The sequence below is a fragment of the Hymenobacter cellulosivorans genome, from assembly GCF_022919135.1.
Lineage (GTDB): Bacteria > Bacteroidota > Bacteroidia > Cytophagales > Hymenobacteraceae > Hymenobacter > Hymenobacter cellulosivorans.
Genome location: NZ_CP095049.1, coordinates 2,893,326 through 3,124,011, shown reverse-complemented (window position 1 = coordinate 3,124,011; position 230,686 = coordinate 2,893,326). Strand labels below are relative to the sequence as shown.

At 57.7% G+C, this 230,686-nt stretch carries 199 protein-coding genes, 2 tRNA genes and 3 pseudogenes (2 of these 204 only partly in view); 134 read left to right on the top strand and 70 right to left on the bottom strand.

Translation table 11 applies throughout. From position 1 onward, the window contains the following. Window positions 1–99: the start of a hypothetical protein gene (locus MUN80_RS13285; protein ID WP_244713535.1), read on the bottom strand. Its footprint begins 375 nt before the window's first position; only the first 99 of its 474 coding nucleotides appear in the window; it begins with the start codon at window positions 97–99; its stop codon lies off the left edge, out of view. Window positions 100–482: 383 nt separating this feature from the next. Between MUN80_RS13285 and MUN80_RS13280 the strand changes: the two genes are divergently transcribed. The 4 genes from MUN80_RS13280 (at window position 483) to MUN80_RS13265 (ending at window position 5,865) form a co-directional block, all read left to right on the top strand. Next, a complete protein-coding gene (locus MUN80_RS13280; protein WP_244713533.1) occupies window positions 483–2,753 on the top strand; it encodes a heavy metal translocating P-type ATPase in 2,271 nt (756 codons plus the stop codon). A 202-nt stretch (window positions 2,754–2,955) separates the two neighbouring features. Further along, window positions 2,956–3,333, top strand: a complete 378-nt coding sequence (locus tag MUN80_RS13275) for a cupredoxin domain-containing protein (protein WP_244713530.1) — start codon at window positions 2,956–2,958, stop codon at window positions 3,331–3,333. 82 nt (window positions 3,334–3,415) lie between these two features. Beyond that, a complete protein-coding gene (locus MUN80_RS13270) occupies window positions 3,416–4,288 on the top strand; it encodes an EamA family transporter (RefSeq protein ID WP_244713527.1) in 873 nt (290 codons plus the stop codon). Window positions 4,289–4,410: 122 nt separating this feature from the next. Then, entirely contained in the window at window positions 4,411–5,865 is a 1,455-nt protein-coding gene (locus tag MUN80_RS13265) for a 3' terminal RNA ribose 2'-O-methyltransferase Hen1 (protein ID WP_244713523.1), read from the top strand. Window positions 5,866–5,891: 26 nt separating this feature from the next. Here the strand turns inward: MUN80_RS13265 and MUN80_RS13260 are convergent, their stop codons facing one another. Further along, a complete protein-coding gene (locus MUN80_RS13260; protein ID WP_244713519.1) occupies window positions 5,892–6,389 on the bottom strand; it encodes a hypothetical protein in 498 nt (165 codons plus the stop codon). A gap of 92 nt (window positions 6,390–6,481) precedes the next feature. On the opposite strand from MUN80_RS13260, the gene MUN80_RS13255 reads away from it, so the two are divergent. The 3 genes from MUN80_RS13255 (at window position 6,482) to MUN80_RS13245 (ending at window position 11,057) form a co-directional block, all read left to right on the top strand. Then, entirely contained in the window at window positions 6,482–9,100 is a 2,619-nt protein-coding gene (locus MUN80_RS13255) for a polynucleotide kinase-phosphatase (RefSeq protein ID WP_244713516.1), read from the top strand. 92 nt (window positions 9,101–9,192) lie between these two features. Further along, complete coding sequence (locus tag MUN80_RS13250; RefSeq protein WP_244713513.1) at window positions 9,193–9,969, top strand: nucleotidyltransferase domain-containing protein; 777 nt, start codon at window positions 9,193–9,195, stop codon at window positions 9,967–9,969. Continuing rightward, entirely contained in the window at window positions 9,966–11,057 is a 1,092-nt protein-coding gene (locus MUN80_RS13245; RefSeq protein ID WP_244713510.1) for a DNA polymerase beta superfamily protein, read from the top strand. Before MUN80_RS13250 ends, MUN80_RS13245 begins: the two co-directional genes overlap by 4 nt. Before the next feature lie 94 nt (window positions 11,058–11,151). On the opposite strand, the gene MUN80_RS13240 is transcribed toward MUN80_RS13245, so the two are convergent. From MUN80_RS13240 to MUN80_RS13230, 3 genes are all read right to left on the bottom strand, one after another. After that, window positions 11,152–12,588 carry a TolC family protein gene (locus MUN80_RS13240; protein ID WP_244713507.1) on the bottom strand — a complete coding sequence of 479 codons (1,437 nt, stop codon included), beginning with the start codon at window positions 12,586–12,588 and terminating at the stop codon, window positions 11,152–11,154. Beyond that, window positions 12,581–15,769 carry an efflux RND transporter permease subunit gene (locus MUN80_RS13235; RefSeq protein ID WP_244713505.1) on the bottom strand — a complete coding sequence of 1,063 codons (3,189 nt, stop codon included), beginning with the start codon at window positions 15,767–15,769 and terminating at the stop codon, window positions 12,581–12,583. The genes MUN80_RS13240 and MUN80_RS13235 overlap by 8 nt, the downstream gene beginning before the upstream one ends. Before the next feature lie 107 nt (window positions 15,770–15,876). After that, window positions 15,877–16,965, bottom strand: a complete 1,089-nt coding sequence (locus tag MUN80_RS13230) for an efflux RND transporter periplasmic adaptor subunit (RefSeq protein ID WP_244713503.1) — start codon at window positions 16,963–16,965, stop codon at window positions 15,877–15,879. 477 nt (window positions 16,966–17,442) lie between these two features. Here MUN80_RS13230 and MUN80_RS13225 point away from each other — a divergent pair, with 477 nt between their 5' ends. From MUN80_RS13225 to MUN80_RS13200, 6 genes are all read left to right on the top strand, one after another. Then, window positions 17,443–17,766, top strand: coding sequence for a hypothetical protein (locus MUN80_RS13225; protein ID WP_244713501.1), 324 nt, complete (start codon window positions 17,443–17,445; stop codon window positions 17,764–17,766). 141 nt (window positions 17,767–17,907) lie between these two features. Beyond that, window positions 17,908–18,516 (top strand): RNA polymerase sigma factor, encoded by a 609-nt coding sequence (locus tag MUN80_RS13220; protein WP_244713499.1) that lies wholly within the window; start codon window positions 17,908–17,910, stop codon window positions 18,514–18,516. Next, the gene (locus tag MUN80_RS13215; RefSeq protein ID WP_244713497.1) at window positions 18,513–18,953 is read left to right on the top strand and encodes an anti-sigma factor; all 441 of its coding nucleotides are present in this window, start codon (window positions 18,513–18,515) and stop codon (window positions 18,951–18,953) included. Before MUN80_RS13220 ends, MUN80_RS13215 begins: the two co-directional genes overlap by 4 nt. A 60-nt stretch (window positions 18,954–19,013) precedes the next feature. Further along, window positions 19,014–19,445 carry a hypothetical protein gene (locus tag MUN80_RS13210; RefSeq protein ID WP_244713496.1) on the top strand — a complete coding sequence of 144 codons (432 nt, stop codon included), beginning with the start codon at window positions 19,014–19,016 and terminating at the stop codon, window positions 19,443–19,445. An 80-nt stretch (window positions 19,446–19,525) separates the two neighbouring features. Then, window positions 19,526–19,960, top strand: coding sequence for a hypothetical protein (locus MUN80_RS13205; RefSeq protein ID WP_244713494.1), 435 nt, complete (start codon window positions 19,526–19,528; stop codon window positions 19,958–19,960). 269 nt (window positions 19,961–20,229) lie between these two features. Continuing rightward, window positions 20,230–22,623: an outer membrane beta-barrel protein gene (locus MUN80_RS13200; RefSeq protein ID WP_244713492.1), complete on the top strand. Its 2,394-nt coding sequence runs from the start codon at window positions 20,230–20,232 to the stop codon at window positions 22,621–22,623. A gap of 514 nt (window positions 22,624–23,137) precedes the next feature. On the opposite strand, the gene MUN80_RS13195 is transcribed toward MUN80_RS13200, so the two are convergent. Together MUN80_RS13195 and MUN80_RS26285 are read right to left on the bottom strand one after the other, a co-directional pair. Further along, window positions 23,138–23,596 carry a hypothetical protein gene (locus MUN80_RS13195; protein WP_244713490.1) on the bottom strand — a complete coding sequence of 153 codons (459 nt, stop codon included), beginning with the start codon at window positions 23,594–23,596 and terminating at the stop codon, window positions 23,138–23,140. A gap of 49 nt (window positions 23,597–23,645) precedes the next feature. Further along, window positions 23,646–23,795, bottom strand: coding sequence for a T9SS type A sorting domain-containing protein (locus MUN80_RS26285; protein ID WP_511181384.1), 150 nt, complete (start codon window positions 23,793–23,795; stop codon window positions 23,646–23,648). A 219-nt stretch (window positions 23,796–24,014) separates the two neighbouring features. Here MUN80_RS26285 and MUN80_RS13190 point away from each other — a divergent pair, with 219 nt between their 5' ends. Continuing rightward, the gene (locus tag MUN80_RS13190) at window positions 24,015–24,353 is read left to right on the top strand and encodes a DUF1294 domain-containing protein (RefSeq protein WP_244713487.1); all 339 of its coding nucleotides are present in this window, start codon (window positions 24,015–24,017) and stop codon (window positions 24,351–24,353) included. Window positions 24,354–24,614: 261 nt separating this feature from the next. On the opposite strand, the gene MUN80_RS13185 is transcribed toward MUN80_RS13190, so the two are convergent. Next, the gene (locus MUN80_RS13185; RefSeq protein ID WP_244713484.1) at window positions 24,615–26,117 is read right to left on the bottom strand and encodes an aminotransferase-like domain-containing protein; all 1,503 of its coding nucleotides are present in this window, start codon (window positions 26,115–26,117) and stop codon (window positions 24,615–24,617) included. 132 nt (window positions 26,118–26,249) lie between these two features. Between MUN80_RS13185 and MUN80_RS26205 the strand changes: the two genes are divergently transcribed. Both MUN80_RS26205 and MUN80_RS13175 read left to right on the top strand, forming a co-directional pair. Then, a complete protein-coding gene (locus MUN80_RS26205) occupies window positions 26,250–27,329 on the top strand; it encodes a GNAT family N-acetyltransferase (protein WP_375373960.1) in 1,080 nt (359 codons plus the stop codon). Continuing rightward, complete coding sequence (locus MUN80_RS13175; RefSeq protein ID WP_244713479.1) at window positions 27,247–28,005, top strand: SDR family oxidoreductase; 759 nt, start codon at window positions 27,247–27,249, stop codon at window positions 28,003–28,005. The genes MUN80_RS26205 and MUN80_RS13175 overlap by 83 nt, the downstream gene beginning before the upstream one ends. A gap of 17 nt (window positions 28,006–28,022) precedes the next feature. Here MUN80_RS13175 and MUN80_RS13170 read toward each other — a convergent pair. From MUN80_RS13170 to MUN80_RS13135, 7 genes and pseudogenes are all read right to left on the bottom strand, one after another. Then, window positions 28,023–29,180: pseudogene (locus tag MUN80_RS13170) on the bottom strand (5-(carboxyamino)imidazole ribonucleotide synthase); the annotation flags it as partial. Window positions 29,181–29,268: 88 nt separating this feature from the next. Then, window positions 29,269–29,802, bottom strand: coding sequence for a 5-(carboxyamino)imidazole ribonucleotide mutase (purE, locus tag MUN80_RS13165; protein ID WP_244713474.1), 534 nt, complete (start codon window positions 29,800–29,802; stop codon window positions 29,269–29,271). A 248-nt stretch (window positions 29,803–30,050) separates the two neighbouring features. Continuing rightward, entirely contained in the window at window positions 30,051–31,085 is a 1,035-nt protein-coding gene (locus MUN80_RS13160; protein WP_244724889.1) for a dihydroorotase, read from the bottom strand. Next, on the bottom strand, window positions 31,058–31,327 hold the full coding sequence (locus tag MUN80_RS13155; RefSeq protein ID WP_244713472.1) for a hypothetical protein: 270 nt from the start codon (window positions 31,325–31,327) through the stop codon (window positions 31,058–31,060). The genes MUN80_RS13160 and MUN80_RS13155 overlap by 28 nt, the downstream gene beginning before the upstream one ends. A 77-nt stretch (window positions 31,328–31,404) precedes the next feature. After that, window positions 31,405–32,381, bottom strand: a pseudogene (locus MUN80_RS13145) (aspartate carbamoyltransferase catalytic subunit). A 1,120-nt stretch (window positions 32,382–33,501) separates the two neighbouring features. After that, complete coding sequence (locus MUN80_RS13140) at window positions 33,502–34,014, bottom strand: hypothetical protein (RefSeq protein WP_244713465.1); 513 nt, start codon at window positions 34,012–34,014, stop codon at window positions 33,502–33,504. 150 nt (window positions 34,015–34,164) lie between these two features. After that, on the bottom strand, window positions 34,165–34,533 hold the full coding sequence (locus tag MUN80_RS13135; RefSeq protein WP_244713462.1) for a hypothetical protein: 369 nt from the start codon (window positions 34,531–34,533) through the stop codon (window positions 34,165–34,167). A gap of 913 nt (window positions 34,534–35,446) precedes the next feature. On the opposite strand from MUN80_RS13135, the gene MUN80_RS13130 reads away from it, so the two are divergent. Together MUN80_RS13130 and MUN80_RS13125 are read left to right on the top strand one after the other, a co-directional pair. Next, window positions 35,447–36,463, top strand: a complete 1,017-nt coding sequence (locus MUN80_RS13130; protein WP_244713460.1) for a helix-turn-helix domain-containing protein — start codon at window positions 35,447–35,449, stop codon at window positions 36,461–36,463. Beyond that, a complete protein-coding gene (locus MUN80_RS13125) occupies window positions 36,375–37,283 on the top strand; it encodes a hypothetical protein (RefSeq protein WP_244713458.1) in 909 nt (302 codons plus the stop codon). The genes MUN80_RS13130 and MUN80_RS13125 overlap by 89 nt, the downstream gene beginning before the upstream one ends. A gap of 511 nt (window positions 37,284–37,794) precedes the next feature. Here MUN80_RS13125 and MUN80_RS13120 read toward each other — a convergent pair. Genes MUN80_RS13120 through MUN80_RS13105 form a run of 4 tightly spaced genes read right to left on the bottom strand, consistent with a single transcriptional unit; the run spans window position 37,795 to window position 39,794 of the window. Beyond that, a complete protein-coding gene (locus MUN80_RS13120; protein ID WP_244713456.1) occupies window positions 37,795–38,433 on the bottom strand; it encodes a hypothetical protein in 639 nt (212 codons plus the stop codon). A 21-nt stretch (window positions 38,434–38,454) separates the two neighbouring features. Then, window positions 38,455–39,294 carry a hypothetical protein gene (locus MUN80_RS13115; protein ID WP_244713454.1) on the bottom strand — a complete coding sequence of 280 codons (840 nt, stop codon included), beginning with the start codon at window positions 39,292–39,294 and terminating at the stop codon, window positions 38,455–38,457. A 29-nt stretch (window positions 39,295–39,323) separates the two neighbouring features. Next, window positions 39,324–39,584: a hypothetical protein gene (locus MUN80_RS13110; RefSeq protein ID WP_244713452.1), complete on the bottom strand. Its 261-nt coding sequence runs from the start codon at window positions 39,582–39,584 to the stop codon at window positions 39,324–39,326. A gap of 54 nt (window positions 39,585–39,638) precedes the next feature. Beyond that, window positions 39,639–39,794, bottom strand: a complete 156-nt coding sequence (locus tag MUN80_RS13105; protein WP_244713450.1) for a hypothetical protein — start codon at window positions 39,792–39,794, stop codon at window positions 39,639–39,641. Window positions 39,795–40,382: 588 nt separating this feature from the next. Between MUN80_RS13105 and MUN80_RS13100 the strand changes: the two genes are divergently transcribed. Both MUN80_RS13100 and MUN80_RS13095 read left to right on the top strand, forming a co-directional pair. Continuing rightward, a complete protein-coding gene (locus tag MUN80_RS13100; RefSeq protein ID WP_244713448.1) occupies window positions 40,383–40,664 on the top strand; it encodes a hypothetical protein in 282 nt (93 codons plus the stop codon). 267 nt (window positions 40,665–40,931) lie between these two features. Next, complete coding sequence (locus tag MUN80_RS13095; protein WP_244713446.1) at window positions 40,932–41,123, top strand: hypothetical protein; 192 nt, start codon at window positions 40,932–40,934, stop codon at window positions 41,121–41,123. Between the two features lie 76 nt (window positions 41,124–41,199). Here MUN80_RS13095 and MUN80_RS13090 read toward each other — a convergent pair whose 3' ends face one another. From MUN80_RS13090 to MUN80_RS13065, 6 genes are all read right to left on the bottom strand, one after another. After that, window positions 41,200–42,459 (bottom strand): AlbA family DNA-binding domain-containing protein, encoded by a 1,260-nt coding sequence (locus MUN80_RS13090; RefSeq protein WP_244713444.1) that lies wholly within the window; start codon window positions 42,457–42,459, stop codon window positions 41,200–41,202. A 127-nt stretch (window positions 42,460–42,586) separates the two neighbouring features. Beyond that, on the bottom strand, window positions 42,587–43,360 hold the full coding sequence (locus MUN80_RS13085) for a hypothetical protein (RefSeq protein WP_244713442.1): 774 nt from the start codon (window positions 43,358–43,360) through the stop codon (window positions 42,587–42,589). Between the two features lie 32 nt (window positions 43,361–43,392). Then, window positions 43,393–43,767: a tyrosine-type recombinase/integrase gene (locus tag MUN80_RS25995; RefSeq protein WP_262922077.1), complete on the bottom strand. Its 375-nt coding sequence runs from the start codon at window positions 43,765–43,767 to the stop codon at window positions 43,393–43,395. A gap of 90 nt (window positions 43,768–43,857) precedes the next feature. Next, the gene (locus MUN80_RS13075; protein ID WP_244713440.1) at window positions 43,858–44,292 is read right to left on the bottom strand and encodes a site-specific integrase; all 435 of its coding nucleotides are present in this window, start codon (window positions 44,290–44,292) and stop codon (window positions 43,858–43,860) included. A gap of 289 nt (window positions 44,293–44,581) precedes the next feature. Beyond that, window positions 44,582–45,583: an HNH endonuclease gene (locus MUN80_RS13070; RefSeq protein WP_244713438.1), complete on the bottom strand. Its 1,002-nt coding sequence runs from the start codon at window positions 45,581–45,583 to the stop codon at window positions 44,582–44,584. Window positions 45,584–46,039: 456 nt separating this feature from the next. Further along, complete coding sequence (locus tag MUN80_RS13065; protein ID WP_244713436.1) at window positions 46,040–46,828, bottom strand: phospholipase D-like domain-containing protein; 789 nt, start codon at window positions 46,826–46,828, stop codon at window positions 46,040–46,042. 676 nt (window positions 46,829–47,504) lie between these two features. On the opposite strand from MUN80_RS13065, the gene MUN80_RS13060 reads away from it, so the two are divergent. Together MUN80_RS13060 and MUN80_RS13055 are read left to right on the top strand one after the other, a co-directional pair. Then, entirely contained in the window at window positions 47,505–49,907 is a 2,403-nt protein-coding gene (locus MUN80_RS13060) for an McrB family protein (protein WP_244713434.1), read from the top strand. Then, on the top strand, window positions 49,904–51,130 hold the full coding sequence (locus MUN80_RS13055) for an McrC family protein (protein WP_244713432.1): 1,227 nt from the start codon (window positions 49,904–49,906) through the stop codon (window positions 51,128–51,130). The genes MUN80_RS13060 and MUN80_RS13055 overlap by 4 nt, the downstream gene beginning before the upstream one ends. A gap of 5 nt (window positions 51,131–51,135) precedes the next feature. Here MUN80_RS13055 and MUN80_RS13050 read toward each other — a convergent pair whose 3' ends face one another. The 3 genes from MUN80_RS13050 to MUN80_RS13045 all read right to left on the bottom strand — a co-directional run bounded on the left by MUN80_RS13050 (window position 51,136) and on the right by MUN80_RS13045 (window position 53,110). After that, on the bottom strand, window positions 51,136–51,993 hold the full coding sequence (locus MUN80_RS13050) for a hypothetical protein (RefSeq protein ID WP_244713430.1): 858 nt from the start codon (window positions 51,991–51,993) through the stop codon (window positions 51,136–51,138). Window positions 51,994–52,092: 99 nt separating this feature from the next. Continuing rightward, on the bottom strand, window positions 52,093–52,197 hold the full coding sequence (locus MUN80_RS26200) for a hypothetical protein (RefSeq protein ID WP_375373986.1): 105 nt from the start codon (window positions 52,195–52,197) through the stop codon (window positions 52,093–52,095). 139 nt (window positions 52,198–52,336) lie between these two features. Then, window positions 52,337–53,110 carry a hypothetical protein gene (locus MUN80_RS13045; protein ID WP_244713428.1) on the bottom strand — a complete coding sequence of 258 codons (774 nt, stop codon included), beginning with the start codon at window positions 53,108–53,110 and terminating at the stop codon, window positions 52,337–52,339. 488 nt (window positions 53,111–53,598) lie between these two features. Here MUN80_RS13045 and MUN80_RS13040 point away from each other — a divergent pair, with 488 nt between their 5' ends. The 8 genes from MUN80_RS13040 to MUN80_RS13005 all read left to right on the top strand — a co-directional run bounded on the left by MUN80_RS13040 (window position 53,599) and on the right by MUN80_RS13005 (window position 68,058). Next, the gene (locus MUN80_RS13040) at window positions 53,599–54,330 is read left to right on the top strand and encodes a hypothetical protein (RefSeq protein ID WP_244713426.1); all 732 of its coding nucleotides are present in this window, start codon (window positions 53,599–53,601) and stop codon (window positions 54,328–54,330) included. Further along, on the top strand, window positions 54,314–54,859 hold the full coding sequence (locus tag MUN80_RS13035) for a BREX protein BrxB domain-containing protein (RefSeq protein WP_244713424.1): 546 nt from the start codon (window positions 54,314–54,316) through the stop codon (window positions 54,857–54,859). The genes MUN80_RS13040 and MUN80_RS13035 overlap by 17 nt, the downstream gene beginning before the upstream one ends. Window positions 54,860–54,879: 20 nt before the next feature. After that, window positions 54,880–58,317 (top strand): BREX system P-loop protein BrxC, encoded by a 3,438-nt coding sequence (gene brxC / locus MUN80_RS13030; protein WP_244713422.1) that lies wholly within the window; start codon window positions 54,880–54,882, stop codon window positions 58,315–58,317. 149 nt (window positions 58,318–58,466) lie between these two features. After that, complete coding sequence (locus MUN80_RS13025) at window positions 58,467–61,733, top strand: Eco57I restriction-modification methylase domain-containing protein (protein ID WP_244713419.1); 3,267 nt, start codon at window positions 58,467–58,469, stop codon at window positions 61,731–61,733. 59 nt (window positions 61,734–61,792) lie between these two features. Continuing rightward, complete coding sequence (pglZ, locus tag MUN80_RS13020; RefSeq protein ID WP_244713417.1) at window positions 61,793–64,126, top strand: BREX-1 system phosphatase PglZ type B; 2,334 nt, start codon at window positions 61,793–61,795, stop codon at window positions 64,124–64,126. An 18-nt stretch (window positions 64,127–64,144) separates the two neighbouring features. Continuing rightward, the gene (locus tag MUN80_RS13015; RefSeq protein WP_244713415.1) at window positions 64,145–65,347 is read left to right on the top strand and encodes a hypothetical protein; all 1,203 of its coding nucleotides are present in this window, start codon (window positions 64,145–64,147) and stop codon (window positions 65,345–65,347) included. After that, window positions 65,347–67,392, top strand: coding sequence for a protease Lon-related BREX system protein BrxL (gene brxL, locus MUN80_RS13010; RefSeq protein WP_244713413.1), 2,046 nt, complete (start codon window positions 65,347–65,349; stop codon window positions 67,390–67,392). The genes MUN80_RS13015 and brxL overlap by 1 nt, the downstream gene beginning before the upstream one ends. A gap of 84 nt (window positions 67,393–67,476) precedes the next feature. Then, window positions 67,477–68,058 carry a hypothetical protein gene (locus MUN80_RS13005; RefSeq protein WP_244713411.1) on the top strand — a complete coding sequence of 194 codons (582 nt, stop codon included), beginning with the start codon at window positions 67,477–67,479 and terminating at the stop codon, window positions 68,056–68,058. A gap of 211 nt (window positions 68,059–68,269) precedes the next feature. Here the strand turns inward: MUN80_RS13005 and MUN80_RS13000 are convergent, their stop codons facing one another. Both MUN80_RS13000 and MUN80_RS12995 read right to left on the bottom strand, forming a co-directional pair. Further along, window positions 68,270–69,262, bottom strand: a complete 993-nt coding sequence (locus MUN80_RS13000) for a coiled-coil domain-containing protein (protein ID WP_244713409.1) — start codon at window positions 69,260–69,262, stop codon at window positions 68,270–68,272. A 10-nt stretch (window positions 69,263–69,272) separates the two neighbouring features. Continuing rightward, window positions 69,273–73,826, bottom strand: coding sequence for a DEAD/DEAH box helicase (locus MUN80_RS12995; RefSeq protein ID WP_244724815.1), 4,554 nt, complete (start codon window positions 73,824–73,826; stop codon window positions 69,273–69,275). A 435-nt stretch (window positions 73,827–74,261) separates the two neighbouring features. On the opposite strand from MUN80_RS12995, the gene MUN80_RS12990 reads away from it, so the two are divergent. Both MUN80_RS12990 and MUN80_RS12985 read left to right on the top strand, forming a co-directional pair. Then, window positions 74,262–74,561 carry a helix-turn-helix domain-containing protein gene (locus tag MUN80_RS12990; protein ID WP_244724814.1) on the top strand — a complete coding sequence of 100 codons (300 nt, stop codon included), beginning with the start codon at window positions 74,262–74,264 and terminating at the stop codon, window positions 74,559–74,561. Between the two features lie 472 nt (window positions 74,562–75,033). Next, window positions 75,034–75,525 (top strand): DUF4113 domain-containing protein, encoded by a 492-nt coding sequence (locus MUN80_RS12985; protein WP_262922076.1) that lies wholly within the window; start codon window positions 75,034–75,036, stop codon window positions 75,523–75,525. Window positions 75,526–75,896: 371 nt separating this feature from the next. On the opposite strand, the gene MUN80_RS12980 is transcribed toward MUN80_RS12985, so the two are convergent. Then, window positions 75,897–76,460 (bottom strand): helix-turn-helix domain-containing protein, encoded by a 564-nt coding sequence (locus MUN80_RS12980; RefSeq protein WP_244724810.1) that lies wholly within the window; start codon window positions 76,458–76,460, stop codon window positions 75,897–75,899. A gap of 541 nt (window positions 76,461–77,001) precedes the next feature. Between MUN80_RS12980 and MUN80_RS12975 the strand changes: the two genes are divergently transcribed. After that, on the top strand, window positions 77,002–78,603 hold the full coding sequence (locus MUN80_RS12975; protein ID WP_244724808.1) for a recombinase family protein: 1,602 nt from the start codon (window positions 77,002–77,004) through the stop codon (window positions 78,601–78,603). Here MUN80_RS12975 and MUN80_RS12970 read toward each other — a convergent pair. After that, window positions 78,566–78,642, bottom strand: a tRNA-Ile gene (locus tag MUN80_RS12970). The genes MUN80_RS12975 and MUN80_RS12970 overlap by 38 nt on opposite strands. 131 nt (window positions 78,643–78,773) lie before the next feature. Between MUN80_RS12970 and MUN80_RS12965 the strand changes: the two genes are divergently transcribed. From MUN80_RS12965 to MUN80_RS12940, 6 genes are all read left to right on the top strand, one after another. Further along, window positions 78,774–79,427, top strand: a complete 654-nt coding sequence (locus tag MUN80_RS12965) for an HAD family hydrolase (protein WP_244724807.1) — start codon at window positions 78,774–78,776, stop codon at window positions 79,425–79,427. Then, the gene (locus MUN80_RS12960) at window positions 79,405–80,610 is read left to right on the top strand and encodes a site-2 protease family protein (RefSeq protein ID WP_244724805.1); all 1,206 of its coding nucleotides are present in this window, start codon (window positions 79,405–79,407) and stop codon (window positions 80,608–80,610) included. The genes MUN80_RS12965 and MUN80_RS12960 overlap by 23 nt, the downstream gene beginning before the upstream one ends. 29 nt (window positions 80,611–80,639) lie before the next feature. After that, a complete protein-coding gene (locus tag MUN80_RS12955) occupies window positions 80,640–81,275 on the top strand; it encodes a hypothetical protein (protein WP_244724801.1) in 636 nt (211 codons plus the stop codon). A 261-nt stretch (window positions 81,276–81,536) separates the two neighbouring features. After that, entirely contained in the window at window positions 81,537–82,343 is an 807-nt protein-coding gene (locus MUN80_RS12950; protein ID WP_244724799.1) for an AraC family transcriptional regulator, read from the top strand. Between the two features lie 79 nt (window positions 82,344–82,422). Continuing rightward, window positions 82,423–83,052: an NAD(P)-dependent oxidoreductase gene (locus tag MUN80_RS12945; RefSeq protein WP_244724798.1), complete on the top strand. Its 630-nt coding sequence runs from the start codon at window positions 82,423–82,425 to the stop codon at window positions 83,050–83,052. A 20-nt stretch (window positions 83,053–83,072) separates the two neighbouring features. After that, window positions 83,073–83,588 (top strand): anthrone oxygenase family protein, encoded by a 516-nt coding sequence (locus tag MUN80_RS12940; protein ID WP_244724797.1) that lies wholly within the window; start codon window positions 83,073–83,075, stop codon window positions 83,586–83,588. Window positions 83,589–83,668: 80 nt separating this feature from the next. On the opposite strand, the gene MUN80_RS12935 is transcribed toward MUN80_RS12940, so the two are convergent. Further along, window positions 83,669–84,865, bottom strand: a complete 1,197-nt coding sequence (locus tag MUN80_RS12935; RefSeq protein ID WP_244724796.1) for a phosphoglycerate kinase — start codon at window positions 84,863–84,865, stop codon at window positions 83,669–83,671. Between the two features lie 334 nt (window positions 84,866–85,199). Here MUN80_RS12935 and MUN80_RS12930 point away from each other — a divergent pair, with 334 nt between their 5' ends. From MUN80_RS12930 to MUN80_RS12890, 9 genes are all read left to right on the top strand, one after another. Continuing rightward, window positions 85,200–87,959 (top strand): D-alanine--D-alanine ligase family protein, encoded by a 2,760-nt coding sequence (locus MUN80_RS12930; RefSeq protein ID WP_244724795.1) that lies wholly within the window; start codon window positions 85,200–85,202, stop codon window positions 87,957–87,959. An 86-nt stretch (window positions 87,960–88,045) separates the two neighbouring features. Next, window positions 88,046–88,831 (top strand): PASTA domain-containing protein, encoded by a 786-nt coding sequence (locus MUN80_RS12925; RefSeq protein ID WP_244724794.1) that lies wholly within the window; start codon window positions 88,046–88,048, stop codon window positions 88,829–88,831. Window positions 88,832–88,995: 164 nt separating this feature from the next. Then, on the top strand, window positions 88,996–90,894 hold the full coding sequence (locus MUN80_RS12920) for a T9SS type A sorting domain-containing protein (protein WP_244724793.1): 1,899 nt from the start codon (window positions 88,996–88,998) through the stop codon (window positions 90,892–90,894). A gap of 81 nt (window positions 90,895–90,975) precedes the next feature. Next, on the top strand, window positions 90,976–91,275 hold the full coding sequence (locus tag MUN80_RS12915) for a rhodanese-like domain-containing protein (RefSeq protein WP_244724791.1): 300 nt from the start codon (window positions 90,976–90,978) through the stop codon (window positions 91,273–91,275). Between the two features lie 153 nt (window positions 91,276–91,428). Beyond that, complete coding sequence (locus MUN80_RS12910; protein WP_244724790.1) at window positions 91,429–91,881, top strand: MarR family winged helix-turn-helix transcriptional regulator; 453 nt, start codon at window positions 91,429–91,431, stop codon at window positions 91,879–91,881. Between the two features lie 44 nt (window positions 91,882–91,925). After that, window positions 91,926–92,360, top strand: coding sequence for an organic hydroperoxide resistance protein (locus MUN80_RS12905; protein ID WP_244724789.1), 435 nt, complete (start codon window positions 91,926–91,928; stop codon window positions 92,358–92,360). Between the two features lie 91 nt (window positions 92,361–92,451). Further along, entirely contained in the window at window positions 92,452–93,450 is a 999-nt protein-coding gene (locus MUN80_RS12900) for an NADP-dependent oxidoreductase (RefSeq protein ID WP_244724788.1), read from the top strand. A 47-nt stretch (window positions 93,451–93,497) separates the two neighbouring features. After that, complete coding sequence (locus MUN80_RS12895; protein WP_244724786.1) at window positions 93,498–93,806, top strand: putative quinol monooxygenase; 309 nt, start codon at window positions 93,498–93,500, stop codon at window positions 93,804–93,806. A 56-nt stretch (window positions 93,807–93,862) separates the two neighbouring features. Then, window positions 93,863–94,543 carry a type 1 glutamine amidotransferase domain-containing protein gene (locus MUN80_RS12890; RefSeq protein WP_244724785.1) on the top strand — a complete coding sequence of 227 codons (681 nt, stop codon included), beginning with the start codon at window positions 93,863–93,865 and terminating at the stop codon, window positions 94,541–94,543. A gap of 93 nt (window positions 94,544–94,636) precedes the next feature. Here the strand turns inward: MUN80_RS12890 and MUN80_RS12885 are convergent, their stop codons facing one another. The 3 genes from MUN80_RS12885 to MUN80_RS12875 all read right to left on the bottom strand — a co-directional run bounded on the left by MUN80_RS12885 (window position 94,637) and on the right by MUN80_RS12875 (window position 98,683). Then, window positions 94,637–96,559 carry a RecQ family ATP-dependent DNA helicase gene (locus tag MUN80_RS12885; RefSeq protein WP_244724783.1) on the bottom strand — a complete coding sequence of 641 codons (1,923 nt, stop codon included), beginning with the start codon at window positions 96,557–96,559 and terminating at the stop codon, window positions 94,637–94,639. A 321-nt stretch (window positions 96,560–96,880) separates the two neighbouring features. Further along, window positions 96,881–97,681: a hypothetical protein gene (locus MUN80_RS12880; RefSeq protein WP_244724782.1), complete on the bottom strand. Its 801-nt coding sequence runs from the start codon at window positions 97,679–97,681 to the stop codon at window positions 96,881–96,883. A gap of 345 nt (window positions 97,682–98,026) precedes the next feature. Further along, complete coding sequence (locus MUN80_RS12875) at window positions 98,027–98,683, bottom strand: ABC transporter ATP-binding protein (RefSeq protein WP_226185110.1); 657 nt, start codon at window positions 98,681–98,683, stop codon at window positions 98,027–98,029. A 124-nt stretch (window positions 98,684–98,807) separates the two neighbouring features. Here MUN80_RS12875 and MUN80_RS12870 point away from each other — a divergent pair, with 124 nt between their 5' ends. From MUN80_RS12870 to MUN80_RS12860, 3 genes are all read left to right on the top strand, one after another. Next, a complete protein-coding gene (locus MUN80_RS12870) occupies window positions 98,808–100,004 on the top strand; it encodes a glycoside hydrolase family 113 (RefSeq protein ID WP_244724781.1) in 1,197 nt (398 codons plus the stop codon). Between the two features lie 209 nt (window positions 100,005–100,213). After that, the gene (gene sucC, locus MUN80_RS12865) at window positions 100,214–101,416 is read left to right on the top strand and encodes an ADP-forming succinate--CoA ligase subunit beta (protein WP_244724780.1); all 1,203 of its coding nucleotides are present in this window, start codon (window positions 100,214–100,216) and stop codon (window positions 101,414–101,416) included. A gap of 231 nt (window positions 101,417–101,647) precedes the next feature. Further along, entirely contained in the window at window positions 101,648–102,544 is an 897-nt protein-coding gene (locus MUN80_RS12860; protein ID WP_244724779.1) for a transglutaminase-like domain-containing protein, read from the top strand. An 86-nt stretch (window positions 102,545–102,630) separates the two neighbouring features. On the opposite strand, the gene MUN80_RS12855 is transcribed toward MUN80_RS12860, so the two are convergent. Beyond that, window positions 102,631–103,080: an organic hydroperoxide resistance protein gene (locus MUN80_RS12855; RefSeq protein ID WP_244724778.1), complete on the bottom strand. Its 450-nt coding sequence runs from the start codon at window positions 103,078–103,080 to the stop codon at window positions 102,631–102,633. 174 nt (window positions 103,081–103,254) lie between these two features. Here MUN80_RS12855 and MUN80_RS12850 point away from each other — a divergent pair. Next, window positions 103,255–103,326 (top strand) — tRNA-Arg (locus MUN80_RS12850). A 95-nt stretch (window positions 103,327–103,421) separates the two neighbouring features. Here the strand turns inward: MUN80_RS12850 and MUN80_RS12845 are convergent. Further along, the gene (locus MUN80_RS12845) at window positions 103,422–106,001 is read right to left on the bottom strand and encodes a pectinesterase family protein (RefSeq protein WP_244724777.1); all 2,580 of its coding nucleotides are present in this window, start codon (window positions 105,999–106,001) and stop codon (window positions 103,422–103,424) included. Window positions 106,002–106,407: 406 nt separating this feature from the next. On the opposite strand from MUN80_RS12845, the gene MUN80_RS12840 reads away from it, so the two are divergent. The 11 genes from MUN80_RS12840 to MUN80_RS12790 all read left to right on the top strand — a co-directional run bounded on the left by MUN80_RS12840 (window position 106,408) and on the right by MUN80_RS12790 (window position 118,791). Beyond that, window positions 106,408–106,695 carry an ArsR/SmtB family transcription factor gene (locus MUN80_RS12840; RefSeq protein ID WP_244724776.1) on the top strand — a complete coding sequence of 96 codons (288 nt, stop codon included), beginning with the start codon at window positions 106,408–106,410 and terminating at the stop codon, window positions 106,693–106,695. A gap of 232 nt (window positions 106,696–106,927) precedes the next feature. After that, entirely contained in the window at window positions 106,928–108,082 is a 1,155-nt protein-coding gene (locus tag MUN80_RS12835; protein WP_244724774.1) for an efflux RND transporter periplasmic adaptor subunit, read from the top strand. An 11-nt stretch (window positions 108,083–108,093) separates the two neighbouring features. Continuing rightward, window positions 108,094–111,282: an efflux RND transporter permease subunit gene (locus tag MUN80_RS12830; protein WP_244724773.1), complete on the top strand. Its 3,189-nt coding sequence runs from the start codon at window positions 108,094–108,096 to the stop codon at window positions 111,280–111,282. Between the two features lie 5 nt (window positions 111,283–111,287). Beyond that, window positions 111,288–112,715: a TolC family protein gene (locus MUN80_RS12825; protein ID WP_244724771.1), complete on the top strand. Its 1,428-nt coding sequence runs from the start codon at window positions 111,288–111,290 to the stop codon at window positions 112,713–112,715. Between the two features lie 92 nt (window positions 112,716–112,807). Further along, window positions 112,808–113,083, top strand: a complete 276-nt coding sequence (locus MUN80_RS12820) for an ArsR/SmtB family transcription factor (RefSeq protein ID WP_244724769.1) — start codon at window positions 112,808–112,810, stop codon at window positions 113,081–113,083. Window positions 113,084–113,180: 97 nt separating this feature from the next. Next, the gene (locus MUN80_RS12815; protein ID WP_244724767.1) at window positions 113,181–113,435 is read left to right on the top strand and encodes an NAD(P)-binding domain-containing protein; all 255 of its coding nucleotides are present in this window, start codon (window positions 113,181–113,183) and stop codon (window positions 113,433–113,435) included. A gap of 2 nt (window positions 113,436–113,437) precedes the next feature. After that, window positions 113,438–113,926 (top strand): NADPH-dependent F420 reductase, encoded by a 489-nt coding sequence (locus MUN80_RS12810; protein ID WP_244724765.1) that lies wholly within the window; start codon window positions 113,438–113,440, stop codon window positions 113,924–113,926. 51 nt (window positions 113,927–113,977) lie between these two features. Further along, window positions 113,978–114,883 (top strand): NmrA family NAD(P)-binding protein, encoded by a 906-nt coding sequence (locus MUN80_RS12805; RefSeq protein ID WP_244724764.1) that lies wholly within the window; start codon window positions 113,978–113,980, stop codon window positions 114,881–114,883. A gap of 90 nt (window positions 114,884–114,973) precedes the next feature. Beyond that, window positions 114,974–116,098, top strand: coding sequence for an LLM class flavin-dependent oxidoreductase (locus tag MUN80_RS12800; RefSeq protein WP_244724758.1), 1,125 nt, complete (start codon window positions 114,974–114,976; stop codon window positions 116,096–116,098). A gap of 76 nt (window positions 116,099–116,174) precedes the next feature. After that, complete coding sequence (locus MUN80_RS12795; protein WP_262922068.1) at window positions 116,175–117,221, top strand: LLM class flavin-dependent oxidoreductase; 1,047 nt, start codon at window positions 116,175–116,177, stop codon at window positions 117,219–117,221. A gap of 859 nt (window positions 117,222–118,080) precedes the next feature. Further along, the gene (locus MUN80_RS12790) at window positions 118,081–118,791 is read left to right on the top strand and encodes a GAF domain-containing protein (protein WP_244724754.1); all 711 of its coding nucleotides are present in this window, start codon (window positions 118,081–118,083) and stop codon (window positions 118,789–118,791) included. A 166-nt stretch (window positions 118,792–118,957) separates the two neighbouring features. Here the strand turns inward: MUN80_RS12790 and MUN80_RS12785 are convergent, their stop codons facing one another. Then, on the bottom strand, window positions 118,958–119,980 hold the full coding sequence (locus tag MUN80_RS12785) for an LLM class flavin-dependent oxidoreductase (RefSeq protein WP_244724752.1): 1,023 nt from the start codon (window positions 119,978–119,980) through the stop codon (window positions 118,958–118,960). Window positions 119,981–120,183: 203 nt separating this feature from the next. Here MUN80_RS12785 and MUN80_RS12780 point away from each other — a divergent pair, with 203 nt between their 5' ends. The 7 genes from MUN80_RS12780 to MUN80_RS12750 all read left to right on the top strand — a co-directional run bounded on the left by MUN80_RS12780 (window position 120,184) and on the right by MUN80_RS12750 (window position 125,999). Continuing rightward, the gene (locus tag MUN80_RS12780) at window positions 120,184–120,585 is read left to right on the top strand and encodes a hypothetical protein (protein WP_244724751.1); all 402 of its coding nucleotides are present in this window, start codon (window positions 120,184–120,186) and stop codon (window positions 120,583–120,585) included. 137 nt (window positions 120,586–120,722) lie between these two features. Continuing rightward, window positions 120,723–121,088, top strand: coding sequence for a hypothetical protein (locus tag MUN80_RS12775; protein ID WP_244724749.1), 366 nt, complete (start codon window positions 120,723–120,725; stop codon window positions 121,086–121,088). Window positions 121,089–121,108: 20 nt separating this feature from the next. After that, on the top strand, window positions 121,109–122,161 hold the full coding sequence (locus MUN80_RS12770; RefSeq protein WP_244724747.1) for a hypothetical protein: 1,053 nt from the start codon (window positions 121,109–121,111) through the stop codon (window positions 122,159–122,161). Between the two features lie 22 nt (window positions 122,162–122,183). Further along, window positions 122,184–122,858 (top strand): response regulator transcription factor, encoded by a 675-nt coding sequence (locus MUN80_RS12765; protein WP_244724745.1) that lies wholly within the window; start codon window positions 122,184–122,186, stop codon window positions 122,856–122,858. A gap of 167 nt (window positions 122,859–123,025) precedes the next feature. Then, complete coding sequence (locus MUN80_RS12760) at window positions 123,026–124,342, top strand: sensor histidine kinase (protein WP_244724744.1); 1,317 nt, start codon at window positions 123,026–123,028, stop codon at window positions 124,340–124,342. Between the two features lie 162 nt (window positions 124,343–124,504). Continuing rightward, window positions 124,505–125,440, top strand: coding sequence for a T9SS type A sorting domain-containing protein (locus tag MUN80_RS12755; protein ID WP_244724742.1), 936 nt, complete (start codon window positions 124,505–124,507; stop codon window positions 125,438–125,440). A gap of 166 nt (window positions 125,441–125,606) precedes the next feature. Then, window positions 125,607–125,999: an STAS/SEC14 domain-containing protein gene (locus MUN80_RS12750; protein WP_244724740.1), complete on the top strand. Its 393-nt coding sequence runs from the start codon at window positions 125,607–125,609 to the stop codon at window positions 125,997–125,999. 141 nt (window positions 126,000–126,140) lie between these two features. Here the strand turns inward: MUN80_RS12750 and MUN80_RS12745 are convergent, their stop codons facing one another. Continuing rightward, window positions 126,141–126,533: a hypothetical protein gene (locus MUN80_RS12745; protein WP_244724738.1), complete on the bottom strand. Its 393-nt coding sequence runs from the start codon at window positions 126,531–126,533 to the stop codon at window positions 126,141–126,143. A gap of 331 nt (window positions 126,534–126,864) precedes the next feature. Here MUN80_RS12745 and MUN80_RS12740 point away from each other — a divergent pair, with 331 nt between their 5' ends. From MUN80_RS12740 to MUN80_RS12725, 4 genes are all read left to right on the top strand, one after another. Then, on the top strand, window positions 126,865–127,281 hold the full coding sequence (locus MUN80_RS12740) for an EamA family transporter (RefSeq protein ID WP_244724736.1): 417 nt from the start codon (window positions 126,865–126,867) through the stop codon (window positions 127,279–127,281). A 114-nt stretch (window positions 127,282–127,395) separates the two neighbouring features. Next, window positions 127,396–128,103: a fasciclin domain-containing protein gene (locus MUN80_RS12735; RefSeq protein WP_311136292.1), complete on the top strand. Its 708-nt coding sequence runs from the start codon at window positions 127,396–127,398 to the stop codon at window positions 128,101–128,103. A 234-nt stretch (window positions 128,104–128,337) separates the two neighbouring features. Next, the gene (locus MUN80_RS12730; RefSeq protein WP_244724734.1) at window positions 128,338–130,647 is read left to right on the top strand and encodes an endonuclease; all 2,310 of its coding nucleotides are present in this window, start codon (window positions 128,338–128,340) and stop codon (window positions 130,645–130,647) included. Between the two features lie 255 nt (window positions 130,648–130,902). After that, entirely contained in the window at window positions 130,903–131,322 is a 420-nt protein-coding gene (locus tag MUN80_RS12725; RefSeq protein WP_244724732.1) for a hypothetical protein, read from the top strand. A gap of 53 nt (window positions 131,323–131,375) precedes the next feature. Here the strand turns inward: MUN80_RS12725 and MUN80_RS12720 are convergent, their stop codons facing one another. Next, the gene (locus MUN80_RS12720; protein ID WP_244724731.1) at window positions 131,376–131,654 is read right to left on the bottom strand and encodes a GNAT family N-acetyltransferase; all 279 of its coding nucleotides are present in this window, start codon (window positions 131,652–131,654) and stop codon (window positions 131,376–131,378) included. A 244-nt stretch (window positions 131,655–131,898) separates the two neighbouring features. On the opposite strand from MUN80_RS12720, the gene MUN80_RS12715 reads away from it, so the two are divergent. The 4 genes from MUN80_RS12715 (at window position 131,899) to MUN80_RS12700 (ending at window position 134,896) form a co-directional block, all read left to right on the top strand. Then, window positions 131,899–132,408 (top strand): hypothetical protein, encoded by a 510-nt coding sequence (locus MUN80_RS12715; RefSeq protein WP_244724729.1) that lies wholly within the window; start codon window positions 131,899–131,901, stop codon window positions 132,406–132,408. A 14-nt stretch (window positions 132,409–132,422) separates the two neighbouring features. Beyond that, window positions 132,423–132,701: a hypothetical protein gene (locus MUN80_RS12710; RefSeq protein ID WP_244724728.1), complete on the top strand. Its 279-nt coding sequence runs from the start codon at window positions 132,423–132,425 to the stop codon at window positions 132,699–132,701. Between the two features lie 275 nt (window positions 132,702–132,976). Further along, window positions 132,977–133,792 (top strand): universal stress protein, encoded by an 816-nt coding sequence (locus MUN80_RS12705; RefSeq protein ID WP_244724727.1) that lies wholly within the window; start codon window positions 132,977–132,979, stop codon window positions 133,790–133,792. A 69-nt stretch (window positions 133,793–133,861) separates the two neighbouring features. Next, window positions 133,862–134,896, top strand: coding sequence for a Gfo/Idh/MocA family protein (locus tag MUN80_RS12700; RefSeq protein ID WP_244724726.1), 1,035 nt, complete (start codon window positions 133,862–133,864; stop codon window positions 134,894–134,896). A 219-nt stretch (window positions 134,897–135,115) separates the two neighbouring features. On the opposite strand, the gene MUN80_RS12695 is transcribed toward MUN80_RS12700, so the two are convergent. From MUN80_RS12695 to MUN80_RS12680, 4 genes are all read right to left on the bottom strand, one after another. Beyond that, window positions 135,116–135,886, bottom strand: coding sequence for a LytR/AlgR family response regulator transcription factor (locus tag MUN80_RS12695; protein WP_244724724.1), 771 nt, complete (start codon window positions 135,884–135,886; stop codon window positions 135,116–135,118). After that, the gene (locus tag MUN80_RS12690) at window positions 135,883–136,938 is read right to left on the bottom strand and encodes a sensor histidine kinase (RefSeq protein WP_244724722.1); all 1,056 of its coding nucleotides are present in this window, start codon (window positions 136,936–136,938) and stop codon (window positions 135,883–135,885) included. Before MUN80_RS12690 ends, MUN80_RS12695 begins: the two co-directional genes overlap by 4 nt. A 19-nt stretch (window positions 136,939–136,957) precedes the next feature. After that, window positions 136,958–137,785, bottom strand: a complete 828-nt coding sequence (locus tag MUN80_RS12685; RefSeq protein WP_244724720.1) for a DUF5694 domain-containing protein — start codon at window positions 137,783–137,785, stop codon at window positions 136,958–136,960. Window positions 137,786–137,908: 123 nt separating this feature from the next. Beyond that, window positions 137,909–140,044 carry a TonB-dependent receptor family protein gene (locus MUN80_RS12680; RefSeq protein ID WP_244724718.1) on the bottom strand — a complete coding sequence of 712 codons (2,136 nt, stop codon included), beginning with the start codon at window positions 140,042–140,044 and terminating at the stop codon, window positions 137,909–137,911. A 21-nt stretch (window positions 140,045–140,065) separates the two neighbouring features. Between MUN80_RS12680 and MUN80_RS12675 the strand changes: the two genes are divergently transcribed. From MUN80_RS12675 to MUN80_RS12660, 5 genes are all read left to right on the top strand, one after another. Next, a complete protein-coding gene (locus MUN80_RS12675; protein WP_244724716.1) occupies window positions 140,066–140,896 on the top strand; it encodes a hypothetical protein in 831 nt (276 codons plus the stop codon). Window positions 140,897–140,947: 51 nt separating this feature from the next. Further along, window positions 140,948–141,328, top strand: a complete 381-nt coding sequence (locus MUN80_RS25990; protein ID WP_262922067.1) for a DUF2490 domain-containing protein — start codon at window positions 140,948–140,950, stop codon at window positions 141,326–141,328. Beyond that, on the top strand, window positions 141,310–141,723 hold the full coding sequence (locus MUN80_RS25985; RefSeq protein WP_262922075.1) for a DUF2490 domain-containing protein: 414 nt from the start codon (window positions 141,310–141,312) through the stop codon (window positions 141,721–141,723). Before MUN80_RS25990 ends, MUN80_RS25985 begins: the two co-directional genes overlap by 19 nt. Window positions 141,724–141,837: 114 nt before the next feature. Beyond that, window positions 141,838–142,587, top strand: a complete 750-nt coding sequence (locus tag MUN80_RS12665) for a hypothetical protein (RefSeq protein WP_244724715.1) — start codon at window positions 141,838–141,840, stop codon at window positions 142,585–142,587. A 37-nt stretch (window positions 142,588–142,624) separates the two neighbouring features. Continuing rightward, window positions 142,625–143,179, top strand: coding sequence for a hypothetical protein (locus tag MUN80_RS12660; protein WP_244724713.1), 555 nt, complete (start codon window positions 142,625–142,627; stop codon window positions 143,177–143,179). A 239-nt stretch (window positions 143,180–143,418) separates the two neighbouring features. Here MUN80_RS12660 and MUN80_RS12655 read toward each other — a convergent pair whose 3' ends face one another. Then, window positions 143,419–143,874, bottom strand: a complete 456-nt coding sequence (locus tag MUN80_RS12655) for an energy transducer TonB (protein ID WP_244724711.1) — start codon at window positions 143,872–143,874, stop codon at window positions 143,419–143,421. A gap of 187 nt (window positions 143,875–144,061) precedes the next feature. Between MUN80_RS12655 and MUN80_RS12650 the strand changes: the two genes are divergently transcribed. The 7 genes from MUN80_RS12650 (at window position 144,062) to MUN80_RS12620 (ending at window position 148,882) form a co-directional block, all read left to right on the top strand. Continuing rightward, window positions 144,062–144,364, top strand: coding sequence for a sll1863 family stress response protein (locus MUN80_RS12650; RefSeq protein ID WP_244724708.1), 303 nt, complete (start codon window positions 144,062–144,064; stop codon window positions 144,362–144,364). A 10-nt stretch (window positions 144,365–144,374) separates the two neighbouring features. Then, on the top strand, window positions 144,375–144,686 hold the full coding sequence (locus tag MUN80_RS12645) for an outer membrane protein assembly factor BamE (RefSeq protein WP_244724705.1): 312 nt from the start codon (window positions 144,375–144,377) through the stop codon (window positions 144,684–144,686). Between the two features lie 271 nt (window positions 144,687–144,957). Further along, complete coding sequence (locus tag MUN80_RS12640; RefSeq protein ID WP_244724702.1) at window positions 144,958–145,893, top strand: alpha/beta fold hydrolase; 936 nt, start codon at window positions 144,958–144,960, stop codon at window positions 145,891–145,893. Window positions 145,894–145,991: 98 nt separating this feature from the next. After that, window positions 145,992–146,579, top strand: a complete 588-nt coding sequence (locus MUN80_RS12635; RefSeq protein ID WP_244724698.1) for a DUF7010 family protein — start codon at window positions 145,992–145,994, stop codon at window positions 146,577–146,579. A 36-nt stretch (window positions 146,580–146,615) separates the two neighbouring features. After that, complete coding sequence (locus tag MUN80_RS12630) at window positions 146,616–147,707, top strand: sensor histidine kinase (RefSeq protein ID WP_244724695.1); 1,092 nt, start codon at window positions 146,616–146,618, stop codon at window positions 147,705–147,707. Window positions 147,708–147,759: 52 nt separating this feature from the next. Then, window positions 147,760–148,500 (top strand): LytR/AlgR family response regulator transcription factor, encoded by a 741-nt coding sequence (locus MUN80_RS12625; protein ID WP_244724883.1) that lies wholly within the window; start codon window positions 147,760–147,762, stop codon window positions 148,498–148,500. Between the two features lie 121 nt (window positions 148,501–148,621). After that, the gene (locus MUN80_RS12620; protein ID WP_244724692.1) at window positions 148,622–148,882 is read left to right on the top strand and encodes a hypothetical protein; all 261 of its coding nucleotides are present in this window, start codon (window positions 148,622–148,624) and stop codon (window positions 148,880–148,882) included. Window positions 148,883–148,960: 78 nt separating this feature from the next. On the opposite strand, the gene paaN is transcribed toward MUN80_RS12620, so the two are convergent. After that, a complete protein-coding gene (gene paaN, locus MUN80_RS12615; RefSeq protein WP_244724690.1) occupies window positions 148,961–150,640 on the bottom strand; it encodes a phenylacetic acid degradation protein PaaN in 1,680 nt (559 codons plus the stop codon). 140 nt (window positions 150,641–150,780) lie between these two features. Here paaN and MUN80_RS12610 point away from each other — a divergent pair, with 140 nt between their 5' ends. The 5 genes from MUN80_RS12610 to tssD (MUN80_RS12590) all read left to right on the top strand — a co-directional run bounded on the left by MUN80_RS12610 (window position 150,781) and on the right by tssD (MUN80_RS12590) (window position 157,325). Beyond that, window positions 150,781–153,588 carry a S8 family peptidase gene (locus tag MUN80_RS12610; protein WP_244724688.1) on the top strand — a complete coding sequence of 936 codons (2,808 nt, stop codon included), beginning with the start codon at window positions 150,781–150,783 and terminating at the stop codon, window positions 153,586–153,588. Window positions 153,589–153,926: 338 nt separating this feature from the next. After that, window positions 153,927–155,372, top strand: coding sequence for a type VI secretion system tube protein TssD (gene tssD, locus MUN80_RS12605; RefSeq protein WP_244724685.1), 1,446 nt, complete (start codon window positions 153,927–153,929; stop codon window positions 155,370–155,372). A 5-nt stretch (window positions 155,373–155,377) separates the two neighbouring features. Further along, on the top strand, window positions 155,378–156,406 hold the full coding sequence (locus MUN80_RS12600) for an ankyrin repeat domain-containing protein (RefSeq protein WP_244724682.1): 1,029 nt from the start codon (window positions 155,378–155,380) through the stop codon (window positions 156,404–156,406). 88 nt (window positions 156,407–156,494) lie between these two features. Further along, window positions 156,495–156,887 carry a type VI secretion system tube protein TssD gene (tssD, locus tag MUN80_RS12595; RefSeq protein WP_244724680.1) on the top strand — a complete coding sequence of 131 codons (393 nt, stop codon included), beginning with the start codon at window positions 156,495–156,497 and terminating at the stop codon, window positions 156,885–156,887. A gap of 33 nt (window positions 156,888–156,920) precedes the next feature. After that, the gene (gene tssD / locus MUN80_RS12590) at window positions 156,921–157,325 is read left to right on the top strand and encodes a type VI secretion system tube protein TssD (protein WP_244724677.1); all 405 of its coding nucleotides are present in this window, start codon (window positions 156,921–156,923) and stop codon (window positions 157,323–157,325) included. 97 nt (window positions 157,326–157,422) lie between these two features. Here the strand turns inward: tssD (MUN80_RS12590) and MUN80_RS12585 are convergent, their stop codons facing one another. Then, window positions 157,423–157,800, bottom strand: coding sequence for a hypothetical protein (locus MUN80_RS12585; protein WP_244724674.1), 378 nt, complete (start codon window positions 157,798–157,800; stop codon window positions 157,423–157,425). A 5-nt stretch (window positions 157,801–157,805) separates the two neighbouring features. Beyond that, a complete protein-coding gene (locus MUN80_RS12580) occupies window positions 157,806–158,939 on the bottom strand; it encodes a hypothetical protein (RefSeq protein WP_244724671.1) in 1,134 nt (377 codons plus the stop codon). 186 nt (window positions 158,940–159,125) lie between these two features. Here MUN80_RS12580 and MUN80_RS12575 point away from each other — a divergent pair, with 186 nt between their 5' ends. From MUN80_RS12575 to MUN80_RS12480, 21 genes are all read left to right on the top strand, one after another. Further along, on the top strand, window positions 159,126–160,937 hold the full coding sequence (locus MUN80_RS12575) for a type VI secretion system Vgr family protein (RefSeq protein WP_244724669.1): 1,812 nt from the start codon (window positions 159,126–159,128) through the stop codon (window positions 160,935–160,937). Window positions 160,938–160,976: 39 nt separating this feature from the next. Then, window positions 160,977–161,813, top strand: coding sequence for a hypothetical protein (locus MUN80_RS12570; protein WP_244724654.1), 837 nt, complete (start codon window positions 160,977–160,979; stop codon window positions 161,811–161,813). 54 nt (window positions 161,814–161,867) lie between these two features. Beyond that, window positions 161,868–163,400 (top strand): DUF6531 domain-containing protein, encoded by a 1,533-nt coding sequence (locus tag MUN80_RS12565; protein ID WP_244724652.1) that lies wholly within the window; start codon window positions 161,868–161,870, stop codon window positions 163,398–163,400. Between the two features lie 5 nt (window positions 163,401–163,405). Next, window positions 163,406–166,327 carry an RHS repeat-associated core domain-containing protein gene (locus MUN80_RS12560; protein ID WP_244724649.1) on the top strand — a complete coding sequence of 974 codons (2,922 nt, stop codon included), beginning with the start codon at window positions 163,406–163,408 and terminating at the stop codon, window positions 166,325–166,327. 27 nt (window positions 166,328–166,354) lie between these two features. Then, window positions 166,355–166,936: an SMI1/KNR4 family protein gene (locus MUN80_RS12555; RefSeq protein ID WP_244724646.1), complete on the top strand. Its 582-nt coding sequence runs from the start codon at window positions 166,355–166,357 to the stop codon at window positions 166,934–166,936. 242 nt (window positions 166,937–167,178) lie between these two features. Continuing rightward, window positions 167,179–167,973: an RHS repeat-associated core domain-containing protein gene (locus MUN80_RS26195; protein WP_375373981.1), complete on the top strand. Its 795-nt coding sequence runs from the start codon at window positions 167,179–167,181 to the stop codon at window positions 167,971–167,973. A gap of 25 nt (window positions 167,974–167,998) precedes the next feature. Next, entirely contained in the window at window positions 167,999–168,652 is a 654-nt protein-coding gene (locus tag MUN80_RS12550; protein ID WP_244724644.1) for an Imm43 family immunity protein, read from the top strand. 114 nt (window positions 168,653–168,766) lie between these two features. Continuing rightward, window positions 168,767–169,828: an RHS repeat-associated core domain-containing protein gene (locus MUN80_RS12545; protein WP_262922074.1), complete on the top strand. Its 1,062-nt coding sequence runs from the start codon at window positions 168,767–168,769 to the stop codon at window positions 169,826–169,828. A 15-nt stretch (window positions 169,829–169,843) separates the two neighbouring features. Continuing rightward, window positions 169,844–170,530 (top strand): Imm43 family immunity protein, encoded by a 687-nt coding sequence (locus tag MUN80_RS12540; protein ID WP_244724627.1) that lies wholly within the window; start codon window positions 169,844–169,846, stop codon window positions 170,528–170,530. A gap of 121 nt (window positions 170,531–170,651) precedes the next feature. Then, window positions 170,652–171,188, top strand: a complete 537-nt coding sequence (locus MUN80_RS12535) for an AHH domain-containing protein (protein ID WP_244724624.1) — start codon at window positions 170,652–170,654, stop codon at window positions 171,186–171,188. 11 nt (window positions 171,189–171,199) lie between these two features. Next, window positions 171,200–171,898, top strand: coding sequence for an Imm43 family immunity protein (locus tag MUN80_RS12530; RefSeq protein WP_244724621.1), 699 nt, complete (start codon window positions 171,200–171,202; stop codon window positions 171,896–171,898). A 15-nt stretch (window positions 171,899–171,913) separates the two neighbouring features. Then, entirely contained in the window at window positions 171,914–172,684 is a 771-nt protein-coding gene (locus MUN80_RS12525; protein WP_262922073.1) for an RHS repeat domain-containing protein, read from the top strand. An 87-nt stretch (window positions 172,685–172,771) separates the two neighbouring features. Further along, entirely contained in the window at window positions 172,772–173,056 is a 285-nt protein-coding gene (locus MUN80_RS12520) for an AHH domain-containing protein (RefSeq protein WP_244724616.1), read from the top strand. An 8-nt stretch (window positions 173,057–173,064) separates the two neighbouring features. Next, window positions 173,065–173,757: an Imm43 family immunity protein gene (locus MUN80_RS12515; protein ID WP_244724613.1), complete on the top strand. Its 693-nt coding sequence runs from the start codon at window positions 173,065–173,067 to the stop codon at window positions 173,755–173,757. A 260-nt stretch (window positions 173,758–174,017) separates the two neighbouring features. Then, on the top strand, window positions 174,018–174,404 hold the full coding sequence (locus MUN80_RS12510; protein ID WP_244724610.1) for an RHS repeat domain-containing protein: 387 nt from the start codon (window positions 174,018–174,020) through the stop codon (window positions 174,402–174,404). Between the two features lie 206 nt (window positions 174,405–174,610). Next, window positions 174,611–175,195, top strand: a complete 585-nt coding sequence (locus tag MUN80_RS12505; RefSeq protein ID WP_244724598.1) for a hypothetical protein — start codon at window positions 174,611–174,613, stop codon at window positions 175,193–175,195. Window positions 175,196–175,660: 465 nt separating this feature from the next. Then, entirely contained in the window at window positions 175,661–176,203 is a 543-nt protein-coding gene (locus MUN80_RS12500) for an SMI1/KNR4 family protein (protein WP_244724596.1), read from the top strand. A gap of 185 nt (window positions 176,204–176,388) precedes the next feature. Beyond that, entirely contained in the window at window positions 176,389–176,940 is a 552-nt protein-coding gene (locus MUN80_RS12495) for a hypothetical protein (RefSeq protein WP_244724581.1), read from the top strand. A gap of 373 nt (window positions 176,941–177,313) precedes the next feature. Continuing rightward, the gene (locus MUN80_RS12490) at window positions 177,314–177,901 is read left to right on the top strand and encodes a hypothetical protein (protein WP_244724579.1); all 588 of its coding nucleotides are present in this window, start codon (window positions 177,314–177,316) and stop codon (window positions 177,899–177,901) included. Window positions 177,902–178,497: 596 nt separating this feature from the next. Next, on the top strand, window positions 178,498–183,063 hold the full coding sequence (locus MUN80_RS12485; protein ID WP_244724576.1) for a DUF6531 domain-containing protein: 4,566 nt from the start codon (window positions 178,498–178,500) through the stop codon (window positions 183,061–183,063). Next, a complete protein-coding gene (locus MUN80_RS12480) occupies window positions 183,060–183,686 on the top strand; it encodes a hypothetical protein (protein WP_244724573.1) in 627 nt (208 codons plus the stop codon). Before MUN80_RS12485 ends, MUN80_RS12480 begins: the two co-directional genes overlap by 4 nt. A gap of 297 nt (window positions 183,687–183,983) precedes the next feature. Here the strand turns inward: MUN80_RS12480 and tssD (MUN80_RS12475) are convergent, their stop codons facing one another. The 3 genes from tssD (MUN80_RS12475) to MUN80_RS12465 form a co-directional block, all read right to left on the bottom strand. Continuing rightward, a complete protein-coding gene (gene tssD / locus MUN80_RS12475; RefSeq protein ID WP_244724571.1) occupies window positions 183,984–184,385 on the bottom strand; it encodes a type VI secretion system tube protein TssD in 402 nt (133 codons plus the stop codon). Window positions 184,386–184,483: 98 nt separating this feature from the next. Continuing rightward, window positions 184,484–185,860, bottom strand: coding sequence for a DUF5458 family protein (locus MUN80_RS12470; protein WP_244724568.1), 1,377 nt, complete (start codon window positions 185,858–185,860; stop codon window positions 184,484–184,486). Between the two features lie 48 nt (window positions 185,861–185,908). Beyond that, entirely contained in the window at window positions 185,909–186,349 is a 441-nt protein-coding gene (locus MUN80_RS12465) for a hypothetical protein (protein ID WP_244724565.1), read from the bottom strand. Window positions 186,350–186,722: 373 nt separating this feature from the next. Here MUN80_RS12465 and MUN80_RS12460 point away from each other — a divergent pair, with 373 nt between their 5' ends. Continuing rightward, window positions 186,723–189,239, top strand: coding sequence for an ATP-dependent Clp protease ATP-binding subunit (locus MUN80_RS12460; RefSeq protein WP_244724562.1), 2,517 nt, complete (start codon window positions 186,723–186,725; stop codon window positions 189,237–189,239). A 73-nt stretch (window positions 189,240–189,312) separates the two neighbouring features. Here the strand turns inward: MUN80_RS12460 and MUN80_RS12455 are convergent, their stop codons facing one another. The 5 genes from MUN80_RS12455 to MUN80_RS12435 all read right to left on the bottom strand — a co-directional run bounded on the left by MUN80_RS12455 (window position 189,313) and on the right by MUN80_RS12435 (window position 194,717). Further along, window positions 189,313–191,151 carry a type VI secretion system baseplate subunit TssF gene (locus MUN80_RS12455; RefSeq protein ID WP_244724560.1) on the bottom strand — a complete coding sequence of 613 codons (1,839 nt, stop codon included), beginning with the start codon at window positions 191,149–191,151 and terminating at the stop codon, window positions 189,313–189,315. A 27-nt stretch (window positions 191,152–191,178) separates the two neighbouring features. Next, window positions 191,179–191,604, bottom strand: coding sequence for a GPW/gp25 family protein (locus tag MUN80_RS12450; protein ID WP_244724557.1), 426 nt, complete (start codon window positions 191,602–191,604; stop codon window positions 191,179–191,181). A 47-nt stretch (window positions 191,605–191,651) separates the two neighbouring features. Further along, on the bottom strand, window positions 191,652–192,548 hold the full coding sequence (locus MUN80_RS12445) for a hypothetical protein (protein ID WP_244724554.1): 897 nt from the start codon (window positions 192,546–192,548) through the stop codon (window positions 191,652–191,654). A 33-nt stretch (window positions 192,549–192,581) separates the two neighbouring features. After that, the gene (locus tag MUN80_RS12440; RefSeq protein WP_244724551.1) at window positions 192,582–193,709 is read right to left on the bottom strand and encodes a hypothetical protein; all 1,128 of its coding nucleotides are present in this window, start codon (window positions 193,707–193,709) and stop codon (window positions 192,582–192,584) included. A gap of 162 nt (window positions 193,710–193,871) precedes the next feature. Then, window positions 193,872–194,717: a TssN family type VI secretion system protein gene (locus tag MUN80_RS12435; protein WP_244724549.1), complete on the bottom strand. Its 846-nt coding sequence runs from the start codon at window positions 194,715–194,717 to the stop codon at window positions 193,872–193,874. Between the two features lie 162 nt (window positions 194,718–194,879). Between MUN80_RS12435 and MUN80_RS12430 the strand changes: the two genes are divergently transcribed. After that, complete coding sequence (locus MUN80_RS12430) at window positions 194,880–195,917, top strand: type VI secretion system baseplate subunit TssG (protein ID WP_244724546.1); 1,038 nt, start codon at window positions 194,880–194,882, stop codon at window positions 195,915–195,917. A gap of 78 nt (window positions 195,918–195,995) precedes the next feature. On the opposite strand, the gene MUN80_RS12425 is transcribed toward MUN80_RS12430, so the two are convergent. Beyond that, window positions 195,996–196,340 (bottom strand): hypothetical protein, encoded by a 345-nt coding sequence (locus MUN80_RS12425; RefSeq protein ID WP_244724540.1) that lies wholly within the window; start codon window positions 196,338–196,340, stop codon window positions 195,996–195,998. 414 nt (window positions 196,341–196,754) lie between these two features. On the opposite strand from MUN80_RS12425, the gene MUN80_RS12420 reads away from it, so the two are divergent. Together MUN80_RS12420 and MUN80_RS12415 are read left to right on the top strand one after the other, a co-directional pair. Continuing rightward, on the top strand, window positions 196,755–197,012 hold the full coding sequence (locus MUN80_RS12420) for a leishmanolysin (RefSeq protein WP_244724538.1): 258 nt from the start codon (window positions 196,755–196,757) through the stop codon (window positions 197,010–197,012). A gap of 154 nt (window positions 197,013–197,166) precedes the next feature. After that, window positions 197,167–197,577, top strand: a complete 411-nt coding sequence (locus tag MUN80_RS12415; protein WP_244724525.1) for a hypothetical protein — start codon at window positions 197,167–197,169, stop codon at window positions 197,575–197,577. A gap of 95 nt (window positions 197,578–197,672) precedes the next feature. Here MUN80_RS12415 and MUN80_RS12410 read toward each other — a convergent pair whose 3' ends face one another. From MUN80_RS12410 to MUN80_RS12390, 5 genes are all read right to left on the bottom strand, one after another. Next, on the bottom strand, window positions 197,673–200,537 hold the full coding sequence (locus MUN80_RS12410; RefSeq protein WP_244724522.1) for an MSEP-CTERM sorting domain-containing protein: 2,865 nt from the start codon (window positions 200,535–200,537) through the stop codon (window positions 197,673–197,675). Window positions 200,538–200,726: 189 nt separating this feature from the next. Further along, window positions 200,727–201,707 (bottom strand): AAA family ATPase, encoded by a 981-nt coding sequence (locus MUN80_RS12405; RefSeq protein WP_244724520.1) that lies wholly within the window; start codon window positions 201,705–201,707, stop codon window positions 200,727–200,729. Window positions 201,708–201,730: 23 nt separating this feature from the next. Next, window positions 201,731–203,734 (bottom strand): TonB-dependent receptor, encoded by a 2,004-nt coding sequence (locus MUN80_RS12400; protein WP_244724517.1) that lies wholly within the window; start codon window positions 203,732–203,734, stop codon window positions 201,731–201,733. 148 nt (window positions 203,735–203,882) lie between these two features. Next, entirely contained in the window at window positions 203,883–204,347 is a 465-nt protein-coding gene (locus tag MUN80_RS12395; RefSeq protein WP_244724514.1) for a hypothetical protein, read from the bottom strand. 145 nt (window positions 204,348–204,492) lie between these two features. Further along, a complete protein-coding gene (locus tag MUN80_RS12390) occupies window positions 204,493–206,787 on the bottom strand; it encodes an aconitate hydratase (RefSeq protein WP_244724511.1) in 2,295 nt (764 codons plus the stop codon). A 159-nt stretch (window positions 206,788–206,946) separates the two neighbouring features. On the opposite strand from MUN80_RS12390, the gene MUN80_RS12385 reads away from it, so the two are divergent. Next, window positions 206,947–208,293: a TlpA disulfide reductase family protein gene (locus MUN80_RS12385; protein ID WP_244724508.1), complete on the top strand. Its 1,347-nt coding sequence runs from the start codon at window positions 206,947–206,949 to the stop codon at window positions 208,291–208,293. 389 nt (window positions 208,294–208,682) lie between these two features. On the opposite strand, the gene MUN80_RS12380 is transcribed toward MUN80_RS12385, so the two are convergent. After that, window positions 208,683–210,107 (bottom strand): cytochrome P450, encoded by a 1,425-nt coding sequence (locus tag MUN80_RS12380; RefSeq protein WP_244724493.1) that lies wholly within the window; start codon window positions 210,105–210,107, stop codon window positions 208,683–208,685. Window positions 210,108–210,268: 161 nt separating this feature from the next. Between MUN80_RS12380 and MUN80_RS12375 the strand changes: the two genes are divergently transcribed. Continuing rightward, complete coding sequence (locus tag MUN80_RS12375; RefSeq protein ID WP_244724490.1) at window positions 210,269–210,571, top strand: hypothetical protein; 303 nt, start codon at window positions 210,269–210,271, stop codon at window positions 210,569–210,571. Window positions 210,572–210,779: 208 nt separating this feature from the next. Here MUN80_RS12375 and MUN80_RS12370 read toward each other — a convergent pair whose 3' ends face one another. Next, entirely contained in the window at window positions 210,780–211,760 is a 981-nt protein-coding gene (locus MUN80_RS12370; RefSeq protein ID WP_244724487.1) for a polyprenyl synthetase family protein, read from the bottom strand. 193 nt (window positions 211,761–211,953) lie between these two features. Between MUN80_RS12370 and MUN80_RS12365 the strand changes: the two genes are divergently transcribed. The 3 genes from MUN80_RS12365 (at window position 211,954) to MUN80_RS12355 (ending at window position 213,822) form a co-directional block, all read left to right on the top strand. After that, window positions 211,954–212,823 carry an alpha/beta hydrolase family protein gene (locus MUN80_RS12365; RefSeq protein WP_244724484.1) on the top strand — a complete coding sequence of 290 codons (870 nt, stop codon included), beginning with the start codon at window positions 211,954–211,956 and terminating at the stop codon, window positions 212,821–212,823. Between the two features lie 5 nt (window positions 212,824–212,828). Beyond that, the gene (folK, locus tag MUN80_RS12360) at window positions 212,829–213,308 is read left to right on the top strand and encodes a 2-amino-4-hydroxy-6-hydroxymethyldihydropteridine diphosphokinase (RefSeq protein WP_311136291.1); all 480 of its coding nucleotides are present in this window, start codon (window positions 212,829–212,831) and stop codon (window positions 213,306–213,308) included. 88 nt (window positions 213,309–213,396) lie between these two features. Then, window positions 213,397–213,822, top strand: a complete 426-nt coding sequence (locus MUN80_RS12355; RefSeq protein WP_244724479.1) for a hypothetical protein — start codon at window positions 213,397–213,399, stop codon at window positions 213,820–213,822. A 119-nt stretch (window positions 213,823–213,941) separates the two neighbouring features. Here the strand turns inward: MUN80_RS12355 and fabD are convergent, their stop codons facing one another. Further along, window positions 213,942–214,829: an ACP S-malonyltransferase gene (gene fabD, locus MUN80_RS12350; RefSeq protein WP_244724476.1), complete on the bottom strand. Its 888-nt coding sequence runs from the start codon at window positions 214,827–214,829 to the stop codon at window positions 213,942–213,944. Window positions 214,830–214,955: 126 nt separating this feature from the next. Further along, window positions 214,956–217,835, bottom strand: a complete 2,880-nt coding sequence (locus tag MUN80_RS12345) for a T9SS type B sorting domain-containing protein (RefSeq protein ID WP_244724473.1) — start codon at window positions 217,833–217,835, stop codon at window positions 214,956–214,958. A 229-nt stretch (window positions 217,836–218,064) separates the two neighbouring features. Between MUN80_RS12345 and MUN80_RS12340 the strand changes: the two genes are divergently transcribed. From MUN80_RS12340 to MUN80_RS12305, 8 genes and pseudogenes are all read left to right on the top strand, one after another. After that, on the top strand, window positions 218,065–218,736 hold the full coding sequence (locus MUN80_RS12340; RefSeq protein ID WP_244724470.1) for a succinate dehydrogenase cytochrome b subunit: 672 nt from the start codon (window positions 218,065–218,067) through the stop codon (window positions 218,734–218,736). 21 nt (window positions 218,737–218,757) lie between these two features. After that, window positions 218,758–220,691, top strand: a pseudogene (locus MUN80_RS12335) (fumarate reductase/succinate dehydrogenase flavoprotein subunit). Between the two features lie 149 nt (window positions 220,692–220,840). Further along, the gene (locus tag MUN80_RS12330; protein ID WP_244724467.1) at window positions 220,841–221,596 is read left to right on the top strand and encodes a succinate dehydrogenase/fumarate reductase iron-sulfur subunit; all 756 of its coding nucleotides are present in this window, start codon (window positions 220,841–220,843) and stop codon (window positions 221,594–221,596) included. Window positions 221,597–221,773: 177 nt separating this feature from the next. Then, on the top strand, window positions 221,774–222,301 hold the full coding sequence (locus MUN80_RS12325; protein WP_244724464.1) for an NADPH-dependent FMN reductase: 528 nt from the start codon (window positions 221,774–221,776) through the stop codon (window positions 222,299–222,301). An 81-nt stretch (window positions 222,302–222,382) separates the two neighbouring features. Then, window positions 222,383–222,763 (top strand): hypothetical protein, encoded by a 381-nt coding sequence (locus tag MUN80_RS12320; protein ID WP_244724462.1) that lies wholly within the window; start codon window positions 222,383–222,385, stop codon window positions 222,761–222,763. Between the two features lie 106 nt (window positions 222,764–222,869). After that, complete coding sequence (locus MUN80_RS12315; protein WP_244724460.1) at window positions 222,870–223,637, top strand: MbnP family protein; 768 nt, start codon at window positions 222,870–222,872, stop codon at window positions 223,635–223,637. A gap of 8 nt (window positions 223,638–223,645) precedes the next feature. Next, window positions 223,646–224,701, top strand: coding sequence for a cytochrome-c peroxidase (locus tag MUN80_RS12310; RefSeq protein ID WP_244724457.1), 1,056 nt, complete (start codon window positions 223,646–223,648; stop codon window positions 224,699–224,701). Between the two features lie 57 nt (window positions 224,702–224,758). After that, window positions 224,759–225,769, top strand: a complete 1,011-nt coding sequence (locus MUN80_RS12305) for a transporter (protein WP_244724455.1) — start codon at window positions 224,759–224,761, stop codon at window positions 225,767–225,769. Here the strand turns inward: MUN80_RS12305 and MUN80_RS12300 are convergent. Further along, window positions 225,766–226,923, bottom strand: a complete 1,158-nt coding sequence (locus MUN80_RS12300) for a chloride channel protein (protein ID WP_244724452.1) — start codon at window positions 226,921–226,923, stop codon at window positions 225,766–225,768. The genes MUN80_RS12305 and MUN80_RS12300 overlap by 4 nt on opposite strands. A 297-nt stretch (window positions 226,924–227,220) precedes the next feature. Here MUN80_RS12300 and MUN80_RS12295 point away from each other — a divergent pair, with 297 nt between their 5' ends. Then, the gene (locus MUN80_RS12295) at window positions 227,221–228,372 is read left to right on the top strand and encodes a cytochrome-c peroxidase (RefSeq protein WP_244724450.1); all 1,152 of its coding nucleotides are present in this window, start codon (window positions 227,221–227,223) and stop codon (window positions 228,370–228,372) included. Between the two features lie 425 nt (window positions 228,373–228,797). Here MUN80_RS12295 and ftsZ read toward each other — a convergent pair whose 3' ends face one another. Both ftsZ and ftsA read right to left on the bottom strand, forming a co-directional pair. Further along, window positions 228,798–230,291: a cell division protein FtsZ gene (ftsZ, locus tag MUN80_RS12290; protein WP_244724447.1), complete on the bottom strand. Its 1,494-nt coding sequence runs from the start codon at window positions 230,289–230,291 to the stop codon at window positions 228,798–228,800. A gap of 116 nt (window positions 230,292–230,407) precedes the next feature. Then, a protein-coding gene (ftsA, locus tag MUN80_RS12285; protein WP_244724444.1) for a cell division protein FtsA crosses the window boundary here: on the bottom strand, window positions 230,408–230,686 show its final stretch. Its footprint extends 1,083 nt past the window's final position; the window shows 279 of its 1,362 coding nt (coding positions 1,084–1,362); its start codon lies off the right edge, out of view; it ends in the stop codon at window positions 230,408–230,410.

Below are 230,686 nucleotides of genomic sequence, written 5' to 3'. Positions count from 1 at the left end.
GAGCGTCGCGCACCAGCACTGCCCCACGAACACGTTGACGAAGACGACCAGAAAGGTCGTCGCCAGCAAACGGCGCAAAGGGAACAGGCTACGAAACATGACGGGCAACAAACGAGGCACTACGCTCCCGCAAAAGTAGAAAACCAGCGGCGAAAGTCGGCGGCTCATTCTTTACTACCAAAACCGGCAAAGGGTTCCATTGGGTACGGAAGACCGGCGGTGAAAAGGCTGGAAAAAGACGCTAGGAGGAAACTGGTGGCTGCTTCTCCCCTGGTTTAGCGAAACCAGGCCGACCAATATTCTGCAAGTATGCAGCGCAATTATGTAAGTCGACTGCCGTGGGCCCTATACAAATTATGCAAGATTCTGGCAGGATTCCGTACCAACTTCCGCCCGGCGGCCTTGTTCCTTTGTATGGTCCCGAGGCAAGCCGCTCCCGGCGGCCACCGGGCCCTTTCCCACTTTGATTTAGCTGTGTTGCTATGAATACTTCCGCTCCCGAAACCACGACTCTCGACATCGAAGGCATGACCTGCGCCTCCTGCGCAGCCTTCGTGGAGAAGTCCCTGACCCGCACACCCGGCGTGCAGAGTGCCTTGGTGAATTATGCCACCGAAAAGGCCACCGTGCAGTACTTGCCCGACCAGGCCTCCCCCAATACCCTCAAAGAAGCCGTGGTAAAAGCCGGCTACGGCGTGACCGAGCGCGCCCCGGACACCAGCGCCGCCGACCGCCAGGCCGCCATTGACAAGCAGAAAGCGCAAGCCTACCAGCAGCTTAAGCGCCGGTTCTGGGTGGCCGTGGGTTTGTCGGTGGTAATTATGCCGCTGAGTATGCTCATGCTCTGGCCTGCCCTGATGCAGCGCATCAATATGCAAACACTCAACTACCTGCTGCTGCTGCTCACGCTGCCGGTGCTGCTCTACAGTGGGCGGGAGTTTTACGCCTCGGCCTGGAACGGCTTTCGCCACCGCGCCGCCAACATGGATACCCTGATTGCGGTGGGCACTGGGGCCGCGTTTCTCTACAGCCTGGCCGCCACCGTGGCGCCGGGCTGGTTTACGAACCGGGGCCTGATGCCCGAAGTCTATTACGACACCACGGCCACCATCATTGCCCTGATTCTGCTGGGCAAGGTGCTGGAGCAACGGGCCAAAACCCAAACTTCAGCCGCTATTAAAACCCTGCTGGGCTTGCAGGCCAAAACGGCCCGGGTGGTGCGCCCCGGCGGCCAGGAAATCGACGTACCCATCGAGCAGGTGCAGCTTCATGACGTGATAGTAGTGCGCCCGGGCGAGAAAGTGGCTACCGACGGCGTGCTGCTGGAAGGCACCTCAGCCGTGGACGAGGCCATGCTGACCGGGGAAAGTCTGCCGGTGGAAAAGCAGCCGGGCGACCCGGTTTTTGGGGCCACACTCAACAAAACCGGCTCCTTCCGCTTCCGCGTTACCAAAGTGGGGGCCGACACGATGCTGGCCCAGATTGTGAAGCTGGTGGAAGACGCCCAGGGCAGCCGGGCCCCGATTCAGCGCCTGGCCGATAAAGTCAGCGCCATCTTCGTGCCCACGGTCATTGTCATTGCCATTCTGACCTTTGTGCTCTGGTTTGATTTGGCTCCGGTGGAAAGCCGTTTGCCGCTGGCCTTGGTCAACTTCGTGGCCGTGCTCATCATTGCCTGCCCCTGCGCCCTGGGCCTGGCCACACCCACGGCCATCATGGTCAGTACCGGCAAGGGTGCCGAGCACGGCGTACTTATTCGCTCGGCCGAAGCCCTGGAAAAAGCCTACCAGGTCAACACGGTGCTGCTCGACAAAACCGGCACCATCACCCGTGGGGAGCCTGCCGTGACGGACTTTGCGGCCGCGCCCGGCCAGGACGCAGCCCGCCTGCTGCAGCTGGTAGCCGCCGTGGAGCGGCAAAGTGAACATCCGCTGGCGGCCGCCGTTGTCCGCTACGCCGATGCCCAGCACTACACCGCGCTACCCGCCACCGACTTCCGGGCCGTAGCCGGCCACGGCGCCGCCGCCACGGTTGAGGGCCAAACGGTGCTCATCGGCAACCGCCGCCTGCTAACTGCAGAAGCAATTGCGCTAACGCCGGAATTAGAAACGCACGCCCAGCAGCTGCTCAGCCAGGCCAAAACCGTGCTTTACGTGGCCATAGACGGCCAGGGCGTGGGCGTGCTGGCCGTGGCCGATACCGTGCGCGACACTTCCGCCGCAGCTATCCGGCAACTGCAACAGCAAGGCATCGAGGTGGTGATGATGACCGGCGACAACCCGCAAACGGCCGCCGCCGTGGCCGGGCAAGTGGGCATCACGCGCTACTTTGCCGAAGTCTTGCCCCAGGACAAGGCCAGTAAAGTGCTGGAGCTGCAGGCCGAAGGCCGCACTGTGGCTATGGTCGGCGACGGTATCAACGACGCGCCGGCCCTGGCCCTAGCCGACATCGGGCTGGCCATCGGCGCGGGTACCGACGTGGCCATGGAAGCGGCCGGCATCACCCTCATGCGCTCCGATTTGCAGGGCGTGGTTACGGCTATTGCCCTGAGCCGGCAAACGATTCGCGTTATTCGCCAGAACCTGTTTTTCGCCTTTATCTACAACACGCTAGGCATCCCCGTGGCAGCCGGTCTGCTTTACCCGGTCTTTGGCTGGCTGCTTTCGCCCATGCTGGCGGCTGGGGCCATGGCCCTGAGCTCGGTATCGGTGCTAACCAACTCCCTGCGTCTGCGCGGCTTTACGGCCCGGTAGGGTTATCGCCAGACTGAACGTCATGGCAACTGGCTGACGCTTCAGGCAAAATGGAAAATCGTGCATACTGACGCTGTCACTTGGTGCGCAAAATACCTCCTATGAAGCTCAAGCAGCTTCTCAGAATGGTGTAGCGCGAAGCAGAGCGTCGCGCCGCATTCAACCGGTTGCGTACCGCATGTATAACTTCTCTGGAACCCTCATGGATACTACCGAAATTCTTGTTACGCTGGGCGGGCTGGGCCTGGCTGCGTATGTCATCTGGTACTTCTTCTTTTCGACCCGCCATATCACGACTGCCGTGTCCGGCTCGGGCGGTATCCAGGCGGTAGCCATTACCGTCAAGGGAGGGTACTCGCCCGACGTAATAGAGGTGGAGTGGGGTCAGCCCGTGCAGCTGAGCTTCTACCGTGCCGAGGACAACAGCTGCTCCGAGGAGCTCCTGATTCCGGATTTCAGCATTCGCCGGGAGCTGCCCGCCTTCCAGACGACGCTGGTGGAGCTGCTGCCCCAGCAGGCCGGCCGGTTTGAGTTTACCTGTGGCATGGGCATGCTGCGCGGCAGCCTGGTCGTGAAATAGCGGCCTGGGCCTGGGTTGCGGCCCGGGAAATGTCCACTTTTGCAGCCGCCCCGGGTGAAGTAGCCGGGGCAGTCAGGCTTAGATGAACAATTCCTCCCGCTTTACTCTTCCGCCCTTGCCCGCCGTGTTGCTCGCCATTGTAAGCGTGCAGGCCGGAGCGGCTATTGCCAAGGGCCTATTTCCAGTGCTCGGGCCGGCTACGGCTGCTAGCCTACGGATCGGCTTATCGGCGGTGGTGCTGCTGGTGGTAGTTCGGCCGAAGCTGGGGCAGCTGCGCGCGGCCCAGTGGCGCGAGGTAATTCCCTACGGACTGGCGCTGGGCACGATGAACTTCCTGTTTTATGAGGCCCTGGCCCGGATTCCGCTGGGTTTAGGCGTTACACTGGAGTTTATTGGACCGCTGAGTCTGGCCCTGGCGGGTTCGCGGCGCTGGTTCGACTTTGTGTGGGTGGCGCTGGCCGCGGCCGGCATTGCTCTGATTGCGCCCTGGGGCGGGCAGGGAATCGACTTGCTGGGCATGGTTCTGGCGCTGGCCGCCGGTGGGTGCTGGGCGGTGTATATCGTGCTGGGGCAGCGCACGGCAGCAGCTCTGCCGGGCCCGGTAGCCGTGACGGTGGGCATGCTGTTTGCGGCCTTGCCGGTGCTGCCGTTTGGGGTAGGCAGCGGCGGCCTGCTGGCCCTGACGCCGCATTTGCTGCTGTTGGCGGGTTTGTTGGCCCTGTTTTCCAGCGTGCTGCCCTTTTCACTGGAAATGCAGGCTTTGCGCACCATGCCCACGCGTACCTTCAGCATCCTGATGAGCCTGGAACCGGCCGCCGCCGCCCTTTCTGGCTGGCTGCTGCTGGGCGAAAACCTGACCGTTGCCCAATGGCTGGCGGTACTTTTCATTGTGGTGGCCAGCGCGGGCTCAACGCTTACCACCAGCCGCCCGCAGCCCGCGCACGGCGGCGAATAAGGTAGCGGGCGGCCTTACCAAAGCAGGTATAGCAAAACTGACTGCTGCGCGGCTAGCCGCATTTGGGCAAATGCCGTCTACCTTTGATTACAGCCTCATTCTTTCTGCTTTATCCGAACTAGATGCTGCTTACCATTACTACTACCCACCAGCCCGCCACCGATTTGGGCTACCTGCTGCACAAGAACCCGGCCCGCCTGCAAACCCTGGAAGTAGCCGGTGGCCAGGTGCATATTTTCTACCCCGAAGCCACACCCGAGCGGTGCACGGCGGCCGTGCTGCTCGATATTGACCCCGTGGCGTTGGTGCGCAACCACCGCGGGCCGGCCGGCGAAGGGTTTGCCCTGGAGCAGTACGTCAACGACCGGCCCTACGTGGCCTCGTCCTTTCTGAGTGCGGCCCTGATTAAGGCCTTTAACACGGCCATGAACGGCACCTGCAAGGACCGCCCCGAGCTGCCCGAGGTGTTGCTGCCCCTGGAAGCTACCGTAGCCGTGATGCCCGCGGCCAGCGCCGAGCAGCTCGTGCGCCTGTTTGCGCCCCTGGGCTACGAAGTCGAAACCGAGGCCCACGTCCTGGACCCGACGGTGCCCGACTGGGGTAACAGTCGCTACTTCACCCTGCGCCTGCGTCACTCGGCCCTGCGCCTGCGCGACTTGCTCAGCCATCTCTACGTGCTGATTCCGGTGCTCGACAACGACAAGCACTACTGGGTAAATGCTCAGGAGGCCGAGAAGCTGCTGCACCGGGGCGCGGCCTGGCTGCCCCAGCACCCCGACCGGGAGTTTATCACCCGCCGCTACCTGCGCAACCTGGCCGAGTACGTCAACCCGACCCTGGAACGCCTGCTCGCCGGCGACGAAGCCGCCGCGGACGACTCCCTGGAAGACATTTTGCCGCTGGCGGCCGAAGCGGAGGACAATTCCGGAGAAGCCGAACTCCCGACGCCCGACCAACCCGAGCCGGCCGCCGCAAAGCAGAAGCTCCACGATGTGCGCCTGGACCGGGTAGCCGAGGAAATTCGCCGCCTGGGTGCCAAGCGCGTGCTGGATCTGGGCTGCGGGGAAGGCAAGCTGGTGCGCCGCCTGCTCAAGCTGCCCCAGGTAGAATCTATTCTGGCCATGGACGTGTCGATGCGGGAGCTGCAGCGGGCCCAGGAGCGGTTGCACGTGGCCGAAATGCCGCCGCGGCAGCGCGAGCGGCTCACTCTCGCGCAAGGCTCGGTGCTCTACCACGACCCGCGCCTGGCCGGCTACGACGCGGCCGCCGTGGTAGAGGTCATAGAGCACCTCGACGAAAACCGGCTGGCGGCCTTCGAGCAGGTGGTGTTTGCCCGCGCCCAGCCCGGGGCTGTACTGGTAACTACGCCCAATGCCGACTATAACCAGCGCTACGAGCAGCTTTCAGCCGGCGACTTCCGCCACACCGACCACCGCTTTGAGTGGAGCCGGGCGCAGTTTGCAGAGTGGGCCACGGGCGTGGCCGAGCGCCACGGCTACCACGTGCGCGTCGAGCCCCTGGGACCGGAAGCGGCGGAATTCGGGGCTCCCTCGCAGCTAGCGGTGTTTGAGCGGTAAGCCAATCAGCAGGCGGGGCGGATTATTTATAGCCGCTTCATATTCTGCGCAATCTGGTAGCGTCGGAGCGCATCTTCGGGACTGTAGATGACGATTTTCTCTAGCAGGTAGCCGTCTTCAGCGTTCTGAAACAGGAAAGCTGCCCGCTTTTCAACCATTAGCAAGGGCGCTGCATAGCCAGGGTTTGGTCCTTCTTCATACTCCCAGCCCCGGCTGGTTAAAAGCTTCCGGACTGCTCCCAAAGTTACCCGATTGTTGATCCAGCCAAAGTCCAGATACTGCGTTTCGGCAGCTGGTTCAATGGCCCATACTTGGATAATCAGCTGGCTCAAACCCTGGTAATAATCCTTGGTAAAATAGAGCTCGACTTCATCCAGGTTTAAAAGCGGAGTTTTGCTCTGCCGACCTTCCCGGATATCGTTGGCCATGTGCGGCCATATTCGTAGGAGGTCCGTTTCGTTCATCCCCCAGAAGAGTGGACTGATGTCATCTTCTCTGATAAGTCGTTCGATTGATAGTTTCATTTGGCAGGCACTGGAAATAACAGAGTTTGCCCATTTTTACTGAGCCTTATTACTAGCAAAACTGCGCAATAATAAGCCTGTACTCCTTCCCCATGCCCTACACGAATATTAAGCTGCCCGAACTTTCCCTGGTGTTGCTCATCGGCACGTCCGGGGCGGGCAAGTCTACTTTTGCCCGCCGCCTGTTCCGGGGTTCCGAAATCGTGTCGTCGGACCAGTGCCGGACGCTGGTGTCGGATGACGAAAACGATCAGGCCGCTACCCCCGATGCCTTTGCCCTGCTGCACTACCTGGTAGGTCTACGTCTCAAGCGCGGCCTGCTCACCGTGGTGGATGCAACCAACGTGCAGCCCGAAGCCCGCAAAACCCTGGTCCAGCTGGCCCGCGACTACCACATGCTGCCCACGGCCATCATCCTCGACGTGCCCGACCGAGTAGCCGAGGACCGCAACCGCGCCCGGGCCGAGCGGCAGCACATGGGCCGGCACGTGGTGCCGCAGCAGCGGCAGCAGTTGCGCCGCTCCCTCAAAACCCTCAAGCAGGAAGGCTTTCGCCACATTTTCCATTTGCGCGGCACTGAGGAAATCGACGCCGTGCAAACCATCGTGCGCGACCCGCTTTACAACAACCGCAAGCAGGATACGGGCCCCTTCGACATCATTGGTGACGTGCACGGCTGCTACGACGAGCTGCTGCAACTGCTTGATAAGCTAGGCTATACTGTGGAAACGGCGCCCACTCAGGACGCCCGCGACCTGGGCGTGCGCGTGACGGCTCCCAAAGGCCGCCGGGCCCTATTTCTGGGTGACTTGGTGGACCGGGGCCCGGCTTCCCCGCAGGTGTTGCGGCTGGTCATGAGCATGGTGCAGGGCGGACAGGCCCTGTGCGTGCCCGGCAACCACGACATCAAGCTGCTGCGCTACCTCAACGGCAAGCAGGTCAACGAGAAGCACGGCTTTGCCGAAACCGTGGCCCAGCTGGCCCTGGAATCGGATACGTTCAAAAGCCAGGTGCGGCAGTTCTTGGACGGGCTGGTGAGCCACTACGTGCTGGATGGCGGCAAGCTGGTGGTGGCCCACGCCGGGATGCGGGAGGAAATGCAGGGCCGGGGCTCGGGCGCCGTGCGGGCCTTTGCCCTGTTTGGCGAAACCACCGGCGAAATCGACGAATTCGGCCTGCCGGTGCGCTACAACTGGGCCGCCGAGTACCGCGGCCGGGCCATGGTGGTCTACGGCCACACGCCCGTGCCCGACCCCGAATGGCTCAACAATACCATCGACATTGATACTGGCTGCGTCTTCGGCGGCCGCCTCACGGCTTTGCGCTACCCCGAGCGAGAATTGGTGGCCGTGCCCGCCGCCCAGGTGTACTGTGAGCCGGTCCGCCCACTGGATTACCTGCGCCGGTTGGCCGAAGCCAACAATCAAGCACCAGAAACCAACAACCTAACTGCCCAACAGCAGCACGACGAACTGCTCGACATCACCGACGTGCTAGGCAAGCAGATCATCAAAACCCGCCTGCTGCCCTCGGTGACCATCCGGGAGGAAAACGCCACAGCCGCGCTGGAGGTCATGTCGCGCTTTGCCCTGAACCCGAAGTGGCTGCTCTACCTGCCGCCCACGATGAGCCCGTCGGAAACCAGCGCTTTGCCCGATTTGCTGGAGCACCCGGCCGAAGCCTTCGACTACTTCCGCCGCCAGGGCCTGAGTCGGGTGGTGTGCGAGGAAAAGCACATGGGCAGCCGGGTAGTAGTGGTGTTGGCCCAGAGCGAAGACGCCGCCCGGCGCCGCTTCGGCGTGGTAGGCGAAGGTCCCGGCAAAGTCTACACCCGCACCGGCCGCAACTTCTTCAACGACCCGGCGCTGGAAGCGGCCTTCCTGGAAAAGCTGCAGGCGGCCCTGACGGCGGCCGGGTTCTGGGAACGGTTTCAGACCGACTGGCTCTGCCTCGATGCCGAGCTGCTGCCCTGGTCGGCCAAGGCCCAGGAGCTGATTAAAAATCAGTACGCCGCCGTAGCTGCGGCAGCCACCGCTGCTTTGCCCGAAGCTGCCGCCGTGCTTACCCAAGCCGCCACCCGGGGCCTCGACGGCGTGGAGGCGCTGCTGGCCCGCACCTCGGCCCGGCAAACGGCCGCTCAGCACTACGCCGAAGCCTACCGCCGCTACTGCTGGCCGGTGGAAAGCCTGGCCGATTTGCGCCTGGCCCCGTTTCACCTGCTCGCCACCGAAGGCAAAACCTACTTCGACAAAGACCACGCCTGGCACATAGAAACCCTCCGTGCCTTGAGCCAGGCCGACGAAAGTCTGCTCCGGGCCACGCCCTACCGCGTAGTACACCTAGGCGACATTGCCGACGTGGAAGCCGCCACCCAGTGGTGGACCAACCTGACGGCCGCCGGCGGGGAAGGCATGGTGGTGAAGCCCTACGACTTCATCCCCGAAGGAAAAACCCTGGTACAGCCGGCTCTCAAGTGCCGGGGTCGGGAGTACCTGCGCATCATTTACGGCCCTGATTATTTGCTACCCGGCAACCTGGAGCGCCTGCGTGAGCGGGGTGTGAAAGCCAAGCGCAACCTGGCCTTGCGCGAGTTTACCCTGGGCGTGGAAGGGTTGGAGCGGTTCGTGGCCGGGCAGCCGCTGCGGGCCGTGCACCAGTGCGTATTCGGGGTGCTGGCCCTGGAAAGTGAGGCCGTCGACCCGCGGCTGTAGGTGGTAGTTGTTAGTTGCTTGTTGTCAGTTGTTAGGAGCAGAGGTCAGCACGAACTAACAACTGACAACAAGCAACTAACAACTAAACTCCCATGCAGACCCGCATTGCCGCTGCCCTCACCCGGCTTGAAGCTGACCATGACATCCGCATTCTGTACGCCTGCGAGTCGGGCAGCCGGGCCTGGGGCTTCCCCTCCCCCGACTCCGACTACGACGTGCGCTTTATCTACCTGCGGCGGCCGGGCTGGTACCTCACCCTCGACGACGGCCCCGACACGCTCAATTTTCCCGTGGATGAGGAACTGGACTTGGCCGGCTGGGATTTGCGCAAGGCCCTGAAGCTACTGCGCAGCTCCAACGCAGCCCTGTTTGAGTGGCTACAGTCGCCGGCAGTGTACTACGCAGCACCCGAGTTTCTGCCGGCTGTGCAGCCCCTGCTGGCGGGCACGTTCAATCTGCGGGCGGGGCTGCACCACTACTTAGGGCTAGTGCGTCGGGGTTTGGAAACCGACCTGACCGGGGAAGCAGTGCGGCTCAAGCGGCTGTTTTACGCCTTGCGCTCAGCCCTGGCCGCCCGCTGGATCAGGACCCGGCACGCGTTGCCGCCGATAGAATTCACCCGACTGCGCGAGCTGCTGCCCGCGGCGTTGAGTCCGGAAGTAGATGAGCTTCTGGAACGTAAAGCCCAGGCTACCGAAAAAACGACCGTACCCCGGCCGGCAGCCCTGGTCGAGTTTCTGGAACAGGAGTACGCCGCCTGCCAAGCGGCTCGCGACACGCTGCCCGTGCCCACCGGTTCCGACCCGACGCCGGAACTCAACAAGGTATTCCAACAGCTGCTGGCTGGCTCCTTTCCCTTACCCTTATGACTCCGAGCGAAACGGGCTTGACCATCGACTACCTGCGCCAGCACAACCTGATACTCTTCGAAGCCGTGAGCGGCAGCCGGGCCTACGGCACCGATTTGCCCCACTCCGACACCGATTTGAAAGGCGTGTTCGTACTGCCTGAGGAGTTGTACTACGGCCTCGACTACGTACCGCAGGTAGCTAACTCGACCAACGACGAAGTGTTCTACGAGCTGCGCCGGTTTGTGGAATTACTGCTCAAAAACAACCCCACAGCCCTGGAAATCCTGGGCTCACCCGCCGACTGCGTCCGGTTTGAGCACCCGCTGTTTCGGGCGTTTCGGCCGGCGCAGTTTCTGTCCAAGCTCTGCCGCCAGACCTTTGCCGAGTACGCCGTAGCCCAGATTCGCAAGGCGAAGGGGCTCAATAAGAAAATCAACAACCCTGAGCCTCCGGCCCGCAAGTCGGTGCTGGACTTCTGCTACGTGACGGTGGGGGCCGGGGCCATGCCAGCCGATAAGTGGCTAACCCGCCAGGGCTACACGGCCGAGCAGTGCGGCTTGGCCAACGTGCCCCACCTGACGGATTTGTACGCCCTGTTTGTGGATACGGCCGAGGTTCCTAGGCTCGGTTACCGCGGCCTACTAAAGGATGCGGTAACCTCCAACGACGTGCTGCTCTCAGCCGTGCCCAAGGGCGAGGTGCCGGTGGCCTACCTGTCGTTCAACCGCAACGGCTACTCTACTTACTGCCGCGTGTATAAGGAATACTGGGACTGGGTGGGCCGCCGCAACGTGGAGCGCTACGAAAACACGGTGCAGCACGGCAAGAACTACGACGCCAAAAATATGCTCCACGTGTTTCGGCTGCTGCGCACGGCCCTGGAAATTGCCACCACCGGCCAACTCCACGTGCGCCGCCCCGACCGGGACTTCCTGCTCCAAATCCGCCGCGGCGAGTTTGAGTACGACACCCTGGTAGCCGAGGCCGAAACGCTGGTGCAGCAGGTCGAAGCCGCTTTTGCCGAATCAACCTTACCCGACGCCCCCGACAAGCAACACGCCGTAGACCTACTGATTCAGACGCGGCAGCAGTTCTATGCCGTATAGCAGCTAAACCTAAACGGCCGTTAGGTCAAAAAAAACAGCCCCGTCCTAGAAGAACGGGGCTGTTTGGCGGGGGTATAGAGGTTAAGATTGGGCGTTATTTCCAGCCGCCGCCCAGGGCCCGGTACACGTTTACCGTGGCGTTGAGCTGCTGCATCTTGGTTTCGACCAGGTCGAACTTCGATTCAAGGGCGTCGCGCTGGGTGAAGAGCACCTCGGTGTAGTCGGCGCGGGCCGAGCGGAACAGGCTGTTGGAAATCGTGCTCGACTCGTCCAGGGCCTGTACTTCTTTGGCTTTCTCGCCGTAAGTTTTTTCCAGGTTATTGATGTTGGCCAACTGGTTAGCCACCTCGATGTAGGCGTTGAGCACCGTCCGTTCGTAGTTGTACACGGCCTGGGTCTGGCGGGCGTTGGCGCTGTAGTACAAGGCCTTAATGCCGTTCTTGTTGATCAGCGGGGCGGCAATATCCCCGGCTACCGACAGCAGCACCGACTCGGGCAAGGTAGCCAGCAAACCGGGCTGGAAAGCGGCCGAACCCACCGCGCCGGTAATGCGCAGCGAAGGGTAAAAATTGGCCCGGGCCACCTGCACATCCAGCTTGGCCGCCACCAGGTTTTGCTCGGCCTGGCGCACGTCGGGGCGGTTTTGCAGCAGCTGAGCAGGGATGCCGGCTTGCACAGCTTTGGGCACCAGCTCGTTGAACGTGGCGTCGTTGCGCACAATCGGCTGGGGGTAGCGGCCGGCCAGGAAGTTGATCCGGTTTTCCGTTTCCACGATGCGCTGCTGAATCAGGAACTGCTTGGCCTGGGTGTTGTGCACTTGGGCCTCGAAGCGGCGCACGGCCAGCTCCGTCACGCGGGCCGCGTCCTTTTGCAGGCGCACGCCCTTTAGCGCGTTGCCCTGAATCTGCAGGTTCTGCTGGATGATGGCCAGCTGGTTGTCGAGGGCCAGCAACTCGTAGTAGGAAGTGGCAATTTCGGCAATCAGGTTGGTCACCGTGAAGTTTTTACCTTCCACCGAGGCCAGGTAACGGGCGGCGGCAGCCTTTTTGGCGTTGCGCAGCTTGTGCCAGATGTCCACTTCCCAGCTGGCGTAGGCCCCCACCTGGAAGTCGGTCAGCGGGTCGGGGGTGCGGCGCTCAGGCTTGATGTCCACGTTTTCCTCAGTGGCGCCGGGCAGGGTGTAGCGGGCGGCTTTTTCCACGCCGGCCGCCGCGCCCAGGCCCACCGTGGGCAGGTATTCGCCCTTGCGGGCCCGGACTTCCTGGCGGGCAATGTCGATTTCCTGGAGCGTGATGTTTAGCTCCTGGTTGCGCTCTAGGGCCGTGTCAATGAGGGCCACCAGGTTGGGGTCGGTGAAGAACTCCCGCCAGGGTACCCGGGTCACGTTGGTCGAGTCGGTAGGGCTGCCGGTGAAGCTGGCCGGCACGGTGCGGTTTTCGTTTTTCTGCACCAGGGTCGGCGTTTTGCAAGCTCCAACTGCTAACGCCAGGACGGCCGCGCTTAGGCCTTGATAAATGCGTCTTTTAAGCATGGGACTCAACTTCTTCAACTAAAACGTGGGGCTCGAATTCGGATAAGGGGTGTTCATTCTCATCCCCAATGAGCTTGCGGCCGGAGGCCAAGGTGCCGAAGATGTAGTATAGGCCGGGCACGATGATGACGCCGAACACGGTGCCGAACAGCATGCCACCCAGGGCCGAGGTGCCGATGGTGCGGTTGCCGATGGCGCCCGCGCCGTGGGCCAGCACCAGCGGAATCAAACCGGCAATGAAGGCAAACGAGGTCATTAAAATCGGGCGGAAACGCACTTTGGCACCTTCAATAGCCGCGTCGCGCACCGTCATGCCCTCCTCGTGCTTCTGCACCGCGAATTCCACGATAAGCACCGCGTTTTTACCCAGCAGACCCACGAGCATGACCAAACCCACCTGGGCATAGATGTTGTTGGCCAGGCCCAGGGTTTTGATTAGTAGGAAGGAGCCGAAAATACCGGCCGGCAACGACAGAATAACGGCCAGCGGCAGCAGGAAGCTTTCGTACTGAGCAGCCAGTACCAGATACACGAAGCCGAGTACAATCAGAAAGATGTAGATGGCCTCGTTGCCGCGGCTCACCTCGTCTTTCGACAAGCCGCCCCAGTCGATGTCGTAGCCGCGGGGCAGGGTTTTCTTGGCTACTTCCTGCACGGCCTTGATGGCCTCACCCGAGCTGAAGCCCGGGGCTGCGTCGCCGCGGATGGAGGCCGTGGGGTACATGTTGTAGCGGTTGATTTCGTTGGCGCCCTGGCCCTTCACAATCTTCATGAAGGCCGAAAACGGCACCATTTCGCCCTTGTCATTCTTCACCCACATGTCCAGGATGTCCTTGGGCAGGCGGCGGTACTCGGGCGAGGCCTGCACGAACACCTTGAAGAAGCGCTGGTACTTGATAAAGCCCAGCTCGTAGGTCGAGCCCACCATAATGCTCAATGTATTCATGGCGTTGCCGATGCTCACGCCCTTCTGCATGGCCAGCTGGTTGTCGATCTGCAGCTCGTACTGCGGATAGTTGGCCGAGAAGAAGGTAAACAGCCCGGCCAGTTCCTTGCGCTTTTTGAGCTCGGCCATGAAGTCTTCGTTCACTTTTTCCAGCGCCTTGTAGTCGCCGGTGCTGGTTTTGTCGAGCAACTGGAGCTGGAAACCACCCGCCGCGCCGTAGCCCGGTACTGCCGGCGGCTCGAAGAACTCGATGGTCGCGCCGGGAATTTCCTTGGCTTTTTTCTCCAGATTCTCCACGATATCGTGCACGGATTCCTCCCGCTCCGACCATGGCTTGAGGCTAATCAGCAGGGTGCCGGCGTTGGAGCCACGGCCCTCGGTCAGTACCTCGTAGCCCGCCAGCGACGACACGCTTTCGATGCCGGGCACTTTTTCGGCCAGCTTGGAGAGCTGCTGCGACAACGCGTTGGTGCGTTCCAGCGTCGAGCCGGGCGGAGTCTGGATGATGGCGTAGAGCATGCCCTGGTCTTCGGCCGGAATAAAGCCCGAGGGCAGCGTGGACGAGATGCCGAAGATGCCCAGGCCGAAGGCAATCAGGATGGCGAAAGTAAGTATGCGGCGGTCTACTACCTTTTCCAGGAAGTTGGTGTAGCGGCCGGTCAGGCGCTCAAAGCCACGGTTAAACCAGTCGATAAAGCGGTTGATGGGCGTTTTCTTGCGGGGCTGGCCGTGGGTGTTCTTCAGAATCATGGCGCAGAGCACCGGCGTCAGCGTCAGAGCCACGATGCCGGAAATGACGATGGACGAGGCCATCGTAATCGAGAACTGCCGGTAGAAAATGCCCACCGGGCCGCTCATGAAGGCCACCGGTACGAACACAGCCGTCATCAGGATGGTAATGGCAATGATGGCCCCGCTGATTTCACCTACCACTTCGCGCACCGCACCATACGGTGACAGGTGCTTTTCCTCCATCTTGGCGTGTACCGCTTCCACGACCACAATGGCGTCGTCGACCACGATACCGATGGCCAGCACCAGGGCGAAGAGCGTAATCATGTTGATGGTCATCCCGAAGGCCTGCATGGCAATGAAGGCACCCACCAACGACACGGGCACGGCAATAATCGGGATAAGCGTGGAGCGCCAGTCGCCCAGGAACAGGAACACCACAATGGCCACCAGGATAAAGGCGTCGCGCAGGGTGTGAACGACGTTTTCGGTGGAGGCGTCGAGGAAGTTCGACACGTCGTAGCTGATCTTGTAGTCCATGCCGGGCGGCATGGTTTTCTTGAGCTCCTTCAGCTTCTCCTTCACGCTTTTGATGACGTCGGAGGCGTTGGAGCCGTAGGTTTGCTTCAGCATAATGGCCGCCGAAGGGTAGCCGTCGAGGTTGGAGTAGATGTCGTAGAATTCCGAGCCCAGCTCCACGTTGGCCACGTCCTTGAGGCGTAGCGTTTCGCCGTTGGCGTTGGCCTTGATAATGACATTTTTATACTCCTCCACGTCATTGAAGCGGCCCTTGTAGGTCAGCACGTATTCCAAAGCCGAGGCTTCCTTACCGTCACTTCGGCCGATCCGGCCCGGAGAGCCAATCACGCTCTGGTCGTTGAGGGCCTCCATGACATCGTCGACGGACAGGTTATAGGCCCGCATCCGGTCGGGCTTGAGCCACACCCGCATGGCGTACTGCCGGGAACCCAGGATGCTAGCCCGGCCAATACCGTCGATGCGCTGAATTTCGGGCAGCATGTTGACCCCGGCAAAGTTGAAGAGGTACCGCATGTCGGTATTCTTGTCTTTACTGTAGAGGTTCACATACATCAGCATGTTGGGCACCACGCGGTTTACCACCACGCCTTCGCGCTGCACCAGTACCGGCAGGCGGTTCAGAATCTGGGCAATACGGGTATTTACGTTTACTACCGCCTGCTCGGGGTCGGTACCCAGGTTGAAGACAATCTGGATGTTGGCCTCGCCAGCCGAAACGGCGTCGGAAGTCATGTACTTCATGCCCGGCACGCCGTTGATGGCCTGCTCTAGCGGAATGAGCACCGATTCGGTCAGCACCTTGGCACTGGCACCCGGATACGCCGTGCTCACCATCACCATGGGCGGCGAAATCTCCGGAAATTGGGACGTGGGCAGGGTCTTGATGGCCAGCATACCCAGGAACATGATTACCACCGATATAACGATGGCAAACACGGGTCGGCGAAGGAATCTACTAAACATAGCGGATGAGTTTAGTTGTCCATTGCTCGTTGTCCGTTGTTAGGTCGTGCGCATCAGTCGCGCATATAAAAAATCAACCCTAACAACGGACAACGAGCAACGAACACCTATTCAGAGTACACTTTCAGGTGGGAAATGACCGACTTGGGCTCTTGGTACTCGAAGCTGATTTTGTCGCCGTCTTTCACTTTGCGGATGCCTTCGAGCATGATTTTGTCGCCCGCTTTCAGGCCCCCGGAGATGATGTAGAGGTCGGGCATTTCGGAGGCTACCGTGACTTCGCGCTGGTGCACCACGTTCTTGTTGTCGACGACGTACAGGAATTTCTTCTCCAGCACCTCGAAGGTGGCTTTCTGGGGCACAATCAGGGCGTTTTTCAGCGGCACGGTCATGAGCACCGAGCCGGTTTCGCCATTACGCAGCAGGCCTTTGGGGTTGGGGAAAGTAGCCCGGAAGGCAATGTTGCCGGTTTCGTTGTTGAAGTCGGCTTCAATGGTTTGCACTACGCCGGGAAACTCGAACACCTCGTTGTCGGCCATGCGCAGCTTTACCTGGGGCTTGGCATCGGCCTGCACGTGGGCCTTATAGGCCAGATACTCAGCCTCGGGGACGTTGTAGTACACCCACATCTTGCTGTTATCCGACAGGGTCGTGAGCAAATCACCCTCGTCGACCAAGCTGCCCAGCCGGGCCTGGAAGTGGTCCATGATGCCGCTGAAGGGTGCCTTGATGGTGGTGAATCCCAGGTGCGTCTGAGCCAGGGCTACTTCGGCCTTGGCCTTTTCCAGCTTGGCCTGCGACAGCGCCAATTCATTGGGCGACACAATGTTGCCGTCGGCCAGCTTCTTGGTGTTCTGGTACTCAATGTTCACGAACTTGGCTTCGGCCTCGGCCTTTTTCAGCTCGGCCTGGTAGAGCAGTGGCATGATCTGAAACATCACCTGCCCTTGTTTCACCTGCTGGCCCTCATCCACGAAAATCTTCTGCAGGTAGCCTTTTTCCAGGGCCCGCAGCTCGATGTGCTGAATGGAATGAATCTGCGCGACGTAGTCCTTGGTGATGGTCGTGTCCTTCTGCAGCGGACTGGTGACCAGGAATTTGACTTTTTCTTCCTTCTCCTCTTTTTCTTTCGAGCAGCTCGTGGTGTACCACAAAACGCTCCAGCTCATCAGGCTGAGCATGAACATTCTTTTCATAAGGACCTAAGCAGGCAGTTGGTGATTCTATTCTAGGTAAGGAGCTGTTGGCAAGGCAATTGACGCCAGCCGCCAAGGGCAGCGCAGCACTCTGTCTTATGCAGTTAGCCCAGCGGCCTTTCCGTTGAGTAGCACAAAGCACTCAACCCGACATGAAGTCGATATGAAGTCAATCTTCATTTTCGACTTCCCCGAGTTTTTTGCCTGGCACCCCAGTTTCTTTCGCCAGTTTGACAGCTCCCCACCGCACGTTTAAAGAGCCTGCTCCCTAGGTCTTCCTTGGTTAGCTTAGGGCCACGGCCGGTGCCGCCGTGTAAGTTAGCCGGGCCTGGGCCCTTGGATTTACCTGTAGCGCATAGCCCTCATTTAGAATAGGCTGCTATTTTTGCGTGTCCACATTTTCTGCTTCCAATGCACCCGCTGTTCGATTCCAGTAGCCTCCATATTGCTTATAACCAAGTACAGGATTGGCTTCATGTGACGTGGAAGAGCGAGCAGAATGAAGCCAGCATCATGGAAGGCTGCAATCAGATCCTGTCCTTCCAGCAGCAGCAGCGCTGTAGTAAGCTACTGATGGATAGCTCTCTGGTGAGCAGCATGTGGGAGCACGCGGCGGAGTGGGGCGGCCAGGTATGGTTTCCGGCTATGCATCAAACGGGGCTACAATATGTGGCGTGGGTGTATTCCGCCGGTTTCTATAGCCGCATGTCGTTTGACTTAGCCATCAAAAACGTCAAGCAGCCCATTGTCCTCACCTTTGATGACACTACCAAAGCCACCGAGTGGCTCATCCAGGTATAGCCGCTTCGTGGGGGCGTTTTTCGGCTTACAAACCCTGCCCCTGCCCGTTTAACGTGGCGCGGAGCGTTGCTTCGCACACGGAGTTGTTGCCGCAAAAAAAATCTTTGCAACATCATTCCGGCTGACCGGTCTCATGCCTTGATGAGCAACCAGCCCACCTCTTCCGTAACCGATCAGCAGCTTGTCGCGCAGGTGCTGGGGGGCAACTCCGCGGCTTTTGGGCATATCGTGCAGCGCACGGAAGGGCTGGTTACGCAGATGGTATTTAAGATGATCCGGCACCCGGCCGACCGTCCTGATATTGCCCAGGAGGTATACCTGAAGGCCTTTAAGAACCTGGCCGGGTTTAAGTTTCAGGCCAAGCTCTCCACCTGGATTGGCCAGATCACCTACAACACCTGCCTGCACTACCTGGAAAAAAAGCACCTGGTGCTGCTGGACCCCACCGAGCCCGCCCCGGATAGCACGGGGGAGGAAGGGCGCCGGGCCCCGCCCCCACCGGTAACGGACCAGGACCCCGAAACGGCCCTTTTCGACCAGGACCTGGCCGATATTCTGAGCGCCGCCGTTGAGCACCTGCCCCCGCTCTACCGCACCCTGATTGCCCTCTACCATCAGCAGGAGCTGAGCTATGAGGAAATTGCCCAGATAACCTCCCTGCCGGACGGCACGGTGAAAAACTACCTTTTCCGGGCGCGCAAGCAGCTCAAGCAGCACCTGCTGGCCCGCTACCACCGCCACGACTTATGACCAGTTCTCATCTTACCGAACGGGACCTCCAGGAGGCCGCCGAATCATTTTCCCGCCTGCCGGCTCCTCAGGCTGCCCACCTGCAGGGCTGCCCCTTGTGCCAGGGCCGGGTGGCCACCTACCAGCGCCTGTTTACGGCGGCATCCCACCTGCCGCAGCCGGCCTTTGCCTTCGACCTGACAGCCAGCGTACTGGCGCAGCTGCCCCAGCCTAAGCTGACATTCCCGTGGGTGCTGGTACTGGTGGCAACGCTCGTGCTGGGGGTAATAAGTGTCTTCCTGCTGCTCTTTGGCGCTGCGCTGCTGCCGATTTTTCAGGTAGTGTCTACGGGGCTGGGTGCTGGTTTGATGGCGGTAGCGGGCTTTCTGGTGGCTGGTCAGTGCCTGGAGCTGCTGGCCCGGCACCGTCGGCGCATGAGCCTGCTGGCCCTTTCATAATTTTTTGCAACCTGATTGAAACTGACCGGTCTCATCCGGTACTACCCCACTCCTCAGCCTATGAAACGCTTCCTTTTGCTCCTGCTTTTCTGCCTGCCGGCCTGGGGCGCCCAGGCGCAGAGTGCCCTGCCGGCCCTCGATCTGGCCGCCCTGCACCCGCTGGCCAAGCAGGTATTTTTACCCGTATTCGGGCTTTATCTGCTGTGCAGCTTCGTGCTGTCCGCCGTCACGCTGGTGCTGAACTACCTGCTCAAGCGGCAGATCATAGCAGCTGGCGTGTCGGAAAGCGTTGTGGAGCGTCTCCTGCCCAGCCCCCAGGACGAACAAAACAAGGTGGTGAAGTGGGTGGCCCTGCTGCTGAGCAGTGGTGCCGGCCTCTCGGTATGTGCTTGGTTTGGGCCGCTGGGCCTGCACTCAGTCATCATCCTGCTGTTCAGCACCGCTCTGGGCTTCCTGGCCTATTACCTTTTTCTGCGGCGCCAAACCAAGTAACGGCGGGCTTGCCAGCCAAAGCAATTCTCACACCGCCTTCTGTCCGGCAGACGCGTGTTCCACCTCTTTCCTTCTAGTATATGAAACTGCTAACCACCCTTTTTGGCGCTGCCCTTGCCGCCGTTCTGTGCGCCGCTGCTACACCGGCCCGGGCCCAGTCGTCTGAGGCTATCAGCCTGACCCAGACGGCGCCCACGGCCCTTCGTTTACGCATCAGCCATCCGACGGCCCAGGCTGGGCGCGTACAGGTGGTGCGGTTAAGTACCGGGCAAACACTTTTCACAGAAACCTACCGCGCCCCGGCCTACGGTCACCGTTTCGACTTCCGTCAGGCCCCCAGTGGGCGCTACCTGGTGTGGCTGCAATCGGGCAATAACGTTCACCGCTGCCTGGTACGGGTACGGACCAGAGCTCAGGACTCGGTTATTCGCGTCGATAAGCTAACCTCCCGAACGATGCCAGCCTCACTCCTCATCAGCAACCTCTCGACTGCCGCCCCGGTGGCCGGCTTATAAGGCCTGCTTTCTTGCACGTACTCTTCCGGACAGGTAGTATCTAAAAGCTACCCGCGACGGGCAATCAAATTCTAGTTGCATTACCACTGAAACCAATGAAACAACCGACATCGTTCGCTCAATGTAGTAGGCATTGCCATGTAGCTTGCATTGCAATTAAGTCTATCAAACAATCAGTTGCGAGACTTTACACCAATCATCTTACTCATTTTCGTCTTTGGGCGCCCCGCCTATCGGCTGTCCGCAGGTTTGGTTGGCTGGGGGTGGTAGTGGCAGGTTTAGTGCCCCACGCCCTGTCGGCCCAAACGCCGGGGGAAGTGTCGGGCACGCTGCTGGACCAAGCCACGCACCAGCCCCTACCCTTTGCCAACGTAGTGCTGCTCCAACTGCCGGACTCGGCCCTGGTAGCTCACGCCCAAACCACCGAAAATGGCCGCTTTGCCCTGGCCAGCATTCCGCTGGGCCATTACCTAGTGCGAACTCAGGCGCTGGGCTACCAGCCCGCCCGCCGGCTGGTCGCGCTAACCGCCGCCGCGCCGGCGGCCCGGCTGGGCGAGTGGCTGGCGGCTCCGGTGCCCGTACAGTTGGGCCAAGTGGTGGTGCAAGGCGAACAAGCAGCCCTGGTTGATGACCTGGATAAAAAGGTAATCCACGTGAGCAAGGACCTCAGCAGTACAGGCGGCACGGCGGCCGATGTGCTGCAAAAAGTACCCTCCGTGGCCGTAGACGAAAATGGGCAGGTAAGCCTGCGGGGCAATGCGGGCGTGACGCTCTACCTCGACGGTCAGCCTGCGCCCAGCAGCCTGCGCCTGGACCAACTGCCCGCCAGCCGCCTCGAAACTATCGAGGTCATCACCAATCCGGGAGCTCGGTACTCGGCTCAGGGTGCGGGCGGCATCATCAATCTGGTGCAGAAAAAGCAGGCCAAGGCCGGCTGGAACGGCGAAGCTATGACTACCGTGGGCACCTATAATAAGTACAACGCCTCGCTCAGCCTGGGTCGCCGGGTAGGCAAGGTCAACGTGTATGGCAACCTGAACGGGCTGAATAATGAGTTTCGCGGTAGTGCCGGCCTGCGGCAGGTGGCTACGGCTGAGGGCCGCACTACCGGCACCGACCAAACCGGCCGCACCACCCGCCACCAAGCCAACGAAGCCTTGCGCCTGGGCCTGGACTACAGCCTGAGTTCCGAGCAGCGCCTGTCCCTGACCGCAGAACTCTATAAGAACGACCTGCGCCAGACCAGCGACTTCGTAACCCAGCTCACGCGCGGCGCGGCGCCTTCCCTCATCCTGCGCAATCAGAATCTGGAAACGGACGACCTCTACACGGCCCGCCTTGCCAGTAACTACCGACGCACCTGGGCTACCCACCCCGGCCGCGAGCTAACGGCCAGTGCGACCTATACCCTCGACGGGGGCACCGTAACTACCGAGCAGCGCGTGCTGGACGGGCCCGTCAGCTACCCACGGCAGGCCCGCCGCCAGCTACTGGACGTGACCATCCAAATGCCCTCGGCGCAGGTAGATTACGTGCATCCCCTCGACGACAAGCGCCGCTGGGGAGCCGGCCTGAAAACCGACCTCATGGTCACGCCCGGCACGGCCGACTACTCGGTGCAGCCAACCGACGGAGCCGAATTCGTGCACCAGGCCGCCGACTCTTACCGTTATCATTACCGGCAGGTACTTCCCCAGGCCTACGGTACCTATCAACAGAAAAGCAGCTCTTGGGACTACCAGGTGGGGTTGCGGGCCGAGTTTACCGGACTGCGGGCCCGCGTCCAGCCCGCCGGCTCAACCAGCCAAGAAATTTTCAATCTGTTTCCATCGGCCACTATAGCCCGCACGCTGCCCCACGACCAGCGCCTACAGCTTAGCTACGCGCGTCGCCTGAACCGACCCAATTTCCTGCAAATCATTGCCCTGCCTATCTACTCCGATGCGCGTAACTATGTGGTAGGCAACCCCAGCCTGCGCCCCGAGTACGTGCATGTAGCCGAGCTAGGTCATCAGGCAGCCTGGCAAGCTACCACCCTGAGCACGACCTTGTTCGGGCGCTTTGCCAGCCAGTCCATCCAAAGTTTGCGCACCCTGGATACGCTGGCAACCCGACGTAGCGGTCAGCCCGACTTTATTGCCCGCACCAGCTACCAGAACTTGGGACGTACGGCTAGCTACGGGCTGGAACTCTCCCTGACGCACTCTGTAACGGCGTGGTGGAAGCTGCTGGTCAACGGTTCCTTCTACCGCAATCAAGTAACCAGCTACGCTGCGGCGGGTACCCGCGCCAATTTTACGGGCACGGCGTATCTGCTCAACACGTTGAGCCCAGCCAAAACACTGACCGTGCAACTCAGCAGTAACTATCGCGCCCCGCTGGTAGTACCCCAGGGCCGCCTGCGGGCCTTGTACGGGCTGGACGTGGCCCTGCGCCAGCGCCTGCTCCACGACCGGGCCGCCGTCACCCTGCGAGTCAGTGACCTGTTCAATACCCGCCGCCAATACACCCAGCTGGAAGCAGCCGGGCTCACCGCCGATTTACAAACCAAATACGAAACGCGGGTGGGCTACGTCGGCTTTACCTGGTTTGTGGGTACCAACAAGCCCGCCAGCACCATCGACCACCAGCCAAAGGGCGACCCAGGTGGGTTCGGAGGCTAGGTATGACTAGCCTCTCTATTGCAACGAATTGACGCCCAGCACCGGTAACCAATCAGCTATAAACACTTTCTTTTTAAGTGGGTGCATGAAAAGATGCCCACTTGTCCGGGGTTAGTGGCCGGCCAACCTGCAGCCTAGCGGACTCGCATCTACAAGCAAATACTTAAGTGAAGGAACAGCTACTCAGCAACGCCACTAGGTAATGCTGCCTGCAAACTCAGTACGACTTAGCTATTTAAAAAGCCCCGGCGCAAGTCGGGGCTTTCTTGATGAATTTGAAAGTCTAGCCAAGCATCGGACTCATTTCCTCCTCACGTAAGGCAGCTCCTTTGCACGCTCGGTATAGAAACGCAGGCGTAACCTATATTCATGGTCCGAATCCAGGTTTCTAATCACGAACCTACCCGTTGCAATACCCAGATTGCTGAACAAGTTCTCTGAACCAACTACGTCCGTTTGGATTGACGTTTGTGGCCGTTTGGCACGGCCGATAACTTGTATACTTAAACGAGGATTACTTTTTATTAAAAACAATCGTGACTGTGTGCCCCCCAGCCCCAGCGCCTTCCGTGTAAGAATAACGTAAACGACTATCCGTAAGCTCAAGTAAAGTAAAATCAACTTTATCACCCGATATGACGGCGTTTATGACCGTTTCATCTGCATTAAATGCCCACGTGTGCTGAGTGGTTTGTGTGCTGCTTGGATCACACTTAGTGGGACCTTCGTCAAAAGTTAATGTGTTGGGCTTCTCATAGCGCGTCAGATTGTCTTTGAAGCAGGCCGGTTCCAAAGCCAGCAGATCTGTAACGACAACACCATTGGCATCCCGAATTCCGGGATTGGCAGTCATAGCAACGATACGCCAAGCCCCAGCGGTAAGCAAATCGGTTTTCGTAACCGGGGTATCCTTCTTACAGGCACTTAGCATCAAGCTGAGCGAAAAACCAAACAGGGGAATAAGCTTCTTCATATAATTCAAGGACAAATACAGGAGATTCAAGTAATCAGCCTCCGGCTGATTACGGTACATGCACTAGCCGCCGGGTTTCACTTAGGGGGCCGTTTTGCAGATGCACCAGATACACCCCGCCCGGCAGACTGTCTGGCAGGCGAAGTTGCAACTGCTTTTCAGAACTGCTAAAGGAGGCTTGGTAGACAACCTCCCCCAAGCTGTAAAATCACCTTCAAGGCAGCTTCACAACATCAAGGTCGACTGCGGTTCGTCTCCTACGCCACTTATTACTCTGTACACCTGCTCTACCAGGGTGATAAGTCTTTTATCTATAGCCCAAAAGACCTCTCCCTTGAACGCAGCTCAATAACTTGCGGCCCCGCTGGTGCAATCTCCGTCTGCCAAACCAGTGATATTCCCTCTTCCTCGCCACTTCTTGAACCCACCCAAGCCGAAACCTGGGACACACGAATTAGAAAGAGCCACCTCCCGTACAATGAAGATACTCTTGAGTTGCCTGTTGTTTTTCAATCTACTGTGTTTCGTGCTGTTTGCCTTGGATAAACGTAAAGCCCAACGGGGCCAGCGCCGCATTGCTGAAAAAACGCTGCACCTAGCTACGCTACCTGGCGCGGCGCCCGGCGCGTGGGCAGCTATTTTGCTGCTCCACCATAAAAACCGCAAAGCTGCTTTCTGGGGTGTTACCCTGGTACTGACGCTGCTGCAAGGGGCAGTTCTCTATTTCACGTTACCCTATTTTCAGGCGCATTTGTAAAACGTCTGCATGCCGGGCGTTGAGCCATGCTCAAATGACATCTCAATCAAGGGCAACGAGGACTTCGATGGAGAAATCGAACGCGCCCTGATAGTTGATAGGCTGCCAGCTCCCTGGCAAGTTGGCCTCGATGCGAATGGCCTGCCCTTCGCTGTTGGGAGAAGGGCGGTGTCCGCGGGAGTTATGCAACTCAAGCCCTTCTGCTCATGCTGGCCACCATTACCAGGGGCTTGTCAGCCGAGGTATTTTAGGGCTTTTGCGTTACGATGAGTAAAGCGTACTCAGTGCCTGTTGCATCACCGCCACACTGTGGGTCAGCTCGTGAGGAGTCAACGAGGCAAAGCCCAGACGCAAGTGGTGGGCGCGGGTTTCGGTCGGCGCTTGAAAAAGCCGGCCATCCCCGATACCCAGACCCAGTAGCCGGCAACGAGCGGAAAGGTCGTTTAAATGCACCTCGTTGCCAAAGCGTACCCAGACAGCCATGCCCCCGGCGGGCGCATCAAAGGTCAGCCAGGAACCGGCCTGCTGGCGCAGCAGCGTGCAGAACACATCCCGGCGCTGCTGGTAGTGGTAACGGGCCCGCTTCAGATGCGCCCCCAGTTCTCCCTCGGCAAACAGCTCGGCAATAGTCTGCTCCAATACCGCGTCGCCTTGGTGGTCGATGTGCCGGCGTAGCTGTCCCAGGGCTTCGATGATATCGGGCGGGGCCACCACGTAGCCCACCCGGAAAGCCGGCGCCAGCACCTTGCTCAAGGAGCCCAGGTACAGCACCCGCCCGTGGCGGTCGGCGCTGGCCAGCGGCAGGATGGGGGCACCATCGTAATGAAAGTCGTAGTCGTAGTCATCCTCCAGGATAATGAAATCGTACTGCTCGGCCAACTGCAGCAGCCGAACCCGGCGGTCGGCCGCTAGCATGACGGTCGTCGGATAGTGATGGTGAGGCGTCACGTACAGCAGCCGCACCGCCTGCCGCCGACACACGGCCTCCACCTCTTCCAAGTTCAGGCCGTGGGTATCGACGCGCACACGTTCGAGACGGGCCCCCTGTTGGGCGCAGGCGTAGTCGGCCCCGTGGTAACTACGCTCTCCCACTACCACCGTGTCACCGGGCCGCAGCAACAGGCGCAGCAGCAGGTATAGGGACATGCTGCTGCCGCGCGTCACGAACACATTTTCTACCTGCGCGGGCAGGCCCCTCGTCCCTTGGAGGTACTGCGCCAACTGCTGCCGCAGGGCCCCGCTCCCGTTGGGGTCTGCGTAGCCCAGTCCTCGCCGCTGGCTGGCGCGCAGGCACACGGCGCGGTACTTGCGCGCCAGAGAAGCCAGCGGCGCTAAGCGACTATCCGGCGAGCCGGCGTCGAGCACGAGCGGCACGTACGGAGCCCGGACCGTGGTGGGGTACGGGGGAACCGGTTCGTAGGCGAAACCCGCGCGCGGCGCAAATCGGCGCGCGGTGCCCGCCGACAGGGCCGCCGGCCGAATAACCGGGATGCTGCTGCTGACCCGTGCGCCTTTCGAAGCCAGCTGCTCAATCCACCCCTGGGCTACGAGTTCGTCGAAGGCCACGACCACGGTCTGTCGGTGCAGCCCCAGCAAGCCGGCCAAGGAACGGGTACCGGGCAGTTTCGCCCCTGCCGGCAGCAGCCCCTGCTGAATGAGGTGGATAAACCCGGAAGTCACCTGTTGGCTTAAGCTATTCGGGCCGTGGCGCTCCAACGGAATGAGCGTCGCGTAGGGCAATGTAACCGGACTAGCAGCTTTCATAAAACCGGACTATACGGGTAGGCCGGTAAGGTACCTTCTTTGTGGCACTTCTGCGACGGGTGGTACTTTAGGCCCGCTTGCTGCGGTAGCTCATAGTTTTCCTGTGCGAGCTTACTACATTCTACTGGTTCGATGACACCTTCCCCCTCTAGTGCAGCAGTATCCGCTGTGCCCCCTCCCCCCATCACCAAGGCAGCACGTGTTCCAGCACCATTGCGGGAAGTACCCATTCGGCGCCTGTCGCTTGACGACCTGCCGGCTTGCCTGCGGCTAGCGCAAGACCGCAGCTGGCCGCCCGAAGAGCAGAAATGGCGTTTCCTGTTTGAAGTCGGGCAGGTATATGGCTTGGCGGACCCGGGAGGTGATCTGGCGGCCACCGCCGTACTAACTCCCTACGGCCCTGAGCTGGCCGTTGTCGGTATGGTCCTGGTCGCCGCGCGTTATAACCGACAGGGCCTGGGAAGGCGGCTGATGCAACACGCCCTGGCCGAAGCGCACGGAGCCCCCGTAGCGCTGTACGCGACTGAAGCCGGCCGGCCCCTGTACGAGAGCCTAGGCTTCCGAACACTAAGCACCACGACGACGCACATCGGCTACTTCCAGCCCCGGCCCGTGGCAGCGGGTGCTGGCCGGGTGCGGCCAGCAACCCCGGCAGACAGCGCCGCCATTTTCCGATTGGATGCGCAGGTTACTGGTACCAACCGGCAGGCCGTGCTCGACCAGCTGCTTTTGTTTGCTGAGTACTGGTGGGTACTGGAGCATGACGGGGTAATCAGGGGCTATGCAGCGGCTTGGCGCAACATCGGGCAGGTGGTGCTGGGTCCGGTCATAGCGCCCGACACGGCCGGGGCACAACAGCTGGTGGCCGCGGCAGGACAAGCTCTGGGTCCGGGAGAAAGGCTGCGCCTGGAAGTAGATGCCCGGGTACCGAACCTGTTGGCCTGGGCCCCACTACACGGGTTGCAACCGACATTTACCACCTCGCTCATGGTGCAGGGGCTGAGGCCTTGCCGGGGAACCGGGCACAGCTGTTCAGCCCCATCATGCTGGCTCTTGATTAGGGCCCCCATCACTCTGAGGTATCGTTCTTCCTACGTTCACTTTTACCGCCCCGGCGGCCATTCACGTCATGCATTCAACCCCCAAAATAGCCCTCGTAACCGGCGCCGCCCAAGGCATTGGGGCGGGAATCGCGCAACGCCTCGCCGCTGATGGGTGCCTAGTGATTGTGCTGGACCAAACCGCGCAGGCGGGACACCGCACGGTCGCGGCCATCGAGCAGGCCGGCGGGCAAGCCCTGGCCGTGGGGGCCGACGTCGCGAACGAACAGGCCGTAGCCGAGGCAGTGGAGCATATTACTTCCGAGGTTGGCGCGCCGGCTATCGTAGTCAATAATGCCGGGTTTGCCCGCGACGGCCCCCTGGCGGCCATATCGGTCCAGGACTGGGATGAGGTCATCGCCGTACACTTGCGAGGCAGCTTTTTGCTGACGAAAGCGTGCCTGCCGGGCATGAAGGCCGCTGGCTGGGGCCGCATCGTCAACATATCCAGTATCTCGGCGCAGGGTCACCGGGACCGAGCCAACTACTGTGCGGCCAAAGCAGGAATGCACGGCTTCATTAAATCTCTGGCCGTCGAATTGGGACCCTATGGGATTACGGCCAACGTAGTGGCTCCCGGGCTCGTCGTCACGGCGATGACGGAAGCCACCGCCCGCCGGAAAGGCCTTACCCTGGAAGCCCACCTGCACCAGGCCATCCAGCAGATTCCCGTAAACCGGGCCGGCACCCCAGCCGACGTGGCGCATGCCGTCGCGTTTTTCGCATCGGAGGCCGCCGGGTTTATCACGGGACAGGTGCTATTCGTGGCCGGGATGCCCGTCGATTAAAGCGGGCCGCCGGGCACCTAGATGGCGTCCAGCCCCGGCAAGCCAAGTAAAACAGCGGCGCGCCGTGCCACGGTTTTGACACTGGCTACATCCGGACCAGTGATGGTCAGATGGCCCATCTTGCGGCCTATGCGCGCGTGCTCCTTGCCGTACAGGTGCAGGTGTGTGCCCGGTAGGCTCAGCACGGAGCGCCAGTCTGGCTCCCGCGGTTGGCCACTGGCGTTAAACCACACGTCACCCAGCAGGTTGAGCATGATGGCCGGGGAATGCTGGCGCGGCTGCGGCAAGGGTAAACCCGCCATGGCATAGACCTGCAGGTCAAACTGCGACGCGTCACAGGCGTCCAGAGTGTAGTGGCCGCTGTTGTGCGGGCGCGGGGCCATCTCGTTGACCACCAGACCGCCGTGCTCACTGCCGTCGTCTACCACAAAAAACTCAACGCACAGCACCCCGACATAACCAAGATGCTGCGCAATGGAAACAGCCGCGTCGCGGGCCCTGGTTGCCAGGACGTGCGGCATATTTCCTTCGTAGGCGTGGGTCACGGCCAAAATGCCCTCAACGTGCACGTTGCGCTGCGGGGCGAAGCTGACCACTTGCCCGTCCCAGCCGCGTGCCACCAGCACCGAGTACTCGGCGGTAAGCGGCAACATCTTTTCCAGCACGCAGGCTACGCCGCCCAGCTCCGCCCAGGCAGCAGCCAGTTCAGTGATGGTCTTAATGCGGACCTGACCCTTGCCGTCGTAGCCCATGCGCGCGGTTTTCAGGATACCGGGCAGCAAATCTGCCCGGTCGGCTTGAACGGCCTGCAGTTGGGCCAGCGTTTCAATCACCGCATAGGGCGCGCAGGTCACCCCTGACACGTCAGTGCAGGCGGTGAAGTGGGCTTTTTCCTCGATGCGGTTTTGGGCAATGCCCACCACGGCCGCGCTAGGCGCTACGGGGCGGGTTAGCGCCAGCGTTTGCAGGGCCTGAGCCGGCACGTTTTCAAACTCGGTGGTGATGGCCTGGCACAGGTGGGCCAGTTGCGCCAGCCCAGCCGGGTCGTTATAGTCGGTTTGGATGTGGTGGTGACTCACCAGCCCGGCCGGACTTTGCGCATCAGGCTCCAGCACGGCAGTAAAGTACCCCAGGCGCTGGGCAGCATGCACAAACATCCGGCCCAGCTGGCCGCCCCCAGTACTCCCAGGGTGGCCCGCTGGCCAGTGGCGTCCACACTGCCCGGGAGAATCGGGGTCATGGCTGCAATATGACTATCGGTGTTCATACGGGTAGCGTCATGGCGCGAGCGGCTTCCGTTTGTTCGGCGCGGAACGCCTGCAGCTTGGCCGCTAGGCCCGGGTCGTGCAGGGCCAGCAGGCTGACGGCGAACAGCGCGGCATTAGCGGCCCCGGCAGTGCCAATGGCAAACGTGGCCACGGGCACCCCTTTGGGCATTTGCACGATGCTGTGCAGCGAGTCAACCCCCTGTAAGTGGCGACTGGCCACGGGCACCCCCAGCACGGGCACGGTGGTTTTGGCGGCCAGCATACCTGGTAAGTGAGCGGCCCCACCAGCACCGGCAATGATGGCCTGCAAGCCGCGTGGGCCGGCTTGCTCGGCATAGGCAAACAAGTCGTCGGGCATGCGGTGGGCCGACACCACGCGCGCTTCGTGGGCCACGCCAAAGTGCGTGAGAATCTGCACGGCATGCTGCATGGTATCCCAGTCGCTGCTGGAACCCATGACCACGCCGATCAGTGGCTTGCCCGGGTCGGTGCTAAGGCTGGGGGTGTCGGATGGGAGAAGGGTACTCATAGTGGGTCTGGTAAAGGGGGCTGGACATCCCCAGGCAGTCGAAAAAATGTGGTTTGAGCCTGGTCGCGGCCAAAACCCGCATCCGGACCGCTGGCGGTTGGGCTGCGCATTGCCCCGCTGTTGAAAAAACGGGAAAGGGTATCTGGTTAGAAACCCCTTCCCGCGGCCACAAATCTACTGCTGCAACACAAGCGGCACGGCGAAATTTGGGGTCAAGCCGGAAAAACAGGTCTCAGCACAACGAACGGTTAGCGCTCCAGCAGGATTTCCGAACCCAAAATCACCAAGTCTACCCGGCCTTTCAACGTCTGGTCGATGAAGGGCGTGTTCTGGGATTTGGATTTCATGAACTCCCGCGTGAAGGTCGTTTCCGCTTCGGTATCGAACAAGACGCATTCGGCTTGTTGGCCAACTTCGATGGTGGGTACCGGCAAGCCCATCAGGCGGCGGGGCTCCGCCGAGTAGCGCTTTACCACCAGGTCCCACCCGAATTTTCCAGGCTCTACGAAGAAGTGATGGAGCGACACCAGAGCTGTATCCAGGCCGGTGATGCCATTAGGCGCACTGATGAAATCCTGGGCTTTTTCGAACGGCGTATGTGGCGCATGGTCGGTAGCAATCAGGTCGAAGACCCCTTCGATGAGCCCTTGGAGCAGGGCATCACAATCGGCCTGCGTGCGCAGCGGTGGGTTCATCTTGTAGTTCGTGTCGTAGTCGCCGATGTGCTCGTCGGTGAATAGCAGGTGGTGCGGAGCCACTTCGGCCGTCACCTTCACATCGCCGCGGGATTTCCACCAACGAATGGTTTCCATGCCGAGCTTGCTGGACACGTGCTGGATGTGCACGTGCGCGCCCGCTGCGTGGGCCAGGCGGATGTCGCGGTCGATAATAATTTCCTCCGCGCACGCCGGCGAGCCTTTGATGCCGAGCCGATAGCTCATCACTCCTTCGTTCAGGGCACGCGGCCCGGCCAGCTCCGGCACCTCGCAGTGGCTGGCGAAAAACATCCCGAACTCGGTGGCATACTGCATAGCCCGCAGCAGCACGGCCGGGTCGCTAGTGGTATCGCCGTCGTCGGTAAGCATTTTCACCCCGAGCTCACGCATGCCCTCAATTTCTGCCAGTTCCTTGCCCTCGCGGTTCTTAGTGACGCAGCCGGAGGTGTACACCGGAATGCGGGACCGGTGCTTGGCATTTTCCAGCACACTGGCTACCGAGCTGGCCGAGTCGAGGGCCGGGCGGGTGTTCGGCATCATCACCACACCGGTAACGCCGCCATTAATAGCCGCCTCGCTGCCCGTAGTGATGGTTTCCTTGTTTTCAAAGCCGGGGCACGGAAATGGACGTGGGCATCAAACATGCCCGGCATAAGCACCCGGCCCCGCGCGTCGATGACGCGGGCCCCCTCGGGAACGGCTAGGCTTTTGCCGATATCCTGAATTTTTCCTTCCACAATCAGAACATCGCTCTCGAGAAGCACAGGTGAATTTTCGGAGGCAATGCGGGCGTTTTGAAGGAGAAGCATGAAGTGATAATTGCTGGTAACCGCAAGGGTTGTGAGAGATGTAAATTGAAGAATGGGGTAAGCCGCGCGGCCGGCAGCTAGGGCATAACTAACTTCGAACTAGCCTGCTGCGCGGCATACGATTCCTGTTTCGGAAATTCTCCGCCCGGCGTGAGCCAGTCGAGTACGGCCATGCGAATAGAGATGCCGTTTTCGACCTGGTTGGTGATCAGGCTGCGCTCATAGTCCATGACGGCGTCGCACAGCTCCACCCCGCGGTTCACGGGCCGGGGTGCATGATGTAGAGGCCCCGGTCGCGGATTTCGGCCAGCCGGGCGGTGGTAATGCCGTAGACCCGGTGGTATTCGCGGACGCTGGGGAAAAACTGCACATCCTGGCGCTCCATCTGCACGCGGAGCAGATACACCACATCAGGCGCCCAGGCCATGGCCGCCTCGTAATCGGTGAAGCGGGGGATACTTTCCGGGACATACTTGGGCACCAGTGACCCCGGGCCCAGGTAAGCGACTTCAACGCCCAGCTTTTGAAGTAGAGTACTGGTGGAGCGCGCCACGCGGGAATGGAGAATATCCCCGATGATGAGGACTTTTTTGCCTCGGGGGTCGGGGAATTTTTCCTTGATGGTGAAGGCGTCCAGCAGGGCCTGGGTGGGATGCTCATGCGCCCCGTCGCCGGCATTGATAACCGACGCCGTAGTTTGGCGGGCAATCATGCCGGGCAGGCCGGGATGACTGTGGCGAACGACGATGTAGTCGGTGCGCATCGCCTGGAGCGTCTCAATTGTCTCGCGCACCGACTCGCCCTTGGTGATGGAGGAGTGGGCGACGTCGAAATTGGTGACCTCCGCCGAGAGGCGTTTGGCCGCAACCTCGAAGGAAGAGTGCGTCCGGGTGCTGGCCTCATAGAAGAGCATGAGCACGGACTTGCCCTCCAGGGCCGGGATTTTTTTCACCGAGTGGGTGAACAATTTCTTAAACGACGTGGATTGGTCGAGTAGGAACTCGATTTCCTCACGGTGAAGGGATGCGATGTCAAGCAGGTCTTTACGTGCCATACCGGAGTTGAGGAAAAGTGAAGTTGTCTAGCTAAAACGGACAATGTGAAGTCTTATCTGCCACTACCCATGACGAAGAAATCGACTACCGCCTTCGGCCGAGGCGCTGGTAGCAACCGCCACGGTTGGCGGCGAGAATATTGGTATCCGTGGGAGGCATGCAGGGGCTGCGGGACAGCAGCCAACGAACTCAAGGGACATAAAAAAACCGTTTCGGAATCCGAAACGGTGGAGAGGCAACACCCAGAAAAAACAACGGAAATATCAGAACCAGAGGCAAAATCGGGAGAACCGATGGTAGCGAAGACCTGCCGGTCCACTCGCGGTTCCCTGCCGAGCAGGGCCCCACGCTTCATCAACAAGTTTTTTGGTTGAAGCATGATGCAAAACTACGGCATTGTTACGCCCGGCCATTCATTGGTAATAGTAATTTTTTTTTCGCACCGCTTTCCTCAATTCTATTTTCGACCTAACGGGCTAAACGACGCGCTTTTGCCATTCCTTTCGCCATCAAAAAATAATTATGGCTCGCGTAACGAATTGCTTTGCACCCACACTCCATCCTAACTTTAGCTCTTTATTCCAGGCGCATCAGCTGGCGGGCCGCCACTCTCGGGTGGCGAGCAGCCTAAGAACTACCGAGTAGTTTCAGGGCTGCTCCATTTTCGGTCGGCACATAATAGGGGTTGAGGTGGTCTAAATAGGCTGGACAGTTTAGGGCCACATCTTTCCTTTGTTCCCATCCACAAGCACTTACCTTTTCCGGGCGTAGACTCTACCTTTTCCAAGGTGCCAATTACGCACCCAACGAGCAGCTATAGAAACCACCTGCAAACTCCTCTCCCACTATGCCTTCCCTGAGCAGGGGCTACCATCTGAGACGAAGGAAACTTCCTGTCCACGCGCTGGGAGGAAGAGGAGGCTGTGAACCTCTCTCACATGGGCATGTTCTTCGCTGAGGTGTACTACGACCCCGACACCAACGAACTGCTCAGGACGCGCACGTTCACCAGTCGAACGTGCTTAGAGGATTATGCAGTGTACATCAAGTTGGATGACCTCCCAACATAAAAAGCCCTGACGGGATGGCCAAGGCTTTTTATGCTCGAACGCGAGCTACTTACAGAGAAGGAATCGAAATTTCTTGAACGAGCCGATCGGAAATAGTATACGGCGGGGCTAGCCAGAAATTAGCGGGAGAAGCAAACGTGGACGCGTCTATTCGGAGCCGACCCAAAAACACACCGTTGCTTCGTAGTTCTGCTTCCATCCAGTCAGTCGGTCCAGGCTTCACAAAGTTGTTAAGATTGACTCCGGGAATGTAGAGGCAAAAGTAAAGCAGCTGGCGGTTACCAAAAAACCTGTGTTTAACAGTTTCGGTAGTGGTGCCAGCAGAGAAAAACATTTTGTCCCATGTGTACTCAATGTTAGTCCTACCACTATATATCTCACGCATTAGTGTTCCTCGCAATTCTACCCAGCCTGTAGTGCCTGATCCGACTACCGATTGCTGTTTCAAGGTAATCTCTACATCGTAAATAGGTGTGGCCGGTTTGGGTTCCTCTGCCTGCTTTTTGCAGGCCTGACCTAAGAATGTGACAGCTAGAAGGAGCGTCAGAGAGAGTGCTTTCATGCGGAAAAAATAGGGAGCTCCAAGGTAAGTAAAGTCCTGCTAGGTTGTCAGCGCTTTTGCGTTTCTTGTCCTATGCTAACTCCCCGCCAAAACCGCGACGAATGGGCCGGCGTGCTCGGCATGTTCCTCTATGCTTACTTGAGCCGATGATTATCGTTTTCGGCCTTTTTTCTTTTTGTTGATTGTAATGCTTTTTGCACTCTCCGGCTTCTTCTTTTCGATGTGCTGCTGAGTAACAGGAGCGATTATAGGCTGATTGATCACTGTAGAATAATTGTTATTTATAACTGTAGAACCGTCTTCTCCATTTCCTGACACCATAAGGGAAATCACGCTGATTAACACGGCCAAAAAGGCGAGAGTGTATTGTTTTCCTTTTAAGTACTCCTCCAGTTTATCTCCCAAAGAAGATTGAATGCTATTTGCTGCAGCAGTGAAATTCTGAAGGGCCTCTGGGTTTATTAAAGCTTGCTGGGCAAGAGCCTTTAGGCTTTGCAATACACTAGGGGGTGATACCATCAGTACCAGCAAGCACTGTTGCTATTCCCTCATTGTAGACAAGCCCTCCTAACTCAATCTGAAATGCTTGACCACATCGCAGACAGTCTGCCTCTATGCCAAGATTCCGTATTGTCATTGTGGCATCGGCAGTCGCTTGTAAGGCAAATGAATATTGATCAGGAAACTTAAACCCGCATTTCGGGCACGTCGCCGCAGGGTACACTATAATTATTTGCTGAGGCCCAATCGGGAGTTTCTTGTGTTGACATCATTCACTATAGTACCTTAAGTCAATGGAGACAAACACTAAAGTCATTCTAGCCGCCCGTGTAGTCGAGCAGACTCCTGTTCATACCGCCATCGAAATTACGCCAGGCTTCGACGATGAGCCCTAGACCATGGAGCTGGACCATCGCATCAGTGGCCCGATGGGTCCCGAGAAGGCCGCGTCCTATGTGACCGAACGATATTTAATCAACCATCCTTTTCAGTTGGTCGCAGTCGGCCGTGATACTGTATTGCAAGAAGTGATAAAAGTACTACGCTTGGTTCTAGCACAAACATGCAAGCCCCTACCCTACTCCCTTTTTGTGCTTTTTGCCTCGAACTGTTGGCAATAAACAAAAAAAGCCCTTCCCGGCAACGTGAAGGGCTTTTCTGTGAAACTGCAGGGAGTAAAACCTTTTCAGACCATTGACAAAGATGTATTGGTGCAGCTATTACTGTAATTGACAGTTGTTTTACCTATGTTTTACCTACAAAACTAAAAAAGCCTCCCCAAGAGGCTTGGAGAGGCTTTTTAACCAATACACGTGGGCCCAACTAGTCAAATATCGAACTATTGGCGCCAGGATATAGAAGCTATTGCGGCCTTTAGCCGCCAGGTTGAGCTGGGCTCAATTTCTACCGATCAGCAGGAGGACCTCGCCTAATGAAGACGCCCTCCTCTCCTACCTCGGCCTCGGCCCAAGCGGCGCGTAAATCCCGCGCCCTGATCGTTCCGGCAGAAGTCCTGGCCCTTCCGGACATTACGCTCACCGCCAAGCTCATCTTGGCTGAAGTACTGGACCTCTATAAAGTCAGCGGCAAAGTCTTCGCCAGCGACGAGCACTTCGCACTGCGCCTGGGCATTGGTATTCGTACTGTCGGCGACGCTATCAAGCAGCTGAACAGCTACGACCTGCTTACCCGGAGCTTCGACCCGAAAGCCCGCCAGAAGCGCCTGCTGATTCCTAAACTCCCCAACCCTAGCCCAGCTTCGGCACAGGAAAAGTCCCTGCGGAATCCGCAGGAACAAGAGGCTGCTGAGCCGGCAGATTCTGCGGAAAGTGCCTGCGAATTCCGCAACGAGTCCCTGCAGAATCCGCAAGGAGTCCCTGCGAAATCTGCCGACATAAATACCAGGATAAATACCAAAGTAAATTCCAATCAAACCCCTATCGGGGGTAGCGCAGCTCGGGCTGCGCCTCAAAAAAAATTGGGAATAGGGGAAGAATCTGCCTCAGCTAAAGACCTGACGTCAGCCCCTTCATCCTCCCCTGTTGCGGCCGCCCCTCCTTCTTCCCCACTGCTGTCGCCCAAGCCTTCCCAGCAAGCTGCACTGGCATTGCTGGCTAGCCTGCAGTTCCCTGCCGGGGCGACTCAGCAGCTCCGCGATGTGTTCACTTCTTGGGTCACCTTCCGCCAGAAACGGGGCCGCCCATTGACTGTGGAATCTTTCCAGATGCAGGTCGATGAGTTGGCCGAATACAACGAAGAATTCAGCTTGGCTCTTCTGCATGCCGCTATCAAGAACGGCACTCAGGGGCTAACCTATCCCGAAACAAAACGCAAATACAGCCTCTGGCTTACCAATCCCCATGCAAACACTGCACAATATTCTCGCCGCCTCGCCGCTGCTCAGCAACGTCTCCATGCCCCTGTCAACGTCTCCTATGGCCAGCTTTAACCCTCCCCTGCGCATTGCCACTCCGGATGGTCCGCCCATCGTGCCTGCTTCGCCGGATGACATTGTTCTTTCCGTTGAAGAACAAGCAGCCGTGTTGGCCAAGTATCGGGTCGAGAAATGGCAGCAGCTGCGCATGCAGCTCTACCGCTGGAATCTCCACAATCCGCCCCCTCCTCCAGTCATCACCGCCGAAAACCTGTACCGCATCAAGCTCCAGGAGGCGCACGATACTATCCCAGGTTTCCAGCTGACCGCTGACACCAAGGCCGTCTTCGAACTGTTGTGCCTGTACTTCACCAACGACCAGCGCTTCGAAGTCAAGGGCCAGGAGTTGGGTCTCTCCTACTCCCTGGAAAAAGGGTTGTTGCTGTTCGGCCCTGTCGGCTGCGGCAAAACCTCCCTCATGCGCCTGTTCATGCGCAACCCACGCCAGTCTTTCGGGATGTTGGCAGCCCGCCAGGTGGCCAAGCGCTTCACAGACCAAGGGACGGATGGCTTGAACCCGTATCTATCGGCCGGCAGCACCGGGGTTTGCTTCGACGATCTGGGTACGGAGCCCATGCCGGTGAAGCACTACGGCAATGAAGTTAATGCATTGTCGGACGTACTGCTCTCCCGCTACGATGAATTCCAGTGCGGACGCTTAGAGGGCACTATGACGCATTTGACTACCAACTTGCCCGCGACCGATGCGCCGCAAACAGACGGTTCGGTTTCGCTCAGCCTCGATCAGTGCTACGGCAACCGTGTCCGTAGCCGCATGCGCGAGCTTTTCAACCCGGTATATTTTCCTTCCAGCAGCCCGGACATGCGCTCCTAGCATCTCAAGCTTAATCCCAATATTACTATGTAGCAGCTCTGTAAATGGCAAAAAAGCCCTACTCTAAATAGCAATAGGCTTTTCGCATTATTAAAAAGCCTATTGCTATTTCGTCAGCTTCTGCTTTGCTACATCAATGTGACCTGGCCTGAGTTCTACAGGTCGCCTTCGTTGGCGGCCAGCTTTTCGGGAGTGGAGGCCACCAGCACCTGGTAGGCGGTTTGCTCCAGGCCGCGGGCGGGGTCGCTCCCAGCTCAGGCGCAAGGCGGCGCGGCGCGGAAGGCAGTGAGCAGCAGGGCAGTGAGAAGCGAAGAAAGTATAATACGCAGGGTCATGGGGCAGGCCGGTCCCGGCGGCCCCCACGCCGGTCCAAGCGAGGGGAAGCCGGCCGATGTGCCGGCCGGGGCCGCGGGGTTGTGTTAGCAGAAAGCTTTAGGATTTAGGCATGGTGGGGGTTATGAGGCAAGAGCTACCAACAATCCCAACAATAGACAAATACATAGAAATGGCATTACACATTAATCACCGAGGTTTTTCTGACTATACTAAACATATCTGCAACATCAAATCCAAAAGCTACATTCCAAAGGCCCTTTTGCTTTAGTGTCAATCCATACTTTATAATATTTTCAGGCGCATATCCATTAAGCAAATCTTCCCTTTTATTTCTAGCTGTAGGATTTCTTGAAAGTATTTTGTGATATATCCTATCATCCGGATAACAAACATCAGGCACATCTTCAATAAGATTAATCTTTATTTTTTCATAATACCCATGCCTTTTATTTACTCGTCCAGGAATCATACATAAAAGAACATAATTATAGCCAAAATGAATTGCCAAATTCTTTGAAAGAACATGATCCACGTGATATCCAGCAGCAACTGAGCCTACAACTTTCGCAAACGCTCTCCTATATGCGCTATAACTAGGATTGACATAAACATAGAAAATATCCAAACTATCATGTGCAACAAATACATTATTCTGGCTAATACGACCTAGTTTATAACATGGCATACCAATAGCTTCACTAATAGATTCCAAGCTTTTTCCCGCTATTACAGTCTTGTCAGGAAAAAAACTGTTGTAAGTCTGACCTACCCACCTAAGAGAACCTATTTCAAACTTTTTTTCAAGATCAAGCATAATACGATATCATAGTACACATCAAATACAATTAAACATAATCAATTCAATATTAATATTCTTACCGGGATCATCTGGGTTTGCGAAAATAAAAGAGTGTGATGTTGAATTTCTTGAACCAACGTAAGACTTGAAATTCTTGTGCAGCTTGAACGCAGCTATTGCTTTATCAATTATGTCGCCGAATTTTTTTACTGTTTTATTAAAAAACATGATAGCAATTTTTTCATCACGCCAAGTAACATATCTACTTAATAGCTGATCTATTGCCTTTTCAGCCTCTCCTTCACCCTTCCAAAGCTTGCATTCAGCGATAAAAACATTTAAGCCGTTTTCATCCTGAATCAATATATCAGTTTTCCCTATCTTATTAAATGTTTCACCCGTAGCTGTATGACGAGTTGATATAGAATTCAAATAAGGCAAAAAGAAATTTCGAAATCCTTCTTCATCAAATTTATCGTACAAATCTTTATATTTCTCTAAGCTCTGCCCAAAATTTGATATTTTATCGATAATTTCAAAGTATGCTTTTTCACTAATACTTGATAATCCTTTGTTCTCAATTACAGGATCAATAGGACTTCCACTAAAAAAAGCTTCTAGCGAAACTTCTATCTCCTGTATAGCCTCATCAGCTGAGTATATCTTAGAGGGGTACACCGTTAAATCAGTCTCGCTATTCTCTGTAATATTAACTCTTCTCACGGACTGCAATTCTGACAAAAGAGTCTTAACATTCGCAAACTGTGTTTTATTCTTCAAATAAACCTTTACATATTCATTATCAAATGTCTTTCTTTTTTCGGTCTTAAAATCTGGCATAATAGAGCTGGGTTTTTGGTGTACTTTGGAATGCAAGATAGAAGTTAAAAGCAATAGACTACACTCTACAGCTGCCCAACTGCCCCGACCGGCGCCTGTTGGCCAGAGAAGTCGAAGTGCAGGGTCATTTCCTTGGCGTACGAGGGGTCTTTGCCGTAGTCGTAGTACATGTTGGTTTTGCCCATCGGACCCATGTTCTCGGCTTTCTGTAACTTGGTGCCGATGGCCGAGATGCCGTGTAGGAAGGAGAGCTGGCCGCCAGGGAAGGCCGGGGCCGTGTTGTAGGGGGTGGCCGAGAAGCGCGGCGTGAACAGGCGCAGGTACACGTCTTCCTGGTCGCAGACTATCGTGAGGGGCCGGCCGGTGGTCTGCGGGGTGAATCAGTAGAAGTTGGAGTAGTAGCCTTTGAACTCGGGGTACTCGGGGCCGCGGGTGCCTTCCGTTTCGCCGGTACTGGTGTTGTAGGCCTTGGTCCACACGCCCAGGCTGGTGCCCTTTAGCCGGTCTTTCCAGACGTGTCGGGGTTCAACAGCCACACAACTTCACATGCGAAGCCAAAACCCGGCTCGCCTACTTTGAAGTGCAGCTACAAACAACTAAGGCGCCCCGCGCTACTCAATTGGTTGTTCTTGATGCTTTCGATGAAGCCGGGGCGGCCGCTCACGTAGCGCATGAAGTACATCGTACTGGGTGGAAAGTGGTACCTGATTCGGCACGGGAAATCACAGAAGCGGACTACCAGGCGCGACCGGATGCCAAGTTCGAGGTAATTGTCGCCCAGCTTAAAGCCCCTGGGGTATGCGGTGGTTAAGCGCGAAATTAAAATCCATTTCAGCACGTTCCTTTTCCATCTTGTCAGAAGAAGTTAAGGTGTTACTGCACCCACTTCTTAACACCCCAAAGGCCCCTAGCCTCTGGGGTTGCGCTGTTCATAGGTAAGCGACATTTGCGGGGTAGATACCGTGCGCCACTTCTAAGACACAAAGAAAAAACTGCATTTATAAGCCATAAATGTGGTTTTTGCGTGTTTTAAAGGGCCGCCTCGATTCTTTTTTGGTGCCTGATTTGGAATTGAAAGGCGAATACCCGTCTTTTTTCAACAACCAATTTCTTCCTTTTCAACCATGAGCGATACACTACATTCTAAAGTCCTGACCCTGCACCGCCACTACAACCAAGTGGCGGAAACGCAACTCGGTTTACCTTCCAAACGCTCCCGAACGCATGACAACCACGCCGCCCAGGAACAGCGCGTAATTGCGAAGGCGTTGGAGGTGTCACAGGCGGCCCACAGCCTCCCTGTTGCCGGCACCGAGTACGAAGCGGAAGTAGAAAACATCCTTGACGGCTGCCGCCAGATTCAGCAGAATCCGTACTTACGGCTAGGGGGCATTGTACGGGTATAGCCTTCGCCTACGTCACGTCTAGTTGCTGGCCCTGCAAGTGCAGCACTTGGAGCTGCAGGTATTTCCGCAGCTCCAGCAACCCCAGCTTCAATTTTTATCCGACCCACTCTTTATTAGTATTTAGGGTATATGGCAGCTAAAACGGTGCAGAGCTAAAATCCTCTTTTTTAACAAGTTAAAACTTGTTTCCAAAAAGTTAAATTCACTATCTATGCAAAACAAAACCCATTCACTCACCAGAAATTTATCAACTGTATGACTACCCCCATGAATCCTGACCGCCAAGAAGCCTACTACAATTATCTTGATAAACAGCAAAAACACGAGGACCAAGAACGCCACCGGGCTGTCAATGATGGCGATGATCTAAGCGATGAGGAAACTCCTGATTCAATCCTAAAGGATATGTATCCCAACCAAAATCAAGATGAAGAAATCGAGTTTGACAACTACGATTAGCCAGCCTAGGCAAGGCCAATACCGTTGGTAAAGAGAAAGCCCTGAGGACCATATTCATAGCTAGTATACCAGAGAGCTATAGAATGGTAAGAAGCACCTCGTTGACTACTGGTTTACGCAGGTTTTTAGCCGTCAGCGTCAGTTGGAAACGCAGCTGCTGGCCGGAGGCCTGCGGGGGTACAAAAACCCGCAACGGCTCCTGGAATGCCCGGTTATCAATTCCATGTTTCAAGCTTTTGATACTATCCCGGATCAGGTACTGATCGGCCTGCTGCTCCACGAAAGGATACCCCATTGGCATAGGGCGCGGCGGGGTGTAACCAAAGGCGGACGGTGGTTGCGGCCGCTGGATGATTTTCGTGGCAATGTCCACGCCGGCACCGTGCTGAAGCGTAATCGTGAGGGAACAATCTTCTACGTACTGCTCGCTGTTATTCAGCACAATGAAATTGAGCTTGTGGGCTTTCTCCTCGAATTTGGCGTACAGGTCCTCTTCTCGGTAGGTTTCTTTCACATGCTGCAGGTTCTCTTCCAGCTGCTCGATGCTTCGGTCCTCGTACCTGGATGGCCCGTTTGACCCTATGATACTCATACCTGACAAGTCAACCCCTTTGGGGAATTGCATTTGCTGCAAGGCTTGTGAAATAGCATGAGTGCTCCAATTCTCCGATGCCTGCTGCTTTCGCAAGGCCTCAGCGGCCTGCTGTTGCTGCAGCTTTTCCCGCTTTTCCTCCAGTATATGAGTTATCTTCTGACGGGCCGCTTCAGAAGGAAAATCCCCCACTGAGCAAGTGCGCGCAGTAGTGAGTAGTTGACCATCCACTTCTAATTGCACGTCGATCTTACCTGCAAACGGGTCTGCTGCCAGGCGGCGGGCAAACATCTGGTCAATATCGGCCCGCCTGACCCGGGCCGTCGTGGTACCAACTCGGATGAAAGAGTCTCCTATCAGCAACTTCTGTTTACCGCGCTCAAAATCCTTGCGCATCATGTAAGGTGGCTGGGTATTATATATTCTGAATACACCTACCATTTTCTCCCCTACCATAACATAGGAGCACTCGAATGGAATGGGGGGCTCAATATGATCATGCAGTAGCTTATGGTAAACAGCATCATCCAGCAGATCATCCGGCGTTAAGCCAATGATGTCGCGGTCATTATTGACGTAGTGTTTTACGCCTACAATGAGAAATCTATCTTCCTCAACCGGCGCATTAGCCATTGCCATTACATCCTTAATGAAGTCGAAAAAAATCTCCGGTTTATAGGCGGTTTGTTTGAAATCTACATAGACACTTTCTCCCGAATGTAAGATTATCTCCTTAATACTCATGGGGGATTCTAGAATGTTATAAGCTTGATTTCTACGTTACTTTCCTCCTGGGCGGATCAATACGTTACGCTTAATTTTCGACCTGAGTGGCCGAAGGGGCTGCACCCTCTGTTGCTGCAGAGATGCTTTACTCTGGCTGTTCAGGCTGAGTAGGTGTTACCGTTGCTAATAGCTGCAATAGGGCTTGTTCGACAGAACGCCAGTCGCCTTGGTTGACAATCGTCAGCAGCATAGCGGAACCTGCCAGTAAGCCTCTGCAACAAGCGTAGAAAACGCCAATCATTGGATCGGCCCGCCTGTAAATTATCTCTTTGCTAAAGGCGGAAACGTGCGCCTGTTGAGAAAGCAGGGGATAAAGAAGGTACAGCTCGCGGAACAGCGGCTCCGGCCGCTCGTCCCGCAGCTCGCGGCTAATCGTTTCAAAGGTTTGAGTGCGAACCTGCACGGGCTGTAAACCGGCCTCGCTACGAGTAAAGTTTTCGGGGGCCACCTGATTCCACCCTTCGTAAGTTACAGTACGCACGTGGTCCTCACCCTGCATTTCTCTAATTCTACGCCCATTCTTGTTAATATAATCAGCGTTGAACTCCAGTAAGTGAGCGTCAAACTGGCCTTCTGCAAAAAGCCAATAGGAAATCGTCACATCATAGACAATGGCCCGGAATAGTTGGCTTAGAGGAACGGCCATATTATGGCTTACGCCATACTCGTCATACAGGAACAGAGCGGCCTTCGCATTGTAAAAAAGTCGCTCCAGCAGGTTGAAAGCCATAAGCTCTCGCCGGCCCCCAACCGTAACTCCATTCATAGCAGGCAGATAGCCTTGTATGATTTCGAAATAGCGCTCTAGTAGTTCTTTGGTCCTATGGTAGCGAAAATCAGCAATTTCTTGTTCTGTCATACCAGTTGGTTCTAAAGTGTTGGCAGGGTGGTTTACAACCCGATTTCCTGGGCGGCATTATGTTGCCGGACGCTATCAATACGCATGTAGCGGCGAATCATGGCCGTGGTTTTGTGCTTGGTCTGATTCATGATCTTGCTGTCATCGATGCCTTTGAGTTTAGCAATGGTCACGAAGGAGGCCCGCAGCGAGTGCGAGGTATACTGCTTGCCCAGGTACTGCTGCACAATCAGGTTGATGGCGTCGGTATTGAGCCGACGCTTGCTCAGGTGCTGGCCGCGGCGAAAGGACAGAAATAGTGGCCCCGTGCTTTGGCCCCGTACTGCGGCCCTGCGCCTGCAGGTAGCTGACCCATTCGATGACGGCTCGCACCAGACAGGTGCGGCGGTCCGGGGAGTAGAACACAGCCTTTTCCTCGTTCTCGCCCTTCTGGTTGGTTTTGCTGCGCGGCAGGTCGATGAGCAAGCCTTCTTCGTCCTGCTGCAAGTGCTCGATGTTCACACTGGCCAGCTCGTCGCGGCGGAAGGCTCCGCTGAAGCCCAGCAGCAGCAAGGCCTGGTACCGCAGGCCGGCCGGCTGGTGTCGATTTCCTGGACGGCCCGCTTGAAATGCTCCAGCTTGAAGGCCGGGACCTGGCGCTGGCGGACGTCTTTCACGCGGGTAACTCCCTCCATGAACACCTTAAACTTTTCGTCCGCGCTGGGGACCGGCTGCCCGGCCAGACGGTGGGCTTTGGCAATCGAAGCCACATGCCGACGGATGGTCGCAGTCTTACGGCCCAACTCGGTCAGGTGGGTAACAAACCCCACTAAGGTCGGCACGTCTGCGGGCAACGACTGGCAGCTATACTCGGTGCACCAAGTAGTGAAGCGGCGCCAGTCGCCGGCATAGGCTTCCTTAGTATTGTCGGCATCCTCCAGGCCTGCGGTCACGTAGCGCCAGCCTTCTCGGCGTAGTCATTCAGGTGGCGTGCCTGCCCGACGGCCCGGGTTTCTTTCGTTGTACTGGGAAGATGTTCCATTCTCTAGGAAGTAAAGATGAGGGCAGCCAATCGCTGGCCAAGTGAACTGATCTGAAACAGCGAAGTATCCCCCCGCGCGTGCCACCCCCGATTACTGTCTTATGCATTAAGACCAAAAAGCAGTTGGAAAGGATGAGATGGGAATCTGTAAAATTTGTAGGAAAACCTCAACCGGTGGCGGGGATTCGTGAGAAGTCGCCTTAAACGATAAGACCCTTTACTCTTAGGGAATCTTCCAAAACTTTGCGGGTACGTCTATAAGCGGCTTCTGCTTGAGGGTTAGTATTCCACTCGTGGTCGAATGACCTCAACATTAGTAAACGGTTCTCGAAGAGCAGCCTTATAGGCTTCTCTATTTCAACACCAATTAACACATCATAACAGTACTGCTCGTCAATTGCAGGGCCATAATAGTATCTGTCAAGGAGAATCAGTGAGTGACTGGTATTGAAAAGCTCTATGTAGAAGTAAAGTACTCCTAAGTCTGGGTCGCCTACTAACTTCATCACGTGTGAAATTTCCTTTTCGCCCAACTCATGTATAGTATGAGACATAGGGTAATGAAAGGTGGATATCACACGACGTGCAGGTTTTCCCTCTTTCACCTGATTGATAATATCTTGTATGTAAGATTGAGGGTGTTTTTTACTAAGATAAAAGTTAACCGCAATCTTCTTAATGCCCCTGAAAAACTCTGGGCCTCCTACTTTGCTTTGTTTGGCGTTATGGTTTGTGAAGTATATCAACTCGTCTAACTTGATTTTGCCTCTTTGAGCATTGGCAATCATCCTCTTGGGATCTAACTGAGAAAATTTGCCTTGAAACTGACTAAGCCTTTTGAAAGCCTTCTTTTCAGCTTCATCAGGTGGTGCTGTAAAGGCAAGCTTCTGTCCATCGGGTAGTGCTATCTCCACCTTTGTGTCCATTACCATATCGGGTCCGAACCTAACTTCCTCACCAGATTCAGTGATTCCCATTAGGCTGTCACTAACTCTAGATGTAGGTTTCGCCTGTAAAACCATTCTATACAAGTAGGATGTAAAGCGGACGAAATCCTTATCTATACGACTTGCGGGACCGCTGTTGCATGACCTGCAAAGCAGTTCCCATCCAACGATGGCACCCCCAATAGCCTTCTGAATAATGTGCTCTGGGCTGTTGTTAGCGGCGGTGAGTTCTACTCCACAGAAGTAGCAATTCATAATTTAGGCAAATTCAAAAGGTTAGGATAAGGTTGAAGCGTAGCGATTATGTTTGGTCCGGTAGGTTAGATCTATATGTCTTGCCATTGACGCTAACTACCTTTCACACTTACCTAATCTCCAGCTCAAATTAGTCATTTCTAATCTTCAAAGCTCGGCGGGTGGAGTGGTTAGCGGAGTAGATGAGGTAGCAGCCTTTCGGTTACACTCCTCTCGCCAAGCGTCGTGACCGGACTTCGATGGTGTGGATCCTTTGGGCCGGCGGTCCCCGTTCTTGATTCGATTAATAAGTTCTTCTGCTTCCTGAGCTTTCTCTGCTCGCCAGTTCAGTTTAGAAATGAGGTGAGCGTTGACTGTTTCAGATAGAATGGAGCTTCGTATTGGCAGAGCGTTGCAAAAACTTCACCCGCTTGGTCTTCCTCACGCGGGCCCCTTATTTCACTTGATGGCATTGTCTTAGCTGCGTAAACGCTTCTTAGCTCGTTCGCGCATATCTTCATTGAATAGGGGCTGGTATTTTTCTTGACTCATGATGTTTTCGAAGGTGAGGTCCTTTCGGTTTGCCTCACAGAGCTTGCGGAAACCCGCTTGAACATTATCCGGACCAGTGGAAACGAGGCGTTTAGCAGCACCAATAGCCCCATACCGTTCAAGATACCGTTGAATGAAGTCGTAGTTCATAAAGACATGTAGCCGTTTTGCTTCCGCGAGTGTATGTTGGAACTCCCGTTGCAGGTCTAGCTCCAATTGCTGTAGTTCGCCTTCTGCAGTTACTGCAGAACCTGACGTCACAGAGTTCCATACCGCTGGTGGGGTAGATGAAGCTATTGTGGCTAAGTGACGGAAGCGGATCTGGTACTGTTTGATTAGGTTTGGGTCGTTAGAGACAATGATCGACTCGTGGTTGTGGCGCTCAGCCGCGTAGGTCCAGTTATAGGAGCCTAGTACTACTTTTCGATCGTCAAATACGGCGAATTTCTCGTGGAGAAAACGTGAGCCGGTGCTCAGGCAGATGGTCATTTGGCCACCAGCGCGGATAAAATCTTGGATAACCAGCCGCTGGTTAATAACGTCATCGCTTATGATAATTTCGACGGCAACTCCCTTAGCGGCTTTATCTGTAAGCAAACCTAGCAGTTCTCTATTCGTGAACCACGCTACAGCAATATGAATTCTTTCAGTCGTTTCAGCAATGCACTTTTCCAAGTGCTGTTGGATGTCGGAGAAAGTGGCAATAGTACCCATGTGGTTGTGTAATAACGAAATGGAGAAGGTCTGGAAATGTAGATAACCTATTCCCTACAATTTCCAACAAGCTGAATGTAAAGGTAGAGCAGCGATAGCGCCTCATCGAAATATTGGCCCTCGGACGGTGAGTATATAAGTTCTGCCGCACTTATATACTCACCGTCCGGTCTGAATTCCTCCAAATTTTTAGTTTCGACGCTGTACTTTTATCTTGCGTGTAATGCCGTATTTTGTTCTGATTATGGCCTGTTAATTCAATGTTGTGCTACAGGGGTCAAAATTAGATTAAGAACAAAAGTTCTAGTTATTGTGATAATAAAGAATAACGCTGACCGGAGCTAGGCAGTGGTCATGAATGATGCTGAGTGGAGCACTTCCTATCTTAAAGGAGTAGCAAAAGGCCGTTGGCAACCATTTTTGATCTACCAATAATGCCGCTACTATTAGACTATTTACACTAAACCGGGCTAATAAGAGCAGTAACCTCTCGTGTATGTAGATAGAAGTGGGCTTTTGCGGTCTTTTATAAACGTTTGCCAGCAGAGGCAGCGATTCGTTTAAGAGAGTTTGAAACTCGGAAAGTGCTAGCTTTGGGATTGCGCCTAATGGGCTGTTATCACGGACAACGAACCTCAATCCAACTGGTGCACATAGCACTTACCGCCGCATTTAAATGAATAATAATCTTGTGGCTCCTGCTTACTATGTGCTTGGCTACAAACAGGGTGAAGGCATTGAGCAGCAAAAACGATTTGTTGAGCATGGACTTTGGGACCATGACCACAACAAGACAGTCGAAGCACTAGTACGGCGGGTGCCCGTTGGGGCACGGGTTGCCCTGAAAAACTATTTTACGCGTGGGTCACGCAAGAAAGGTGAGTCAAGGGCGTATATCCAAGTGATTGCCTTGGGCACCGTTCGGGAAAATGAGGGCAATGGCCAAAGGTTACTTATTGAATGGGACGCACCCATAAAGCCGTACGAAGTCCAAACTCGGTATCAGAGTACCATCGCGCAAATACGGGCGGGAGAAGCGCAGATTCGAAGGATTTTTGCGCTGCCTACTGTACCTGCCCGCCCGCCCGCCATTTATTTCGTGCACCCTGGCCCGGACGGAACATGGTGGCCGAAATTTCAAGAGTTTGGAAACGCCTATTTGCCAGCTATTGTATCGGAGTCGGCTCGCCTGGCATTTGGCCAACTTCGCCCCGGAGACGTGCTAGTGGCAACGACTCGCTATAATCAAGCCCTTGGCCTCGGCGTGGTTGCTCCCTCCTCTGATTCCACTGCGGCCGGCCTTCCTGCTACTGAATTGACATGCCCTGTAAAATGGTGGATACCCCATGCGGCCGAAATGAATGCCAACACGTTTCTAGTGGCTGCCGCTTTTGGGCGCACAAAGCATTGGACCCGCATTCGCCAAGCTTACGAAGCACAACACCCCGAACTACTAGCAGTCCTTAACACACATTTCCCTCCGGCTGAGCCGGATCCACTTAGCACTGTACCCTTGCAAAAATTTCCGAGCAACCAAATTCTTTTCGGACCTCCTGGTACTGGGAAGACCTACGCCACTGCCGCATGGGCCGTGGCGATCATTGAAGGCCGGAAAGTAAGTGAAGTAGAGGCGGAATATTATGCAAACCGTGAGGCGTTGCAAGCCCTGCTCCAGACGTACCGACTGCGCGGCCAAGTAGAATTTGTGACGTTCCACCAGTCTTTCAGCTACGAGGACTTTGTAGAGGGCATAAAGCCGACCCTTGCCACGGACGATGACGACGAGGAGGCAGAAGCGTTGAGTTACCGCATCGAGCCGGGGGTGTTTCGCACCCTCAGTGAGCGAGGTGCTGCCGCCATCAATTTATGGCACCAACAGCAAGGGCTCAGCAGTACCGCGTTGGCCACCCCACTCGATTTCACTTCAGTTTATACCCAATTCGTAGCTACCCTAGAAGACAAGCTGCTGAAAGGGGAAGAGGTTGTTTTTAAAACCAAATCGGATACGGCGATTGTCTTTGACGGCTTTTCACCGAAAGGCAACCTGTGGGTGCGACATAAAAAAGGTCAGAAGGAAGAGCCGTTTACTGTCAGTGGCTTTCGGCTGCGCAAGCTGTATGACAAATTCAAAACGGTGGCCGAAATACAAAATGTTACCAATGACATTACGGCGACGATAAAGGGTGCAAATACCTCCGCTTACTGGGCGGTGTTCAACGCCTTCAAGGAATTTGAGGGACAGGTAGCCCCGGTCGCCTCTCCGATAGAAATCAGCAACAAGTCCGCTTGGCCTAATTTGTTGCAGGGGTTGGTGGCCGACCCAGCCGCCGCTAAACTAGCGGCTAATAAACTGGACTATGCGCAGGTAGCAGCGGAAATCTTAGCTGATGCTCCGCGTTTTGTACTCATCATTGATGAAATTAACCGGGGCAATGTGTCCAATATTTTTGGCGAATTAATTACGCTGCTGGAAGACGACAAGCGGGGTGGCCAATTAAACGCGATGAACTTGAAGCTGCCGTATTCCAAAGCCAGCTTTCAAGTCCCCCCCAACCTCTATTTGTTGGGCACGATGAACACCGCTGACCGAAGCATCGAAGCACTTGATACGGCACTGCGGCGGCGGTTTTCTTTTAGCGAAATGCCTCCAAAGCCCAATTTGCTAAAGGCAGTTGCAGGAGTGGAACTAGGCCCTTTACTAACGGCGCTGAACGAGAGAATTGAGTATTTGTCGAGTCGGGACCATTGCCTTGGGCATGCCTGGTTGATGGGGGTGAATTCGTTGGAGGAGCTGCGAGATGCTTTCCATCATAAAATCATTCCGCAGCTGCAAGAGTATTTTTACGGCAATTGGGCCCGAATACGGCAAATACTAGGGAAAGCGTTTGTTGAAAAGCTAACGTTAAAAGTCAGTTTGCTCGACCCGGTTGACGAGTACGACGAACGTCCCATACGTTACCGCATTACTGACCCTGGCCAGTGGACTGTTAAAAGCTTTCAGGGGCTTTATGTAGTGAACCACGCTCCTTCTGTTAGAACAAGCACCAGCGCGACCGATCCCGGAGCTTCCGCAGAATGAGTACGCTCACTTGTTTTGAGTACTCCATTCTTCGGGTTGGCCAGGGGGAGTTTCAACTACGCCATTTTCAGGAGCTGGCTCGCCTTAACGAGCGGCATGGTAACAGCTGGTTCACAATGCTCGACCGGGGCGTCCGATTTACCTCATATGTGGGCGTGATCCAATTACCTGGGCTACTACTAGAGATTCTGCCAAAGACTGACCGAGCCGCGCCGAATGAAAAGCGCTGGCGGAGGGCGTTGCTCGAAATGCTGCGTCGCAGCGGGCAGTTGCCCGTCGCAGCCCCGACTGTTGCCGCTTTGGCGGAACGACCGCTGGCATTGCTGGAGCTTTACATTCGCTTGTTCATCGAGCAGTGTGACATACTGCTCCGCCACGGCTTGTCGAAACGTTACCGCGCCAAAACAAGCAACGGCCTTGCCCTCAAAGGGCAACTGCTGTTTGCCCAACAGCTCAAGCATAACTTGGTTCATCAGGAGCATTTCTACACGCGTCACCAGGAATACGACCAGGAGCATCACCTCCACAGCTTCTTGCGCATGGCCCTTGGCCTTGCTGTGAAAGTAGCACAAGGCCCAGGCCTGGTTTGCCGCGCGCAAGCCTTGTTGCTACATTGGCCGGAGGTGCCCCCAATAGCAGTGCCCGCCTCGCGCCCCGTGTTGTCCCGCCAAATGGAACGCTACGGGCCGGCATTGGACCTAGCCTTACTGCTCTTGCGCCACTTAAGCCCTGACCTAGCAAAAGGGGAGACGCAAGCCGCAGCTCTACTTTTCGACATGAATCGTCTATTTGAACAGTACGTCGCCCAGCAGCTTCGGTCCGCCGTTGCAGCGGACAGCAGTACAACGGTGCAGGTGCAAAACCGAGCGGTGTTTTGGGATGATCTGACCGTTCGCCCCGACCTCATTATAAAGCTTGCGGAACCAAACGGTGTGTTCATTCTAGATACCAAGTGGAAGGTTCCCGATAATGAACGCCCTGCTGCTTCCGATTTGCAGCAGCTGTACGCGTACTGCCACCTATGGGGCGCGAAACACGCCATGCTCTTGTATCCAAACTCGGATGGACAGAGGGAAGGCCGTCGGGCCACTTACGGCGCCAGTCAATGGTTGCCCACCACGCACTTAGAAGGCCACTGCTGCTTTTTAAATATTATTAAGCCAGATGGTTCGCTTAATACCAACTGTGGCACAGATCTACTAGCTTTGATTGAGAAGCTGTAATGCAATCAAGCTAATTTGACTTCGATAACTGATGGACCAAAGGTGGTAGATTTCAGGATATCTCCCCATTGGCCACGGGGTGGATTACCATCGTTGTAGACGTTAATGCCACTGATGAATCGTGAAACACTAGGCAGCTGGTGCTGTAGCTGATGGATGGCCCCGAGCCAGATGCGAGGTGAATCGGTCGTGTGCGGATGATGTAGGACAATGGTAGGCGCGAATGCGCTGGCACAGTCCAGGAATTCTGCTCGCAACTTTGCTCTGACACCACCTTCCGCTTCTGAAGCCATACCTCGCGGACTAAACAGGTTGAGGTCGTGGCAGCCTAACAGCATGGTGCGGCGGCGATTGAGGAAGACAAAATGCGAATCGATGATAGAGTAACGATAAAGGTGCCGCATTTGGTAGTTACCAGTAGGGTAGTATTTACCTGTCCAATGCACTTGCAGGGTTTTTAGGTTGAGTAGCCCTACCAACTCACATCTGTATTTCGCTTCACGCGTTGTGGACGGATGGGCTAACCAGCTGTCGGCACCAAAGGAAAAGAAGTCTGTGACTGCGGCCAACTCCATGAGGAGAGAGGGGGTGAGCAACTGCCATAACTGGTGTTCGGCGGACGCTTCTAGTGCACGTAGGTCGGCTGGAGTGGGGGAGAAATTATTGGACCATGTGAAGTCTTCGGGCCAGGGGAAGTAATAAAATCCGCCGCAAGTTGTCAAGGCTAATGCTTTTTCACCGCTGGGTAAGGCATTAGCAAGCCGCCGGGCAGCGCGCCGCAAGTAGGACCGTGTTGTAGAAAGCGTACCGCCACAATGGGGGGCCATCTGGAAACTTAACCGGGCGATGATTGGAAATGCCATTAGGGTAATGAGTGAAGGGGCTTCACATAAATACGTTATGCCTCAACTCACTTTGTACAATCATGTCAACTGCGTATCTAGCTTTACTTTATAAAGTTACTATACCAGTCGCAAAGTAACGGGAGCAGGCGTTGCACAGTCATAGGAAAAAAACTCTTTTCCCCGCCGCGTCCGGTACCCCACCTCATTCAATTCATGGGCAATTTGCTGCAGTGTGTGCCCCTGGACATGTAGCAGCGACGCAAGCCGCGCGGCCTGCCGTACCCCTTATGATTAAGTTGTTCAATCATGGGCAGCATAAGTTAAGACATTACACTGTCCGTTTTACTTATACTACCTCGGCCTACAGTTCCTTATAAGCTGATAATAAGTTTCTTGATAGCAGATCGTCAAAAGTCGCTTTGACGGACATCATTGGATTGAGTGTATAAGGGCCATTGGCAAAATACGCACCTAACGGGCCATTAACCCTGTACTTATCATCCAGGAACATTTGTGGGTAAGCCCCATCACCAGTCATGAATATTTCCATGCTCAACCCATTTATGGTCAATTTCTTATCTTTTTTATCTCTTGCTTCTATAACAGCCTCCATTGAGAAAGTGGCTATTACCGCATTTTCCTCAAGTGAAAGCATCTCGACTTCGTTCTCAGTCTTAATCAATCCATTTCTGGTCATTTGCAGGTAGACTTGTTCAAATTCGTTCAGTATAATTATATGTAATTTGCCAGATGCTTGGTCACGTTTGTATATTCCAATGGGCTTAAAATAGGTAGTCATATTCTGCACCATTCCTATCTCCTCTCTTCTGATAGCGCCCCATCTTCTATTAAGCATCAGTTCAAGGTTTATGGTACCTTCATTGACCTTAAAAAGCCTGAAAGGCATATCAAACTTATCAACAGGAGTTATTTCATTCCCCGAGTTAAATTGATATTCAACTTGTTGTATTGTATCGGAAAAAAATAGTGTAGCAACCATTTCTTGCACAGGAGTCATAGATGGGGCTGGGACTTTCTGCACCGCTATTGGAGTTGTTATAGAGGGTTGAACTCGATCATCTTGTTTTTGTAGAGATGGTGCTGACGTTGTTTTAAAAAAGTCAAAAAATCCCATTGTTTTAGTTTTTTAAGTTTATGAGCCCATTGTGCTACGGCATCACGATAATTGACGCCTTTTTATTACCCAATTGATACATTCTGTCAATTGTTGTCTGAGATGTTTCTTACTCATCGTCAAGAACGCCAATATAGTTATAAATATTAGTGGTCCGTTGTAAGGCCATAACCAAGCGCAGCTTTGGCTACAGCTACTGCAAGTAATTTGTGAAGCACCACCCAACCAAGTCAGCCTATGCTTAGACCAACGGCCAAGTTGAGCATATGATCCGCTCGAGTGAGGTAGTGTCTATCGATACCATCACCTATTGACATAATAACTAACCTATTAGCCAGCTTAGAAGAGGCAATAGAAACCTTCTTGGGCAATAAGCATGACACGGTAAAATGTACAGCCACGCTACAACTGCTTAGGTATTTGAGTAGCTTTACGCTAAAAGTCCTACCCTTATCTTAGGCTTTTTGCCGGCTTTTGTCTCGAAACAGTTGATCACCACTACTATCCACACGAGCCGCACCATCATGTTTGCGGAGCTGGCCCGGGTAATGAATTACGCAGCCGGCAGCGGCACTTTTCACGATTCGCTGAGCGAGAACGTAGTAGGGAAGCGCACGAAATCGAATCTGGATAAAACCAATATCCTGCTCCAGAAGCTCTATACGTTCAATCCACAATATGCCCCGTTTCGCGCTTTTGCTTACTTATGGCCCCTGGCCAGCGAAACCGACCAGCGCATTATGACGCTGTTGCTCGCCCTGACGAGGGAGCCGCTACTGGCCGAAAGTGCTGACCTGGTCCTGAACACGCGGCTGGGGGAAGCCGCTACGGTAGGGCAATTTTTAGAGGGCCTTGAGCATCGGCACCCTGAGCGGTACAGCAAGGGCAGCGCCCATGCCATTGCGCAGCGCCTGGCCAGCTCCTGGAAGCAAGCCGGGTACCTGGAAGGCAAAGTGAAAACTCGCCGTGTGCAGCCCCAACCGCAACTGTACGCGGTGACTTATGCGCTGCTGCTGGCCTATTTACATGGCGAGCGGGGAGAGTTTATCCTGCGCAGCAAATGGGTGCAGGCCCTGGGCGTGCCTGAGGCCGAAGTACGCAAGCTGGCCGCCGAAGCGGCCCTGCACAACCTGCTCCAGTACCAAGCCGCCGCTGCCGTCACGGTATTCGCCTTCCCTCAACTCTATAAAATGCTCGACTTGCATGGCCTCGAAAGTTGAATCTTTGCTGCTGGCCTTCCAGTCGGTGTTGCGCGAGCCGTGGGCCAATACCCTTTCCGGCCACGAGCGGGTGTGGTTTCTGGTATATGACCCGGCGGAACAGCGAAAAATCGACCTGAACTTCGGCGACTTCGAGGTATCAGCCAAGCAAGCCGGCAAGAAATGGCTCGTGGTATCGCTGAAACCTTGCTTTCCGCAGTGGATGGCAGCCCACAAATACCGGGAAAGCTACTTTGCCAAACCGAGTGCCTTGATGACGCAGCTGGAAGTCGGCTTCCGACAGTACGCCATTGACTTTCTGCGCACCGCCATTGAGGCGGGCCAGCCCGACGAGCAAACCTTGGTCGTGGTGCGCGATGCCGGGGCCCTGTTTGGCTTCGTGCGTCTGGCCGATGTGCTGGAAGCCGTGGCCAGCAGCTGCCGCGGCCGGCTCTTAGTCTTCTTCCCCGGCGAATACAGCCAAAATCAATATCGTCTGCTGGATGCCCGCGACGGCTGGAACTACCTTGCCCGCCCCATCACGGGTTAATCCTCCTTGCTTACCCTTCCATGTTAAACCGCGACTTATTTACCCTCACCCCGCAATCCAGCAATCTGCTCAACGATGGGGTTGTTAACATCAACGCACAGGAACAAAAGATTGTCCGCTACGAGCTGGAGACTTTCGTGTGCGAAGGCGAATACGAGCGGGGCTTGCAGCGCATTCTGGATACTTACCTGAAGCATCTGGAAAAGCCGCAGCAGCCGGCCGTGTGGGTAAGCGGCTTCTTTGGTAGTGGCAAGTCGCACCTGGTGAAGATGCTGGGCTATTTGTGGGAGGATTTTGAGTTTCTTTCGGGGGATACCGCCCGGACGATTAAGCAGCTCCCAACCCCAGTAAACGACCTGTTCGTGGAGCTGGGCCGCAAGCAGAAGGTGCAGGGTAAGCTGGCTGTCATCGGCACACTAAAGGACTTTCCCTCACCCGACATCCGGTACTCGTTTCTGAGTTTGCTGCTGAAGGCGCTGGACCTGCCGGCGCAGCTGCACCTGTTCAAATTTGTGCACTGGTGCATCAAGCAAGGCATTCATGATGACCTGGTAGCCCGCATGGTGGCTGAGGGCACTACGCTGGAAGAAGAAGCCCAGAACCTGTCGGTTTCGCCCATTCTGGCGCGGGCTGTGCTGGAGCTACTGCCCAGCTTTGCCGATTCGGAAGCGCAGGTGCTGGACCGGTTTGAGAGCAACTTCCGACCCCAGAGCCCGAATGAGATGCTGAGCCGGGAGCAGCTGATTTACACCATCAAAAAGGAAATCCTGCCGCTGAAGTTTGGCGACAAGATTCCGTGCACCATCATCGTACTGGATGAGGTGCAGCAGTTCATCGGCCAGGACAGCAGCCGCACCATCGAGATTCAGAACCTAGCCCAGGACCTCTGCGCCGAGTTTGAAGGCAAGTTTCTGCTGGTAGCCACGGGCCAGAACGCGCTGACCGACACGCCTCAGCTGTTGCCCCTGACTCACCGCTTTTCGGTGAGCGTGCTACTCTCGGATACCGACGTGGAAACCGTAACGCGCAAAACCGTACTGCACAAAAAGGCCTCGGCGGTAGTACCGCTCAACAAGCTGCTGGAAGAGCGGCTGGGCGAGATTTCGCGCAACCTGAGCGGCTCGGATTTCAGCTACAGCACCGCCGAGCGGGAGCTGCTGAGCGCCGACTACCCCATGCTGCCTTCCACGCGCAAGTTCTGGAAGCGCATCCTGCAAATCATCGACACCGCCGGCATGGACGGGCAGCTGCGCAGCCAGCTGCGCATCGTGAACGACGGGGTGAACGACGTAGCCCACAAGCCGCTGGGCCACATCGTACCGGCCGACTTCGTGTTCTGGCAGAAAAAGGCCCAGATGTCGCAGAGCCCGGTGTTGCTCAACGAAACGCTCAACCTGATTGAGCTACAGAAAACCAAAGGACTGCACGGCGAGCTGGAAAGCCGGATTCTGGCCGTGGTGTTCCTGCTGGACCTGCTGCCCGACAACGTGCCGGGCAACAAAATCCAGGCCGACGATAACACCATTGCCGACCTGCTGCTCGACAACCTGAACCAAGCCTCGGATGACTTCCGCGAGCAGGTGAAGGCCGCCATCCAGCGGCTGGTGCAGCAGCAGCACCTGATGCAGATTGCCCAAGAATACCGCCTGCAAACCAAGGTGGGGGCCGAATGGCAGCAGGAATACAAAAAGCACGAAGCCAAGCTGACCAACACCGGCGGCGACCAGATTCAGCGGGAGCTGCGGGAGAGAATCGTAAATTTTTTCAAGGAGCGCTCCAAGGCCATCAACATCGTGCACGGTACCTCCCGGGTGAAGCGCGACTTTGAAATCTGGGACCAGCTGACGACCCGCCCAACCACCGAAAACCGGCTGCTGTACGTCTGGATTCGGGACGGGTGGAACGACGGGGAAAGCCTGTTGCTTAACGAAATACGCAGCGAGGGCGCAGCCGTACCGCTGTCTTACGTGTACGTGGCCAAGTATCGGGACGCGGATATTCGCCGCGAAATCGTGCGGTACTTGGCTGCTGACCATACGTTGAAGGCCAAGGCCAATAACCTGTCGCCGGAATCGGAGCAGGCCCGGCGCAGCATGACTACCCAGCGCGGCCTGGCCCACCAAGCCCTGCAGGACCTGATTGAAGCGGCTTGCAAAGAAGCATCCGTGTACCTGGCCGGCGGCAAGAAAATCGACACCGGCGACGTGATGGCCGACGTGCGCGACGCCCTCGGCAGCCTGGCCGACCGGCAGTTCCCCGAGTTCAAGGCGAAAGGCGACTTCACTGGCTGGGGCGCGGCCCTGACCAAAGCCATCGGCAACGCGCCCGACGCGCTGGCCAAAGTGGGCTGGAAAAACGACGTGAAGGACCACCCAGTGGCTGTGGAGATTCTGCGCTTCATGGGCAACGGCACCCATCAGGGCAAGGCCATCCGGCAGCACTTCATGAAAAGCCCCTACGGCTTTGAGCAGGACGCCGTGGATACCATGCTGCTGATGCTGCGCCTGACCGACCAGATTTCGACCACCGAAACCACGCTCAACCAGAGCAAGATTAGTGGGGCCGAATTCCGGAAGGAAGTTCACTCTGTGGAAGCGAAGGACCGGGTGAAGCTGCGTCAGCTGTTCGCCTCGGCGGATGTGAAGTGCCAGTCGGGTGAGGAGCTGGCAGCCTCCGGCAACTACCTGCGGGCCTTGCTGGCCCTGGCCGAACGGGCGGGCGGCGACGCTCCCATGCCCACGCCGCCCAACACCCAGGCCCTGCACGACCTGGAAGGCCGTGAAGGCAACGAGCGACTATTGGGCCTGCTGGAGCAGCAAGCCGAGCTGCGCAAGCACCACACCGAATGGACCCAGCAAGCCGCCACAGCCAAGCAGCGCCTGCCGCAGTGGCAATTACTGACCGACCTACTGCGCCTGGCTCCGGCGGCCTCGCCCGTCATTGAGCCCATCCGCCAGGAAGCCGACGCGCTGCGCACCAGCCGCCTGCTGCTCCACGAGCCTGACCTAATAGCTCCCCTGCTGGCGCGGCTGGCCGACGAGCTGAAAACCGCCCTGACCGAACGCAAGCAGCGCTACATCGACGACTACGATGCGCGCATGACTACGCTGCAGGCCGACCCGTATTTTATCAAACTGGCCCAACCGCAGAAGCATGACTTGCTAAGCCAGAACCAGCTGCTGAAGAAGCCTGAACTGAAACCACTGGACGCCGCCGGCCTGCTGAACGACCTGCAAAAGGCCTCGTTGGAAACCTGGGAAACCAAGCTGGCCGCGCTGCCGGGGCAGTTTCAGGCAGTACACGCGGCGGCCGTGAAGCTGACGCAGCCCAAAGCCCAGATGTACAAGCTGCCGCGCACCACCATTGCCTCGCGCCCTGAGCTGGAAGAGTACCTGAACGACCTCCGCGCCGAGTTGGAAGAAATGTTAGATAACGGTGAGTCGGTGATTCTGAACTAGGCTCACCTCGCTCTTTATGACCCGGCTCCGCTGCTTCTGGTTGCGGTTGAGGGCTGATTACACAATACACTACCCATCACCCCGAACCTCACCCCGGGCTTCTCTGCAAAGAGAAACCCGGGGTGAGGTTTTGCCCGAACAAAAACTGCATGTCCGTTCTGACCGCTCCCCAACGGGGCACCCTCGAAAACACCGTCATCAAAGCCCGCAAAGTGGCCGAAACGGGGGCACGCAATGCCCTGGCGGCCCTGGCCGTGGACCAGGCCGAGCCTTTCGGCCACCTCGACGCGGGCGGACGAGAGTTGCGGGTGCGCCTGCGGGCGAAGGGGCGGCTACTGGGCGATGCCCGCGCCACCGACGGCCGCCAGCCACTGGACTACCTGAGCACCGAGTTGGCCTACGAGTACTGGCACCGGATGCTGTTTGCCCGGTTTCTAGAAGCCAACCACCTGCTGATGTACGACGGCGTGAGCGTGACGCTGGAAGACGTAGCCGAGCTGGGCCCCGAAGATGGCTACGCCGACAAATGGAGCGCCGCCGGGGCCTACGCCTCGCGGATGCTGCCGGCCATCTTCCGGCCCGAAGACCCGCTGCTGCAGGTGAGCTTCGCGCCCGACGACCGGATTGCGTTGGAAAGCCTGCTGGAAAAGCTGGAGGAAGCCATTTTCACGGCCGACGATGCCCTGGGCTGGGTGTACCAGTTCTGGCAGACGGAGCGCAAAGCGGAGATAAACGCCAGCGGCGACAAGATTGACGGGGCCCGGCTGCCGGCCGTGACGCAGCTCTTCACCGAGCCCTACATGGTGCATTTCCTGCTCGACAACACGCTCGGCGCGTGGTGGGTGGCCCGCCACCCCGGCGAAAAGCCCCCCGTGCGCCTCGACTACCTGCGCCGCCTGCCCGATGGCCAGCCGGCTGCTGGCACCTTCGCAGGCTGGCCCGCCACCACGGCCGAGGTAACCCTGCTGGACCCCTGCATGGGCTCGGGCCATTTTGTAGCCGCCGCCTTCCCCATGCTGGCCCGGCTGCGGATGCACGAGGAGAAAATCAGCGCCGAAGAAGCCACCGACCGGGTGCTGACCGACAACCTGCACGGCCTGGAGCTGGATACCCGCTGCACCCAGATTGCCGCCTTCAACCTCGCCCTCACCGCTTGGAAATTCTGCGGCGGTTACCGGCCCCTGCCAGCCCTGAACCTGGCGTGTAGCGGTGTGGCTCCTACAGGCAAAGTGGAAGATTGGATGCGCCTGGCAGGCACCGATGGACGGCTGCGCAACGGCATGAAACGCCTCTATGACTTGTTTCAAAAAGCACCGGAGCTAGGTTCCTTAATTGACCCATCCACGCAAGATGCCGATATGCTCACTGCCTCTTTCGACGAGTTGCGCCCAGTGCTGGAAACCGTTATTGCCCAGGAGCAGGCCCAGCACGACGACGAGCAAATGGAACGGGGCGTAGTAGCCCAAGGCATTGCGCTAGCTGGTAAAATGCTAGCGCAGAAGTACACGTTGCTGATTACTAATGTGCCGTATTTGTCGCGAGGCAAACAAGCTGATAGTTTGGCAAACTACTGTGACCTGCACTATAAAGCAGCTAAGGGGGATTTAGCAACCGTTTTCCTGGAGCGTATGCTTAAGTCCGCTGTGAAAGGCGGTTTGGCTTGCTCTGTAATCCCTCAAAACTGGCTGTTTCTGACTTCCTATAAGAAGTACCGCGAGTGGCTTCTGAAGAACAAGTCTTGGAGTATTGTAGCGAGGCTTGGAGCTAAAAGCTTTCAAACGCCAATGTGGGACTTTAATGTTATGCTAATCAGTCTTGTAAACACGCCACCATCTTCAAACACATCCTTCCTTGGAATTGATGTTTCAAAAGAACCTAGCGCTGCTTTAAAAGATGATACGCTAAAAATTTCCGTTCCTACAGAAGTTAATCAAGCTCAGCAACTCAGAAACCCTGATGCCCGTGTAACATTTGATGACCATGTACATTCTGAGCTGCTGAATGAGTATTCTAAATCTACTAAAGGGATTTCAACTGGAGATGACCCTATTTTCATCAGAAACTTTTGGGAATTAATCTCTTTTGATTCTAAATGGGAGCCGTACCAGTCAACCCCTAGCAGTAAGAATACATGGAATGGCTTTAATTATGCTATTTATTTTGAGTCAGGGAAAGGTAAGCTTCGTGCATTTGCTAAAGCTCAGAAACCTGATAGACATATGGATTTGCGAGGGCAACATATTTGGAACAAGAAGGGAGTAGCCATAGGAATAATGAGTGAACTACCATGTTCATTTTACCTAGGAAATAAGTTTGATGCAAATGTGGGCATGATTGTTCCACTCGATGAATCGCATCTCCCTGCCATTTGGAGCTTTTGTTCTTCAGATGAGTTCCGTAAGAGTGTCCGTCGCATAGACCAGAAAATAAGTGTAACTACAGCTACATTAGCCAAAGTCCCTTTCGACCTAGCCCACTGGCAGAAAGTAGCCGAAGACCAATACCCCAACGGCCTGCCCCTACCCTACAGCGATGACCCGACGCAGTGGCTGTTCCACGGCCACCCAGAGCCCAGCACCGCCCCGCTGCAGGTAGCGCTGGCACGGCTGCTCGGCTACCGCTGGCCCGCTGAAACCGATGCCGACATGGAGCTGGCCCCAGAAGCCCGCGCCCACCTGGCCGCCATCCAGCAGTACGACCACCTCACCGACCGCGACGGCATCGTGTGCCTGCCCCCCGTGAACGGCGAGCCCGCCGCCGCTGAAGCCCTGCGAACCTACCTGCAGGCCGTGTACGGAGCGGCCTACACTACCACCACGCTGGAAACGCTGCTGGGCCGCGAAGGCGCCAAGGGCAACCTGGACAAGTGGCTGCGCGAGGAGTTTTTCGCCCAGCACTGCAAGCTGTTTCAGCAGCGCCCCTTCCTGTGGCACATCTGGGACGGCCGCCCCGACGGCTTCAGCGCCATCGTCAACTACCACCAGCTCACCCGCGAGGGCCTGCAAAAGCTCATCTACACCTACCTCGGCGACTGGCTGCGGCAGTGCGAGCAGCAGGTGAAGCGCAATGAAAGCGGAGCCGATGGCCGCCTGCTGGCCGCCCAGGCCCTCGACCGCAAGCTCAAAGCCATTCAGGCCGGCGAAAGCCCCTACGACATCTTCGTGCGCTGGAAGCCCCTGGCCCAGCAGCCCATGGGCTGGGAGCCCGACCTCAACGACGGCGTGCGCCTGAACATCCGCCCCTTCATGGAAGCCGAAGTGCTGCGCCGCAAGCCCGCCATCAAGTGGGGCACCGACCGGGGCAAAAACCCCGCCTCCTCCCCCTGGGGCGAGCTGCGCGACAACGACTTGCACTTTACGCTGGCCGAAAAGCGCGCCGCCCGCGACGCCGCCGAAAGCCAGAAGAAGCCCTCTTAGTCATCCTGGTTTTCCCCTGATTCATTCGCTTCACCGCTCCGTAGCCCACTGCGCCCTCCATGCCCCCCAAGCTCACCCTGAAAGACAAAGTACTGGCCAGCCTGCGCGAGGTAGCCCAGCACAACAGCAGCAGCATGGTGCCGCCGGAGGTAATTCTGTGGCCCGACCCCGAACGGCAGTGGGAGGCCGTGCTGCCCCTGCTGCGCCCGGTGCTGCCTGAGCTGCTGACCTTGGGAGACTACAAAGCCGACCTCCGGCAAGGCCCGGCGGTTTGGCTGAAGTGCATGGTAGCCCGCACGCTCCCCACCGCCGACTGGGCGGCCGGCACCATACCGGTTATCTACCTACCTGGCATTTCCAAGAAAGACCTTCGCACGCCCGAGCCGCAGGGCCTGCAGCTGGCCCCGCTGCGCGAATACCAGTTCACGGGCGTCGTCTGGCTGCAGGACAACGGTAAGGAGTGGACCATCAGCGCCTTCATCCAGAATCCCGGCAGTGGCCAGGGCCGCCGCACCGCCACGGACACCGCCACTAAAGACACCCTGCTGCACGCGCTGCCCTGGCTGTTTGAGGAAAGCGAAACGCTCTACGGCAAGGGCACCCTCGATGCCGGCCACGTGCTGGCCGCTCTGTTCCCCGACGAGCCCGCTTGCGTGCTGCGCTGGCTGGAAGAAGGCGACGCCTACCTGGCCGGACTGGAGCCGGGCCGCCAGGCCCTGTTCCGCACCCTCTGCGAAACCCGCTACGACTTCACGCCCGAGGCCAACCAGCGCCTGGCAGTAGCCCAGCAGCTGGGCATTCGGCGGCAGGCCGTGTGGCAGCCCGTGTGGCAGCATTTCACGCACGCCCCGCACAAGTTCAAAGAGCTGCCGGCCCTGCTCCGACAAGCCCAACCGCCTGGCTTAGGCGGCATGCTCACCACCAACCCCGAAAGCTGGCCTCAGGTAAACGAGGACCAGGAAACCGTGCTGCGCCAGGGCTTGCTGAAGGCCGCCACTCAGCTGCCGCCCGCCGCCGCTGCCCAGCTCACAGCCTTGGAGGCTGCTCACGGTATGCGCCGCGCCTGGGTATGGGCCGATTTGCAACTCGCTCCGCTGGCGCAGGCTCTACCGCACCTGCTGCACCTGGTGCAAGTAGCCACCGGCCCCGTCCCCAACCACGACCTGACCAAGTTGCGGCACTATTACGAGCAGCAGGGCTACCTAGCCGATCAAGCCATGCGCCTTGCCCTGGCCACCGTGAGCACCGGCCCCGACAAGGAAGCAGTGCAGGCAGTTGTTCGGCTAGTTTACCAGCCCTGGCTGGAAATGGTAACCGAACGGTTTCAGCAGCTGCTGCGCGCCGACGCCAGTGCACTGCTACCCAGCAGTGTGCCGCCGTCCACCGAGGAAGGGTTTGTGCTGTTCGTGGATGCCTTCCGGCTGGAAGTGGCTCAAGAATTTGTCGCGCAACTCCGCCAGCAAGGCTACGAGGTGGAGCTGACCACAGCATGGTCGGCCCTACCCAGTGTGACGCCCACGGCCAAAGCCTGGTCGTCGCCGCTGGCCGGCATCGTTTCTCGTCAAAGTGCGGTGGCCGACTTCGTGCCCCAGCTATCCGATTCCGGCAAGGTGCTGAACACAGCCAACTTTCGCGGCGCGTTGCCCCAGGTGGGCTACTCCTACCTGTCTCTCGGCACCGCCCCGCAGAGTGGGCAGCGCTACTGGCAGGAAATCGGCGATGTGGACACCAAGGGCCATGAGGAACAGGCAGGCATTGTGCACCGCATTCCGGAGCTACTGCGTCGGGTGAAGGAAGCCGTTGACCGGGCCCTGGAGGGCGGAGCCCCGCGCATCCGCTTGGTTACCGACCACGGCTGGCTACTGCTGCCGGGCGGCCTGCCTAAGGAGCAGCTTTCAAAAGACCTGGTAGATACCCGCTGGGGCCGCTGCGCTCTGCTCAAGCCCGGAGCATCTTCATCCTTGCTGCAGCTGCCTTGGAGCTGGAACCCTAATGAGTTTATCACCTACGCGCCGGGCATTTCTTTCTTCAAGGCCAACGTGGAATTTGCCCACGGGGGACTTTCCCTGCACGAATGCCTCGTGCCGGTGCTCACCATCAGCAAAGCCGGTACCATTACAACAGCCGTAACAGGCAAGCTAACGCAGCAGAAATGGACTAATCTGCGCTGCAATGTGGTGGTGGAAGATGCGCCCGATGGAGCTACCGTTGACCTACGCACTACCCTAACGGATGCCAACGCTACGCTGTTGGTTCACCGACCGAAAGCTGTTGCCGGGGGCAAGGCGTCGCTTTATGTGGAGGATGATGTGATGGGCCAACCGGCTATCATTGTACTGCTTGGCCCCGACGGTACCATTCTGGATAAACAGTCCACGCTGGTGGGCGGCTGATATAGTTACTTTCATTTTATGGCTTGGACGAATCCCACCCTTTCCACTGCTCAGTTGCCGTATGTTCCTTTCCAAACGGTATCTACCGTTGGCGAATGCTACGCTGCTTACGTGGAGCCTTATCTGCCTGCTCCTGACGTGGTACAGCACTGGAATGAGCTGCTGTTAGCATACGTCGCGCAGCCGCAAGCCATTGTATTTATTCGCCGCTACGCTACGTATGCTCAAAAGCAGCGTGACACCCTACGGCGGGGATTTCTCACGCTCGACCCCACGGGTTTCGGCTACGTTTACTGTGATAATTCTATTGCGCAGCTCATTTTTGCGCAGGCCTTATCTGGCCGCAAGCCCACGCTCGCGGAGCTTAACGCAGCCATTGCCGATCGTTCTTTTCCCGTTTCCACCATCCTGTCTGGTTTGGAGCGTCAGCAGCTAACCTTCGGGCTAGCACCCTCACCGCAGCTCGGCCGGCGTGGCTGGAAACTCTCGCACCTGCACTCAGTAAACGGAGGCTACGACTTCGACTATCAGAGCACCTGCCAGCATTTATTCCCGCGTGGCCACTACGCCTGGTGGGGTACCCCAGACCATATATACCGCCTAGATAGTCCTGTTAGCCCTGACGACCGGGAGAAGATGGTGGCACATTTTCTACGCACCGTACACCCAGCTAACTATTTTCTCAGCCCTGGCCGCCGACACCAAGCCGGCGCTGATGTGGGCGAAAATCCGTTGTTACTAGCTTTCGTGAACGAACAATTTCAACAACGGTACGGCTCATTAATGACCGATTTGCAGGGCCCGTTTCGGGTGCCCGGCTCATTGGTATGGCCTGCGGTAACAGCTAGTACGCCGTTACAGCTGATTGTGCAGGCAAAGGCAACGGGCAAGGTAGCCAGCAAGAAACCTGTCACGGTGAAGCCTGCCGCAGATGGAGCCTCTGACCCCGTGCGCACCAGCGTATCCACATCGCACGGCCCAGTGCCCATTACGTTTGAGCCCGCCGGTGAAGCGGCGTTTAAAGCCGCACTTCTGGCGCGCAAGCAAGCAATTATTACCCTTTCGTTGCAGGATGGCAGTTCGCGTAGCGAAGAGTGGGATGCTAGCAACTTCACCGCTGATTCTTACTTGCGTGGCAATCTTCTCTCGCGGCAGTCGCTGCGACGCGCAGCCCGCACGGCGGCAGGTGTTGTGGCTATTCACGTAACTCTGGCCCCCTGATGGAACTCGACTCTATTGACCACATTGCCGCTCGCGCCTTCGAGGGCTTTATCGTGCGCAAAGACTTGCTGGAGCAATTCCGCAAAACTTACCCGGTGCCCACCTACGTCATTGAGTTTCTGCTGGGGCGCTATTGTGCCACCACCGACGAGCAGGAAATTCAGGAAGGCCTGGAGATAGTGAAGCGGCAACTGGCCGACCGCACCGTGCGGCCGGGCGAGGAAGAATACTTCAAGTCCAAAGCCCGCGAGAAAGGCTCCATCAAGCTCATTGACATCATCACCGCGAAGCTGGATGCCCGCACCGATAGCTACGTGGCCACCCTGCCCAGCCTGCGCCTGAATAACGTGCGCATCGCGCCGGAGATGGTGAACGAGAATGACCGGATGTTGACGGGCGGCTTCTATGCCGAAGTGGAGTTGGACTACGACCCCACTATTGCGCAGGAAAACAGCGGCCGGCCGTTCGGCATTGCTAGTCTGCGGCCCATTCAGCTCTCCCAGCGCAACGTGCTCAACGAGCTGTATCGGGGCCGGGAGCAGTTTACGCTGGCCGAGTGGCAGGACTTTCTGGTGCGCAGCGTGGGCATGGAGCCAGGCGGCATGAGCGAGCGGGCCAAAAACGTGCTCTTCGTGCGCATGCTGCCCTTCGTGGAACGCAACTACAACCTAGTGGAGCTGGGGCCGCGTGGTACTGGCAAGTCGCACTTATACCAACAGATTTCACCTTACTCGCACCTAGTGTCCGGCGGTAAAACTACGGTCACCAAGATGTTCGTGAATCTGAGCAACGGGGAGCGGGGCCTGGTATGCAAGTACGATGTGGTGTGCTTCGATGAAGTATCCGGCGTGAGCTTCGACCAGAAAGACGGCGTGAACATCATGAAGGGCTACATGGAAAGCGGCGAGTTCAGCCGCGGCAAGGAGCCCATTCGCGCCGATGGCGGTGTAGTGCTGGTCGGCAACTTCGACGTGGATGTGGAGCACCAACAGCGGGTGGGGCACCTGTTCGGCCCCTTGCCCAAAGAAATGCGTGACGACACGGCCTTTATGGACCGTATTCATGCCTTCGTGCCCGGCTGGGACTTCCCCAAGCTGCACAAGGCCTACTTCACCACCCACTTTGGCCTGGTCAGCGACTTTCTGGCCGAGTGCTGGACGCGTTTGCGCGACACCAGCCGGATTTCGTCCGTGCTGCCCCGGGTAGATTTCGGTGGGGCCCTGAGCGGCCGCGACACCACCGCCGTGCACAAAACCATCAACGGGCTCCTGAAACTGATGCAGCCCGACCCAGCGGCCCCCATCTCAGACGAATTGCTGGAATGGGCCGTGAAACTGGCGCTGGAATACCGCCGCCGGGTGAAAGAGCAGCAGAAGCGCATTGGCTCGGCCGAGTTTCGCAACACCCATTTCAGCTACCGCCTGGGCGTGGACGGCATCGAAACCTTCGTCACCACGCCCGAGCTGCACAGCGAGAATACCATCGGCGAAGACCCCCAGCCCCCTGGGCAGGTGTGGACACTGAACACCGGCGGCACCGATGAGCCCGCCGGCCTCTACAAGATTGAGGTCAACGTGGGTCCGGGCAGTGGGGTGAAAGTGCTCAACCGGCCGGCCCCGCCCGCTTTCCAGGAAAGCGTGCGCTTCGCCGAGCAAAACCTGTACAGCAAAGCCAAGGAGCTGCTGGGCGACCGGGAGCCTCGCGCCCACGAATTCTCGGTACAGTTACGCTCTTTTGATGCCTCCAAGAACGGCAGCGGCCTAGGGATGGGGGTGTTGATTGCCCTGTGCAGCTCGCTGCTGGAAAAGAGCACCAAGGGCGGCCTGGCTCTGGTGGGACAGCTAAACCTGGGCGGCTCAATAGACCTAGTCTATAATGCCGTCAACCTGGCGGAGCTGGCCGTGGAAAAGGGGGCCTCTACCCTGCTCATTCCGCTCAATGCCCGCAAGCAGCTCAACGACCTTTCGGATGAGATGATTACCAAAATCAACATTCAGTACTACACTGATTTGCGTGATTGTTTAATCAAAGCGCTGTTGGACTAATCTCAGGTGGCGTTACCTTTTGCATCGAAATCCATATAGAAACCTACTTAAATCTTAATTTACCCTATAAAACACCTTTGGCCCATGAATGTAGACCTGACCGCAACCTATAAGGATGCCAGAAATTTACTCAATACTTGGAAAAGCAGATATTCTGCAAAAGAATATCCTCAAAAAGTAATTGCAAACATCTTTTATCGCAAGTATACAATTGACAAGATTTTTCCCCAGATAATCAATAACCAACACTCTGACTGGCATACAGCATACAGGGCGAACATGAATAAATATGCCGATACTGCTCAAAGGGAAATTATTCCCGTTTTGGAAAGCAATCTTTCTTCCAATAAGAAGGTCACTACAATGAAATATTCGGACTTCGAGCCATATATTGATTCGGCTTCAAAGGGTAATATTGAATCTGTAAAGTCTTTAGAGTATAGTTATTTTTTGAATAGAATCTTTGATGAACTTATAATAATATGGATATCGATGGTTAATAGTGGGATTTCTAAAACGAATGCTGTCGCGCAACTCACAAGAGCAGTGCTAGCCCCAGGGACCTCAATTAACAGTTATGCAGATATTGAAAGTGTCTTCGATCAGCTTGGGGCTGAACAATATTTGCAGTCATTAATGATGAAAGAAATGACTAATCAATTATAGGATGTCCTTATAGTTGCTGAAACAACGAACAAGTCTTATACAAATCTGGAGCTTTGTTCGTTGTTTCAGTAACTTTTGGCGCGTTCACGATAATATTGCGCTCAAATTCTGCGAATGATAACAAACAGGTTGGATACCATAGTTGTGTTGATGTGAGGCTATGATATAATGAGATAATTCTCTAGTTAGTGCTCACTAGCAACTGCCGAAATCAGGGCTGCAAAAAATGCATGAGTATCAAACCAACCAAGGCAGCTAATATCAATGCCTGTACAATAAGCTGCTGCTGGCCTGAATTCTTGTTTTGCACGCTCATCGTATCCAACGCAGTTTGAATCTCTCTCTGCTGTTTCTGTTGGTTTTCTTGTAGCTGTGCTAGTCCCTTGCTAAGGTCGGCTTGTTGTTGTTGCGATGAGCTTAGAGCTTCCTGCCGGATTGTCAGCAAGCTGGATTCAACCAGTTTATTTTGAGCCTCTGCCGTAGCCTCCAGCTTGCCAAAACTGCCTGCCGCCGCTTTATTGCCAGTTGTAATGCCGCCCAAAATCTCCTGCTGCCAGGATTCAATACCTTCCAGCTTAGTCAGGAATTTCGCTGCGTTCATGGCTTCGGCAAATGCCGTGATGCGGCCCGTAGCCACTTGCAGCTGATTGGTTACTGCGCTTAGCTCGTCGTGTTGGCTTCGGGTATTCTTTTGTAGAGTCTCAATGGCTTGATGCAGTAGCTTGAGCTCTGTCTGCATTTGCTGGTCTAGCAAAGTTGCCCAGGCCTGGGAAGCCTTTTGTAGCACTTCCTGCTGTTCGCTCAAGCCGCGCGTATGCTGCTCTTTTATCTCTGCCAGTAATAGTGGCTGCCGCTCAAGAACCTTATTTATAACTTCCTGAACGTCAGTCCCAGCTTGTCTGAGACTATCTAGCTGTCTGGTGGCTTCATTGCCGGTGCGCTGAACAAGGTCGTCTAAATGAGCCCGAAGTAAATTCGCCTGCTCTCCCAGGCTTGCCTGGTGCTGCTGTCCTAATTGCTCAACAAGCTCCCGCTGAGCTTCTACCACATGCCTGCTCGCGTCGACGGCATCTGTAGCTGCCTGCTGATTTTGCTGGGAATTCTGGTGGGCCTTCTCAATCTCCTTGGTAGCAGAATCTAATTTGCCAAGTTTCTCTTTAAGCTCTTCTAGTAGTGGTAAAGCAGCGGTAAATGCAGTGGACATGAATTGCGAGTTAATGCGTGAGCGCCGAAGAAGGTGTGATATTGCAGAAGCGGGTGGTGAAGTCTGTCAGCCAGCGGGTGTGCAGTTGAAGCTGTAAGGGTTCTTCGATGTTGGCAGTAACATAATCGCCAATGCGTATATCGTAGCGCCCGGTTTCCAGAGCGAATTTCTGCACAAAGGCGACCAGTTCAGTGAGCGTCATTGTGCCTAGCCTATCATAGTTTAAGAATCCTTCGAACAATTGTTTCTGTGCTGATTCAATTAATGAATTAACACGGTCCTCCGGGTGCTTGGTAAGTTCCAGAAATAGTGTTGAGAAGGCTCCCAGAAGCAGAAGGGCACCATTGTGCGGTGAAGCGACAAGTAGGCGGGAGCAGGCTCCGCGAAGGTGCTTGATGTTGTCCCGCTCTTTTCCTGTAAGGTCAGGTGGGCTCGCCATGAATCTCAGGTATTTCCAAATAAGGTCTTGGTCGAAATGCTTACCTTCTAATGTGTCTGTTGGCAAATATTTCTGACGGGCATACTTGGAGTTGAAATAAAGATCGAAATGTTCGCTCAAATTATAGTTGGGATTTGAGCCTAGCTTGCACGCATCCCCCATATCGAGAATTGACCGTTCACGCTTCGCTCTAATTTCGGTATCATTGAAGTTGAGTAGGGCCCCAATGTATTTCTCGATGAGGCTTTTGCCTTTCTGCTCCTCTACAACGGCCTCCGCCTGGGCCTTGGCGCTTTCTGGGGTAGTGTAGCGGGCCAGATACCGTTGGAAGGTGTCGCGTAGCTCATCAGGCGTCTGTTTAGGCGCTAGTACTACTCTGAACGTCTTCTCGGTGTACTGAATGGTATAATCTTCTATAACCCCAAGCAGGCAAAGCCGGTGGATAGCGCGGGCCGTATCCGCTTCAAGCCGTATCCGCTCGTGTTTCTTAACAAACAGCTTAACTAACTCGGCTGGCATTCCCTGTTGGCCTGTAGGACTGGTAACGTCCCGGCCGGCAGCATTGGCAAACCCATCCCCGCTGGTGGCACCTGCATGTTTCTCAAGCTCCTTCTCGGTGAAATGAACATTAAACCTAACTGCGTCTTGACAAAGCTCCCAAATGGTACCATTGCAAAAGCCGATGGTTAACTCGCCGGGATGCTCACCATCCTTCACGCGTTCCAGTCGAGGAAGAATACCTTCGATAGTGCCGGGGGCTACTCCGCCACCCAGTGCCTCCACCAACGCCCTTGAGGTGATTCGGGCTTCTTGCGGCAAGCTCATTAAATAGCCAACGGCAGTATTAACTACTCTATTTAATAACGCAGAGTCAGCTGCCGGTTCTTTGTCTTCAATGTAACCAAGCAGATTTTGGGGATTTGAAACAACTATGCGCCCATACTTCGCACCGTTGGCATCTTGCAGGTAAAGAGCTTCAGGCCCTTTTGCGCCTTTCCGAGTATAGAGCCGCGCAGTGATTTCCTTTTCCGGGAATACATCACTTAAAAGAGCATTGAGTGCGCTGCACTCCCGCGATGGGAAGGTAATTAGGGTCAATAGCTCGTGCAGTACCCGCACTTCCTGATTACGCGCCTTGAAGGAGCGCTCGAAAAAGAAATTATTCGTCTCGAAATCTACCGTAGGATGGTAGAGAATATAATTGAGCGCAACCGCTCGGTCGCGGCCGGCTCGCCCGGCTTCTTGCACAAAGCTTTCGATGGAGCCAGGATAGCCGTAATGCACGGTAAAGCGCACGTTCGGTTTGTCGATTCCCATACCAAATGCCTTAGTGGCGACCATTACATTCAGTTCGCTGTTGACAAACCGAGTCTGCATTTTCTGCATTTTCAACTGGTCCTCATCCTTGGTGGCGCTGTCATCATCGGAGCCCATAAAGTAGCCTGTTTCCAATTTCAGGCCTTTTTTACTGAGTGCTTCCAGGTTCGCATGTACCTGTCGCACGCCAATTACGCCATTCTTGTGCGGGCAAAAGATGAGGCCTGCCTGCGCCAATTTATTAGTCCCAGGGGCTAATGCATAGAACCCAGCTGGCCATTCCGCGAACGGAGGTGGAGGCGTAAATGCGGGTAAAGCATTGCTTTCTAGCGACTCATCGGCAACAGGAATGAAGGACGGCTGTCCATTCAACGCGAGTAAGGAGTTAGGTATCTCCGCCAACAATTTTTCTAGGCGCTCATGCTTAGCGTTGCCTACGTCCTTGCTATTTACTTCTACTGGCTCTTTGTCCTCTCCATCTTCTCTGTCTTCCCCTTCTTCCTGAATATTATCCATTACTGGCACTATTCGCACATGCAGCTCGGGCCGGGCCATGGTTGCTGTTCGAATGATAGCCGACTGGTCTTCATCCAAGTGTAACTCCCGCTGTACGTCCGCTAGCACGTCGAACGAGGCCGTAGCGGTAAGCCCATACAGGGGCACGTTTTTGCCGGAATAGGTGCCACAAAAGCGACGGGCATTCTCACCCAGCTTCAGATAGGGTGTGCGGAAGTCGTGTCCCCATTCGGATACGCAGTGCGCTTCGTCAATCACGCAGTAACTAAAGCCTACCCGCGGTGTTGACTTCCGCATTTGGTCGAGGTGGTCTCGGAAATCTTCTTTGATAACCAGCCGTTCGGGTGATACGAAGAGTAACAGCAGTTCTCCTTCACGCAGCTGACGGAGTCGGTAATCTTTGAGCGAACGACCAATGACGGAGCTATTTAGGTAGGTAACGCCATCAATCCAGTTGCGAACTAGGCCTTCGTACTGGTCCTGCATCAGCGACTTGATAGGCGTTACAACGAGGGCAACGCCGGGCTGCAGCAACACCGCCAGCTGAAAGGTGAGGGATTTGCCACCACCCGTTGGCAACAGGCCCAGAACACTTTTTCCCTGCAAGCCCCGGCTAATAATAGGAAGCTGTCCCTGTCGCAGGGACCGCTTGCGAAAGATGTCCTGTACCAGGGATTCTAGAATACGACACCGCTCCTTTTGGTCATCCGTATTCTCTGTATACGACTCATTAGCCGGGTCGTAGTCTACTAGTGCGGGATACTCTATTAACGGAGCCGAGCGGAAACGACGAGCCCGGCGGGCACTGTGGGCTGTGCGTATTGTCAGGCATTTAGTGCCAACCAGCACGGATGCTTGCGAGAAACCCGGTCGCTGCAAAATCGATACATCGAGCAGTAAATCGTAGTTGTCGTCGGCACTCGGCGCAATGCCGGTCTCCATAACAACCGTCCCAGGATGGGTTAAGTGCGTTGGCTGAGGAAATTCTTCAGACGGAAAGACATGAAGCTCAATAGTTGGCACTACTCGTAGTTTCCCTTCCAGCTTATAAAGACGTTCGAGAAGTTCCAACAGCAGAGCAACGCCTTGCTGGGCGCAAGGCACGTCGCGTTCAAGAATAGCCAAGCGCAGTGGCCGGGTTGAATCTCCAGCGAGGATTGGTAGCCTTTGGGGAGGAATGGTGCCGTTCATCAGCGCCTCCAACAGGGTGCGTTGCACCCGAGCCACTGCTAAAGGCCCCAAGGTTAGTTGCAATGCCTGTAGGCCTTCAGCTGTTTTTAGTAGCGACTGGTGGTAATTGGCACTAAGCTGGAGGAAATAAGGGTGCTTACCCACGATTTCGCGTAGAGGAGCCATACACTGCGTGGCGTCGACAAATCTCTTATCTGCCACAGGCAGGCGTATCGGAAACCAGTTGGCTGCCAGGGCCGCACTGTCGCGTCGGTTGTCTTTTTGTGCTTGTGCATCCTCAAGGTGATGCGGGCCGTCCACTTCCAAGACTACGCCCACAACTCGGTTGGGCCACAGGTATTGGCTACCCTCCGGTTTCATCCCGGCATTTTCAGGCTGCCATGAATAAGGAAAGGCGATGGTGAAGTCGGCTGCCTGAGCCACAAAATCGCCGAGCCGTACTTCTCTCTCCTTGCGCAGGTGTTCGGCTTCGTTAGCGCTCCAATTCAATAGCCCTGGAAGTTGAGTTTGGGGCTGTAGAAGTTGCGTTAGGTACGCGTCGCCGCCTTGGTCAGGCAATAGCAGTGCGGCGAAATCCTGCTCTGCTTTGCTGTCAAGTGATCCATCGGTACGCCAACGCTCTATTTGTTGATTTAAGGCCGAGCCTGGTTGAAGCCTTGGGTCAAGGGGATGTAGCGCCCGCCACAGTAGCCCTGCCCACCCGGCGCTGTTGTCCATCTCGGGCAAAATGAACCGCAGGCTTCCCCGCTCGTCAATTGCATTGAAATCAAGTTGACCGGACTCATTAAGCCAGTTTGTCTTAGCCGGCCAATTTTCGGAAAGGACTGCGGCGGCTAGGCTTAGTGGGGCCCGGGTCGGTAGTCCGCGCATCATCAGATTGGTCGCCACGGACCAGATCGCATAAGGAGCTACTGCATCGTATTCAGGGGCTGCAGCATTGAAGGCTGTGTTACCGTGCACCTCAAACCACGATAATTCATGGAGTAGACTTTGTAGCTCTTCCTTAGCCCTTACGCTATTAGCAGCTGCTCCTTTAAGTAGTAATGATTCTAATTCTTCAATAAAATAACCTGCTTGTAACTGCATGATGAACAGTGGCAAATAGAGAAGTAACTTGGTAGCCCGCAATGCGATTTTACATTGCGGGCTACCAAGTTACTTCTCTAAATCTAATTGAAGATGGAAATGTAGATCAAGCTGGTATTCTCGGGCAAACCTTACCCTGGCCACCCAGCCTTTACTGCAGGCGGCCTATACGAACTCTGACCACTCTGCCTCCTTGCAGAAGATATTATACGAGGATGCAGCCCTACGCTTCATGGATTTGACCAAGGTCTCTTTCTCGGCTGATCTAGCTCAGCAGACAGTTCTCTTCCTGCAGCAAGCAGCCGATGCCCGCTATGGGATGCGCTTTTAGCGTACCCTATTCGCTCCAAAGTACAGGAGGATACCTGTGATAAACAAGAAGCTGGAGCCGACAAGGTAGTGACTGGGTACTTTGTACAATGTTCTTATTTCACCTTCAGCCCTTCGTATATGGAACTGCTCATCACCACCCTACCCCAACTTGAACAATTAATCTCGCGTCTCTTAGACAAGCAACTCCTCGCGCTTGAGAAGCTCCTTCGCACAAGTTCTGGGACTACTCCTGCATTTACAGTCGCCGAGGCAGAGTATTTGTCGACTAACCAGGCCCTCGAATTCCTACATCTTTCGAAGCCGACACTAAATAAGCTGCGCCGGCAAGGCCTGGTGCATAGCTATGCAGTGAGCAATAAACGGGTGCTGTATGCCCGGCAGGAATTGGTGCAGTATCTACAGAGCCGTGCTCGCTAGCAGTTCGTCGTAGGCACCCATTAGAAATCTGCTTGGCCGCTCTTTTCTCATCCTCTTTTTTGGCGTCGGGAAACACTACACATTACGGAATATGTGTTTATAGTCATTTCTCCGTGTAAATCAGTGGTTTTTCAGCCTTTTACACTGTTACTGACCGCTTTTTTCTATAAAATTCACCGGTGAGACCTCCGGTGCTCCAACCGGTGAGACCTCCGGTGACTCCACCGGTTGTTCCCACTTTTCAGGGCGGAAAGGCAAAAATGGCGTTTCCGGCTAACTTACCGGTTTGACCTAGTGGCCCACGACCTTATTCCAGTACTTAAAAACCCTGTTTCCAGCTAACTGGCCGGTGCAGCACCGGTGGCTTAGGCAAACAAAGCCTTCACGGTGCTTCGTTTGCCTATCCTACGAGTGAGTATGGTCTATTGGATCAGCCATATACGCTCACTTTGCGGGCCCAAAGTAACCTCCTATTTTAACCTGCTACGCCTCGTCCCGAGCAGCCGAGAAGCTGCGCCGGCAGGGCGATGCGGCTCACCTAATGACCGTCTTTCTGAGCAAGAGTCGCTATGGCCTGGAGCCTCCCCCCTACTCCTACTCGGCGGTGCTGACGCTGCCGGTGGCCACCAGCGATACGGTAGAGCTGGTGCGCGTGGCCCGAGTAGCACTTAAGCGCCTCTGGCAGCCCAAGAACCGCTACACCAAAGCCGGGGTAATCCTCGATGGCGTAGAGCCCGCGAGCCAGACGCAGCTCAACCTCTTTGAGGCAGGACCATTGAGTGAGAAGCGAGCGAAGCTCATGGTGGAGCTGGATACACTGAACCGGCGCTTTGGGAAGGGCACCGTACAATTGGCAGCTTTGTCGCTATCTCCTAATCAAGGTAGAGCCCCTTGGAAAGGCAAAATACAGTGGCGCACTCCCCAGTACACGACTCGGTTAGAGGATTTGCTAATGGTTAGTTAAGCAGGCAAAAAGCCTTTATAGGCTTGATTAAAGAGCCATTGAGGAATGAAAGAATCTCCTAAGTGAAGCGTAAGAGAGGTTCGGCATTGTCTTAGCCGCATAAGCCCAACATAGCCGTAAGAAAAATGGAGCACGTTGACCGGACAAAACCCAATCAACGTGCTCCATTACGCGTTTTTAGAGTGTTTTTGCACCCTAACAAGATCCTGAATATTTCTAACCGCTACTTTGACCGGCTGTGCTACCGGTGCATTGACCGAAAAAATCACCCAACGCCATTCCGCATAATACACTATAACATTTTATAAATCAATATATTACAAGCAATACACCTAGTATACTGATATCATTGTCGTTTAAGCAATAACGGCTTATTGTATTTTTCCTTTGTTATGGTGAAAAAACTGCTGCCGCATACCCATAACAGCGCTATCTAAATCTCGTTGTTTCGCAATACCAAGAGGTGATTCGTGGCGATGAGCTTCATATTCCTGAAGGGAATAGCTTACCAACTTTGACCACTCTTGGTTAAGCTGCGATAGAGAAACAGCGTTTTCCCCGTCCTGGGGAAAGACATGTAACAGTAGTTGGAAGAAGTAGCTGAAAAACGTTTGGGATTCAGTAAGTAAATCATCAGCCTGACTGATATACCCTTTCAATCGGGCAATCTCCTGCTTTAGTTGATCAGCTTCCTGCTTGAGTTGATCAACCTCAGCTACAGCCTGGTCCTTTTCAGACTGGAAGTTCTGAATCTCTTCACGGCTCATCTCAAATAGCTCCGCCAGCTTAGTCAGCTTAGCCGGGCTTACATCTACATGCCCTTTTTCGATGCGATTGTAGTTGGCTTTAGTAGTACCAAGGTGTTGTCCAGCCTTCTCCTGTGTGATGCCTTTCAATAACCGGATGGCTCGAACTTTCTCATTAAGTGTCTGCATAAAGCAAATATAACCCAAAATATTTGTTTACTTGTTAACAAAAGTATCTATGTTTGCGTAAACTTAATCAGCCTGACAAAATCAAAGTATTGATTATCAAAGCTGAGACTAATTACTCCTAACAAATTAGCATCATTAATTCCCCATGTCTCCTTCTACTCATAAGTGCTTAACACCACCAGCTCGCCCTCCTCCATAGCAGCCTTTTCTCAGAACATAGGTGGCTGCTAGAGGCACCAAACACGCTTTTATTCATTTTTCGCGGAGCATAGCGGGCAAGGGTATGATTCCCAAACAACGAGTTCATAGTATTCGAAAAGTGCAACTATTCGAATATACTAAGCTCATTAAACAACGGTTTTAGCCGTGAAAACCTCCACTACTTCTTGCCCATCATTCCCGCTGTCGGCTAACGACCTGCGGAAGTACCCTGGCTGCGCTCACTATTCAGATGAGGAAGCCGAACAGATAAATGCACAACTGCAGCACTTCGCCCAGTTGGCGTACGTCGTATTCAATCAAACTCAAACTTCCAGTGCCAATGCATAAAAACTTTGCACTGCAACAATTTGGAAAGCCCAGCAAACAAGCTGGAAGGAGCACCACTAACCGGGTAGTTATTTATACCCGTGTTTCCACTAAAGAACAGGCGGATACGAACCACAGCTTAGAACTGCAAAAAAAGCAATGCTGGGAGCACGCTAAAGCAAACAACTATGAAGTTGTTGAGTACTTCGGTGGCACCTATGAAAGTGCCAAAGACGACGGCCGTAAGGAATTCAGTCGTATGCTGAAGTTTGTTGAGCAGCAATCCAACCGCATTAGCCGCATCATTGTATTCAGCTATGACCGATTCTCTCGTACTGGAGGACGCGCTATTGCTCTCATTGCTAAACTGCGGAGCGAAGGAATTATTGTTGATGCTGTAACGCAGCAGGTCGATGCAAGCACTCCGGAAGGACAGCTATTTCAGTCGATTCAGTTGCTGTTTAGCAATTTCGATAACTCGCTTCGGGCGAGGCGTGCGTTAGCAGGCACCAAGGAGCGGATTCGCAACGGCTACTGGACAGCAAGAGCCCCTATTGGCTACACCATGTCCAAGCAGGGTAACGAGCAAATCATTGTTATCAACAAGACCGGTGAGCTCCTGCAGCAGGCGTTTCGCATGAAGCTGGAAGATGGCTTCAGCAACACACAGTTGATAGCATGGTTGCGTAAACGTGGCGTAAAGCTGTCGAAGAGTCTGCTTGGGCAAACTTTCCGGAACCCTTTTTACTGCGGTTACATCCGCCATAGCAGCCTTGATGGCGCAGTAATTCAGGGGCGTCACCCTGCTCTGATCACACCCGATCAATTCCTCCAGCTGCATAATCTCCAGAAGCAGCCGGATACTGGGTACGTCCACGCCAAAGAAGTATCCCCTTTGCCGCTGAAGCACCATGTGCGCTGCCATCGTTGCGGTAGACCTCTCACAGGGTATGAAGTCAAAGCAAAAGCGCTTTGGTACTACAAGTGCAATACCATTGGGTGCAAACTCAATATCGGTGCTCGTCAACTTCATGCTGCTTACCAAGATCTGCTGCGCGGCTACAAGCTGCTTCCGCATCTGATAAAGCCCTTGAAAGCGTGGATGGCAACTGTGTTTACTCAACTTAACCAAGAAGGCGCATCAGAGAAAAATGCTGTAGAAACTTCTCTTAAGCAAGTACAAGCTAAGCTGGAGAAAATGGAGGCCCGCTACGCCTTGGGGGACCTTGATCAGACCACCTATCAGAAGTACAGTCGCAAAATCATCGCTGAGGAACTGGAACCTTTGCAGGCCACTTTGGAAAGCTTGGGTTCAAGCTTATCGAACCTCGAAGCTTACATTGATTTTGCAGTCAACCTGGCTACTAACATTCTCACAATGTGGGAGAAATCGAATTTGATCACCCGCCAAAAGCTGCAACATATGCTCCACCCAAACGGCATTGCCTTCGCCCCTGAAATAGGCTTTAATCGAACTGACCGCCAGAACACCGTTTTCGCTGTAATAGCGTCTCTGTCAGACATTAACAAAAACGAAAAAACCGGACCCAACACCATAAAAAGTGTCAAGTCCGGTTTGGTGGGCCCAACTGGAATCGAACCAGTGACCTGCTGATTATGAGTCAGCTGCTCTAACCGATTGAGCTATAGGCCCGGCTAAAACCTTCCGGAGTTGGTTTCGGCATTGCAAACTTCGAAGTTTGCAGCCGTATTTCCAATTCTTAAACGCGGGTAGCCGGTCAGCAGCAGCAGCCTGGCTACCGGAGAAGCCTGTTCCTGAAGCGTATGCCAACTAAAAAGCCTAACCTGCTCTTCGATTTTGGTGGGGTAATCATCAATATCAACTACCAACTGACCGTGGACGCCATGCGCGCCCTGAGCCGCGCTAGCAGCACCATTGCCTTCAACCAGCAAAGCCAGTCGGAGCTGTTTGACCACATGGAAACCGGGCGCCTGACGCCATCGGAGTTTCGAGCTGGTCTGCGCCAGCACTACGACCTGGAGGCCACCGACGAGCAGCTAGACGCGGCGTGGAATGCCATGCTGCTTGACGTGCCGGCTGAGCGACTAGCCTTTATTGCCGAGCTGCGGGCCCAGGGTCACCAAACGGCTTTGCTCAGCAACACCAACCAGATTCATATCGAGGAAATAAACCGGCGGCTCCAGCAGCAGTACGGGCTGGTCCACGGCATTGCCGACTGCCTCGACCGGGTGTTCTACTCCCAGCAAGTCGGGCTGCGCAAGCCGGGCACCGAGATATTTGAGCACGCCCTGCGCGAAATGAACTGGAAGGCCGACGAAACGTTGTTTATTGAAGACAGCATCCAGCACATCGAAACGGCCCAACGCCTTGGGCTGCACACGTTGTTTCTGGCCCCGCCCCTTACCCTCACCGACGCCCTTCCCGCTGCCATCCGTGCCTTCTCTCCCACTGCCTGACGCACCTGCCCCCGATACCTTTCCGGAAATTGAGTTTGACCGCTACGAGCGGCCCGAGCCGCCGCGCTGGCGCGTGTACGGGCTGCACCTGCTGCTGTTCGTCATTACCCTGGTTACCACAACCCTGGCCGGCGCCGAGTGGATAACTGGCCGGCCCTTCTTCGACCAGGGCCAGGGCTTTCGGCTGACCGGCTGGTTTAGCCACCCCGAGATTCTGCGGGGGCTGTGGTTTTCCCTGCCGTTTCTGGGCGTGCTGACGGTGCATGAGTTTGGGCACTACCTCACTGCCCGCCACTACAAGGTGCGCGCCACGCTGCCCTACTATATTCCGTTTTTCACGGGCTTTTTCAATACCATCGGCACGTTTGGGGCCGTGATTCGCATCAAGGACCGGATATTCTCCCGCAAGGAGTTCTTTGATATCGGGCTGGCCGGGCCGCTGGCGGGCTTTTTGGTGGCCGTGCCAGTGCTCATCTACGGTTTTACCCACCTGCCGCCCTGGGACTACGTGTTCCAGATTCACCCCGAATACCGCGTCTTTGGGGCCGACTACGCCCAGCATGTATATAGCCAGGGCGAAGGAATGGTGCTGAGCCGGCCGCTGCTGTACCAACTGCTGGAGCACTGGTTTGCCGACCCGGCCCGCCTGCCCCACCCCAATGAGCTGATGCACTATCCGGTGCTGCTGGCGGGGTTGTTGGCCTTGTTTTTTACGGCCCTCAACCTGTTGCCCATCGGTCAGCTCGACGGGGGCCACATTCTCTACGGCCTGCTGGGTTTTCGGCGCTTCAACCGGCTGTCGGCGGTGTTTTACGTGGGCTTCGTCTTCTATGCCGGCCTAGGCCTGTTCACCTTGCAGACCACTCCCGACGTCTGGCTGTACGGCGGCGTGCCGTACGCGCTGTATCTGTTCGTCGTGTTTCGGCGGGTGGTGCCCACGGGGCGCCGCACGCTGCTACTGGCCCTAAGCGTACTGGCCGCCCAGCTGGCTCTCACACTGGCCGTGCCGGGCATCTTCGGCAACCCCGGTTGGCTAGTATTTGGCTTGCTCCTGAGCCGCTTTATGGGCATTTTCCACCCGCCAGCTCCTGATGAGCGGCCCTTGAGTCCGGGGCGTAAGGTGCTGGGCTGGATTATGCTTGCTATTTTCGTTCTCTGTTTTTCGCCCTCGCCTTTTCAGTGAGGTATTATACGGCCCGGCCGGCAGTCTGTATGTTTTTCGAACAACGTCAGCTTACTCGTACTACCCAATTGGCGCTGCGCCCTCACGGCCTGTACGTGTGCCAGCGCAACGGCCGGGGCCGCACCCTGCTGGAATTTGAAATGCCCTACGAGGAAGTGCTGCCCGTGCGCGTAGAGCGCACTACCTCCACGCCCCAGCTCAAGTGGCTGCCGTTTGCGCTGTTCTGGGTGGCTACCTCGGTGCTGCAGCACGCCGCCAAGCGCCCGGGCGGCCTGACCAACCTGGAGTGGGCCGCTGCATTTGGGGCGGGTCTGCTGGTGGTTGGGGTGTATGTCTACGGGCAAAACAACTGGTGGAAGCACTTCACTCTGGGCACGGCCCGGGCCACCATCAACTTGCTCGACCGGCCCAGCCAGCGCCACACCCTCGACCACTTTGCCCAGGCTCTCGACCAGCGCACCAAGGCTTACCTCAAGGAGCACTACGCGGCCGTCAACCCTTTAGGCATCATCGAACCTCAGCTCCAGCGTCTGCACTGGCTCAAGCACCTCAACGTGGTCAGTGAGGCCGAAGCCCGGGCCCTGGCTACCCGCCTGACGGGCCAGGTGCCGGCCGCGCCCCTGGTCAGCATGGGGCAGGTGCTGGATGCCCCCTACGTAAATTAGGCCCTGGTTTTCCACTCTATGAGGTTCGGTAAGGCTTACTTACTGAACCTTTTTTTTGGCCGCTTACGACGGTAGGTCACCCCGCCCAAAGGAGTACGGCAAGTGGCAGTATTTGCTGCTTTTATACACATTTTTATATATTGCTTTAACAGAAGGCAAGACCTTGAAAAACAACTCCCTTGATGCCATTTGCCGCTCGCCCAGCCGGGCTGGGCAAGGCTGGGTGGCGCCGTTGCCTGGTTAGAATCAAGCCTACTGCGTATGGACTTTCAGCAATTTGCTCCGCCCGAATCCCTGCAAGGTGTTGTCCGCTACTTCTGGACGCTGCAGCAACCTGAGTCCGGGCCGAAGACCTTCCGCACCATTGCCGATGGCTGCCCCGGCCTGATCTTGCAGCACCCCGGCGGCGGGGCCATTCTGGACCAGACCGCCAAGCCCTGGCCCGAACTGCTGCTATACGGGCAAGCCACTCAGGCCACGACCATGGTTGCCGAGGGCCCCTTCCAGTTGGTAGGTGCCTGCCTGCAGCCGGGGGCGGAACGGTTGGTGTTCAACCTGCGGGCCGACGAGCTGACCGACACCTGCCTGGACGCCAGCCTGCTGCCCGGCCCCGGCCGCTGCTTTGCCCGACAATTGCTGCACACCGAAAGCCTACCCGCCCAGCTCGACCTGCTGACAACGTTACTGCTGGCCGCTCGCCGCGCCACTCAGGTACGGCCCGAACCAGGCGTGCAGCACGCCCTCACCCAGATTCTGCGGAGCCAGGGCCGCGTATCCTTACCCACGCTGCTGGCCGAGCTGCCGTTTTCGGAGCGCAGCTTCCAGCGCAAGTTCCAGGAGTACGTGGGAGTGTCGCCCAAGCTGTTTGCGCGGATTTGCCGGTTTCAGACTTCCCTGGGCCAATTGCGGGCGGCTCAATACGAGAAGCTTTCCGATTTGGCCTCCGCCAATGACTACGCCGACCAGTCGCACCATATTCGCGCCTTCCGGGAATTTGCCGGGGTGTCGCCGCACCAGTATGGCAAACGCACGCGCGAGGTGCTGGAAAACCTGACCGAGCTGCTCTAAGTAAGATTGGCGGTTTTGTTCTATTTCCCCGGGAGCCAAAACCGGTGCTTTGGGTAGTATTAATGAAACCCCAAGCACTATGAAACTCCTTATTTTCGGCGCCACCGGCGGCACGGGCCGGCAGCTGGTCCTCCAGGCCCTCGAAGCGGGTCACTCCGTAACGGCCTTTGTGCGCACCCCAGCCAAGCTAGCCCTCAGTCACCCCCGCCTGCGCACCCTGCAAGGCGACGTGCTCGACTATGCGGCTGTACTGGCTGCCCTGCCGGGGCACGAGGCGGTGCTGTCGGCGCTGGGCGCGCCGGCCACCCACCAAGCGGCCGTGCGCTCGGTCGGGACCCGCCACATTCTGCAGGCGATGGAAGCTACCGGGGTGCAGCGCTTTATTTGCCTGACTACCCTGGGCATGGGCGAGAGTCGGGCGGCCCTGCCGTTTTCCTACAAGTACTTTATCGTGCCCTTGTTTCTGCGCCGCGCCTTCGCCGATTCGGAAGTGCAGGAAACCTATATCCGCCAAAGCGCTGTGGCCTGGACCATTGCCCGCCCGGCCACGCTGACCAATGGCAGCCGCACGGGTGCATACCGGCACGGTTTCTCGCCCACCACTTCGGGCCTCAAGATCAAGATTTCGCGGGCCGATGTGGCCGACTTTATGCTCGGCCAGCTCCACGACACCCGTTACCTGCGCCAGGCGGCCAGCTTATCTTACTAAATGCTCAGGCTCACGTTACTATGCAAGGCAAAACTGTTGTTCTAGGCCTGGCCACCGCCTCCACGGCCCTGGTGACGGGCGTATTTTACGGCTTCTCGGTAGCGGTAAATCCGGCCCTGGCCCGGCTGCCCGACCCGGGCTACCTGGCCGCCATGCAGGCCATCAACGAGGTTATTCAGAACCCGTGGTTTGCGGCCAGCTTCTTCGGGGCCCCGCTGCTGCTGCCGCTGGCTACGGGGCTGCACGCCGGCCGGCCCTACTCCCGCCGGTTTGGGCTAGTGGGCGCGGCTACGGTGGTCTATCTGGTGGGCAGCCTGGGCGTAACGGTGGCCGGCAACATTCCCCTGAATGAGCGGCTGGCCGCCCTGTCGCTGGCCCAGGCGTCGGTTGCCCAAATGTCCCAGGCCCGGCACGACTTTGCAGCTCCCTGGAACCGCTGGCACACCATTCGGACGGTAGCTAGCGTGCTGGCCCTGGGGCTGGTAGTGGGGGCTAGCTTGTCGCAAGACCGCGCCCGGCAAACTGCCGGGGCGTAAGCAGACGCTGCTTCTTCCAAAAAGAAAAAGGCCCACCGTAGTGCTACGGCGGGCCTTTTTGGTCAGGACAGGAAGAAATTCTAACGGCCTTCCAGGGCGGCTACACCGGGCAGTTCTTTGCCTTCCATGTACTCCAGCAGCGCGCCGCCACCGGTCGAAATGTAGGATACCTGGTCGGCGAAGCCGAGCTGGTTGACGGCCGCCGCCGAGTCGCCGCCGCCGATGAGGCTAAAGGCTCCATTGGCTGTGGCTTCGGCAATGGCGCGGGCCACGAACTCGGTGCCCACGGCGAAGTTCGACATCTCGAATACACCCATCGGACCGTTCCAGAGGATGGTTTTGGACTGACGAATGATGGCGGCAAAGGCTTCGCGTGACTCGGGGCCGATGTCGAGGCCCATCCAGCCGGTGGGAATGCTCCCGTTGCCGGCCACTTCGATGTCGGAGTCGTTGGCAAACCGGTCGGTAATCATGCTATCCACGGGCAGCACGAGCTGCACGCCTTTCTGCTTGGCTTTCTCGATGAGGCTGGCGGCCAGCTCTACTTTGTCGGCTTCGAGCAGGGAGTTGCCGATGCTGCCGCCCTGGGCCACGGCGAAGGTGTAGGCCATGCCGCCGCCGATGATGAGGTAATCCACTTTGTCGAGCAGCTGCTCGATAATGAGGATTTTGTCGGAAATCTTGGCCCCGCCCATGATGGCCGTGAAAGGGTGCTCGGGGCTAGTGAGCACGCGCTGGGCATTGTCCAGCTCACTCTGCATGAGGTAGCCAGCTACCCGGTTTTCGGGGGTGAAGTACTGGGCCATAACGGCCGTAGAGGCGTGTTTGCGGTGGGCTGCGCCAAAGGCGTCGTTCACGTACACCTCGCCCAGTTTGCTGAGCTTTTCGGCAAAGCCGGCGTCGCCTTTCTCTTCTTCGGCGTAGAAGCGCACGTTATCCAGCAGCAGGATTTCCCCAGGCTGCAAATTAGCCGCCAACTGGGCCCCTTCCTGCCCGATTACGTCGCCGCCGAAGCGCACGGTAGTGCCGTACTCCTGCTCCAAGCGGGCCACGAGGTTGCGCAGGGAGTTCTTGGTATCGGGCCCGCCCTTGGGCCGGCCCATGTGCGAGAGCAGCACTACGGAGCCGCCGTCGGCCAGGATTTTCTTGATGGTCGGGGTGGCCATCCGGATGCGGGTGTCGTCGGTGATGCGCAGGTCGGCATCGAGGGGCACGTTGAAATCGACGCGCACCACGGCCCGCTTGCCGGCAAAGTTGTACTGATCCAGAGTTTTCATGGAAAAGAATAGGTTGGAAGAGGTCTTACTACGGAGCGAATGTAAGCAGGGACGGCAATTGGTAGCACGTACGCCGGTTTGCCAAACCAGTTTTAACCTGCCGAAACTGGTTTGGGTAGCTGCCCGAAGCCGTTTCGGCCTGTCAAAACGGCTTCGAACACGCCTTTAAAAACCAGGGGCGAAGAATAGCGCGAACTTTGCAGTCTGCGCCCCAGCACGACGAATGGTTGTAGCACGCCACAAAGGCCTGCGCTACGAAGTTCGCGCTACTAGTCGGCACGGCGTGCTCCCGGCGCGTCGCCAATCCCCAATCACTCGTACCTTTGCCCTACGTATGAAAATAGGCATCTTCTTCGGCGGCCCGTCGCGTGAGCGGGAAATTTCATTTGCGGGCGGCCGCACGGTATATGATAACCTGGACAAGGCTTTGTTCCAGGCCGTTCCCATCTTTGTGGACAGCCGCGGCAACTTCATTCTGCTCGACTGGCACTACATCTACAAGGGTACCATTCGCGACTTTTACCCGCCCGTATCGGCCCTGCCCGACTCCCAGCATAAGCTCCAGGTGTATTTGGAAAGCCTGGGCGAGCTAAGCACCGAGGAGCAGGATAAGATTATCAGCGAAGTAGGCCGGCGGGTGCTGCCCCACGAGCTGCGCGAATTGATGGACTTCGCCTTCCTGGCCTTGCACGGCCCCGGCGGCGAGGATGGCGCCATTCAGGGTTTGCTCGAATGGTACGGCATCCCCTACTCCGGCTCGGGCGTGCTGCCCTCAGCCTTCGGCATCGATAAGATTGCTCAGAAAAAGCTGCTCAAGGCCCTGAACCGCCCCACGCCCGACTACCGCGTGCTGACGAGCGAGGAATGGGACACCGCAGCTAACCAAGGCGCCATCCTCGACTACCTGGTGCGCGAGCTGGGCTTGCCGCTGGTGTTCAAAGCGCCCCGCCAGGGCTCCAGCATCGGTATTTCTATTCTGCGGGAAGCCAACGCCGAGCAGTTTGCCCGCGCCGTGGAGCGCAGCCTGTTCCGCAAAACCGTGACCCGCGAGGAGTGGAACCGCCTGGGCGAGCAGGATAAGATTGCCTGGGTTCAGCACTTGGTCGACATCCGCGACGGTATCGGTCTGCCCGTAGTTGTTAGTTATCAGTTGTCCGTTGGTAGTGAAAACGACAATCAGCACGACCGAACAACAGACAACCAACAACTAACAACTATCTACCACCCCGAAACGCTGCTCAACACGCTCAACGAGCAACTGCAAACGGCCGAATCGGTGCTGCTGACCAATGTGGACGGCGAGGCGCAGGTCTTGGTAGAGTCGTTCGTGGCGGGGCGCGAGTTTAGCTGCATCGTAGTGGAAGACCCCAACGGCAACCCGCTGGCGCTGCCCCCGACCGAGATTGTGAAGGGCGAGGAAATGTTCGACTACCGCTCGAAGTACCTGCCGGGCCTGTCGCGCAAAATCACCCCGATTGACTTGCCCGAAGCCGAAATTCAGCGCATCCGGGAGGCTTGCGAGGAAATGTTCCGCACTTTCGGCTTCCAGGTTTACGCCCGTATCGACGGGTTCCTGGGCAAGGACAACCAGCTCTTCCTCAACGACCCGAACACGACTTCGGGCATGCTGCCGGCGTCATTCTTTTTCCACCAGGCCGCCGAAATCGGCCTGAACCCCTCGCAGTTCCTCACCTATTTGATTCGCACTTCGCTAGCCGCCCGGCGCCGGGCCGGCATGAAGCCGGTGCACCTGGGCAGTCTGCTTAAGCAGTTGGATGAGGCCGTCGCGTCGCGCCAGCACGAGGAAAAGCAGCGCACCAAGGTGGCCGTTATCATGGGCGGGTACTCCTCAGAGCGCCACATTTCGGTGGAAAGTGGCCGCAACATCTACGAGAAGCTCAGCTCCAGCGTCAAGTACGAGCCGGTGCCCGTATTCCTGACCGGCAACAGCCAGGAATTCCGCCTCTACGTACTGCCCATCAATGTGATGCTCAAGGACAACGCCGACGACATCCGGGAGAAAATCGAGTACGCCGAGGCCGGCCACAGCCTGCACCCCGTGCTGGAGCGGATTCGGCAGGAGGCCAGCGCCATTACCAGCACCTACGCCGGCCAGGCTACGGCCCAACCCCGCCGCCTTTCCTTCGAGGAGCTGGCCCAGGAGGCCGATGAGGTGTTCATTGCCCTGCACGGCCGCCCCGGCGAGGATGGCGCTTTGCAGAAGCAGCTGGAGCAGTTCGGGCTGCCCTACAACGGCTCGGGGGTGGAAAGCAGCAGCATCACCATCAACAAGTTTGAGACGAACCGCCGCCTGCGCGAGGCCGGTTTGCGCGTAGCCGAACACCGCATGGCCGCCCGCCTGGAGTGGGAAGCCGACGCCGAAAGCTTCTACCGCAGCCTGGAAACGCAGTTTGCTTACCCCTTCATTGCCAAGCCCGCCGACGACGGCTGCTCCTCGGCCGTGAAGAAAATCAAGAACCGCGCGGAGCTCGAAGCCTTCTGCCAGCTCATCTTCCGCGACCAGGAAGACCTCATGCCCGCCCCCGCCACGGTCTTGAACCTGGGTTTCAAGGAAGAATTCCCGCAGAAGGATGCCTTTCTGGTCGAAACCCTCATTAGCCGCGACGGGGCCAAGCATTTTCTGGAAGTAACCGGCGGCCTGCTCACCCACTGGAAAGAAAACGGACAGCTGGAAATCGAGGTATTTGAAGCCTCCGAGGCCCTGGCTACCGGCGAAGTGTTGAGTTTGGAGGAGAAATTCCTGGCCGGCGAAGGCCAGAACATTACTCCGGCCCGCTATGCCCCCGAGGTGCAGGAGCGGCAGCGCATTTCGGAGGAAGTGAAGGCCGAACTCAAGCGCGTGGCCGAGGTGCTCAACATTCAGGGTTACGCCCGCATCGACGCCTTCGTGCGGGTGCGCGAGACGGGGGCCGTGGAGGTTATCATCATTGAGGTAAACTCCCTGCCCGGCATGACGCCCGCCACCTGCATCTTCCACCAAACGGCCCTGAACGGCTATACGCCCTACGACTTCATCGACCGGATTCTGGAATTTGGGAAAAAGAGAGCTGAGAACGTAGAACTCAGAGCTTAGATATATTGCATACCTCATTCCTGCCGTTGAGCCGACTTTCGCAGTCTAAGCTCTGAGTTCTACCCTCTAAGTTCTTACCTACCCCAATGTCATTTCTAAAATCGGATACGCCCATTGATGTCGTCAAGCACCTGTTGGTGATTGGGGCTGCGGGGGCGTTGCTGTTGTTCGGCTTCTTTTTCGTGTATCTGCCCATTACCACCAACCACGGCGAAACCATCGTGGTGCCCAAGATTACGGGCATGAAGCAGGAAGCCCTGGAAGACTACCTCGACGAGCGGAACCTGCGTTACTTCGTCGACGACAGCAGCTACAACCCGACCATCGCGCCTTTCACCGTGCTGACCCAGGACCCGGCCCCCGGCGAGCGGGTAAAAGAGGACCGTAAAATCTACATCTCGGTGAGCATGAAAAACCCACCGGTGATTAAGATGCCCAAGCTGGTGGACGGCTCCCAGAAGAACGCCCAGATGATTTTGAGCAGCTACGGCCTGATGGTGGGCAAAATCATCAAGGTGCCGGACCTGGCCCAGAATGCGGTACTCAAGCAGATGGTAAACGGGAAGGAAATTGCCCCCGGCGACCCTATTGCCAAAGGCACCAGCGTGGATCTGGTAGTCGGCGACGGACAGGGCAACCAGGAATTTCCGGTACCGAACGTGGTGAATATGCCCCAGGATGAGGCCGCTACCTTGCTCGTAGGCCAAGGCCTGCAGGTGGGGGAAATTTTCTATCAGCCCGTTGAGGAAGGCCAGACCGAAGGCACCGTGGTAAAGCAACGCCCCGTGCCTTCGCCCGGCGCGACCATCCGCATGGGCCAGCTCGTGGACCTATGGATTGCCGGTGACGCTCCGCTCAAAACGGTGCAGTAAGCGCCGGCTACAAATAAAACCAGTAGAAAAGCCCTTTCCGGAACAACCGGAAAGGGCTTTTGCTTGTAGGCTCAGAAGGCCGCCCGGTCCACTGAGAGAGCTGGGCTCCAGCCGCTTGAAATATTCGGGCGGCTGCCCTCGTTTGGCTTCTGTAACTTGCCCGTATGACCCGTTCCTTACGTCTTTTATCGTCCCTGCTATTCGGCGCCGTCCTGCTGCCCCTCGCGGCCCAGGCCCAGGTGCCTGGCGCGCTGCCCAGCGACCCTAGCCGGGCTGCCGCCCCGACCAAGGCCGCTGCTACTGCCCGGCCCGCCGCGCTCAGTCTGCCTTTCTTCGACGACTTTTCCACACAGCCCGAAGGCGCGCCCAGCCCGCAGCGCTGGGAAGCGGGCGGGGGCGTGCTAATTAACAACCGCTTCATCCTAGCTCCCCCTTCCCGCGGAGCCGCTACGTTTGATGGGCTCAACGCCAAAGGCTTGCCCCGGGGCAGCTTCTTTAGCGACACTGACACGCTGACGTCCCTGCCAATCGACCTGAGCGGACTGACGGCAGCCAGCAACGCCTACCTGAGCTTTTTCTGGCAGGCGGGCAACATTGTGTCGGCGCCCACTACGGCCAGTAGCTCGCGGCCGGTGTTTATCCAGCTGGAATTTCTCGGCAACGGTGGCCCCAATGATTGGCGGCTCATCTGGACCCAGCGCAGCCAGGGCCAGCGCACGGGCTTTCGCCAGCTGCTGTTTCCCGTTACCGACCCGCGCTTTCTGCACGCCAACTTCCGCTTCCGGTTTCACACCTCCGGCAACCAGTCGAACGTGGACAATGACGACGCCTGGAGCATCGACTACGTGCGGCTAGACCGTAACCGCTCCGCCACCGACTCTACCAACCGCGACATTGCCACCAGTAAGCCCTTAGGCAGCCTGCTCAAGCGCTACACCGCCATGCCGGTGTGGCAATACAACGCCAGCCCCGCCCCCGCCAACGAGCTGAACGACGTTATCAGCACGACCGTCAACAACCTCGGGCCCGGGCCGGCCAGTACGCCCGTCGACTGGCTCGGCACGCTGCAGGTATTGCCCGGCGGCCCGGTAGCTACCACCACCAAAACGGGCAAGTCCCTGGACCCTGGCAGCCGCCAGACGCCGGTAGTTGTAGATGCCCGGCCTCTTGCTATTCCGCTGACGCCGGAGGAAAAGGTGCTGCGCCACTCCATTTACCTGCTCACCGGGGAGGCGGCCAACACGCTGACCGTGCGCAACGACACGATTTCGCGCCTCACTGAGCTGCGCAATTACTACGCCTACGACGATGGCACGCCGGAGGCCACGCTCAGCATCGAGCGGTTTTCGACCACCGGCATCCGTTACCGGGCCCACCGCTACGACCTGAACAAGCCCGACCAGGTCCGCAGCCTGCGCCTCTACCCGATTCTGCCCGCCGCCGCCGGCCGCACTATCACCGTCAATGTGTGGGACGACCTGAATGGCAAGCCCGCCGCCCAGCCCAAAGCCACGCAGAGCTTTACTATTCCGGCCGTGCTGCCGGCTGGCCAGAAGTTTATCGAAGTCAACTTTGCTACGCCAGTGTCAGTTTCCGGCACGTTCTACGTGGGCTACGGCCACGGGCAGTACGGCAACTCGGTGGTGCCCTTCGGCCTGGATTTGAACAACGCCCCGCCGGATGGGTACTTCCTGAAAAGCACGTTTGGCGTGTGGGAAAACGCCGCTTTCGACTTTTCCACCGTAGGCGGGGCCCCGGCCGGGGCCGTGATGATGCGTCCGGTAATGACCAACAACGTGGCCGTAACCGCCACTGCGGATGCCCAAACGGCTGCCACGTACTCGCTTTATCCTAACCCCAGCACTGGCCTGGTGCGGGTGCAGGGCACTTACAAGCAGGCCGCCGTGCTCGACGCCATGGGCCGCACCGTCTGGACCCAGCCCGTGGGCCAGCTGGGACAGGAAGAGTTAAATCTGGAGCACCTGGCCGGCGGTATTTACGTAGTGCAGCTTACGCTACCTAGCGGCCTGCTGGTGAATAAACGCCTGGTGCTGGCCCGCTAAGGGCACAATTCACCAATTCTTCAGCTGAATTGGCTATTGTTGCCGCTAGTTGCCTTTTGTTCCTTATCCACTTTTCTTTTTATGAACGACATCACCCCCGAAGAGCTGAAGCAGCGGCAGGCCGCCGGCGAAACTCCCATTATCCTGGACGTGCGCGAAACCTGGGAAAATGAGGAAGGCCACATCGAAGGCAGCCAGAACATTCCGCTTGGCACTCTACCCGATAAAATTGCCGACCTGGAAGACCACAAAGACGCCGAAATCATTGTGCACTGCAAGGGTGGCGGCCGCTCGGCTTCGGCCAAGGCCCTGCTCACCCAGCATGGTTTTAGCAACGTGCGTAACCTGCTCGGCGGCTACAGCGCCTACAAGGCCCAGTAGTTGTAGCCACACTCCTTTGCCAATGCCGGCTCCGCTCTCGTGGGGCCGGCATTTTTTTTATTACTCAGGGTGAAGTGGTTAGATGAATGAACTAAATTTAATTGCACACAATTAAACATTGCACAACTTAACCCGTTATACTTGCACAACCCAATGAGCGACGCCAGCACTTCCTCCTCCGCCGATGCCCTGCTACAGCTTGACAACCAGCTGTGCTTTCCGCTCTACGCCGTGTCGCGGATGCTGACCAAGGCTTACCAGCCCTACTTGCAGGCCCTCGACCTGACGTACCCGCAGTACCTGGTGTTTCTGCTGCTGTGGGAGCACGACGAACGAACGGTGAAGGAGCTCGGCGAGAAGCTCCTCCTCGACTCAGGCACGCTCACGCCCCTGCTTAAGCGCATGGAGCAGAAACAGTGGCTTAGCCGCCGCCGCGACCCGCGCGACGAACGCTCGGTGCTGATTGCATTGCTGCCGGCCGGCCGGGCGCTGCGCGAGCCAGCCTGCCGCATTCCCGAGCAGCTGTTTCAGCACATGGGCATGACCCCACCCGAATTTGAAGCCTTGCGGGCCCAACTCAACACGCTTTTAACCCGGCTTTCCTAAAACCGCCGGCTTTTTCTACCCAACTCACTCTTTTCTTTACACCGATGAAAATCGAAAAAATCTTCACTGCTCAAGCCAAAGCCAAAGGGGGCCGCGACGGTCACGTAACCACCGACAACAACGTGCTGGACATCGACCTGAGCACGCCTAAGGAAATGGGTGGCCCTGGCAAAGCGGGTGCTACCAACCCCGAGCAGCTGTTTGCTGCTGGCTACGCAGCCTGCTTCGAAGGCGCGCTGGGCGTGGCTGCCCGCCAGGCCAAAGTGAAGCTGGAAGGCGTGACCGTGGAAGCTTTCATTGGTTTTGGCAAGGCCGAAGACGGCGGTTACGGCATTTCGGCCGACCTGCACGTGAACATTCCCGGCGTAGAGCAGGCCCAGGCTGAGCAGCTCGTTGAAGCCGCTCACGGCATTTGCCCCTACTCGCGCGCTACCAAAGGCAACATCGAGGTAACGCTCAACACGACGACCAACGCCTAGTTTGTCGTAACCGTACGAACTGTCATTTCGGGCCGGATAACCGTCCGGAATGGCAGTTTTTTGTTTCTATCCTTTCTGCCTCCCTTCCCCTATGAAAACCAAAACCATCCTGCTCGCCAGCCGCCCCCAAGGCCTTCCGACCAACGAGCAATTCCAGTTCGAAACCCTCGACCTTCCGGCCCCTACTGCCGGTCAGGTGCTGCTCCAGACCCGCTACGTATCCGTCGACCCCTACATGCGGGGCCGCATGAACGAGGGCAAATCCTACATTGCGCCTTTTCAGGTGGGTGAGCCGATTGCCGGCGGGGTCGTAGCCGAGGTCATTGAAAGTCAGAATGAAGCGTTGCCGGTGGGCAGCGTGGTAGTCGGTAATTTGCCCTGGCAGGAGTTTATTCTCTCCGATGGCAAAGGCCTGAACCGCATTCCCACCGATAAGGCACCGGTGAGCTATTTCCTGGGCTTGCTGGGGATGCCCGGGCTGACGGCATACTTCGGTTTACTCGACATCTGCCAGCCCAAGCCCGGCGAAACCGTGGTGGTATCGGGCGCGGCCGGCGCCGTAGGCATGATAGTGGGCCAGCTCGCCAAAATTCAGGGCGCGCGGGTTATCGGCACGGCTGGCTCCGATGAGAAGGTGGCCTACCTCAAGCAACTGGGCTTCGACGAGGCCATCAATTACAAAACCACGCCCGACATTGCCCAGGCCTTGGCTGCAGCTGCCCCGAAGGGCGTGGACTGCTACTTCGACAACGTGGGCGGCGCTATTACCGACGCCGTCTACGACTTGCTCAACAAACATGCCCGCATTGCCCTCTGCGGCCAGATTGCCAGCTACAACGATACCGAAACGCCCGTAGGGCCACGGCCGGAAAGCAAGCTGCTCAAAACCAGCGCCCGGCTGCAGGGCTTTATCGTAGGCGACTATTACAGCCGCTGGCCCGAAGGCGTACAGAAGCTTACCGAGTGGTACAGCCAGGGCAAGCTGCGGACCGAGGAAACCATTACCGAAGGTTTCGACCAAATTCCGGCCGCTTTCCTGGGCTTGTTTAAAGGCGAGAATACCGGCAAAGCCTTGGTGAAAGTAAGCTAAACCCGCCCAAAACAGGTATCAGCGTCAACCCTTAACCCTTTACTTCCATGAGTACTCCAGCAGATATCTACTGCGTAGCGGCCGAGTGGCTGGTGCAGCCCGGCCACGAAGAAACGGTGGGCCGCCTGCTGCGCGAAGCCGCCCAGGCCGTGCGCGACAATGAGCCCGGCAACCTGGTTTACACGGCTCACCAGTCGGTGGAGGAGCCGGGGCGGTTCTTCGTTTATGAGCAGTACGTCGACCAAGCCGCTCAGCTGGCACACCGCGAAACGGCCGACTTCAAGCGCATCGTACTGGGCCAGATCGTACCCTTGCTGGCCGAGCGCAAAACCACTTTTTACCGACTGCTGCTCTAGTCTCAATTTAGAGCAGCGCCGCTTTTTTTCATTATCCACTCTGCAACCAACTTACCATGAACATTCTGATGGTATTGACTTCCCATGACCAACTGGGAAATACGGGCCACAAAACCGGCTTCTGGCTGGAAGAATTTGCCGCCCCCTACTACGTTTTCTTAGACGCCGGTGCCACCCTGACGCTGGCCTCGCCCGCCGGTGGTCAGCCGCCCCTCGACCCCAAGAGCGACGACCCCAGCGCCCAGACCGACGCCACGAAACGCTTCAAAGGTGACCCGGAAGCTCAAAAAGCCTTGGCTACTACCGTTAAGCTCGACTCCGTTTCGGCAACCGACTTCGACGCCGTGTTTTACCCCGGTGGCCACGGCCCGCTGTGGGATTTGGCCGAAGACCAGAAGTCCATCGAGCTCATTGAAGCTTTTTATAATGCTGGTAAACCTGTAGCAGCTGTGTGCCACGCGCCTGGCGTGTTGCGCCACGTCAAAGCCGCCAATGGTGAGCCGCTGGTGAAAGGCAAACAAGTAGCGGGCTTTACCAACACCGAAGAAGCCGCCGTGCAGCTTACCGATGTCGTACCCTTCCTGGTCGAAGACATGCTGGTACAAGCCGGCGGCAACTACTCCAAAGGCGCCGACTGGCAGCCCTACGTCGTTACGGCCGGCCACTTGATTACGGGTCAGAACCCGGCCTCCTCCGAACCTGCCGCCGAAGAGCTACTCAAGCTACTAAAGAAGTAACCCGGCTTGTTTCGCCGTAAAAAGCCGCCCCGGCTGCACCTAAACCAGGGCAGCCAGGGCGGCTTTTCAATTGCAAGAGTAAGCTTGTCCGTTTTACCCCAACCGCCCATCCGGAGCGTAGCGCAACTGGCCTAGCTCCACTAGCTCCCGCAGTTGCTCGGTAACTTCGGTGGCTTGGCCCGGTGCGAAATGAGCCAGCACTTCCCGGGGCGTCTGGGGGGTGGCTTTGAGCAGTTGCACAAGCTGCTCGCGCAGCCCGGCTGCCGGCGCCGCGGCCTGCCGGGCCTTCTTCTGGGCCAAGCAATAGTCGCACACTTTGCACGGCGCGGCATCCAGCTCCCCGAAATATTCCAGCAGCAGCTGTTGGCGGCAGCGACCCCCATCGGCGTAGCGTATCACCGACTCGGTTTTGTGCACGGCCAGCTCCCGGGCTTGGTTGAGGCGCTTCTGGTCCAGGGGCAGCTTGTCGGCGTCGTAGCGCCCGGTCGTAAACAGCGCCTGGGGCGACTCGTGCTTGGGCTGGTACTGGATAATACCCGAGCGGTGCAGAAACACCAGCATTTTGCGTACGTCCAGCACACTTTTCTTCAGGTGCTGGGCCAAGCTGTTTTCCGAAATCCGCTGGAATCCGGTGAACAGTTCTCCGCCGTTGAAGCGCAGCAGGCTTTTGATGAGCTGGTCGTGCTGGGCATTGGCTACCTGAAACCGGTACAAATCAGTATGGTCGATGGGAATGTGGACCCGGGCCGGGTTGTTCACGGCCTCGTTTACCTGCACAAAGCCTTCCCGCTCCAGGGTTCGCAGGCTGTTGTGCGCATCCAGGGCCTTGATGCGGTAGGTTTCGGCGAACTGCTGCAAGTCGAAATCGAAGGCCACCAATTCGCCACCGCCCACGGCTGTGCGTGAAAAGTTGGCCAAGGCCTGATATACCCGCCGCACCGTGTCGAGGGGTGGAAAGGCCTGCTGGGTGCGGCGACGCAGCTCGTCGGCATCGTTAGGGGCCTGCAGCAGCACGGCAAAGGCATATTTCTCATCCCGCCCGGCCCGGCCGGCTTCCTGATAGTAAGCTTCTAAGTTGTCGGGCGCATCGAGGTGAACAACCAGGCGCACGTCGGGCTTGTCGATGCCCATGCCAAAGGCATTTGTGGCCACGATGCAGCGGATCCGGTTCTGCATCCAGTCCTGCTGGGTGCGGGTACGCTGCTCCGAGGGCAGGCCAGCGTGGTAGGGGGCCGCCTTCACGCCGGCCTGTTGCAGAAAAGCAGACGTATCTTCGGTTTGGCGCCGAGTGCGGGCATATACGATGCTGGTTTTGTCGGCCCCTACCCCGCGCACCACTTCTTCCAGCCGCCGCAGCTTGTCTTCGGTGTTCAGCACTGAATACGAGAGGTTGGGCCGGGCAAAGCTTTGCTGAAAAACCCGGTGACTGGGGCCGAAATGGAGCTTTTCGACAATATCCTGGCGCACCTGCTCAGTGGCCGTGGCCGTGAGGGCAATGCAGGGCACGCCCGGCAGCAACTCCCGCAGCTCGGCAATGCGCAGATACGGCGGCCGGAAGTCGTAGCCCCACTGTGAGAGGCAATGCGCCTCATCGACGGCCAGCAGGCTCACCCGCATTTTCTTGACCCGGGCCTGAAACATTTCCGTCAAGAGCCGCTCGGGCGACACGTACAGGAACTTCACCGGCCCATACACGCAGTTGTCCAGCGTCTGGTCTATTTCGGTGTGGCTCATGCCGGCATATACCGCCTCGGCCTTGATGCCGCGCTTGCGCAGGTTTTCCACCTGATCCTTCATCAGCGCAATCAGCGGCGAGACGACCAGGCACAACCCCGGTCGGGCTAGAGCCGGCACCTGAAAACAGATACTTTTTCCTCCGCCCGTGGGAAGCAAAGCCAGCGTATCCTGCCCGGCCAGCACCGAGCGGATAATATCCTCCTGCATCGGCCGAAACGCCGAGTGGCCCCAGGTCTGGCGCAACACTAGTAAAATATCGTCGGTAGGTAGCTGTGACAAGGCGTAAGAATCCGGGCTAAAATAGAAAGGCGAAGGTAGCGTTGCCCGCCTGGAAACGGAAGCTCCTTTTTCTCCTCTGTATCCTGAGCCTGCGAAGGACCTTCTTCACCTACCTGATTAAAAGATAGTACCGACGTGCCAAAGCCCTTTCCCATCCGCTAGCCAGGGGTTCCTCACATTGCAGAACCTTTGTCCTAGCATAAAGAAAGGTCCGTCGTTCTGCACAGGATAACAGAACAGATTGCAGAAACTACCAAACACAAAAAAGCCCGGCTCCATCCGGAACCGGGCTTTCGATATAAAATAAGGATAGATAAATCCTTAGGCGGCTGCCGACTCGCCGTTTTCACGGTCGTCGATGGCCTTCTTGAGCTTGGCAATAGCCGAGTTAGCGCGCTCTTCGTCCAGACGGTTGATGTTCAAGAGCATCTTGGTCTTTTCCTGACGGGTAATCACCGGATGGTTGAGCAAACGGATGATTTCCTCTTTCTGAGCGGCCGTAGCATAGGCTACTGCGGGAGCGGCAGCTTCAGCTACTGCAGGTTCAGCGGGCACGGCTTTCATAGCCGCCGCTACCTGAGCAGCGGGAGCTTCCTGAGGAGCCGGAGCAGCAGCAACCACCTTCGCATCGGTCGTGTTTCCGCCGTAATCCATTTCCTCAGCCGGGGTGGGCTCGTAACCCGCCGCCCGGATAATCCAGGCCAGGATGTTGCGGTAAGCTTTACCAATAGCCCGGGTCTGGGCCATGCTCATGATGGCAAACTCCTGGTAGAACTTCTTGCCCTGCTCCTTATTCGAGCAGATAGCGAAGCCCGCGCCTACTGTGTGGCCGCTGCGCAGATCGAACAGCGTCACCTTGGCCTGATACTTCAACTCGGTTTCGGTGCTCACGTTGATGACGTGGTCTACGATGGGCACAATGCCCAGGCGCGAACCGGCGTACTGCCAGCCTTCCACGTTCACGAACTCCTTGCCCTGCACCGTGGTGCTGAGTTTATTCTCTTTAATGAACTTGGCCAGGTCCGTGGCCAAGTGCAACGTCTCGTCGGAGCGGGCAATGTCGTAGCTCTCGACTTTGGTCTTGTTGACCTGGTTTTTGGGGGCTTTCGTGGCTTCGTTCATGGCGGTTTCCATAAGTGTCCTGTAGTACGTTCTGTTGTTCTATTACTAAACTAAAGTACGGGCTTTTTGGTGCAAAAAACCAGCAAAATTTTAGCAATTTTTCTTTCTGATTATCAGTAAGTTATAAAGTATTTTTAAATACCTTATTTCTAACCACGTTAGCAGAATAGCAAACGTAAGCCATATACTATGTGTTCCCGACTTGCGAAGTATCTGCTAATTTCTTTAGCCAACCTATTGCATCAGCAGTATACCGACGCTTAGCAACAAAAAAGCTCTGCCGGACCGGACGTCCAACAGAGCTTCTAACGAATTTATTCTGAGCTGGTTACTATAACCTCAAGGCTAACCTTCCCAAATGTTACCGTCCTTCATGGTGATCTTTCGGTCAGCCATTTCGGCTAGCTGGTCGTTGTGGGTCACAATAACGAAGGTCTGGCCGAGCTCCTTACGCAGCAGAAAGAAGATCTGGTGCAGCTCTTGAGCATTCTGGGAGTCGAGGTTGCCGCTGGGCTCATCGGCGAAGATGATTTCGGGCGAATTGATCAACGCCCGGGCTACGGCCGTGCGCTGCTGCTCGCCGCCGCTCATTTCCGAGGGCTTATGGTCGGCGCGGCGCTCCAGGTTCAGCATGCCAAGCAATTCGCGGGCCCGCACCCGGGTTTCCTTTTCCGAGCGGCCAGCCAAATACGCCGGCAGACACACGTTCTCGAGGGCCGTAAACTCGGGCAGCAGATTATGGAACTGGAAAATGAAGCCGATGTGGCGGTTGCGGAACTTGGCCAGATTGGAGCGGCCCAGGGAACTGACCGACGTGCCATCAAACAGGACCTCACCCGAATCGGGGTTATCCAAAGTGCCCAGAATGTGCAGCAGCGTACTTTTTCCGGCCCCCGAGGAGCCGACAATCGACACGATTTCCGACTTTTCAATCGTCAGATCGATGCCCCGGAGCACTTCCAGCGTGTTGTATTTCTTCCGAACGTTGATGGCCTGCAGCAAGGGAAAGCAGAATTGAATGGGCGCGTATGTAAAAACAAATCTACGGAATGTAGGGAGTTGTCGGGTTTCAATTGCAGATTAGCTCCTGGCTGCCGACCAGCTCCTTCGGCCTGCTACGCATAAAATGGGAGGTAGTGCTGCCCGTTGGGCCAATTTCTTTTTTGCTCACTTCGCGTTTCAGCCTTCTAGGGTTGCTTCGTTTGCTTCCCGCCGTTGGCTGTGGGCCGGGCCCGCCGGGCTACTGACGCTGTTTCTCACTTTCCTTCTAGCTTGGTGGCATTGGCCTCACTCATCCACTCCGCGCCGCGCTCCGGCTACTCCGGCCCGCTCCCGGGCCGCGCTGCTGGCTGATGGCCGCTTCCGGGGGGTGAGCTGGGTAGCCGGCGACTCGGTTACGGCCCTCGACTTGCAGCCCCTTATCCGCGCCCACGTCACTTGGATTGCCCAAACGCCCTTTGGCTGGCAAGCTGATGCGGCTCAACCTACCGTGCAGCTACACACTGGGGTCGGCTCGCGCCGCCGAGGCCGTGGCTACTGGGGCGAAACGGATTATGGCCTTGTCCACACGGCTCAGCTGGCCCGGCAGCACGGTATCCAAACGCTGCTCAAGCCCCACCTCTGGGTGCGTGGCGCCGGGGCCTGGCCCGGCAGCATTCAGATGCAGAATCCAGCCGACTGGCAGGCCTGGTTTGCGGCCTACTCTACTTTTATAGTACACTACGCCCAACTGGCTGAAGAAAACCATTTCGGGGCGTTATGCATTGGTACCGAGCTGGAGAAAACGGTAAGCCACGAGAAAGAATGGCGCGCTCTTATTAAACAGGTGCGCCGTGTCTATCACGGCCCGCTGACGTATGCAGCCAACTGGAGCGGGGAGTTTGAGCAGGTAAAATTCTGGGATGCCCTGGACTTCATCGGCGTCCAGGCCTATTTTCCCTTGAGCAAGGTGTCGAGTCCGCCCCGGGCGGAGCTGCTGGCGGCCTGGCAAACGCACCAAGCGGCCATTGCGCGGGTGCAACGCAAGTACAAAAAGCCCGTGGTCTTCACCGAGGCCGGCTACCGCAACACAGCCGATGCCGCCATTGAACCCTGGACCTGGCCCGACCGCACGGCCGTGTTTTTCACCCCCGACGAGCAAACCCAGGCCACCTGCTACGCGGCTTTGTTCGAGACGTTCTGGCCCCAGTCCTGGTTTAAAGGGCTGTTTATCTGGAAATGGTACCCGGGCCTGCAGCCCGATGGCCCGGCCCGGCGCCACGCCGACTTTACGCCCCAGCACAAACCCGCCGAGCAGGTAATGGCCCAGTGGTATGGACAGTAAGGCTTGCTTCCGGCTGAACCTAGGAACAATAGAAGGCAGAGGACAACCGATTGTCTGGCTAACAAATCGGGCCTACGGCAGTTAAAAAGGCGTTTTGTCAGCATCTGCTAGCCGTATTCCGGGGCCTTACTCGCAATGACAGCGAATAATGCCTACTTTCGTGGCCTAGTAGAACACCACCCCGTCAACCCCCATTGAACTGACCCTCTATGAACATTCACGAGTATCAGGGTAAAGAAATCCTCAAAAGCTACGGCGTACGCGTGCAGGAAGGCATTGTGGCCGACACCGCTGAAGAAGCTGTTGAAGCGGCTAAAAAGCTGACCGCCGACACCGGCACCAGCTGGCACGTGATTAAGGCCCAGATCCACGCGGGTGGCCGCGGTAAAGGGGGCGGGGTGAAACTCGCCAAAAACCTGGAGCAGGTAAAAGACATTGCCGGCCAGATCATCGGCATGCAGCTTGTAACCAAGCAAACCGGTGCTGAAGGTCGCAAAGTGCATAAAGTGCTGGTCGCCCAGGACGTGTACTACCCCGGTGCTTCCGAGCCCAAGGAATACTACATGAGCGTGCTACTCGACCGTACGTCGGGCAAAAACGTCATCATCTACACTACCGAGGGTGGTATGGACATTGAGGAAGTGGCTGAGGCCCACCCCGAGAAGATCCACAAGGAAATCATTGACCCCCGCGTGGGTCTGCAGGGCTTCCAGGCCCGCAAAATTGCCTTCAACCTCGGCACCGAGGGCGAAGCCTTCAAGGAAATGGTGAAGTTCGTAACGGCCCTCTACAAGGCCTACGACGACACCGATTCCTCGATGTTCGAAATCAACCCCGTACTGAAGACGTCGGACAACAAAATCCTGGCCGTTGACGCCAAGGTAACCCTGGACGAAAACGCCCTCTACCGCCACAAGGACTTCGTAGCCCTGCGCGACACCAACGAGGAAGATCCTTTGGAAGTAGAAGCTTCGGCCTCGAACCTAAACTACGTAAAGCTCGACGGTAACGTGGGCTGCATGGTAAACGGTGCCGGCCTGGCCATGGCTACCATGGACATCATCAAGCTCAGCGGCGGTGAGCCCGCCAACTTCCTCGATGTAGGGGGTGGAGCCAACGCTCAGACAGTGGAAGCTGGTTTCCGCATCATCCTGAAGGACCCGAACGTGAAGGCCATCCTGATCAACATCTTCGGCGGTATCGTGCGTTGCGACCGGGTAGCCAATGGTGTAGTAGAAGCCTACAAGAACATCGGCGACATCAAAGTACCGATCATTGTGCGCCTGCAGGGCACCAATGCCGAGGAAGGCGCCCGTATCATTGACGAAAGCGGTCTGAAGGTATACTCGGCCGTATTGCTGAAGGATGCTGCTCAGAAAGTGAAAGAAGTACTGGCTTCGCAAGGAGTCTAAAGCTGGTCGTTTCCGGCTGCCGGAAACGATTTACAGAGCCCGCTCGCCAGCCGAGCGGGCTTTTTTATGCTACATAAACATGTGATTCTACCATGCTATTACCAAGTTGGTAACAAATTAATCTTGTTTATGCAATAAAGACTCATAAAAACCTAAGCTGTTATTTCACGTTAGAACCCTGCCTCTCCCACCCTCTTTTACGTACTGCCTACTTGCCCCAAACTTTTACTCATGATGTATAAGGCCCTGACTGGAGTGGTCCTGCTGGCGGTGTTGTGCGGAAGTTCGCCCGCCGTAGCCCAGCGTCCGGTGACAAAAAACCAGCCTCTGGAATTTGCCACAACTGCCGACCCGACCTCGTATACTTTCCAGTTTAGCTCTGCTGACGAGCCCTACCTGGTAACGCTGCGTGAGAATTATGCTCTAAACGACATCGTTGCCGGCCAAACAACTGACCTCGATAAAGCCCGTACGCTCTGTACCTGGGTTCATAACCGTTGGGTGCATGATGGCCACGTGCGCGCCAAAAAGCCCGATCCACTATCCATTCTGAAGGACGCGGATCTGGGTCATAACTTTCAGTGCATCGAATACAGCATCGTGTTGAGTGGAGTACTAACGGCCATGGGCATGCCGGCCCGAGCGGTGTATCTCAAAACGGCAGACTCGGAAACTCGCCGCGAGGGAGCTGGTCACGCTATTACCGAAGTGTGGCTGCGGGACCAACGCAAATGGGTTATGTTGGACGCGCAGTGGGATGTTGTGCCTTTGCTTAACAACAAGCCCGTCAACGTCATCGACATGCAGAAAGCCTTGGCTACCGACGACCCAGGGTTGCGAATCGAAACAGCCTCCAACACGCGCGCCAAAACCTATTTCAACTGGCTCAGCCCTTATCTGTATTATTTCGACACGGTACTCGACAACCGGTTTGGGGTTAAAACCCAACCCAGTAGTGTAATGTTAGTACCCAAGGGCGCCAAGTATCCCACTGTCTTTCAGCGGGATACCCCCATTCGCCGCATGCGTTATACAAACTCTGTCACCTCCTTCTACCCCACCCCTGTAGAAATGCTTGTGGGCAACGCGGCTAAACAAACGGCACCTGGTACTACTAGCTTAAACTAGTTGATTTCCGCTAACTAGCTAATACGTAAAAAGGTCCTGCTGAGCACCAGCAGGACCTTTTTACGTATTAGCTAGTTAGCGGAAAGCTATTCTTTGTCGGCGGCTACCGGAGCAGCTTGCCCGGCTACTTTCAGCTCGACTTCCATATTACCGCGTGTGCCGACGGAATACGGGCAGATTTGGTGAGCTTTATTGACCAAGCCAAAAGCTTGCTGCTGGTCCATATCCTTCAGGTCGACATCCAGGACAGCGCTCAGACCATACGATTCGCCATCCTGAAACAGCGTTACGGCGCACTGCACGGTGCTTTCGGGGCTTAGCTTGAGGTTTTCCCGGCCAGCAATGACAATCAAGGCTTGCTGAAAGCAAGAGGCATAACCAGCGGCAAAGAGCTGCTCGGGGTTGGTAGCGCCTTTTTTGCCGCCCAGCCCTTCAGGCACCGACATATCCATGTCGATTACGCTGTCGGAGGAACGCACATGGCCGCTACGGCCGCCAGTGGCCGAAGCTTCGGCCGTATACAGATTCTTTTTCATGGGTAGGTGTTGGTTGACGAGTAATCGGTTGTGTACCTGTCTTAACTGTGTTCAGCTGAATTTGGTTATGCTGGGCTTCAATAGAATTATTGTGCTGGCAATAGCCACAAATGCATTTTGCGTTTGGCAGGGCATATTTTTCTCTCTACTTTTGCCCCATATCCGCTCCGGACTGGTCGCGTCGTACAACGGATAGTATAAGAGTTTCCGAAGCTCTTGATCTAGGTTCGATTCCTAGCGCGACCACTAAAAAGGCCCTTCACATACTGTGAAGGGCCTTTTTTCATTACTGGAGTACAGCTCTAGTTCTGACTGACTGCGGGTGGAAGGGCTAGTGACAGCTACTGCTTGAGCAGTTTGGCCGTGAATTGCGTGGTGCCGTTGCTATAGCGCACTAAATACTGGCCGCTGACGAGGTGCTGCAGGTCAAGCAGGGTCTGTTGGTTGCCAACCGGACAAGAAATGGTGGCGACCTGCTGCCCCATCGAGGAATAGATGGTGATGGCGGATTCCTGCGTGGCCATTGGATGCACCAGCAACGCCTGTGCCGTAGCTGGATTGGGGTACAGCTGCCAAGTGGTACTAGCGCGGCGCATACCGGTTACCACCAGCGCCTCCCCTTTCACCAGCACATTTTTGAGGGTCGAAAATCGGGTCGTGGTCGTCGTGGAGCCACAGCTAAAATACACCCGGAACGTGAGGCGCTGTCCGGCCTGTAACGTCGTACCGCTGGCACCGGCAAAAGCCAGGCGGTAAGCAGTCTGCGTGCCCAGGAAAACCGGCGTCGTAAAGCTCGCATTGGCTGTGCTGGGCAGCAACCCACCGGGGCCAGCGCCACCACTCACGTCGGCCGAGTCAGTAGCAAAGCCGCTGCGCGACCATACGACTGCCATTTTCGTGTTGCTGGTCGAGCCCGTGACGTAGGAGGTGAACGACACCGAATCTACCCGTACGGGCGTCGTGCCGCTGGGTGTCACGGTGAACTGCTCATAGAAGGTGCGGTTCAGGTTGCCACCGGGGCCGCCGAGGGCCGTGGTCCAGCCCCCATCGGCCACTGGGGCAAACGCCTGGCCGTAACGGGTGGAATAAGGCGGAATGGTGGCCGCAGCGGAGCCTGAGGAGCTAACAAACTTGCGAAACGTTGGTACGCTGCCCGTCACGGCACTGCTGCGCACGGCGGCGCTGTCCTGGTTGGTGCGGGCCATGGTCCACCACAGCAGCGGAAACGACTGCGGCAAGGCGGCGGCTTGCGCCGTGCCGTTCAGGGGCAGGCTGACGGTTGCCGCGCCCGTGCTGGTGAGGCTCAGGCTGCCCGTGTACGTACCCACGTTGGCGGCGTTCAGGCGCAAGCTCAGGGTGGTACTGGCCACAACACCATTCGTGCTGGGCGTGAGGGTGGCGCTTGATGACCAGGTGTTGCCGCCATTGACCGAAACCTGGAAGCTCGTGGGCGGAGTGATGACCAGCCCGGCCGTCAAGTTTTCGCCGCCGACGAGGAGGTTCTGCGCCGCCGAGGGCTGATTCCCACCCTGCAGGAACGCCTGGAAGCTGCCCATGGTCAGGATGGTGGGCGTGCTCGACACCTGCAGCGTATCGGTCACGTGCGCAGCTAGGCCGGACTTGGAAGCGCGCACGTAGTAGTAATAGGTGGTGCCCGGAGTGGGGATAGGGTCCGTCGTGCCGAAGTTGATGTTGGTGGCAACGGTCGACGTGGTGGTGTAAACCGGGGCGTAGGTACCGCGGCGCACGCTGCTGCGGAACAGCTGGTACTGCACGCCGCCGATGGGCCAGCTGAGGTTCCACTGCAGGACGGAAGGCGCCGTCGCCGTGCCTTTCAGGGCCAGGAAATTCGACACGGCGATGGGGGCGGGCGCGCTAGCGCAGAAGTTGGGCAATACGCTGCACGGGCTCCAGTTGCCGAGCACGGCAGCGCGGGTGTAGTTCACGGTGTCGGCATCGGCGAGCTGGCTGGACCAGGGCACGCGCTGGCTGATGTTGACCAGGCTGCCGCTGAAATCCCGGCTCTTATACTCGGCGTACTGAATAACGCTGGTCACGGTGCCGGCGTCCCACACCTGCCAGCCGACGGGCTTGATGGAGCTGCCCATGGTGGTGTTCAGCCACACCACTTTGGTGTGCGAGCGGTCGGTGGACGTCGAGCCCAAGTCGTTCTGCCAGGGGCGGCCCAGCGTGTAGGTCGTCGTGCCTCGGTTTTCGGGGATGATACAATTGCGGAACACAAAGCCGTAGGGCTGCCCGGGTTGGGTGTTGGCCGCCGTGATGTAGCCGCCTGGGCCACCGTCGCGCCGGGTGCGGGCATAGATGATGCAGTTTTCGAACACGCCCCGGCCCGCGCCGAAGATGAAGTCGACCACGCCGTCGATGTAACAGTCCTTGAAATAGGTGCGGTTACCCGCCTGCGAGTTGAGCTGCACGGTATCCTGCCCGCCCAGAAAGCGGCAGTTCTTGAAGGCTATCCTGTCGCCGGTGGTGTACATGGCCAGGGCCTGCGGCGACTCCCCCCAGAAGTTTTCGAAGGTGATGTTCACCGCCGTAATGTCCGAGGCGTTGATGATGACGGTGGACGTGTTGCCGGGGAACGAAGGCACGTTGGCCAGGTTGAAGGCAATGCGGGTATTGGCCACGCTCTCCCCAATCAGCTGCAGAAATGGCTTATTGGCCGGAATCGTCACCCGCTCCAGGTACTTGCCGTTCTTGATGAAGATGGTAAACGGTGTGGTGCGGCCCGTGGGGGCGGCGTTAATAGCAGCCTGCACCGTGGTGTAATTGCCGGTGCCGTCCTGGGCCACGGTCAGGTCGAACGCCTGCGCGAAGGACCCGAAGGGAAAAGCCAACAGGAAAAAGCCGACCAACACCCAGAATTGGATGGGAAGGACCTGACGAGCAAGGGTACTTTGCATAAGAAGCCAAATGGATGAGACACAGGAACAATACTTCAATAGTACCTTCCACTTGCCCCGCCCGGTGCTCGTTCTCACCTTCTTATTTGCGCAATCGTTACCGGCAACGATGCCAGCTGGCATATGGGCTGGGTTCTGCTAGTTGGCGATTTGTCCAACAGCACGTCAAGACCATTTCAACAGGCCGGCTTTCGTCCTCACTTCTCATTCAGATAATCCCCGCGCGGCAGGACCAGTGCTTGCACAGCAAAACTGTCCGAAGCTAAACGCGGCAATTCAGTTTAAGAAGGGTAATTTCTCAACTGCACCCACTAAGACCGCTAGCCAGAACCAATTTAATACGCTACCGGTTACAAAGCATTAACCCATGCGCATGGGTTAAGGACATTGCTTACCTTTGTCTTCTATGGATACCAAGTCCCTCGTCAAGCTAGCCAAATCCCTCAGCGACCCGACCCGTCTTCGCTTGTTGCAGGAAATTGCAAAAGGAGAAATTACGGTGTGTGCTGACTTGTTTCAGTACGTGCCCATCAGCCAGCCCTCGATGTCCCAGCACCTCAAAGCCCTCTCCGAGGCGGGCTTGATTGAGTCGCATAAAGAAGGTCGGAACATGTGCATGTCCATCAATGCGGAAAAACTTAAGGAGTTGGAAGACTTTCTGCAACTGCTCAAACCAGGCTCTGCTCCCCAGTAAGCAACATCTTGACCCGTTAGCCCCGGCAGCGGGTTTTTCTTTTTTTGAAACATAATCAATTGCTTATGAATTTATGTTCGATATCTTTGCAGCCGCATCCGGGTAGCCTTCAAGGCGCTTTTTTTTACCTTATCACATAAGCTCATAATTATCTGTTTATTAAAAAAGGTATTTACTCTCTCCTGCTTCACGCTCAACCACGCGCCCAACCTTCTTCACGGGCTCCTACTTCATGAAAGTATTTTCTCTTTTGGCCGGCACGCTGATGCTGGCGGGCTGCGCCGAGCAGCAGGCTCCGCAGCAAGCGGTGGCTCCCCCGGCCCTGCCGGTGGCCCCGGTGCGCACCGGCACCGAAACTACGTACCAAGACTACCCGGCCTCGATTGAAGGCGTGGTGAACGTGGAAATCCGGCCGCAGGTAACGGGGGTGCTTGAGCGCATCCTCGTCGAGGAAGGCGCGGCGGTGCGCAAAGGCCAGCCGCTGTTCAAAATCAACGACGCGCCCTACCGCGAGCAGCTCAACAACGCCCTGGCCGCCCAGCAGGCCGCGGCCGGCGCCGTGATCAGCGCGCAGGTGGAAGTGGACCGGTACGCGCCGCTGGTGCAGAACAAGGTTGTCTCCGAGGTGCAGCTGAAAACGGCCCAGGCGGCCCTGACCGTGGCCCGGGCCAACCTACAGCGCGCCAAGGCGGCCGTGAGCAGTGCCCGCATCAACCTGGGTTACACTACCATTACGGCGCCCGTCAGCGGCTACCTGGGGCGGCTGCAAACCAAACCGGGCAGCCTGGTTGGTCCCACCGATGCCCAGGCCCTGACGCAGCTCTCCGACGTACACGAGGTGCACACCTACTTCGCCCTGGGCGAGGACGATTTCAGCGCTTTCCGCACCCAGTACGCGGGCCGCACGCTCCAGGAAAAGCTCCAGCAGCTGCCGCCCGCCACCCTGGTGCTTTCCGACCAAAGCACCTACCCCACGCGGGGCAAGGTGGACGTGGTGGCCGGGCAGTTTGACCGCACCACGGGCGCCATTACCCTACGGGCCACGTTTGCCAACGCCGACGGCCTGCTGCGCTCGGGCAACACGGGCACCATCCGGCTGCCCCTGACGCACCCCAACGTGCTGCTGGTGCCAGCCGCGGCCACCGTCGAGCTGCAGGACAAAGTATTCGTGTACGCGCTCGGCGACAGCAACCGCGTCAGCCGCCGGGCCCTCACCATTGAGGGCAAGAGCGGCGCCAATTACCTGGTGCGTGCGGGCGTGAAGGCCGGGGACCGGATTGTGCTGCAAGGCGTGGACCACTTGCAGGAAGGCCAGATCATTCAGCCGACCCAGCCGAGCGTGGCCGCCGCGCCCAGCCAGTCCACGGCTTCATCCGCTCAGAATTAATCCAGCACAGCATGTTCAAAGTATTTATTGAGCGGCCCGTGCTGGCCACGGTCATCTCCATTCTGCTGGTGATTATGGGCGCGCTGGCCTTGTGGAAGCTGCCGCTCCAGCAGTTTCCCGACATTGCGCCCCCGGTGGTGCAGGTAACGGCCGTCTACCCCGGCGCCAACGCCGAAACCCTACTGCGCTCGGTGGCCCCGTCGCTGGAAGAGTCCATCAACGGCGTCGAGCACATGATGTACATGAGCTCAACGGCCAGCAACGACGGTTCGCTGGTTATCAGCGTCAATTTCCAGCTGGGCACTGACCCCGACCAGGCGGCCGTGAACGTGCAGAACCGGGTGGCGCAGGCCACCAGCCAGCTGCCGGCCGAGGTAGTGCAGCAGGGCGTGACCGTGGCCAAGCAGCAGAACAGCCTGGTGGTCATCTTGAACCTCTACTCCGAGGACCCTAAGCAGTACGACCAGACCTTTCTGACGAACTACGCGCAGATCAACCTGGTGCCGGAGCTCAAACGCATTCCGGGTATTGGGTCGGCCGCCCTGTTTGGGGGCAACCGCGCCTACGCCATGCGCGTCTGGCTGAAGCCGGCCCAGCTGGCCAGCTACAACCTGACGCCGGCCGAGGTAATGGCCGCCATCCAAGCCAACAACCTGGAAGCCGCCCCCGGCCGCCTGGGCGAAAGCAGCCAGGAAGCGTTTGAGTACGTCATCAAGTACAAGGGCAAGCGCAACCAGCCCGCCGACTACGAAAATATGGTGCTCCGGGCCAACGTCGACGGCTCGATGCTGCGTCTCAAGGACGTGGCCCGGGTGGAGTTCGGCGCAGCCACCTACAACGGGGACGTGCGCATTGATGGCAAGCCGGGCATCAACGTCGGCATTTTCCAGAGCGCTGGCTCGAACGCCAACGAGCTGCAGATTGCCGTGGCGAAGGCGATGCAGAAGCTGGAAAAGGACCTGCCGAAAGGCGTGAAGCAGCAGACGCTCTACAGCACCAAAACGGCGCTGGATGCCTCCATTGAGCAGGTTGAGCACACCCTGATCGAGGCGTTTGTGCTCGTGTTCCTCGTGGTGTTCATCTTCCTGCAGGACTTCCGCTCCACGCTCATTCCGGCCATTGCCGTGCCGGTAGCCATTGTGGGCACGTTCTTCTTTATGCAGCTGGTGGGCTTTAGCATCAACCTGCTCACACTCTTTGCCCTGGTGCTGGCCATCGGCATCGTGGTCGACGACGCCATCGTGGTGGTCGAGGCCGTGCACAGCAAGCTGGAAGCCGGCGCCCACTCGGTCAAGAAGGCTACGGCCCACGCCATGCGCGAGATTACCGGGGCCATCATTTCCATTACCCTGGTCATGGCCGCCGTGTTCTTGCCGGTGGGCTTTATGGACGGCTCGACGGGGGTGTTCTACCGGCAGTTTGCCTTCACGATGGCCATTGCCATCATCATTTCGGCCGTCAACGCACTGACGCTGAGCCCCGCCCTGGCCGCCCTCTTTCTCAAGCACGCGCCGCCCGACCACGACGCGGAGCACCCCGTGCCCAGCACGTTCAAGACCCGGTTTTTTGCGGGCTTCAACCGCAGCTTCGAGCGGCTTACCGACCGCTACGTAGGCAGCATCAAGTTTCTGGTGCGCCACAAGTGGGTGGGCCTGAGCGGCCTGGTGCTGGTGGTGGTGCTCACCGGCTGGCTGGCCAAGCGTACCCCCACCGGCTTTATTCCCTCCGAAGACCAGGGCTTTGTCGGCATCTCCATGGCGCTGCCGGCGGGCGCGTCGCTCGACCGCACCAACCAGATTGCCGCGCAAATCGAGCAACAGCTGCAAGCCATGCCGGCCGTGGCCAGCATCAACCTGCTCTCGGGCTTCAACATTCTCACGTCTTCGAACAGCGCCTCGGCCCTCACGGCATTTGTCATTCTGAAGCCCATCCCGGAGCGCGGGGCGGTGCAGGATATCAACGCCATCATGGCCACGATGCGCGAAAAGGCGGCGACCATCAAAGGGGCTGATACCTTCGTCTTTACCACGCCCACCGTGCCGGGTTTCGGCAACGTGGAGGGGCTGGAAATGGTGCTGCAGGACCGGAACGGCGGCCCGCTGCCCAAGCTCGGGCAGGTGGGTCGGGAGTTCATCGGCGAGCTGATGAAGCAGCCGGCCATCGGCATGGCCTTCACCTCGTTCCGGGCCGACTACCCGCAATTGGAAGCTGAGGTCGACGAGGTGAAAGCCGCCCAGCTGGGCGTGAGCGTGCAGCGCGTGCTGCAAACCATGCAGGCCTATTTCGGCAGCGCCCAGGCCTCGGACTTCAACCGCTTCGGCAAGTACTACCGCGTGATTGTGCAGGCCGACCAGCCCGACCGGGCCGACCTGACGGCCCTGAACGGGGTGTCGGTGAAAAACGACCGGGGCGAGATGGTGCCCCTGCGCACCCTGGTGCGGCTCAAGCGGGTGTTCGGGCCCGAGACGGCCTCGCGCTTTAACCTCTTCAATTCCCTGACCATCAACGCCATGCCCAAGCCGGGCTACAGCACCGGCGACGCCATCAAGGCGGTGGAGGCCGTGGCCGAGCGGCACCTTCCTTCGGGCTACACCTACGAGTTTTCGGGCCTGACGCGCGAGGAAATTTCGTCGGGCGGGCAGTCCACCGTGGTGTTCCTGATGTGTATCGTGTTCGTGTACTTCCTGCTGGCCGCGCAGTATGAGAGCTACATTCTGCCCTTCGCGGTGCTGCTGTCGCTGCCGGCGGGCATGGTGGGGGTGTTTGCCGCCATTGGGCTGGCCGATATCACCAACAACATCTACGTGCAGGTGGCGCTGATTATGCTCATCGGCCTGCTGGCCAAGAATGCCATCCTCATCGTGGAGTTTGCCCTGCAGCGCCGCCGCAGCGGCGAGCCGCTGGTGCGCGCCGCGCTCAATGCCTCGGCCTCCCGCCTGCGCCCCATCCTGATGACCTCGCTGGCCTTCGTGGCCGGCATGCTGCCCATGATGCGGGCGCAGGGACCTTCGGCTCTGGGCAACCATTCTATCAGCATCGCGGCCGCCGGCGGCATGCTCACGGGCGTGGTGCTGGGTTTGTTCCTCATCCCCCTGCTATTTGTGATTTTTCAACGCTTGAACGAACGCCTCAGTGGGACGCCTGACCGGGCGGCCCGGGCTTCCCACGAGCCTATGCCGGCCCACGCCACGGCCCGCTAATTTCCATGACAACCCGACGTACCCAACCCTGGCTTCGGCTCCCGCTGCTGCTGGCCAGCCTGCTGGTGGTGGCGGCCTGCCAAGTGTCGAAAGACCTGCCCCTGCCCGCGCTGCCCCTGCCCGCTACCTACCGCACCGCCCCCACCGCCGATACAGCTTCGGTAGCCAGCCTGCCGTGGCGCAGTTTTTTCACCGAGCCGGCCCTGCAGCAGCTGCTCGACAGCGCCACGGTGCGCAACAATGACCTCCAGCTGGCCCTGCAGAACATTGCCTCGGCGCAGACGACCCTCCGGCAGGCCCGCCTGGGCTACCTGCCAGCCGCCACGCTGCAGGCGGGCGTGACCACCAACCGGCCTTCGGGCAACAGCCTCAACGGTATTTCCCTCACCCAGTTTCTGGGCACCAAGCACATTGAGGACTACAACGTGGCGGCGGCCCTGAGCTGGGAAGCCGACATCTGGGGCAAAATCCGCAGCCGCAAGCAGGAGGCCCTGGCCGCCTACCTGCAAAGCCAGGAAGCGCGCAAGGCCGTGCAAACCCAGGTGGTGGCGCAGGTGGCTCAGGGCTACTACAACCTGCTGATGCTCGACACGCAGTTGGCAGTGGCCCGGCGCAACGTGGCCCTCACCGACAGTACCCTGCGCTTCACGCGGCTGCAGTTCGCGGCCGGGCAGGTGACGGCGCTGGCCGTGCAGCAGGTCGAGGTGCAGCGCCTGACGGCGGCCGGCCTGGTGCCGCAGCTGGAGCAGGCTATTACCGTGCAGGAAGACGCCCTGAGCATCCTGGCCGGGCGCCTGCCGGGCGGCATCAGCCGCAGCGGCAACCTGCTGCGGCTGCAAGTGCCGGTGGTGGCGGCGGCCGGGGTGCCGGCGGCGCTGCTGGCCCGGCGGCCCGACGTGCGCAGCGCCGAGCTGGCCCTGGACCGGGCCAACGCCATGGCGGGCTACACCAAGGCCCAGCTTTACCCCGCGCTGACCATCACGGCGCAGGGCGGCCTCAACGCCTTCCAGCTCAGCAACTGGTTTAGCGTGCCGGCCTCCCTGTTTGGCACGGTCGTCGGCGGGCTGACGCAGCCGCTGTTTCAGCGCGGGGCGCTGCGCGCCCAGTACCAGCAGGCCCAGATTGACCGGGAACGTACCGTCATCCAGTTTCGGCAGCAGGTGCTAGTGGCGGTGGGCGAGGTATCCGATGCACTCGGGCAGGTGGAGCGCACCCAGACCCAGCAGGCCCTGGCCACCGAGCGGGTGCGCACGCTGCGCGAGGCCACCAAGAACGCTAACCTGCTGTTCGGCAGCGGCCTGGCCAGCTACCTCGAAGTCATTACGGCCCAAAGCAACGCGCTGCAAAGCGAGCTGGAGCTGGCCTCGCTCAAGCGCACCCAGCTCGAAGCCAACGTGGAGCTGTACCGGGCCGTGGGCGGCGGCTGGCAGTAGCCGCCTGCATACCTGCCGCTACCCGCTGTATTAACGCACGCTACTTCGGCCCGCGAAGGCTAAGCAAAATCCTCCTACCCCATCCCACTGCTATGGATACCAAGTCCCTCGTCAAGCTAGCCAAGTCGCTGAGCGACCCCACTCGCCTGCGCATGCTGCAGGAAATTGCGCGGGCGCAGCGGCTGGGATGCGCTAATCTGTATGAGTTTGTGCCCATCAGCCAGCCCTCCATGTCGCAGCACGTGAAGGCGCTGGTAGATTCGGGGCTGGTCCATTCGTGCAAGGAGGGCCGCAACATGTGCTTGACGATCAACACGGAAAAGCTGCTGGAGCTGGAAAGCTTTCTGCAGCTGCTGAAGATGCCCTAGCTCTCCTATAGCAAGCCACTGCTGAACAATGCCTTTTCCAGGACGAGCAGAAGCAAGGCATCGTCGTGGAAACGCGAAACCACTCAACTCCTATCCCATGAACATCGGAATCATTGGCACCGGCCCCGTCGGCGGCTCCCTGGCCAAAAACCTGGCTGCCCTCGGCCACCAAGTGAAAGTGACCAACACCCGCCAGCCGGCCGAGTTAGCCCGCAAAGCCCAGGAACTGGGAGCTAGCCCCGCCACCCTGCAAGAGGTGGTGCAGGACGTGGCCCTCGTGTTTATCGCCGTGCCTTTCAGGGTGCTTGCCGAGTTTCCCAAGGACCTGTTCCGGTCGTTGCCCCCGAGGTAATCGTGGTGGATACGGGCAACTACTATCCCTTCCGGGACGAGAAAATCGAGGCGCTAGAGCAAGGCCAGCCCGAGAGCGTGCTGGCGGCCGAGCAGCTGGGTCGCCCCATCCTGAAAGCCTTTAACAACCTGCTGGCCGAGACAATTGCCAGCGGCGGCACCGCGCCCGGCATGCCCGGCCGCATTGCCCTTTCCATCGCTGGCGACGACGAGCGCGCCAAGCAAATCCTAGCCGACCTCTGCAACGACCTTGGCTTCGACGTGGTGGACGGGGGCAGCCTGGCCGACTCGTGGCGGCAGCAGCCCGGCACCCCGGCCTACTGCACCGAACTCACGGCCCCGGAGCTGATTCAGGCCCTGGCCAACGCCGTGCCCGGCAAAGCCCCGCAGATACGCGACCAGATAATCTCGGAGCTGCTGCAACGCGACGTGTGGCCCACCCGCGAAGAAGTGGTAGCCGGCAACCGCGCCCGGCAGCTAGGTAAAGCATAGCCGACGCACGATCCTACCAACCGAATCCACTTCTATTCAAGGCACACACGCATGGAAAACAACCAAAACCCGACCGTTCTGGTGTTGGGCGCCAGCGGCACCATCGGCCGTCAAGTCATCAAAGATCTGGAAGGTCAAGCCGTCAACGTACGCATCACCTCGCGCAACCAAGAGACGGTAGAACAGCTTCGCCGCGAAGGCAAAGACTGCCGCTACCTGGACCTGGATGACCCCAGAACCTTTGCGCTGGCGCTGGCCGGGGTGGACCGGGTGTTTCTGCTAACCGGCTACACGGTGGCCATGCTCACGCAAAGCAAAACCCTGGTGGACGCGGCCAAGAAGGCCGGCGTCCGCCATATCGTGCACGTAGGCGTATTCGCGGAGTGGGATACCACCGATGCCCACTTTGCCTGGCACCAGCTGATTGAAAAGTACATCGAGGCCAGCGGCATTGCCTGGACCCACCTCCACCCGAATATGTTTATGGAGGTGTTCACGGGGCTGTATATCCCGAAGAACCTAACCTACACCAGCTACTGGGACGACCGAAGAGTCGGCTACATTGCCTCCAGTGACATTGCGGCGGTGGCCGCCAAAGCCCTCGTCGACGGGCCAGAGCGCCACGGTGGGCAGCACTACTGGCTGAGCGTCGAAACCTTCAACGGCCAAGAAATTGCAGCGCTGTTGAGCGAGGTGACCGGCCTGGAAATCAAGCACGAAAACAAAGGACTGCAAGGCTTTAAAGAGCTGATTGAAACCTTGCTGGCGAATGGAGCGGAAAGCTGGTACGCCAAGGCCAACATTGATTTTGTGACACAGATGCTCGACGGCCGAATGTCCTATATGTCGATGGTGCAAAACGATATTCCCTACGTGCTCGGCAGACCGGCCAAGACCCTGCGGGAATTTCTGGAGGAGCACAAAGCGGGCATTGTGGCGTCAGCTGGGTCGATATAAAGGACATGCCGGGGCTGGATATCATCGGCCAGGTCTACGCCCGCCGAGAAGGTTCTGCCGGGGCAAAAGCACGCATTCATACTCCAAGTAATGAACAACAGAAAAACGTTAAAGCTGGCCGCGGTCATTGATGGGCCGGGGTGGAATTTTTCCTCCTGGCGCCACCCCGCCATGCCCGCCGACGCCGGCGAAAACATCGATTTCTTCATTCAACAGGCGCAGCTGGCGGAGCAGGCCAAATTTGAGACCCTGTTTTTGTACGACGTGAGCCACGTCGGGCCCGGCAACATTCCCTACTACCTGAGCATGTTCGAAGGCGGGACGCTCATGTCGGCCTTGGCCATGAAGACGGAGCGCATTGGCCTCTCGCTAACGGCCTCGACCTCCTACACCGACCCCTACAACCTGGCCCGGCAGGTGCTGTCGCTGGACAAAATCAGCCGGGGCCGGGCCTCGCTGAACGCCATTACCTCTAACCCAGGCGGTATGGTGAACTTCAGCCGCGGCCACATGGGCAAAGCCGACCAGTACCCCATGCACCAGGAGTTTCTGGAGATTCTGCTGGGTTTGTGGGACACGTACGAGGACGACGCCTTTCCCCGCGATAAGGAAAGCGGCGTCTTTCTGAATCCGCGCAAGATGCACCCCATCAACTACCGGGGCCAGTACTTCTCGGTGGACGGGCCGCTGAACCTGAGCCGCTCGGTGCAGGGCCGGCCCGTCCTGTACATGGCCGGCAGCTCCCCCACTTTCGTGGACCTGGCCACCTCCTACACCGACGGCGTCTTCATGGCGGGCAGCACCTTCGAGGAAACATTATTGCTCGCCACTGCACTTACCGCGAAGCTGCTTGAAAAAGGCCGGCTGCCAGAAGACTTCGTGCGGTCGGTGTCGCAAAACCCCATCGTGGGCCGCACCGATGCCGAGGCCTACGCCAAGTACCAGGAAATCCGTGCGCTGGGGCCCTATTCGCACACCCCCGTTCCCTTGTTTATGGGCTCGGCCGAGCGCGTCGCCACGGAAATACAGCGGTGGTACGAGGCCGGGGCTATTGACCTGTTCATGGTTCGGCAAGACCATTCCCACGGGCTACAAGACTTTATCGAGCTGGTGGTGCCCATCCTGCAGGAGCGTGGCCTCTTCCATACGGAGTACGCGGCCGAAACCCTGCGGGGCAATCTGGACTTACCAAAACCAGCGTTCCGAACCATTTAAACCACGCCTGCCTTCTCTTCCTGCTAGTCAAGCATCTGGCCTGCTGCTACCCCCGGCCAATTATCTTAAAAAAGCAATGCCTACTCCTGTGAACGAGTCTAACCGCCCGGAAAAGCCACCGGTTGCTTATTCCATTTTAGACCTAGCTATCGTGTCGCAAGGCGATACGGTGAAGCAGACCCTGAACAATTCGTTGGCGCTGGCCAAGGCCGCTGAAGCAGCCCACTACACCCGCTACTGGCTGGCCGAACATCATAACTCCGATAATATTGGCAGCAACGCGCCTCCCCTGCTCATCGGGTACGTGGCTGAAAATACGACGACCATCCGGGTGGGCTCCGGCGGCATCATGTTGCCCAACCACTCGCCCCTGATTGTGGCCGAGCAATTTGGCACCTTGGCGCAGCTCTATCCCGGCCGCATTGATTTGGGGGTGGGCCGGGCGGCCGGTACCGACTCGCCGACCGCGAAGGCCATCCGGTCGGATTTCATGCAGGCGGCCCAGGCCTTTCCGCTGGAAATCAGCAAAATTCAGGCGTACTTCTCTCCTGCCAACAAGCAGGCCGCCGTGCGGGCTCCTATAGCCGAGGGCACCAACGTCCCCCTGTATATCTTGGGTTCCAGCACCGATAGTGCCCACTTGGCGGCCAAGATGGGCCTGCCTTACGCGTTTGCCAGCCACTTTGCCTCCACACACTTACACCAGGCGCTGCAAATTTACCGCGACGAGTTTAGGCCTTCGGCGGCGCTAAGCCAACCGTATACCATCGTGGCCATCAACGCCTACGTGGCCGATACCGACGAAGAAGCCCAACGACAGTTCACGAGTGTCATCCGGATGTTTGTGGGCATGTTGACTGGAAGAACGAAAGAACCCATGCAGCCGCCCACGGACATGACCGAGGAACTACAAGAAATGTGGCAGCATCCCTCCGTCTACCAGATGCTCAAGTATTCCTTTGTCGGCAGCAAGCAAACCGTCAAGCAGCAGCTACAAGCCTTTCTGGTCGAAACGCAGGCCGATGAGCTCATCACTGCTTCCAGCATGTACGCGCTGGATGACCGGCTAAAGTCTGCACGACTGTTCGCCGAAATTATGCAGGAGCTTAACGAAAACAGGTAAAGCAAAAGGGCAAGTAGCGCCTAGCAGGCTAATCAGCCTTACTTCCGAAATGCGCCCAGACCGGTTTCTTCCGTAGGGCCGTTTTCTGGTTCTCGCCGTAAGGAAGCGGGTGGCTATCTGGCTGCCCGCTTTTTCATTTACTTCCTGCCTACGCCTTCGCTACACAGCGCCGCAACTGACAACGACCTAACGGACAACCGCCACCGTCCGCCCGGGCGCACCAAGTACCGCACCACCGACGCGGCACTCATCGTGCCCCCTGCCTTTCTAACGCACGCCGATAACTCCCCACGCGTCGAGCGTACTATGAACCAAGGAACGACACGGCGAGGGCATCGAAAACCCAGATGCCGAGTCTACGGCGGCTACGATACTCCTATACAGAAGGGCCACTATGAGCCCCAGCGGATTCTGCCTAAATAGGGCAGAAAATCGTGAGGTTAGAAGTAGATTTTCTTTGCCTGGAAAGCTCAAGAATCTGTCGCTTACCAAGCTGTAGTATAAGCATGAGTATGGCAGATTATTAGGATCTTAGCTTTGCAGCTGAAGCGAACGTAAGTTAGCAGGCGACGAATAGAGCGTCTAGGCGCTGGCCTACGATACGGGTAGCCCTTTTTACCGCGGGGCAAACTTACTCAGCGCTATACGGGGTTGCACTACTGTGCTGGCTAACTAGATCCGGACACCGGTAGTAGAATAACCGTGTCAGTTTCATGCTTGCCTGTAGGGCGCTCGTGAGACTTCACGGGTGGTTTCATTGCCCACACCATAAGTGAGCATGGTGTGGTTCAAGAGGAGAACAGCCCGTAAATCCTTACTTTACGTTTATAGCTTCAAAGCAAGCTAGCTACTTACTATTATGTCTTCTGCTCCTTTATTCCCCGATAACGAATCTGAGCGGCTGCGCAGCCTGCGCTCCTACGACGTGCTGCCAACCCTTATCGAGCCGATTTTCGATGAATTTGTTGCGCTCACGGCGCAGGTTTTCAGCCTGCCTATCTCCCTCATCGCTATAGTCGAGGAAGATGAGGTGCTGTACCCGGCCAACCACGGTATGCCCGGCAACGACCGGCAGCCCCGGGCCGAGGCCCTGTGCTCCACGGCCATTCAACAGTCCCGTGCCGTGGTTTACCACGACCTGCTACTTGAAACTACTGCCACCATTACTGCTGAGGCCGCCCTTGCGGCCCAGCAGAATGAACTCCGCTTCTACGCCGGCTCCCTGTTGCGCCTACCCGATAAGTCCCCTCTGGGCACCTTGTGTATCATTGACCGGCAGCCCCGCACCTTTAGTGCACCCGAGCAACAGGTACTCGACCAGCTCGCGGCTTTAATCAGCCAAGCCATTGCCGTACGCCATAACTGCTTATACCACTCTTCGGGCGGGTCTGAGCAGTGGGAAAAGTTACGGGTCCAACTTCAGGAGGAATTGCGCGAATTAACGGCTTTGGTACGCTATCTTTTCACTCGGCATGGCGTCCAGATTCCGGTACCAACCGAGCTACTCGCCCAAGTGCAGCGCCGCCTACACGATTTTCAGTTCTTGCTCGACGAACAGCAATGCTCCTGACCCTTACGTATCGTCAAGGGAGCAGACTACGCTTTTGGTTGCTTTGCAACCTGCTTACCTTTCTGTTTCACACTGCATAAAAAAAGAGTCCGAAAACCACGTTTCCGGACTCTTTTGCCTTATAACAGCTTAATAGTACTACGGTAGCAGTTGATTCGGGCTTTACCTAGCGCAGCAAAGGCACCACACGGGTGCCCAGCAGCTCAATGGCCCGCAACAGCTGAGCATGGGGCAATGTAGCCACATCCATTTGGAAAGTTACGCGCGTAATGCCGCCCAAGGCGTCGCTGTGCCGCTTAATCTTGGCCGCAACTTCTTCCGGGCTGCCGACCAATAGGGCCCCAGTTGGGCCGGCCTGCGCATCGAATTGGGGCCGGGTAACGGGCGGGCCACCCCGCTCCCGGGCCCGGCTGCTGAAGGTGCGGGCATAGCCGGGGTAAAAGCTCTCCAAGGCCTCTTCGGTCGTTTCGGCCACGTAGCCTAGGGAGTGCAGCCCTACTGGCAGCTGCTCGGGCGTGAAACCCGCCCGGCGGCCCGCCTCCCGGTAAAGGTCGACCAGGGGCCGGAAGCGGTGGGTTTCGCCCCCGATGATAGCCACCATCAGCGGCAAGCCCAACATGCCGGCCCGGGCAAATGACTGGGGTGTGCCGCCCACGCCCAGCCAGACAGGCAATTGGCTCTGCGCCGGCCGCGGATAAATACCCTGCCCTGTGAGAGCGGGCCGAAACTTGCCGCTCCAATGCAGCCGCTCATTGTTGCGAATAGCTAGTAGCAACTCCAGCTTTTCGGTGAAAAGGGCATCGTAATCGTCGAGGTCGAAGCCGAACAGGGGAAATGCCTCGATAGAAGAGCCGCGGCCCACCACCATTTCGGCCCGGCCCTGCGAAATCAAATCCAGGGTGGCAAACTGCTGAAACACGCGCACCGGGTCGGCGGCGCTGAGCACGGTCACGGCGCTGGTCAGCCGGATCCGGCGGGTACGGGCGGCTGCGGCGGCCAGGATGACGGCCGGTGCCGAATCGAGGTATTCCGGTCGGTGGTGCTCCCCAATACCAAATACATCGAGTCCGACCTGGTCGGCCAGCTCGATTCGGTCGAGTAGCTGGCCCATGGCCTGGGAGCCGCTCAGCTGGGTGCCGGTGCCATTGTCCAGCAGCAGGGCCGCAAAACTATCTATTCCTACCTCCATTTGTTTTCCTGTATAAATCCGGGGCAATCGGCATTTGTTTAGCGGGCCCGCTCTTACCTGAAAGCGGCCAGCTTAAGCCCAACTGTACCTGGATGTACTAGCTGGCCCGGCGGGAAGATAAAGCAAAGGTGGGGCTTATCATTTTCACATCATGTTGACGAGCTAGGTTTGATTCATATCCTTCGAATTAAGCCTTCGTTCCCATGAAAAAGATGCTTTGCTCCGCCGCGGCCCTGTTGTTCTCGGTAGCCGCTCTGGCTCAAGCCCCCGCTCATAAGGCGCCCCGCCCGAACAAATCAGAAGCACGCCCCGCCCAGCAGTCCGAAATCAGAGACGAAAACAAGGACGGAATTCAGGACGAAGTAGTCACGACCCCGGTCAACCACGGGCAAACGGTACAGGCCGTGGCCCAGGGTACGACTTTAACCGGTGCCGACAAAGGAGCCGCGGTAAGCTCGGTGGCCAGTGCCCGCCGCTCGACAGCCCACGACAACCGCACCCTACGGTCGGCCCGTGGGGAGAGAACGCACGGCTCCTTACGGGCTGGCGGCAACGGACCGCAGAAAAGCCGTGTCGGAGGTAATGCTCACCGCTCGGAGCGCTAGGATTGCCGGTTGAGGCCAGCGGCCGGCCGTATTTCGGCTTAAATCAGAGAGCGGCCGGCACTGTTTCATAACCTGGGCGTGTTGGAGTGCTCAAAATGCAGTAGGTTGCCTTGGGCCTAGTTATTTTTGCCCCGTTCATGACTATTCTAATTCGTTTGCTGTGTATGCTGGTGCTGCTGACGGCAGCCTTGCCCGGCCAGGCCCATCACCCAGGGGCTGTGGACGAACAAGGCGACAAGCCGCGGCGGGACGGGGCGGCGCCGCCAGTAAAAGTGGTGCCTCAGAGCAAGCCGCAAAGCAAGCCCCAGCGGGTGGAAGGCGGCGGCTTGTTTGGCCGCTCGACGGATCACTCAGCCCGCGGCGACCGGCCCGAACGCTCGGCCCGTAGTGCTCGTAGTAGTAGCAGTAGAAGCGCCGAAGGTGGCCGCAGTGCCCGCAGCAGTAGCAGCAACGGTGGTAGCCGGGGCGGCGGAGCTGGACGGGGGCACGGCCGCGGGCACTAAACACCACTGACTGAGAGCATATGGTTTCTTTACTTGGCTTGCCTCGTTTGCTGGGGCTGCTGATTTTGGCGGGGCTGCTGGGCTCAGCCGGAACCGCAGCCGGTCAGAGTACGGGCACCAGTAAACCCAAACCCCGCGCCACCACAACGCCACCCAAGAAAAAAGTACCTGTGCCGCCGGTTGTCAAAACGCCGGTGAAGGCCCCGGTGAAAGCGCCGATTAAAGCTCCTGCCAAGCCGGTTCCGCCCCCACCGCCGCCGCCCATTGCTCCGGTTCCGTCCAAAGCGGAACCGCGCGGCAGTTTGCGGGCCGAGCTGAGCTACGGCACCAATTCCTCGTTTTTTGGCCGCACCCAAACCACGCGCTTTCCCTATACGGCTGGGGAGCTCAGCTACACCAGCCGCTACGGCATCTGGGGCTCGGTGGTGGGCTACAATCTGTTTGACACTTCCAGCTTTATCGACGAAACCGACGTGGCGGTGGGCTGGGACGGGGACCTGTCCAAAAAGGTGGATGCCTCGCTGAGCTACTCCCACTTTTTCTTCGCCCGCAACAGCCCACTGGTAAAGTCCAGCGTCAATAATTCCATCGACGCCTACGTGGGCTTAGATTGGGGCTACGTGTATTCGCGCCTGAACGCGGCCTACCTGTTTGGGGAAAGCAACGACTTTTTCCTGGTGCTCGACAACTCCCGCTACTTCGAAATCGACAAGGTGTTTACGCCCAAAGCCTACGTGGCCATTGAGCCGCGCCTGAGCATGATGGCGGGCACCCAGCATTTCATCGAAACCAGCATCGAGCAGCAGGTTGTACGCGGTAACATCAAAGGCAATGGAAAAGGCAACGGGAAAGGAAACGGCGGCGGGGGCAGCACAACCATTACCACGACGACCGAAACTCCGGTGACACGCTTCCGAGTGCTTAATTACGAGCTGCGCGTGCCCGCGACCTACCACCTGGGCGCGGTGGCCGTGCAGGCGGCCTGGCGGTATTCCATCCCAGTCAATTTGCTGCCCGACGACGTGAGCCGCGCCCGTTCCTACTTCACGACCAGCGTGGCCTTCACGCTGTAAACCCGCCGCCTTTCGACCTACCATGACCGTTCTTATCGTGGAAGATGAGCGCACCCTGGCCCGCGAGCTGGGCATCTTCCTGCACCAGCAAAACTTTACCTGCACGGTGGCCCGCACCGCCCGTGAGGCCCGTACCCACCTGGCCGATACGCCCTTCGACTTCGTGCTGCTGGACCTGGGCCTGCCCGACGGCGACGGGCTCGACGTGCTGGCCGAGGCCAAACAGAACGATCTGACGGCCGCCGTTATCATCCTGACGGCTCGCGGCGCGGTGGAAGACCGGATTGGTGGCCTGGAGCTGGGGGCCGATGATTACCTGGCCAAGCCCTTTTCCCTGCCCGAACTGCTGGCCCGTATGCACGCCATCACACGCCGCCGCTTCGGGCTGCACAAACCGTTGGTGGGCTGCGGCGCTTTCGAGCTGGACCTGCAAACGCGCCGCCTGCTGCACCAGGGTCAGGAAGTCAGCCTGTCGGTCAAGGAATTTGATGTGCTGAGCTACTTGGTACTGCACAAAAACCGGGTCATGACCCGCCTGCAGCTCACCGAGCATATCTGGGGCAACCTGCCCGAGGCGGGCTTCGACTCCAACTACATTGACGCCCACATCAAAAATCTGCGCAAGAAGCTCGGGCTGCTGGCCGACGTGGAGTGGCTCGAAACCGTGCGCGGCGTGGGCTACCGGGCCCGGCTGTGAAGTTACAATCAGCACGTTCTGCTCAGCAGAGCCGAAGCATCGTTCCCGCAGGAGGAATTAAGTTACTTTGGCAGTCGGCAGGCTTCGACTCCGCTCGGTATAACCAGGCCATGGACTGCTTGCTGTAGCCCGTTGGGCCGCGGGACGCCGCCTAAAACCTTTTCCTTTTGAAGCTCAGCACCAAATTCAGCTTGTTCAATGCCCTGTCGCGGGTAGCCATTCTGCTACTGCTGGTAGGTGTGCTGCCACCGGTGATGAGCCAGCTGGCCCTAGTATCGACGGATAACCGGCTGGCCCAGAAGAAGGAAAAGGTGCTGCGCCTGATTCGCCGCAACGGTATTTCTACCTTTATCGAGGGCGACCAGTCGTCGTACGGCAGCTACAACCTGCTCAAGGAGGAGTTTATTTCGCTCGAGGAAATACCGCCCGGACCGCGCATCGACGTGATTGAGGACTCGAAGCGGGCCGTGGAAGATGAAATCGTGGAATACCGGGTGCTGAGCTACTCTTTTGCCCAGGGCCCGAAGTACTACCTGCTCGAAATCGGGCGCAGCACGGGCAGCATCGACGAGACGGAGCGCAACTTCCGCACCTACGCCTTCTACATTCTGCTGGTAGCTGTGGCCCTGACGACGCTGGCCGACCTGGCCTTTTTTCGCTACCTGCTGGAGCCATTCTACACCATCATCCGGCAACGGCTTAAGAATGCCCACCACCCGGCCGCTTTCAACTTCACGCCTATCCCGACCAGCACCGACGATTTCCGCTACCTCGACGAGAGCCTGCGAGAAATGATGACCACCATTCAGGCTTCGTTTTCCAAGGAACGCAAGTTTATTGCCGACGCGTCCCACGAGTTGCTAACCCCGCTGGCTGCCCTGCAGTACCGTTTCGACAATATGCTCAGCGACGAAAGTCTGTCGGATGAAAACCTGTTGCGGGTCGTGGAGTCGCAGCGCACGGTGCACCGGCTGCGGACTATTATCAAGTCGCTGCTGATGATTTCTAAAATTGAAAACGACCAGTTTCCGCGCACCGAAAGCGTATCGTTGGGGCAGCTGGTGGCTGAGGTGAGCGAGGAAGTGCAGGACCGGCTGGCCGTGCTCAACCTCTCGCTCAGCCAGGAAGTGCAGCCCGATTTTGTGGTGCCGGCCGCCAACCGCGGCTTGCTCTTTACCCTGCTCTTCAACCTGGTTAGCAACGCCATCAAGTACAACCGGGAGGGTGGGCAAATCATGCTGCTGGGCCGGCCGGCACCGGGCGGCTACGTGTTGGAAGTGCGCGACACCGGCCGGGGCATCAGGAAGGAGCAGTTGCCACGCCTGTTTCACCGCTTCGACAAGGGCAGCACCACCGACCCGGACAGCTACGGCCTGGGCTTGTCCATTGTCCGCACCATTGCCGACCTGCACGGCATCCGCATCGAGGTCAACTCTATTGAAGGCCTGGGTACTTCTTTTCTGCTTTTTTTTCCGGCTCAGTAAATGCCGGATTGGGGCTAATCAGGGCTAAAAACAGCTTTTTAGTCCCTTCCGGTGGGCTGAGCGAGGCGTTGCTTATCATATTCACATCATGTTTAGGCAGTAGCGTTGTGCACTAACCTGCAGTACTCCGGTACCGCGCGACCTTCACCTAACGCCTGCGCTATGCGTGCCCTGTCTCCTATTCCAACCACTACTTCTCACGTTCTCGACAGCGTGGCCTCCTGGTGGAGCCACGCCATTATTTTGCTCAGCCTGTTGATGATGGCCCGAGCAATGCGCGCCCAAGCCCTGGATTCTGACCACGTGGCCTTCTCCGAGTCGGCGGGCGGGAGCACTGCCCCGGCCTTTGCGGGGGCACTTTTTGCCTACGATGGCGGGAGCCGCTGCGCTGGCACAGTGGGTCAGCTCGTGCCCGCCTGGGCCAACGGAGCGCAGGCTGGTACGTTTTCGGCCAGTCCGGCGGGCCTGAGCATCAATCCGACCACGGGCGTCGTAGATCTGGCCCGCAGCCGGGCCGGGGCCTACACCATCACTAACCATCTGACGGCCAGCGGCACCACGGGCTTGTCGGCCAGCACGTTTCTGGTGCTCCACACGCTACCCAGCCCCATACTGACGGCCAGCGGCCCAACCACGTTTGGCAATGGCGGTGCCGTAACCCTAACAGCCAGCGGTGGTACCGAAGGAGCTACCTACCAGTTTTTCAACAATGGCCAGCTCATCCGGGAGGCCACCAGCAATACGTATACCGCTACTACCAGCGGGTCGTACACGGTGCTGGTTATCAATCCGGGCAGCTGCGTGGCGGCTTCGGCGGCTGTTCCCGTTAGGGTGACGCCAGCCGCGGCCAAGACAGCTCCGGAACTCAGCATTGCTCCCAACCCCACACCGGCGCATTTTACCATCTACACGGGGGCCAGCAGCGCGGCGGCCCGGATTTCGGTGCGCAACAGCCGCGGGGAAGAAGTGCAAACCGGCCAAGTGCCCGCTGGCGTCCGTTCCTACGATGTTGACCTGAGCCGTCTGGCCCCCGATACCTATATCCTCCAAGTCACCACGGCCACGGGCAGCGTCATGCGACGCGTAGTGCGGGAATAAGGGCGGCCCAGTGCCCCATCCGGCGAAGCTCGACTGCTCAGCCTGCTTTCAGGGTGGGTACCGTTCAGCTTAGACTGCCAAGAATAGTCTACCGTTTAGGTTCGTAAGACTTCTTTTCCGGATGGTGTTTCCGTATATTGGAGTTCCCCTTTCACCCGACCCCTGGATGGAAATCCTCTACGATACGCCTTCCCTCTCTATTTCGTATGATATCCTCAACCAGTGGCTGTACGTGGAATGGAAGGGACAGCACAACGAGGTTTCGGCCGTCACGGGGGGCGACGTAGTACTACGCTTGCTGCAGCAGCACCCCTGCACCAAAATGCTTAACGACAACAGTCAGGTAACTTCCGACTGGGACAAAGGCGCGGCCTGGGTGGGCGGCCACTACTACGACCAGCTGGCCCGCGGCGGCGTACGGTACGTGGCCTGGGTGTATCCTCCCCATTGGCGGGCCCGCAAATCCATGGACAAGGCTATGCAGTTCGTAACCCGCCCCATGGTCGTCACATTCGATGATCTGGCTACGGCCTATGAGTGGCTGCGCACGACCGCCTGACGCTTCACTGCTTTATAGTGCATAGTACACAACAAAGGGCCAACACTGCTACGTGTTGGCCCTTTGTTGTGGTAAAAAGCTCTGCGTTCTTTACCAGCGGAAAGTTTGTTTGGGTATAGCTCAGAAAGGAAACAGACAGAATTAGGCGGCTTGTTCGCGGGCTTGGGTGCCCGTTTGCAGGTGTAAGGCCTGAAGATTGGTTTGGGCGTCCTGCATTAACGACAAAGCCACGCCGCCGTGCAGCCCGAAAAACGCTTCAATCTGCTGCAGGAGCAGCGCTGGGTCATCCGAGTCGAGCTCCGCCACGATTTGGCTCATCGAGGAAATATTCTCGCAGGTGGTCAGCATGTAGCCCGGCTCGTGCAACCAGGAGTACACGAACAGCGTCGCTCCATCCTGAGCCGTGTAAATGTGCTGGTAACGCACGTCCGTCGGCGGAATGTAGGCTCCTTCCCCGCTGCGGTTGGAGGTGAACAGGGAGTAACTGGGGACCAATGGCACAAAGCCCAGGTTGTGCAGATATGTGTCTTTCATGGCAGTCGTCTTTTAAAGAGGCTACTGGGGGAGAAAAGTAGCTTAGAACGCTTCCAAGATTGCCGACTTTTAGCCCGATAGAAAGGAAAATTTATTGGCAATTGTGACACGCAACAAAGCAAGACAGAATGCTTTATTCCACCTGAACAGCGCTATTATCAGCCGTATCCACAGCTGACAAAGTACTAATGTTATCAAATTGTGACATGGATTTACAGCTAATAGCTTTTTAGAAGCTGGTCGAATCTTACCAAACACAGCCACTTTATCAATGGACGGTCGGGCAGGCTACAGCCAAAAGCCTAGTCTTGGTGAATATATAATTTTTCGCATGTGGTGGTTTTACGCCCTTCTCTCGGCCAGCTTTGCGGCCCTCACTGCCGTACTGGCCAAAGTAGGTATCAAGGGCGTCAATTCAGATCTGGCGACGGCCATCCGGACGCTGGTAATTCTGCTGGTAGCCTGGGGTATCGTGGCCGCCAAGGGCAGTCTGGCCGAGCTGGGCACTCTTACCCCGCGCAACTGGCTGTTCCTGGCTTTGTCGGGCGGAGCAACGGGCCTGTCGTGGATATTTTACTTCCGGGCCCTACAGCTGGGCCGGGTGTCGCAGGTGGCGCCCGTGGATAAGCTGAGCGTAGCACTGGCCATCATGCTGTCGGTTGTTTTTCTGGGCGAGAAGCTGACTGTGCCCGTGGCATTTGGGGCCGCCCTTATTATCATTGGCACGCTGGTGCTCATTTGGGGCTAGCCGTTTCCAGGAATTGTTCTGTGCGTTACTGGACGAGCTCAACCGTAAAACAGGCTCTGAACCTATCTTTGACGGGACGGGTCCGTATAGCGGGCTGCTAACCTATTCTATCCGATGCTCAAACTTCTGCTCCTGAATCTTACCCTGGCCCTTTGCTTTATCACGAGCCCGCGTGCTACCGCCCAAAGTTCCCAACCCTTAAAGTCAAAGGTGGATGCCAACAAGGCCAAGGTCCGGCAGGGCGGCACGATGACCAAGACCAAAGTAGCCCCCGATGGAAAAGCCAAGGTGAAGGGCAAGGCCACAAACGGCAGCAAGCTCAAGGCCAAAACCAAGCCCACGGCCCTCAAGATAACGCCCGGCGTGGTGGTGGGTGGCAACCTGATGATGCCCGATCAGGACATTGTGGCCAACGCCGTGAATTCTACCGACCACACCACGCTGGTATCGGCCCTGCGGGCCGGCGGCTTGGTCGAAACCCTCAAGGGGCCGGGACCGGTAACCGTTTTTGCGCCCACCAACGCGGCCTTCGACAAGCTGCCCGCCGGCACGGTTACCACCTTATTACTGCCCGAAAACAAGCAGCGGCTCAGCACCATCCTCGCCTATCACGTCGTATCGGGGCGCCTGCTGGCCAATGACCTCAAGGACGGGCAGCAACTGACCACGGTGGAAGGCGAAACCCTTACGGTGGCGCGCAAGGGCAACACCGTGCTGTTGCGCGACGTGCGGGGCGGCACCGCTACCGTAACTATTCCCGACGTGCTGTCCAGCAACGGCGTTACCCACGTCATCGACACGGTACTGATGCCGACCAAATAGGCCGCCAGCTGCCGCCGCAGGGTATTCAGCTGGCTGCCGGTTAAGCAGTTATTAACTTTTCCAGCAGCAGGAAGCCTTCTTTTTCCAGGAAAAGGCCCGTAGATTATTCTGCGGGCCTTTTTGTGCTTACAGCTCCCTCTGGAATAGCAATAAAACGCCAGGGCTACCGAATGATTTTCGGATATTTGATTTTCCTCATTCTGTTTCCGTTCTATTTCCTTCTTCCATCTTCGCATGAAACACCTATTCGCATGGGCTGTGGCCGCTGCAATGAGTCTGAGTACGGCCGTAACGGCGCAGGTAATGCCCGCGGCTCCTCCGACCAACCTGCAGGGGCAACAGCTGAAAGACTGGCTGCGCGCCAACTGGTACGACGGTAAGCGTATCGACCTGGGTTACGACCAGGCCCGCGGCAAAATGTACAACTACGTGGACGTGTTCGACGGCCGCCTGACCTGCGTGTACTCGGGCTACTCCGTGCCCAAGACCATCGACTCGACGGCTACCAGCACCGGTGGCGTGGGCTTGATCAACTGTGAGCACACCATTCCGCAGTCGTGGTTTAACGAGGTGAGCCGGATGAAATCCGACATTCACCACCTGTTCCCGACCTACACCCAGTGGAACTCGAACCGCGGCAGCGACATGTTTGCCGACGTGCCCGACAGCCAGACCAAAATCTGGATGCGCAACACGACCAGCCAGTCGACCATTCCCACCAGCAACATCGACGAGTGGAGTGAAGACAGCGGACCGCTGTTTGAGCCCCGCGAAGACCATAAGGGCAACGTGGCCCGCTGCGCTTTCTACTTCTACACCATGCATCAGGGCCAGACCTTTGATGCGGGCAAAGACGTAATTACCGGCCTGGCTGATCTGCAAACGCTGTACCGCTGGCACCTGGCCGACCCGGTAGATGCGCATGAGCGGGAGCGGAACCGCCGCACGGCCAAAAGCCAGGGCAACTTCAACCCCTACATTGCCTACCCCGAGCTGGTAGCCCGCGCCTACGGCCTGATTGCCCAGCCTACCTTCGCCTTTGCTACTGCTACCGGCTCCATTCTGGAAGGCAACAGCGGCACGAAGACCTACACCACCACCATTAGCGTGGACCCCGCTCCTACCTCGACCATCACGGTGCAAGTCGGCGCGGATGCCGCCAATTCCTCAGCCCTGAGCCCCGAAGACTACACCTTCACGACCCAGACCCTGACCTTCGTGGCGGGTGAAACGTCCAAGCCTGTCACGGTAACCATAAACGGCGACACCAAGTCTGAAGCCGACGAGGTAGTGCAGCTCCGGCTGAGCAGCCCCAGTAGCGGCAGCAGCACCGGCAGCGCCTCCACCCATTCCCTGGTGATTACCAACGACGACGGGGAGCCCACCACGGTGAAGTTTGCCTCGGCTGCCGGCTCTATTCTGGAAGGCAACAGCGGCACCCAAACCTATACCGTGAACGTGACCCTGACCGGCTCGGCCAATGCTGCCGCCGTAACGGTACCCGTCAACGTAGTGGCCGCCTCGACCAGCGCCAATGCAACGGATTATATTCTGAACACCACCGCGCTGCGTTTCGCCGCTGGCCAGACCAACCAAACGCTGCCCGTGACCATTACGGTGAACGGCGATGTGACGCCCGAGGCCAGCGAAACAGTGTACCTGACGCTGGGCACGCCTTCTGACGGGGCTGTAATCGGCAACCCCGGCGCCCATACCTTTACCATCACCAACGACGACCAGGTTCCCGGCGGCGCGCCCTGCACCAAGCTCTTCTTCTCGGAATACGTGGAGGCCAGCAGCGGCAACAACAAGGTGCTGGAAATCTTCAACCCGTCGCCGTTTACCGTCGAGCTGACTGGTATGCGCGTGGACCTGTTTGCTAATGGCTCCACTACGCCAACGACCCAGGCTCTGTCGGGCAGTATTGCGCCCGGCGGCGTGTATATTATTGCCAACCCCACTTCCTCGCCAGCCATCCTGGCCCTGGCCAACATTACCTCAAGTGTGACCTTCTTCAACGGAGATGACGCCATTGGCCTGTTCGACGGCACCGATACGCTCGACGTCATTGGCGTAATCGGGCAGCGGCCGGCCGCTACCGGCTGGGTTATTCCCGGCGGAGGTACCACCACCGACAACACCCTGGTGCGTAAAACAACCGCGTCGCAGGGTGAAGCCCGCTGGTCGCGCGGGGCGGCTACCTGGGAAGCCAAGGGCGCCGATGTAACGTCGAACCTGGGCGGCCACGCTTCGGCTTGCTTCCTTCTGAGCACCAAAGCTCCGGTAGTAACCAACAAGCTGGAAGTATATCCCACGCCTACCACGCAGTTGCTGCACGTGCGCCTGCCCGAGGCCGCCGCTCGCAGCAAGGCCACCATCACGTTGCTCAACACTCTGGGCCAGCAGGTGCTCACCCGCCAGCAGACGCTGGGTGGTAGCACCGAGGCCACCCTGGATGTGCGCAGCCTGCCCGCCGGCCTCTACACCGTGCAGGTAGCCCTGGATGGCACTATTTACACCAGCCGCGCCGTAGTACAGCCCTAAGTAGCTGCTACCAGATTCAAAAAAGCCTTGGCCTCTTTGGAAGCCAAGGCTTTTTTCTGGGTTAACTGCTGGTTTGCCCTTACGTGGTCTGGCCCGTTGGGAATTGACCTGCACCGGGCCGAAATAACCTGCCGGACACGGATATCTCGCCGGACCGGCGTATTTTTGCAGGTGCTCCGGCAGCGGATTTGCTGGCCCGACCGGCGAAATCGTCGTGTTTCGGGGAAGTGAAAAGCCGCTTGCCTTCCTATGTTTATGCCCATTCTTACGCCCAGCGAAACCCTCTACTTTGCCAACCCAGCCCTACAGCTAAGCTATGACGCGACCGGGTATCTGCGCCTGCGCTGGACCAGCGCGGGCGGCACCGATGAGGAGCTGCGCACTGCCTACCTACAGGTTCGGCAGGGCATGAGGCATTTCCGGACGGGCAAAACGATGAGCATTCACCACAACCGGCCCCTGATACCGGTGGCCGTGCAGCAGTGGCTTTCTACCGACTGGATTCCGGGCTGCGTGCGGGAAGCGGGCTACAGTCACTGCGCCATTGTGGAAAGCCACAGCCCCATGGCGCGGCTGGCTTCGCAGGCCGTGAGTCTGGGTGCGCCCTCGGCTCTGGCCTTTCGCCACTTCCCCACGGAAAATGCCGCCGATGCCTGGCTGCAGCAAAACGCCTAGCTAGCGGCTCAGCTCACCCGATTTTGGGAGTCCGCTACCAGCCAGGGGGTTGCTTAGGCCTGCATGCTCTGGTATTCGGGGTGGCGCTGCACGTAGGCTTGCATAAAGGCACAGCTGGTTTTGATGCGTAACTGCTGGTCGCGGGCGTATTGCAGCCCGGCCACGGCCAGCGCCTCTCCCACGCCTTGCCCGCGCAGATTTTCGTCCACGAACGTGTGGGTAAAATCAATGACGGTGTCGCTGGGACGGCTGTAGGCCAGCTCCGATTCGTAGCCCTGGGTGGAGGCGTAAAACGTCTGCTCTTCTTCGTTATGGGTGATGTTGGGTTTCATAGGATCAGGATGCGGAAGCAGTGGTAAACAGGCTGCATACGCAAGTTGCCGCGGGGAGTAGGCATTTGGCGCCCCCGAAATCGGCACCTAGTTACCGCAAGCTCAAGACTAGCACCCGCAACGAGCTCGACGGGTAGCCCGGCCGCTGATTTTGCCCGGGCCGTAGCCAAATCCGGCGCGGCTGCGTACACAAGGCTAGCGCACCGCTATAGGTGCCCACCACCGTAACTACTCTCTTTCCGCCATGCAAAATCATCCCAACGACGGCAGCAACGATAATCCGGACGAGTTCAGCGAGTTCCGTAAGGATAAAATCAACAACCAGGGCCCCGAAAACCACCAGGAAGGCGCTATGCGGGCCGGCGCTACCGCCGAAAACGGCCAGGACGTGCCCGCCAGCCCCAAGCCTAACACCTTTGCCAGCAATACCCCCGCGTACGGCGAGTTTGGCGGCGTTTCGAATACTACCGCTCCGGCTATTAACGGCCAGGATGCCTACTCGCACCCGGCCGGCAATAACCCCGGTGGCGTAGCGGCTCCCAACGTAACTGAGTCTGACCAGCGGGGTGCTGCCCCGCAAAACCGCGCTACCGGCACCGTACTTCAGAACCTGGACTCGGACGACCAGGTACGCCGGGAAGCTAATAAGGAAGATGACCCACGCTACGGCAGCGGCACCCGCAACTGGGCAACCAACGAGCCGGCCAACCGCAGCACCGGTCCCGAAGATCCAAACGACTCGACGTTGAACTAAGCACCCTCCTTGCAATGGCTACGAACAAGAAATCAGCTGACGCCAACGAACCACAGTCGGATGGCGGCAAAATGAGCCCCGAGCAGCAAAAGCACCACGACGAGCTGTATAACTACAAGCGCGACGAGGAAGGCACATTGGACACTTCTGCCCAATTGGAGCAGGAAACTATGGGTATTCCGGACGACACGACCGTACCGGGTGCTACCGGCGACCTGGCCGGCACCGGCGACCAGCGGGACAATATCATTATCGAGTCGAATAACAACTTCGACAACGACAACAACCGCTAATTGCTGGCAGGCTACTGGGGAATATCTCCCGGTTGACCAGACCTTTGCAACCTTAAAAAGCCGTTCAGCCGCTGGCTCGAACGGCTTTTTTTCTTGCCCGAAATGCCCGACTACGCGTGGACGCAATGCTATGCCGACCAGCTGTTTCGGCAGCTTTTATAAGCGGTTGATACTATCGGACTGCCGCCGATACGGCCCGATAAATGGGCTCTTGGGCAACAGCTTAGCTGGCCTGTAGTATATATAAGCCTCGCACCTGCTAATCGTTTTTGCGTATGCCTGCTCCTTTGCTTGTACTTACCGACTTTACGCCCGCTGCCGATGCCGCCCTGCAGTATGCGGCCACCCTGGCGGCCCACCTGCAGCTGCCCCTGGTATTGCTGCATATAAACCGCACCTCGGTTTTTGACCCGGAAACCTTTACCGGCAAAATTCCCCACCGCAGTGAGAGCGAAATTGCGCTGGCGCTGGATGAGCGAATCCAGGGCCTGTCCGTGCCCGCCGTGCCCGCCATGATGACCGGCCGCTCTACCAATGCCATTCGGGGAATAGTGGCCCAGCACCAACCCGCGCTACTGGTGCTAGGACGACCCGGTGCAGCGGAACTGCCCGCCGAGCTCGTCAGTACTACTTCCCTCAACTTGCTAAGCGAAATTCAGTACCCGCTGCTCATTGTGCCGGCCACTACTCAGCACCAGCTCCCGCAACGTTTGGTCCTGGCCGCCGACAACAATTCGTTTCAACTGGCCCCTTCTGCCCGGCCGGTACAGAGCCTGCTCAACGCACTGCAAACCCCAGTGACAGTCGTACACGTGGCCGAGCCCGAAGACAACGATTCCTGCCACGCGGCCCTGGCCAGCGTGCAGCGGGCCGGTTTGCTGGCCGATGGGCAGCACCCTGTATCGACCCACGGAGTGCGCAACCTGGATATTCCGCGCGGCCTGGAGCAGGCTGTGCGGGAAACGCACGCCGATGTACTGGTACTTATTGCCCGGCGGCACAACGTGCTGGGTCGGCTGTTTCACCGCAGCGTCACGGCCCAGATGATTCGCCAAACCCAGCTGCCGGTGCTGGTGCTGCCGACCTTGTAGCCGGCCGGGCACGTCTCTGAAGCCTGGACCAGTACCAGCGGTATTCTTTTACTACTCCAATCCGAAATCATGAAATCAACTACTTCCGACAAGCTCGGCTTTGCCATCGTGGGCCTGGGCAAGTTTGCCACCGAGCAGATCATGCCCAATTTCAAAGCCTGCAAGCACGCCCGCCTGGCAGCCTTGGTCAGCGGCTCACCCGACAAGGCCCAAAAGCTGGCGGCCCAGTACGAGTTGCCCGAAACCAGCGTGTACAGCTACGACAATTTCGACTCTATTAAGGACAATCCGGACGTCGACATCGTGTACATCATCCTGCCCAACTCCATGCACGCCGAGTTTACCATCCGGGCGGCGCAGGCGGGCAAGCACGTGCTGTGCGAGAAGCCCATGGCTACGTCGGTTGAAGACTGCGAAAAGATGATTGCCGCCTGCCAGCAAGCCGACCGGAAGCTGATGATTGCCTACCGGGCCCATTTCGAGCCGTTTAACCTGGACGCCATGGCCCGCATCCGCAAGGGTGAGTTAGGTAAAATCAAAGCCATTACCTCCGACCACGGCCGGCCCGTGAAGCCCACCGAAGACCAGGCCGACGCATGGCGGGTGGTCAAAAAGCTGGCGGGTGGTGGCTCCCTCATGGACATTGGCATCTACGCCCTTAACGCGGCCCGCTACCTCAGCGGCGAGGAGCCGGTGGAAATCACGGCCCAGGAATTCAGCGACAAATCGGACCCACGCTTTGCCGAAGTCGAGGACAACATCCACTTCACCCTGCGCTTCCCCAGCGGTGTGCTGGCTTCCTGCACCAGCTCCTACAGCTACTCGGAAGTCAAGCGCGGCCGGGTGTTCGGCGACAAAGCCTGGCTCGACCTCGACCCGCTGTCGGACTACAAGAAGCACACGATGAAAATCGGGGACGATGAGGGCAACCAGGAGCCCGAAATTGAGGAAGGCAACCAGTTTGCCGCCGAGCTGGACCACATGGCCGAGTGCGTATTGCATAACAAAACGCCCAAAACGCCCGGCGAGGAAGGCCTGAAGGACGTGCGCTACATCATGGCCATCTACGAAGCCGCCAAAACCGGCAAAGCCGTGAAAGTGTAGCCTACCAAGCCCCGTGTCCTTGCGAGGCGCAGCCGTGGCAATCCTTCCGCTGCGCAGTACGACTCGAACTTTTATCAGAAAGCCCTTTCCCGTAGCAAACAGGAAAGGGCTTTTCACATATGAGCACTCCGCACATTTCAGAGGACAGATTGCTTCGGCTGCGCCTCGTAATGACAGACGTTGTTGAACATCAACTCCCTATTTCACCATCTCACCATTTCACCGGTCCAGCCAGCTTTTGAAGGGGGCGGCCCGCTCACTGCTGACCAGCACCTCGGCCTCGACGGGTGGGGACAAGGTGAGCTTGAGGCGGCCTTTGAAGTAGGCGTGAATTTCGTGGATGGCGGGCAGGCTGGCCAGGAACTTCCGGTTGAGACGGAAGAACAGCGCCGGGTCGAGGCGCTCCTCCAAATCGTCGAGGGTGAAGTCGACCACGTAGCGCGGGCCGGCACCCGTGACGAGGTAGGTGTACTTGTCTTCGGCGAAAAAGTAGGCTACCTCGGCCGCGGCAATGGTTTTGATGCGCTGCCCGGCCCGCACCAGGAAGCGGGCTTTGTAGCGCGCCTCACTGGCCCGCAGCTCGTCGAGCAGGCGCAGGTAGTCGATGGCAGCGGGCGGGGCCGGGGTCAGGGTGCGGCGCAGGGCTTCGTACTTGCGGAACGCATCGGCTACAGCCCGGGGCGTGAGCGGCTTGAGCAGGTAATCAATGCTGTTGACGCGGAACGCCTGGATGGCGTACTGGTCGAAAGCCGTGGTAAACACCACCGGGCAGGGCACGGCCGTTTGGGCAAATATCTCGAAGCCCAGCCCGTCGGCCAGGTGGATGTCGAGAAACAGCAAATCGGGGGCGGCGTGGGTACTAAGCCAGGCCACGGTGTCGGCCACCGAGTCGAGGCAAGCCACGATGGTCGAGGCCGGGTCGTAGGCCCGGATCAGCTCCACCAGCTTGTCGGCAGCCAGCTGCTCATCTTCTACTACCACGATTCTCATGCGGGTTCGAGCTCCAGCAAGGGCAGCTCCACGGTAAAGGTAGTCGGCCCGTGTTCGATGCGCAGCCGCCGCTCCGACAAAAACTCGTAGCGTTTGGCAATGTTGGCCAGGCCCAGGCCGGTGCTTTTTTCCTGGCTACCCCGGGCCTGCACGTTGTTGGTTACCAGGAGCGTACCCTCCTCCTGGGCCCGCACGGCTACTACCAGCGGGCGGCTGGCCGCCACCACATTATGCTTAATGGCGTTTTCGATGAGCATCTGCAGGGCCAGCGGGGGCAGGTAGTGCTGGTGCCACACGGCGGGCACGTCCAACTCGACGACCAAGCCGGCGGCGAAGCGCTGCTGGAGCAAAAACACGTAGGCCTGCACCATTTCCAGCTCCTCGGCCACGGGCACTAGCTCCCGCTCCTGACTGCTGAGCACGTAGCGGTACACCTGGGCAAACTGCTCGACGAATTCCTTGGCCAGGGGCTGACTCCGGTCGATAAGCACGGAGAGAATATTGAGGTTGTTGAACAGAAAATGCGGACTCACCTGCTGGCGCAGAGCCGACAGCCGGGCCTGGGTACTTTCGCGCTGCAGCCGCTCGGCCTGCAACTCGGCCTGCCGCCAGCGGCCCAGAAACTGCATGCCCAGCTGCGCGCCCTGCACGATGCCGAACAGCGTGAGGGCAGCCCCGTTGATGAGCAGAAAAATGGGCAGGGTGTAGTGGCTGCCGGGGTTTTCGAGGTAGCGCAGGCTGTAGAACTTGAAAAGGGTGTAGGGTACGTTCACGATGACAAGAGCCAGGCCCGCGCTGCCCAGCACCTGCAGCAGCAGCCGCACTCCTATCCCCCTGGCCCAGGGTCGGCGGCGGTCCAGGTAGTCGGATACGGCGGCGGCAGCTTCCCACATCAGAAACACGAGCAGCAGCATCACGGCCACGGCGCTCCAGGCAAAGCCCGAGGGCTCCAGCACGCTGGCCGCGTAGTACACCATCGTGACGCAGAGCCCGATGAGCAGGGAGCCCAGCACCCGCACGTGCCGGGGCGAAAAAGCAAAGGAAGGCCGCATACCTCGGGGCTAGTGCTGCTTATTTCAGAAAATCGTAGGCCTCGACCAGGTCGTACTCCGACGAGTTGGCTAAGATATTCTTTAAAAAGGACGTGTGCCCGTTGCCGTACACCACCAGGACCCGCTCCTGGGGCGAGGGCGCCACCTGCATCAGGTTGGCCACAATCCGAATGTTGCGCTCGTAATAATCGGCGACCAAGCGGCTGCCGGCGGGCTCCTGGGGCGTGCCGTAGTGCAGCAGGCGCAGGTACCAGTCGTGGTAGAGGCGGTGCAGGGCCGGGTGGTTGATTTGCCGGAAGTAGGCGTCGAGCGGGGTTTTGAGCAGCACCTGCTCATCGGCTTTCAGCATGGAATCAACCGACTGCACCTGGCGCTTCAGCTGCCCGTCTTGGCCGTGGCGCTGGGCGTAGGCCATCAGCTCCCCAAACTCGAAGCGGCCGGGCGCGTCGATGCCGTATACCCGCTCGTGGCCCAGCATCTTGGCCAGCCGAAAGCCTATTTGGTCGATTTCGTTGCGCTTGAGCTGGTAGGTGCCAGCTTGGTATTGCCGGTAGCGCACCTGCACCAGGGAGTCGTAGCGGGTGCCGGGCGCCCACTCCAGGCAAATTTTGGTGGGCCGGAAGCGGGCCAGCTTTTCGGCCAGCTTCTGCAGCTCCTGCTGGCGCCGGAGCGTGGTCACGTCGTCGGCCTGCATGTTGACCAGGTCGGCGCCGGGGTTACCCATGTGGTAGGAGCCCAGAATCATGACCTGGGCCCGGGCGGGCTTAGCCGCCCGTCGGGGGCCAAAGCTCAGCAGGGCCAGCACGGGAAATAGCAGCAAAAGCAAAAAGACGCGTAAGGGTTTCATAGGGCAGCTGTTGGGGTGAAGAATACCCAAAGCTGCCCCCGCTACGCTCCTACGCCAATGAGCCGCCGACCAACCCGCCTGCCTTTCCCGACGGAGCCGGACACCACCCCGACGAAGCCGCCGCTACCAACGCCAGCCGATGGTGGTACCGCCGTAGAAATTGCGGCCCGGAGCGGGCTGGTAGTAACGGCCCCCGAAGGCGTTCAGGTCGTTGCCGAGGCTGTAGCGCCGGTCCGTAGCATTTTCGACGCCGGCAAAAACGTCCAGCTCCAGATGGGCAAGTAGCGTTTGGCGCCAGCCGGCCCGGGCCGCAAAGGTCCAGTAGCCGGGCGCGTAGGCGGTGTTGGCATCGTTCAGGGGCAGGCGGGCCTGGTGGCTGAGCGTGGGGCTGAGGTAAAAGCCCAGCGCGGTGCCCGCGTCGAGGCCGGCACTGAGCGTGTGGGGCGCCGTGCCGGTGAGGCGGTTGCCGCTGAAGTTATCGGTGTTTTGCTGGTAGTCGTCGAAGCGGAAGTGGTTGTAGGCGTAGCTGGCCCAGGCCCGCAGCCCGTTGGTGAGTGTGCCGGGGCTGGGCAACGCTTGCGTAGTGTTGTCGGGCTGCCAAAGCCAGCCACTCACGGCTGCCTCGATACCGCGCTGCCGGGTCGAGCCGGAGTTGGCAAACAGCTGGGCGCCCAGCTCGTTGGTGCGCGTCACGATGGTCTGGTTCAGGCCAAAGTCGAAGGCGGCCACGTCGAACACGAGCCGCTCGCCCAGGGCCTTGCCCCGGAAGCCTAGTTCGTAGCTCGTGCCCCGCTCGGCTTGCAAACCGGTGTTGAGACTGCCATCGGAAGGCCGGATTTCCTCCTCGGTGGGCGGCGAAAACCCGCTGCTCACGCTGGCATAGGCCGAAATCAGGGGCGTAATTTCCTTGAGCAAAGCTACCCGGGGCGAGAGTTCGGGCCGGAAGCGGCGCTCCACTTCGTAGCCGGCGGGGTTGATGGTGCCGCCGGCCACGCGGGTAATGTCGTAGGTCAGACGGTTGTAGCTGGCCCCCACGGTAGCCAGCAGGCCGGCGGGCAGCTCCAGCTCGGCCTGGGCAAAGGCAAAGCCCGTGTTGGTGCGAATGTCGTCGTCGTAGCGCAGGGCGCCGGTGCTGCCAGCACGGTTTGTGTAGTTGCGGGCATTCTCCTGGCTGCTCTGCCACTCCCCACCCCCACTCAGGCGCAGCAGGCGACCGGCTACGACGGCCCGGTAGGTGAAGGCCGTGCGCCCGCCCCAACCCACGGCCGTGTTGCGCTCATAATCTACCAGATACGGAGTGCGAATGACGGTGCCGGTGGTGTAGAGCGTGGTTTTGTTGGTGAAGGCCGGCGTGAAGCGGTACTCGTGGGAGATGCCCAGCAAGGCCGTGCGCGAGGCGTAGGCCGCCTGCTGTTCTACCGTGCCGGGACTGGTAACGACGCCGGCATTGTTGACGGTGCGGGGCCGGGCCTGCCGGGGGTTCTGGTCAAACTGGGCCCGGGTGAGGCCGCCGGGCAGCTGGTAGCTCAGGTCGGTGTAGAGCAGGTGGGCGGCCAGGGTTTGCTTCTCGGACGTGCGCAGCTCCCCGTCGAGGGTGAGTACGTCGCGCAGGGAGGCGCTGTTTTCGCGGTAGCCGTCCAGGCTCTGGTGCACGTACTGGGCCCGCAGCGCACCGGTAGCCGAGCCGGTTTCGGCGGCTACGGAGTAGCGTCGCAAGCCAAAGCTGCCCGCCGTGAAGCCCACTTGAGCCCGGGACTCGCCGGGCGCGGCCTGCCGGTTTGAGAGCAAAATAGCCCCGCCCGTGCCGGCTCCGTACACGCTGGCGGCCGGGCCTTTGATAACCTCGATACGCCCGATGGTGGCCGGGTCGAGCAGGTTGAAGGGCGTGCTGCCGCTGGCTTCGGTGAAGGGAATATCGTTGTAGTACACCTTCACGTTGCGCACCCCAAACGGGGAACGGAGCGTGCTGCCCCGCACGCTGATCCGGTAGCTGGCCGTGGCCCGCTCCTCCAGCCGCACGCCCGGCAGGGTATTGACGGCCGCCGCCAACGAAGCCTGGCTAAACCGCTCGATGCCCGCAGCATCCAGCACGCTCACGCCACCGGCGGTACGCCGCAAGGGCAGGTTGGTACCGTAGCCTACCACCGTAGCTTCGGGCAGCTTCACCACGCGGGTAGTATCGGGAGTATCGGGGGTTTGGGCCCGGGCTGCTACAGTCAGCAAACTCAGGGGACAAAGCAGTAAGAATCGGGGAAGCATACGCACAGGGCAAGTCAGTGCTTGTGCAAACGGGAAAGCAGGCGGGATGTTTGCCGCGTTTGTTCGCGGCGGCGGGTATCTTGGTTTCGAAATCCGCTGCGTTGTTCTATTTTACCTACCACATTTTCTATGTACGCCCTGCGCCGCCACCGTCGTCAGCTGCTGTTTCCGCCGGGCCTGCTGGCGCTGGCGTTTCTGTTATTATTGGGCTGCTGGGTGGTGGGGCGGCAGGCAGAGTGGCTGAAGCAGCACTACGTGTTGGAGGTAACAGCCATGCCTCTGGCAGCTGACCAGGCGCTTTCCAACTTAGCGCCGGAACTTTATCAAACGCCCGCGGAGCTGGAGAACTTCCGTCCCTGGCAAACGGTGCACTTAACCGGCAACGCGCAGCAAGATGCTTTGGCGACGAGTAGGGCCAAGTATATTGCCCGGCAATTACGCGCCGCCCCTGACCAGGATCAAGGGCTACGGATTCGCTTTGCAGACGCTACCGACTACAAGAGTCTGGTGCAGCTGATTGATTATATCCGCGTGCTTGGCTTGCAGAAATACTTCTTGGATAGTCGCCAAGGTATGGTTACGCTCTACGCTTTTACCAGCAAGCCCCAACTTGGCACCTACTACAGCCATGATTTGAAATTTGTACCGTTCTCTCCGGGCCCATGCCTGCTGCCGGAAGCCCCTGCCCCTTTCTGGTCCTGGCTAGGCGACTACCTAAGCAAGCTGTTTAGCCCGGACACCTACCAACCTCTGCTCCTCCCCGACTGGCGTCACTCACTATACCTACTGCTTTTGCTAGGGCTAATTTCGTTTGGCCGGCTTTTCCGGCAATGGCGGCAGGCTCAAGAATGATTTGACGCAGATTATTCCTAACCTGAACTGCAAACCTGTCGTCTAACGGGTATGTCTTTTCTCAAGCCCGGCGCGGCATTTCTACTTTGCTGGGGCTCTTTCGCCGCCTTCGGGCAAGCCAACCGGATCCAGGACCGCAACAGCATCGGCTGGTACGTCTACGAGGGCGACCATCAACTCAGTAAGCGCTGGACGCTGCACACCGAGTACCAATGGCGGCGCACCGAGTTTCTGACCAAGCCCCAGCAGCAGCTGGCTCGCCTGGGCGCGGCCTACCAGCTCCTACCCCGCCTGAGTGTGGCTGCCGGCTATACCAACCTGATAACCCAGCCCTACGGCGACTTTCCCACCGCCGATACCGGCGTGCCCTTCCCGAGCACCGCAGTTACCAGGATGTCCAGCTCAGCGACACCCTGGGCCATGTCGGACTAGAGCAGCGCCTGCGGCTGGAGCAGCGCTGGCAGGGCCAACTAGCCCAGGGCCGAGGCCGGGCCGTGCAAAGCTGGGAGTACCAGAACCGCATCCGCTACCAGCTGGCGCTTACGCTGCCGCTGCAAGGCCCGCGCCTGGAAGCCGGCGAATGGTACCTGACGGGCTTCGACGAGGTATTTCTGAGCTTTGGGCGCAACGTAAGCAAGGTCTTCAACCAGAATCGGCTGGCTGGGGGCCTGGGCTTTCAGGTGCAGGACAATTTTCGCCTCGAAGCCGTCTACCTCCATCAGATAACCCAGCACGCGGAGGACGAGCCGATTTCGGGCTTGCCGGTGGTTGAGTTCAACCACGGGTTTCGGTTGGGGGTGAACTACAACCTGAGCTTGATGAAGTAGCTTATGGGGGAACCATGCGCCGCCAATCATCCATTGATTGGGACAAGCGCACCGGACTAGGACCATGTATTATTTGTTAAAATAGGCCGTTACCGACCTATCAACCCTGCTATCATGATGCTCTACCTTGCCCGTCGCCACCGTCGGCCCCTGCTGTTTCCGCCGGGCTTGCTGGCGCTGGGGTTTCTACTGTTGGTGGGGTGTCTGGCTGTACGGCCCTGGTATGAGCTGCTGAAAACGCGGTACGTGATGCAGCTAACGCTTCCTCCCAAGCCAGTATCCGATGCTATTATTCCCAGGCATGATGAGCCTGAAAAGTCTTCTCCCGTAATTCCTGAAGCAGGATTACGATATTATTCCCAACTAGCCCACTTCCGGTCCTGGCAGGACTTTGCCTTGACCGGAGTGGCCGAACAGGATGTGGCCACTGCACAAAAAGCACGACAGGCTTTTGAAGCTATGCAACTAGACTCATTGCAAGCCCATGGTATTCGCATCCGTTTTGAAAACCGCTCCACCTACGCTAGTATGATTCGAATGCTGGATTGGGCCAATGCCGCTACACCCAAGTATTTGGTCGACTTTCACCACGAGCCAACCACTTTATATGCTTTTACGGAAGCCTACCGGCCACCTAATAGCTCGGGCTTGGAACTACCCGAATTTTGCCTTTGCAACGATGTACTATATGACCATCCTTCACCAGCTTCCTTCGAAACCCAGATGCAAAACTGGTTTACGCGCTGGCAGCAAGCCTGGCAGGAAGCCTTCTTCTCTTCTGCTTGGCAATTACCGATACTCTTCTTGTGGGGAATTATAGCCGTAAACTGCTGGAAAATGGCGCGGCAGTGGCACACTGCGTAGCTTTTGCGTGTTTTGTAGTCTGACCTAGCTGTACTGCATGCCCGCCCTTTCCCCCGACCTGCGCAAAGCCCTTTTCAACTTACCCCAAAAGGAAAAAGACCAGCTCCTGGCCCGCCTCGTGGCCCAGGATGCGGTCCTGACCGAGCAGCTGGCCTTTCGACTGCTCGAAGGCCCCGACGCGCTGGAGGACCGCCGCGCCCAGCTCCGCACCCAGATTGACGACCCGGTGCGCGGCTACCATCAAACCCCCAACGACCTGCTAGTCATCGTGCGCCAGCTCCAGGCCCGCATCGGCTACCACGCCAAGATTACCGAGGACACCTTCGGCGAGGTGGAGCTGACCTTGCGCCTACTCAACCGGGTTTTTGAGCACCAGCCCCAGTTGGTAAACAAGCTGCACGGCCCCACCCAGCCCCTGCTTCAGCACCTGGCCAAGCGCACCTACGACGCGTTGCGCCAAACCGAGAAGCTCCACGCCGACTACCACCTGGAACTCAGCACCGCCATTCAGGAACTGCTCCAGCGCCTGTGGCAATCCGGTGCGGCCCCCCTGGCCCGGGAGCTGGGCGTCCCGAAGGAGTTTAGTTGCTAGTTGTTTGTTGTCAGTAGTTAGGTTCTCGGCTGTCATCCTGAATGGCGCGAAGCAGCGTGAAGGACCTTGCTCACCGACCCCACTGCCGTTTCTACCAACGCGAAAAGCCCTTTACTTCACTTGAAATAAAGGGCTTTCTGGGAAAAGGCAGTGTCTACCTTCGCAGAGAACGGATGGCTTCGCTTCGCTTGCAATGACAGACGAAAGCTCACCATCTCCCTGTTTCGCCAGCTCACCTCCTACTCCAGGGCCCGGAAGACGATGGGCAGGGTGTAGGCAACTTTTACCGGCTGGCCGCCAATCTTGCCGGGGTTCCACCAGGGCATGATGCGCACCAGTCGCAGGGCTTCCTCGTCGAGGCCGAAACCCAGGCCCTTGACCACTTTGGGGTCGAGGATGTGGCCCTGCTCATCGACTACGAAGCTTACGTGGACTTTACCCGAGGTGCCGTGATTGAGGGCAGTCGTCGGATATTGAATCTTGGCCCGCAAAAACTTGGTAAAAGCTGCTTCGCCGCCCGGAAAGCTGGGCATTTCCTCGGCCGTATGATAGATAACCGGTACTGCCGGGGCCGAACTGCTCGCCGCGCTAGGGGCCGTACCACTATCCGTGAGGGCGGCCGTGAGCTGACTTTGGGCTATGGCAGGCCCCACTGGCAGCAGGATCCATAAAAATAGCGGTAGAAAACGTAGCATAGCGAAAGGTTATCAAGCAGACAGACAAAGCTATGCGTTGAAAAAAGCTTCGCGGTGAAGCCTTCGTTACGCTTGTGTTGTGCTTGTGTTGGTAACATTGGCAGTATCCTTTGCTGGAGAAAATCAGTACAGTATTTCTACCTCCTGCCCGGAGATTTTTCCACGTCGCTGCTTAGCCTTTACCACGATGTCCTACACTCCCTCCCCCGAAAACATGCGCGTGCCCCAGCACCTGAGCGAAACGGAGCTACACCAGGCTCTGGACGAGCTGGACGCCAAAATCAAAACTCTGCGCAACCGCGCCCACGCCACCACCGTCAATTCCGAAAACACCTACCACGAGCACATTGCGGCTCTGGAAGTGAAACGGGCCAAGCTGGCTGACCTTGTAGGCCCTGCCGGCCGCACCGAAGAGCGCCCGACCAGCGCCTGGGACGAGATTCGTCGGGGCATCGACACGCTGCGCGAGGACCTGCGCAACATCATTTAGCCCCGCTCCGATGAGAATCTTCGTTTCCTCAGTGGCCCTGGCAGCCACCCTGCTGACGGGCTGCACGGCCCAGGAGAGCTTTCAGAATGCCGAAAACTGCGTCAAGGTGCAGGTTGGTATGACGGAGCAGCAGGTACGCGGCATTATGGGCCCGCCCACCGGGGAAGACCTGGCCGGCACCAACGGCAAAACCTGGTCTTACCTGTTTGGCAGCGCCACCGACACCCAGCCTATCCGGATTCAGTTTGACGCCAACGGCAAAGTAACTTCCGCTGCCTGTGCCCCGGAGGCCTCCGGCTCGGAGCGCCCCACTGGCAATTAGGCAATAGCACCAAGCTCTGCTTCGCGTAGCGGTGCACGACCAGCAGTGGACTGGCTCACCGATGCGCGAAGCAGAGCTTGGCGCTACTATCCATTACCGCGGCCCCAACTCCCTCATGAGTTGGGGCCGCGGGCGTTTTAGGGCTTGCCATTCGGCCGGGTTAAAGGCAGGTCAGCGGCCCAATTTACCGTTCGCCCAAAAGTTGTTCCGTTCGGCAGCGGGAGGCGCTAGGTTTGATCCATCATTCAACGACAACCTAACTCCTACTCTGATGAACTTCTCCGCCACCCTCCGCCCCATCCTCGCCGCCCTGCTGCTGGCCGCCGCTCCCCTGGCTACGGTTTCCGCCGCTTCTCCGGCCACCGCTGCCGTAGCTGCCGACAACGCCGCTCACCCCAGTTTTACAGTAAAAGTAGTTGGCAAAGGCCAGCCCATGCTGCTGATTCCGGGCCTGACCTGTCCCGGCGCTGTATGGGACGCCACCGTGGCCCACTACCAGAAGCAGTACCAGTGCCACATCGTGTCGCTGGCCGGCTTCGGGGGCCAACCCGCGGCCACCAACACTACTGCTTTCCTGCAAGGTGTGCGTGACCAGCTGCTGGGCTACATCAAAACCCAGAAGCTCAACAAGCCCGTCGTGGTGGGCCACAGCCTGGGCGGCTTTATGGGGTTGTGGCTGAGCACCACCCAGCCCGAGGCCGTAGGCCCGCTGGTTATCGTCGATTCGCTGCCGTTTATGGCAGCTATTCAAAACCCGAACCTGACGGCCGAAGCAGCCAAACCCATGGCCGAAGGCATGCGCCAGCAGATGGGCAAGGGCAAGATGCCGATGCCGGCCCAGCGCCAGATGGTGAGCAGCCTGGTGACGGATACGGCCCGCGTGACGCAGCTGGCCCGCTGGGGGCAGGACTCCGACCCGGCCACCGTGGCCCAGGCCATGTACGACATGATGACCACCGACCTGCGCGCCGACCTAAGCCGCATTCAGCAGCCGGCCCTGGTGCTGGGAGCCTGGGCCGCCTATAAGCAGTACGGCTCAACCAAGGAAAGCACCCGCGCCATCTTCGCCCAGCAGTACGCCAAGCTGCCCCAGCACCGCATCGAAATGTCGGAAGCGGGCCGCCACTTTCTCATGTACGACGACACCCAGTGGTTTCTGGCCCAGACGGACGCCTTTCTGAAGCAGCACGCGGTAGCCCGCAAGTAGGAATATTGGCCGGCGCGGCGCATTTTGGGCCACTGATTTCTGGCATACCGCGCCGGCCACCTGCTTGCCTCATTCTTTCACTCTCCCACTCCTACCCCATGTCTGCTCAACTTAACCTGGACGCGCTGCGCCTGGAGCTCTCGGTAAAGGCCAAAAACGGCCTGGACTTTATTGTAGCGGCCAGCCTGATCTGGTCGGCCATTACCCTGATATTCTGGATGCTGCCTAACAGCCCCGGCCGCAGCGCGTTGTTTACCTTCTGCATGAGCGGGGTAATGCTGCCGATGGCCCTGCTGTTTTCCAAGGTTTTCCGCACCACCTGGACCATCAAGGACAACCCCATTCAGCCCCTGGGCCTATGGCTCAACTTCGCCCAGCTTTTCTACTTCCCGATTCTGGTTTTTATGTATATCAAACACCCCCAATACTTTATCATGACTTATGGTATCATCACCGGGGCTCATTTCTTTCCCTACGCCTGGTTTTATAATACCAAGTCCTTTTCTGTTATGGCCGGCGTAATTGCCCTGGGCTGCCTGGGGCTGGGCACCCGCCTGCCCGTGGAGCAGCTTTACTATATTCCCGGCTTTATCGTGGCGAGCCTGCTGGTGCTGGCCGCCTGGCTCTACCTCGATTACCAGAAAAAGCGCCAGCAGGCTCCGGTGCTGGTAGCTATGGCCGCCTAAGGCGCTGCCCCACAACCACCTCACTCACCGCTGCTTATGCGTCCTTTTACCCGCCGTCGGCTGTACTGGCTGCTGCAAGTCACCTGCTGGGGACTGTACGCGCTGCTGGGCATCACCATCTTCAAAGTGATGGGCCAGCTAACCGTGAACTACGCGCTGGCCCAGCTTTGCATTGTGGGCATCAACATTGGAGCCAGTCACCTGCTGCGGGCCGTTATCCGGCGCGGCGGCTGGCTCCGGCTGTCGGTGCTGGCCGTGGTGCCCCGCCTGCTGGTCGTCAACTTCCTGCTGTCCCTGACGACCCAGGCGCTTATTTCCCTGATTATGATGTTTGTAGTGCACATTTTCACGCCCGCCCAGTTTAGCTGGACGGCGCTGCTGCTCTACACTCTGTACGGCAACTTCGTGTTCTGGCTCTGGGCCGTCCTGTACTTTGGCCTGCACTACCTCGACAGCTACAAACGGGCCGAGGTGGACAAATGGAAGCTGGCGGCGGCCGTGCACGAGGCCGAGATGCGCATGCTCAAGGCCCAGATCAATCCGCACTTCATGTTCAATGGGCTCAACAATATCCGGGCCCTGGTAACGGAAGACCCGGCCCGGGCCCGCGACATGATAACCCACCTGTCGGATTTGCTGCGCTACTCCATTCAGCTCAACAGCACCGAGAAAGTGCCGCTGGTGCGGGAGGTGGAAATCGTGGAGCACTACCTGGCTCTGGAAGCCATGCAGCTGGAAGAACGTCTGACCTACACGCTCGACGTGGCGCCCGAAACCCTGAGCGTACTCATTCCGCCCATGACTCTGCAACTGCTGGTCGAAAACGCCATCAAGCACGGCATTGCGCCCCGCCCCGACGGCGGCCACATCCAGCTGACAGCCCGCCTCAGCGGCCCGCAGTTGCTGATTACGGTGCGTAATACCGGCCAGTATCAGCCCCGGCCGGGCCACGAGGGCGTGGGCCTGCGCAACGCCCGGGAGCGGCTGCAGCTGCTCTTCGGCAAGGCGGCTGGCCTGCAGCTGACCAACGACCCGGCCACGCCCGATACCGTGGTGGCCGAACTGCACCTGCCAGCCGGCCCGTTGTCCCAGTCCGTACCAGCGGCAGCGGCTTTGGTTTCGGCCTAGCCGTTTATCAGACCCATTTCTTACCCCTCCTTTCCCGCCGCCCTTGCCCACTATGAACGCCCTGCTGGTTGATGATTCCCGCCTGGCCCGCACCGAGCTGCGCCACCTGCTTCAGGCCTTCCCCGACATCACGATTGTGGGTGAAGCCCGGCACGCGGCCGAAGCCCGCACCCAGCTCGCCCAGCTCCAGCCCGATTTGCTGTTTCTCGATATTCACATGCCCGGCGAAACCGGCTTCGAGCTGCTGGCCTCCCTGGACGCGGCCCCGCAGGTCATTTTCACGACTGCCTACGACGAGTATGCGCTGCGGGCCTTCGAAGTCAACGCCCTGGATTACCTGCTCAAGCCCATCAGCGAGGCTCGCCTGGCTACGGCGCTTGAGAAGGCCCGGACCCAGCTCCTGACGCCGGCCATAACCACCCCGGCCGCACCCACTGAAGAGCCTGCCCCCACGCCCTTATCGGCCCAGGACCAGGTATTTGTCAAAGATGGGGAGCGGTGCTGGTTTGTGCGTCTCTCCGACATTAAGCTGTTCGAAATTAACGGCAGCTACACTCAAATCTACTTCGAGCAGCACCGCCCCCTGATTCCGCGGACCCTGCAGCACCTGGAGGCCCGCCTCGACCCGAAAGTGTTTTTCCGGGCCAACCGCCAGCAGATTATCAACCTGAAATGGATTGACAGCATTGAGCCCTGGTTTAGCAATACGCTCAAGATCAAGCTGCGCGAAGGGCCGGAAGTGGAGGTGTCGCGCAAGCAGTCGGTGCTGTTTCGGGAGCTGCTGAGCTTATAAGCTGCGCCGTTGGGTGCAAAGCGCCAGCCGCGTGTTACCGTATCTTTTCCTTCTCATTATTAGTATACTAGAGCACCATAATCCAGTCCGGCCGAATGGGCTGTTTTCAAGTGCCTCTCTCATGAAACGACTACTAAACATATGTGCTTTGGCCCTGCTAATGACCGGTGCGGCCTGCTCCCAGGATACGGTCCGGCAAGGGGGCAACCCCAAGAAATACAAAGCCTACAGCGAATCGTCGCGCCGCAATAACGACAAAGCCAAGTTTAAGAAGCGCCGCAGTCCTGGTTTTGGCATCGACTTGAACGCCCGCAACCCCTACAAAACCGGCACCGTCACGGCTCCCAAAGACTACAAGTTTGACAAAAACCCCGGCCGGTAGGTTCTCCCCGACTTTCCCGTTGCTGACTCATAAAAAAAGCCCCGCTGAACGTTCTCAGCGGGGCTTTTTGCTGGCCGGTTATTCTGCCAGGGAAGGTGCCGGCTCCCGGAAGCCGACCCAGGTAAAGCGTTTGATGACGAATTCGGGGTTGGTAAAGGAGGCGTTGCCGGCCGGGTTGCCGCCCGTCACGTGGAAGTCGGAGAAGCCCGCGTTCTGGTTCACGTAGATGCCGCCGGTCAGGTTGAAGCTCACCGGGGTGCCGGCCAAACTCATCTGGTCCATAATCTGCTCTTTTACCTGCTCATCGGTGGTATAGGCCCCGCAGCTGATGGCCCCGTACTCCCGGGCCAGCTGGGCGGCCAGTCGGATACTTTCTTGGGTATCCCGGGTTTTGATAACCAGCATAATTGGCCCGAACAGCTCCTGACTAAACTGCTCGATACGCCCCGCGTCGACTTCGTGAATGCAGGGCGAGCAGGTGCGGGCATTTTCGTAGGCGGGGTGGGCCACCGGGCCGTAGGGCAGAATGCTGCGGCCGCCGTCGAGGGTGAGCTGCTGCACCCGGGCAAAAGTAGCCGGGTTCTGAATAGCACCCAGCACGTGGGGGCCGGCCTTGGGATTGGTAGCCAGGCTGGTGACGGCGGCGGCCAGCTTCTGCACCACGTCTTCGTAGGGCACTAGTTCGTCGCCCACTGCTACCCCGCCGGCCGGAATAAAGAAGTTCTGGGGTGCGGTGCACATTTGCCCCGAGTACAAACTCACCGAAAACGCCAGGTTCTGGGCCACTTTGTCTAGGTCGTCGCAGGAGTCGAGAATGACGGAGTTGACGCCGGTTTTCTCGGTAAAGACAGTTTTGCCCTTCAGGCTCTCGATATACTCGCCAAACTGGGAGCCCCCGGTGTAGTCGATGAGCTTGACGGCGCGGTTTTCGGCCAGATCTACGGCAATGAGCCGGTCGGGAGCATCCACGGCCAGCTGGCAGATATTAGGGTCCAGGTCGTAGGAAGCCAGCACTTTCTGCACCTCAGCCACTACAATGGCCATGGGCAGCACGGCCTTGGGATGGGGCTTGATTAGCACCGGGTTGCCGGTTACGAGGGAGGCAAACATGCCCGGCACCGAGTTCCAGGTCGGGAAGGTAGAGCAGCCGATAACCAGGCCTATACCTTTGGGCACCGCCCGCCAGGTTTTGAGCAAAGCCAGGTTATACTTGCCCATGGGCTTTTCCCAGCGGGTTTCTTCCGGAAAGCGGGTTTGCTCCTCGTAGCCGGCGGCAATAGCTTCGAGGGCGCGGTCGGCGGCGTGGGGGCCGCTGGCCTGAAAGGCCATCATAAACGCCTGCCCGGTGGTGTGCATGGTGGCGTAGGCAATTTCGAAAAACCGGTCCTTGATACCGTCCAGGGCCTCGGTGAGCAGGGCCGCGCGCTGAGCTGGCTTAAGCTTACGCCACGGCTCGAAGCCAGCCTGGGCCCGTTCGACCAGGGTTTGCGGCTCGAAAAACGGGTATTCGATGCCCAACGGCTGCTGCTCGTAGGGTGACTCTTCCTGCCCTACCCATTGCGTGGCCCCGGTTTGGAGCAGCTCACCAAAGCGGCCGTTTCGGTGCTGCTCGAAAGCTGCGCGGCCCAGCCGGTCAGCATCGGGCCCGTAGATTTCGGGGGAAGGATTTTCGGGAAAAGCGGCGAAAAACGTGCGTCCGTGCAGAGCCCGAATGGCGGTATCGATGGTATCCTGGTGTTTTTGGGTGGGCAGCGTCATAAGGACTTGGGAAAGAGAAGGAACGGACGTTGGCGGAGAATTTAGTCGGGTTAGGCAAAAAGTAACGGCCCAAGCTCGGCAAGTACACCTGCTAACGGTTAAATTTACGTACCTAACCGCGAACCGTCGAATCCCTGCGTATGCCCCGACTGCTACATTTTCTCCTGTTTCTGGCTTTGCTAGGTAGTGTACGGACCGGACGGGCCCAGGTAACGGCTACCTTGCCGAACACTTTAGTTTTCAAGCTCAAGCCGGAGTTCAAAGCCCTCGGCACCACCGACCAGATTGCCTTGCCCGCCCTGGAACGGGCCCTGGAACAGGTGGGTGCCACCAAGCTGCGCCAGAAGTTTCCGCGCAGCCTGCCCGCCAGCTCCGAGCTGCCCGGCTCCGTGGATTTGCAGCTGGTGTATCAGGTAAATCTCAAAACCGACGTGCCGGTGGGCAAAGCCTGCCGGACGCTGCTGCAAACCGGCGTGCTGGAGTATGCCGAGCCCCTGAACTTCCGTCCCCCGCTCTATCAGCCCAACGACCCGCTGGCCGACTCAACGAATACCGATGGGCAGTTTTACCTGAAAAACATCCAGGCCTACCGCGCCTGGGACGTGACCCAGGGCGACACGAGCATCGTGATTGGCATCACCGACACGGGCACGCGCTACAGCCACGATGACTTGCGCAATCAGCTCAAAAAAAACTACGCTGACCCTGTCGACGGTATCGACAACGACAACGACGGCTACGTAGACAACTTTCGCGGCTGGGACACGGCCGACAACGACAACGACGCGTCCATCAACATGGCCGTGTTTCAGCCCGTGCACGGCATTCTGGTCAGCGGCTGCGTGGCGGCCCAACCCGACAACGGTGTGGGGCTGGCCGGCGTGGGCTTCAAGTGCAAGTACCTGCCACTCAAGATTTACCCCAACACGACCACCGGCAGCTTTGCCGGCTTCGAGGCCATCGTGTACGCCGCCGACCACGGCTGCCAGGTTATCAATGCCAGCTGGGGCAGTCCGGGCAGCCGTTCGCAGTTTGAGCAGGACGTCATTACCTACGCCGCCGTCAACCGCAACGCGGTAGTAGTGGCTGCCGCCGGCAATACCAACGCCGAGCTGGACTTTTACCCGGCCAGCTACGACCACGTCATTTCGGTGGCAGCCCTGGCTCCGAACGACGAAAAATCGGGCCCAGCTACGTACAGCAACCGCGTGTCGTTGGCCGCGCCCGGCGAAAATATCCTGACCATTCTGGGCAACAACGACAGCGACTATTTTCCGGTGAGCGGCTCCTCATTTGCCTCCCCGCTGGTGGCCGGTGCGGCGGCCCTGGTGCGCAGCCGCTTCCCACAGTTCACCGCCGACCAAGTGGCGGCCCAATTGCGCCAAACTGCCGACGACGTATACTCGCTGCCCGGCAACTCGGGCCTGCGTGGCAAGCTTGGCACGGGCCGCCTCAACGTGCACCACGCCGTGCGCTTTACCGACCGGCGCGAGGCCCGCATTATCAGCACCCAGATGGCTCCCGCCCGCCAGGCCTACCAGCCCAATGACACGCTGCAAGTGGCCATTACGGTGCAAAACCTGCTGCAGCCCGTCAGCGGCCTGACGGTTGCCCTGACGTCGCTCTCGCCTTATGTCAGGGTACGGCAGGGGTCTTTTACGGCCGGCTCATTGGCTACCCTGGCCCAGGCTACCAACTCAGCCGCGCCTTTCCGCCTGGTCGTGGCGGGCAGCGTACCCATCAACACCCGGGCCCAGCTGCGCTACCGCCTCACGGCCGACAACGGTTATCAGACCGAGGAATTTCTGACCTTGATCCTAAACCCCGACTACGTGGTGCTCGACGCCAACGACCTGCACCTGACGCTTACCAGTCGCGGCAATCTGGGCTACGACGGCCTGGGCTCCGATTTGGGGCAGAGCGTGACTTATAAAGGCAGCGCGCCGCTGCTCTACGAGGGCGGGCTAATGGTGGCTACCTCAGCCACGCGCGTAGCCGACCGGGTCCGCAATGAGCGGAACGTGGCCAACCAGGATTTCTACTCCCTGAGCCAGATTCAGTTGAGCCGCCAGCCGCTGCGGGCCACCCAGGAGGCCGTCGGCTTGTTCCAGGATTCGGTGCCCAGCCTCAAGCGCCCTGGCTCGGTCGGTATCCGTATCCAGCAGCGTGGCTACGCCTGGGCCTCTGCTGCCGACCGCGACTACGCCGTAGTGGAATATCACCTGCAGAATATCACAGCCGACACGCTCAAGCCCCTGTATGCCGGGCTATTTATGGATTGGGATGTGCTGCCCGAGGCAGGTCGCAATGCCGCCGCCTGGGACTCGGTCCGGGCCCTGGGCTACGCCTACGACCGGGAAAATCCCACGGTATATGTTGGGGTCAAGCTGCTGAGCGGCGGTGCGCCGACTTGCTATTCCATTAACAATAACGCTGGGGCCGGCACGCCGGTGCGTCTGGGCGACGGATTCAGCAGCGCCGAAAAGTTTTTGACCCTTAGCAACAAAGCCCGGCAAAGCAGCGTCGGAGCCACTGTAGGCACCGATGTGTCGCAGGTGGTGGGCTCGGCCCTGCCCCGCCTGGCTCCCGGCGACTCAGCGGTGGTAGCGTTTGCCGTACTAGGTGCTGCTACCCTGCCGGCCCTGCAGGCCGCGGCCGATGCCGCCCAGCGCCGCTACGCGCTGGTGCTGCCCACCCGAACAGCCGCTCCAGCAGTATCGTGGCAAGCCTATCCGAATCCGGCCCGTACGCAGCTGCGCGTGGAAGTACCAGCCGGGCTGACGCTGCAAACTGTGCGCCTCTTTACCAGTATAGGGCAACCAGTACGGCAGCAGCGCGTGGCGGGTACCCGCACTGAGCTGGACGTGCGCGGATTGCCGGCCGGCATTTATCTGCTGCAGGTGCAAGGCCCTGGCCAGACTCTGTCGCGGCAGATTGTCATTGAGTAACCAAAGCCGTCCGGTGGCTTAGTGCGGGTGTTTGGTAGCTTTCAGCAATGCACTGTGGCCCTGGAAACTCTTTTTTTCGGGAAGCGGCTTGTTGGCGGCCACGAAAAAAGGCGGTTTCGTCTTTTTTCGTGGTTCCGCTACCGTAGTTGTAAGTCAGCCTAAAAATGGTCTTTGGGACCCTGCCAGGGGCTATTTTCAAGGCTGGAAAGCCGGCGCCGGATGAGACTTGGCCGGGGCAGCTGAAATTTTACAACTATATTACCCCCGTTATATAATCAGTACGACTAGGCGCCGCACGTATACCCTGCGGTAGTATCACATCTTCAGAACGCATTGTTATGGCATCATTTCATGCTGAACTGTATATCGATGGGCAGACGTACCCCGTGTTGTGGTGCGCCCTGGAGTTTCGCCAGCAAGTCCAGGAGCGGGGCCGGGTTTCGGCCCGGGTGCGCCAGGGCCCGCTGCTGCTGCTGCTCGATGTACCCCAGGATGACGACACGCTGGTAAGTTGGGCGGCCACGCCCCACAAGGAACTCAGCGGCCACCTGATTTTCTTTGACACCAGTCAGCTCAGTCCCCACGAATCGGTCCACTTCGAAGCCGCCAAGTGCGTGGGCTATCAGGAAAGCTTCGACGTGCTGCGGGGGGAAGACGGCTCGTACACCTGCAGCCTCACCATCACCGCGCCGCAGTTTGTGCTAGGCACCGGCTCGGCCGGCAGCCCGGCAGCCATCAGCAATATGCTGGCCGCAGTAGTGCCGGCCGTGCCCAGCGCGGTCCTGGCAGCCAAGGCCCTGGAGGTTGCCGAAACCAAGGTGGAACGCTACCAGAAACGTCTGCGCCTGCTGCAGTCGGGCCGCAGCAAGCTCACCGATATGGACCAGCTCATTAGCGCAGCGGGCCCGGCCGCCCCCGTCGCGGCTCCGGCTAGCAAGGGCCCGCTGGGCCGCCTGGGCTCTTTGCTGACCGGCAACTCGAACAGCGCCGTAGCCGAAGCCGGCTCCAGCCCCCTCGTAGCCGACCGCAACATTCTGCAAAAGGCCGTCGACCGACTCACGTTTAACAACGTGGCCGTGGAGCGGGCCCGGCTCAGCCAGCATGCCTACCAGTTTACGACTACCGCCGACCCCAACGGCCGGCTGTTGCCCACCTTCACGGAAGAAGTGCCCGAGGGCTGGGCAGCGCTGCAGGTGTGGGACGACAAAAAAACCGGCTTCGCCGCGGCCCTCTACGACAGCAATTTTGAGCAGCCCAACCGCAAGGTACTGGCCTTTAGGGGCACCAACCCTACCGAGTGGGGCGACATCAAAGCCGACTTAACCCAGGCTCTGGGCATACCGACCAAACAATACGACCAGGCCATTGAAGTCGCCCGGGACCTGAAGGAAAAATACGGGGCGGGTCTCGACATCGTACAGGATGCGGGCCTAGATATGACTGGCCACTCGCTCGGCGGCGGGTTGGCGGCAGCCGCCAGCGTGGTTACCGGCTCGAAGGGCTATACCTTTAACGCGGCTGGTCTGCACTCTCGTTCGGTGAAGCCTTTTGGCATTACCAAAGAGGCCATGAAAACCAAAGGGGGCCTTATCGACAACGTGTATTCCAACCGCGACCCGCTCAACGGCCTGCAAAACCACATGGGCGGCCTGATTCCCAAGTCGCTCGGCACGCCGCACGTGCTGGATAAGGCTGGCTACCATCCGATTGGGGCCGTCGTCAACGCTATTGAGGCCGAAAAGGACGCCGACACGGCCACCATTCAGAAATTCACGCGGCCCTGACCCTTATGCCCGGCTGGAAACTCGCGTATCTGCCCCTGCTGGCCCTGGGCTTTTCCTCCGGGCTGCCCGCGGCTTGTTCCCAACCTTCTCAGCATCCGTCTTCCTCTTCGCCCACGATGCCTACCAAGTCTCCCGAAACCTATTTTAAAGCGCCGGAGCTGCCCGCCGCCCAGGCCATTTACCGCGGCGACGCAGCGGCGCTCCGCCAGATAGTTACCAGTCAGCACCTCAACTTGGCGTACAGCACTCCCGATGGTATGACGCTGCTGCTGTTTGCCCTAGCCAACCAGCAGCAGGCCTGCGTGCGCGAGCTGCTGGCCTTGGGAGCCAACCCCAACCAGGTTTCCCTGCTTAATGGCAAGGAGCCGGTACAGCCCGTGGCCCTGGTGGCGGGCAGTGAAAATCCGACGCTGCTCAAGACGTTGCTCGACGCCCACGGTGACCCCAACAGCAAAATGGACGGCGAGGCCGCCTTGTTTCATGCCATTCAGGGCCGGCGCTTCGAAGCGCTGCACTTGCTGGCCGAGCACGGTGCCGACCTCAACGTGGTCAATAAGATGGGGAACACGCCGATGAAGCTACTGGCCACATTCAACCAGTTTGAACAGGTGGCGTACCTGATTGAGCGCGGCGCCGACTTCCGCAAACCCTCGCATTCGGGCAGCACGGTGGCCTTTATCGTGCAGGATCAACAGGTTGGCGACGAGAACAGCGAAGCCTATAAGTGGCAGCAAAAGGTGCGCCGGATGCTGGAGGAGCGCGGTGTGCAGTTTCCGGTGCCCAACCCGGCCGATGCCAACGCCCGGCAGCGCGCCGCCGTAGATACCTACCGCCAGCAGTGGCTGAAAACCGAAGAAGGTCGCCGCTGGAAAGCCCGAATTACGGCGGCTCCTAATAGCACCGAAAGCTTCCGGGTGCGCCTCGAAGCCCAGGATGCCTTCCGGACGTGGCTCAAAGCCCAACTCCCCGCCGACAGTCCCGCGCTGCAGTATGAGTTGAGCCCAGCCCAGGCGGGCGGTATCGAGGGCTTTTAGATAGAGCCGGGCACGTTATTTACCTGCTTTTATTCCATAGTTGTTACACCCGGAAGCAGCCCATCAGCTTCCAAATTCCTTTCTGCTTATGTCTTTTCACGCTGAATTAAACCTGGAAGGCCGCACCTACAACGTGCGCCGCTTTGGCTGGTCCATTGGGCAGTCTACCGACTCCGTGGGCCGCCCCGAAGCCAAGGTGCACGGGGGCCGGCTGCAAGTGGAGCTCGACTCCCAGCCCGACGACCTGATTCACCACTGGGCTCTCGACGACACGAAGAAGATGAGCGGCTCAATCAGCATCTTTCACTCCGATGTGCGGGCCGTGCGCAAAACCATTGCTTTTGAGGATGCTTTCTGCGTGGGGCTGCGCAAGGAGTTCAGCGCCGCCAAATCGTCGCAGAATATGACCATGAGCCTGTCTTTATCCGCCAACCGCTTGACGATTGGCTCGGTTGAAATCGACAACAAATGGCCCATGTAGGCCTTACTTTCGCCTTTTCAACCTAATTCTGCTATGGCTTCTTTTCAAAGTGCTCTGCTGCTGGACGGCAATGTGTTCCCGATTGAGAACTGCAGCTACGAATTCACCCAGCGCGCCGACGACCGGGGCCGGGCCGCGGCGAAGGTGCGCAGCGGCCTTATCTCGCTCAGCCTCGTGGTACCCGATAGCGAAGCCCTGATTGCCTGGGCCGCTGACCCGGAGAAAAAGCTGAGCGGCGCTATCCTTTTCAATGGCATCGACCAACCCCTGGCCCACGAGGAGCTGACTTTCGAAGAAGGCCTGTGCGTGGCCTACGAGGAAATTTTCGGCTCCGATGACGATGCCCCGGCGGCTTATTACTGCACTCTGCAGATTGCCGCCGCCAAGCTGGCCCTGGGCACCGCCACAAAAGACAGCAACTGGGAGCTGACCCGCTAGGCACTACTCTCAGCCCGCGGCTCTTACCCGTACTGCCCTTGCTTCAGCGGAGCCTGACGGGCAGTAGAGTTATTCAGCCGTAAGTTACAGGCAGCTTTTAGCGCTGCAGAATCTTGGCCGGCACCGGGAAGGGCGGCTCCTGCCAGCCATTGCTGGGAGCGTCAGTAATACTGTCGGGAATGGGTACGGAGAAGTACACGGCGTGCCAATCAGGGCTGGTGCTGTCGTACTTAATCAGGTACCGGGCATTGTCTCGCTGCATCTGCGGGAGTTCGTCTTCGCCGCCGGTATAGCTCTTCCCGGCCACCGAAAAGGAATAGTCGATTTGCCGCCCGCTTTTCACGGCCCAGTGCGCCCCATCAATGTAGCCGATAGTGTATTTGCCTTTGGCATGCACTTCGTCGGCTCGTTGGAAATAGTAGTAAATCAGGGCACCGAAAGCTAACAAGAGAAAAACGGGCAGGTTTTTCCACATAGATTTTACCGTTTCGTTCGGGGAGCGGGTTTGGCCGGCTCTTCCTTTTTGAGGGCGTCCTCAATGATATTGCTCAGCCCCTCTCCCACCGACTTACTGGCCTCAATACCATAATCCATGTATTTGAGCAGCATTACGTTGTGCTGGTAAAGCCACTTTTTGTTGGCATCCTTGGTCCTGACAGCCGCCGAAGCATAAGAGCCGCGCACGGGTGCCAGGCGGGCCGAGAGCTTGCCGGTAGCGTAGTCGGCCCCGACGCCAATTGCGACTTTCTGCAAGTAGTTGATAACCCCGCCGATGGTATGATAGTCAGCCATTTCGCCTTTCAACCCCCGCTCGGCAATACTGACTTTCACCTCGTAGAAAGCGCCCACCGTGTTGTTGCGCAGGGAGCTGAGCATACCGCCGCCGGGCAGCCCGGCCATAAACATAGAGGTCAGATTGACTTCCTCCAGTGCATCGCGCCAATTCAGGTCGTGCGCCATAAGTCCGCCGGCAAACTGGGTGGTGCCATCAACGACCATGCGGCCGGCTACAGCCCGCACACCGGTTCCCAAAATTCCACCGGTCCCGCCGGTCATGAGGGTGGTAGCCGTGAAGAGCGTGGCCCTTTCCGCGTGCTTGCCAAACACGCCGGTTGCGCTGGCGGTACTTTGAATCTGGGTTTTGGCCGAAATGTAGCCCGCAGGCACAAAATTTACATGACGTCCGTTCTGGGGATTAAACACGGAAAACTCCCGGGTTCCCCACCCGTCGATAACTCGGCTGAAGACCCACAGCTCCCGCACTTTCTTCCGCTCCCAGCCTGTAGCTCCACTGGCGTCTGCGGTCATCTCCCAGCCCCGGTTTTTGCGAGGGTCGTATTCGGCGTACGGCACAGCTTTGATTTTGCTGACGATGGTGGCCGTGTTTTGGGCCGTTAGCAGCGCGGCCTGGCGCGTTCTTTGGTTTTGGCGGTTCACAGCTGCCGTTTGGTGTACCGATTGGGGCTGCGGACCGGGCCGGGGGCCAGTTTGGTGCGCCTGCTGCACAGCTCCGGGCCGGGGCCGCCGACTTAAGGGGGTTTGGTGGCCGGTATTGGCCAAGGAAGACACGGTATTGGCACGGGGCCGTTGACCATCCTGAAAACCTGGATTCATAGCAGTATTATTCGTTTAACGCAGTAATAATCTAAGCAAAAAGCTGGCTACAACCCGGGCTACTCGGGAAAAATTATTCCTGTATAGCAGAGCTTTCGACCGCAAGCTAAGCTAATTACGTAACGTCAGTTCATTTATTCGGTTACTTTTACGCCGGTTCCATTGTAATCTTCATATACTCACTAAATGTCATATCCAGTTAATGTAAGCGTTCATGTAGATGGCGGCCTGGCCTTGACCGACTACAATCGACTAACGCTCAGTCAGCATGTGCTGACCCACCACACCTTCGCGCTCGACTTCTCGTTTGAGGCGCTGGGCAAGGCTCTTGGCCTCAAGCCGGACGCACTTTTTGCGCAGGCTCACGAAAGGCTGAGCGGAAAAAACATTGCCATTAGCTGGACTGGCGGCCTGCCCAACGACTCCGGGCGCTCCTTTCAGTTTAAGGGCATCATCACCCATATCAGCATTCAGACCGACGCCGACCTGGTCAATTACTACCATGTCAGCGGCTACAGTCCGTCGTTTTTGCTGGAAGATGGTACCCAGAGCCGAACGTTCGTGAAGAAGTCCATTCAGGACATTTTCAGCGCGGTGCTTGGCGCCTACGACGGCAACGCCCTGAAAAAGCAGCTCAAAGCCCAGCATCAGGATGTGCTGCCCTACACGGTGCAGTACCACGAAACCAATTTCAACTTTCTGAGCCGCTTGGCCGCCCAGCAAGGCGAATGGTTTTACTACGATGGGGAAACGCTGCAGCTCGGCCGTGGCACGGGCAAAACCATTGCCTTTAAGAGCAGCAGTGCCCAGATGTTTACGCTCTCCATGCACCTGCAGCCGGGCAAAACCGAGGGCGCCCACTACAACTACCGCACCCACGAGCCCCTCAAAACCAAAGCCGCTACTCCGGCCGGGGGTCATCCGTTTAGCCAGTTTGCAGTACAGAAATCCGACGACCTCTTCACCCAGCCCCACCGCCTACTGGCCGGTACCCAGGTCAACGACCAGGCCCAGCTCCAGCGCAGCCTCGACAATCTGGCCGCTAAGCGGGCCGGCAACCAGGTAAGCCTGGAAGGCAGCGGAGAGGCTTACGACATTACCCCAGGCTGTGTGCTAAGCGTGCAGGATGCCATGGGCCAGGATTACGGCAAGTTCCGGGTGTTGTCGGTCCGCCACGAAGTAGACGGCGACGGCAACTATCAGAATCACTTCGAGGGCATGCCCGACGCCGCCCAGGCGCCACCGCCTAATCCGCTCTACGCCGCCTCTGATGCCCAGCCCGAGATGGCCGAGGTTATCGACCTGCAGGACCCGCGCAACCTGGGCCGCATCCGGGTGCGCTACTACTGGCCTGTGGCCTCGCCGACGGATGCCGAATCGGCGTGGCTGCGGGTGAGCACGCCCTACTCCGGCGACGGCAAAGGCCAGCTGTTCACGCCCGAACTCGGCTCCCAGGTTTTGGTTGGCTATGAGCACGGTCTGGCCGAGTTTCCGGTGGTACTGGGCAACGTGTTTCACCCCCAGAACAAGCAGAGCGCCAAATACACCAACCCCCAGAACAACCTGAAAGGGCTACAGACGGCCGGCGGCAACAAGTTTGTCATGACCGACACCAAGGGTGAGCAGAAAATCCTGATTTCCAATTCCAACAACAAAGGCACGGCGGTGGAAGTCGGCTTTAAGGGCGACGGCAGCATTACCATCAAAAGCAGTGGCCCGGTAACGGTACTGGGCTCCACTATCACGCTGGAGGCTGGCGACAAGGGCGAAATCATGATGCACGCCAAGAACATCACGATGGAGGCCGAGGAGGAAATCAAGGTTACGTCGGCCACAAAGAGCATTGCTCTCAAAGCTGAGAAGGATATTACCGCCGACGCCACCCTCAAAATGGCCTTTAGCGCTAAGGAGAAAACCGTTTCCACGACGGGCAAAATGGAAATCAGCAGCGGCTCGACCGTCGACATTTCCGGCAGCACCGTTAAGATTAACGGCTAAGGCCGCGCTTTTTTCTTGGTTGTACTTTAGGTCCTTTCTATGACTTTGGCGTTTCCCCCAGCTCCGACTACTCAGGACTACACCGTGACGGTGCAGACGACCAATCTGCTGGGCAATATGCTCTACGAGAATACCCGGCAGACGACGTTTCGGAAGCAGCCCCTGCAAAAAACCGCGAGCGGCTGGCTCTACGAGGTAGCAGTGCTGAATTTCAAGCAGACTGAAAACACAGGCCTGGCCCAACTCGATGCTGATACGGCCCAGCTGCGCCGCCGGCTGTTAGTCGAAACCGACGCTACCGGCGCCCTGACGCGGATTGCCAACAAGGAAGAGTTGCGCGCCGAGTGGGCTAAGTTGGAACCGGAGCTGCGGCGCAAGTACCGCCGCTCCGACCAGATAACCCCGGGCATGATTGCCGGCATCGGGCAGGTGCTGCACGGCGACGGGTACCTGGAAGACGTGCTGCGGCGCGGCTATGAATACGGCACCCTGTTTCCGGCTCTTTATGGGCAAAGTTATGGGGAGGAGCCGGTGCCCGGCCAGCCCCGCATTATTGCTCGGTTTCTGGGCAACCTGGATTTGCCGTTCACTACCCGCATCAAGCGCCGGGCCGAAACCCTGCCCGATGTAGAACTGGCTCTGGTGGTGGAAGGCAAAGTAGACGAGGAAGCTTACCCAGCCGAAGCCGCCCGCCAGGGCCTGCGCACCATGACCGACCAGTACGACCTGGATACCACCCTGAACAGCCAGCACGTGGAAAGCTACGAGTTTGACCACCGCTCGGCCCTGCTTAACGCAGCTCAGTTCACAATATTTGGGGTACAGGGTGTGTTTATGAGCAAGACGGTCTGCACCCTACAGCCCGCCGGGGCGTAGCCGTTAGCCTTAGTTATTTGTATTGTTTTTGGGGAGGGTTAAGTTCGACTACTTATGGCCAAGAAATATGTTCCCGCCGGCGTTTTTCTGACCTGTGACAAGGGCACGCTCCCGGCGACCTTTAATGTCACCTTCAACGCGCGCACCTCCATCTACGGCCAGAACCTGGCCACTGACCTCGACAAGATACCGGTGGTGAACGTGCCGCCCATGGGCGTGTGCTCCATCACGAAGATGCCCTGCCTGGTGGTTCCCATTACCTGGAGCCCGGTCAAGAATGACGTGCAGCTGGGCCCGGCCCACCTGCTGCTGGAAGATTCCAAGCTGCAGTGCGGCCTTGGCGGCAAAGTCGGCATTCACTTCAGTATGGCCGCCGCCCAGGCCGCCTGCGCGCCGCCGCCCGCCCCCGAAAAAAGCCTGGCCGACCAGGCCGATGAGTATCTGCAAACCCTGGGCCCCTTGGGCGACGTGGGCCGCTTCCAGCTCGGGGTGGCCGAAGGCGTCTGGGAAGGGGGCAAAGGCCTGGCCGAAGGCCTGTGGGGCATGGCCAAGGGCGGCTGGAATGCCGTGACCCACCCCGTGGACACGGCCAAGGCCATTGGCGAAGGCGCCACGAATGCCTATAAATGGGCCGGCGACTCGCAGAACTGGGCCAACGCGGCCAGCAGCGCCAAACAAGGCGTGAGCAACGCGGCAGAGTGGGCCAGCAACGGCGAGAACTGGCAGAAGGTGGGCGACAAGCTGCAGAACATGTCGCCCCGGGACTGGGGCAACGTCACGGGCCAGGTAGCTTTCGAAGTGGGCCTGACCGTGGGCACGGCTGGGGCAGGTGCGGCCCTGAACGCGGCGGCCAAGACCAGCCGGGTGGCGCGCATGGCCAGCCGCGCCGCCCGCCTGGCCGATGTGGAGGGCCACGTAATGAGCCTGGCCGGCCGGGCCGCCCGCTCGGCGGCGGGTAAGATGAAGGTCATGGGCAAGGTGCTCACCGGCGCTAAAAAGGCCCGCAAAGCCGAGAAAGCCGCCGCCAAGGCCGGCAAAAAAGCTAAAAAGCTCGACGCCGTAACCGACTGCGCCGGGCCGAAAAAATGTACCCGGGAAGGTCACCCCGTGGACGTAGCGGCTGGCTTGGTGTTTACTGAAGCCGTGGACTTTGAATTGCCCGGCCCCATTCCCTTCGTCTGGGAGCGAATCTGGTATTCGCGCTCTACCCACCGCGGAGCCCTGGGCCACGGCTGGCACCACCGCTACGACCTAGCCCTGGCCGTGGAAGACGACGGCACCCTGGCCCTGCGCATGGCTGACGGCCGCCTGGCCCTGTTTGCTGCCCCCGTCGGGGAGTCTGGCAGCTTTAACCGCACGGAAAAGCTGGAAGCCTTCGGCAAGGCCGATCAAGGCTACCGCATCTGGAACAAGGAGGAGCGGCTCTGGTACGTCTTTGCTGCGCAGGCTATCAACGAGGCGCATCTGCTGCAGGCGGTGGAAGACCAGAATGGCTTTGCCATTCGCTTTGCCTACACCCCCAAGGTTTCCTGGATACCATCACCGACAGCGCCGGTCGTCGGCTCCGGGCGGATGTCGACAGCCTAGGCCGCTTGACGGCCCTCCACGCTCCCCTACCCGAGCCCGGAGCAGCTGGCAGCTTCGTGGTCGTGCGCTACGAGTATTCGGCAGCCGGCGACATGGTCAAAACCACCGACGCCCTAGGCCATGCCATGACCTTTGCCTACGAGCACCACCTGCTAGTGCGCGAAACCAACCGGGTGGGCCTGAGCTTCTACTTCCGCTACGACGGCACCGGCCCCGAGGCCCGCTGCCTGCGCACCTGGGGCGACGGGGGCATCTACGACACGAAGCTGCGCTACGAAAGCGAGGAGTACACGGTCGTGACCAACTCGGTAGGCTACACCAAACACTACACCCACCGCAACGGGCTGGTCGTGGTTATGCTCGATTCGCTGGGAGCCGTGCGCCAGTGGATCTACAACGACGACACGGACCTGACCCTGGAACGCGACGCGCTGGGGCAAGCTACCAGCTACGAGTACGACGCCCGCGGCAATCAGACGCTGGTCACGTATCCGGATGGCGCTCGGGTTGCTACCCAGTACAACGAGCAGGACCTGCCGGAGCAGTTGACCGAGCCGAACGACGCTGTATGGCAGTGGCGCTATGATGCAAAAGGCAATCTGGTAGCCAGTATGGACCCTGCCGGCGCTACCACCCACTATACCTACAATGCCCAGGGCCAGCTGCTAGACCTGACGGACGCGGCCGGGCAAACTACGCATCTGCGCTACGACAGGCAGCAAAATATTAGCCACATCATGACGGCCAGCGGGCAGATTAGCTCGTACCAGTATGACCAGCTGGGCCGGCTTACGCACCTGACCGACGCCCGCGGCAACGTGCGGCGTCAGCACTACAATCTGCTCGGACAATTAGTAGCCGTGCGCGAGGCCGACGGCACCGAGCAAATCTTTACTTATGATGGGGAAAGCAACATGCTGCGCGCCCAAGATGCCAGGCGGACGCTGGAGTTTCGCTATACGGGCCTGAATCGGCTGGCTGCGCGTGTCGAGGCTGGCTTGCAGGTTGCCTTTGCCTACAACACGGAAGGGCAACTGACGAGTGTGCAGAATGAACAGGGCGAGCAGTACCGCTTTGAGTTGGACGCGGCCGGGCAGGTGGTCACTGAAATCGGCTTCGACGGACTGACCCGCCACTACCAGCGCGATGCAGCGGGCCGCGTAACAGAAGTGCTTCGTCCAGCCGGCCGCTTTACCCGTTACAACTACGATGCGGTGGGTCGGGTACTGGCCGTAGTGCACAATAACGAAGCGCCCATCACGTACGCCTACGGGCCCGATGGGGCCCTGCTCGAAGCCCGCACTGCCGGAAGCACCGTGGTGCTGGAGCGCGACGTGTTGGGCCGGGTCCTCAGTGAAACGCAAGGTGCGCATACGGTCTCGTCGGCCTATAACCCACGGGGCCAACGGGTTCGGTTGCATTCCTCCCTGGGGGCTGACCTAACGCTGGAGCGCAATGCCACAGGCGATGTTACCCAGGCGCGGGCCGGTGCCTGGTTCAGCCGCATCGAGCGGGATGAGCAGGGCCTGGAGCTGCAGCGCACGCTCAGCGGCGGAGTGCAGCAGCGCTGGCACCGCGACGGACGGGGCCGCCCCACCAGCCAGCACATTACGGCAGGCGGCAGCACCCAGCGCCGACGGCAGTATCAGTGGCAGGACGTGGATCAACTCACCCAGCTTGAGGATAGCCTGCTCGGGCCCACGAGCTACAGCTACGATGTGCTAGGCAACCTGACCGGGGCCCGCTACGCCGACGGCACGCAGGAGTTGCGCCAGCCCGACGCGGTGGGCAACCTGTTCCGCACCTTGGCGCGCACGGACCGGCGCTACGGCAAGGGCGGGCAGCTGCGTGAAGCCAATGGTACGCGCTACCACTACGACGCCGAAGGCAACCTGATCCGCAAGCAAACGGCGACGGGGCAGACCTGGCACTACGCCTGGGATGGAGCCGGGCAGTTGACCCAAGTCACGCGCCCTGATGGCTATGCCGTGACCTTCACCTACGATGCCCTAGGTCGGCGCCTGAGCAAGCGCTTCCGTGGCAAAGTCACGCGCTGGGTCTGGAACGGCAACAAGCCCCTGCACGAGTGGCAAGAACTCGAAGTCGGGTCCGGGGCAGGGAGTGTACAGGACCTGACCACGTGGCTGTTTGAAGAAGAGAGCTTTGCCCCTATGGCCAAGCTCACGGCCCAAGGCAGCTACAGCATTCTGACCGACCACTTAGGCACGCCCCTGGAACTCTACAACGAGCAGGGCACCAAGACCTGGCAGGCCCAGCTCGACAGCTACGGAGCCGTGCGCCAGGGCCAGGGAAAGCCGCAGGACTGTCCCTTCCGCTACCAGGGCCAGTATGAAGACACCGAAACCGGCCTCTACTACAACCGCTTCCGCTATTTTGACCCCGAAGCAGGACAATATGTTAGTCAAGACCCAATTGGCCTAAAAGGGGGAACAAAACTTTATTCCTACGTTTCCAATCCGGGTTCCTGGGTAGATGTATTTGGGCTGATGCCTTGGGAGCCGGGTACCCCCAAACCCAAAGGCTGGCGCTTACCAAAGAATGGCGTTTGGACTGGAGTACCAGGGCACTCAGATTTCATCCCCAATAATCATGATGTTCTTGGGATACCAGAAGGTAGCAAGATTCCCTTTGTAAAAGGCTCCCCTGATTTTGCTGCGTACTCCGTTGATATCATAGACGTGCCAAATATGACAGGGGTACACGACACAGACATGCCCTTGATACATAAAGCTGTAGCGGATAAATACAATCTTGCAAATCAAACTGCAGGCAAAGAATGGCTTTCCGAACGAGAGTTAACTCCACACCATGCCGCAGGCACTTCAGTTCAGATCGTGCCGACAAAACTGCATGGTGGAGTTCGCCATACGGGTGGCGCCAGCGACCTTAGAAATAAAAGCTGTTAATAATCACTCCACTAATAAAACACAACGATGGCCATTGAAGATGAAATCAAACGCCTAGGGGGGTTAAAACCAATTGAGGATCAATTTTATCCTCTAAACAAACAAGAAGTTGAATTACTTGAGAAGGAAGCAAATGGTGTTTTGCCTCCGGACTACAATCAGTTCTTGACTACTTACGGCGAATGTATATTCCTAAACTCTGTCTCTTTTAAGCCAATGAAGCAGGAGCCCGAATACGTACATGATGAAAAATTAGGAATACCTAATGGATCTTTTTCAGGTTCCAGCTTGACAATGTTTTACGGAAAAAGAACAAAAAAAAGCACTCTTACCATTATTGATACCTTAAAAAGATATCGTGAGCGAATGCCCGAAGGTTTTGTTCCTTTCGCTGACGATGGTCTGGGCAACCAGCTATGTATATCTGTAGGTCCTGATAACTATCAAAAGGTTTATTGGTGGGATCATGAAATGGAGTGGGACGAGGAAGATTACGAGGATGAAACTGGCACACCCATGCCCGTCTCAGCCAAATACCAGAACGTGTATCTTTTAGCAAATAATTTTACTGATTTTTTTGAAAAACTTAATAGCACTCCCCCAGCTTAATACCAACCTTTAATAGCATAAGCAAAATATAGTTGATGCATATCTGACCTTTCATCAAAATAATATTATCACCTTATTATTCGCGTATCGTTGCAAGCCTTTTAATAAGTGTGTGCAGCGATACGCGAATAATGAGGCTATTACTGAATTTGTGCTACCTATCTATTCTATTCCTACACGAGTGGCAAGAGTCGAGGTAGATCCGGAAGCCAGCAGCGCCGGGGAGCTTATCATCTAGCTGTTTGAAGAATAGAGCTTCGCCCCCATGGCCCAGTTCGCGGCTCAAGGCAACTACAGCGTCGTGTGCGACCACCTGGACTCCACTCAAGCTCTACAACGAGCAGGGCACTAAGACGTGGCAGGCCCAGCTCGACAGTTACGGAGCCGTACGAGCAGGGAAAGGTAAACCCCAGGACTGCCCCTTCCGCTACCAAGGCCAGTACGAGGACACCGAAACGGGCCTCTACTACAACCGCTTCCGCTATTTTGACCCAGAAACTGGAACCTACATTAGCCAAGACCCCATCGGAATTAGGGGAGGAATGAGCCTATACGCATATGTAGATGATACCAACAGACAAGTAGATATACTCGGCCTGAGTAGCTATACATTAGGACAGAACCTAATGAAAGGAGGCCATACGCACAGTGGATTGGTCACTACCGCCAATAAGGCAGTTGAATGGCAAGCCCATCATCTTATTCCTGAAGAAATTTGGAATGACCCTGTCAACAGACGTTTTTTCAAGGACATAAAATTGCGAGGAAGGGACAGTGCTTCTAATGGCATCTTCTTGCCAAACTCTCAAGCTCTCGGAGACGGCTATGGATTTGAACGCTTCCATCAAGGAAGCCATACAAATTATAGCCAAAATGTTAGAAGGCAGGTAGAAACTATCCGCACCCAATTTAGAGCTCAACCAGTAACGCCTGCTACTATCGCACAAGCAAGGCTGGATATACAACAGCTACAGACAAACTTACACGCACAACTCAACACAAGAACCGGTGGTACTGGATGCCATAGGCTAACTTAATTAACTGACACTAGATTTTTGTCCAATGACCAAAGTACTAATCTGGTACAGCCAGCCTGCTGAACAGCCTAAAGGTGTTCCAGCCAGGGGAAATGTAACCTACACGGACGACTTCAACCCCAAGAAGCCGATGTACGGAGCCGATGCGCCGTGGCTCGACTACAACCACCAGTTAATGCCATTCCCCCCCCCTAGTAAAGAGTTAAAATTCCCTGACCACTTGTTTGTCGTCGTCAAGAAGCATAAAGAGATATTGTTTGATTTCTTCTCCCTAGATGTAAATCACAAAATTATATCAAAAAACTTGTTGGTTTTTTTACAAGAGTATGGTCTTAATGAAGGCTATGAAATTGCAAAGGCATCTATCATTGATACCAAAGGAAATGTCATCAGCACAAAAGAATATTTCGTCATTAGAATTGCCCGATTCGATGATAAGCTTTTAGACTTTATTAGTGACACTAAAGTTGAGTCAAATACTTTACGCAACCATTATTTATATAAGGACATAAGAATAATAAACAGCACAAAGCAGCAGGCCTTTTTTTCAGAAAAGATAACTTATGGCGAATCCCTCCTATTAAGTGAATATTTAAAAGAAAAAATCATCGATAATTTTTATGCAGCTACTCTGCTTTCACCAGAGGAATATGTAACAGCATTTGACAAGCCATGGTAATATAATCTCACGTACCGAGGCGCGCTACGACAACAGGAGAAGCGAGTCATGTTATCTCTACGGCAGTAGCAATCTACCCGGCAAGCAAAGACCACAAACTAGCACTGGCCCTACATCTGGGACGGAGCTGGGCAGCTGACAAGCGTCACGCGGCCCGATGGCTATGCCGTGACCTTCACTTATGATGCGCTGGGCCGGCGCATCAGCAAACGCTTCCGGGGCCGGGTCACGCGCTGGGTCTGGGATGGCGACCAGCCCCTGCACGAATGGCAGGAGCTCGAAATCGGACCTGGCAGCGGCGCGGTGCAGGACCTGACCACCTGGCTCTTCGAAGATGACTCCTTTGCCCCCATGGCTAAGCTGCAGGCCAGCGGAGCACAAAGCGTCGTGTGTGACCACCTGGGCACGCCCCTGGCCTTGTATGATGCGCAAGGCAGCGTGAGCTGGGAAGCTGAGCTCGACAGCTACGGAGCCGTGCACCGGGGCCGGGGCGCGGCCCAGGCCTGTCCTTTCCGCTACCAAGGCCAGTACGAGGACACCGAAACGGGCCTCTACTACAACCGCTTCCGCTACTTCGACCCCGAAGTCGGCCTCTACATCAGCCAGGACCCCATCGGCCTGGCTGATGTAGAGGCCTTGCACGGCTACGTGGCCGACCCGCTCACCCAGCTCGATGTCTTGGGCCTCAGTGAGGGCAGTGGCGACTTAGGCCGGCGCATGGCTGCTGCTGGCCATACCCACGGCATTATTGCTTTGGATGACCAGGGGAACCCGCTCTTGAAGAAAGGCGCCACATACTTCCCTAAGAGCGACTTCCGCGCCCACCACGTCATTCCTCATCAGGTATGGGTGGATAACCAAAAATTCTTTGACGACATCGGCTTGAACCATGTCCGCCGCAAGGTCAATCCGAAAGATGCAGTGACCAACGGTGTGTTTCTGCCCGGTACGGAAGACGTGGGCAGAAAATACGGCTTTGACCAGTACCATAGCGGTGGACATCCAGCAACCAGTGATGCGATGCGTTTACAGGTAGAAAACGTTCGGGATAGATTTAATGACCCAACGAACCCGCTCACTGCGGCGCAGGCCCGAAAAGAAATTGCAGCCCTGCAGAAGGCCGAGCGTCAACGTCTGAGTAGCCGCCGCGGAGTTGCTTGTACTATAATGCCCTAACGCTTTTCCTACTATATGCTTTACGTTGCTTCCCGCATCCCTGTCCAAAACACCAAATTGGGCCTTCCCATCTACATCGAACGCACGTTCACGGAGGTATTTGACGAGAAGAAACCCATGTACTCGCCCGTGCCCCGTCCGTGGTGGGATTACAACGTGTACCGCGACGGCGTGCCAGTCCCTGCCCACCTGCGCCTGCCTCCCAAGCTGTTGATGGTGGTCAAGACCCTGCGCCGCTTCAACCCTGACTTCTTCTCTGATCGGCCCCGGGAGTGGACCGTTTCGGAGCGTTTCCGAGCATTTTTGCACAAGCGCGGCCTGCTTGAGGGCTACTATGAAGAGAGTGCGTTGACTGTCATCTCCACCAGCCAGAAGGAGCTAACCACGCAGCCATATTATTTGCTGCGCCTGTTTCGTTTCGACAACGACTTGGTCGACTTTGAGAAAACCCCTAAAGTGGTTTCTCCGATTCAGAAGACGCCACTTACTCCGCCCAACGTATACTACCCGGAACTAGTCTTTCAGCAGGGGGCCAAGGTCCCCCCACTTTTCTTTCTGAATGACCGAAGTTATTTCTATTCCTTTTTCTGCGACGAAGAGACAAAGCGGGCTATGGAGCAGGAGCAGTTTCTTGGATTTGTCTTTTACACCCTGGAGGAGTACATCCAAATGAAAATCGACTTGGAGAAGCAGTTCTCCTAAAGACCGTATTGCCTTCTTTTTTGCAAGCGCATGCCAGTGGCTGTGAATAAACAGAGGGCTTATACCACACAACGAGCTATTCTTTTCCTAGAACCCCATCGGCCTGGCCGGTGGGGGCGCATTGCACGGCTACGTAGCCGACCCGCTCACCCAGCTCGACGTCTTCGGCCTCAGTGAGGGCAGCACTACCCTCGGTGACCGGTTAGAGCGAGCAGGCCATACCCACAATATTCCGAACTTCAAGCGCAGCGACTTCCGCGCCCACCACGTCATTCCTCATAAGGTTTGGACTGCCAACCAGGATTTCTTCGATGATATCGGCCTGGGAAAAAGAGGAGCCAGTCGGACCTTTCCCCGCGGCTCTGGTCCGGATTATTTGCAAGGGTTTAATCCGAAGGATGCCGTCGAAAATGGTGTTTTTCTGCCGAAGGATGCTCCTGTAGCCAGTAGGCCTGGGTACGACTTTGACTTCTATCACAAAGGCGGCCACCCCGATGCTATTACGGATATGGGAGCTTCTGTCACCGATATTCGAGATAGGTTTAGGGCAAACGCAATTACCAAAACGCAAGCGCGCAAAGAAATCAGTGCTTTGCAGAAAGCTGAACGCAAGCGCCTGAGCAGCCGTAGTGGCACAGGCTGCATCCAAATCCCTTAATTTTTCTAGCCATGCTTTATGTTGCCTACCGGCCGCGCGAATCGCAGGACAAAATAGGTTTGCCCACGTCTATCCATCGCACCTTCACGGAAGAATTTAACGAGAAGAAGCCGATGGAAGGGATTTACTCGGGTAATTGGCACCGCTATAACCGCTTGCAGAATGGGGTATCGGTGCCTGAAGAATTACGCCTACCAGCTAAATTATTCATGGTATGCAAAGGCTTAAAACGCTTTATACCCGATGTCTACTTTGACGATTTAAGAGAATGGATTGTCTCAACACAATTCCTGTCTTTTCTTAAAGAGCATAGACTACTTGAAGGTCACTATGAAGAAAGTGAGTTGACGGTGCTTTCTACCACCAAGAAGCCAATTACCGACAAGTCCTATCATCTGCTTCGCTTCTTTCGATTCGATAACGAATTGGTCGATTTTGAGCATACGCCGAAAGTGATATCTCCTAAGAAACCACTGACCAAGCATACACCGCCGATGGTCTATTACTCAGAACTCCTTTTCCATCAAGATGCCCAAGTCCCCCCGATGTTCATACTGGATGACTGTAGCTATTGGCGTTCTTTTTTCTGCTCTGAGGAGATAAAGGCAGCAATAGAGCAGGAAGCATTTCTGGGTTTTAATCTGTACACCATTACTGATTTTGTACAAGAGCGTTTAGAACGAGAGCAAAGATTTGTTGGACCAGGCTAATCCCCAGCCTCCCCAATCCGCAAGCAAACGGCGACGGGGCAGACCTGGCACTACGCCTGGGATGGAGCCGGGCAGTTGACCCAAGTCACGCGCCCTGATGGCTATGCCGTGACCTTCACCTACGATGCCCTAGGTCGGCGCCTGAGCAAGCGCTTCCGTGGCAAAGTCACGCGCTGGGTCTGGAACGGCAACAAGCCCCTGCACGAGTGGCAAGAACTCGAAGTCGGGTCCGGGGCAGGGAGTGTACAGGACCTGACCACGTGGCTGTTTGAAGAAGAGAGCTTTGCCCCTATGGCCAAGCTCACGGCCCAAGGCAGCTACAGCATTCTGACCGACCACTTAGGCACGCCCCTGGAACTCTACAACGAGCAGGGCACCAAGACCTGGCAGGCCCAGCTCGACAGCTACGGAGCCGTGCGCCAGGGCCAGGGAAAGCCGCAGGACTGTCCCTTCCGCTACCAGGGCCAGTATGAAGACACCGAAACCGGCCTCTACTACAACCGCTTCCGCTACTTCGACCCCGAAGTCGGCCTCTACATCAGCCAGGCCCCCATCGGCCTGGCTGATGTAGAGGCCTTGCACAGCTACGTGGCCGACCCGCTCACCCAGCTCGATGTCTTGGGCCTGAGCGAAGGTAGTAGCACGCTGGGCAATCGGATGATCAAGGCTGGTCGTACGCATGGCATTATCGCACGGGATGCGCAGGGCAACCCGCTGTTAAATGCCAAGGGTAACACCTCCTTTTCCCAAAGTGACTTCCGCGCCCACCACGTCATTCCCCATTAGGTCTGGACCGATAACCAGGACTTTTTCGATGACATTGGCCTAGGCAAGAAAGCACCCCATGCCCGTATCAATCGTGACGGCACACGTGTGCACAATTCCAAAGGATACAATCCAAAAGACTCTCCGGCCAACGGCGTATACTTGCCCAAAGATGAAGCGACGGGTATAGACCACAAATTCGATCAGTATCACAGTGGTAGTCATCCACAAATCATCGATGATATGAGGGTCAGTGTTGGACAAACCCGCACTAGATTTGAAAACGGCGTCATCACAAAAACTCAGGCAAGAAAAGAAATCAGCGCTTTGCAAAAGGCCGAGCGCAAACGTTTAAGCCGCCGCAGCGGTGGTAGTTGCACCATTATGCCTTGATAAAAAGAATGTTTTTTGTAATCGATAAAATTGCACAAGCCGATGATCAGGCAGGCTTACCATTGGTCATTTCACGCACTCTTACCGAAGAGTTCAACGAGAAGAAACCTACAGAAGCACTGAACTCGCGTCCCTGGTCCCGCTACAACCCACAACGTGACGGTGTGCCGGCACCTGACCAATTTCAGCTGCCACCTCAATTGCTAATGGTCTGCAAAGGACTACGCCGCTTCCGAGCCGACCTTTTCTCTGACATTTTGCGACAGTGGGTAGTATCTGCCCGCCTTCGGGACTTCATGCAAGGTCATGGTTGGTTAGCAGGGCACTACGAAGAAAGCAGCCTGAACATAGTATCCACCGGTAACAAGCCTCTCACTGATCAGCCATATTACCTACTGCGCTTGTTTCAAGACGACAATAGTCTAGTAGACGTGGCCCATTCACCGCACATACTTTCGCCGGTAAAGCCATTAACTAAGCACACGCCACCCAACGCGTATTATCAGGACCTAATATTTCGTCCTGAAATAGCTGTGCCACCATTGTTCTATTTGCAAGAGCCCGCTTACTGGCAAGTGCTCGTTTGTACGGAGCAGACAAAATCTCTGCTAGAGCAAGAACAGTTTGTGGGACTTACCTTTTACAGTTTAGAAGAGCATGCTCAACGAAGCATAGAGCGCGAAAGAAAGTTTACTCGATAGGCATATGCTTTTTGTCACCCATTCCATTTGGGATTCTTCAAAAAGAACGAGGCCTCTTTTCCTAAACAGAACGCACTCTCAGGGAAGAACTGAATGAGAGAAAGCCGATGCAAGGCATACACTCCCGTAACTAAAAGATATGTAATACCTTAGGCGATGTTACTCAGGCGCAAGCAGGTGCCTGAGTAACATCGAGCGGAATGAGCAGGGCCTGGAGCTGCAGCGCACGCTCAGCGGCGGGGTGCAGCAGCACTGGAACCGTGACGGACGGGGCCGCCCCACCAGCCAGCACATTCTGGCGGGCGGCAGCACCCAGCGCCGACGGCGGGCAGGAGCTGTGTCAACACGAGGCGGTAGGCAATCTGTTCCGCACCCTGGAGCGTACGGACCGCCAGTATAGTAAGGGCGGGCAGCTGCGCGAGGCCGACGGTACCCGGTATCAGTACGATGCCGAAGGCAATCTGGTGCGCAAGAGCCTGGCCAATGGCCAGCAGTGGCATTACGCCTGGGACGGAGCTGGGCAGCTGATAAGCGTCACGCGGCCCGATGGCTATGCCGTGCGACCACCTAGGCACCCCGCTGGAGCTCTACAACCAGCACAAGGACAGGGCCGACTTACACAAGCTCCTGCACCGGACCCTCATTGATGAAGGCGTGCCTTATCATGGCTCGCCGTTTGGCGGTACAACGGATGACTTTTTCGACAAGGCCAAAAAAGCCTATGTTGGCTTCCCCGAAAAAGGATTCCTAAAATTGCCAGGAACGAAAGATGCCTTATTTGACGATTTTACTCCAGGAGCTACATAAAGCGGGTAAAATCTCCTGGCCCGAGTAACCTCAACACATATAGATCATGGACGAAAGAAATGTCAGAGTAACAGGATACGGTTTTTTTTGCTTGTCTATAGAGACGTTTAATAAGTTTATAAACGAAAAGAAGATCAAATCAAAAAAGATCAATAAGTGTTTTGACAAAAACAGACCACTTATAGAGACCTCATTAAAAGAAGGCGCTTGGATTCCAATTTCAACGATTAACTCAACCCGGTATGTGGTAGATGTGGGAAGTGAATCAGAAAAAATCTTTGATACGGGTTGGCAGAAGGTTTTAACCTTAGACAATTGCAATTTACACGTAGGTACTGATGCAGCCGTCTGGGTTGGCTCGCTTGATGGATTAGACGATTGGGATCCAGGCGAGTATGACAAGAAAGACAGTATATCTTACCAAACACTAGACGGGATAACACTGTTTCGAGGTTTCAAATTCGAGGTAAAGTCAGGAATGTATACAGTAAAAGTGATAGGGTTTAAACGAAAGGAAGCGCTGGCGCATCCCGCTGCTAATTTCGGTTTTGCATTCGAACTTACGGAGACAGAAAGCTTTGACTCGTTTACTAATCCGTTGGTAGAAGATGTAAATATTGCGAAGATGTAACGGCAGGACAAATCAGCTAAACTGGCCTGTTCGTCGATAATGGAAGCTTAGGCCCTAAGAGGCGTTGTGCCGGACCCGAGATTAGTCTAGGATAGGAAAATGTTCTAGCTGGGCCACAGACAGCAGGCTTGGCTTCGCTTAAAAAAGTTGGGAAATCCCAGCACAGGATAGGTCTGCCCATCTACCTAAACTGCACCTACACCGAGAAGCTTGATGAGATAAAGACTACGGAGGGCGTCGATGAAAGAAGCTATTGCTACTCTTTTATCTGCATTAAACAGGCAACGGGAATGAAGTATTAGAAAGCAATTCAGAAGCCCTAGCTATGGATAGTAGCCAGGAATTTCTCTCTTACATATTTATCACAACGCCTGAGCAGGCGTCTCCGGGGCCGGTTATTCCAAATGGGTTTTATCAGAATACTTCTTGTGGTGATTCTGGGTGTTAACGCTTAAAAATACTTTTGTGTCAATTTTCGACCAGCTTAAAAAGCATCCGATAACTCAACCGGATAGCGCCTACCTAGCAGCGCACCGGTTCCCTGATGGCAACGGTTTTCCGCCCTCCTATATTGACTTTGCTACCCACTTGGGCTGGGGAAAGCTCTGCGGCCTGTTTTTGATCTATGTTCCTCTGGGCCAACATCCTGATTCGTGGACCGTGCGTAGCCCTTGGATTAAACAGGCAATGGATGACTTTTATGAAGAGATGGAGCACGATCCTTTCCTACTTGAGCCCGATGGATATGAAGGCATTGAGTACTCACTGATTCCCTTCGCCATGAGTGAGAATGGCGAATACCTAGTTTGGAACTTAGCGCATCGACAACCCAATAATGAACTTCCTATCTATATACTTGCAGCACGAATGGGAGGAATCCGCTACGGAGCACCAGACCTGTATCACTTCGTGGAAGGGTGCAAGAATAGCGAGGCGATTAAAACAATGTTAGGGCCTAGCTATACAAAGCTTCCTTTGACATTTGAGCCGTTGCTGCTAGCGCTTTGAAGCTGGTGGCAAACACCATTTTCACCCTAACTTGGAGGATGGTCAAGCAGTGAAAAAGACGCGGAAGATAACCAGCCTTTCCCAGTCAGGTAAATGCTGCGCTCAAAGCCACTATCAAACAGCGTATTGAATACGGCAGGGAATCAGGAGAGCCCTAGCATAGCAGCCAGAATAAACCCGTGTAGATGAGAGCGATGAGCAAACCTGATCTAACTACCCCAGACCAAGCATTTCTGCAACGGCTAAAAGACCTTCCCCTATTCCAACACCTGGGGGAATACTCTATTCCTGAGACAACGTTTACGCAGCGGCGGCTACCCTCTAGTCAAGAAGTAAACAAGCACCTACACTCCATTACCTGGGAAAATTTCACCCTGGAAGCCCGTAATAGGCTGACAATGTACTTATCTAAAAAACATCCGAAAGAAGATAGGCTCTGGAATGCCATAACTGAAGCGTACAAACCAGAACTTTCGTATTTCAAACCTACGATTGAGAAATACATGCGCGAATACCATCTGGACGATGCTTTTGCACACGATTTCGATTGGAACATACTGGGTATGTGTATGGAGAATCATTACCAGAAAATAGCTCCTCGTCTGCCCAGCTTTTTCCTGGACTTTTTGCCGCTGTATGAAGCCGGACATATTCCCTGTGGCTGGGAAGGCCCCGTGCAGGAAGAGTACACTGGTAAGCCAATCGATAAATCAGCCGGCATCCTGCTGGTGTATTAATACGTGGTATTCTTTTCTACAAGCCCCGTACTGGGGCGGAGCTTGGGCTTTCGGGGTCGGGGTCACGCGCCGGATCTGGGATGGTCACACGTCTGTGCACGAGTGGCAGAAACTTGAAGGCAGAGCCTAGGGCCAGCAGGGCGCAGAGCCTAATCTGCGACCTGGTCACTCCGCCAGCATTCTACGACCAACAAGGCAGCGTAACCTGGCACGTATGATTGGTTTATTCTGACTTATTCTAAGAAGGATCCTTAAAATTCCCCAATACAAAGCAGACGCTGTACCGCAACAATCCTGGGTAAAGCATTAGAGAAAATCCAGGAGCTACGTAAAGCGGGAAAATACCTTGGCTCAAACAAACCAATTTCCAGCTGTGAACGAAAGAACTATTGATGTCAGTGGCTATGGCCTGTTTTGTTTATCTATAGAGGCCTTCACTTTCTTCCTTCGAAAACATAAAATCCGCACTAAGAAATTAAATAATTTTCTTGACAAGAACCGCCATCTTCTTGAAGAAGCCATGCGCGAAGGCTATCTACTGCCTATTGCCACAATTAATTCAATTGGGTACATAATAGATTTAGGTGAAACAGACGAAATAGAAGTATTTAGTAGCGGTTGGCAGGAAGTATTAGCTCTAGACAATTGCAATATGATGGTAGGATCTGACGCAGCCGTCTGGGTGGGTAGCCTTGACAGTTTGGATGCCTGGAATTCGAAGGAATACGAAGGAAGAGCGAATAGATCTTACCAAACTCTGGATGGCGAAACACTGTATAGTGCCCAAAAATTTAATGTTTATCCGGCAAAGTATAAAGTAAGAATTGTAGGATTTAAACGAAAGAGGGCCCTTCCCTACCCGGTTGCTAATTTTGGTTTTGCTTTCTCTCTTACAGAAACTGAAAGCTTCGACACGTTTACCAATCCTCTGGTAGAAGATGTAAACATTGCAAAGATGTAATAGCATCTCAAAAACGCACTTCTGAATCGAGGCCTACCGTTAACTTCGGATATGGTCTCATCGACCTATCGGGGCTTTAGCTATTATTGGGTATGGCAGTGAAATTCACGAACTACGCTAGGCACATCGAACGGAGTTATGCATCCGGCGGGTAGCTGTAGTACGCCAACGGTAGGCGCTACTCCTATGGTGTTGGTCAACGAGTCCGAGTTGACTCTACACCGGGCACTTCGTGAGCACCTTGCCTAGCATCATGCGCCCTGATATCTATGCCCTGGCCGTCACTTTCACCCGCCATACGTGAGGGGCTGGCATATCCAGCAACGCCTGCATCTGGGAACCGAATTGCCGGCTGGCTGCGAAACCACGCCAAGCCGATGCCCGATAGCCGCATTCCAACCTGAAGTACTAAGGGCAAACGTATAGTATCAAGTCAGCGCCCCCCGGTCCCAGCAACGTCTCTGTTCAGCTAGCAGTATATAGAGCCCAGCACGTATATTAATATGCTGCGTACCTTACAGGCAGCCGGGAGTATATGACCTGGCTACAGCACTGTTATTTGTATTGTTTTTGGGGAGGGTTAAGTTCGACTACTTATGGCCAAGAAATATGTTCCCGCCGGCGTTTTTCTGACCTGTGACAAGGGCACGCTCCCGGCGACCTTTAATGTCACCTTCAACGCGCGCACCTCCATCTACGGCCAGAACCTGGCCACTGACCTCGACAAGATACCGGTGGTGAACGTGCCGCCCATGGGCGTGTGCTCCATCACGAAGATGCCCTGCCTGGTGGTTCCCATTACCTGGAGCCCGGTCAAGAATGACGTGCAGCTGGGCCCGGCCCACTTGCTGCTGGAAGACTCCACGCTGCAGTGCGGCCTCGGCGGCAAGGTCGGCATTCACTTCAGTATGGCCGCCGCCCAGGCCGCCTGCGCCCCGCCCCCGGCCCCGGACAAAAGCCTGGCCGACCAGGCCGATGAGTATCTGCAAACCCTGGGCCCCTTGGGCGACGTGGGCCGCTTCCAGCTCGGGGTGGCCGAAGGCGTCTGGGAAGGGGGCAAAGGCCTGGCCGAAGGCCTGTGGGGCATGGCCAAGGGCGGCTGGAATGCCGTGACCCACCCCGTGGACACGGCCAAGGCCATTGGCGAAGGCGCCACGAATGCCTATAAATGGGCCGGCGACTCGCAGAACTGGGCCAACGCGGCCAGCAGCGCCAAACAAGGCGTGAGCAACGCGGCAGAGTGGGCCAGCAACGGCGAGAACTGGCAGAAGGTGGGCGACAAGCTGCAGAACATGTCGCCCCGGGACTGGGGCAACGTCACGGGCCAGGTAGCTTTCGAAGTGGGCCTGACCGTGGGCACGGCTGGGGCAGGTGCGGCCCTGAACGCGGCGGCCAAGACCAGCCGGGTGGCGCGCATGGCCAGCCGCGCCGCCCGCCTGGCCGACGTGGAGGGCCACGTAATGAGCCTGGCCGGCCGGGCCGCCCGCTCGGCGGCGGGTAAGATGAAGGTCATGGGCAAGGTGCTCACCGGCGCTAAAAAGGCTCGCAAAGCGGAAAAAGCCGCCGCCAAGGCCGGCAAAAAAGCTAAAAAGCTCGACGCCGTGCCGGGCTGCACCAAGAGCAAGCGCACCTGCGTGAAAGACCCGGTGGACGTGGCTACTGGTGTGATGCTCTTCGATCTTGTCGATTTGGAGCTGCCCGGCCCGATACCCTTCGTCTGGGAGCGGACTTGGTATTCCAACTCCGAGTATCAGGGCCCGCTGGGCCACGGCTGGCACCACCGCTACGATCTGGCCCTGGCCGTGGAAGACGACGGAACTCTAGCCCTGCGCTTGGCTGACGGCCGGCTGGCCTTGTTTGAGCCGCTCACCGCCGCCAACCAGTACCGCGCCTTCAACCGCCGGGAGCGGCTCGACGCTCGGCTCGTTGATGGGCAGTACCGGATATTGGACCTGCAGGAACAGGTTTTCTACTGCTTCCGGATTCCGACAACTTCAGATGCCACTATTCAGGAACCCGAACCCTACAAGCTTTCCAGCATTGAGAATGCCAACGGGTTTGCCATTGGCTTTGCCTACGACGAGCAGCACCGCCTGCAAACCATCTACGACAGCGCCGGCCGCGAAGTGCGTCTGCTACTCGATGCCAACGGCCGCATAGCCACTCTGGAAGCGCCTAGCCCCGAAGGCGCTGGCCACTTTGCAGTAGTACATTACCATTACGACGCGCTGGGCAACCTTATTAAAGAAACCGACGCGCTGGGTCATATTAGGCGCTATGGTTACCGTGGCCACCTGATGGTGCAGAAAACGCTCCGTTCGGGCCTGTCGTTCTACTTTGAGTACGCTGGTCAGGGCTCTGCCGCCCAGTGCATTCGGACCTGGGGCGACGGTAACATTCTAAACGGCCAGTTCACATACGAGCCCGGTCAAACCACCGTTAGCAGCTCAATACCGGGCGACGTCAGCGTGTATCAGCACGAAGGAGGGCTGGTACTGGCCCACCTCGACCCGCTGGGGGCTGTGCACCAGTGGAGCTACAACCAGTACGATGAGCTTACACTGGAGAGGGACCCGCTGGGCCGCGCTACTAGCTACGACTACGATGCCCGGGGCAATCTTATCGCCACAGCTTTTCCCGGCGGAGCCAAAATCCAGACCGAGTTTGCCAACGACCTACCGGTAGCGGCAGCCGACGACCTGGGCAATACCTGGCAGTGGTCCTACGACGAAGCCGGCAACCAGATTCAGCGTCTCGACTCCGACGGCCTGACTATAGAATCCAGCTACCGCAATGGGCTTCTCCACTCAGTGGGGGCTGCCCAAAGCCCGCCCACACTTTTCTTCTATGATGAGCAGCACAACCTGCGGGAAGTGCAGCAGCCCGATGGGCAACTGCGCCGCTGGCAGCACGACGCGCTGGGCCAACTCACGGCCCTGACCGACGCCCGTGGCAACACGCAGCGCCGCTCCTACGATTTGCTCGGACGCCTGACTCGCGTGGATGAGCCCGATGGCAACGTGCGCTGGCTTACCTACGATGCAGAAGGCAACGTGCTGCGCGCCCGCGACGACCACCAGGACGTCACCCTGGAATATACCGGCCTCGACTGGCTGGCCGCCCGCACCCAAGCTGGCCGCAAAATACGTTACGAGTACGACCTTGAGGGCCGGCTGACCCGCCTAATCAACGAACACGGCCGCCCCTACCAGTTCGCCTTCAATGCCGCCGGGCAGATTGTGGCCGAAACGGGCTTTGATGGTTTGCAGCGCCGCTTTGAGCGCGACGCCGCCGGCCAGGTTGTTACCCAATGGGTTGGCAAAAGAGAAACGCACTACGCGTATGATGCCGCGGGCCGCATTACGGCCGTCACATTCCCGGATGGCACGCAGGAAGAATTTGCGTTCCGCTCTGATGGCAGCCTGTTGGAAGCCCGCAACGAGGCCTTAACCGTAACCTGGGAGCGAGATGCCCGCGGCCGGGTACTGCACGAAATTCAGGGTGCGCACCGCGTCAGCAGCACTTATGACCAAGTCGGGCAGCGTATCGGACTGCACTCTTCCCTAGGTGCGGCCGTAAACCTGGAGCGCGACGACTATGGCGACGTGGCCCGTATGCACGCCAGCGGCTGGAATGCCCGCTTCGAGCGCGACGCCCAAGGACTGGAAATGGCCCGGACGCTCAGTGGCGGCGTCCAAACTCATTGGCACCGCGACCAGCTGGGCCGCCCTATCAATCAGCAGCTTATCGCTGGGCGTCAACAGCGCCGCCGCACTTACCGCTGGCAGGGTCCCGATCAGCTAACCGAGCTCATCGATTCGGCGACGGGCACGACCCGTTTTGCCCATGATGCGCGCGGTACCCTGAGCGCCACCCTCTACCCAGACGGCACGGAGGAGTTGCGCTTACCCGACGCGGTGGGCAATCTGTTCCAAACCACTGCCCACAACGACCGAACTTACGGCAAGGCGGGCGAATTGCTGCAGGCCAACGGGATGCAGTACCACTACGATGCGCTGGGGAATCTAATTGAGAAGCAAACTGCCAAGGGCCAGCGCTGGCACTACCACTGGAACGCTGCCGGGCACTTGGCGCAAGTAACGCGCCCGGACGGAGCCACCGTCAGCTTCACGTATGACGCGCTGGGCCGGCGCATCAGCAAACATTTCAAAGGCAAAGTCACGCGCTGGGTCTGGGACGGCAACAAGCCCTTGCATGAATGGCAGGAGCTGGAGCTGGACGGCAACAATACGGCGGATGTCATCACCTGGCTCTTTGAGGAGGACAGCTTCGCCCCTCTAGCCAAGCTGGCCGGCCAGAAGCGCTACAGCATCCTGACCGACCACTTGGGCACTCCGCTGGAAATGGTTGATGAGCGGGGGCACTCCAGCTGGAATGCTCAGCTGGGCAGCTACGGGCAGCTACGGCTGCTCGAAGGAACACGTGCGGCCTGCCCCTTCCGCTACCAGGGTCAGTATGAGGACACGGAAACCGGCCTCTACTATAACCGCTTCCGCTACTACGACCCTGAAGCCGGCTCCTACATTAGTCAGGATCCAATTGGGCTACTGGGTGGTATAGCTCCCTACGCTTACGTTGCTGATCCTCATAAGCAGGTTGATATTTTCGGCCTGAGTGGATGTAAAGGCATTCGTAAAAGCAACCCCTGGAATGAGTTTCAGAAACGAGCCAAAGGTGTTGACGGCAAGAGCAAGCAGTTTAAGAATAGCAGGGATGCCGCCAGAGCCTACCGTCATTTCCAGAATGGCGAGTATGAGCAAATGGCCGAGCTCTTAGATTTATCTTCCCCTCATGGCAAAGCCGTATTCTGGTCCGGAGATTGGCCTGAAGCACAACGGTATGCCGACAAGATAAAAGGGACTACAATGGAGGCCACCCCTGGCGGCAACATCTTCAATAACTGGAAGCACTTGGACGACAAGTTTGAATATGGCCAGTGGGGAACCGGAGGTCCGAAGGATGCCCAACCTTTGTGGGAGGCATTATCCAGAAGATACGCTAATCAATCTAGTGGTCCTGTAACGGTCGTGCGCAACAAAGTTGGTATGATGTGGAAGAATGTGGAGTACGAAGAATTAAACAAGCGTGCCTCGTTACCACACATCACATACATTGAGACTGTTCCATTACCCAAACCATGAGTAGCTCCGCTTTTCAACAGTTTTTAGCGCAACTGCAGGCTAAGGATTACGCTAAAGCCCAAGGCTTTGACTTGGGTTGGTATGACCACATGAGCCCCCAAGAGCTTCAACAAGCAGAACACTTACTGCTGGCCCAAGCTCGTACGGGCGACATGAGCCCTCTCCCGTCTTTGGCAAAGCTGGCTACTCCAGCTGCTGTTGCCTTTTTAGAGCAGACTCTACAGGAAAAGAAATATTACCCAGAATCCGGCCTAGATTATGATCTAGCTAAATACCTCTGGGACATTACCCACGACGAGAGGTATCTAGAAACATTTGAAAAATTCTCTCTGAAAAATAAAACGGCAAAGACAAGGTTTATAAAATATCTAGCGGACCTGCCAGACAGTGCTAAAAGGATAAACCAGCTACTGGAATTCATTAAAGATGATTATCAAGACTCTGCTGTACGCGCTACCATCGAAATTTTAAAGCTACTTGGGCTTATAAAGCCAGATGAATCAAATAGCGAGCAGTATAGAGGGTTATTCAATATGATTAGGGGTGAAAGACAAGATGAACGAAATAAGGGCCAAAAGGAGCTAATGGCACTTATCGAGCGGTTTCACAAGAATATAATGTAATAGGATGGTTTAGGTCATCTTATTACTTTTCGAGGAGGGCGCTTAGCCACTCTGCTGGAAGTGGTAGATGAGCGGAATACTCCAGGTGGAGTAATTACAACAGGCTACAAAGTGAGCCGCCGCGACTACTCGAACAGCTTATGAGACGCCACGCAAAAGGTGGCGCAGAACATCAACGAGGAGTATCCATTACATCCGCAACTCTGATTACTGATCAAGCCAGTGTAAGAGTTACACGTAAAAAAAGCCCCCGCGACATCTGTCACGGGGGCTTTTTGCGGAGTTAACGCGAAGCGCTTAAACCCACTTGTTATCCAACATAGCGCCGTTGGCGTTGATCTTGTTGGCCGAAATGGTCAGGCTCAAAGTCATGGAGGTGTTGGTGTCAGCACCACGAGCATCGAAATGCTCAGCGTAGCTTACGCAGTAGGCTTCTTCGAAGGAAATCTCCTTCAGTGTTGAATCCTGGTCGATACGCTTGAAGATGATCTTACCGCTCTCACGCTTGAACGGATCCAGCATCCAGCTGGTCAGCGAAGCGCTGTCGGTCGAAACAATGGTTACCTTGATGGTACCACCTTGCACTTTAGACGAAGGACGACCTTTGTCATCGATTGCCTGATCGAAGGAGTAGCTGCAGCTTACTACTTCACAGTCACCGCTGCCAGCGGCGTTGAAAAATGCACTAAATGATGCCATGATAAAATGATTAGGGGGTGAAAAATGAAGAATTAATAAAGGGCACTACAACTTTACTGATCTGCAACAGCCACTTCCACTACACAACACCTGTGGCTCTATTGCTGCTTGTACTCGGCATTCCAGTCGCGGCCCGGCGCATCCGGGTCATCGCCTTTGGTGCCATCCAGGGAAACCAGGAAGGTTTTGGCCGGGAAGTACGGCACCATGTGAATGTCGAGCAGGATGCGGTCCTTCTGATTGGGGTCCCGCTCAAATTTTTTGATGGAGAATTTTTCGATGAGCTTACCCGGGCCGGTAATACCATCCAGGAACCGCACGATCTGGCTCTGGATGTCCATGCGCACGTTGTGGTCCCAGTTTTCGAAAGCCCGCCGGTTCAGGAAGTCGATCAGCACTTTAGTCACGTGGTCGAACACGCGCACCACTGAGTAAGTCTGCAGGCCGATGTTGTCGCCGTTGAACAGGGTTTTAGCCGAGAAGGCCATTACCCGACCGTACTCGTTCACCATCGGTACGAGGCCGATTTTCTCCATGTTGGCAATCTCGCTCTTGCGGAGCGGGAAGCGCACGCCGTCTACCTCGTTGAGCGTGCCGTGTTTGCGCCCGGCCGTTACCTGCGAAGCCAGCGTACTGTAGATCCGGCCTGCCAAGGCGGAGGATGGAGGCACAAACAAGTCCTCTTCCTCCCCTACTTCCTCCAACTTGCCACGACCCACGAGCCAGTTGCAGGCCATGATGACGTTGGACTTATGGGATTCGGCACCGGTCAGGTTGGCCTCGTCGAAGAGCTCAATAACGTCGTCAGGCGAATCGTAGTGCTCGAAGTCGGTGACCATCATCACCTTGTTCTTGTGCGCTATTTTGGCCCATTTGTCGATAACCTTATTGGAACCCAAATAACCTGGAATCACCAGCAGCGAGTAATTATCGCGCAGATCGAGGCGGTCATAGTTCTGCTCCAGCTCGTCGGATACGGCGTCGATGAAGGTAGTATTATCCAGATCCTGGAGCTGTTCCTTATCGGCGTTGAGGATGGAAATGTTCTTGATTTCGTTTTGGTCAGTGTTGCGGTAAAACAACGTAACCGAACGATAAGCCTGTTCCAGGTCGTGCGTAGCTTCGATGGCCTTTTTGAGGTTATCGGTGAGCTGGTTTTTAGCTGACTCTACCTTTTCCTCACTTTTCTGCACGGCATCCGCTACCGAATCTGACTCGCTGAGCACGGAGTGCCACAGAGCCAGCCGCTTTTTAAGCTGCTGCCGGTCGGCCTTCTTGCTGTCTTCGGTCAGGAAGATCTTTTTACGGGCCTTCTTTTCCGGATTCAGGTTGGATGCCCCGTCGATGGTGGTTTCGAGCAGGTCGAAGCCGCCGAACTTAGCCAGGGCCTGAGCATTTTGTTCAAGGCGCGGAGCCAGTTCCCGTTCCCGGGCGGCTCCTGCCGTGGAGGCAATATCTTGGTTTTCGGTGGCCATATGGGTGGTTCCCTACTGAGTATAAAGCGTGAAGAAATCAGCCGTGAACTAGTCCAGCTCGTTCATCATGGCCTCGATGGCCGCCAGAAACGCCGCTTTGGTTTCGGGGTTTTCCAGGGCCGACTTCAAAATTTTGTTTGACTTGAGCTGACGCAGCAATTTTTGCAGGTTGTCGGCCTCGGTATCGAGGCTTTGCAGGAAATTACTTTGGTTGATGATACCCTGCTTGCCAAAGTCGCCCAACGTTTCAAATTGGAGTTTCTCCGGGATAACTGAGCCATCTTCCTTCTCGAACTCCACGGCCACTTCGGGCTTGAAGTGCGCGAAAACGGCTTCAGGCGTCCGCAGACCTTCTACAATTTTGGCCCGCAAAGGCGGGTCGGCCGTCAGCTTTTGTACCAGCAAAGTCCGATTCAGGGGAATATCTGAGATGGACTCCTGTGCGTTATCAAGCTTACGCTCTTGCCCGCCGATTCCGTAGTTGAACATAGAAACAGATTTGTGACTAAATGATGAAATATCAATCCGTTAGACGATTTCTATACGGCCTACCTGGTCCGAAAGGTACATTAATTCAGGAAATCCGATACTTTAACGCCACTAATTTTTCTGTAGTCGCTTCAGTACTGCCGAGTCATCGTCTAGGGTGTTGCACTTTTTCCCGGATATTTACGATTCCCAATATTGATTAGTTCGGAATTGTTGAGTTCCGGTAGTTTTCTCCCAGTGTACGAGCTGGTTAGAAGACAAATCCTACCTAGTCGGCGGCTCGGAAGGGGTCCATTGCGTATGCGGGTTACGGCCCAGGTTCCTTCCTTGGCTTACCTACCTTTCAGCCATTCATCTACCCTATATTTTTTCTGTGTCCTACTCCGACGAACTAAAACGAACCCTGCATATCGCGCAGGCCGTGGCCCACGAATACCGCCACGAGTATTACGCCGCCCCCCACGTGCTGACGGCTCTGCTGCACAATGAAATCGGGCTGGCTTCCTGGCTGGCCATCGAGCTGGACAAGGACATCCACTACCTGCGCGAATGGGCCGAGGTGCGCTTGGAAGGCTTGCCCAAGTCGACGCGGCCGCCGGAAATGCCCGGTCAGGATGCTCAGCTCAAGCCCGTCCTGGAAGTAGCCGACCTGGTAGCGCTGCAGCTAGCCAAAGACCAAACCGACCCGCTAAGCCTACTGGCAGCTCTGCTACGGCCGGGTCTGGCTTTCACTGAGGAGCAACTCAAATCCTTGCCCCTGACGCAGCGGGAGGTGATGAGCGCCGCTGAGCCCGAAGCCTTACAGCCGTTGGCCGTAGGAGCCGACGGGCAGACCAGTGCCCCCCTCTCCGACCGCGCCGCGCCGGGCGCCAAGGCAGGCGCTCTGGCTACCTATTGCGTAAATAAGACCGAGGAAGCTGCCGCCGGCAAGCTCGACCCCATTGTAGGGCGCGACCGGGAAACCCGGCAGATGGCCGAAATTCTGGGTCGCCGCACCAAGCCCAACGTGCTGCTCGTCGGGGAGCCGGGCGTGGGCAAATCGGCGCTGGTCGAGGGTTTTGCTCAGCAGATCGTGCAGCAGAAAGTGCCAACCCACTTGCAGCAAGTAGTGCTGTTTGAGCTGGATTTGGGCACGTTGGTGGCCGGTGCCTCGTACAAGGGCGAGGTAGAGGACCGGATTAAGAGCGTGCTGACTGAAATCAAGCAGTACACCCGCGCCATTCTGTTTATCGACGAGATTCACGTGCTGCTCGACCCCAAAGGCTCGGCCGGGGCGGGGATTGCCCAGCTCCTGAAGCCGGAGCTGGCCCGCGGGGAAATCACCGTCATTGGGGCCACGACCAACGACGAGTACCGTCAGTACATTGAGGCCGACGAAGCCTTCAACCGCCGCTTCGACGTGCTGCGGGTGGAAGAGCCCAGCGTGGTAGTGGCCGAGCGGATGCTGGAAAGCGTGTTGCCCCACTACGCCGCCCACCACGGCCTGACCATCGGCGAAGGCACCGTGAGTGAGGCCGTGCGCCTGGCCAAGCGCTACATCAAGGACCGGCAGCTCCCCGACTCGGCCATTGACCTCGTGGACCGGACTATGGCCGCCATCCGCATGCTCGACAGCCACGCCGAGGCCGAGTTGCAGCAGCTGCAGCAAGAGTTTGAAGCCTTGGCTGCCCGAGGTTCGGAGCTGGAAGAAGCCGAGTACATGAAGGAGCTGCGGTGGTTTCTGTACCAGGTCCAGAACCAGGTGAGCCACTTGTGGCTAAACCAGCTCGACCAGGAGCAGCAGCCCGATACGCTCGAAACCTCGGAGCCGCTGGAGGCCTACATCCGGGACTTGCTGGCGGCAGTAATCACCTTATCGGCTACTAAGAAGGACAGCGTGGAACGCGCCGACGTGGCGGCCGTGGTAGCAGGCAAAACCGGCATTCCGCTGGGCAAGCTGCAAAGCAACGAGCGGGACAAACTGCTCAACATGGACCAAACCCTGCAACAGCGGGTAGTAGGGCAAAACCATGCGGTAAAAGCGTTGTGCGAGGCCATTCTGGAGTCGCGCTCCGGCCTGATTAAGGCCGGACAGCCGATTGGCTCGTTTTTCCTGCTGGGCCCTACCGGCACAGGCAAAACGGAACTGGCCAAGTCCCTGGCCGACTTCCTCTTCAACGACGAGTCTTTCCTAATTCGCTTCGATATGTCGGAGTTTAAGGAAGAGCACTCGGCTGCCCTGCTCTATGGGGCGCCTCCCGGCTACGTAGGCTACGAAGAAGGCGGTATGCTGGTAAATAAGATTCGGGAGAAGCCCTACTCAGTGGTACTGTTTGACGAAATCGAAAAGGCCCACAGCTCGGTATTCGACATCTTTTTGCAGATTCTGGACGAAGGCCGGCTGCACGACCGATTGGGCCGGGAAGGCGACTTTTCCAACGCCGTTATCTTGTTCACCTCCAACATCGGCAGTGAGCAGATTATCAAGTCGTTTGGGGAAGGTAAGATTCCGGCCACCAATACGCTGATGGAAACCATGAGTCGGCATTTCCGGCCCGAGTTTCTGGCCCGCCTCACTGAGATTGTGCCCTTCGCCCCGATTTCGGAGGAAAACGTGGTGCAAATCTTCGACATTCACCTGCGGCCCTTGCAGGAGCAATTGCGCCGGCAGGGCATTACATTGGAGCTTTCCGACGAGGCCCGCACTCACCTGGCGCTGTCGGGCTTCACGCCACGCTACGGAGCTCGGCCCATCAAGGGCGTAATCCGCCAGCAGCTGCGCCGGCCCATTTCGCGGATGATTATTTCCGGCGAGGTTGGCAAAGGCTCGGTCATTGCGCTCAGCAAAGCGCCCGAAGCCGAAGAGCTGACCTGGGAAACCACGGCCGCCACTCCAGTGGAGCAAGTGTAGCGTCACGTGTTTAAAGCAAAACCAGAAGGGCCAGCGTACTGCTGGCCCTTCTGGTTTTAATAAGGAGCCTCCCCTACTGGGTTTTTACCAGAACCTCGTAGGGCAGGTTCATCGCCGATTGGCTGGCCAGGGTAATCTGCAGGTCTTCGGCCGTTTGCTGCCATTCGGGACCCGACAGGCGACTAGCGGCAGCCGGCGTGAGCGTCACGCGGATGCAGCGCACGAAGCCGGCGCCAGGCGTGGTGCCATTGCGGAAGCCTTTCTCCACCTGTACCTGTGCTAATTGACTGCCCAGCTCGGCCCAGCAGGCCGCTTTGATGTCTTCCAGGGTCACGATACGGTTACGGCTCAGCAGGTTTTTGCGCAGAGCATGGACCCGCTCCTCGGGCCGGGGCCGCTCCTGCCCGCCTACGGTGGTGGTCAGCAGCTGCACCTCATCCAGGTACTGCCCATCATAAACCTGCAGGCGGCTGCCGGGTGCCAGGCGGTTGGCCGCTGCCCCGTCGCTCGACCAATATTCTAAATATACGCTGTCGTTTATATCCTGGGGACGCAACAGCACGTAAGGGGCAGTGTTTTGAGCAGCAGCGTCGCGGCCGAGCCGTTCTTCCAGACGGGCCAGGTTCTGATTCAGCTCCCGCAAAGTAGAGGAAATAAAATCGGTGCCGGTGGCGGTGAAGGCCCGGCTTTCGTCGCGCAGCAGTTCCAGCAGCTGCATCAGGGCCTGCTTGCCGGTCCGGGCATCGAAGCGGCCCACGCCATGCGTACGAAGCGTATACGTGTCGGTCTGAGCATCTTGCAGACCCGTCAGGGACGTGGAGCGGTACACCACATTGTTGAGGCTGTACACCTCGCGCATGGCCAGAAACGGCTCCTCCGAATCGAGCGGAAAGATATTGAGGGCCTGCTGCAGCCGAAACAGGCGCTTATGCAGGCGGCGGTTCAGCACCGGAAAGCAGTTGGTGGCGCAGAGCAGGTTGGTCAGGGCCTCAGGCGGCAGGGCGTGTGAAAAGCGCACTTCTAGCCACACCAGGGGCTGGGTGAGCTGAGCTAGGGCAGCGGCCGGCAGCTGCGCAGCCAAAGCCGCCGGATATGGTCGTGGTACGTAAGCCTTCAAATCGGCTGCCGCTCCCCCGCCTACCCGCACGAAATGCGGGGCATATACAGCCCGCACGTGCTGCTCCACGCGCTGCAGAAAATCGTATTCCTGGTGCAGGAAGGTTTCGGCAGGCCCATCCTCGCGCAAACCGGGCTCCACAGTCAGCACGGTTTCATCGAGGCGCCACGAATCGCCGGGCAAAAAGGAGGTAAATGTGGGCCGCTGGGGCTCGTTAGCCCAGTCCAGGTAAAAGCTCAGGTGGGCCAGCGACGTTACTTCCGGGGCCAGCTCTAGGCCAATCCACAGGCGGCGATGCTCGGTGGGTATCGCCGTGGGAGCCTGGGCCACTACCCGCTTCTGCAAGCTCGATTCCAGCTGCCAGAGCGTTGTATCGGTAGCCAGGTAGCGGACCCGGCCGTGAGTCAGGCTCGTGGTCTGGAGCGGGGAAAAAAACACTGGGCGCGTAGTCACCTGACGGCCGGCCGCCGGGCGCTGGTACACAAACTGCGCATCGGCCGGCAGGATGGCCTGGGTTTCGCGGGGCAGAGCCTGGGCTACGGCGTGAGCTGGGCGCGGGGCATCCACCACGTCGGGGTTGAGCAGGCTGGCCAGCCGATCTACGAGGCGGTGCTGGGTGCCGTGAATTTCCTGGCCAATCTTTTCCAGCTCCACAGCGCAGGCTTCCATGAGCATCTGCACCAGCGGGTCAAAGCCTTCCATTTCGGCCTCACTATAACCCCAAAGCTCGGCGGCTTTGTGCGTGAGCCGGGTTTTGATGGCGGCTTTGGTAAAATCGTCGGAGGAAGGCGTCATGCGGGCACTGGAATGAATAACAAACAATTAGCTAACGGATAGCGGCGCCACAAACAGGCTGGCGCGGAAGGCAAACGGCTCGTTGGTGCGGTGCAGGACGGCTTTTATCGTCACCTCCAGCCGCTTCCGAATCCGCTGGCTTACGCCTTTCATCTCGAAGTCGTCGACGCCAACTTGCACCTTGACCTGCTCCAGCCGGGGCTCGTGGCTGCGTACGGTTTCTTCCACGGAGCGCTGCACGGCATCTTTCCAGCGCATGTTGGTCATGGCCTCAAAGTCCTGCTCCCATACCAGGCAGCCGAAAGTTGGATCGAAGCGCGACTCGCCGAAATACGTGGTCAGCATCAGGTACAGATGCTGGGCAATGGACTCCTCCTCTGAGCAGCGCGGCAAGGCGCGGCGCTGCAGCAGGGTTTCAAAGTCGAGGGGAAGCCGGTAGTACTCGTTGCTCATGGCGGGCCGGAAATGGCCGTCCGCCCCACGGCCAGGGCGGCGGCAGCTTAGTTAAATATGCCTTTTTTCAGCTCCTGGTCAATTACTTCCACCATTTTCTCCACGGTTTCCTTCATATCGTTGGAGCTGGGGTTCTGCAGAATGGTCAGGTAAGACTTGCGGGCCTGCTCCAGCATTTCGCGGCGGCGCTTCCCTCCCACAGCGGCGGCCCGCAGGCGCAGGCAGTCGGCATTGGCAAACGTGACCTTGTCTTCGAGCAGGCTGACCTGTTGCTGGGCATCGAGCAGGTTGCGCTGCAGCTCGGCAGCCCGCAGGCCCCCTCCGCCGCCGCCACCACTGCTACCGCCGCCACCGCCACCGCCGCCACCAGAGGGCATGGGAGCCGGCCGGTTGGCCGCCGCTGCCTGGTAAGTAGCCAGCAACTGCTTGGTTTGGGCCAGCTCGGCGGCCAGCTGCTCCTTACCCGACACGTCGATGCCCCGCTTATCAAGGGACTGGCGCAAAAAGTCGATGGTGCTGCGGTTGTTGCGGAACAGGTCGAAGTCGCGCAGCACGTTCTGGGCAATGCGCTTGTTGGCCACCGTTTGCATCTTGGCTGAGTCGCGCCGGAGCTCGTTCAACGAAAGGGCAATAGAGTTCAGGTAGTCCTGGGCGCGCTTGTTGAGCTCTCCCACGACCAGGTCGTTGCTTTCGGAACGCAGCTGCCGGTCGGTGAAGTCAATGCGCTGCAGGTGCTTGGTGAGCGTATCCATCTGGGTCAGCAGGCGGCGCTGCTCATCCTTGGTTTGGTTTAACTCCTGCTTCAGGCGGGCATTTTCAGCGGCTACGGTACCATCCGAAAACAGGAAATAGGCAGCGCCAACGGGAATAATCAAGGCCAGCAGATACAGCAGGGTGAATTTCCACAGGCGGGTGGTGCGTTCAGCTTGGTTGAGGGGTTTCATGAAAGAACGAGGAAGGTCGGGAAAGGAACGGGGCTAGAACGGGTTCCAGCGGGTAGCAGGCTTTTCGGGTGCCGTGGAAGCTGCCACCGGGTTTTCGTTGATGAAGGTTTTCCAGCCTTCCTTGTTTTTGCCAATGTACTCGAGCTGGCTGAGCTGGCGGAAAATGGTGGCCACCAGCTGCCACAGCGCGTAGTGCTCCTGCAGGCTAGCGTGTACGCTGAGCGGGTCGTAGGTGGCGGTAGTGGCTTCCTGCAGCGAATTGAGCAACGTCGCCGGCAGAATCTCAGACCACTGCTCAAAGTACTTGAGCAGTTCTTCGCGCTCGGCTTCGGTAAGACAGTACAGGCTGGTTTTGAACTGCTTGGCCAGCCGCATCAGGGTACCTAGCAGTTCCACGGGGGGCTGCTGGGCCGCGGTGAAGTGCAGTCCCGTCAGCTCCTGGGCCAGAGCCGTTACAAGCCGCTCGGCCACCAGGTGCACCAGCTCACTGAGGTTGTTCTTTTTGTCGGGCCGCATCCGCACCTTGTGAATCACGCGGAAGGCCTCCGTCTCGATTTCCTGCAGCAGGTGCTCGGTTTGGTGCAGCCACTTAAGCAGGGCCGGATGGCTGAGCACGGCCATGCTGGGTGGAATAAACTGAGCCACGGGCCGCAACGCGCCTTCCTGGTACACCAGCTCGCCTACCACCAGGTGAAAGGAGCTGACCTGGGTAGAATTAAGTTGCAAAGCCGGCACCACGCTCAACTGGTACTCGGGTGTGGTATACGGGTGGCGGGGTGGAATTTCCTCGGGAGCTGGCGCGCCCATCGGAATCCGCACATACGGATTCACCGAAACGACCACGTGGAAGCGGAGCTGCTCGGTGGCCGTCAGGTTAAACTCGCTCAGCAGCTGAGCCAGGCTCGCGCGGTACGTCAGCGGCTCAGTACCCGTCAGCTCGATGCGCGCCCCGCCGGCCGTAACGGCCCGGCAGTTTGTGAGCCGAGCCGTAATGGCCTGCTGATGGTCGACGCTGAGCAGCAGCTCAAAGGAGGACAGGCCTTGCGGATCGGCCGGCAACAGGCCGTAGCGGTGGGCACTCAGGCTCAGCGCCGTAGCATCGCGCAGGTGCTCGGTAGTGAATTGCTCAAGCTCAGTGAAATGCCGACGGGAAATTTTCATTCCGTCGACCCAGTTTACCGGGTAATGCTTGATTTCGGGTAGCATAAGTAAGCCGCGAGAAAAGAAAGGAGAATACAGAAATAGCTATTGCCAGATACTAGGCCGGTGCAAATTAGGCAAGCGCCAGCATATTACACGGCGCCACGCCCTTGCACTGGCCGCTTAGCTCTGCACCGCGATGCGCTTGGCGACAATAATATTACCCTGTTTAATGAAATTATCCCGGAATGTGTAATCCGGATCAAAGTAGCGGCGCGGCTTCCACCAAGGTTGCTTGGCGTAGAAAATCCAGCCGTAGGAGCGCCCGTCCTGATCCAGATACTGAATGGCTTGTTCAGGCTTGATGAGGTTATAGTCGGTCAGAAAGATGTGAAACAGGTCGCTGAAGCGCATTTCGTAGGGAGCCTTCGACGAGAAATCGTGAAACAGGGACTCCCCGTAGCGCCGCGACATCCAGAAGTGAATCACCATGAAGTTGCTCAGGTCCATGCGCGAGAGGTCGGGCCCCGTGTTGCTGGGATTGTAGTACCAGAGCTTGTACTGCTTTACCGGGACCTCGCGCCAGGCATCGTAGGAGGCCAGAAAAAAATAGGGCACCGCCACCGGAATCGAGGCTGTGACGAAGGCTAAAGACGAGGTGGCGGGCGCAAACCAGGGCACCCAGCTCGTGAGGGCCAGCCCCAGGCCGGCGGCCAGCCAGGTAAGCACCGTCAGCAGCGGGCCGTGCCAGGAGGTTTTAGGGTCGTACCAGGGCAGCCACCGCGGCATGGCCTTTACATGGGCAATGCCCAGCAGCAAGGCTGCTAGCTGCACTAGGAAAAAAGTAAGTTTGTAGGACCAGGGACTGTAGGCGGCCCCGAGGCCGACCACCGCAAAGATGGCCACAACCGTAAGCAGGTACAGAAACGTACTGATGATGGTCGGGTTGCGCTGCACGCTGGAGCGGGCATTCGACAAGGCCGTGTTGACGCTGCTACGCGCCTGGGCCTGGGGATTGGGAGTAAGCATATATCTGCAATATTTGCCAAACTACGGACTCGCGCCGGCCCAAGTTCGACAAGAAGTAATAGGTTGGGCACTCGTTCGGAGAAGGTAGCTAGCCGGCGCAAACCGCTCTGTTTATACCAACCCGAGCTATAATCGGGTGTAAGTTGTCAGAAAAAATATACTATGCCAAAATCCAGTCCTGAACTGCCTTATCCCGGGGTGCGGCCCGCAGCAGCAGCCACCAAGCCGGTATCGACTCTGCATCAGCTCTTTGCCCAGCTTCGGCGCCGTCCTATCGACCTGCGGCTGGAAGTAGTGCTAGCCGATTTGTTGGCCCACGGCTACGAGTTCGATGATTTTATTATTCGTCCGGTCAGCCTGTTTGCCCGCCGCTACCGCCGCGACCTGGGTACGACTACCGAAGAGCAGACCGACCGCTGGAGTTCGCCCAAAACTACGGTCGACGTGCACCGGGAAGGGCTGTACGACGCCCTGCCCCAGGAGCTGTTTCATCACCCCACCGACCCCACGCCCCGCCCTGGCGTGCAGCCTATGGTGGAAGAAATTCAGATCCAGCGCCGCAAGGAAAAGGCAGCCCGCCGCTTCTTTTTGCCGCTAGAGCAAGAATTTTACCGGTTTCGGGTGCTGCTGGAGCAGGAAGAGCGGCGCTACATGACCAACTTGTCGGCGCAGTGGTACAACGAGGTGCTGGCCCGCTTCTGGAATCTAGAAGGCCAGTTGCCAGCCCGGCAGGTCACGACGCTGCTTTACCTGCTGCCTTTGGCTCACCGCATCACCGGCGACCTGGAACTGACCCGGCGCTGTTTCGAGAGCGTGCTGGAAACACCCGTTGTGCTGCGCACCGTGGCCCCGCTGAGCTTTGCGACACCAGCCACGCTCACCTCAAGTCCTGGGGCGGGGGGCGGCGGACTAAATCTGGGCAATCTGGAGTTGGGCCGACAGTTTGTGCTGGGTGGAATGTATCAGGAAACCCTGCCCGCGCTGGAAATCAGCCTGCCCGAACTAACGACAGCCGCCCTGGAGAGCTTTCTATCGGACAGCTGGCAGTCCCGGGCCCTGAAGATGCTCTGCGCGTACTTTATTGCCTTCGAAACCGATGTGGTGCTGCGCTACGAGGTGGCTCAGGAAGCGCCGGCCTTTGTACTGACCGATGCCGACGGTGAGGCCCCGGTGCTGGGCTACACCACAGCTGGCCTTTAAGATCCATATCCCTGAAAAGACGAAAGCGGCCCGGTAGTTTACCGGGCCGCTTTCATTACCACACATTAGAAGCAGGTTTTATAAGGCCAAGGCCAGCCATTCCTCGTCGGTCAGGCCGTAATCGGCGGGGTTGGCGCGCAAGAGCTGGTGCCGGTCGAGCAGCTCGGCTACCGGCCGGGGCACGACCAAGTAGTTGCGGGCAATGTTTTCCAGGGCTTGGCGGCCGCGCCGAATCCAGAAGGTGCCGCGGCTAGGGTGCACTTGCACCGTAGGGTCTACGACCAGAGCGGCTTGCATCCATTCATCGGCGGGTGCAACAGCCGTATGATGACTGCCGCCCAACTCCTGGCGCAAAAACTGAACAAAGCGGTTTTGCAGGGCCGCCGGCAGCGAAGAGAACAAGCAAGGTGCGGTGGTATTCATAACGGAGCAGACAATACAAAAGGCAGGATACTACCCGATACGTAGGCGGACGCTTTGGGATACGGAAAAATAACGACTATCTACATAGAAAGTCAATAATATTCATTGGATTAGCGAAGATAACCTTCAGCCAAACAGTCCTTAGCACGGTCCAGAGCAACGCAGCCATTGCCAAAAAAGCTGGCTGCATTCCATAACTAACACTCGTTAGCACAAACAGAGCCATATAACTAATATCATTAGCACTTCTATAGAAAAGGCAGACAGAATAGTTCCAGACAATCAAAATTTTCTTTTTAAACTTTTATCTTTAATATCGTTTTAATCCTAGCCCAGTGACACTATTTGGATAAATTTCCTTCTTTTTTTCTACCTAATATTTTTAGCTTAAAAATAATATTCGTATTTTTGGATATGCGCAGAACGAAGAAGACCAGCCTTCCTTTTCCTCTCCCCGTGCAGCAGTATGCCCGCTGCATTGATGCCAGTTGCCGGCCCACCGACCATATCGGGGACTGGCCAGAAACCGGCACCGTGTACCCAGTGCAGTACCGTCCGAATGCCCGTACGGGCAAGCTGCAAGTACACGTCCTGGGTTTTTACGCCGAGCGGCCGTACGGGGCTTTCAACAGTCAGCGGTTTGAGCCCGTAGCTCAGCTGTGGCTCAACTAATTCTTAGCTTATTCTTGCTGAATCAGCCACCCAATTGGGTGGCTTTTTTATTGCCCTACTCCTAGCCTTCGGATGTTGAAGACGTTACCAGGGTTTGGCGTGGCTGATCTGTGACGCGGTCTGCTATTTTTGCGGGCCCCTTTTTCCGTTTCCCATGAGCCAGCCTTCCGACCAGCTTTATACCATCCCGGCACCGTACCGCCGTATGGAAAACATGCACATCCTGTTCTGGCTGCTTAAGGACATCGGCTGGTGTATGATCTGGAAGCCCCTGGGCCTTACCATGATTTTCCCGACTCTCTTAATTGCCGTGCTGATCACCTGGCGCACCCGCGACATTAAGGCCGAACTGGCCCACAACCTGGCCATCGTTTTCTGGATTTCGGCCAACTCCTACTGGATGATCAGCGAGTTTTTCGGCTTCGATACCGTGCGCGTTTGGGGCAGCCTGACCGGCAAGCACATGGCCCTTGCCCCCTTCCTGACCGGCCTGCTGATTCTGCTGTATTACTACCTTGTGCAAAAGCCCCGGGAAACCCGTGCTGCCGTTACGACGGCAAGCTAACCTGGCAGGAAACGTATAAACTCAACGGGCCCGGTTGGCTACTCATTCGCAAGAAATGAATTAGCCAATCAGGCCTGTTGGGTGTAGTAGGCAGCCTAGCTTATCTGCATGGTGCGCCGCAGCTGCCAGAAAGCCAGTAGCAGGCCCGCAGCCAGCAGCACCCACACTTCCTCGTCGATGGGCACGTTGGTGGTCGTGTCGGCGGGACTTTCATCGAGGTCGAGGGCGGCGTTGGCGTTTATTACCTGCTCTTGCTTGCGGGCCAGGGCCGCTTTCTGGGCGGCATTTTCTAGCGCCAGGTAGGCCGTAAAGCTGGTCATGATGCCAGTGCGGAAACTGGCGCGCAGAAACGGGACACGCTGCTCGTTAGTAGCTTCGGGGTGAAACGCCTGCCACTGCTGGTAGCCGTGCAACAGCAGGCCGGTTTGCCACCGGCTACCGGCCGCCCCGGGCGCCGGAACGCTCACCCGGGCCCGGTTCAGCACAATGTCGGCCGCAGCATTGTCGGGTAGGTAGGCCTGGGGCCGGGCGGCGGTAGGCCAGGCGCGCACCAACCGGGGTCCCGCCGGCATGGTCTCAGCAGCCCGTACCACATGCATATTCTGCCGCAGGGAATGGGGCTCCAGGCTGCCATCAGCGGCCAGTACGAAAAACTGGTCACTCTCCGGATAAGCACTGCTCAGCTCGGCCAGGCCCGGACCCAGGATGGCCTTGTTGAGGTTGTCGGTCACCACCACGATTATTGGATAGGTGTTGCTGGGGTGCTGCTGGGTGTCAAACAACAGTTGGCGCAGGGCTCCGTCCAGGTAAAACCCACCTTGGCTTTCGTGTTGGGCTACGGCATTCTGCCACTGCGCTGATTCCCGAACAGGTGTAGCATAGGCATCAACTAGTGTGAAGCGTGCCGGCCCGGTCCCACCTTGTTGCGCCCGTAGGCTCGCAACCCGGCGGGCGTAGGCAGCTTTCTGGTTGCCAGCCGCAGCCGATACGTCCAGCAGAAAATGATAGTAGGGCGTGCGGCGCACCAGGGGAAGGCGCTGCTTGGCGGCCGCACTTATATACGCTACCGTCTTGTCGGGCGTCAGCACGGTGGCCGTCAGGGGCCGGGCCGTGGAGTCGCCGAGCGTAATGCGGCGGCCATCCACGGTCAGCACGACGGGCTCCTTATGCAGTAGCTGCAGGCCCGTCGTGCGGGCCGCCTGGCGCACCACCGGGTACACGCGCAGGTTGAGACGGCCCTGGTCGTCGTAGGCCAGCAGGCCGGGGTCCTTTACCTGGGTTTCGTTTACAATCTGGGCATACACCCAGGCCGCGGCTTTTTTCTCGGACAGGATGCCCGGCTCCCGTCGCCCGTTCATGTCGAGGTAATAGCCACTCACGAAGCACCCCACCGGCAGCGTGAGCGTGGTAGCGTATTCCCCGGCCGTTTCGGTAGAGTCAGTATTATTGACTTGCAGATCGAGCCAGCTCACCCAGGCCTGCTGTGCGGCGTCGTAGTGGGTACGGGCGGTAAGGCCACTCAGGACCGGGCGAGTAGTACGGGCCGTAAAACCAGGATTTCTAAATTCTTCCGCAGCTTCGGGCTCGGTACCCAAAAAAAGCTGCTCCAGAGAAGCAATTTTATCATCCGACAGCGTCAGATTATCCAGCACCAGCCAATTGAAAAGCGTGGAAAGGTAAGGCACTTGCCGGCCCATGGAAAAGCCGAAGGGCCGCTCTTTATGGTCTTTGATGATGTTCAGCGTGTTGGCCAGCGCCGCGGCATCGAGGTCGTAACGGCGGCTGTAATCGGGCGTGTAGCGGTACGCCAGGGCTTGGTGTAGCATCCAGCGGTTGTGCAGGTAGCTGCCCGTAATAATGAGCGGCAAGGTCAGGGCCCCGGCAACCAGACAGGCGCGGAGCCAGCTTCGGGAGAAAAAGCGTTGCAGGTAGTCCAGGTCCGTGCTCAGCTCCCGCACGTGCACCACCAGCAGAACCAGGGGCGTAAGCATCAGAAACCCCAGCCCAATGAGCAGGATAGCCAGAATGGACAGCGGCAGGTACGGCAGGAAAACGACGAAAAAATAGAATGTATAGCTCAGCAGCACGCTCCGCCCCAAAAATACCGCCAGCCGGGTCCAGCGCCCGGACTGGTCGGGCATGCAGAGCAGCACGCCGTTGAGCACGGCCAGAATGTAAAACCAGGGGCTGTTGAAATTGCCAAAAACGCCTTCCTCGTGGCTGCGGGAACTGCTCAGCCCACCCCAGAAAAGGCCGTTGTTGACCAGCAAGCCCATGAGCGGCAGCAGCAGGCTCACCAGCAATTTCCAGACGAAGTGAAACTCGGCATCCTCGGCCCGCCGCAGCCCCATGATGTACACCCCGCGGACCAGGAAAAACAGGAAGCCCACGACGCCTGAAACCAGGATAAGCGGAAAAACCGTCTCCCAAAGCCAGGCAGAGGACTGGCCTTGCAAAGCCGAAAAAGGCACCAGCAGCAAAATATACCAGGCCAACGGCCCCACGAAGGCCAATAGAAAATTGATGGCCACCGTCGGTGGCGGGTCAGTGGGCGTCAGGCGCACGACCAACGCAAACACCGCGTACGCCAGCGTGGGCATCAGGAAAGTGCCCACGTAGAGCAGCAGGTCGGTGGGCACCATCCAGCGCGGCACGTCCCTGGGCAAAATCTGGGTATCCAGGTTCAGATAGAACATGATAAAGGCCGAATGGGCGGCCAGGGCCAGCACACAGTAGGCCACTCCCACCGGCTGGCTGCGCTGTATCTGCACCAGCGCGTAGCCCAGCGTACTTAGACCCAGCCCTGCCAGCACCAGCCCAAACCATCCCCACAGGGCCACACTCGGGGCCGGCAGTAAGGAGTGTACCACCGTAAATTCGGCGTAGCATAAGGCGGCCAGCAACACTAGCGGCAAAGTATTGAGCAGCAGGAGCCACTTCGGATTCAGCAGGTTGCGCATATAGAGTAAGCGGATACGGTCGTTGTAAAACTCGACGGCTCAAACGTACACCAAAGAACTTTGAAATACAAAGTATATATTCCAAGCCCGGTGCTTAAAGCCGCTTGGACTATCGTTGAAGAAGTTGCCGGCTGCCCGCAGGGTGGTAGGCGTTGCACGAAAAGCCTAGCGGGGGCTTCCCTAGCAGCTTTACTGGGCCAACAAGTGCTCCACCGCCCGCACGGCCTGGGCAAAACGCTGCTCCCAGCTCCCGCCTAGCTCCCACACGGGCACTTGATGGGCACGCAGCGTTTGTCGGTGCGACTGGTCAAGGCGGTGCTGGGCGGGAGCTGGCAGACGGGTGCCATCCTGTACAAACGGCACGTCGGCGGCCAGATACAGGTACAGGTCGGCATGCTGGGTAGCGTAGACGGCAGGAGGCACGGGCAGCTCCCGGCCCCAGGACAGGCGGGCGTACGACTGGGTGATATGCACGTCAGTATCGATGACGACTAAAGCATTTGGTCCTCGCTCGGCCTGGGCAATGCGGCGGGTGTGCTCGGCAATAACCTGCTGTAAATCGTCCGGGGTGAAGTAATTGGAGTCGGCAATAAGGTCACGGGCGGCTTCCAAAACCAGGGAGGCCCCGAAGTGAGCGGCCAGTTGGATAGCCAGCGTGGTTTTGCCCGTCGACTCAGCCCCCAGGACCACTACTTTGCGGCAATAATATGGCCTGACGCTAACAGGCAGAAAATCCCAGTACTGCTGCCGGTCGGCCCGAATTAGGGAAGCCGATATGGGCACCTGCTGCCGGTCCACGTCGAAGGCCACGTGCCGAATGCCCATGCGGGTAGCCACCAGTTCGCCATAGGGCTCCGAGGTAACCACCACCGTGCATTCGGGCAACAGCTGCCGAAACAGGTCGGCCCACACGGTAGCTACGGGCAGTGACGTTTCGGACGTATTGGGCAGCTCACTTTCCCGATACTCTAGCAGCTGCACCGTCACGCGGGGCTCGGCAGCCAAGGTTTCCTGAATCCAACGCTGCCGAAGCGGGCCGGGTACGGTTTCCAGGTCACTGGCGCAGACCAGCACCGTCAGCTGGTCGCAGTGCCGGAGCGCGAAGCGGATGAGTTGCTCGTGCCCGCGGTGGAAAGGCAGGAACTTACCGAAAACAAAGGCCTTGGTCATGCGCGTGCTGCGAAAAAGCCGGGCTAGAATCGATACTGCAAGCTGAGGTAGTAATTGCGGGGTGCCTGCACGAAGTACTTGCGGGTGCCGTCGGCCTCCACACTGCCGTTGTTGTAGTAGCGGGTGTTGGTCAGGTTGTTGGCAAAGGCCGTGAGCTGGAAATGACGCACGCTGTACTCCACCCGGGCGTTGAGCAGGGCGTACTCCCCTATCGTGGCCAAGTTGGCAAAATCAATAAATGAGCGGCTCTGGTAGCGGCCCGTCAGGGTAAAGGCCCAGGGACCGGTTTGGTAGGTGGCTTCCTGGTTCAGAATCAGGGCCGGCGTCAGGATAGGCCGAAACTCCTCGGTCTGCTCCCGGATGCGGCTGTAGTTGAAGGCCGAGTTGTTGAGCAACGACCAATGCCGGGTTGCCTGCCAGCGTGCCGTAGCTTCCAGCCCGGTCCGCACGCTGCTTTGCACGTTGTTGGTCAGGGCCAGGCCGTTGGGGCCGAACTTACCATTGAGCACGATTTCGTTCTTGAAATCCATGTAGTAGGCATTCACGCCGAGCGCCAGCTGGTGGCGCTGGTAGCGCAGCCCTAGCTCCTGATCCAGCACGTATTCGGCCCTGGGACTGGTAATCAAAGGCTGGCCGTCGGCATCGGTCAGTAGGTCGTCATTGCCGCCAAACAGGTCGTTGCGAGTGGGCTCCCGGCCGGTGCGGCCCAGGCTGTAGTAGAGCGTGGCGTGGTCGGTAGCGGCAAAGCTTACCCCCGCTTTCGGGTTGAAGAATTGCCAATCGAGCGTACCCAGCGGCACTGAGCCCTGATAATCGAAGGCCACGGTGCGGCCCTGTATATCGGCAAACAAGGTGAAGCGCTGCACTTCGTACTCCAGCTTGGTGAAGACGCTGGCCTCCCGCTTGCGGCCGGTATTCTGGTAGAGCTGCCCCAAAGCCAGCTCACTGCCCGTGTGCTGCCGGTGGTAGGTGTTAGCGTGCAGGCCGCTGGTCCAGGTCAGGCGGCCCAACTGCCGGGCGTAGGAAGTGTAGGCGCCCCAGAAGCCCGATTGAAACGCGTAGTTATACAGCTCGGTGGTGGACGGAAGGCCCAGAAAGCTATTGAGGTCGAAGTCGTAGTTGCCCTTCAGGAACGAGGCATAGACGCTGGTGTTCACCACAGTGCCGGCTGTAGGCTGCCAGGTGTTCTGCAGCTGCACCAGAGCCTGATCGAACCGGTCGTTTTCCGGACCGTTGACGTTGGCCCGGCGGTTGACGGCCAATACTGAGTCGGGCACGCCCAGCCAAGCCAGCTGATTCTGCTGGTGCCCGGCCAGCACGTTGAGTTTCCAGGTGGTTTTGTCGTAAAACAAGCCAGCACTCAGAAAGGCCGAGCGGGACGTATTGGCCGAGCGTTCCTTGTAGCCGTCGGAATGCAGTTGGGAGGCCCGCACATACAGCGCCTTATGGCCACGCAGGCCGCTGGCGTATTCGGCAAAGGCCCGGTAGCTGTTAAACGAGCCGTAGCCCAGCCCCACCGTGGCCGAAGCCGAATCCTGGCGCAAAGAGGGCGAAAACAGCTGAATACTGCCCCCAAAGCTGGCTGTTCCGTTCTGGGTAGTGCCCACGCCCCGCTGCACTTGCACCTTGCTAATGGAATTGAGCAGGTCGGGGTAGTTCGAGAAATACGCGCCCTGATCTTCTGGCTCGTTGAGCGGCACCCCATTCAGCGTAGTATTGATGCGGGTTTGGTCGATGCCGCGCAGGCGAAAGTAGGCGTAGCCCTGGGTGCTGCCGGCGTCGGAGTAGGCGGTAATGCCAGGTGTTTCGGCCAGCAGAAAGGAAGGCTCCTGCCCCACGCCTTTGCGGGCCAGCGCGGGCCCGCTCAAATCCAGAAACGTGACGGGCGTGCGGCGCTCCGCCTGGTAGGTTACCTGCACTTCGGGCAGCGTACGCAGCGTATCCGGGGCAGCAGGTGGAGCTTGAGCTTGGCTGGGTTGTAGAGTTACGACGCTAACCGCCGCCACTAACCATACTGGTGGTTTCATACCGCTGTAATAATTCCGAAGACGTAGTTGGCTGCCTTGCCAATCTCAACCGTCCGTCAAATGTAGCGTTATGCCCGGGGAAGGAAACTAAAAAGTCGTTTTCCGCCTAGGAAAACGACTTTTTAGAAGAGCGTTATATTGGTACAACTTACCTGACCTCTACTTCTACCGTAACCTGCTCTTCGGCTGCTAGCTTGGGCACCAATGCGTGGTAAGTCAGATTGGGAGCTTCAGTGGTTATGCTCCGGCCAAAGGCGACGTGCAAGCTCGGGCGGTTGGTGGCGCAGTCGCGCTGGTAGGTGTAGGTAATGCCCGAAGTGCCGCTGGACAGGCCCTTTTTACCGATAATCAAGTCGTAGGCGCTGAAATCAATCAGCGGGTGGCAGTCGCCGGTTACCAGCCGGTCGAAGTCCGCCTGATTGCGGATGACGGTGTAGGTCTGATTGAGGTTGATGTCCAGTTGGCGCTTGGTGTCCCGGCAGCCATACTCGCTTTCCAGACTCTTAACGGCTACCGGCGTGCTGGTACATGGCTCAACGCCGCACTTAGTAGCACAGCCATTCAGCACCGTTGCTGCCAGGAGTAATCCAGTTGAGTAAACAAGTGGTTTCATACAGAACATATAGGTGGTTGAAGATGCTTCCTCTCCCCTCTTGGATTCTGCTTGGCCGGGAAAGGTTGCATCAAGAGCTGCGGGCACAAAAAAGGCCGCCTCAGTAGCTGAGGCGGCCTTTTAGTAGGCACTTAAGCCAGGAGGACTACTTCTGCGACAACTGCGCCTCACCCGACTCTTTCAAACGGATCAGGTTCAGGGCCGAACCGGCTTTAAACCACTCAATCTGCCCCTGGTTGTAGGTATGGTTCAGATAGATCAGGTCGGTGTCGCCGTCGGCGTGGTGCAGGCGAGCCTGCAACTGAACGCCGGGCGCAAACGAAGTCAGGCCCAGGATGTCAATGGTGTCGCCTTCCTCAATCAGGTCGTAATCGGCCTTGTTGGCGAAGGTCAGACCCAGCATACCCTGCTTCTTGAGGTTGGTTTCGTGGATACGAGCAAAGCTCTTCACGATAACCGCCCGTACGCCCAGGTGGCGGGGCTCCATGGCGGCGTGCTCGCGCGAGGAACCTTCGCCGTAGTTTTCGTCACCCACGACTACCGTGCCGATACCCATCGACTTGTAGTTACGGGCTACCTGCGGAACCGTGTTGTACGAATCACCCTGCGACACGAAGTCCCGAACCTTGTTGGCTTCACCGTTGAAGGCGTTGGTAGCGCCGATGAGCATGTTGTTCGAGATATTGTCGAGGTGGCCACGATACTTCAGCCAGGGGCCGGCCATCGAAATGTGGTCGGTGGTACACTTGCCCTGAGCCTTGATCAGCAGACGCAGGCCCATCAGGTCGGTGCCTTCCCAAGGCTTGAAGGCCTCAAGCAGCTCCAGACGGTCGGAAGCGGGGTCAACCAGTACCTGCACGCCCGAGCCATCGGCAGCGGGAGCCTGGTAGCCGGCATCCTCTACGGCATAACCCTGAGGTGGCATTTCCACGCCGCGGGGCTCGTCGAGCTTCACTTGGTGGCCGTCTTTGCTGGTCAGCGTGTCAACGAGCGGGTTGAAGGTCAAATCACCGGCAATGGCGAAGGCCGTTACGATTTCGGGCGAGGCCACGAAAGCGTGGGTGTTCGGGTTGCCGTCGTTGCGCTTGGCGAAGTTGCGGTTGAACGAGGTGATAATCGAGTTCTTGCGCTTGGGGTCATCGGTGTGGCGGGCCCACTGCCCGATGCACGGACCGCAGGCATTGGCCAGCACCACGCCGCCCATCTGGGCGAAGGTGTCGAGCAGACCGTCGCGCTCCACGGTGTAGCGCACCAGCTCCGAGCCGGGCGTTACGGTGAACTCAGCATTTACGGTCAGGCCTTTGGTTACGGCTTGCTCGGCAATGGAAGCGGCACGGGTGATGTCCTCGTACGACGAGTTGGTGCACGAGCCGATCAGACCTACTTCCAGCTTCTCGGGCCAGCCATGCTCGCGCACGGCGGCAGCGAACTGCGAAATTGGCCAGGCGGCGTCCGGCGTGAACGGACCGTTCACGTGGGGCTCCAGCTCGGAGAGGTTGATTTCGATCAGCTGATCGTAGTAAGCCTCGGGGTTAGCGTACACCTCGTCGTCGGCGCGCAGGTGCTGCCGCACGCCGTTGGCCAGCTCGGCTACCTCGGCGCGCTCGGTGCCGCGCAGGTATTCGGCCATCTTCTCATCGTAGCTGAATACCGAAGTCGTAGCCCCGATTTCCGCACCCATGTTGCAGATAGTGGCTTTACCGGTAGCCGACATATTCTCGGCACCTTCGCCGAAGTATTCAACAATAGCACCGGTGCCGCCTTTTACGGTCAGGATACCAGCTACTTTCAGAATTACGTCTTTGGGAGCCGTCCAGCCGTTGAGCTTGCCAGTCAGCTTCACGCCAATCACCTTGGGAAATTTCAGCTCCCAGGCCATGCCGGCCATTACGTCGACAGCATCAGCGCCACCGACACCGATGGCTACCATGCCCAAACCGCCGGCGTTAGGCGTGTGGGAGTCGGTGCCGATCATCATACCGCCGGGGAAGGCGTAGTTTTCGAGCACCACCTGGTGAATGATACCGGCGCCGGGCTTCCAGAAGCCAATGCCGTATTTATTGGAAACCGAAGCCAGGAAGTCATACACTTCGCGGTTTTCGTCGTTGGCCACGGCCAAGTCCTCGTTGGCACCGTCGCGGGCCTGGATGAGGTGGTCGCAGTGCACAGTGCTAGGCACGGCCGCCTGGGCCTTGCCGGCCTGCATGAATTGCAGCAGCGCCATCTGAGCGGTGGCATCCTGCATTGCGACACGGTCGGGGGCAAAATCGACGTAGGAAACGCCCCGCTCGAACGACTGAGTTACGTTACCGCCATACAAGTGCGAGTACAGGATTTTCTCGGTCAGCGTGAGCGGGCGGCCAACAGCGGTGCGAGCAGCTTCAATCCGCTGGCCCATACCGGCATACACGGCCTGAATCATTTCTAAGTCAAACGCCATAGTCAGAAGGGAAAAAGTGAAATAGGTAAGGCTCCGAGGAGCAGGTACGCAAATATAGGCGGCAGTCGTTGCGCTACCCAAAATTTATCTTAGCCGCCTATCTTTAAAACCAAGTTGGCCCGGTGCTAGTTTTGGGCCGAATACCTTTTTCTCTAAGCTATGTCCTTTCCTATTTCTTTCCGCACTGCTGCCGCCGGTTTTGGCCTCGCGCTAGCCTTGGGTGCCTGCCAGTCCAATTCGAAGCCGGATGCTGCGCGGCAAGGGGTGCCTGAACCTGATGCCAGCGGCTTACCTGCCGGGCTCACGCCCGGTACCTGGCGCGGGGTGCTCACCGCCCAGGGCCAGGAAATTCCGTTTCTGTTCGATGTAAGTACCGTCGACAACGGCCAAAAGCCCACTGTGACGCTGCGCAACGGCGAGGAGCGCCTTAAGCTCGACGAAATCACCACGGCCGGCGACTCCACTACTATCCGGCTGGGCGTGTTTGATGCGGCCCTGGTCGTGCGGGCCGATGGCGAGGGTAAGCTGAAAGGCTCGTGGGTAAAGTACGACGGTAAGGAACCTTACCGGGTACCGTTTGCGGCTACCAGGGGAGACCAGGAGTTATTCGTGGGCACGGCCAAAAACACGTCGGTGTTCGGCGACATGAAGAAAGGTGCCACGTTCCGGACCGAATTCAAAGGTGACGACGGGGAAACCTACCCCGCCGTGGGCGTTATCACTCAGGACAGCATAAATACCACCAAGCTCACCGGCACCTTCCTGACTACCACCGGCGACTACCGCTACCTGGCCGGCAACGTGGTAACGAAAGCCGACGGCGAGCATGTCATGCTTTCGACTTTTGACGGCAGCCACGGCTTCCTCTTTGACGGCAAGCTGGCCAAGCCCGGCAACATCAACTCCATCAGCGGCGACTTCTACTCGGGCAAATCAGGCCACGAAACCTGGATGGCCGTGCTGGATGGCAACGCCAAACTGCCCGACGCAAACACCCTGACCGGCATGAAACCCGGGCAGAAGAAGCTCGCCTTCAAGTTTCCCAGCATCTACGAAGGCGGCAGCATCTCCCCCACCGACCCCAAGTACAAGGGCAAGGTAGTGGTGCTACAGGTACTAGGCTCGTGGTGCCCCAACTGCATGGACGAAACCAACTTCCTGGCTCCCTGGTACGAGAAGAACAAGAGCCGGGGCGTGGAAATCATCGGCCTGGGCTACGAGCGGACGCCCGACCAGAAGCTGGCTTCGCAGAAGCTGCTCAAGATGAAGCAGCGCATGAACGTGGGCTACGACCTGGCCGTGGCTGGCGTGGCTAATAAGGATTCGGCCAGCAAGTCTTTACCACAGCTGGCGGGCGTACTGGCTTTCCCCACCACCATTTTCCTGGATAAGAAAGGGGAAGTGCGCAAGGTGCACACCGGCTTCTCGGGCCCCGGCACCGGCAAGTATTACCAAGAGGAAATTGCCGACTTCAACAAGACCGTGGACATGCTGCTGAAAGAGTAGAGTGATTAATGGGCGAATGTTCGTCTTGGCCTTGCGAGCAGCGCGAAGCCATTCGTCCTCCAAACTGTAGTGAGCCCTTTAATGTGAAAAGCCCTAACGCCTGCACTGGCGTTAGGGCTTTTCACATTAAAGGAGATTGGGCACTTCGCAGAGGATGGATGGCCCTGATTCATTCGCCATGACGCGAGGAAAGGAGCTGGGGAGGTCCTTAGTACTCATTTTACACTGGTGAAGACTCTTTAGGGCGTCTCCGGGGTCTTCTAACCAGCCGGAAGCCCCCTAGGCCTTCCATAAGACCACGGAGCTTACAGGCGCCGCGCAGGGTACTGGGAACGCCCCATGCCAGCTGGTGGGGTAAAACCACAGCCGTACGGGTATGCTACTTGCTGCTACCGAAGCTTCAGCCGCACCTCAAAATCACCTTTAGGGCGCAGCGTAATCAGGGGCTGCGTCGGAACGGTGGGCTGCTTGGCAACCAACTCTACGTCAAAGTGCCGCAGCAGCTCCAGGGTTACGAGCTGCATTTCCGTCAGGGCGAACTGCATGCCGATGCACAGGCGCGGGCCGCCGCCGAAAGGCAGGTAAGCGCCGGGCACCAGCGGCGTTTGGCCCGGGGCAAACCGCAAGGGCTGAAACTCGGTGGGCTGCTGCCAGTGCCGGGGCGCGTGGTGCAGCCCGTAGATATAAAGCGAAAACAGTGTGCCTTTCGGGATGCGCAGGCCCTGGTATTCGTCGTCGGCCAGGGCCACGCGGTCCACCATCCAGGCGGGCGGGTAAAGGCGCATGGCTTCCTGCACGGCATACAGGGCCCGGCCCAGGCGGGGCAATTCCTCGAAGGTGAAAACAGCCGACTCCTGCCCGGCACTACGCGAAGCCAGCACAGTGGCCGTCTCAGCCTGAATGGCCGCTGCCTCTTGCGGATGCTGACCCAGTAAATAAAGCAGCCAGGTAAGGGCGTTGGCGCTGGTTTCGTGGCCGGCAATCAGCAGAATCAGGGCCTCGTCGAGGAGCTGCTCGTCGGTCATGGGCAGGCCGGTGTCCTCGTAGCGCACGTCGAGCAGCATTTGCAGCAGGTCGTCGGGCGGGGTAATGGCCTCGGGCATCTCGTTTTCCCGGCGGCGGGCGGCAATGTAGCGGCCCAGCAACGTGCGCAGCTCCTGGGTGAGCTGGTCGTGGTAGCGGAACTGCCCGCGCAACCGGAACCACGGATTCAGGTAGGGCTGGCGGATGGTGCGCACGTAAAACGCCTGGATTTCGGTGATGAGGCGGGCAACTTGGTCCAGCTCGGCGCCGGAAAAGTTGGTGCTGAACACCGAGCTGGCAATAATGCGGAAAGTCAGCTTGGTCATCAGCTCGTGAGTCGACACGGTCACCACTCCCCCATTGGCCGCGGCCTGCTGGCGCAACGGAGCTAGGGTTTCGGCAATAATTTCCTGCATCAACTGCGTGAGGCCGGCCACGCGCTGCCGGTGAAAGCCCGGCTGAATCAGGCGGCGCTGCCGCAGCCAGTCGGAGCCTTCGTTGGTGAGCAAGCCGTGGCCGATGTAGCGGGAGAAGCCCTGGGTAAACTTGGACTTGCTGTAGTTGCGGTGGTTTTTCTGCAGAATGTGGTTGATCAGGCCCGGGTCCTGGGTCAGGATGGAGGGCTGCACCCCGCCGATGTAGAGCCGCACGGTGTCGCCGAAGCGGCGCAGGGTCTGGTCCAGGACGGGCAGCGGGTCTTTGGCCAGGGCGAAGGACCGGAGGATGGATTGCCAGCGCGGCACCTGCGGCAGGTGGGAGGCAGTAGCGGAGAAAGCAGTGAGTTCAGCCATAAGTTACCAGCAAACACAAGACAGCGGCCAAAAGTAACCGCGCGGGGGCCACGCGCCACGCGACCGGGTCTATCTTTTTTGGAGGCAGCCTCGTAAGCTACGGCAGGGCTTCGGCCCCCTCCTACCCTATTCCTACTCCAACCAAACCAAACCCTTCACTTATGTGGATTCAGCAAAAAGCCAATACCCTTGCACCCGTCGATGAACTGCAAGGCCGCACTGTCGGACTCAAATTCGAGTGCAACCACTGCCAGACCGAAGTATTCACCGACCTGATCGGCGTGCCTGCTCCCGACCATTTGGCCAATTCCACGGAAGACGACGGCCAGTTTGAGAAAGAGGAAATCAAGTGCCCAGGCTGCGAGATGACCCACGAAATCACCGTAAAAAGCACCTTCGACGGCGTGCTATTCGACGTATCGGAAGTAAAGCCCGAAAGCGTAGCCTACCAGGTCAAAAGCTAATTATGAATGTGCTGCTGGGCTAATGCTGAACGCGTATCATTGCGAGCTTACCAAGCACCCCGTCGGCATTAACTAATAAGCCCTTTCTCGTTGTTACGGGAAAGGGCTTATTGATTTAGAAAGCTCAGCACATTCCTGAGGACGGATGACTTCGCTCGCAAAGACAGAAAAGTGCTAGCACAGCAGCGCATTCCTCACATTAACAACCCTACTTCTCCCGCTCAATCGTATAGTTGATGAGCTGTTCTAGCGAAGTGCGGGAAGGTGATTCCGGGAAGCTGTGCAGGATGCTCAGGGCCTCGTCGCGGTAGCGCTTCATGACGGTAATGGCGTAATCGAGGCCCCCGGATTTTTTCACGAAGTCGATGACGGCCTGCACCCGGTCGCGGCGGCCTTCATTGTTCTTTACGTTGAAGATGACGCGGCGCTTGGTCAACCAATCAGCCTGCTGTAGGGCGTAAATCAGCGGCAGGGTCATCTTTTTCTCCTTAATATCAATACCTACCGGCTTGCCGATTTCATCGGTACCGAAGTCGAACAGGTCGTCCTTGATCTGGAAGGCCATGCCTACTTTCTCGCCAAAAAGTCGGGCCCGCTCTATCGTTTCCTTATCCGAGCCGGCCGAGGCGGCACCCACGGCGCAGCAGGAGGCAATGAGAGAGGCCGTTTTCTGACGGATAATGTCGAAGTAAATGTCCTCGGTGATGTCGAGGCGGCGGGCTTTTTCGATTTGCAGCAGTTCGCCTTCGCTCAGCTCGCGCACGGCATTGTTCACAATTTTGAGCAGAGCAAAATCGTCGTTTTCCAGGGCCAGGGCCATGCCTCTAGACAATAGATAGTCGCCGACGAGCACGGCAATCTTGTTTTTCCACAGGGCATTGATAGAAAAAAAGCCCCGGCGGTAGTTGCTTTCATCCACCACGTCGTCGTGCACCAACGTGGCCGTGTGCAGGAGCTCAATCAGGGCCGCGCCCCGGAAAGTGGCTTCGGGCAGCGGGTCGCCGCCGCTGATTTTGGCCGTGAAGAACACGAACATCGGCCGGATCTGCTTGCCCTTGCGCTTGACAATGTAGCCCATAATTTTGTCGAGCAGCAGCACATTGGTTTGCATGGAAGCGCGGAATTTGCGTTCAAATTCCTCCATTTCGGCCGCAATGGGGGCCTGTATGACATCCAGGGTACTTTTCATGCAAGGGCTTGAGCAACTCAAAGCGGCCAAGAACCCGCCGTGGCAGCTCAAAGCGCTGCAATGATACGGGGCCGCACGGCGGTTTCCTAACCAATAGCCGTGCGGAAGAGTTTTTGCCCACTACTTTGCCGGAAGCTGGCCCGTAGCGCAAACTTGGGCGCCGACTGCTACCTTGCCGCCAAACCGCCTTGCCATGCCGACTTCCGCTCCTATCCACGTCGAGTTTCTGCTTTCCTCGCTCCACCACGCGCGCCCGTTTGCCGCCGATGCCCGCTTCCAGCCCACTGGGCAGCCCAAGCCGGTAGTGGTGTTCGTGCACGGCTTTAAAGGCTTCAAGGACTGGGGCCACTTCAACGTGCTAGCCGACTACTTTGCCGCCCATAACTTTGTGTTCGTGAAGCTCAACCTGTCGCACAACGGCGTGGTGCCCGGCGGCACCGGCGACCTGGAAGATATGGAAGCATTTGGCCGCAACAACTTCAGCCTGGAACTCAACGACCTGGGCACCTTGCTCGACTACCTGCACGAGCCCGCTACCTCGGTGCTGCCCGCCGCCGAAGTGGATCTGAGCCGCATCTACCTGGTAGGCCACAGTCGCGGGGGCGGCATCGTGCTGCTCAAGGCGGCGGAAGATGCCCGGGTGAAGGCCGTGGCCGGCTGGGCACCTATCAGCAGCGTGAACCCGCGCTGGCCCGAACCGGTAATGCAGCAGTGGCAGCAGGACGGGGTGCAGTACATCGAAAATGCGCGTACCAAGCAGCGGATGCCGCTGTATTACCAGCTCGTGGAAGACTACCATGCCAACCAGCAGCGCCTCGACATTGCCGGCAACGTGCGTGACAAGCTCCACCAGCCCCTGCTGATTGTGCACGGCGACCAAGACGAAACCTTGCCCGTACAGATGGCCCACGACCTGAAAAGCTACAAGCCCGACGCCGAGCTAGTCATTGTGCCGGGCGCGGGTCACATGTTCGGCGGCAAGCACCCCTGGGACGAGGATAAGCTACCGGAGCTGGCACAGGGCATTGCGGATAAGACCATCGAGTTCTTCCGCGCCCACTGATGAGTATGGCCTACCTGCTGCTGGGCAGCAACTTAGGAGACCGGAAGGCTATCCTTGCCACTGCCGTTGCTGAACTCGGACGCCAGGCCGGACCAGTTACGGCGCAGTCGGGGCTTTACGAAACGGCGGCCTGGGGCCTGGAAGAGCAGCCGGCCTTTCTGAATCAGGCCGTGCAGCTGAAAACTGAGCTTGCCCCGCTTGATTTGTTGGCCGCCTGTCAACAGGTTGAACAACAGGCCGGCCGGGAGCGGCTCGTGCGCTGGGGAGCCCGCACCCTGGACGTAGACATCCTGCTCTACGACAACCTGATTGTAAATTTGCCCCAACTACAAGTGCCCCACCCTCGCCTGCCGGAGCGCCGCTTCGCGTTGGTGCCGCTGGCCGAAATTGCGGCGCAGGTAGTGCATCCTGGACTAGCAAACACCATTGCGGACTTGTTGACTTCCTGTCCCGACACACTCGCAGTACAGCTGTTCAAAGGATAACTTTAATTAAGATTTAGCTGATAAATACCCGCCAAACCTCTTTCAAAGGATCCGGCCGCACTGATTTCTCACTATTTAACTTCCTGCTTTGCAAAAGATACAACTTTGGAATTTGACCAGCCGCTCTGTTTCAGATCTGATGTTGTGGCGAACAGAAGGCCATGTCTTTCGCGTCATGAAACATGATAAGCTGACTGATGTGCTGACCAATTATGACTACGTTCTTCTGCACCAGAAATACCGAGCTGTTCTAACCGAATTGGACGACCAGCTAGCTATATATCCGGCCACCATTGTGGATACAGTAAGAAACACTTTATCAAGCGAGTATATAGAAGTTGCTATAAAGAACAGTATCTCTTTTGAAACAATCAGCACTGTTCCAGCTGATGGACTCCGGATATATGTATTTGAAAAAAACCATGTATTCGTCTCTGCCGGTTTAAAGCAAAAAATCCGGCAAGTAGAAAACGCTAAGCTCGCCTTCAGCTTAGGATTCTCGCACTTTGCTTAGTCTACAAAGACTTGTGTTACGAGCACTGTCAGGGCTGGTAGAACTACCTGTACATACTAAAAGCGGCCTCTCTAAAGGAGGCCGCTTTTAGTATGTACAGGTAGTTCTCCTGGAAACAGCTACACCGCAGCCGAGCTGCCTGCTGCTTCCGGCGCAATTTTCTTTACCAGTCCTAGCAGCACCTTGCCCGGGCCGCACTCCACAAATTCCGTAGCGCCGTCAGCAACCATGCGCTGCACGCTTTGGGTCCACCGGACCGGAGCGGTGAGCTGGCGTACCAGGTTCTGGCGAATTTCGTCCGGGTCGCGGTGCGGGGCGGCGTCCACGTTCTGGTATACGGCGCAGGTGCCGGCCGAGAACTGCGTCCGCTCGATAGCCTGGGCTAGGGCCGCCTCAGCCGACTGCATCAGCGGGGAGTGGAACGCGCCACCGACGGGCAGCGGCAAGGCCCGCTTGGCGCCGGCGGCTTTCAGCTGCTCACAAGCCAGCTCAATGCCGCGCTGAGAGCCGGAAACGACCAGCTGGCCGGGGCAGTTAAAATTAGCGGCCACTACCACATTGCCGGCCTCGGTGATTTCCTGGCAGATGCGTACGGTTGTGTCATCATCGAGGCCGAGGATGGCGGCCATGGTGCCGGGCTGTTCCTGGCAAGCGGCCTGCATGGCCTGGGCGCGCTGAGCTACCAGCTGCAAGGCATCTTCAAACTTGAGCACTTTGGCCGCTACCAGGGCCGAAAACTCGCCTAGGGAATGACCGGCCACCATGTCAGGGCGCAAGTCGGGCAGCACCGTAGCTAGGGCCACCGAATGCAGGAAAATGGCGGGCTGGGTTACGTTGGTCTGGCGTAGGTCTTCCTCTGAGCCGGTAAACATAACGTCCGTCAGGCGGAAGCCCAGAATTTCGTTGGCCTGGTCCATCAGCTGCCGGGCGGCAGGCTGCTGCTCGTACAGGTCGCGGCCCATGCCGGTAAACTGGCTGCCCTGACCGGGAAAAATAACTGCTTTCATACAAGAAAAGTGAAGGCGGTAATAAAGTGGGAAGGAAAGTTCTGCGTGATTGGGACGGCAAGATACAGGAATAAAAAAACCCGCTTCCAAGCTTGGAAGCGGGTTTTTTTGCCGGAGCAAATTACGCTAGTGCGTTATTTCGACCCAGCCTTTATACGTAATCTTGGTCGAGTTGGCATCTGCAAACTCCACTTCGGCCAGGTAGTAGTACACGCCGTCGGGTACCTGTACGCCTTTGCCCCGCTCGCCGGACGTAGCATTGCCGGTCCAGTTGATGTTGGGGTCATTTTCTCCCTCGAATACTTTCACGCCCCAGCGGTTGAAGGCCTGGAAGCGGACTTTACGCAAGGGCGAAGCTACCCGGGGACGGAACGTGTCATTGATACCGTCACCATTGGGCGTGAAGATGTTGGGCAGTTCGAAGACGACACAGTTGTCGACGCACTTCTCTTCACTCAACTCGCTACGCCGATTTCCCAGACTACCCACAGCCTGCACCTGATAACAAGCTGCCTGCTCTTTCAACCCTCGGTGCGAGTAGGTCATTTCCGGGCCACGGGTCGAGTCGACCAGCACGTAGTTGGTTTCCCCGGAAGCCCGGTAGAAGATCCGGTAATAGGCAATGTTTGTGCTGCAGCCCTGTGGACTGTTGGAATCCAGCGTCCAGCTTAGCTCATTGGTATACGTTTCGCCAGCAGCTGGGAAGTAGCCTGGGCGGTTCAACACCCGCTTTTTCAGCTCCTCACAGTCACTCTTGATAGTCACTACGGGGCGGCAGGGTGTGGGCACCAGCAGCACTGGTAGTTCCTGACTCAGGTTTTTCAACCGGGGAGGCACCTGGGGGTCATTATAGGTACCGATGGTGCGTACGTAATAATAGTACTGTGCACCCGGTACCAGGGCCAGCTTGGCGCCGGTATCCGTGTAGGTGGTTGTCTGCTGTACCGAATCGAGCAGGACGAAGGCAGAACTGCCCGGGCTGCGCCGGTAGATGGCAGTATAAAAGCCCGGTTCCGTGTTTTTCCACGGCACATTAAAGGTCCAGGTCAGCGTTACTTGCCGGCCTTCGGCATTAGCCGAACCTGCCAGGCGCACAGTAGAAGCCGGGCCAGAGGTTTCTACTAAGGGAGGAGCAGTGGCACCCGAGGGGTCTTTCCGGAAGAATTCCAGGTGATACGTGAAGGTGCTGTCCAGCGTATTGCGGCCCCTATCTACAAACTCCGTATCCGAAAGGTCGCTCGTGGTTTTCACCAGTTTGGACTGAGCTCTGGAAGCATTCTGCCCCTGCCCGCGGTACAGTCGGTATCCTGGATCCACGAAGCCTCCGGTACCCGTGGGCTGGGTCCAACGAACTGTTACTACCCCGCTAGTGCGGTCAGTTTTGTCAATAGTAACGTTGGTCAGCACAGCAGCCCGCCCCTCAAGCGTTACACAGGCTTCCAGGGACGCCAAGCTAGCCCCACCAGCGGGCAGTGGGAACTCGGCGTAAATCCGGTAGCTGTAGGTGCGGCCGCGCTGCAGCTTTGAAATGGTACCGTTGTCGAGGTAAGACTGCAACGTCACATCTTTAAGCTCAGCAATCTGCTCGTATCCCGAACCGGGCGGAATACCAGTCTGACAGGTATCAGTCGGGGTAGTCGTGCAGCCTTCCTTACGGAAGATCAACAAGCGCGTAGCATTCTGACACGCGTACCGGTCCCAGGTCAGTAGCACATTGTTCTGATTTTGCCTAGCCCGCACGTTGTCCGGTCGAGGCCCAACAACCTTGATCCGCAAAACCTTCTCATCAATTAGGGCCGTTTCGCCGGGTTTGGGCTGGTCAGTAGCCTTAAAAACAACCTGATACGGTTGAGCCGCCACGTCAGCACACTCCGGCGTCCAGCGGAAAATACCCTGCGCTACCGGGTTAGGACCCTGGTTTGTTTGCACGAAGGTGGCCGGGGCCACTCGGCGACCAATCAGGCCGCTAAAGGCCTCAATCAATACCTTGTCGTTATCGGGGTCGGTGGCCGTAATTCTTTTGCGTACCTGCACCCCAGCTACCACGCAGATATCCGCCGGAATATTTACCGTAGGCCGCTTGTTGTTGGTAGCCCGCACCTGAATCTGCATGTCGCGGATAACGCTGCCAATTTCACGGATACCAAACTCGGTGCGGCGCCATTCCCGCACAATCAGCGCCACGTTGAAGTCTCCCAAGCGGCTGGGCGAGTTCCAGACCATCTGCCCATTGCGGACGTCAATCCGGAAGATGGCGCCCGGCCCGGTGGGCTCATTCAGATAAGGCACGCGGGTACCGGGAGGCGACACCAGGTTGGGAAACACAAACCCGGTGGTCGGCCGCGGATTCGGCGTATTGTTATTGTCAAGAGCCGTCTGAATCAGGCTGGATTGCTGACTTACCAGAAGCTCATACGAGAGTGAGTCACCGTCGGCATCCGAGGCGGCAGGATTGTGCAAAAAGACCTGCTCGAAGCTCGCTTTATCAATGGCGGGAGCATTGAGCACCGGTGAGCGATTGATGCCAATACCGGGGTCTATGGTAATGCGCGTGGCGATGTAGAACGTCTGGTTTTCCGACTCGGTCATGTTCTGCACCCCGGTTTTCCGGTTTTCCCCGATGTAGCTTACCGTGTAGCTGCGATCCGCATTGTAGGTGTGCTCGAAGTAGTACACGTTGCGGTAGGTATCCTCGGTAACCTGAGTTTTGCTGAAGCGCGGCACCCCGCGCAGGCCGCTGCTGGTACCATCCCCATAAAAGATAGTAACAAAGGGCTCGTCGACATTGGTATCTCTAAAGTCGGTGTAAGTCACCATCTTGAAGAAGATGCGGCGCGGATTGTTGCGCTTATCTCCAAACGGATAAGTGGTGTCGCTTTTCGCCTGAATATCACCAGCCCGAATGTGGGATGCCTGGGCCGTAGAGTGCAGCCCAAACAGGCTTAGCACGCTGGCCACCAGCACTAATACCCACTTACCGGCACTCCGCGGTAAAGAAAGGTTCATAGAATGAAACGATTAGTAAGCTGAGATAAAAAAGAAGGTCGAGAAAAGCCTGGTAGAATCCTAACAAAAAAGAGGTTACCCGGGTTGCTCCTATGATGAAACTCTCTAACGGCTTTAGTCCAAGATTGATTCACCACCCCAGTTAACGCTAATTCGGATTGTTTAGTACATGGTCGGCATGTACCTTTGACCGATACAACCGACCGTTTCAAAACCACCAGTAGCTCCTATGAGTTGGATCAGTAAAACGTTTTCCAGTAGCATTGGCCGCAAGATTATCATGGCCATCACCGGCCTGTTTCTGTGCTCTTTTTTGGTTGTTCACCTCATCGGCAACTTGCAGTTGTTCAAAGATGATGGTGGGCAGGCCTTCAATGTTTACTCGCACTTCATGGGTACCAATCCGCTGATTCGCACCGTCGAATGGGTGTTGGTCCTCGGCTTCGGCTTTCACATCTACGAGTCCATCGTGCTGACGCAGCGCAACAAGACGGCCCGAGGCAGCAACTACGCCAGCAACCACGCTGAGCAGAATAGCCCCTGGCAGTCGCGCAACATGGGTTTGCTGGGCACCATCATCCTGATTTTCTTGTTGGTGCACTTATATAACTTCTTCTACCGGGCACGCTTCGGCGAGCTGGACCCGGACATCAACAACAACGACGACCTTTACACGCTGGTAGCTACTTCCTTCAAGCAGCTCTGGTATGTAATTCTGTACGTTGCAGCCCAGATTGCCCTGGGTTACCACCTGATTCACGGCTTCCGCAGTGCTTTCCAGACCCTGGGTCTGAATCACCGCAAGTATACGCCGGCCATCAAGTTCGTGGGCTATGCCTTCTCGGTCCTCGTTTCGGCCGGTTTTGCGGTTATGCCCTTGTACTTCTACTTTTTCAAATAAATCCTAACCTCGACCATTCCGATGATTCTGGATTCCAAAATTCCCGAGGGCCAATAGCCGAGAAGTGGGAAAAGCATAAGTTCAACGTCAAGCTCGTTAACCCCGCCAACAAGCGGAAGTACGACATCATCGTAGTAGGCACCGGCCTGGCTGGGGCTTCTGCCGCAGCTTCGCTGGCTGAGCTGGGCTACAACGTGAAGGCCTTCACCTTCCATGACTCGCCCCGCCGCGCCCACTCTATTGCCGCGCAGGGTGGTATCAATGCCGCCAAAAACTACCAGAACGACGGGGACTCCATCTACCGTTTGTTCTACGACACCGTGAAAGGGGGCGACTACCGCGCCCGGGAAGCCAACGTGTACCGGTTGGCTCAGGTGTCGGTTAACATTATCGACCAGTGCGTGGCGCAGGGCGTGCCTTTCGCCCGCGAATACGGTGGCTTGCTGGCCAACCGCTCTTTCGGTGGTGCCCAGGTAAGCCGCACGTTCTACGCCCGCGGCCAGACCGGACAGCAGCTCTTGCTGGGTGCTTACTCGGCCCTGAGCCGGCAGGTAGCCTACGGTAAGGTCAAGCTATATACCCGGTCCGAAATGCTGGATGTGGTGGTGGTCGACGGCAAGGCTCGCGGCATCATCACGCGCAACCTGATTTCGGGCGAGATTCAGCAGCACTCGGCGCACGCGGTGGTGTTGGCTACGGGTGGCTACGGCAACGTATTCTACCTGAGCACCAATGCGAAGTACTCCAATGCTACGGCTGCGTGGCGGGCCCACAAGAAGGGCGCCTACTTTGCCAACCCCTGCTTCACGCAGATTCACCCCACCTGTATCCCGGTATCGGGCGACTACCAGTCGAAGCTGACGCTCATGTCGGAGTCGCTGCGTAACGACGGCCGGGTGTGGGTTCCCAAAGAGAAAGCCACGGCGGAACGCCTGCGGAAAGGTGAAATCCGCGTAGGTGATATCCGGGAGGAAGACCGGGACTACTTCCTGGAGCGGAAATATCCCGCTTTCGGTAACCTGGTACCCCGAGATGTAGCTTCGCGCAACGCCAAAATGATGTGCGACGAAGGCCGGGGTGTAGGTAGCAGCGGCTTGGCCGTATACCTCGACTTCGCCGACGCCATCAAGCGCAACGGTGCCGACTGGGTAAGCCAGAAGTACGGCAACCTCTTCGATATGTACGCCAAGATTACCGGCGAAAACCCCTACGAGGAGCCCATGCGCATTTACCCAGCCGTACACTACACGATGGGCGGCCTCTGGGTAGACTACAACCTGCAGACCACGGTGCCTGGCCTCTACGCTACCGGCGAATGCAACTTCTCCGACCACGGCGCCAACCGCCTCGGGGCCTCCGCCCTGATGCAGGGTTTGGCCGACGGGTACTTTGTGATTCCCTACACCATTGGCGACTACTTGGCTAACACGCCGCCGACGCCGGTTACGACCGAGCATCCGGCCTTTGCGGAAGCCGAAGCCGAAGTGCGGGCCCGGATTCAGAAATTCCTGAGCATCAACGGCACCCGCACCCCCGACGACTTCCATAAGCAATTGGGGCACATCATGTGGGAATATTGCGGCATGGCCCGCAATGCCCAAGGTCTGCAGCACGCCAAACAGGAGATTCAGAAACTGCGCAAGGAGTTCTGGAGTGACCTGAAATTGGTAGGCACCAATGAGGAGCTAAACCAGTCCCTGGAAAAAGCCGGCCGCGTAGCCGACTTCCTGGAGCTGGGCGAGTTGATGGTTGATGACGCGCTGAACCGCAACGAAAGCTGCGGCGGCCACTTCCGCGAGGAATACCAGACGCCGGAAGGTGAGGCCCTGCGTAACGACGACGAGTACGCCTACGTGGCCGCTTGGCAGTACACGGGCGACAACCAGCCGGAAATCCTGAACAAGGAAGACCTGCAGTTCGAGAACGTGAAGCTGACCCAGCGCAGCTATAAGTAAAACTGAATTATGGATTAGAAATCAGGAAGTGGAATGGGACCAGCCTCCCATAGCTCCCCTTTCCGCTTCCTGACTTCAATTCATAATTTTCAATTCATAATTCATAATTCAGAAATAAAATGGCTGGAAGTAACCCGAATGCCAAACCAATGAATCTCACGCTGAAGGTGTGGCGGCAGAAAAACCGCAACGCCCAAGGCCAAATTGTAGATTACCAGGTAAAGGACATTTCCCCCGAGATGTCGTTCCTGGAGATGCTGGACGTACTCAATGAGGATCTGCTGCGTCGCGGCGATGATCCGGTAGCCTTTGACCACGACTGCCGCGAAGGTATCTGCGGCTCGTGTAACCTGTTCATCAATGGCCGGGCCCACGGTCCGGAAGCCGGCACGACTACCTGCCAGCTGCACATGCGCAAGTTCTCGGACGGCGATACCATCACTATCGAGCCCTGGCGCGCTAACGCCTTCCCCGTCAACAAAGACCTCAGCGTAGACCGCTCGGCCTTCGACCGGATTATTCAGGCGGGTGGTTATATCAGCGTAAATACCGGTGGCGTACCCGACGGCAACGAAATTCCGGTGCCCAAGGACATTGCTGACCGAGCCTTCGAAGCAGCTACCTGCATTGGGTGCGGTGCCTGCGTTGCGGCCTGCAAGAATGCTTCGGCTATGCTGTTCGTTTCGGCCAAAGTATCCCAGCTGGCTTTGCTGCCTCAGGGTCAGGTAGAGCGCAAAACCCGCGTGGAAAACATGGTGGCCCAGATGGACAAGGAAGGCTTTGGCGCCTGCTCCAACATTGGCTCCTGTGCCGCCGAATGCCCCGTGGGCATCTCGCTGGAAAACATTGCCATCCTGAACCGCGAGTTTCTGTCGGCCAAAGCAACGTCGAACAATCTGGCGTAAACTGCGGCAATCCTATTCTGAAAGCGCGAAACGAATCCTCGTTTCGCGCTTTTCTTTTTGCCCCCAAGCCAATTTATTGGTTCCACGAAGTAACATTCTGGGGTGGTTCTGGCTTACTGCACTAGTTTAGCGGTTCAGCTACCGTTTTGCTCCGCCTTTCTACTCGCCTGCTTTCGCATGATTACTATTATTGCCGGTACCAATCGGCCGGCCTCCCGCGCCCGTCGCGTCGCCAACATCTACGCGGCCCTGCTTGAGGATATGGGCGCTGAATACCAGATCCTGGATTTGGCCGACCTGCCCGGCGACTTCATTACCTCGGCTCTGTACGAGAATACCGGCAAGCACGAGCAGTTCAACAAGCTGGTGCGACAGGCGGAGTCGGCCGATAAGCTGGTCTTTATTGTGCCTGAATACAACTGCTCAATTCCCGGCGTGCTCAAATCTTTCATCGACGGATTGCCCTATCCGGGCGGCATCCGGGGTAAGCGGGCGGCGCTGGTGGGCCTGAGTGCCGGTACCCAGGGCGGCCTGCTGGCCTTAAGCCACCTGACCGATATCCTGATGTATCTGGGCACGCTGGTACTGCCGGCCCGGGTTCGTCTGCCCAGCCTCGACAAGTATTTGCTCAGCAACGGTGAGCTCGACAATTCGCTGTATCTGCAGCTCCTGAAAGAACAGGCCGAGCAATTGGTGGCTTCCTAAATACATTTGCGCTGGCTGGCCGAACTGTTTTTCGAGCTGCCCGTGTATATTTGGTATTCTTAGTGGTACCAACTCCTCCCTGTGGCACGTACGCTGGCTTATCTTCTTACCACCCTGATTTTGCTCCAGACTTTCAGTCGGGAGCTGGTGGTAATGGATTATCAGCTGCACAAGGAGCGAATTACCGAGCTGTTCTGCGTCAATAAGGACAAGCCCAAGCTCCAGTGTAACGGCAAGTGCCACCTGGCCAAAAAGCTGCGCAAAGCCGAATCGGCCGAAAGCAAGGCGCCCGCCGGCGGCTTTGCGAAAGTGAAGTACGACGCCTTGCTACCCGTGCGGGCTCTTTTATCTGCCCCGGCTGCTGTACCGGCGGCACCTGCCCTATTTGGGCGCAGTTCCAGCGCGCCGTACTGCTTTACGCCCGCGCACAGCATTTTTCATCCTCCGTCATTCCGGGCTTAATTCCAACGTAGCCGGCTGCTTCGCTAGTAGCCGGGCTTGGCTGCCATTGCTCCCATCCGGGAATGCTTCGTGCTGCCTATTTGGTTTTACTCCTGTTTTTTCGAAGATGAAATTTCCCCAGCTTTTCCTGGCCCTTTCCCTCCTGGCCTTTTCCTTCAGCGGCTGCAAAAAAGACGCCGACGCCGAACCCCAGGTAGGCAAACTTGCCCTTGAGATGGACCACGTAGTGGGCTCCAGCACCTTGGTAATGAACGCCACTACGCCGAATTATACCACTCCCAGCGGCGACCATTTCTCGGTGAGCACGCTGCGCTACTACATTTCCAATATCCGGTTGCGCAAGGAAGACGGCAGCGAATACGCTCAGCCCGAGAGCTACTACTTGGTGGATGCCGCCCGCACCGAGTCGAAAGTGCTGACCCTGGAAAACGTCCCAGCCGGTGACTACACGGGTATTACCTTCACCATCGGCGTCGACGCGGCCCGCAACACGGCCGGAGCCCAGCAGGGAGCCCTGGCCCCGAGCGACATGTTCTGGAGCTGGAACACGGGCTACATTTTTCTGAAGCTGGAAGGCCGGTCGCCGGAAGCTGGCTCGGGAGCCTTTACATACCATGTTGGGGGCTTTGAGGGCGTGAACAACGCCATTCGAACCGTTTCACCAGCCTTCCCTACCGGCTCTAAGCTCCTCATTCGGGCCGACCACGCGCCCGAAATGCATCTGAAAGTGGATGTGATGAAGATTCTGACCGGCCCCACCGAGGTCCGGTTTGCCACCTTCAGCACGGCCCACATGCCGGGAGCTGCCGCGGTCAAAATAGCGGATAACTACGCGGCCGGTATGTTCCGCGTGGATCATATTCACGCCAACTAAGGCGACAGATGACGACGCAACGCACTCCCAGGGTGCTGCTGGCCGTGGGGCTAGCAGCACTGCTGGTAGCGGGCTGTCAGTCCGAGGTGGAGGTGGCCCCCGAAACGATACCCGGCAGCGTATTACCCGCCAATTTTCCGGCTCCGGTGTACGGTTTAGACCAAAACCCACCAACTAAAGCCGGTTTTGAGCTGGGTCGGACCCTGTTTTACGACCCCCGCCTTTCCCGCGACGGTACCATCTCCTGCGGTAGCTGCCACCAGCAGTTTGTGGCCTTTGCCCACGCCGGCCACACCCTGAGCCACGGCATCGACGGGCTGCTGGGTACGCGCAATGCTCCGGCCCTGCAGAATCTGCGCTGGCAGCGCACGTTTCTCTGGGACGGCGGCTCCAATCACCTCGAAACCATGCCTGTGGCGCCCCTGACCGATGCGCACGAGATGGACGAGACGATGGAAAACGTGGTTCGTAAGCTCAACGCGGATGCTTCGTACCCACAGCGCTTCGCCGTTGTATTTGGCTCCAAACCCATTGACTCCTACCAGCTGCTGCGGGCACTGGCGCAATTTACGGCGTCCCTGACGTCGGCCAACTCGCGCTACGACCACTACGTGCGCCACGAGAGTGGCGGCACGCTGACGCCGGTTGAGCTTCGGGGCCTAGCCGTACTGACCCAGAAATGCACGCCCTGCCACAGCACGGACTTGTTTACTGACAATTCCTACCGTAACAACGGGCTGGACCGGACATTTGCGGCCGACTCGGGCCGGGCACGCATCACCCAGCTGGCCACCGACCGGGGCAAGTTCAAAGTGCCTTCCCTGCGCAACGTGTTTCGCACGGCACCCTACATGCACGACGGGCGCTTTCAGACGCTGGAACAGGTACTGGACCATTATGACCATGGCGTGCAGCCTTCGCCCACGCTCGATTCGCAGCTGCAAACCGACGGCACCATTGGGATTCCTCTGAGTGCCCAGGAAAAAACCGACCTGCTGGCTTTTCTGCAGACGCTGACCGACGAGCAATTCCTGACGGACAAGCGTCTGTCGGAAAAACCGTAGCGAGTCGGCCGTTTGTTACCGCGCTCGGCCGACCAACAACCTCATCGTCAAATCATCATGAGACAATTATATCTGACTCTGGCTCTCTTGAGCCTACTGAGTCCGGCAGCCCGCGCCTGCGACATCTGCGGCTGCTTTATGGGTATTACGCCCTACGATAATCAAAGCGGCATTTCGCTGATGCACCGCTACCGAATCTTCAATGGCTACCAGCAACTGGGGCAGCCGCACCAGTTTTTTCCGGCGGGCGTCCAGCCTTTTGTGCCCAGTCACCCCAACCAGGATACGGGCTACGAGCATAACCACCAGGGCGACGCCACCGACTATGAAGCGTACCGGGTAGTGGAGCTACGGGGCAAGTACTTTCTGGCCAAGCGTCTGGAGCTGAACGCCTTTGTTCCCTACGTCATGAATACGTCCCAAAGCAACGGGCGGCAGCTCAACACTGCGGGCCTGGGCGACGTCACCGTATTTGCCGGCTACCACCTGATTCGGGCCATTGAGACGATGGGCGTGCAAAGCCGACTCATCGTGGGTGGCGGGGCCAAGCTGCCTACCGGCGACTACCAGCGCACCAACCCGCGGGGGCAGCGCTACTCCATGCTCAACCAACCCGGCACCGGCACCACCGACGGCTTCCTGTACCTAAACTACATCGGCAGCTTTCACAACGTAGGCCTGAGCCTAAATTCCAGCTACCGCCGCTCGACCCGCAATCAGTTTGAGAATAGTCTGGCACCCAGCACCGCCAGCTTCGCCAACCTGTTTTACCGTGTGGCCCTGGGCTCAAACTGGCAAATCTATCCTTCGGCTCAGCTCTACTACGAGAAAACCAAGGGCGAAATGCTGGACGGGCAACTCACCTACGAACACGCCATGAACGACGCGCTGCTGGGGCCCGGCCTCGACATTTACTACAAGAACTTTTCGCTGAACACCAGCGCCCAGTTCCCCATTTATACCGTCACCACCGACCATCCGGCCGGCGCCGGTCGGATGGTAATAGCGGTAGGTTACAGCTTCAAGCAAACCAAATATTTGCTGAAAGGCCGGACGCCAGGCGCTTAACGCAGGTCGCGCAACCGCCGGCCCTGATGCCGCGCCCATAAGCCATGCTTGCTCTGGCCTACCTGCTGGGCACCGTAAATACCGCGGTGGCCGGAGAACAGGTAGCTCACCACGCAGGCTAGCGCAATGTACAGGCCTCCCTGCTGCCCAAACAGCTCCAGGCCCATCAGGATGCAGGCCAGGGGTGTATTGGCCGCCCCGGCAAACACAGCCACGAAGCCCATGCCCGCCAACAAGGGCATGGGCAACGGCAACAGCGGCGCCAACGCATTGCCTAGGGCTGCGCCAATAAAAAACAGCGGCGTGACTTCGCCCCCCTTAAAGCCAGCCCCCAGCGTCAGGGCTGTCAGCAGGATTTTCAGGGCAAAGGCGTAACTCGGCAGCGGCTCAGCAAATGCCCGCACGATGACCGGCACGCCCAAACCGATATAATCCGTGGCGCCCAGCCCCCACACCAGCAGCACTACCACGACGCCGCCCAGCACAGGGCGCAAAGGTGCAAAAGGCAGCCAGTGCTTGAAAAAGGCGCTGATGCGGTGCGTAGTACCAGCAAACAAGCGGGCCGTTAGTCCGAAAGCCAAGCCAGCGGCGGCGGCACTGCCCAGGCTCAGCAACGAAAAGCCAGGGGGAGCCAGCAGCACCGGATAAGCTGTATGCCCTACTCCCCAAGCCCGCGTAACCCAGTCGGCGCAGGCGGCCGCCAAAAAGCTGGGCAGGATGGCATCATAGCGCAGGCGGCCCAGCAGAAACACTTCCAGTCCAAAAACGGCTCCGGCCAGCGGCGTACCAAACACGGAAGCAAACCCGGCGCTGATGCCCGCAATCAGCAGCAAAGTCCGGTCACGGCGGTGCAGGCGGAACCAGCGCGTGAGTTGGTCAGCCAAGGCGCCGCCCATCTGCACGGCGGTGCCTTCCCGCCCGGCCGAGCCGCCAAACAAGTGCGTCAGCAGCGTACCGACCAGCACCAGCGGGACCATGCGCAGGGGCAAAACGGCCCGGGGCGCATGAATCTCCTCCAGCAGCAGGTTGTTGCCGGCTTCCACCGACCGGCCCCAATAGTGATACAGCAGCCCGACCAGCAGCCCACCCAGCGGCAGCCCGGCCAGGATCCAGGGGTGCTCCTCCCGCCAAGCCGTTACCCAATCCAGTGCCACTAGGAAACCCGCTGAGGCCGTGCCTGCCAGAGCTCCAACGATGGCACTGATTAGCAGCCAACGCCCGCTAAACCACAGAAGCGCGCGGTACTCAGCCCACAGGCGGGACAACATCCGAAAAAGCATGTGGCAAACGTCGAGGTGAGGAAAACGAAGCCAAGGTACGCAAAGCCCCAGGGCACGGGTAGTGGTACGCCTGCCGAGTGGGAATTTACCGGCCCGAAACCATTCCCGGAAGCGCTGGGTTACGCTAGAAATCAATATCTTGGACTTTTCCCTAACGCTACTCTACCTCGGGTGTTAACTTCTACTCGCTTACGCTCCTGGCTGCTGGCTACGGGCGTTTTTCTGGTTGTGGTAACGGCTTGCAAGCCCGAAACCGAAACGGAGGTCGAAGGGGAAAGCCCCGTCGTGACGACGCCTTATCAGTTGGTATTGCCCAAAGGGTTTCCGCAGGACGTCAAGATTCCGGCCAGTAACCCGCTCACCGAAGAAGGCGTGGCCCTGGGCCGCATGCTGTTTTACGAGCCCAAACTCTCGCGCAACAACACCATGTCGTGCGGGAGCTGCCACCAGCAGAGCAAGGCTTTTACCGATGGCCTGGGCTTGGCTCGGGGCGTCGATGGCGCGGCCAATACCCGCGGTGCAATGTCGCTGGCCAATATTCTCTGGGAGCCCACCCTGAACTGGGATGGGGCCGCGGTTAGCTTGGAAGCCCAGGCTCAAAAGCCCATCGAAAACCCCGTAGAGCTGCACCAAAGCTTGGCCGCGGGCGTTAGCAAGCTGCAACAAACAGACCTTTATCCCCCCCTGTTTCGCAAGGCCTTTGGCTCGCGCACCATCACGGAGGAAAACGTGCTGAAGGCTCTGGCTCAGTTTGAGCGGACGCTGATTTCAGCTAATTCCAAGTACGACAAATACCTGCGCGGCGAGGCCCAGCTCAGCAGCCAGGAAATTCAGGGTAAGGTTTTGTTTTCCAATCATCCCGACCCTACTATTCCCGTGGCCGGTGCCGACTGCATGCACTGCCACAACGAGGGCAACCGCCTGTTTTCCTCTACCGATTATACCCTGGGAGCTAATACCACCTTCTTCAACAACGGCCTGGACGCCAGTCCCAAGGATGCCGGGCGCTTTATGGTAACCGGCCTGGAGTCAGACCGGGGCAAGATGCGGGCCCCTACCCTGCGCAACATTGCCCTGACGGCGCCTTATATGCACGACGGCCGTTTTCAGACCCTGGAGCAGGTGCTCGACCATTACAGTGACCATGTGGCTAAAGACAGCCCCAACCTGGACCTGAACCTGCTTACGGCCACCAACAAGCGCAACGGTACCCAGCTTAGCCTGAATGCCACCCAGAAACAGCAGGTCATTGCCTTTCTGCGTACTCTTACCGATTCAACCTTCATTCAGGATAAGCGCTTTTCCGACCCTTTCAAGCCCTAGCTCCTGGCCAGCGGTTACAGCGGCAGTGGTAAGTAGTTGAACCCAGATGGCACCACACTATCTTTGCTCCGCAACTGATTCCCCAAACTTCCTGACAGCCAAGCCGTATTAGCGGCCAGGTACTGTGGTGCAGTATCTTTCTCTGTTGCCGAGAACCGGCAATTCACTCTCCTTACCCTCATGAAAAGCAAATTGCTTATTGCGCTGCTGGCCTTGTGCTCGGCATGCACCGCTTCATCTTCCACGGCCAGTCGTACTCTGTCGCCCGACCGGGAGTCTGCTGACCCAATCAACGCCTCCCGCCCGGACTCCGCTTCCACGGCCGCTGTCAAATAGCTAATTTCCTGAGCTACTAGCTCCTAAGTCAACAAAAAAGCCACTCCGGGACTCGGAGTGGCTTTTTTGTTGGCAGCAAGGCGGCCAGTTTAATCCACGTTGTCGTGCAGAAAACGGTTGTCGCCGAGCAATTCGTTGTCGTCCGACAAGTTAAAGCGCGAGATATTACGCTCGTTTGAAGGCACTACATTCTCCAGCTTCACCTGCCGCCGCAGATAAGCCGGAGTCTCCAGCTGGTCTTTGATGACGTCGTTAGTCAGGCCGTTGCTCAGGCCTTCCAAGCGACGACGGCGCTCTTCAGCCCGGGCATCCAGCGACGGACGAGCCGGCTGCTGCACCGGAGCGGGCTGGTGAATAACTACGGGCTCGGGGGCTGGCGTGGAAGGAGCTGCCACTGGGGGCACATACCCTGTGTAGGGCGACGTTTCCAGGTCGAAGGTCACCTTCGGCGGCTCCGGAGTAGCGGTGGCCACGGGAGCCGGGGCGCTAAACGAAGGCACGATGGGGGCGGTAGAAGCTTCCTGCCGGTCCCGGTCGAAGATGTTGATCTGCGGGTCGGGTACGGGTGCGGAAGCCGGCTCCGGCTTCTCCATGGCGTACACCGTGGTAATGTTGTGGGCCTCCCGGGCAAAGCCGGTGGCAATAACCGTTACACGGATGCTCTGGCCCAGCGTCGAGTCGATGCCGTGGCCGAAGATAACCTCAGCGTCCTGACCAGCTTTTTCCTGGATGTACTCCGTAATTTCGGTCAGCTCGTCCATTTCCAGCTCGGCCTGGTCGCCCGACATAATGCTGAGCAGGATTTTCTGCGCCCCATGGATGTCGGTGTTGTTGAGCAGCGGCGAAGCCAGGGCCTCCTCGGCGGCCCGCTGGGCGCGGTTTTCGCCTTCAGTGATGCTGCTGCCCATTACGGCCGCACCCGAGTCCTTCATCACCGTTTTCACGTCTTCAAAGTCCACGTTGACCTCGCTCGTGACGGTGATAATTTCGGCAATCGACTTGGCGGCCGTACTCAGCACATTATCCGCCTTGGCGAAGGCCGAGCGGATGGGCAGATTGCCGAAGATTTCGCGCAGCTTATCATTGAGAATAACCAGAACCGTGTCGCAGTTGTCGCTGAGTTCCTTGATGCCCTGCTCGGCCTGCTGACGCTTTTTCTTGCCCTCAAACAGGAATGGCGCCGTCACTATTCCGACGGTCAGAATGCCTAGCTCCTTGGCCACTTTGGCAATAACGGGCGCGGCACCCGTGCCCGTACCACCGCCCATACCGGCCGTGATGAACACCATCTTGGTTCCGTTGCTGAGCAGCTCCCGGATTTGCTCCCGGCTCTCGATGGCCGCCTGCTTGCCCCGCTCGGGGTTAGCACCGGCTCCAAGGCCCTCGGTCAGGTCCACGCCGATTTGCAGCTTGTTGGGCACGGTGCTGCTGTGCAGGGCCTGCTTGTCGGTGTTGCAAATCACGAATTCCACGTCCTTAATGCCTTGGCTGAACATGTGGTTCACGGCATTGGAACCGCCCCCACCGACACCAATCACCTTGATGATGGAGTTGGATTGCGCTGGAATATCAAATTTATACATGAGTGGTCTGCTTCAATTAACAGTTACCATTTATCATTTATCACTCAACTACTCTGCATCTACAAGCTTTTCTGCCCGGGGAAGTGTCAACTGATAATTGTTAAATGTTAAATGATTTAGTACTGCTTGTCGTCAAAGTCATCAATCAGCAGGCCTTTCGTACGGCTGATGATGTCCTGGAAGAACTTGCCAGCGCCCGAAGTTTTCTTCGGCGGGGCGGGCTGGGGTGCGGGGGCCGGCTGGGGAGCAACCGGCGCAGCGGCCCGAACCTCGGGCGCTGGGCGGTACTGCTCCTCTTCCTCGTACGAACGGCTCACTCGCTCGTCAATCGAGCGGTAACCGGCTAGTACTAGGCCTACAGTGGTAGCGTACATCGGCGACTTCACCGCCTCAAT

Excerpts from the sequence above, each read along its gene's own strand:
- MUN80_RS13280 (WP_244713533.1), top strand. The coding sequence starts at position 483 with ATGAATACTTCCGCTCCCGAAACCACGACTCTCGACATCGAAGGCATG.
- MUN80_RS13275 (WP_244713530.1), top strand. The coding sequence starts at position 2,956 with ATGGATACTACCGAAATTCTTGTTACGCTGGGCGGGCTGGGCCTGGCT.
- MUN80_RS13270 (WP_244713527.1), top strand. The coding sequence starts at position 3,416 with ATGAACAATTCCTCCCGCTTTACTCTTCCGCCCTTGCCCGCCGTGTTG.
- MUN80_RS13265 (WP_244713523.1), top strand. The coding sequence starts at position 4,411 with ATGCTGCTTACCATTACTACTACCCACCAGCCCGCCACCGATTTGGGC.
- MUN80_RS13260 (WP_244713519.1), bottom strand. The coding sequence starts at position 6,389 with ATGAAACTATCAATCGAACGACTTATCAGAGAAGATGACATCAGTCCA.
- MUN80_RS13255 (WP_244713516.1), top strand. The coding sequence starts at position 6,482 with ATGCCCTACACGAATATTAAGCTGCCCGAACTTTCCCTGGTGTTGCTC.
- MUN80_RS13250 (WP_244713513.1), top strand. The coding sequence starts at position 9,193 with ATGCAGACCCGCATTGCCGCTGCCCTCACCCGGCTTGAAGCTGACCAT.
- MUN80_RS13245 (WP_244713510.1), top strand. The coding sequence starts at position 9,966 with ATGACTCCGAGCGAAACGGGCTTGACCATCGACTACCTGCGCCAGCAC.
- MUN80_RS13240 (WP_244713507.1), bottom strand. The coding sequence starts at position 12,588 with ATGCTTAAAAGACGCATTTATCAAGGCCTAAGCGCGGCCGTCCTGGCG.
- MUN80_RS13235 (WP_244713505.1), bottom strand. The coding sequence starts at position 15,769 with ATGTTTAGTAGATTCCTTCGCCGACCCGTGTTTGCCATCGTTATATCG.
- MUN80_RS13230 (WP_244713503.1), bottom strand. The coding sequence starts at position 16,965 with ATGAAAAGAATGTTCATGCTCAGCCTGATGAGCTGGAGCGTTTTGTGG.
- MUN80_RS13220 (WP_244713499.1), top strand. The coding sequence starts at position 17,908 with ATGAGCAACCAGCCCACCTCTTCCGTAACCGATCAGCAGCTTGTCGCG.
- MUN80_RS13215 (WP_244713497.1), top strand. The coding sequence starts at position 18,513 with ATGACCAGTTCTCATCTTACCGAACGGGACCTCCAGGAGGCCGCCGAA.
- MUN80_RS13210 (WP_244713496.1), top strand. The coding sequence starts at position 19,014 with ATGAAACGCTTCCTTTTGCTCCTGCTTTTCTGCCTGCCGGCCTGGGGC.
- MUN80_RS13205 (WP_244713494.1), top strand. The coding sequence starts at position 19,526 with ATGAAACTGCTAACCACCCTTTTTGGCGCTGCCCTTGCCGCCGTTCTG.
- MUN80_RS13195 (WP_244713490.1), bottom strand. The coding sequence starts at position 23,596 with ATGAAGAAGCTTATTCCCCTGTTTGGTTTTTCGCTCAGCTTGATGCTA.
- MUN80_RS13185 (WP_244713484.1), bottom strand. The coding sequence starts at position 26,117 with ATGAAAGCTGCTAGTCCGGTTACATTGCCCTACGCGACGCTCATTCCG.
- MUN80_RS26205 (WP_375373960.1), top strand. The coding sequence starts at position 26,250 with ATGACACCTTCCCCCTCTAGTGCAGCAGTATCCGCTGTGCCCCCTCCC.
- MUN80_RS13175 (WP_244713479.1), top strand. The coding sequence starts at position 27,247 with ATGCATTCAACCCCCAAAATAGCCCTCGTAACCGGCGCCGCCCAAGGC.
- purE (WP_244713474.1), bottom strand. The coding sequence starts at position 29,802 with ATGAGTACCCTTCTCCCATCCGACACCCCCAGCCTTAGCACCGACCCG.
- MUN80_RS13155 (WP_244713472.1), bottom strand. The coding sequence starts at position 31,327 with ATGCTTCTCCTTCAAAACGCCCGCATTGCCTCCGAAAATTCACCTGTG.
- MUN80_RS13140 (WP_244713465.1), bottom strand. The coding sequence starts at position 34,014 with ATGAAAGCACTCTCTCTGACGCTCCTTCTAGCTGTCACATTCTTAGGT.
- MUN80_RS13135 (WP_244713462.1), bottom strand. The coding sequence starts at position 34,533 with ATGGTATCACCCCCTAGTGTATTGCAAAGCCTAAAGGCTCTTGCCCAG.
- MUN80_RS13130 (WP_244713460.1), top strand. The coding sequence starts at position 35,447 with ATGAAGACGCCCTCCTCTCCTACCTCGGCCTCGGCCCAAGCGGCGCGT.
- MUN80_RS13125 (WP_244713458.1), top strand. The coding sequence starts at position 36,375 with ATGCAAACACTGCACAATATTCTCGCCGCCTCGCCGCTGCTCAGCAAC.
- MUN80_RS13120 (WP_244713456.1), bottom strand. The coding sequence starts at position 38,433 with ATGCTTGATCTTGAAAAAAAGTTTGAAATAGGTTCTCTTAGGTGGGTA.
- MUN80_RS13100 (WP_244713448.1), top strand. The coding sequence starts at position 40,383 with ATGAGCGATACACTACATTCTAAAGTCCTGACCCTGCACCGCCACTAC.
- MUN80_RS13095 (WP_244713446.1), top strand. The coding sequence starts at position 40,932 with ATGAATCCTGACCGCCAAGAAGCCTACTACAATTATCTTGATAAACAG.
- MUN80_RS13090 (WP_244713444.1), bottom strand. The coding sequence starts at position 42,459 with ATGAGTATTAAGGAGATAATCTTACATTCGGGAGAAAGTGTCTATGTA.
- MUN80_RS13085 (WP_244713442.1), bottom strand. The coding sequence starts at position 43,360 with ATGACAGAACAAGAAATTGCTGATTTTCGCTACCATAGGACCAAAGAA.
- MUN80_RS13070 (WP_244713438.1), bottom strand. The coding sequence starts at position 45,583 with ATGAATTGCTACTTCTGTGGAGTAGAACTCACCGCCGCTAACAACAGC.
- MUN80_RS13065 (WP_244713436.1), bottom strand. The coding sequence starts at position 46,828 with ATGGGTACTATTGCCACTTTCTCCGACATCCAACAGCACTTGGAAAAG.
- MUN80_RS13060 (WP_244713434.1), top strand. The coding sequence starts at position 47,505 with ATGAATAATAATCTTGTGGCTCCTGCTTACTATGTGCTTGGCTACAAA.
- MUN80_RS13055 (WP_244713432.1), top strand. The coding sequence starts at position 49,904 with ATGAGTACGCTCACTTGTTTTGAGTACTCCATTCTTCGGGTTGGCCAG.
- MUN80_RS13050 (WP_244713430.1), bottom strand. The coding sequence starts at position 51,993 with ATGGCATTTCCAATCATCGCCCGGTTAAGTTTCCAGATGGCCCCCCAT.
- MUN80_RS13045 (WP_244713428.1), bottom strand. The coding sequence starts at position 53,110 with ATGGGATTTTTTGACTTTTTTAAAACAACGTCAGCACCATCTCTACAA.
- MUN80_RS13035 (WP_244713424.1), top strand. The coding sequence starts at position 54,314 with ATGGCCTCGAAAGTTGAATCTTTGCTGCTGGCCTTCCAGTCGGTGTTG.
- brxC (WP_244713422.1), top strand. The coding sequence starts at position 54,880 with ATGTTAAACCGCGACTTATTTACCCTCACCCCGCAATCCAGCAATCTG.
- MUN80_RS13025 (WP_244713419.1), top strand. The coding sequence starts at position 58,467 with ATGTCCGTTCTGACCGCTCCCCAACGGGGCACCCTCGAAAACACCGTC.
- pglZ (WP_244713417.1), top strand. The coding sequence starts at position 61,793 with ATGCCCCCCAAGCTCACCCTGAAAGACAAAGTACTGGCCAGCCTGCGC.
- MUN80_RS13015 (WP_244713415.1), top strand. The coding sequence starts at position 64,145 with ATGGCTTGGACGAATCCCACCCTTTCCACTGCTCAGTTGCCGTATGTT.
- brxL (WP_244713413.1), top strand. The coding sequence starts at position 65,347 with ATGGAACTCGACTCTATTGACCACATTGCCGCTCGCGCCTTCGAGGGC.
- MUN80_RS13005 (WP_244713411.1), top strand. The coding sequence starts at position 67,477 with ATGAATGTAGACCTGACCGCAACCTATAAGGATGCCAGAAATTTACTC.
- MUN80_RS13000 (WP_244713409.1), bottom strand. The coding sequence starts at position 69,262 with ATGTCCACTGCATTTACCGCTGCTTTACCACTACTAGAAGAGCTTAAA.
- MUN80_RS12990 (WP_244724814.1), top strand. The coding sequence starts at position 74,262 with ATGGAACTGCTCATCACCACCCTACCCCAACTTGAACAATTAATCTCG.
- MUN80_RS12980 (WP_244724810.1), bottom strand. The coding sequence starts at position 76,460 with ATGCAGACACTTAATGAGAAAGTTCGAGCCATCCGGTTATTGAAAGGC.
- MUN80_RS12975 (WP_244724808.1), top strand. The coding sequence starts at position 77,002 with ATGCATAAAAACTTTGCACTGCAACAATTTGGAAAGCCCAGCAAACAA.
- MUN80_RS12965 (WP_244724807.1), top strand. The coding sequence starts at position 78,774 with ATGCCAACTAAAAAGCCTAACCTGCTCTTCGATTTTGGTGGGGTAATC.
- MUN80_RS12955 (WP_244724801.1), top strand. The coding sequence starts at position 80,640 with ATGTTTTTCGAACAACGTCAGCTTACTCGTACTACCCAATTGGCGCTG.
- MUN80_RS12950 (WP_244724799.1), top strand. The coding sequence starts at position 81,537 with ATGGACTTTCAGCAATTTGCTCCGCCCGAATCCCTGCAAGGTGTTGTC.
- MUN80_RS12945 (WP_244724798.1), top strand. The coding sequence starts at position 82,423 with ATGAAACTCCTTATTTTCGGCGCCACCGGCGGCACGGGCCGGCAGCTG.
- MUN80_RS12940 (WP_244724797.1), top strand. The coding sequence starts at position 83,073 with ATGCAAGGCAAAACTGTTGTTCTAGGCCTGGCCACCGCCTCCACGGCC.
- MUN80_RS12935 (WP_244724796.1), bottom strand. The coding sequence starts at position 84,865 with ATGAAAACTCTGGATCAGTACAACTTTGCCGGCAAGCGGGCCGTGGTG.
- MUN80_RS12930 (WP_244724795.1), top strand. The coding sequence starts at position 85,200 with ATGAAAATAGGCATCTTCTTCGGCGGCCCGTCGCGTGAGCGGGAAATT.
- MUN80_RS12925 (WP_244724794.1), top strand. The coding sequence starts at position 88,046 with ATGTCATTTCTAAAATCGGATACGCCCATTGATGTCGTCAAGCACCTG.
- MUN80_RS12920 (WP_244724793.1), top strand. The coding sequence starts at position 88,996 with ATGACCCGTTCCTTACGTCTTTTATCGTCCCTGCTATTCGGCGCCGTC.
- MUN80_RS12915 (WP_244724791.1), top strand. The coding sequence starts at position 90,976 with ATGAACGACATCACCCCCGAAGAGCTGAAGCAGCGGCAGGCCGCCGGC.
- MUN80_RS12910 (WP_244724790.1), top strand. The coding sequence starts at position 91,429 with ATGAGCGACGCCAGCACTTCCTCCTCCGCCGATGCCCTGCTACAGCTT.
- MUN80_RS12905 (WP_244724789.1), top strand. The coding sequence starts at position 91,926 with ATGAAAATCGAAAAAATCTTCACTGCTCAAGCCAAAGCCAAAGGGGGC.
- MUN80_RS12900 (WP_244724788.1), top strand. The coding sequence starts at position 92,452 with ATGAAAACCAAAACCATCCTGCTCGCCAGCCGCCCCCAAGGCCTTCCG.
- MUN80_RS12895 (WP_244724786.1), top strand. The coding sequence starts at position 93,498 with ATGAGTACTCCAGCAGATATCTACTGCGTAGCGGCCGAGTGGCTGGTG.
- MUN80_RS12890 (WP_244724785.1), top strand. The coding sequence starts at position 93,863 with ATGAACATTCTGATGGTATTGACTTCCCATGACCAACTGGGAAATACG.
- MUN80_RS12880 (WP_244724782.1), bottom strand. The coding sequence starts at position 97,681 with ATGAACGAAGCCACGAAAGCCCCCAAAAACCAGGTCAACAAGACCAAA.
- MUN80_RS12870 (WP_244724781.1), top strand. The coding sequence starts at position 98,808 with ATGGGAGGTAGTGCTGCCCGTTGGGCCAATTTCTTTTTTGCTCACTTC.
- sucC (WP_244724780.1), top strand. The coding sequence starts at position 100,214 with ATGAACATTCACGAGTATCAGGGTAAAGAAATCCTCAAAAGCTACGGC.
- MUN80_RS12860 (WP_244724779.1), top strand. The coding sequence starts at position 101,648 with ATGATGTATAAGGCCCTGACTGGAGTGGTCCTGCTGGCGGTGTTGTGC.
- MUN80_RS12855 (WP_244724778.1), bottom strand. The coding sequence starts at position 103,080 with ATGAAAAAGAATCTGTATACGGCCGAAGCTTCGGCCACTGGCGGCCGT.
- MUN80_RS12845 (WP_244724777.1), bottom strand. The coding sequence starts at position 106,001 with ATGCAAAGTACCCTTGCTCGTCAGGTCCTTCCCATCCAATTCTGGGTG.
- MUN80_RS12840 (WP_244724776.1), top strand. The coding sequence starts at position 106,408 with ATGGATACCAAGTCCCTCGTCAAGCTAGCCAAATCCCTCAGCGACCCG.
- MUN80_RS12835 (WP_244724774.1), top strand. The coding sequence starts at position 106,928 with ATGAAAGTATTTTCTCTTTTGGCCGGCACGCTGATGCTGGCGGGCTGC.
- MUN80_RS12830 (WP_244724773.1), top strand. The coding sequence starts at position 108,094 with ATGTTCAAAGTATTTATTGAGCGGCCCGTGCTGGCCACGGTCATCTCC.
- MUN80_RS12825 (WP_244724771.1), top strand. The coding sequence starts at position 111,288 with ATGACAACCCGACGTACCCAACCCTGGCTTCGGCTCCCGCTGCTGCTG.
- MUN80_RS12820 (WP_244724769.1), top strand. The coding sequence starts at position 112,808 with ATGGATACCAAGTCCCTCGTCAAGCTAGCCAAGTCGCTGAGCGACCCC.
- MUN80_RS12815 (WP_244724767.1), top strand. The coding sequence starts at position 113,181 with ATGAACATCGGAATCATTGGCACCGGCCCCGTCGGCGGCTCCCTGGCC.
- MUN80_RS12805 (WP_244724764.1), top strand. The coding sequence starts at position 113,978 with ATGGAAAACAACCAAAACCCGACCGTTCTGGTGTTGGGCGCCAGCGGC.
- MUN80_RS12800 (WP_244724758.1), top strand. The coding sequence starts at position 114,974 with ATGAACAACAGAAAAACGTTAAAGCTGGCCGCGGTCATTGATGGGCCG.
- MUN80_RS12795 (WP_262922068.1), top strand. The coding sequence starts at position 116,175 with ATGCCTACTCCTGTGAACGAGTCTAACCGCCCGGAAAAGCCACCGGTT.
- MUN80_RS12790 (WP_244724754.1), top strand. The coding sequence starts at position 118,081 with ATGTCTTCTGCTCCTTTATTCCCCGATAACGAATCTGAGCGGCTGCGC.
- MUN80_RS12785 (WP_244724752.1), bottom strand. The coding sequence starts at position 119,980 with ATGGAGGTAGGAATAGATAGTTTTGCGGCCCTGCTGCTGGACAATGGC.
- MUN80_RS12780 (WP_244724751.1), top strand. The coding sequence starts at position 120,184 with ATGAAAAAGATGCTTTGCTCCGCCGCGGCCCTGTTGTTCTCGGTAGCC.
- MUN80_RS12775 (WP_244724749.1), top strand. The coding sequence starts at position 120,723 with ATGACTATTCTAATTCGTTTGCTGTGTATGCTGGTGCTGCTGACGGCA.
- MUN80_RS12770 (WP_244724747.1), top strand. The coding sequence starts at position 121,109 with ATGGTTTCTTTACTTGGCTTGCCTCGTTTGCTGGGGCTGCTGATTTTG.
- MUN80_RS12765 (WP_244724745.1), top strand. The coding sequence starts at position 122,184 with ATGACCGTTCTTATCGTGGAAGATGAGCGCACCCTGGCCCGCGAGCTG.
- MUN80_RS12755 (WP_244724742.1), top strand. The coding sequence starts at position 124,505 with ATGCGTGCCCTGTCTCCTATTCCAACCACTACTTCTCACGTTCTCGAC.
- MUN80_RS12750 (WP_244724740.1), top strand. The coding sequence starts at position 125,607 with ATGGAAATCCTCTACGATACGCCTTCCCTCTCTATTTCGTATGATATC.
- MUN80_RS12745 (WP_244724738.1), bottom strand. The coding sequence starts at position 126,533 with ATGAAAGACACATATCTGCACAACCTGGGCTTTGTGCCATTGGTCCCC.
- MUN80_RS12740 (WP_244724736.1), top strand. The coding sequence starts at position 126,865 with ATGTGGTGGTTTTACGCCCTTCTCTCGGCCAGCTTTGCGGCCCTCACT.
- MUN80_RS12735 (WP_311136292.1), top strand. The coding sequence starts at position 127,396 with ATGCTCAAACTTCTGCTCCTGAATCTTACCCTGGCCCTTTGCTTTATC.
- MUN80_RS12730 (WP_244724734.1), top strand. The coding sequence starts at position 128,338 with ATGAAACACCTATTCGCATGGGCTGTGGCCGCTGCAATGAGTCTGAGT.
- MUN80_RS12725 (WP_244724732.1), top strand. The coding sequence starts at position 130,903 with ATGCCCATTCTTACGCCCAGCGAAACCCTCTACTTTGCCAACCCAGCC.
- MUN80_RS12720 (WP_244724731.1), bottom strand. The coding sequence starts at position 131,654 with ATGAAACCCAACATCACCCATAACGAAGAAGAGCAGACGTTTTACGCC.
- MUN80_RS12715 (WP_244724729.1), top strand. The coding sequence starts at position 131,899 with ATGCAAAATCATCCCAACGACGGCAGCAACGATAATCCGGACGAGTTC.
- MUN80_RS12710 (WP_244724728.1), top strand. The coding sequence starts at position 132,423 with ATGGCTACGAACAAGAAATCAGCTGACGCCAACGAACCACAGTCGGAT.
- MUN80_RS12705 (WP_244724727.1), top strand. The coding sequence starts at position 132,977 with ATGCCTGCTCCTTTGCTTGTACTTACCGACTTTACGCCCGCTGCCGAT.
- MUN80_RS12700 (WP_244724726.1), top strand. The coding sequence starts at position 133,862 with ATGAAATCAACTACTTCCGACAAGCTCGGCTTTGCCATCGTGGGCCTG.
- MUN80_RS12695 (WP_244724724.1), bottom strand. The coding sequence starts at position 135,886 with ATGAGAATCGTGGTAGTAGAAGATGAGCAGCTGGCTGCCGACAAGCTG.
- MUN80_RS12690 (WP_244724722.1), bottom strand. The coding sequence starts at position 136,938 with ATGCGGCCTTCCTTTGCTTTTTCGCCCCGGCACGTGCGGGTGCTGGGC.
- MUN80_RS12685 (WP_244724720.1), bottom strand. The coding sequence starts at position 137,785 with ATGAAACCCTTACGCGTCTTTTTGCTTTTGCTGCTATTTCCCGTGCTG.
- MUN80_RS12680 (WP_244724718.1), bottom strand. The coding sequence starts at position 140,044 with ATGCTTCCCCGATTCTTACTGCTTTGTCCCCTGAGTTTGCTGACTGTA.
- MUN80_RS25990 (WP_262922067.1), top strand. The coding sequence starts at position 140,948 with ATGTCTTTTCTCAAGCCCGGCGCGGCATTTCTACTTTGCTGGGGCTCT.
- MUN80_RS12665 (WP_244724715.1), top strand. The coding sequence starts at position 141,838 with ATGATGCTCTACCTTGCCCGTCGCCACCGTCGGCCCCTGCTGTTTCCG.
- MUN80_RS12660 (WP_244724713.1), top strand. The coding sequence starts at position 142,625 with ATGCCCGCCCTTTCCCCCGACCTGCGCAAAGCCCTTTTCAACTTACCC.
- MUN80_RS12655 (WP_244724711.1), bottom strand. The coding sequence starts at position 143,874 with ATGCTACGTTTTCTACCGCTATTTTTATGGATCCTGCTGCCAGTGGGG.
- MUN80_RS12650 (WP_244724708.1), top strand. The coding sequence starts at position 144,062 with ATGTCCTACACTCCCTCCCCCGAAAACATGCGCGTGCCCCAGCACCTG.
- MUN80_RS12645 (WP_244724705.1), top strand. The coding sequence starts at position 144,375 with ATGAGAATCTTCGTTTCCTCAGTGGCCCTGGCAGCCACCCTGCTGACG.
- MUN80_RS12640 (WP_244724702.1), top strand. The coding sequence starts at position 144,958 with ATGAACTTCTCCGCCACCCTCCGCCCCATCCTCGCCGCCCTGCTGCTG.
- MUN80_RS12635 (WP_244724698.1), top strand. The coding sequence starts at position 145,992 with ATGTCTGCTCAACTTAACCTGGACGCGCTGCGCCTGGAGCTCTCGGTA.
- MUN80_RS12630 (WP_244724695.1), top strand. The coding sequence starts at position 146,616 with ATGCGTCCTTTTACCCGCCGTCGGCTGTACTGGCTGCTGCAAGTCACC.
- MUN80_RS12625 (WP_244724883.1), top strand. The coding sequence starts at position 147,760 with ATGAACGCCCTGCTGGTTGATGATTCCCGCCTGGCCCGCACCGAGCTG.
- MUN80_RS12620 (WP_244724692.1), top strand. The coding sequence starts at position 148,622 with ATGAAACGACTACTAAACATATGTGCTTTGGCCCTGCTAATGACCGGT.
- paaN (WP_244724690.1), bottom strand. The coding sequence starts at position 150,640 with ATGACGCTGCCCACCCAAAAACACCAGGATACCATCGATACCGCCATT.
- MUN80_RS12610 (WP_244724688.1), top strand. The coding sequence starts at position 150,781 with ATGCCCCGACTGCTACATTTTCTCCTGTTTCTGGCTTTGCTAGGTAGT.
- tssD (WP_244724685.1), top strand. The coding sequence starts at position 153,927 with ATGGCATCATTTCATGCTGAACTGTATATCGATGGGCAGACGTACCCC.
- MUN80_RS12600 (WP_244724682.1), top strand. The coding sequence starts at position 155,378 with ATGCCCGGCTGGAAACTCGCGTATCTGCCCCTGCTGGCCCTGGGCTTT.
- tssD (WP_244724680.1), top strand. The coding sequence starts at position 156,495 with ATGTCTTTTCACGCTGAATTAAACCTGGAAGGCCGCACCTACAACGTG.
- tssD (WP_244724677.1), top strand. The coding sequence starts at position 156,921 with ATGGCTTCTTTTCAAAGTGCTCTGCTGCTGGACGGCAATGTGTTCCCG.
- MUN80_RS12585 (WP_244724674.1), bottom strand. The coding sequence starts at position 157,800 with ATGTGGAAAAACCTGCCCGTTTTTCTCTTGTTAGCTTTCGGTGCCCTG.
- MUN80_RS12580 (WP_244724671.1), bottom strand. The coding sequence starts at position 158,939 with ATGAATCCAGGTTTTCAGGATGGTCAACGGCCCCGTGCCAATACCGTG.
- MUN80_RS12575 (WP_244724669.1), top strand. The coding sequence starts at position 159,126 with ATGTCATATCCAGTTAATGTAAGCGTTCATGTAGATGGCGGCCTGGCC.
- MUN80_RS12570 (WP_244724654.1), top strand. The coding sequence starts at position 160,977 with ATGACTTTGGCGTTTCCCCCAGCTCCGACTACTCAGGACTACACCGTG.
- MUN80_RS12565 (WP_244724652.1), top strand. The coding sequence starts at position 161,868 with ATGGCCAAGAAATATGTTCCCGCCGGCGTTTTTCTGACCTGTGACAAG.
- MUN80_RS12555 (WP_244724646.1), top strand. The coding sequence starts at position 166,355 with ATGGCCATTGAAGATGAAATCAAACGCCTAGGGGGGTTAAAACCAATT.
- MUN80_RS12550 (WP_244724644.1), top strand. The coding sequence starts at position 167,999 with ATGACCAAAGTACTAATCTGGTACAGCCAGCCTGCTGAACAGCCTAAA.
- MUN80_RS12540 (WP_244724627.1), top strand. The coding sequence starts at position 169,844 with ATGCTTTACGTTGCTTCCCGCATCCCTGTCCAAAACACCAAATTGGGC.
- MUN80_RS12530 (WP_244724621.1), top strand. The coding sequence starts at position 171,200 with ATGCTTTATGTTGCCTACCGGCCGCGCGAATCGCAGGACAAAATAGGT.
- MUN80_RS12515 (WP_244724613.1), top strand. The coding sequence starts at position 173,065 with ATGTTTTTTGTAATCGATAAAATTGCACAAGCCGATGATCAGGCAGGC.
- MUN80_RS12505 (WP_244724598.1), top strand. The coding sequence starts at position 174,611 with ATGGACGAAAGAAATGTCAGAGTAACAGGATACGGTTTTTTTTGCTTG.
- MUN80_RS12495 (WP_244724581.1), top strand. The coding sequence starts at position 176,389 with ATGAGAGCGATGAGCAAACCTGATCTAACTACCCCAGACCAAGCATTT.
- MUN80_RS12485 (WP_244724576.1), top strand. The coding sequence starts at position 178,498 with ATGGCCAAGAAATATGTTCCCGCCGGCGTTTTTCTGACCTGTGACAAG.
- MUN80_RS12480 (WP_244724573.1), top strand. The coding sequence starts at position 183,060 with ATGAGTAGCTCCGCTTTTCAACAGTTTTTAGCGCAACTGCAGGCTAAG.
- tssD (WP_244724571.1), bottom strand. The coding sequence starts at position 184,385 with ATGGCATCATTTAGTGCATTTTTCAACGCCGCTGGCAGCGGTGACTGT.
- MUN80_RS12470 (WP_244724568.1), bottom strand. The coding sequence starts at position 185,860 with ATGGCCACCGAAAACCAAGATATTGCCTCCACGGCAGGAGCCGCCCGG.
- MUN80_RS12465 (WP_244724565.1), bottom strand. The coding sequence starts at position 186,349 with ATGTTCAACTACGGAATCGGCGGGCAAGAGCGTAAGCTTGATAACGCA.
- MUN80_RS12455 (WP_244724560.1), bottom strand. The coding sequence starts at position 191,151 with ATGACGCCTTCCTCCGACGATTTTACCAAAGCCGCCATCAAAACCCGG.
- MUN80_RS12450 (WP_244724557.1), bottom strand. The coding sequence starts at position 191,604 with ATGAGCAACGAGTACTACCGGCTTCCCCTCGACTTTGAAACCCTGCTG.
- MUN80_RS12445 (WP_244724554.1), bottom strand. The coding sequence starts at position 192,548 with ATGAAACCCCTCAACCAAGCTGAACGCACCACCCGCCTGTGGAAATTC.
- MUN80_RS12440 (WP_244724551.1), bottom strand. The coding sequence starts at position 193,709 with ATGAAAATTTCCCGTCGGCATTTCACTGAGCTTGAGCAATTCACTACC.
- MUN80_RS12435 (WP_244724549.1), bottom strand. The coding sequence starts at position 194,717 with ATGCTTACTCCCAATCCCCAGGCCCAGGCGCGTAGCAGCGTCAACACG.
- MUN80_RS12430 (WP_244724546.1), top strand. The coding sequence starts at position 194,880 with ATGCCAAAATCCAGTCCTGAACTGCCTTATCCCGGGGTGCGGCCCGCA.
- MUN80_RS12425 (WP_244724540.1), bottom strand. The coding sequence starts at position 196,340 with ATGAATACCACCGCACCTTGCTTGTTCTCTTCGCTGCCGGCGGCCCTG.
- MUN80_RS12420 (WP_244724538.1), top strand. The coding sequence starts at position 196,755 with ATGCGCAGAACGAAGAAGACCAGCCTTCCTTTTCCTCTCCCCGTGCAG.
- MUN80_RS12415 (WP_244724525.1), top strand. The coding sequence starts at position 197,167 with ATGAGCCAGCCTTCCGACCAGCTTTATACCATCCCGGCACCGTACCGC.
- MUN80_RS12410 (WP_244724522.1), bottom strand. The coding sequence starts at position 200,537 with ATGCGCAACCTGCTGAATCCGAAGTGGCTCCTGCTGCTCAATACTTTG.
- MUN80_RS12405 (WP_244724520.1), bottom strand. The coding sequence starts at position 201,707 with ATGACCAAGGCCTTTGTTTTCGGTAAGTTCCTGCCTTTCCACCGCGGG.
- MUN80_RS12400 (WP_244724517.1), bottom strand. The coding sequence starts at position 203,734 with ATGAAACCACCAGTATGGTTAGTGGCGGCGGTTAGCGTCGTAACTCTA.
- MUN80_RS12395 (WP_244724514.1), bottom strand. The coding sequence starts at position 204,347 with ATGAAACCACTTGTTTACTCAACTGGATTACTCCTGGCAGCAACGGTG.
- MUN80_RS12390 (WP_244724511.1), bottom strand. The coding sequence starts at position 206,787 with ATGGCGTTTGACTTAGAAATGATTCAGGCCGTGTATGCCGGTATGGGC.
- MUN80_RS12385 (WP_244724508.1), top strand. The coding sequence starts at position 206,947 with ATGTCCTTTCCTATTTCTTTCCGCACTGCTGCCGCCGGTTTTGGCCTC.
- MUN80_RS12380 (WP_244724493.1), bottom strand. The coding sequence starts at position 210,107 with ATGGCTGAACTCACTGCTTTCTCCGCTACTGCCTCCCACCTGCCGCAG.
- MUN80_RS12375 (WP_244724490.1), top strand. The coding sequence starts at position 210,269 with ATGTGGATTCAGCAAAAAGCCAATACCCTTGCACCCGTCGATGAACTG.
- MUN80_RS12370 (WP_244724487.1), bottom strand. The coding sequence starts at position 211,760 with ATGAAAAGTACCCTGGATGTCATACAGGCCCCCATTGCGGCCGAAATG.
- MUN80_RS12365 (WP_244724484.1), top strand. The coding sequence starts at position 211,954 with ATGCCGACTTCCGCTCCTATCCACGTCGAGTTTCTGCTTTCCTCGCTC.
- folK (WP_311136291.1), top strand. The coding sequence starts at position 212,829 with ATGGCCTACCTGCTGCTGGGCAGCAACTTAGGAGACCGGAAGGCTATC.
- fabD (WP_244724476.1), bottom strand. The coding sequence starts at position 214,829 with ATGAAAGCAGTTATTTTTCCCGGTCAGGGCAGCCAGTTTACCGGCATG.
- MUN80_RS12345 (WP_244724473.1), bottom strand. The coding sequence starts at position 217,835 with ATGAACCTTTCTTTACCGCGGAGTGCCGGTAAGTGGGTATTAGTGCTG.
- MUN80_RS12340 (WP_244724470.1), top strand. The coding sequence starts at position 218,065 with ATGAGTTGGATCAGTAAAACGTTTTCCAGTAGCATTGGCCGCAAGATT.
- MUN80_RS12330 (WP_244724467.1), top strand. The coding sequence starts at position 220,841 with ATGAATCTCACGCTGAAGGTGTGGCGGCAGAAAAACCGCAACGCCCAA.
- MUN80_RS12325 (WP_244724464.1), top strand. The coding sequence starts at position 221,774 with ATGATTACTATTATTGCCGGTACCAATCGGCCGGCCTCCCGCGCCCGT.
- MUN80_RS12315 (WP_244724460.1), top strand. The coding sequence starts at position 222,870 with ATGAAATTTCCCCAGCTTTTCCTGGCCCTTTCCCTCCTGGCCTTTTCC.
- MUN80_RS12310 (WP_244724457.1), top strand. The coding sequence starts at position 223,646 with ATGACGACGCAACGCACTCCCAGGGTGCTGCTGGCCGTGGGGCTAGCA.
- MUN80_RS12305 (WP_244724455.1), top strand. The coding sequence starts at position 224,759 with ATGAGACAATTATATCTGACTCTGGCTCTCTTGAGCCTACTGAGTCCG.
- ftsZ (WP_244724447.1), bottom strand. The coding sequence starts at position 230,291 with ATGTATAAATTTGATATTCCAGCGCAATCCAACTCCATCATCAAGGTG.